Annotated in this window: 230 protein-coding genes and 1 tRNA gene (2 of these 231 only partly in view); 84 read left to right on the top strand and 147 right to left on the bottom strand. The window is 34.7% G+C overall.

Features of this window, described 5'->3' with window-relative positions:
- Positions 1 to 103, top strand: the 3' end of a protein-coding gene (gene map, locus V6624_RS16535; protein ID WP_338839389.1) for a type I methionyl aminopeptidase. The gene continues 662 nt to the left of window position 1, outside the view; 103 of the gene's 765 nt are visible here — the last part of the coding sequence; its start codon lies off the left edge, out of view; it ends in the stop codon at positions 101 to 103.
- Positions 104 to 154: 51 nt separating this feature from the next.
- On the opposite strand, the gene V6624_RS16530 is transcribed toward map, so the two are convergent.
- Both V6624_RS16530 and V6624_RS16525 read right to left on the bottom strand, forming a co-directional pair.
- Positions 155 to 574, bottom strand: a complete 420-nt coding sequence (locus tag V6624_RS16530) for a serine acetyltransferase (RefSeq protein WP_338839388.1) — start codon at positions 572 to 574, stop codon at positions 155 to 157.
- Between the two features lie 278 nt (positions 575 to 852).
- A complete protein-coding gene (locus V6624_RS16525) occupies positions 853 to 1254 on the bottom strand; it encodes a VOC family protein (protein WP_338839387.1) in 402 nt (133 codons plus the stop codon).
- Between the two features lie 132 nt (positions 1255 to 1386).
- On the opposite strand from V6624_RS16525, the gene V6624_RS16520 reads away from it, so the two are divergent.
- Positions 1387 to 1737, top strand: coding sequence for a DUF2200 domain-containing protein (locus V6624_RS16520; protein WP_338839386.1), 351 nt, complete (start codon positions 1387 to 1389; stop codon positions 1735 to 1737).
- Positions 1738 to 1773: 36 nt separating this feature from the next.
- Here the strand turns inward: V6624_RS16520 and V6624_RS16515 are convergent, their stop codons facing one another.
- The 14 genes from V6624_RS16515 to V6624_RS16450 form a co-directional block, all read right to left on the bottom strand.
- Complete coding sequence (locus V6624_RS16515; protein ID WP_338839385.1) at positions 1774 to 2331, bottom strand: DUF4256 domain-containing protein; 558 nt, start codon at positions 2329 to 2331, stop codon at positions 1774 to 1776.
- A gap of 12 nt (positions 2332 to 2343) precedes the next feature.
- Positions 2344 to 2721 (bottom strand): DoxX family protein, encoded by a 378-nt coding sequence (locus tag V6624_RS16510; RefSeq protein WP_338839384.1) that lies wholly within the window; start codon positions 2719 to 2721, stop codon positions 2344 to 2346.
- 6 nt (positions 2722 to 2727) lie between these two features.
- Entirely contained in the window at positions 2728 to 3195 is a 468-nt protein-coding gene (locus V6624_RS16505; protein ID WP_338839383.1) for an SRPBCC domain-containing protein, read from the bottom strand.
- 3 nt (positions 3196 to 3198) lie between these two features.
- A complete protein-coding gene (locus tag V6624_RS16500) occupies positions 3199 to 3516 on the bottom strand; it encodes an ArsR/SmtB family transcription factor (RefSeq protein ID WP_008464153.1) in 318 nt (105 codons plus the stop codon).
- Positions 3517 to 3643: 127 nt separating this feature from the next.
- Positions 3644 to 4696: a linear amide C-N hydrolase gene (locus tag V6624_RS16495; protein ID WP_338839382.1), complete on the bottom strand. Its 1053-nt coding sequence runs from the start codon at positions 4694 to 4696 to the stop codon at positions 3644 to 3646.
- Between the two features lie 173 nt (positions 4697 to 4869).
- Positions 4870 to 6456, bottom strand: coding sequence for a ribosomal protection-like ABC-F family protein (gene abc-f, locus V6624_RS16490; RefSeq protein WP_338839381.1), 1587 nt, complete (start codon positions 6454 to 6456; stop codon positions 4870 to 4872).
- A 208-nt stretch (positions 6457 to 6664) separates the two neighbouring features.
- Positions 6665 to 7030: a hypothetical protein gene (locus tag V6624_RS16485; protein ID WP_239455780.1), complete on the bottom strand. Its 366-nt coding sequence runs from the start codon at positions 7028 to 7030 to the stop codon at positions 6665 to 6667.
- A gap of 216 nt (positions 7031 to 7246) precedes the next feature.
- Positions 7247 to 8179: a transglutaminase gene (locus tag V6624_RS16480; RefSeq protein ID WP_338839380.1), complete on the bottom strand. Its 933-nt coding sequence runs from the start codon at positions 8177 to 8179 to the stop codon at positions 7247 to 7249.
- Between the two features lie 19 nt (positions 8180 to 8198).
- Positions 8199 to 9050, bottom strand: a complete 852-nt coding sequence (locus V6624_RS16475; RefSeq protein ID WP_111291129.1) for a substrate-binding domain-containing protein — start codon at positions 9048 to 9050, stop codon at positions 8199 to 8201.
- Positions 9051 to 9306: 256 nt separating this feature from the next.
- Positions 9307 to 9783, bottom strand: coding sequence for a DUF4265 domain-containing protein (locus tag V6624_RS16470; RefSeq protein WP_338839379.1), 477 nt, complete (start codon positions 9781 to 9783; stop codon positions 9307 to 9309).
- Positions 9783 to 10175 (bottom strand): VOC family protein, encoded by a 393-nt coding sequence (locus tag V6624_RS16465; protein WP_338839378.1) that lies wholly within the window; start codon positions 10173 to 10175, stop codon positions 9783 to 9785. The genes V6624_RS16470 and V6624_RS16465 overlap by 1 nt, the downstream gene beginning before the upstream one ends.
- 17 nt (positions 10176 to 10192) lie before the next feature.
- Positions 10193 to 11065, bottom strand: coding sequence for a nucleoside phosphorylase (locus V6624_RS16460; protein ID WP_338839377.1), 873 nt, complete (start codon positions 11063 to 11065; stop codon positions 10193 to 10195).
- 133 nt (positions 11066 to 11198) lie between these two features.
- On the bottom strand, positions 11199 to 11531 hold the full coding sequence (locus V6624_RS16455) for a translation initiation factor (RefSeq protein WP_263523113.1): 333 nt from the start codon (positions 11529 to 11531) through the stop codon (positions 11199 to 11201).
- Positions 11532 to 11638: 107 nt separating this feature from the next.
- Positions 11639 to 12589, bottom strand: a complete 951-nt coding sequence (locus V6624_RS16450) for an isopenicillin N synthase family dioxygenase (RefSeq protein ID WP_338839376.1) — start codon at positions 12587 to 12589, stop codon at positions 11639 to 11641.
- 189 nt (positions 12590 to 12778) lie between these two features.
- On the opposite strand from V6624_RS16450, the gene V6624_RS16445 reads away from it, so the two are divergent.
- Positions 12779 to 14755 (top strand): dehydrogenase E1 component subunit alpha/beta, encoded by a 1977-nt coding sequence (locus V6624_RS16445; protein WP_338839375.1) that lies wholly within the window; start codon positions 12779 to 12781, stop codon positions 14753 to 14755.
- Between the two features lie 81 nt (positions 14756 to 14836).
- Here the strand turns inward: V6624_RS16445 and V6624_RS16440 are convergent, their stop codons facing one another.
- The 4 genes from V6624_RS16440 to V6624_RS16425 form a co-directional block, all read right to left on the bottom strand.
- Positions 14837 to 15808, bottom strand: a complete 972-nt coding sequence (locus V6624_RS16440) for a zinc-binding alcohol dehydrogenase family protein (RefSeq protein ID WP_338839374.1) — start codon at positions 15806 to 15808, stop codon at positions 14837 to 14839.
- A 77-nt stretch (positions 15809 to 15885) separates the two neighbouring features.
- On the bottom strand, positions 15886 to 16461 hold the full coding sequence (locus V6624_RS16435) for a Crp/Fnr family transcriptional regulator (RefSeq protein ID WP_111291113.1): 576 nt from the start codon (positions 16459 to 16461) through the stop codon (positions 15886 to 15888).
- A gap of 9 nt (positions 16462 to 16470) precedes the next feature.
- On the bottom strand, positions 16471 to 16893 hold the full coding sequence (locus V6624_RS16430) for a hypothetical protein (RefSeq protein ID WP_338839373.1): 423 nt from the start codon (positions 16891 to 16893) through the stop codon (positions 16471 to 16473).
- 5 nt (positions 16894 to 16898) lie between these two features.
- Entirely contained in the window at positions 16899 to 17306 is a 408-nt protein-coding gene (locus tag V6624_RS16425; protein ID WP_111291109.1) for a glyoxalase, read from the bottom strand.
- A gap of 83 nt (positions 17307 to 17389) precedes the next feature.
- Here V6624_RS16425 and V6624_RS16420 point away from each other — a divergent pair, with 83 nt between their 5' ends.
- A complete protein-coding gene (locus V6624_RS16420; protein ID WP_111291107.1) occupies positions 17390 to 17809 on the top strand; it encodes a hypothetical protein in 420 nt (139 codons plus the stop codon).
- Positions 17810 to 17994: 185 nt separating this feature from the next.
- Here V6624_RS16420 and V6624_RS16415 read toward each other — a convergent pair whose 3' ends face one another.
- Together V6624_RS16415 and V6624_RS16410 are read right to left on the bottom strand one after the other, a co-directional pair.
- Positions 17995 to 19251 carry a mechanosensitive ion channel family protein gene (locus tag V6624_RS16415; protein WP_338839372.1) on the bottom strand — a complete coding sequence of 419 codons (1257 nt, stop codon included), beginning with the start codon at positions 19249 to 19251 and terminating at the stop codon, positions 17995 to 17997.
- On the bottom strand, positions 19244 to 19528 hold the full coding sequence (locus tag V6624_RS16410) for a DUF3817 domain-containing protein (RefSeq protein WP_338839371.1): 285 nt from the start codon (positions 19526 to 19528) through the stop codon (positions 19244 to 19246). Before V6624_RS16410 ends, V6624_RS16415 begins: the two co-directional genes overlap by 8 nt.
- Before the next feature lie 104 nt (positions 19529 to 19632).
- Here V6624_RS16410 and V6624_RS16405 point away from each other — a divergent pair, with 104 nt between their 5' ends.
- From V6624_RS16405 to V6624_RS16390, 4 genes are all read left to right on the top strand, one after another.
- Positions 19633 to 20166: a DUF6155 family protein gene (locus tag V6624_RS16405; protein ID WP_338839370.1), complete on the top strand. Its 534-nt coding sequence runs from the start codon at positions 19633 to 19635 to the stop codon at positions 20164 to 20166.
- Between the two features lie 109 nt (positions 20167 to 20275).
- On the top strand, positions 20276 to 21814 hold the full coding sequence (locus V6624_RS16400) for a DEAD/DEAH box helicase (RefSeq protein WP_111291099.1): 1539 nt from the start codon (positions 20276 to 20278) through the stop codon (positions 21812 to 21814).
- Positions 21815 to 21994: 180 nt separating this feature from the next.
- Positions 21995 to 23329, top strand: a complete 1335-nt coding sequence (locus tag V6624_RS16395) for a DEAD/DEAH box helicase (RefSeq protein ID WP_338839369.1) — start codon at positions 21995 to 21997, stop codon at positions 23327 to 23329.
- 80 nt (positions 23330 to 23409) lie between these two features.
- The gene (locus V6624_RS16390; protein WP_338839368.1) at positions 23410 to 24675 is read left to right on the top strand and encodes an NAD(P)/FAD-dependent oxidoreductase; all 1266 of its coding nucleotides are present in this window, start codon (positions 23410 to 23412) and stop codon (positions 24673 to 24675) included.
- A 142-nt stretch (positions 24676 to 24817) separates the two neighbouring features.
- Here the strand turns inward: V6624_RS16390 and V6624_RS16385 are convergent, their stop codons facing one another.
- Positions 24818 to 25090 (bottom strand): DUF4242 domain-containing protein, encoded by a 273-nt coding sequence (locus tag V6624_RS16385; RefSeq protein ID WP_338839367.1) that lies wholly within the window; start codon positions 25088 to 25090, stop codon positions 24818 to 24820.
- Positions 25091 to 25247: 157 nt separating this feature from the next.
- Positions 25248 to 26477, bottom strand: a complete 1230-nt coding sequence (locus tag V6624_RS16380) for a multidrug effflux MFS transporter (protein WP_338839366.1) — start codon at positions 26475 to 26477, stop codon at positions 25248 to 25250.
- Positions 26478 to 26622: 145 nt separating this feature from the next.
- Here V6624_RS16380 and V6624_RS16375 point away from each other — a divergent pair, with 145 nt between their 5' ends.
- The 5 genes from V6624_RS16375 to V6624_RS16355 all read left to right on the top strand — a co-directional run bounded on the left by V6624_RS16375 (position 26623) and on the right by V6624_RS16355 (position 31319).
- On the top strand, positions 26623 to 27039 hold the full coding sequence (locus V6624_RS16375; RefSeq protein WP_111291091.1) for a hypothetical protein: 417 nt from the start codon (positions 26623 to 26625) through the stop codon (positions 27037 to 27039).
- Positions 27040 to 27124: 85 nt separating this feature from the next.
- Positions 27125 to 27508: a hypothetical protein gene (locus tag V6624_RS16370; protein ID WP_111291089.1), complete on the top strand. Its 384-nt coding sequence runs from the start codon at positions 27125 to 27127 to the stop codon at positions 27506 to 27508.
- Positions 27509 to 28155: 647 nt separating this feature from the next.
- Positions 28156 to 30069, top strand: coding sequence for a DUF294 nucleotidyltransferase-like domain-containing protein (locus V6624_RS16365; RefSeq protein WP_111291087.1), 1914 nt, complete (start codon positions 28156 to 28158; stop codon positions 30067 to 30069).
- Between the two features lie 3 nt (positions 30070 to 30072).
- On the top strand, positions 30073 to 30669 hold the full coding sequence (locus tag V6624_RS16360; protein ID WP_111291085.1) for a 3'-5' exonuclease: 597 nt from the start codon (positions 30073 to 30075) through the stop codon (positions 30667 to 30669).
- Between the two features lie 257 nt (positions 30670 to 30926).
- Positions 30927 to 31319, top strand: a complete 393-nt coding sequence (locus tag V6624_RS16355; protein ID WP_111291083.1) for a hypothetical protein — start codon at positions 30927 to 30929, stop codon at positions 31317 to 31319.
- Between the two features lie 73 nt (positions 31320 to 31392).
- On the opposite strand, the gene acs is transcribed toward V6624_RS16355, so the two are convergent.
- From acs to V6624_RS16320, 7 genes are all read right to left on the bottom strand, one after another.
- Positions 31393 to 33303 carry an acetate--CoA ligase gene (gene acs / locus V6624_RS16350; RefSeq protein ID WP_111291081.1) on the bottom strand — a complete coding sequence of 637 codons (1911 nt, stop codon included), beginning with the start codon at positions 33301 to 33303 and terminating at the stop codon, positions 31393 to 31395.
- Between the two features lie 499 nt (positions 33304 to 33802).
- Positions 33803 to 35272 carry a ketol-acid reductoisomerase gene (gene ilvC / locus V6624_RS16345; protein WP_111291079.1) on the bottom strand — a complete coding sequence of 490 codons (1470 nt, stop codon included), beginning with the start codon at positions 35270 to 35272 and terminating at the stop codon, positions 33803 to 33805.
- A gap of 59 nt (positions 35273 to 35331) precedes the next feature.
- Complete coding sequence (ilvN, locus tag V6624_RS16340) at positions 35332 to 35853, bottom strand: acetolactate synthase small subunit (RefSeq protein ID WP_111291077.1); 522 nt, start codon at positions 35851 to 35853, stop codon at positions 35332 to 35334.
- Between the two features lie 88 nt (positions 35854 to 35941).
- A complete protein-coding gene (gene ilvB, locus V6624_RS16335; RefSeq protein ID WP_111291075.1) occupies positions 35942 to 37630 on the bottom strand; it encodes a biosynthetic-type acetolactate synthase large subunit in 1689 nt (562 codons plus the stop codon).
- A gap of 86 nt (positions 37631 to 37716) precedes the next feature.
- Positions 37717 to 39390: a dihydroxy-acid dehydratase gene (gene ilvD, locus V6624_RS16330; RefSeq protein WP_111291073.1), complete on the bottom strand. Its 1674-nt coding sequence runs from the start codon at positions 39388 to 39390 to the stop codon at positions 37717 to 37719.
- A gap of 270 nt (positions 39391 to 39660) precedes the next feature.
- Positions 39661 to 40779 carry a 3-isopropylmalate dehydrogenase gene (gene leuB, locus V6624_RS16325; RefSeq protein WP_111291071.1) on the bottom strand — a complete coding sequence of 373 codons (1119 nt, stop codon included), beginning with the start codon at positions 40777 to 40779 and terminating at the stop codon, positions 39661 to 39663.
- A gap of 57 nt (positions 40780 to 40836) precedes the next feature.
- Complete coding sequence (locus tag V6624_RS16320; RefSeq protein ID WP_095929340.1) at positions 40837 to 42012, bottom strand: 2-isopropylmalate synthase; 1176 nt, start codon at positions 42010 to 42012, stop codon at positions 40837 to 40839.
- A gap of 155 nt (positions 42013 to 42167) precedes the next feature.
- Between V6624_RS16320 and V6624_RS16315 the strand changes: the two genes are divergently transcribed.
- Positions 42168 to 43712: a hypothetical protein gene (locus V6624_RS16315; RefSeq protein ID WP_111291069.1), complete on the top strand. Its 1545-nt coding sequence runs from the start codon at positions 42168 to 42170 to the stop codon at positions 43710 to 43712.
- Between the two features lie 294 nt (positions 43713 to 44006).
- Here V6624_RS16315 and V6624_RS16310 read toward each other — a convergent pair whose 3' ends face one another.
- Entirely contained in the window at positions 44007 to 45662 is a 1656-nt protein-coding gene (locus V6624_RS16310; protein ID WP_338839365.1) for a M1 family metallopeptidase, read from the bottom strand.
- A gap of 167 nt (positions 45663 to 45829) precedes the next feature.
- Here V6624_RS16310 and V6624_RS16305 point away from each other — a divergent pair, with 167 nt between their 5' ends.
- Positions 45830 to 46528 (top strand): carbohydrate-binding family 9-like protein, encoded by a 699-nt coding sequence (locus V6624_RS16305; protein ID WP_338839364.1) that lies wholly within the window; start codon positions 45830 to 45832, stop codon positions 46526 to 46528.
- Here the strand turns inward: V6624_RS16305 and V6624_RS16300 are convergent.
- The 11 genes from V6624_RS16300 to V6624_RS16250 form a co-directional block, all read right to left on the bottom strand.
- Complete coding sequence (locus tag V6624_RS16300) at positions 46489 to 47130, bottom strand: hypothetical protein (RefSeq protein ID WP_338839363.1); 642 nt, start codon at positions 47128 to 47130, stop codon at positions 46489 to 46491. The genes V6624_RS16305 and V6624_RS16300 overlap by 40 nt on opposite strands.
- Positions 47131 to 47274: 144 nt before the next feature.
- Entirely contained in the window at positions 47275 to 47874 is a 600-nt protein-coding gene (gene hisIE / locus V6624_RS16295; protein ID WP_422389345.1) for a bifunctional phosphoribosyl-AMP cyclohydrolase/phosphoribosyl-ATP diphosphatase HisIE, read from the bottom strand.
- 89 nt (positions 47875 to 47963) lie between these two features.
- Complete coding sequence (gene hisF, locus V6624_RS16290) at positions 47964 to 48719, bottom strand: imidazole glycerol phosphate synthase subunit HisF (protein ID WP_338839361.1); 756 nt, start codon at positions 48717 to 48719, stop codon at positions 47964 to 47966.
- Positions 48720 to 48792: 73 nt separating this feature from the next.
- Positions 48793 to 49518: a 1-(5-phosphoribosyl)-5-[(5-phosphoribosylamino)methylideneamino]imidazole-4-carboxamide isomerase gene (gene hisA / locus V6624_RS16285; protein WP_338839360.1), complete on the bottom strand. Its 726-nt coding sequence runs from the start codon at positions 49516 to 49518 to the stop codon at positions 48793 to 48795.
- Positions 49519 to 49622: 104 nt separating this feature from the next.
- A complete protein-coding gene (gene hisH, locus V6624_RS16280; protein ID WP_338839359.1) occupies positions 49623 to 50204 on the bottom strand; it encodes an imidazole glycerol phosphate synthase subunit HisH in 582 nt (193 codons plus the stop codon).
- 95 nt (positions 50205 to 50299) lie between these two features.
- Positions 50300 to 51436 carry a bifunctional histidinol-phosphatase/imidazoleglycerol-phosphate dehydratase HisB gene (gene hisB, locus V6624_RS16275; RefSeq protein ID WP_338839358.1) on the bottom strand — a complete coding sequence of 379 codons (1137 nt, stop codon included), beginning with the start codon at positions 51434 to 51436 and terminating at the stop codon, positions 50300 to 50302.
- A 109-nt stretch (positions 51437 to 51545) separates the two neighbouring features.
- Entirely contained in the window at positions 51546 to 52595 is a 1050-nt protein-coding gene (hisC, locus tag V6624_RS16270) for a histidinol-phosphate transaminase (RefSeq protein WP_338839357.1), read from the bottom strand.
- A 12-nt stretch (positions 52596 to 52607) separates the two neighbouring features.
- Positions 52608 to 53891: a histidinol dehydrogenase gene (hisD, locus tag V6624_RS16265; RefSeq protein ID WP_338839356.1), complete on the bottom strand. Its 1284-nt coding sequence runs from the start codon at positions 53889 to 53891 to the stop codon at positions 52608 to 52610.
- Between the two features lie 128 nt (positions 53892 to 54019).
- A complete protein-coding gene (gene hisG / locus V6624_RS16260; protein WP_111291049.1) occupies positions 54020 to 54877 on the bottom strand; it encodes an ATP phosphoribosyltransferase in 858 nt (285 codons plus the stop codon).
- Between the two features lie 312 nt (positions 54878 to 55189).
- The gene (locus tag V6624_RS16255) at positions 55190 to 56590 is read right to left on the bottom strand and encodes a sensor histidine kinase (protein WP_111291047.1); all 1401 of its coding nucleotides are present in this window, start codon (positions 56588 to 56590) and stop codon (positions 55190 to 55192) included.
- Positions 56591 to 56593: 3 nt separating this feature from the next.
- Positions 56594 to 57256 carry a response regulator transcription factor gene (locus V6624_RS16250; RefSeq protein WP_111291045.1) on the bottom strand — a complete coding sequence of 221 codons (663 nt, stop codon included), beginning with the start codon at positions 57254 to 57256 and terminating at the stop codon, positions 56594 to 56596.
- Positions 57257 to 57455: 199 nt separating this feature from the next.
- On the opposite strand from V6624_RS16250, the gene V6624_RS16245 reads away from it, so the two are divergent.
- Positions 57456 to 59594, top strand: coding sequence for an LTA synthase family protein (locus tag V6624_RS16245; protein WP_111291043.1), 2139 nt, complete (start codon positions 57456 to 57458; stop codon positions 59592 to 59594).
- A gap of 86 nt (positions 59595 to 59680) precedes the next feature.
- On the opposite strand, the gene V6624_RS16240 is transcribed toward V6624_RS16245, so the two are convergent.
- Complete coding sequence (locus V6624_RS16240) at positions 59681 to 60679, bottom strand: zinc dependent phospholipase C family protein (protein ID WP_111291041.1); 999 nt, start codon at positions 60677 to 60679, stop codon at positions 59681 to 59683.
- 174 nt (positions 60680 to 60853) lie between these two features.
- Between V6624_RS16240 and V6624_RS16235 the strand changes: the two genes are divergently transcribed.
- Positions 60854 to 61804: a hypothetical protein gene (locus tag V6624_RS16235; RefSeq protein ID WP_111291039.1), complete on the top strand. Its 951-nt coding sequence runs from the start codon at positions 60854 to 60856 to the stop codon at positions 61802 to 61804.
- A gap of 2 nt (positions 61805 to 61806) precedes the next feature.
- Here the strand turns inward: V6624_RS16235 and V6624_RS16230 are convergent, their stop codons facing one another.
- The 13 genes from V6624_RS16230 to V6624_RS16170 form a co-directional block, all read right to left on the bottom strand.
- Positions 61807 to 62784, bottom strand: a complete 978-nt coding sequence (locus tag V6624_RS16230) for a YeiH family protein (protein WP_111291037.1) — start codon at positions 62782 to 62784, stop codon at positions 61807 to 61809.
- Between the two features lie 75 nt (positions 62785 to 62859).
- Positions 62860 to 63756 (bottom strand): LysR family transcriptional regulator, encoded by an 897-nt coding sequence (locus V6624_RS16225; protein ID WP_338839355.1) that lies wholly within the window; start codon positions 63754 to 63756, stop codon positions 62860 to 62862.
- A 74-nt stretch (positions 63757 to 63830) separates the two neighbouring features.
- On the bottom strand, positions 63831 to 65858 hold the full coding sequence (locus tag V6624_RS16220) for a hypothetical protein (RefSeq protein WP_338839354.1): 2028 nt from the start codon (positions 65856 to 65858) through the stop codon (positions 63831 to 63833).
- A gap of 82 nt (positions 65859 to 65940) precedes the next feature.
- On the bottom strand, positions 65941 to 66687 hold the full coding sequence (fabG, locus tag V6624_RS16215; RefSeq protein WP_071637930.1) for a 3-oxoacyl-[acyl-carrier-protein] reductase: 747 nt from the start codon (positions 66685 to 66687) through the stop codon (positions 65941 to 65943).
- A 219-nt stretch (positions 66688 to 66906) separates the two neighbouring features.
- Positions 66907 to 67335: a hypothetical protein gene (locus V6624_RS16210; protein WP_111291029.1), complete on the bottom strand. Its 429-nt coding sequence runs from the start codon at positions 67333 to 67335 to the stop codon at positions 66907 to 66909.
- Between the two features lie 139 nt (positions 67336 to 67474).
- Positions 67475 to 68347: a succinate--CoA ligase subunit alpha gene (sucD, locus tag V6624_RS16205; protein WP_057118027.1), complete on the bottom strand. Its 873-nt coding sequence runs from the start codon at positions 68345 to 68347 to the stop codon at positions 67475 to 67477.
- 86 nt (positions 68348 to 68433) lie between these two features.
- Complete coding sequence (locus V6624_RS16200; RefSeq protein ID WP_111291026.1) at positions 68434 to 68796, bottom strand: nuclear transport factor 2 family protein; 363 nt, start codon at positions 68794 to 68796, stop codon at positions 68434 to 68436.
- Between the two features lies 1 nt (position 68797).
- Entirely contained in the window at positions 68798 to 69727 is a 930-nt protein-coding gene (locus tag V6624_RS16195) for a UDP-3-O-(3-hydroxymyristoyl)glucosamine N-acyltransferase (protein ID WP_338839351.1), read from the bottom strand.
- Positions 69728 to 69848: 121 nt separating this feature from the next.
- Complete coding sequence (gene efp / locus V6624_RS16190) at positions 69849 to 70415, bottom strand: elongation factor P (protein ID WP_095929274.1); 567 nt, start codon at positions 70413 to 70415, stop codon at positions 69849 to 69851.
- Positions 70416 to 70555: 140 nt separating this feature from the next.
- Complete coding sequence (lpxA, locus tag V6624_RS16185; protein WP_091497682.1) at positions 70556 to 71341, bottom strand: acyl-ACP--UDP-N-acetylglucosamine O-acyltransferase; 786 nt, start codon at positions 71339 to 71341, stop codon at positions 70556 to 70558.
- A 75-nt stretch (positions 71342 to 71416) separates the two neighbouring features.
- Positions 71417 to 72805 (bottom strand): bifunctional UDP-3-O-[3-hydroxymyristoyl] N-acetylglucosamine deacetylase/3-hydroxyacyl-ACP dehydratase, encoded by a 1389-nt coding sequence (locus V6624_RS16180; RefSeq protein ID WP_111291231.1) that lies wholly within the window; start codon positions 72803 to 72805, stop codon positions 71417 to 71419.
- A 21-nt stretch (positions 72806 to 72826) separates the two neighbouring features.
- Entirely contained in the window at positions 72827 to 73843 is a 1017-nt protein-coding gene (gene lpxD, locus V6624_RS16175; RefSeq protein WP_111291022.1) for a UDP-3-O-(3-hydroxymyristoyl)glucosamine N-acyltransferase, read from the bottom strand.
- A gap of 39 nt (positions 73844 to 73882) precedes the next feature.
- Positions 73883 to 75112 carry an HD domain-containing protein gene (locus tag V6624_RS16170; protein ID WP_111291020.1) on the bottom strand — a complete coding sequence of 410 codons (1230 nt, stop codon included), beginning with the start codon at positions 75110 to 75112 and terminating at the stop codon, positions 73883 to 73885.
- 224 nt (positions 75113 to 75336) lie between these two features.
- Here V6624_RS16170 and V6624_RS16165 point away from each other — a divergent pair, with 224 nt between their 5' ends.
- The 4 genes from V6624_RS16165 (at position 75337) to V6624_RS16150 (ending at position 79294) form a co-directional block, all read left to right on the top strand.
- Positions 75337 to 76890 (top strand): bifunctional response regulator/alkaline phosphatase family protein, encoded by a 1554-nt coding sequence (locus V6624_RS16165; protein WP_338839347.1) that lies wholly within the window; start codon positions 75337 to 75339, stop codon positions 76888 to 76890.
- Between the two features lie 240 nt (positions 76891 to 77130).
- Positions 77131 to 77538, top strand: coding sequence for a tRNA (adenosine(37)-N6)-threonylcarbamoyltransferase complex ATPase subunit type 1 TsaE (tsaE, locus tag V6624_RS16160; RefSeq protein ID WP_111291016.1), 408 nt, complete (start codon positions 77131 to 77133; stop codon positions 77536 to 77538).
- Between the two features lie 145 nt (positions 77539 to 77683).
- Positions 77684 to 78883, top strand: a complete 1200-nt coding sequence (locus tag V6624_RS16155) for an alanine dehydrogenase (protein WP_111291014.1) — start codon at positions 77684 to 77686, stop codon at positions 78881 to 78883.
- A gap of 36 nt (positions 78884 to 78919) precedes the next feature.
- Positions 78920 to 79294, top strand: a complete 375-nt coding sequence (locus tag V6624_RS16150; RefSeq protein ID WP_111291012.1) for a DUF4258 domain-containing protein — start codon at positions 78920 to 78922, stop codon at positions 79292 to 79294.
- Positions 79295 to 79418: 124 nt separating this feature from the next.
- Here the strand turns inward: V6624_RS16150 and V6624_RS16145 are convergent, their stop codons facing one another.
- Positions 79419 to 80084: a uracil-DNA glycosylase gene (locus V6624_RS16145; RefSeq protein ID WP_111291011.1), complete on the bottom strand. Its 666-nt coding sequence runs from the start codon at positions 80082 to 80084 to the stop codon at positions 79419 to 79421.
- A gap of 183 nt (positions 80085 to 80267) precedes the next feature.
- On the opposite strand from V6624_RS16145, the gene V6624_RS16140 reads away from it, so the two are divergent.
- A complete protein-coding gene (locus V6624_RS16140; RefSeq protein WP_111291009.1) occupies positions 80268 to 82433 on the top strand; it encodes an endonuclease MutS2 in 2166 nt (721 codons plus the stop codon).
- Positions 82434 to 82710: 277 nt separating this feature from the next.
- Positions 82711 to 83124 (top strand): thiol-disulfide oxidoreductase DCC family protein, encoded by a 414-nt coding sequence (locus V6624_RS16135; protein ID WP_111291007.1) that lies wholly within the window; start codon positions 82711 to 82713, stop codon positions 83122 to 83124.
- 168 nt (positions 83125 to 83292) lie between these two features.
- On the opposite strand, the gene ettA is transcribed toward V6624_RS16135, so the two are convergent.
- The 3 genes from ettA to holA all read right to left on the bottom strand — a co-directional run bounded on the left by ettA (position 83293) and on the right by holA (position 86291).
- Positions 83293 to 84984, bottom strand: coding sequence for an energy-dependent translational throttle protein EttA (gene ettA, locus V6624_RS16130; protein WP_111291005.1), 1692 nt, complete (start codon positions 84982 to 84984; stop codon positions 83293 to 83295).
- A 56-nt stretch (positions 84985 to 85040) separates the two neighbouring features.
- Positions 85041 to 85223 (bottom strand): CAL67264 family membrane protein, encoded by a 183-nt coding sequence (locus tag V6624_RS16125; protein ID WP_111291003.1) that lies wholly within the window; start codon positions 85221 to 85223, stop codon positions 85041 to 85043.
- 63 nt (positions 85224 to 85286) lie between these two features.
- On the bottom strand, positions 85287 to 86291 hold the full coding sequence (holA, locus tag V6624_RS16120) for a DNA polymerase III subunit delta (RefSeq protein ID WP_338839344.1): 1005 nt from the start codon (positions 86289 to 86291) through the stop codon (positions 85287 to 85289).
- Between the two features lie 113 nt (positions 86292 to 86404).
- On the opposite strand from holA, the gene V6624_RS16115 reads away from it, so the two are divergent.
- Genes V6624_RS16115 through V6624_RS16105 form a run of 3 tightly spaced genes read left to right on the top strand, consistent with a single transcriptional unit; the run spans position 86405 to position 88764 of the window.
- Positions 86405 to 86857, top strand: a complete 453-nt coding sequence (locus V6624_RS16115) for a type I restriction enzyme HsdR N-terminal domain-containing protein (RefSeq protein WP_338839343.1) — start codon at positions 86405 to 86407, stop codon at positions 86855 to 86857.
- Between the two features lie 21 nt (positions 86858 to 86878).
- Complete coding sequence (locus V6624_RS16110) at positions 86879 to 87898, top strand: glycosyltransferase (RefSeq protein ID WP_338839342.1); 1020 nt, start codon at positions 86879 to 86881, stop codon at positions 87896 to 87898.
- Between the two features lie 32 nt (positions 87899 to 87930).
- Positions 87931 to 88764 carry an OmpA/MotB family protein gene (locus V6624_RS16105; protein WP_111290995.1) on the top strand — a complete coding sequence of 278 codons (834 nt, stop codon included), beginning with the start codon at positions 87931 to 87933 and terminating at the stop codon, positions 88762 to 88764.
- A gap of 272 nt (positions 88765 to 89036) precedes the next feature.
- On the opposite strand, the gene V6624_RS16100 is transcribed toward V6624_RS16105, so the two are convergent.
- From V6624_RS16100 to V6624_RS16085, 4 genes are all read right to left on the bottom strand, one after another.
- A complete protein-coding gene (locus tag V6624_RS16100; protein WP_338839341.1) occupies positions 89037 to 90062 on the bottom strand; it encodes a carboxypeptidase-like regulatory domain-containing protein in 1026 nt (341 codons plus the stop codon).
- A 71-nt stretch (positions 90063 to 90133) separates the two neighbouring features.
- Complete coding sequence (locus V6624_RS16095; protein ID WP_072970810.1) at positions 90134 to 90754, bottom strand: L-threonylcarbamoyladenylate synthase; 621 nt, start codon at positions 90752 to 90754, stop codon at positions 90134 to 90136.
- Between the two features lie 131 nt (positions 90755 to 90885).
- Entirely contained in the window at positions 90886 to 93222 is a 2337-nt protein-coding gene (locus V6624_RS16090) for an ATP-dependent helicase (RefSeq protein WP_338839339.1), read from the bottom strand.
- Between the two features lie 303 nt (positions 93223 to 93525).
- Positions 93526 to 94293 (bottom strand): sulfite exporter TauE/SafE family protein, encoded by a 768-nt coding sequence (locus V6624_RS16085; RefSeq protein ID WP_111290989.1) that lies wholly within the window; start codon positions 94291 to 94293, stop codon positions 93526 to 93528.
- Positions 94294 to 94417: 124 nt separating this feature from the next.
- On the opposite strand from V6624_RS16085, the gene V6624_RS16080 reads away from it, so the two are divergent.
- On the top strand, positions 94418 to 94942 hold the full coding sequence (locus tag V6624_RS16080; RefSeq protein WP_111290987.1) for a hypothetical protein: 525 nt from the start codon (positions 94418 to 94420) through the stop codon (positions 94940 to 94942).
- Positions 94943 to 94957: 15 nt separating this feature from the next.
- Here the strand turns inward: V6624_RS16080 and V6624_RS16075 are convergent, their stop codons facing one another.
- The 3 genes from V6624_RS16075 to V6624_RS16065 form a co-directional block, all read right to left on the bottom strand.
- Positions 94958 to 95392 carry a hypothetical protein gene (locus V6624_RS16075; RefSeq protein ID WP_338839337.1) on the bottom strand — a complete coding sequence of 145 codons (435 nt, stop codon included), beginning with the start codon at positions 95390 to 95392 and terminating at the stop codon, positions 94958 to 94960.
- 21 nt (positions 95393 to 95413) lie between these two features.
- Positions 95414 to 96322 (bottom strand): patatin-like phospholipase family protein, encoded by a 909-nt coding sequence (locus V6624_RS16070; RefSeq protein WP_111290983.1) that lies wholly within the window; start codon positions 96320 to 96322, stop codon positions 95414 to 95416.
- 119 nt (positions 96323 to 96441) lie between these two features.
- Positions 96442 to 98502: a M1 family metallopeptidase gene (locus V6624_RS16065; RefSeq protein ID WP_338839336.1), complete on the bottom strand. Its 2061-nt coding sequence runs from the start codon at positions 98500 to 98502 to the stop codon at positions 96442 to 96444.
- A 94-nt stretch (positions 98503 to 98596) separates the two neighbouring features.
- Here V6624_RS16065 and V6624_RS16060 point away from each other — a divergent pair, with 94 nt between their 5' ends.
- The 3 genes from V6624_RS16060 to V6624_RS16050 are packed head-to-tail and all read left to right on the top strand — an operon-like array spanning position 98597 to position 100226.
- Positions 98597 to 99340, top strand: a complete 744-nt coding sequence (locus V6624_RS16060) for a diphthine--ammonia ligase (protein ID WP_338839335.1) — start codon at positions 98597 to 98599, stop codon at positions 99338 to 99340.
- On the top strand, positions 99341 to 99721 hold the full coding sequence (locus V6624_RS16055; protein ID WP_111290975.1) for a hypothetical protein: 381 nt from the start codon (positions 99341 to 99343) through the stop codon (positions 99719 to 99721). It abuts the gene before it with no gap.
- A gap of 1 nt (position 99722) precedes the next feature.
- On the top strand, positions 99723 to 100226 hold the full coding sequence (locus V6624_RS16050) for a hypothetical protein (RefSeq protein WP_338839334.1): 504 nt from the start codon (positions 99723 to 99725) through the stop codon (positions 100224 to 100226).
- A gap of 2 nt (positions 100227 to 100228) precedes the next feature.
- Here V6624_RS16050 and V6624_RS16045 read toward each other — a convergent pair whose 3' ends face one another.
- The 5 genes from V6624_RS16045 to V6624_RS16025 form a co-directional block, all read right to left on the bottom strand.
- On the bottom strand, positions 100229 to 100624 hold the full coding sequence (locus V6624_RS16045) for a DUF4348 domain-containing protein (protein WP_338839333.1): 396 nt from the start codon (positions 100622 to 100624) through the stop codon (positions 100229 to 100231).
- Entirely contained in the window at positions 100624 to 101163 is a 540-nt protein-coding gene (locus V6624_RS16040; RefSeq protein ID WP_338839332.1) for a DUF1697 domain-containing protein, read from the bottom strand. Before V6624_RS16040 ends, V6624_RS16045 begins: the two co-directional genes overlap by 1 nt.
- 30 nt (positions 101164 to 101193) lie before the next feature.
- Entirely contained in the window at positions 101194 to 102165 is a 972-nt protein-coding gene (locus V6624_RS16035) for a hypothetical protein (protein WP_338839331.1), read from the bottom strand.
- Between the two features lie 131 nt (positions 102166 to 102296).
- A complete protein-coding gene (locus V6624_RS16030) occupies positions 102297 to 102965 on the bottom strand; it encodes a hypothetical protein (RefSeq protein WP_338839330.1) in 669 nt (222 codons plus the stop codon).
- Positions 102966 to 103105: 140 nt separating this feature from the next.
- Entirely contained in the window at positions 103106 to 103531 is a 426-nt protein-coding gene (locus V6624_RS16025) for a hypothetical protein (RefSeq protein WP_338839329.1), read from the bottom strand.
- A gap of 233 nt (positions 103532 to 103764) precedes the next feature.
- On the opposite strand from V6624_RS16025, the gene recG reads away from it, so the two are divergent.
- Positions 103765 to 105873, top strand: coding sequence for an ATP-dependent DNA helicase RecG (recG, locus tag V6624_RS16020; protein WP_338839328.1), 2109 nt, complete (start codon positions 103765 to 103767; stop codon positions 105871 to 105873).
- Between the two features lie 134 nt (positions 105874 to 106007).
- Here recG and V6624_RS16015 read toward each other — a convergent pair whose 3' ends face one another.
- The 3 genes from V6624_RS16015 to V6624_RS16005 form a co-directional block, all read right to left on the bottom strand.
- Positions 106008 to 106610, bottom strand: a complete 603-nt coding sequence (locus V6624_RS16015) for a PAS domain-containing protein (protein WP_111290963.1) — start codon at positions 106608 to 106610, stop codon at positions 106008 to 106010.
- A gap of 111 nt (positions 106611 to 106721) precedes the next feature.
- Positions 106722 to 107576 carry a hypothetical protein gene (locus V6624_RS16010; protein WP_338839327.1) on the bottom strand — a complete coding sequence of 285 codons (855 nt, stop codon included), beginning with the start codon at positions 107574 to 107576 and terminating at the stop codon, positions 106722 to 106724.
- A gap of 31 nt (positions 107577 to 107607) precedes the next feature.
- Positions 107608 to 108207: an AhpC/TSA family protein gene (locus tag V6624_RS16005; RefSeq protein ID WP_338839326.1), complete on the bottom strand. Its 600-nt coding sequence runs from the start codon at positions 108205 to 108207 to the stop codon at positions 107608 to 107610.
- Positions 108208 to 108696: 489 nt separating this feature from the next.
- Here V6624_RS16005 and V6624_RS16000 point away from each other — a divergent pair, with 489 nt between their 5' ends.
- From V6624_RS16000 to V6624_RS15980, 5 genes are all read left to right on the top strand, one after another.
- Positions 108697 to 109755: an efflux RND transporter periplasmic adaptor subunit gene (locus V6624_RS16000; RefSeq protein ID WP_338839325.1), complete on the top strand. Its 1059-nt coding sequence runs from the start codon at positions 108697 to 108699 to the stop codon at positions 109753 to 109755.
- 84 nt (positions 109756 to 109839) lie between these two features.
- On the top strand, positions 109840 to 112938 hold the full coding sequence (locus V6624_RS15995) for an efflux RND transporter permease subunit (RefSeq protein WP_111290955.1): 3099 nt from the start codon (positions 109840 to 109842) through the stop codon (positions 112936 to 112938).
- 39 nt (positions 112939 to 112977) lie between these two features.
- Entirely contained in the window at positions 112978 to 114288 is a 1311-nt protein-coding gene (locus tag V6624_RS15990) for a TolC family protein (RefSeq protein WP_111290953.1), read from the top strand.
- A 220-nt stretch (positions 114289 to 114508) separates the two neighbouring features.
- The gene (locus V6624_RS15985) at positions 114509 to 115372 is read left to right on the top strand and encodes a bestrophin family protein (protein ID WP_111290951.1); all 864 of its coding nucleotides are present in this window, start codon (positions 114509 to 114511) and stop codon (positions 115370 to 115372) included.
- A gap of 72 nt (positions 115373 to 115444) precedes the next feature.
- A complete protein-coding gene (locus tag V6624_RS15980; protein WP_111290949.1) occupies positions 115445 to 116368 on the top strand; it encodes an AraC family transcriptional regulator in 924 nt (307 codons plus the stop codon).
- Between the two features lie 112 nt (positions 116369 to 116480).
- Here V6624_RS15980 and V6624_RS15975 read toward each other — a convergent pair whose 3' ends face one another.
- Together V6624_RS15975 and V6624_RS15970 are read right to left on the bottom strand one after the other, a co-directional pair.
- Positions 116481 to 116855, bottom strand: a complete 375-nt coding sequence (locus V6624_RS15975; RefSeq protein ID WP_338839324.1) for a DUF779 domain-containing protein — start codon at positions 116853 to 116855, stop codon at positions 116481 to 116483.
- A gap of 224 nt (positions 116856 to 117079) precedes the next feature.
- The gene (locus V6624_RS15970) at positions 117080 to 118585 is read right to left on the bottom strand and encodes an aldehyde dehydrogenase family protein (RefSeq protein ID WP_338839323.1); all 1506 of its coding nucleotides are present in this window, start codon (positions 118583 to 118585) and stop codon (positions 117080 to 117082) included.
- A 272-nt stretch (positions 118586 to 118857) separates the two neighbouring features.
- Here V6624_RS15970 and pheT point away from each other — a divergent pair, with 272 nt between their 5' ends.
- On the top strand, positions 118858 to 121278 hold the full coding sequence (pheT, locus tag V6624_RS15965) for a phenylalanine--tRNA ligase subunit beta (protein WP_338839322.1): 2421 nt from the start codon (positions 118858 to 118860) through the stop codon (positions 121276 to 121278).
- Positions 121279 to 121568: 290 nt separating this feature from the next.
- On the opposite strand, the gene V6624_RS15960 is transcribed toward pheT, so the two are convergent.
- On the bottom strand, positions 121569 to 122393 hold the full coding sequence (locus V6624_RS15960; RefSeq protein WP_111290941.1) for an N-acetylmuramidase domain-containing protein: 825 nt from the start codon (positions 122391 to 122393) through the stop codon (positions 121569 to 121571).
- Between the two features lie 254 nt (positions 122394 to 122647).
- Between V6624_RS15960 and V6624_RS15955 the strand changes: the two genes are divergently transcribed.
- From V6624_RS15955 to V6624_RS15940, 4 genes are all read left to right on the top strand, one after another.
- Complete coding sequence (locus V6624_RS15955) at positions 122648 to 123079, top strand: hypothetical protein (protein WP_111290939.1); 432 nt, start codon at positions 122648 to 122650, stop codon at positions 123077 to 123079.
- Positions 123080 to 123086: 7 nt separating this feature from the next.
- Positions 123087 to 123734 carry a hypothetical protein gene (locus V6624_RS15950; RefSeq protein WP_111290937.1) on the top strand — a complete coding sequence of 216 codons (648 nt, stop codon included), beginning with the start codon at positions 123087 to 123089 and terminating at the stop codon, positions 123732 to 123734.
- A gap of 98 nt (positions 123735 to 123832) precedes the next feature.
- Positions 123833 to 124489, top strand: coding sequence for a sensor histidine kinase (locus tag V6624_RS15945; protein ID WP_239455778.1), 657 nt, complete (start codon positions 123833 to 123835; stop codon positions 124487 to 124489).
- Positions 124479 to 125129 carry a response regulator transcription factor gene (locus V6624_RS15940; protein WP_111290933.1) on the top strand — a complete coding sequence of 217 codons (651 nt, stop codon included), beginning with the start codon at positions 124479 to 124481 and terminating at the stop codon, positions 125127 to 125129. The genes V6624_RS15945 and V6624_RS15940 overlap by 11 nt, the downstream gene beginning before the upstream one ends.
- Here V6624_RS15940 and V6624_RS15935 read toward each other — a convergent pair whose 3' ends face one another.
- Positions 125130 to 125642: an adenine phosphoribosyltransferase gene (locus V6624_RS15935; RefSeq protein ID WP_111290931.1), complete on the bottom strand. Its 513-nt coding sequence runs from the start codon at positions 125640 to 125642 to the stop codon at positions 125130 to 125132. It lies immediately after the preceding gene.
- Between the two features lie 114 nt (positions 125643 to 125756).
- On the opposite strand from V6624_RS15935, the gene V6624_RS15930 reads away from it, so the two are divergent.
- The 3 genes from V6624_RS15930 (at position 125757) to V6624_RS15920 (ending at position 126230) form a co-directional block, all read left to right on the top strand.
- Positions 125757 to 125830, top strand: a tRNA-Arg gene (locus V6624_RS15930).
- Between the two features lie 85 nt (positions 125831 to 125915).
- Complete coding sequence (locus V6624_RS15925; protein WP_239455776.1) at positions 125916 to 126110, top strand: hypothetical protein; 195 nt, start codon at positions 125916 to 125918, stop codon at positions 126108 to 126110.
- A gap of 6 nt (positions 126111 to 126116) precedes the next feature.
- Positions 126117 to 126230 (top strand): PepSY-associated TM helix domain-containing protein, encoded by a 114-nt coding sequence (locus tag V6624_RS15920; protein ID WP_317048492.1) that lies wholly within the window; start codon positions 126117 to 126119, stop codon positions 126228 to 126230.
- 16 nt (positions 126231 to 126246) lie between these two features.
- Here V6624_RS15920 and V6624_RS15915 read toward each other — a convergent pair whose 3' ends face one another.
- The gene (locus V6624_RS15915) at positions 126247 to 127272 is read right to left on the bottom strand and encodes a hypothetical protein (RefSeq protein ID WP_111290858.1); all 1026 of its coding nucleotides are present in this window, start codon (positions 127270 to 127272) and stop codon (positions 126247 to 126249) included.
- 200 nt (positions 127273 to 127472) lie between these two features.
- On the opposite strand from V6624_RS15915, the gene V6624_RS15910 reads away from it, so the two are divergent.
- From V6624_RS15910 to V6624_RS15870, 9 genes are all read left to right on the top strand, one after another.
- The gene (locus tag V6624_RS15910; protein WP_109193278.1) at positions 127473 to 127988 is read left to right on the top strand and encodes an RNA polymerase sigma factor; all 516 of its coding nucleotides are present in this window, start codon (positions 127473 to 127475) and stop codon (positions 127986 to 127988) included.
- A gap of 50 nt (positions 127989 to 128038) precedes the next feature.
- Positions 128039 to 128938: a FecR family protein gene (locus tag V6624_RS15905; protein ID WP_338839321.1), complete on the top strand. Its 900-nt coding sequence runs from the start codon at positions 128039 to 128041 to the stop codon at positions 128936 to 128938.
- Positions 128939 to 128965: 27 nt separating this feature from the next.
- Complete coding sequence (locus tag V6624_RS15900) at positions 128966 to 131473, top strand: TonB-dependent receptor (RefSeq protein WP_338839320.1); 2508 nt, start codon at positions 128966 to 128968, stop codon at positions 131471 to 131473.
- 139 nt (positions 131474 to 131612) lie between these two features.
- Positions 131613 to 131768 carry a hypothetical protein gene (locus V6624_RS15895; protein ID WP_162615031.1) on the top strand — a complete coding sequence of 52 codons (156 nt, stop codon included), beginning with the start codon at positions 131613 to 131615 and terminating at the stop codon, positions 131766 to 131768.
- A 48-nt stretch (positions 131769 to 131816) separates the two neighbouring features.
- Positions 131817 to 132209: an OB-fold protein gene (locus V6624_RS15890; RefSeq protein WP_111291218.1), complete on the top strand. Its 393-nt coding sequence runs from the start codon at positions 131817 to 131819 to the stop codon at positions 132207 to 132209.
- A gap of 23 nt (positions 132210 to 132232) precedes the next feature.
- On the top strand, positions 132233 to 133075 hold the full coding sequence (locus V6624_RS15885; RefSeq protein ID WP_111290852.1) for a DUF5777 family beta-barrel protein: 843 nt from the start codon (positions 132233 to 132235) through the stop codon (positions 133073 to 133075).
- Between the two features lie 19 nt (positions 133076 to 133094).
- Positions 133095 to 133475 (top strand): cytochrome c, encoded by a 381-nt coding sequence (locus V6624_RS15880; protein ID WP_111290850.1) that lies wholly within the window; start codon positions 133095 to 133097, stop codon positions 133473 to 133475.
- A 5-nt stretch (positions 133476 to 133480) separates the two neighbouring features.
- Complete coding sequence (locus tag V6624_RS15875; RefSeq protein ID WP_239455774.1) at positions 133481 to 134035, top strand: YceI family protein; 555 nt, start codon at positions 133481 to 133483, stop codon at positions 134033 to 134035.
- A 115-nt stretch (positions 134036 to 134150) separates the two neighbouring features.
- Positions 134151 to 134546 (top strand): hypothetical protein, encoded by a 396-nt coding sequence (locus V6624_RS15870; protein ID WP_111290846.1) that lies wholly within the window; start codon positions 134151 to 134153, stop codon positions 134544 to 134546.
- Positions 134547 to 134725: 179 nt separating this feature from the next.
- Here V6624_RS15870 and V6624_RS15865 read toward each other — a convergent pair whose 3' ends face one another.
- From V6624_RS15865 to V6624_RS15830, 8 genes are all read right to left on the bottom strand, one after another.
- A complete protein-coding gene (locus tag V6624_RS15865) occupies positions 134726 to 135631 on the bottom strand; it encodes a carbohydrate kinase family protein (protein WP_111290844.1) in 906 nt (301 codons plus the stop codon).
- Between the two features lie 23 nt (positions 135632 to 135654).
- Positions 135655 to 137211 carry a glycoside hydrolase family 32 protein gene (locus V6624_RS15860; protein WP_338839319.1) on the bottom strand — a complete coding sequence of 519 codons (1557 nt, stop codon included), beginning with the start codon at positions 137209 to 137211 and terminating at the stop codon, positions 135655 to 135657.
- Positions 137212 to 137231: 20 nt separating this feature from the next.
- A complete protein-coding gene (locus V6624_RS15855) occupies positions 137232 to 138629 on the bottom strand; it encodes a DUF4960 domain-containing protein (protein ID WP_338839318.1) in 1398 nt (465 codons plus the stop codon).
- A gap of 19 nt (positions 138630 to 138648) precedes the next feature.
- Positions 138649 to 140340, bottom strand: coding sequence for a RagB/SusD family nutrient uptake outer membrane protein (locus V6624_RS15850; RefSeq protein WP_338839317.1), 1692 nt, complete (start codon positions 140338 to 140340; stop codon positions 138649 to 138651).
- A 14-nt stretch (positions 140341 to 140354) separates the two neighbouring features.
- Positions 140355 to 143456, bottom strand: coding sequence for a TonB-dependent receptor (locus tag V6624_RS15845; RefSeq protein ID WP_338839316.1), 3102 nt, complete (start codon positions 143454 to 143456; stop codon positions 140355 to 140357).
- A gap of 167 nt (positions 143457 to 143623) precedes the next feature.
- Positions 143624 to 145240, bottom strand: a complete 1617-nt coding sequence (locus V6624_RS15840) for a glycoside hydrolase family 32 protein (RefSeq protein ID WP_338839315.1) — start codon at positions 145238 to 145240, stop codon at positions 143624 to 143626.
- Positions 145203 to 146561, bottom strand: coding sequence for a sugar porter family MFS transporter (locus tag V6624_RS15835; RefSeq protein ID WP_338839314.1), 1359 nt, complete (start codon positions 146559 to 146561; stop codon positions 145203 to 145205). Before V6624_RS15835 ends, V6624_RS15840 begins: the two co-directional genes overlap by 38 nt.
- A 230-nt stretch (positions 146562 to 146791) precedes the next feature.
- Complete coding sequence (locus V6624_RS15830; RefSeq protein ID WP_111290831.1) at positions 146792 to 149530, bottom strand: substrate-binding domain-containing protein; 2739 nt, start codon at positions 149528 to 149530, stop codon at positions 146792 to 146794.
- Between the two features lie 484 nt (positions 149531 to 150014).
- Here V6624_RS15830 and V6624_RS15825 point away from each other — a divergent pair, with 484 nt between their 5' ends.
- Positions 150015 to 151625: a serine hydrolase gene (locus tag V6624_RS15825; protein ID WP_111290829.1), complete on the top strand. Its 1611-nt coding sequence runs from the start codon at positions 150015 to 150017 to the stop codon at positions 151623 to 151625.
- A gap of 160 nt (positions 151626 to 151785) precedes the next feature.
- Here V6624_RS15825 and V6624_RS15820 read toward each other — a convergent pair whose 3' ends face one another.
- On the bottom strand, positions 151786 to 152232 hold the full coding sequence (locus V6624_RS15820; RefSeq protein ID WP_204251711.1) for an SDR family oxidoreductase: 447 nt from the start codon (positions 152230 to 152232) through the stop codon (positions 151786 to 151788).
- On the opposite strand from V6624_RS15820, the gene V6624_RS15815 reads away from it, so the two are divergent.
- Positions 152207 to 153178 (top strand): cation:proton antiporter, encoded by a 972-nt coding sequence (locus V6624_RS15815; RefSeq protein ID WP_338839313.1) that lies wholly within the window; start codon positions 152207 to 152209, stop codon positions 153176 to 153178. The genes V6624_RS15820 and V6624_RS15815 overlap by 26 nt on opposite strands.
- 52 nt (positions 153179 to 153230) lie before the next feature.
- Here V6624_RS15815 and V6624_RS15810 read toward each other — a convergent pair whose 3' ends face one another.
- The 4 genes from V6624_RS15810 to V6624_RS15795 form a co-directional block, all read right to left on the bottom strand.
- Entirely contained in the window at positions 153231 to 153683 is a 453-nt protein-coding gene (locus V6624_RS15810) for an Lrp/AsnC family transcriptional regulator (RefSeq protein WP_095929232.1), read from the bottom strand.
- A 214-nt stretch (positions 153684 to 153897) separates the two neighbouring features.
- Positions 153898 to 154890 (bottom strand): bile acid:sodium symporter family protein, encoded by a 993-nt coding sequence (locus tag V6624_RS15805; protein WP_338839312.1) that lies wholly within the window; start codon positions 154888 to 154890, stop codon positions 153898 to 153900.
- Positions 154891 to 154949: 59 nt separating this feature from the next.
- Complete coding sequence (locus tag V6624_RS15800; RefSeq protein WP_338839311.1) at positions 154950 to 155981, bottom strand: methionine synthase; 1032 nt, start codon at positions 155979 to 155981, stop codon at positions 154950 to 154952.
- A 30-nt stretch (positions 155982 to 156011) separates the two neighbouring features.
- Entirely contained in the window at positions 156012 to 157064 is a 1053-nt protein-coding gene (locus V6624_RS15795) for a DUF1852 domain-containing protein (RefSeq protein ID WP_338839310.1), read from the bottom strand.
- A 268-nt stretch (positions 157065 to 157332) separates the two neighbouring features.
- On the opposite strand from V6624_RS15795, the gene V6624_RS15790 reads away from it, so the two are divergent.
- A complete protein-coding gene (locus V6624_RS15790) occupies positions 157333 to 157962 on the top strand; it encodes a nitroreductase family protein (RefSeq protein WP_111290822.1) in 630 nt (209 codons plus the stop codon).
- Positions 157963 to 158161: 199 nt separating this feature from the next.
- Here the strand turns inward: V6624_RS15790 and V6624_RS15785 are convergent, their stop codons facing one another.
- The 4 genes from V6624_RS15785 to V6624_RS15770 form a co-directional block, all read right to left on the bottom strand.
- On the bottom strand, positions 158162 to 158740 hold the full coding sequence (locus tag V6624_RS15785; RefSeq protein WP_338839309.1) for a DUF4833 domain-containing protein: 579 nt from the start codon (positions 158738 to 158740) through the stop codon (positions 158162 to 158164).
- A gap of 239 nt (positions 158741 to 158979) precedes the next feature.
- Complete coding sequence (locus V6624_RS15780; protein ID WP_111290820.1) at positions 158980 to 159411, bottom strand: GtrA family protein; 432 nt, start codon at positions 159409 to 159411, stop codon at positions 158980 to 158982.
- A gap of 1 nt (position 159412) precedes the next feature.
- Positions 159413 to 160099 (bottom strand): CDP-alcohol phosphatidyltransferase family protein, encoded by a 687-nt coding sequence (locus V6624_RS15775; protein ID WP_338839308.1) that lies wholly within the window; start codon positions 160097 to 160099, stop codon positions 159413 to 159415.
- A 151-nt stretch (positions 160100 to 160250) separates the two neighbouring features.
- The gene (locus tag V6624_RS15770) at positions 160251 to 161057 is read right to left on the bottom strand and encodes a phytanoyl-CoA dioxygenase family protein (RefSeq protein WP_111290816.1); all 807 of its coding nucleotides are present in this window, start codon (positions 161055 to 161057) and stop codon (positions 160251 to 160253) included.
- Between the two features lie 484 nt (positions 161058 to 161541).
- Between V6624_RS15770 and V6624_RS15765 the strand changes: the two genes are divergently transcribed.
- On the top strand, positions 161542 to 162792 hold the full coding sequence (locus tag V6624_RS15765; protein WP_338839307.1) for a site-specific integrase: 1251 nt from the start codon (positions 161542 to 161544) through the stop codon (positions 162790 to 162792).
- A 136-nt stretch (positions 162793 to 162928) separates the two neighbouring features.
- Here V6624_RS15765 and V6624_RS15760 read toward each other — a convergent pair whose 3' ends face one another.
- From V6624_RS15760 to V6624_RS15730, 7 genes are all read right to left on the bottom strand, one after another.
- Positions 162929 to 164134: a serine hydrolase domain-containing protein gene (locus V6624_RS15760; protein ID WP_338839306.1), complete on the bottom strand. Its 1206-nt coding sequence runs from the start codon at positions 164132 to 164134 to the stop codon at positions 162929 to 162931.
- Positions 164135 to 164164: 30 nt separating this feature from the next.
- Positions 164165 to 165166, bottom strand: a complete 1002-nt coding sequence (locus tag V6624_RS15755) for an alpha/beta hydrolase (RefSeq protein WP_338839305.1) — start codon at positions 165164 to 165166, stop codon at positions 164165 to 164167.
- A 69-nt stretch (positions 165167 to 165235) separates the two neighbouring features.
- Positions 165236 to 165799 carry a DUF6624 domain-containing protein gene (locus tag V6624_RS15750; protein ID WP_338839304.1) on the bottom strand — a complete coding sequence of 188 codons (564 nt, stop codon included), beginning with the start codon at positions 165797 to 165799 and terminating at the stop codon, positions 165236 to 165238.
- Positions 165800 to 166197: 398 nt separating this feature from the next.
- A complete protein-coding gene (locus tag V6624_RS15745; RefSeq protein ID WP_338839303.1) occupies positions 166198 to 167274 on the bottom strand; it encodes a serine hydrolase domain-containing protein in 1077 nt (358 codons plus the stop codon).
- A gap of 146 nt (positions 167275 to 167420) precedes the next feature.
- Positions 167421 to 168188: a hypothetical protein gene (locus V6624_RS15740; protein ID WP_338839301.1), complete on the bottom strand. Its 768-nt coding sequence runs from the start codon at positions 168186 to 168188 to the stop codon at positions 167421 to 167423.
- Positions 168189 to 168231: 43 nt separating this feature from the next.
- Positions 168232 to 168855 (bottom strand): hypothetical protein, encoded by a 624-nt coding sequence (locus V6624_RS15735; protein ID WP_338839300.1) that lies wholly within the window; start codon positions 168853 to 168855, stop codon positions 168232 to 168234.
- Positions 168856 to 168859: 4 nt separating this feature from the next.
- On the bottom strand, positions 168860 to 169471 hold the full coding sequence (locus V6624_RS15730) for a hypothetical protein (protein WP_338839299.1): 612 nt from the start codon (positions 169469 to 169471) through the stop codon (positions 168860 to 168862).
- A gap of 156 nt (positions 169472 to 169627) precedes the next feature.
- On the opposite strand from V6624_RS15730, the gene V6624_RS15725 reads away from it, so the two are divergent.
- The 14 genes from V6624_RS15725 (at position 169628) to V6624_RS15660 (ending at position 182087) form a co-directional block, all read left to right on the top strand.
- Positions 169628 to 171631 carry a sensor histidine kinase gene (locus V6624_RS15725; protein WP_338839298.1) on the top strand — a complete coding sequence of 668 codons (2004 nt, stop codon included), beginning with the start codon at positions 169628 to 169630 and terminating at the stop codon, positions 171629 to 171631.
- Positions 171624 to 172253: a response regulator transcription factor gene (locus V6624_RS15720; protein ID WP_338839297.1), complete on the top strand. Its 630-nt coding sequence runs from the start codon at positions 171624 to 171626 to the stop codon at positions 172251 to 172253. The genes V6624_RS15725 and V6624_RS15720 overlap by 8 nt, the downstream gene beginning before the upstream one ends.
- A gap of 1013 nt (positions 172254 to 173266) precedes the next feature.
- Positions 173267 to 173659: a single-stranded DNA-binding protein gene (locus V6624_RS15715; RefSeq protein WP_338839296.1), complete on the top strand. Its 393-nt coding sequence runs from the start codon at positions 173267 to 173269 to the stop codon at positions 173657 to 173659.
- Positions 173660 to 173702: 43 nt separating this feature from the next.
- Positions 173703 to 174776, top strand: coding sequence for a DUF932 domain-containing protein (locus V6624_RS15710; RefSeq protein WP_338839294.1), 1074 nt, complete (start codon positions 173703 to 173705; stop codon positions 174774 to 174776).
- A 58-nt stretch (positions 174777 to 174834) separates the two neighbouring features.
- On the top strand, positions 174835 to 175212 hold the full coding sequence (locus V6624_RS15705) for a hypothetical protein (protein ID WP_338839293.1): 378 nt from the start codon (positions 174835 to 174837) through the stop codon (positions 175210 to 175212).
- Between the two features lie 20 nt (positions 175213 to 175232).
- The gene (locus V6624_RS15700; protein WP_338839292.1) at positions 175233 to 175715 is read left to right on the top strand and encodes a hypothetical protein; all 483 of its coding nucleotides are present in this window, start codon (positions 175233 to 175235) and stop codon (positions 175713 to 175715) included.
- Positions 175716 to 175726: 11 nt separating this feature from the next.
- Complete coding sequence (locus tag V6624_RS15695; RefSeq protein WP_338839291.1) at positions 175727 to 176065, top strand: molybdenum ABC transporter ATP-binding protein; 339 nt, start codon at positions 175727 to 175729, stop codon at positions 176063 to 176065.
- Between the two features lie 224 nt (positions 176066 to 176289).
- The gene (locus V6624_RS15690) at positions 176290 to 176892 is read left to right on the top strand and encodes a PRTRC system protein E (RefSeq protein ID WP_338839290.1); all 603 of its coding nucleotides are present in this window, start codon (positions 176290 to 176292) and stop codon (positions 176890 to 176892) included.
- A 26-nt stretch (positions 176893 to 176918) separates the two neighbouring features.
- The gene (locus V6624_RS15685; protein ID WP_338839288.1) at positions 176919 to 177137 is read left to right on the top strand and encodes a PRTRC system protein C; all 219 of its coding nucleotides are present in this window, start codon (positions 176919 to 176921) and stop codon (positions 177135 to 177137) included.
- Between the two features lie 17 nt (positions 177138 to 177154).
- Positions 177155 to 178333 (top strand): hypothetical protein, encoded by a 1179-nt coding sequence (locus tag V6624_RS15680; RefSeq protein ID WP_338839286.1) that lies wholly within the window; start codon positions 177155 to 177157, stop codon positions 178331 to 178333.
- Positions 178330 to 179040, top strand: a complete 711-nt coding sequence (locus V6624_RS15675; RefSeq protein ID WP_338839285.1) for a PRTRC system protein B — start codon at positions 178330 to 178332, stop codon at positions 179038 to 179040. Before V6624_RS15680 ends, V6624_RS15675 begins: the two co-directional genes overlap by 4 nt.
- Positions 179040 to 179846: a PRTRC system ThiF family protein gene (locus tag V6624_RS15670; protein WP_338839284.1), complete on the top strand. Its 807-nt coding sequence runs from the start codon at positions 179040 to 179042 to the stop codon at positions 179844 to 179846. Before V6624_RS15675 ends, V6624_RS15670 begins: the two co-directional genes overlap by 1 nt.
- A gap of 356 nt (positions 179847 to 180202) precedes the next feature.
- Positions 180203 to 181066 carry a helix-turn-helix domain-containing protein gene (locus V6624_RS15665; protein WP_338839283.1) on the top strand — a complete coding sequence of 288 codons (864 nt, stop codon included), beginning with the start codon at positions 180203 to 180205 and terminating at the stop codon, positions 181064 to 181066.
- 88 nt (positions 181067 to 181154) lie between these two features.
- The gene (locus V6624_RS15660; RefSeq protein ID WP_422389316.1) at positions 181155 to 182087 is read left to right on the top strand and encodes an alpha/beta hydrolase; all 933 of its coding nucleotides are present in this window, start codon (positions 181155 to 181157) and stop codon (positions 182085 to 182087) included.
- Between the two features lie 292 nt (positions 182088 to 182379).
- On the opposite strand, the gene V6624_RS15655 is transcribed toward V6624_RS15660, so the two are convergent.
- The 6 genes from V6624_RS15655 to V6624_RS15630 form a co-directional block, all read right to left on the bottom strand.
- Positions 182380 to 183078 carry a response regulator transcription factor gene (locus tag V6624_RS15655; RefSeq protein ID WP_338839281.1) on the bottom strand — a complete coding sequence of 233 codons (699 nt, stop codon included), beginning with the start codon at positions 183076 to 183078 and terminating at the stop codon, positions 182380 to 182382.
- A complete protein-coding gene (locus V6624_RS15650) occupies positions 183075 to 183341 on the bottom strand; it encodes a hypothetical protein (protein WP_338839280.1) in 267 nt (88 codons plus the stop codon). The genes V6624_RS15655 and V6624_RS15650 overlap by 4 nt, the downstream gene beginning before the upstream one ends.
- A gap of 287 nt (positions 183342 to 183628) precedes the next feature.
- Positions 183629 to 183925 carry a helix-turn-helix domain-containing protein gene (locus tag V6624_RS15645; protein WP_338839279.1) on the bottom strand — a complete coding sequence of 99 codons (297 nt, stop codon included), beginning with the start codon at positions 183923 to 183925 and terminating at the stop codon, positions 183629 to 183631.
- On the bottom strand, positions 183906 to 184217 hold the full coding sequence (locus tag V6624_RS15640) for a helix-turn-helix domain-containing protein (RefSeq protein WP_338839278.1): 312 nt from the start codon (positions 184215 to 184217) through the stop codon (positions 183906 to 183908). Before V6624_RS15640 ends, V6624_RS15645 begins: the two co-directional genes overlap by 20 nt.
- A gap of 171 nt (positions 184218 to 184388) precedes the next feature.
- Positions 184389 to 184664 carry a molybdenum ABC transporter permease gene (locus V6624_RS15635; protein ID WP_338839277.1) on the bottom strand — a complete coding sequence of 92 codons (276 nt, stop codon included), beginning with the start codon at positions 184662 to 184664 and terminating at the stop codon, positions 184389 to 184391.
- 82 nt (positions 184665 to 184746) lie between these two features.
- The gene (locus V6624_RS15630; protein WP_338839276.1) at positions 184747 to 185109 is read right to left on the bottom strand and encodes a helix-turn-helix domain-containing protein; all 363 of its coding nucleotides are present in this window, start codon (positions 185107 to 185109) and stop codon (positions 184747 to 184749) included.
- 99 nt (positions 185110 to 185208) lie between these two features.
- Here V6624_RS15630 and V6624_RS15625 point away from each other — a divergent pair, with 99 nt between their 5' ends.
- Complete coding sequence (locus tag V6624_RS15625; RefSeq protein WP_338839275.1) at positions 185209 to 186357, top strand: MFS transporter; 1149 nt, start codon at positions 185209 to 185211, stop codon at positions 186355 to 186357.
- A gap of 17 nt (positions 186358 to 186374) precedes the next feature.
- Here the strand turns inward: V6624_RS15625 and V6624_RS15620 are convergent, their stop codons facing one another.
- The 13 genes from V6624_RS15620 to V6624_RS15560 form a co-directional block, all read right to left on the bottom strand.
- Positions 186375 to 186884 carry a nucleoside deaminase gene (locus tag V6624_RS15620; RefSeq protein ID WP_338839274.1) on the bottom strand — a complete coding sequence of 170 codons (510 nt, stop codon included), beginning with the start codon at positions 186882 to 186884 and terminating at the stop codon, positions 186375 to 186377.
- A 143-nt stretch (positions 186885 to 187027) separates the two neighbouring features.
- The gene (locus V6624_RS15615) at positions 187028 to 187477 is read right to left on the bottom strand and encodes a DUF3872 domain-containing protein (RefSeq protein WP_338839273.1); all 450 of its coding nucleotides are present in this window, start codon (positions 187475 to 187477) and stop codon (positions 187028 to 187030) included.
- A 12-nt stretch (positions 187478 to 187489) separates the two neighbouring features.
- Entirely contained in the window at positions 187490 to 188050 is a 561-nt protein-coding gene (locus tag V6624_RS15610) for a conjugal transfer protein TraO (RefSeq protein ID WP_338839271.1), read from the bottom strand.
- Between the two features lie 23 nt (positions 188051 to 188073).
- A complete protein-coding gene (traN, locus tag V6624_RS15605) occupies positions 188074 to 188967 on the bottom strand; it encodes a conjugative transposon protein TraN (protein WP_338839270.1) in 894 nt (297 codons plus the stop codon).
- A gap of 24 nt (positions 188968 to 188991) precedes the next feature.
- A complete protein-coding gene (gene traM / locus V6624_RS15600) occupies positions 188992 to 190344 on the bottom strand; it encodes a conjugative transposon protein TraM (protein ID WP_338839269.1) in 1353 nt (450 codons plus the stop codon).
- On the bottom strand, positions 190331 to 190618 hold the full coding sequence (locus V6624_RS15595) for a nitrogen regulatory IIA protein (protein ID WP_338839268.1): 288 nt from the start codon (positions 190616 to 190618) through the stop codon (positions 190331 to 190333). Before V6624_RS15595 ends, traM begins: the two co-directional genes overlap by 14 nt.
- Before the next feature lie 19 nt (positions 190619 to 190637).
- Positions 190638 to 191066: a hypothetical protein gene (locus V6624_RS15590; RefSeq protein ID WP_338839267.1), complete on the bottom strand. Its 429-nt coding sequence runs from the start codon at positions 191064 to 191066 to the stop codon at positions 190638 to 190640.
- Between the two features lie 10 nt (positions 191067 to 191076).
- The gene (gene traK, locus V6624_RS15585; protein WP_026712933.1) at positions 191077 to 191700 is read right to left on the bottom strand and encodes a conjugative transposon protein TraK; all 624 of its coding nucleotides are present in this window, start codon (positions 191698 to 191700) and stop codon (positions 191077 to 191079) included.
- A gap of 20 nt (positions 191701 to 191720) precedes the next feature.
- Complete coding sequence (traJ, locus tag V6624_RS15580) at positions 191721 to 192716, bottom strand: conjugative transposon protein TraJ (protein ID WP_338839266.1); 996 nt, start codon at positions 192714 to 192716, stop codon at positions 191721 to 191723.
- Positions 192717 to 192719: 3 nt separating this feature from the next.
- Positions 192720 to 193352, bottom strand: a complete 633-nt coding sequence (locus tag V6624_RS15575) for a DUF4141 domain-containing protein (RefSeq protein ID WP_338839264.1) — start codon at positions 193350 to 193352, stop codon at positions 192720 to 192722.
- A gap of 27 nt (positions 193353 to 193379) precedes the next feature.
- Positions 193380 to 195884, bottom strand: a complete 2505-nt coding sequence (locus V6624_RS15570) for a TraG family conjugative transposon ATPase (protein ID WP_338839262.1) — start codon at positions 195882 to 195884, stop codon at positions 193380 to 193382.
- A complete protein-coding gene (locus V6624_RS15565; RefSeq protein WP_338839261.1) occupies positions 195881 to 196210 on the bottom strand; it encodes a DUF4133 domain-containing protein in 330 nt (109 codons plus the stop codon). Before V6624_RS15565 ends, V6624_RS15570 begins: the two co-directional genes overlap by 4 nt.
- Positions 196211 to 196221: 11 nt before the next feature.
- Positions 196222 to 196527, bottom strand: coding sequence for a DUF4134 domain-containing protein (locus tag V6624_RS15560; protein ID WP_002979435.1), 306 nt, complete (start codon positions 196525 to 196527; stop codon positions 196222 to 196224).
- Between the two features lie 194 nt (positions 196528 to 196721).
- On the opposite strand from V6624_RS15560, the gene V6624_RS15555 reads away from it, so the two are divergent.
- Positions 196722 to 197288, top strand: a complete 567-nt coding sequence (locus V6624_RS15555) for a GrpB family protein (protein WP_338839254.1) — start codon at positions 196722 to 196724, stop codon at positions 197286 to 197288.
- Between the two features lie 239 nt (positions 197289 to 197527).
- Here V6624_RS15555 and V6624_RS15550 read toward each other — a convergent pair whose 3' ends face one another.
- The 10 genes from V6624_RS15550 to V6624_RS15505 all read right to left on the bottom strand — a co-directional run bounded on the left by V6624_RS15550 (position 197528) and on the right by V6624_RS15505 (position 204688).
- Positions 197528 to 197974 carry a DUF2141 domain-containing protein gene (locus V6624_RS15550; RefSeq protein ID WP_338839253.1) on the bottom strand — a complete coding sequence of 149 codons (447 nt, stop codon included), beginning with the start codon at positions 197972 to 197974 and terminating at the stop codon, positions 197528 to 197530.
- Between the two features lie 268 nt (positions 197975 to 198242).
- Complete coding sequence (locus tag V6624_RS15545; protein ID WP_338839252.1) at positions 198243 to 199127, bottom strand: hypothetical protein; 885 nt, start codon at positions 199125 to 199127, stop codon at positions 198243 to 198245.
- A 19-nt stretch (positions 199128 to 199146) separates the two neighbouring features.
- Positions 199147 to 199968 carry a hypothetical protein gene (locus tag V6624_RS15540; RefSeq protein WP_338839251.1) on the bottom strand — a complete coding sequence of 274 codons (822 nt, stop codon included), beginning with the start codon at positions 199966 to 199968 and terminating at the stop codon, positions 199147 to 199149.
- 12 nt (positions 199969 to 199980) lie between these two features.
- Positions 199981 to 201336, bottom strand: a complete 1356-nt coding sequence (locus V6624_RS15535; RefSeq protein ID WP_338839250.1) for a hypothetical protein — start codon at positions 201334 to 201336, stop codon at positions 199981 to 199983.
- 72 nt (positions 201337 to 201408) lie between these two features.
- Positions 201409 to 202233 carry a hypothetical protein gene (locus V6624_RS15530; protein WP_338839249.1) on the bottom strand — a complete coding sequence of 275 codons (825 nt, stop codon included), beginning with the start codon at positions 202231 to 202233 and terminating at the stop codon, positions 201409 to 201411.
- 47 nt (positions 202234 to 202280) lie between these two features.
- Positions 202281 to 202916: a conjugal transfer protein TraD gene (locus V6624_RS15525; RefSeq protein ID WP_338839248.1), complete on the bottom strand. Its 636-nt coding sequence runs from the start codon at positions 202914 to 202916 to the stop codon at positions 202281 to 202283.
- A 2-nt stretch (positions 202917 to 202918) separates the two neighbouring features.
- Positions 202919 to 203191: a DUF3408 domain-containing protein gene (locus V6624_RS15520; protein WP_338839247.1), complete on the bottom strand. Its 273-nt coding sequence runs from the start codon at positions 203189 to 203191 to the stop codon at positions 202919 to 202921.
- Positions 203192 to 203202: 11 nt separating this feature from the next.
- Complete coding sequence (locus V6624_RS15515) at positions 203203 to 203475, bottom strand: DUF3408 domain-containing protein (RefSeq protein WP_338839246.1); 273 nt, start codon at positions 203473 to 203475, stop codon at positions 203203 to 203205.
- An 11-nt stretch (positions 203476 to 203486) separates the two neighbouring features.
- A complete protein-coding gene (locus tag V6624_RS15510) occupies positions 203487 to 203915 on the bottom strand; it encodes a DUF3408 domain-containing protein (protein ID WP_338839245.1) in 429 nt (142 codons plus the stop codon).
- Positions 203916 to 203920: 5 nt separating this feature from the next.
- Positions 203921 to 204688, bottom strand: coding sequence for a ParA family protein (locus tag V6624_RS15505; RefSeq protein WP_338839244.1), 768 nt, complete (start codon positions 204686 to 204688; stop codon positions 203921 to 203923).
- A gap of 743 nt (positions 204689 to 205431) precedes the next feature.
- Here V6624_RS15505 and mobA point away from each other — a divergent pair.
- Positions 205432 to 205869: a conjugal transfer protein MobA gene (gene mobA, locus V6624_RS15500; RefSeq protein WP_338839243.1), complete on the top strand. Its 438-nt coding sequence runs from the start codon at positions 205432 to 205434 to the stop codon at positions 205867 to 205869.
- A 2-nt stretch (positions 205870 to 205871) separates the two neighbouring features.
- Positions 205872 to 207161, top strand: coding sequence for a conjugal transfer protein MobB (mobB, locus tag V6624_RS15495; protein WP_338839242.1), 1290 nt, complete (start codon positions 205872 to 205874; stop codon positions 207159 to 207161).
- Positions 207162 to 207209: 48 nt separating this feature from the next.
- Here mobB and V6624_RS15490 read toward each other — a convergent pair whose 3' ends face one another.
- The 3 genes from V6624_RS15490 to V6624_RS15480 form a co-directional block, all read right to left on the bottom strand.
- Positions 207210 to 207503: a hypothetical protein gene (locus V6624_RS15490; protein WP_338839241.1), complete on the bottom strand. Its 294-nt coding sequence runs from the start codon at positions 207501 to 207503 to the stop codon at positions 207210 to 207212.
- A gap of 186 nt (positions 207504 to 207689) precedes the next feature.
- Positions 207690 to 208253, bottom strand: a complete 564-nt coding sequence (locus V6624_RS15485; protein WP_338839239.1) for an AAA family ATPase — start codon at positions 208251 to 208253, stop codon at positions 207690 to 207692.
- A gap of 22 nt (positions 208254 to 208275) precedes the next feature.
- Positions 208276 to 209115 carry an AraC family transcriptional regulator gene (locus V6624_RS15480; protein ID WP_338839238.1) on the bottom strand — a complete coding sequence of 280 codons (840 nt, stop codon included), beginning with the start codon at positions 209113 to 209115 and terminating at the stop codon, positions 208276 to 208278.
- Between the two features lie 132 nt (positions 209116 to 209247).
- Between V6624_RS15480 and V6624_RS15475 the strand changes: the two genes are divergently transcribed.
- Positions 209248 to 210246, top strand: a complete 999-nt coding sequence (locus V6624_RS15475; RefSeq protein ID WP_338839237.1) for a zinc-dependent alcohol dehydrogenase family protein — start codon at positions 209248 to 209250, stop codon at positions 210244 to 210246.
- A 32-nt stretch (positions 210247 to 210278) separates the two neighbouring features.
- Entirely contained in the window at positions 210279 to 211295 is a 1017-nt protein-coding gene (locus V6624_RS15470; protein ID WP_338839236.1) for an NAD(P)-dependent alcohol dehydrogenase, read from the top strand.
- Positions 211296 to 211418: 123 nt separating this feature from the next.
- On the opposite strand, the gene V6624_RS15465 is transcribed toward V6624_RS15470, so the two are convergent.
- Together V6624_RS15465 and V6624_RS15460 are read right to left on the bottom strand one after the other, a co-directional pair.
- Positions 211419 to 212798 (bottom strand): hypothetical protein, encoded by a 1380-nt coding sequence (locus V6624_RS15465; protein ID WP_338839235.1) that lies wholly within the window; start codon positions 212796 to 212798, stop codon positions 211419 to 211421.
- Between the two features lie 266 nt (positions 212799 to 213064).
- Positions 213065 to 213706 carry a GNAT family N-acetyltransferase gene (locus tag V6624_RS15460; protein ID WP_338839234.1) on the bottom strand — a complete coding sequence of 214 codons (642 nt, stop codon included), beginning with the start codon at positions 213704 to 213706 and terminating at the stop codon, positions 213065 to 213067.
- A gap of 160 nt (positions 213707 to 213866) precedes the next feature.
- Here V6624_RS15460 and mobC point away from each other — a divergent pair, with 160 nt between their 5' ends.
- On the top strand, positions 213867 to 215867 hold the full coding sequence (gene mobC / locus V6624_RS15455) for a conjugal transfer protein MobC (protein ID WP_338839232.1): 2001 nt from the start codon (positions 213867 to 213869) through the stop codon (positions 215865 to 215867).
- A 38-nt stretch (positions 215868 to 215905) separates the two neighbouring features.
- On the opposite strand, the gene V6624_RS15450 is transcribed toward mobC, so the two are convergent.
- The 5 genes from V6624_RS15450 to V6624_RS15430 all read right to left on the bottom strand — a co-directional run bounded on the left by V6624_RS15450 (position 215906) and on the right by V6624_RS15430 (position 220110).
- Entirely contained in the window at positions 215906 to 217192 is a 1287-nt protein-coding gene (locus tag V6624_RS15450) for a type II toxin-antitoxin system HipA family toxin (RefSeq protein WP_338839231.1), read from the bottom strand.
- A complete protein-coding gene (locus V6624_RS15445) occupies positions 217186 to 217530 on the bottom strand; it encodes a helix-turn-helix transcriptional regulator (protein ID WP_338839229.1) in 345 nt (114 codons plus the stop codon). Before V6624_RS15445 ends, V6624_RS15450 begins: the two co-directional genes overlap by 7 nt.
- Positions 217531 to 217738: 208 nt before the next feature.
- Positions 217739 to 219007: a sensor histidine kinase gene (locus tag V6624_RS15440; protein WP_338839227.1), complete on the bottom strand. Its 1269-nt coding sequence runs from the start codon at positions 219005 to 219007 to the stop codon at positions 217739 to 217741.
- A gap of 262 nt (positions 219008 to 219269) precedes the next feature.
- Positions 219270 to 219686 carry a helix-turn-helix transcriptional regulator gene (locus V6624_RS15435; RefSeq protein WP_338839225.1) on the bottom strand — a complete coding sequence of 139 codons (417 nt, stop codon included), beginning with the start codon at positions 219684 to 219686 and terminating at the stop codon, positions 219270 to 219272.
- Between the two features lie 7 nt (positions 219687 to 219693).
- Positions 219694 to 220110: a helix-turn-helix transcriptional regulator gene (locus V6624_RS15430; RefSeq protein ID WP_338839224.1), complete on the bottom strand. Its 417-nt coding sequence runs from the start codon at positions 220108 to 220110 to the stop codon at positions 219694 to 219696.
- A 534-nt stretch (positions 220111 to 220644) separates the two neighbouring features.
- On the opposite strand from V6624_RS15430, the gene V6624_RS15425 reads away from it, so the two are divergent.
- The 3 genes from V6624_RS15425 to V6624_RS15415 are packed head-to-tail and all read left to right on the top strand — an operon-like array spanning position 220645 to position 226661.
- Positions 220645 to 222051, top strand: coding sequence for a TlpA disulfide reductase family protein (locus V6624_RS15425; protein ID WP_338839223.1), 1407 nt, complete (start codon positions 220645 to 220647; stop codon positions 222049 to 222051).
- 22 nt (positions 222052 to 222073) lie between these two features.
- Entirely contained in the window at positions 222074 to 225286 is a 3213-nt protein-coding gene (locus tag V6624_RS15420; protein WP_338839222.1) for a SusC/RagA family TonB-linked outer membrane protein, read from the top strand.
- Between the two features lie 19 nt (positions 225287 to 225305).
- On the top strand, positions 225306 to 226661 hold the full coding sequence (locus V6624_RS15415; RefSeq protein ID WP_338839221.1) for a RagB/SusD family nutrient uptake outer membrane protein: 1356 nt from the start codon (positions 225306 to 225308) through the stop codon (positions 226659 to 226661).
- Positions 226662 to 226716: 55 nt separating this feature from the next.
- On the opposite strand, the gene V6624_RS15410 is transcribed toward V6624_RS15415, so the two are convergent.
- From V6624_RS15410 to V6624_RS15400, 3 genes are all read right to left on the bottom strand, one after another.
- On the bottom strand, positions 226717 to 227016 hold the full coding sequence (locus V6624_RS15410) for a hypothetical protein (protein ID WP_338839219.1): 300 nt from the start codon (positions 227014 to 227016) through the stop codon (positions 226717 to 226719).
- 18 nt (positions 227017 to 227034) lie between these two features.
- Positions 227035 to 227550, bottom strand: coding sequence for a MauE/DoxX family redox-associated membrane protein (locus V6624_RS15405; protein ID WP_338839218.1), 516 nt, complete (start codon positions 227548 to 227550; stop codon positions 227035 to 227037).
- 205 nt (positions 227551 to 227755) lie between these two features.
- Complete coding sequence (locus V6624_RS15400; RefSeq protein WP_338839216.1) at positions 227756 to 228709, bottom strand: AraC family transcriptional regulator; 954 nt, start codon at positions 228707 to 228709, stop codon at positions 227756 to 227758.
- A gap of 330 nt (positions 228710 to 229039) precedes the next feature.
- Between V6624_RS15400 and V6624_RS15395 the strand changes: the two genes are divergently transcribed.
- The 3 genes from V6624_RS15395 to V6624_RS15385 form a co-directional block, all read left to right on the top strand.
- On the top strand, positions 229040 to 229225 hold the full coding sequence (locus tag V6624_RS15395; protein WP_338839215.1) for a hypothetical protein: 186 nt from the start codon (positions 229040 to 229042) through the stop codon (positions 229223 to 229225).
- A gap of 205 nt (positions 229226 to 229430) precedes the next feature.
- Positions 229431 to 230018, top strand: coding sequence for a porin family protein (locus V6624_RS15390; RefSeq protein ID WP_338839214.1), 588 nt, complete (start codon positions 229431 to 229433; stop codon positions 230016 to 230018).
- Positions 230019 to 230142: 124 nt separating this feature from the next.
- Positions 230143 to 230686: the 5' portion of a zinc-dependent alcohol dehydrogenase gene (locus V6624_RS15385; protein WP_338839213.1), read on the top strand. 470 nt of this gene lie beyond the right edge of the window; the window shows 544 of its 1014 coding nt (coding positions 1-544); its start codon is at positions 230143 to 230145; its stop codon lies off the right edge, out of view.

Here is a 230686-nt window from a genome sequence, read left to right as displayed (position 1 = left end):
GGTTGGAAATAAAGGCGGATTTATGGCGCAACACGAACATACAATTGTTGTAACTGAAGGAAAACCAATTATTCTGACCGAAATGAATGAAATTTGGAATTAAGAAAATATATAAAATAAAAGCTCCATTAGAAATATTGGAGCTTTTATGTTTTTAAACCGATTTATTTTGGTTATTAAATTCATTAACTAAATTTTTATTCGCTTCAATTATCTTACTTGGATGTATCATATTTCGATTGAATATAAAATCGTAATTCATGTCTTTTGGTTTGAATTTATTTACTCCAAAAGCGACACTATTTGGCGGAATGTCTTTCGTAATAATAGAACCTGCACCAATAACAGAATTTTCTCCAATTACTATTGGACCCAAAATTTTAGCTCCATCGGCAATTATAACATTTTTAGCAATAATAGGATTTCCAACATTTTCCCATTCATTACTAATTTTATTATACTTCAAATTAGCTCCAATTGAGACGTTTTGAAAAATTACTACATTTTCGCAGATTTTAGAAGCTACAATTGTACACCCGCGCCCGTGATGCGCAAACAAAACACTTTTGTCCATTTCAGCACAATTGATTTCGCAGCAATACAGTTTTTCTAATAAATTAGAAGCAATTTTCCGTAAAAATTTATTCCTTGAATGGCAGTTTATTTCAACCAGTTTATTAAACATATAGAGTAGAGTCTTTTTATTCTTCAATCAACTATCAACTATCAACTATCAACTATCAACAATCAACAATCAACCATTAACTATCAACCATTAACTATCAACCATTAACTATCAACCATTAACTATCAACCATTAACAATCAACCATCAACAATTAACCATTAACAATTAAGCCGGTTCCCAAAGTTCAATTTTATTGCCTTCCGTATCCATTATATGAACAAATTTACCATAATCATACGTTTCAATATCATCTAAAACAGTAACACCATTTGCTTTTAATTGCGCTACAAGTCCTTCGATATTTTGCACACGATAATTGACCATGAAATCCTTTTTAGATGGAGAAAAATATTCATCACCTTTCTTAAAAAGACACCATTGCGTTGATTCAATTTGCTCTGGATTTTCAAGATTTCGAGATTCAAAACTTGCAGAACCCCAATCGTTTATTTCTAATCCTAAATTTTTGGCATACCAATCTTTAGTTTCTTTCGGATTGTCAAGAAAAAAGAAAATCCCACCAATTCCTGTAACTTTTGGCGTAATTTCATTTGAATTATTTTCCATATAATTAGTTATTTAAGATTGTTTAAAGAATGTCATTTTTAAATCTAAGGTATTAAAATATTCATTGCATTTTCCTTTTTTCTTCTTTTGATTTATCTTTACATGAAAGCTTTTATCCTAAAACATAGCATTATGAAAACTGAAAGAATTTATAAAATACTGTTTTCTAGCGTATATCCTTTATACATTCAAAAAGTAGAAAAAAAAGGCCGCACGAAAGAAGAATTAGATATCGTAATTAAATGGTTAACAGGATATACTGACGAACAACTTAAAGATCAAATTGAAAAGAAAGTAGATTTCCAAACGTTCTTTGCAGAAGCTCCAGAACTCAATCCGAATGCTTCTAAAATTACAGGAGTAATTTGTGGTTATCGTGTAGAAGAGATTGAAGATCCATTAATTCAAAAAATGCGATATCTAGACAAATTAATTGATGAAATCGCCAAAGGCAAAAAAATGGAAAAGATTTTAAGAGAATAAAAAAGACCTTCAAAAATATTTGAAGGTCTTTAATTTTTAAACTCTTAACAAACCGCGAAAACCTCTCGCAGCGTAATAAGAATCAGCACCGTTATGATATACAAAAACGGTATTATATCTAAAATCTGAGAATATTGCTCCTCCAAGTTTTCTAATTTCTGGCGGAGTTAAAATCCAACTAGAAGTTTTTGCATCAAATTTTCCTAGCTTTTGAAGTTCTTTATATTGCTCTTCATTCAAAATTTCAATTCCCATTTCCTGAGCCATATTTATAGCGCTGTCAGCAGGTTTGTGCTCTTTTCTTTTTTCAAGCGCTTCGTGATCGTAACAAATGCTTCTGCGCCCTTTGGGACTTTCAGCAGAACAATCTACAAAAAGATATTCATCTGTTTGTTTGTCATAACCAATAACATCTGGTTCACCTTCTGTTCTTTCCATTTCGTCCAAAGACCATAATTTGGATGGATTTGCTTTTAGTTTTGCTTCAACTTTTGACCAATCCAAATTTTCATGACGATTTTTATTTTTCTCAAAACGCTTTTCAAGAATACTTAAAAGTTCCTCTTGCTCGTTTGCTGTCAGTTGTTTTTTCATGATTTTGTGTTTTTAATTAGAACTGCACTTTCTATTTTCAGGTCTGAAATACCAAGAAATTACAGTTAAAACAATTAATAAAATTGGTCCAAAAAGCGCTGAAGCTTCATCTCTTACAGCTAAATGAGAAACTACAGCTCCAGACATTGCAAAGAAAAAACCAGCATAAGCCCATTCTTTCAACAAACCAAACTTCGGAATCAAAATTGCAATTACTCCCAGAAGCTTCCAAACTCCTAAAAGAGTCAAAAAGTAAAGCGGATAGCCTAAATGTTTTATCATTTCTGCTTCTTCTTTTAATGGTATAAGCTGTACAATTCCTGTAGAAGTCATTCCTAAAGCCAGCCAAAGCGTAGCAATCCAATAGATAATTTTATTTCTTTTACTCATAATACGTTATTTTAGTTTAGTTGCAATTTCTTCCAATCTATTATGTGCCATATTTAAGCCTTGGGCAAACGGCAGTTTTAATTGTGTTGTTCTATGCTCGATTGATTTGTAAATAATTTGCATAGTTAATTTACTGGTATCATCTGTTAATTTTTCGAACTCTAAGAATTCTAACTGAGGCGCAAAATTGATGTTATCCATTTCAAAAGTTCGTACTATTTTTTGGTTTGGAACAAAATCATGAAAAACCCCATTTGCTTTAAAAACTACATTTCCATTAGGATCGCTTGTTTCAAACTCCCATCCGCCGTATTTTTTACTTTCAAGTTTTATGACTTTTGTTCCCATCCATTGTGCAACAATTTCAGATTCAGTATGAGCCTTAAATAATAATTCTACAGGCAAATCAAATTCTCTCGTAATCACAAGATCTAGCCTGTCATCTTCCGCATGAATTTTTGTTTTCTTTTCCATGGTTTATTTTTTATAGTTTTTCATAATTGATTCTAATTTATTAAAACGATCATCCCACATTTTTCTAAAAGGCTCGATGAATTTGTCAATTTCTTTCATTTTTTCTGGATTTAAATGATAATAAATTTCTCTTCCGTTTTGTGTCTGATGTAATAGTTCACATTCATTCAAAATCTGAATATGCTTTGAAATCGTCTGTCTAGACGAGTTAAAATTCTCGGCAATTGCCCCAGGAGTCATAGCCTGAATGGCAACTAAACTTAAAATAGCTCTTCGGGTCGGATCAGCTATTGCTTGAAAAACATCTCTTCTAATTTCCATTATGCAGTTATTTGACTGCAAATATAATGAAGTCATTTGACTGCGCAATATTTTTTTTAATTTATTTTTAAAATAAACCCTTCAAACATTTCTATTTGAAGGGTTTATAATTTCATTTTATTTGCTTTTAATCTAATCCAGCGAATTGAAATGGCTTAGTTTCCTTGAAATAACTTAATGAATTTCCAGAATAATTTTCGTTATTAGCCAAACTTAATTTTTTAACTTTTGCTTTTTCGCTAAAGTCAATTTTATTGAATTCCACCCAAATCACATTCGGATTTAAAACATTATCAAAATAATAAACTAGATTTTTTTGATCTGCAACTGTTCGCCAGCGGGTAGAGGAGATGTTTGGTTCGGTTTCTGAAGCAATTCCCAGCGGAACAGAGCAATTTCTAATAACACCAAAGACACTTGCCAGAGCTCGTCTCGTATCATCTGTTTTCGGAATTGCATCTATATAATAAGAAGCTCGCACAAAGCGATCTGCGGCTCTATTGGTACCAGGAAGCATAATAGTTCCGGGAATGCTTTTCCAATAGGTATTTATAGCCAACTGTTCTTCAAAAATTGGAGAATTTGTCATTGTAACATATTTTCGATTGTGATGAATTACCAGTTTGCCATTTATATATTCAAAAATAGCATTATCTCCGCTAGAATCAGAAACAGATAAATGTACCGTTGCAAAAATATTCGTTCCAGGAATATGAGATGAAGCAATAACAAAATCATTCTTTTCTAAAGCAGAAACAGTCTCCGCAACCGAAGAAAAATTGTCTAAAACATATTGAAGCCATAAAGAAACCGCCAAACCTTTTACTTTTCCGTTTTTTTCAAATGCCGGATATTGCGATTCTACAAGCCATAAAAGATTACCAACAAGTCCTTTTTCATTCATTCCGTCAGAAGAAGCTATATCCCAAGAACTTGTAATCACACTGCCATATTTCGATTTCCATTTGATAGAACTAGTTCCAACTTCGCCAGATCGTTCTATACCACGAGGAAAAATCCACAAATTAGCAGGAATTTCTCCACGCCAATCCATTGAACGAGCCGTAATGATTGTTCCATTTAAACCTTCGTAAACAACTCTCGTACAAGGCAAAACAGTTTCAGTTATTAATAAAGTAAAAGCAAGCAGGGCGGAAAAAATTCTGTTTTTTGGTCTCATAAAATTTTAGATTTTAATTAAACGTGCAATTTGAATTTATAAAAAACTTTATTTTTATAACAGATTGAATTTTATCAGTCTTTACTGCAATTTACGGAATTTTAATTTTTTGAATATCAAATTAATACTAAAAGAAAACGCCAAGATAATTCTCAGCGCTAACATTTTTTATTTTACAGCAAAATACTTTTTTCGATATTAATTTGTTCTAAAAACAATTGATCGTGCGAAATCACAAGCAAAGTTCCTTGGTATTCATTGATTGCAGCTGTCAAAATTTCGATATTTTGAATATCCAGATTATTTGTAGGTTCGTCTAAAATTATGACCTCAGGAAATTCATTGCTAATTGTTAGGCAACAGATCATTAAACGCATTCTTTCGCCTCCGCTTAAGGAATTGCAAGGCTTGTCCCAATCATTTCTAGAAAATAAAAAACGATTCAATCTCATTTTGATTTCATGTTCTTCCAAGCCACAATCATTAAAAACCTGGGCTTGTTCATAAATCTTAAGGTCTTGATTTAGCAACGAATAATCCTGATCTATATAAATTGTTTTTTTTGCTAAAGAAGTAACATTTCCTTGCTCTACAGCTAATTTGCCAAGTATAATTTTAATTAAAGTCGTTTTTCCTGATCCATTTTGTCCTTTTATAGCTATGCGATCTCCCGAAAGAATTTCAAAACTTAGATTTTCTTTCCAAAGGAAATGGTCATTGTATTTATAATTTATTTCTAAAGCTTTAAAAATGATTTTTCCTTTATGAAAAGAAGCATTATTAAATCCGAATTTCATCTGATCTATTGCAGGAAGTGAAGAACGTAATTGGCGCAAATCTTCAGAAATACCGCTGATTTTTTCCGCATGAACATCTTTTAATTTCGAACTGCTGTTTTCGGCTTTATTTCGAAGCGTATTCATCATAATTCTGGCAACACCAGATTTCTCCTGCTTCTTTTTACCTTTCGAATCTAATTTGTTTTGGCGTTCAATAGTTTCCCTTTCTTTTTCTTTGGCTTTTTTTAATGCCTTTTCTTTACTCTGAACATCTTGTTCTAAAGCATTATTTTCGATCTTTTTTTGTTCGCTATAAAAACCATAATTTCCGCCGTAGACCGAAATTCCGTTTCTGGACATTTCAAAAGTCTTTTCCAAAATATTCAGAAGTGTTCTGTCGTGACTAACAATAAGTAAAGAACTAGAAGTCGATTTAATAAAATCATAAAGCAACGTTCTTCCTGCAAAATCCAAATGATTACTTGGTTCGTCCAGTAAAACCACATCAGGTTCGTGAATCATAATTCCAGCCAAAAAGACTTTTGTTTTCTGTCCACCGCTTAAAGTTTCCATTTTCTGATTCAGATCTAAGTCGTTAAGTTGCCAGTAAGACAAAGCTTCATTACAACGTTCTTCTATTGTCCAATCGTCATTTAATAATTGCAAATTTTCTTCGGTTACAATGCCTTCAAGTATTTCTTTAAGTGAAGTTAATTTTTCCTTTATTTTTAAAGCCTCGGCAATTGTCAAATCATTAAATTGACCGAATAATTGAGGTACAAAATAAGGTTTTGAGTTTTGATTTATTTGTCCTGAAAATGGTTGTAATTCACCAGAAATGATTTTTAATAATGTAGATTTTCCCACACCATTATTTCCAATTAGTGCGGTTTTATCGTGATTATTTAAGCTAAAACTAATGTTTTGAAACAGCATGTCTTTATTCTCATGCTGATATGAGATATTTTGAAGAATAAGCATAATTCCTTTCTTTTATAGATAAATAATTAAGCAGCCACAAAACTGTGGTTACTTGCTAAATTTTCTGAAAGAAATTATTTTTCACATACCGTAATACTTATTTTAAGAGGAGCAAAGATATTTATTTTAGTTCTAAAAATCAAAAAACCATTCTTAACGATAGAAAAGAATGGTTTTTTAGCATTGAATTACGTTGTAATCCTAATATTTAAATTTTACTAAATGTCAGTTTGGCTTCTTTGGTATCTAGAATTAATTGATCGTCTGTGATAGTACTTTCACAAACATAAGGTGTACCAACTTCATCTTTTATAACGAGTTTTTTACCTTTTTGTGTTAACGCGTAAGTTCCGTCCGTGATTTCACGAAGCAAATATCCGGTAACGTGACCATCTTCAGTAAAAGTAAGCGTTCCGTTGGCTAAAATCGCGTTTTTTGTAGAATCAGAAACAGTTTCTTTGGGTTCTACTGCAGTAACTTTCCATGAATTCACAAGCTTGTCTCTTTTAAGATGGCATGAAACTATTACGACAGCAATTGCAATTACGAGGGTAAATAATTTAAAGTTTTTCATGATTTTGTGATTAAAAGTTAAACAGGAAAAAGTTACAAAAAAAAATGACATTAAAATATTCGTAATCAAATATTTATAAAGATTTTTTTTACTTCTAATTTCAAACTGCCTTTAATCTGAAAAACCTTTGTTTTCGGGAGTTAAACTGATATTCAGTAGATTACAATTATAGTTAAAAAGGTAACTGAATGAGATTTTTGAACTTTTAGAGGTATCTTAATTAAGGGTTAAAGCTCCTAAAATTTCCTCATACATAAACGGCCCTCCAGGGTAAGTTGCTGTGTAATCCAGATTCATCCAAACTTGCCCACGTTCATCTATATGGTAATGAAGTTTTTTACCATAACTCTCTTTTACGAATAATACGTTTTTAATCAGATAATTGACTTTTTCAAGATCAATCATTGAACCAATTAAAATTTCAGGATAAATATGCCCTTTAGTATGAATAAGGCGTGGAGTTCCGCCAATAGAACGAACAGCTGCAGCCATCAAAATAGAGTGATCATCGCAATCGCCTGAGAAATAATCTAAAGATTCACTGGCAGTTGCGATGTAATCACCTTCTTTTGGATCGTTTACATAATTCCATCTGCTGTTGATTTCTTTAAAAACAGCAAAACACTGAATTATAGTGCGATAATCTGAATATCCTCTAATGCCTTTAAAATGTTTCGTTGTTGCCATAATAGCAAAATTTCGCACTTTAGGGTTTTGATATTCTATCGCATTGATAATCTTTGTTTTATTAGGAAACGGAAGTAGTTTTGCTACAATTATATCTTGCGGATATGGATTGTCAGACATGGTGTAAATCATCGAATTATAATCTTCTGAGATTTCACTAAAACCATAATTTCCAATTACAGATCCGTAAAACAGGATTAACAAATAAACTGCAACGCATAAAATAATTATTGTTCTGAGATACATCAGAAGAAAAAATATTGCTGTAAAGACAAATATAAAGATGAATACACGATCTAGATTGAAAGCCCATTCTAAATCGATCAAATTTTGATGCAGTATGATGAAAATCGGAATAGTAATCAAAAGACTCAACAGCGAAATAATAATCCTGTCCCACGGTGATTTCACCTGTAGTTTAGATTTTAACTGCGGAAAGTCAATTTTAGGGAATTTCATCATACGAATCAAAAAAGCAGTATTACAGTGCTTTTACGGTTTCTACAAAAATACTTTTTTTATCAATAATTCCCAGATCAAATAATTGATTTTGAATTTTATTAAAAGACTTTTCGGTTAGGTTTTTCTGTGACCATTGTGTCAATTTCAGCCATTCTTTAATATCCTCAGCTTTTTGATTGAATAGTTTAGACAATTTCTTGTCAATCTCTGGAATTTCTTTAAAATCAACAGTTGTTTTGTTGATGATTTTAAGAATGGTTTCTACCACTTTGGCATTCTTTTTCAAGAACTCGTCGCGTCCTACAATAATAAATGAAGGCCAAGGAGTAGGGCAGTCGTCGATACGTCTAAAAATACCTTTATCTACAAGAGGTTTTGTCATAAAACGTTCCCACATAAAGTAATCGGCTTTTTTGTTTGTTAAAGCATCGACAGCACCGTCAATTGTATTTACTATTTCAAACTGAAGATCGTCCATTTCCCAGCCTTGCTCATTTGCATTCACATAAGCCATTAATTGCGATCCAGAGCCAAGTCTTGAAATAGCTGCTTTTTTGTTTTTTAGATCTTTCAAAGTTTGAAAATCAGATTTTGCGTCAACGTGAATTCCCCAAATTAAAGGAGATTGCACATAAATCTGAACAATTTTGCTCGGATTTCCAGCTGAAATATCTTTCAGAATTCCTTCGGTCAAAATAACAGCTAAATCTGTTTCTCCGTCGCGAAGCATTTGACACATTTTCCCTGTTCCTTCTGGAACATTAGTCCATTGTAAGTCGATGTTCTCTTCTTCAAATTCGCCGTTCTCAATACAGAGATGCCATGGCAAATTGAAGTGTTCCGGAACACCCGCAATTTTGACAGTTTTCATTTATTTTAAGTTTAAGTTAAGTTGCTTGCTTGGTATGCGTATGCGTAATCTTATGATTTAATATGGTTAGCTTTATTTGTTACTCAAAATTATTTAACACATAGAAACATAGCTTTTGCAAATTCTAAAAAAGGCGTTTCACTAATTTCAGTTCATCCCGAAGCTTCGGGACTATGTGTTAAAGCTTGCTTTTTCTATAATCTTTACAGATTCTATAAAAATCTATGTTTCTATGTGTTTAAATAAAATTTTAGTTTTAGTTTTTTAATAAATCTGCTCTGTGTTTTTCTGAAAGGCAAGGCTCAGCAAATTCAATGATATCTTGACTTTCATATTCGTTTAAAAGACTTCTTACTAAAGAATAATCTACATCTTTTGCTATTTCTGCAGCAAAAAAAGTTTCGTTTAAACCTTCCGACAAACAATTTATTGCCTTTAATTTTTCTCGGATAATTTCTTTATCAAAACCTTTTTCCAGAATAGCAATTTGAACAATCGAATTTCCAGAATTCTGAATCGTTTTTCTATGCATGAAACGTTCTTCTGTTTCATCATATTCTGCGTAAAAAATGTCGTCTGTTGCAATTAAAGGGCCAAAAAATGGAATATTATCCAATTTAAAAAGACCTTTTTCTAGATCAATAATTTCTGCCCACATGGTTTCAGATACTACTTCGTCTAAATAATCACTATAGTATTTAAATAATATTTTTTTATGCGTTTCTTGTTCCATTATTCAATTTCACTTATAACAGCTTTTAATGGCGATATAACAATTCTATAACCATCAGGATCCTGAATCATTTTTCCGTTTTCATTCCAAAAAGGATTCAAAGAAGGTATAATTGAAATATTCTGCTGTTTCAATTTGTTTACTAATTTATCGTAATCTGCAATAGTTTTAGGATATAAGACCATAACGTCGTCTTCATCAAAAGTATGTTTTGCCGAAACTTGAGATTGGGTAAATTCAAAATGCCAGTCTAAACCTGGTTTTCCAATAAAAACTCCATCGTAATTATTATGATGCTCGAATCCACCTAATCGTTCAAAACCTAGTATCTCAACATAAAAATTTTCGATCCTTTCTAAGTCGTTAGTATGTCGTGCAACTCGTAAAAACATATCTTTTTGTTTTAAAACTATTTGCTAAAAGCCAATTTATTTAATGTGTAAGCAATTAATTCATCTACAGCTTTATACGGATCTTCACTAAAAGTTCCACTTGCACGATTGGCAATAATAGCATTTAATGATAAAGCATTATGGCCTAAAAGAGCTGATAGTCCGTAAATCGCTGCTGTTTCCATTTCTAAATTAGTAATTTTAGTTTCATTAAAGCTAAAATTATCCATTTTATTATTCAATTCTTCATCTTGAATATTCAATCGCAAAACTCTTCCTTGTGGGCCATAGAATCCGCCAGCAGTTGCTGTGATTCCTTTGAAAATTTGATCTGATTCAATTAGTTTTTCTAATTTCTCAGAACATTGCGTTACATAAGGCTTACCCTTTTTTGAATCCCAATTGGTATGTTTTACAAACGCATCTTCAATTTCTGTGATAGAAACATCATCAATTAAATAGGAGCGAAGCATATTATCTAATCCTAAACCAAATTTTGACATTACAAAACTATCAACTGGAATATCTGCTTGTAAAGAACCCGAAGTTCCAATTCTGATAATATTCAAAGAAGTTAATTCTTCTTTTGGCTGACGCGTTTTTAAATCGATATTTACTAAAGCATCTAATTCATTAAGAACAATATCAATATTATCCGGTCCAATTCCTGTAGAAACGACAGAAATTCTTTTGCCTTTATAAATACCAGTTTGGGTTTTAAATTCTCTTTTTTGAGTTGAATATTCGATAGAATCGAAAAACTGAGTTATTTTTTCTACTCTGTTTTGGTCACCAACAAAAATAATGTCGTGTGCTATATGTTCAGGACGAAGGTTTAAGTGGTAAACACTTCCGTCTGGGTTTAGTATTAATTCTGATGATTGAATCATTTTTTTTTTTAAGTTTCTAAGGTTCTGAGATGCTAAGGTTCTAAGTTTTTTTGTTTAAAGTTTCAAGTTTCATGTTTCATGTTTCATGTTTCATGTTATTTGGAAAACTTGAAACTTTAAACGTGAAACTTTTCTAGCCTCCAACTCTTTTGGTTTTAAATCCTTTTTCTTTTAAGATTGCCATAATTTTATCTCGATAATCGCCTTGAATTATAATTGAATCATCTTTAAAAGTTCCGCCAACACTTAATTTGGTTTTGATTTCTTTGGCTAAGATTTTAAAATCTTCGTCAGAACCTTCATAACCTTCAATAATTGTGGTTGCTTTTCCTTTTCGTTTTTCAAATTTACAGATCATTGGCTCTTTCTGAACGTAAAGAACATGTTCTTGTTCTTCAACTTGTTCTGGCTCATTTGATTCAACATGCTCTGGAAATAAATTCTTTAATTGATCTTTTAAGTCCATAAAACTATTTTAAATTCTAAATATAGTGAGTTTTTAAAAATTAAATTCCAAATCCCAAAAAAATAGTTTTGGAATTTGGAATTTTAAATTATTGAAGATTGAAAAGGTTATTTTTTGATTAAACCTAACTCTACCAAACGCTCATATAAAAACTCGCCAGCAGAAATATCTTCGTATTTTTTCGGATTTTCTTCGTCAATACAATTTTCTAAACAATCCAAACGCATATCGCTTACTGGATGCATGAAAAAAGGAATTGAATAACGAGAAGTTCCCCATAATTCTCTTGGTGGATTTACCACTTGATGAATCGTAGATTTTAATTTATTGTTAGTGTGTCTAGACAACATATCACCAACATTAATTACTAATTCATCATCTTCAGCAATCGCATCAATCCAATCGCCATTATGATTCTGAACTTGCAATCCTTTACCTTGAGCTCCCATTAATAAAGTGATCAAATTGATATCACCGTGAGCTGCTGCACGAATTGCGTTTTCTGGTTCAGAAGTAATCGGAGGGTAGTGGATTGGTCTTAAAATTGAGTTTCCTTCTTTTGCATAATTGTCAAAATAAAACTCATCTAAACCTAAATGTAAAGCTAAAGCTCTTAAAACATAAACTCCAGTTTTTTCTAGTTTTTGATACGCATCTTTACCAACTGCATTAAAACGTGGTAATTCGGTAACTTCAACATTGTCTGGGTATTCTGAAGCCCATCTTGAATCTTTGTCAACGTATTGACCAAAATGCCAAAATTCTTTTAAATCTCCTTCTTTGCGTCCTTTAGCATGTTCTTTTCCAAAAGAAACATAACCTCTTTGTCCACCGATTCCAGGAATTTCATATTTATGCTTAGTTTCTATTGGCAAGGAGAAGAATTTTCTAATTTCTCCATAAAGTTCGTCTACCAATTGATCATCAAGAAAATGACCTTTTAAGGCTACGAAGCCAATGTTTTCAAATGCACTGCCGATTTCATTTACAAATTTTTGTTTACGTTTCGGGTCGTCCGAAAGGAAATCACGTAAGTCTACACTAGGAATGTTTTGCATACTTTACATTTTTTATTTAAAGAAGAAAGGTGTCATAAGCACCTTTCGCTAACAAAGGTAGATAATATTTTAGAAAATAATCTTAAGCCTAGCCCTTAAAAGCAAATTTCTGATTAAAATTTTAATTCAGAATCCAATAAAATTGCCGTAAATTGTTATATTTGAAACACCAAAAAAAGAAAAAAATACATGATTTTTTACCGACAAAACCTTACCAATACTGAATTATTAGATTTATATAAAAAAATATTAAAACCTAGATTGATCGAAGAAAAGATGCTGATCTTGATTCGACAAGGAAAAGTTTCTAAATGGTTTTCTGGAATTGGCCAAGAAGCAATCGCTGTTGGAGTTACAGCCGTTTTAGATCAATCAGAATATATACTTCCAATGCACCGAAATCTTGGTGTTTTTACGACAAGAGAAATTCCTCTTCATCGTTTATTCTCGCAATGGCAAGGAAAAGCAAATGGTTTTACAAAAGGCCGTGATAGAAGTTTTCACTTTGGAACACAAGAATACAATATTATAGGAATGATTTCGCATTTGGGTCCGCAATTAGGAATTGCTGACGGAATTGCTCTTGCGAATAAACTTCAAGACAATAAAAAAATCACAGCTGTTTTTACTGGAGAAGGCGCAACAAGTGAAGGAGATTTTCACGAAGCTTTGAATATTGCAGCGGTTTGGAAACTGCCAGTAATGTTTGTGATTGAAAATAATGGTTACGGACTTTCAACACCAACAAACGAACAATATGCTTGCGAAAACCTTGCAGATAAAGGAATTGGTTACGGAATTGAAAGTTGGATTATTGATGGAAATAACATTGTTGAAGTTTATAACAAATTATCTCAGCTAAAGAAAGAAATGCAAGAGAATCCGCGTCCTGTTTTGTTAGAGTTTAAAACTTTCAGAATGCGCGGGCACGAGGAAGCAAGTGGTACAAAATATGTTCCTCAGGATTTAATGGATCAATGGGAATTGAGAGATCCTGTTACAAATTATAGAAAATATTTGGTTGAAAACGGAATTCTAACTACTGAACAAGACGAGCAATTTCACGCTGAAATAAAAAAAGAAATTGATGAAAATTGGGCAATGGCAAATGCAGAGCCTGAAATCGAACCAACTTACAGTGGAGAATTAGATGATGTTTACAAACCATTTCAATATGAAGAATATACACATAATTCTGATACAAAAAATATTCGATTTATAGATGCCATCCGCAATGGTTTAGAGCAATCTATGTGGCGTCATAGAAATTTAGTAATTATGGGGCAAGATATCGCTGAATATGGCGGAGCCTTTAAAATTACTGATGGTTTTGTTGATGCTTTTGGAAAAGACAGAATACGAAATACGCCAATTTGTGAAAGTGCTGTTATTTCGACTGGAATGGGATTATCAATCAATGGCTATAAAGCAATTGTGGAAATGCAATTTGCTGATTTCGTTTCAACAGGTTTTAATCCAATTGTAAATTTATTGGCTAAATCTCATTACCGCTGGGGCGAAAATGCCGATGTTGTTGTTCGTATGCCTTGTGGCGGAGGAACTCAAGCTGGTCCATTTCATTCTCAGACAAATGAAGCTTGGTTTACTAAAACACCTGGTTTAAAAGTAGTTTATCCAGCATTTCCTTATGACGCAAAAGGATTATTGAATACAGCTGTAAATGATCCAAATCCGGTTTTATTTTTCGAGCATAAATTATTATACAGAAGTATTTATCAAGATGTTCCAACTGATTACTATACCATTCCGTTTGGAAAAGCGGCTTTACTAAAAGAAGGCTCTAAAGTCACAATTGTTGCTTTTGGCGCACCAGTTCACTGGGCTTTAGATACTTTAGCAAAACACCCAGAAATCGATGCTGATTTAATTGATTTAAGATCGTTGCAACCTTTAGATACTGAAACAATCTTCGCTTCAGTTAAGAAAACAGGAAAAGCTATAATCTATCAGGAAGACACAATGTTTGGTGGAATTGCAAGTGATATTTCGGCTTTAATTATGGAAAATTGTTTCGAATATCTTGACGCTCCAGTAAAACGTGTAGCAAGTCTAGATTCTCCAATTCCGTTTACAAAAGCACTTGAAGATCAGTTTTTGCCTAGAGATCGATTTGAGGAAACCTTATTAGAGTTGCTAAGATACTAAGTTTCTGAGATGCTGAGTTGCTAGGATGCTAAGAAAAAACTTAGAATCTTAGAATCTTAGCAACTTAGAACCTTAGAAGCTTTAAATAACAACCACTAATCGCTTTCCATCTGGAACTTCTGCGTTCCACATTTTTTCAATATCTGAAATTTTCACTGTTTCAATATTTATTTTTAATATATTTTTAGAAGCCAAAAGAAACATTTCAGGAAGTATTTCAGAAAATAATAATTTGACTTCATCTTTTGTCCAGCTTCCTAATCCTGAACCAGACAACTGAAGATCAACGCTTCGCAAAATCTGTGCAGATAACTGAATAGTATCTCCAGACATGGAACCGATATTTACAAAACGAGTTTTAGGAGTGAAATTTCCATTTCCTTTTAATACAGAAAGAATAAGTTCTGCAGAAGAACCCCATAAATAATCAATTACAATATCAATTGGAGTATTTTGATGACTTTCTTTTAATTGAGAAAAAATCACTTCATCACTTTGCTTTAGAGAAATAATTTCGTCAGCACCCAATTCTACAAGGTTTTCAAGAGTTTTTTCATTTCTTCCGGTAACGATTATTTTCTTAGCTCCATAATACTTAGCGATTTGAACTGCCAATTGGCCTGTAAAACCAGTTGCTCCGTTTATCAAAACCGTTTCGCCTGGTTTTATTCCAGCCCTAAAACGAAGTGCCATTACAGAGCCTGCAATTGCATTTGGCATCGCTGCGGCTGTTGCATCATCAATTCCGTCAGGCAAAACTACCATTCGGCTTTTCTCTACTAAAGCTTTATCAGCGATTGTTCCTGAGATTCCGCGGGCGTAAACTCTTGTTCCGTTTTCTAAAACGCCAATTCCGTCGCTTCCTACTACAAAACCGTTTTGATTTTCTTTTTCTGAAGAATAATGTTTTCCACTTGCAATTCCTTTATCCAAATTTGTAATAGCTACGGCTTTTACCGAAACTAAAACTCCGTTTTCATTGGATACAATTGGTTCTGGAAATTCTGTATATTTTGGCGATTCGCCTTTTTTGCAAACTACTGCTGCTTTCATAATTATTAAATTTTATGAAGCAAAATTAGAAAGCCGTTTATGGACAAACGATAACATTTGTTATCAAATGAAAAAGGCTATTTATTCTGAAGCAATTTACTTTTAATTCGACTTAAATGCACCGTACTAATACCTAAATAAGACGCAATATAATGCTGTGGAACTCTTTGAACAATTTGAGGTTTTTCTTGAATTAAACTAAGATAACGCTGAGCAGGAGAATCTTTTATGAAAGAAAAAAAGTGTTTCATATAATCAAAAGTTCTTTGAAAAAGCATATCAATCAAACGATCTCTCAACTCCGGAATTTCTTTGATTTCTTCAATTATAATATCAAGATTTTCTTTGTGAATCCACCATAAAACAGAAGGTTCAATTGTTTCAACTACAGCTGGACTTGGAAATTTCTTCATAAAACTTTCGATCGAAGCCACGCTTTGATTTTCAAAAAAGAACTGTGAAGTCAGATCTTTTCCGTTATTATTAAACCAAACTCTTATACAGCCTTTTTCAATTATAAAAAGCTTTTTTGAAATTTCACCTTCTTCTAAAAGCGTTGTTTTAGCAGGAACTTCAATTCGATTAAAATGACCGACATATTCGTTCCATTTTTCTTCTGATAAAGGAAATTTGTTTCGGAATTGCTCAAACATGTTTTCAAATTATAAGTTCCAAAAATAGGTTACAGCTTTTATCAAAATTACTATTCCAATAAAATAGTAAATCGCATAAAATCCAACATCAAGTGAGCTAAATAAAAATATAAAAGATAGATAAGGATAGCTATCAACAAGTATTTTATATATCCTATTTATTTTTAAATCTTTAAATTCATATAGGATAAATTTATTCTTAGCATTGTCAAAATATCTTAGATTTAGAATTGATACAATCATACCAAGAGCGCTAAAACTGTAAAAAGCAATATCATTAAATGACTTAAAAAATAAAGAATATAAAGTCAATATATTTATTAAAAAAAGAATAGATAAAAATCTAGCGGTTGAAGATTCTGCCGAAGTCTTATTTGTTTTCGAAATAATTTCATAAGTACGAAAGTACAGATAATGGTATGCTTTAGTCATTATTGTTATTTAGAATCAGATTCCACTTCAAAAAGTTGCACTTGACTTTTCAATCTTTCAATTAATAAATTCATCATTCGTTTATTTAAATTAGATGAATTTTGAATATAAGTATCATATTCGTCAAGCGTAAAAAGTCCCATTACGATTCCTTTTAGAGAATTTCGGAACTTAATATCTTTCTGAATTGAATTTTCAATAGTTTGTAGTTTCTTCTCAACCGAATAAGAATAAAAATCACGCTTGTTCTTATTGATGTAATTAATAAAAACTGCAACAAACAAATCGTTTTGGAGTTTAAAAATCGGCCTGATTGTTTGGTTTTGAAATAACTCATCTGGTGAAGATTGAGCACTTACAGTTCCTAAAGTTTCGCCTCTGAATTCTTTTAAAAAAGTGTCTCTATCTTCCATGGGGTTTTGTTTTTAGTTTTCTTTAAAGTTAACTAAATATTCCAACAGTAAAAACCTATTTTTGTTTTTATAAAAAATAAATTATGCGATTATTTCTGTTTCTCTGTTTATTATTCGCTTCTTGTAATTCTAAAGAAGACAAAGAAAAATATAACCGTGCTTTATATCGTGCTGTAAATAATAAAGATACAGCTGTTTTAGATATTCATATAAATAACAAACGCTTTTACGGACGCTATGAAATTTCGCATTATGGAACTGGAAAAGATTCTGGGGATGTAAGAGGAGATTTAAGAGGCGATACGCTTCGCGGAGATTATCACTATATTTCTTTTGGCGGAGCATGGAAAAGAGTCCCTTTAGCACTTTTAAAGAAAGACAATAAACTTTATTTGGGAAAAGGAGTAATTGGAACTTATTTTAATCTTCCATGTTATGTTCCCGAAGTTCCAATTGACTATAAAAATCCAGAGTTTCTTTTTGAAAGAATAGAGAAGGAGTAGTTTTGTTTCAAGTTTCAAGTTTCAAGTTGAAGTGGTTTGTGTATATTTTAAACGCAAAGCACGCAAGTTTTTTTATAAGCTGTATTTAGTATAAACGCAAAGTTCGCAAAGCTTTGTGTAAAAACTTTGCGAACTTTACGTTCCCGATAGCTATCGGGATAGCGTTCTTTGCGGTTAAAAAAACTCTATTCTAATTTGCCAATCTGAGAAGGCAATTCAAAAATTTCAAGATCAAAATATCTTACTGATGCCATCACATGATCGAAAATATCGGCCATGATATATTCGTAATTTGCCCAACGTTTATCACTCGAAAAAACATAAATTTCCAAAGGAACTCCATGTGCTGTAGATTGTAATTGTCTGCAAATGATATGCATATTCTTGTTCAATCCAGGATGATCGGTTAAATATTGAATAATGTATTTTCGAAATAAACCTAAATTGGTCATGTTTCGGCCATTTAGCGAAAGCGTTTTATCGATTCCTCTAAGATCATTGTATTTATCAATTTCCGCTTGACGGCTATCAATATAAGATGCTATAAGTTGTACTTTTTTTAATTGATGCAAATCTTCATCATTCAAAAAACGAATTGTACTGCTTTTTATTAAAATGTGTCTTTTAATGCGTCGCCCTTCCGATTTTTGCATACCGCGCCAGTTCTGAAAAGAATCTGAGCTTAAAGCGTAAGTTGGAATTGTGGTTATCGTATTGTCGAAATTTCGAACTTTTACGGTTGTCAAATTAATTTCGATTACATCTCCATCAGCACCAAATTTATCCATTGTAATCCAGTCGCCAATGCGAACCATGTCGTTTATAGCAACCTGAACACTCGAAACAAATCCAAGAATTGTATCTCTGAAAATCAAGATAATAATCGCTGAAAGTGTTCCTAAAATGGTTAATAATTCGCCTTTTTTAATTCCGAATAAAGTCGAAATAATCATAGCAACTCCGAAAATCCAAAGGACAATCATAATAACCTGAACAAAGCTATCAATTGGCTTGTCGCTGTATTCTGGTTTTTGTTTTAAATAATCGCGTAATGAATTAAAAACCGTTCTAACGATCCATAATCCAAGCAATACGATATAGATACCTACAATTTTTCCGAAGATTGATTCCCAGTATTCATATCGATCTAAAATAACGGGAACTGCTTTATAAATAAAGAAAAACGGAATTAGATAAGCTGTATATCTAGTAGTTTTATTCTGAATTAAATAATCATCAAATTTTGTTTTAGTACGTTGAGCGAAAATGGCTGTCAGAGTAACTAAAACGAATTTGGCCGCGTAATAAATGACGTAAGCCAATGCTATTAAAATAGCGATATTAAAAATTAAACTGGTATAAGACGCAACATTACGGCTCATTCCCCAATCTCTAAAAATAGGATATAAAAAATTGAATATTTTCTCCAAAAGCTTATGCATTTTCCAAATACTTTTTCTCTATGTAAAAAGTTCCAAACGGAATAAGGGAAGCAACTAAAATGATTCCGAATGTTTTTAAATCCCAATTCATGGATTTTTTCAATAAAAATGCTAAAAGAATATATCCAATAAATAAAACACCGTGTGTCATTCCTAACGGACGTAATAATGTATGATAAAGTTCAGGATTATTGTTTTTGATAATCAACATATTAGCAAATAATACTAAATAAGAGATTCCTTCTAAAATGGCTGTAACTTTGAAAATCTTGAGCATATTGGTATTTTTTAAGTTTTATGCGGGCAAAATTAAGTAATATCGTTGGTTTTTCGGATATTTATAAAGAAAGTAATTTACTTTTGTAACCTTAAGTTTTGAGAATGAGTAAAAGAGATTTAAAAAAATATTTAGGCGAATTAACCAAAGAGCAATTAGAAGAACAATTGATAGAATTGTATGAGAAATTTGCTCCCGTAAAAGTCTATTATGACTTTGTTTTTAATCCAAAAGAAGATAAATTGCTTCAGGAGGCAAAGGTCAAAATCTCACAAGAATATTTTCCGATCAAAAAACCTGGAGCAAAATGGCGTCCAAAAGCGAAAATGAGAAGGTCGGTTGCACAAAAACTTATTAAGCATTTCATGATGCTTGGAGTAGACCCTTATATAGTGGCAGATATTATGCTTTATAATATTGAGATCGCTCAAACTTATTCTTCGCAAAATTATATTAAACAGGATTTATTCTATAAAAGTATCTTTAATTCTTTTGAACAAGCTGTTAATTTTATCATCTCAAATGGCATTTTTAATGATTTTAAATTACGAATTAACTCAATTTACGAGGAAATTTTACAGCAGAAATGGAAAAATAAGTACGATTTTGAGGTGATTTTGGACAAAATTGACCACTAAAAGGCTTTCTCATAAAAAATCTTTATTTAAAAAAAACATTTATTTTAGGTTAAAATAAGATGAATAACTGTTTTTTAGATGTATTTTTGCAAAAATCCAAAAATAAACAATGTCTCAAAACACTTTAGAAATACAAAGAGAAGAGAAGAAAGAACTGTATGCATACCAAAAAGGCGATATTGACGCTATTTTTGACCGTTTAGACAACGCTCCTCCTAAACACCACTTATTGTATCAGCTTCCAACTGGAGGAGGAAAAACAGTAATATTTTCTGAAATCGTTCGCCGCTATTTATCTCATAATGATAAAAAAGTGGTTGTTTTAACGCACCGTATCGAACTTTGTAAGCAAACTTCAAAAATGTTAACTGGTTTTGGCGTTACAAACAAAATAATCAATAGTAAAGTTAAAGAATTGCCAGATCAAAATGATTTTTCATGTTTCGTGGCAATGGTTGAAACTTTAAAAAACCGTATTAATGATGAAAAACTTCATTTAGATAATATCGGTTTGGTTATTATTGACGAGGCACATTACAACTCATTTAGAAAACTATTAAACTCATTCAAAAATGCTTTTATTCTTGGAGTAACAGCAACGCCTTTGAGTTCAAATATAAAATTACCAATGCACCAAAGCTACCACGAACTTATTGTGGGAGACACTATTGGTTCATTAATCGACAAAGGATTTTTGGCTAAAGCAACAACTTATAGCTATGATGTTGGTTTGACTTCGTTAAAAGTTGGTATCAATGGTGATTATACAGTAAAATCATCAGATGATTTGTATACCAATACATTGATGCAGGAAAAGTTGCTTCACGCGTATACAGAACGTTCTTTAGGAAAGAAAACGCTAATTTTCAATAATGGTATTCATACTTCATTATATGTTTATGAAACTTTTAGAGAAGCAGGTTACGATATCAGACACTTAGACAATACAAGTAGTTCTGAAGAGCGTAAAGACATTTTACAGTGGTTTAAAAAGACTCCAGACGCAATTTTGACTTCTGTTGGGATCTTGACAACTGGTTTTGATGAGCCAACTGTTGAAACTATTATTTTGAACAGAGCAACAAAATCGTTGACTTTATATTTCCAAATGATTGGTCGTGGTTCTCGTAAATTACCTGGAAAAGACGAATTTACAGTTATCGATTTAGGAAATAATGCTGCTCGTTTTGGTTTATGGAGCGATCCTGTAAACTGGCAGCACATTTTTAAATCACCGGAGTTTTATTTAGAAAACTTACGTGATGATCACGAAATTGAGATGTTCTTTAAATACAGCATGCCACCGGAACTACGCGCGAAATTTAGCAAAACAGCTGATGTTAGTTTTGACGTTGATGAAGAACACAAATTAATCATAAAACAAAATCTTCGTTCTAAAGTAGTTTTAGACAAATCTCTTGATCAGCATGCAGGAATGTGTGTAGATAATACAGAAACGCTTCAGGAAGCAAAAATGCTGGCTAAAGAATTAGAAGATGATATCGAAGATCGTATCAAACGTTATTCTAAATGTTTGAGCCAATGCAGTAAAAACTATCGCGAATGGCTGGTTGACGATTACAAACAAAGATTAACTTTATTAATCGGTAAAAAGTATCGTGAGAAAATCATGAACGAACCGGATTGATTTTTGAGTTAAAAAAGTTTAAAGTTTCAGGTTTCATGTTTCAAGTTATTGAAATCTAAAACATTATCATAATTTATAAAAGGAGAAATAGCATTTCAAAGTAAATGTGATTTCTCCTTTCAACTTATTAAGTTTTTGGTGTAACTTGAAACCTGAAAACTTGAAACAAAATTAAAGAACATGTCTAAACCATTCTCAACATTAGGAATTTCGGCTCCAATTTTAAAAGCTTTAAGCGAATTAAACATTGTTGAACCAACAGAAATTCAGCAAAAAGCAATTCCCTTATTTTTGAGCGAAACTCACGATATTGTTGGTTTAGCCAAAACTGGAACAGGAAAAACTGCAGCATTTGGATTGCCATTATTGCAATTGGTAAATTCAGAATCGACAACAGTTCAAGCTGTAATTTTAGTTCCGACAAGAGAGTTAGGACAGCAGATTTTTAGAAACTTAGAAAGTTTTTCAAAACATATTCCAAATATTTCAATTGCGTCAATTAGTGGAGGAACTCCAATAAAACCTCAAATCGAGAGATTAAAAGAAGGCGCTCAAATTGTTGTCGCAACTCCAGGACGTTTAATTGATTTGATTCAGCGAAAAGCAATCGACATCAAAAAAGCTGAATATTTAGTTTTAGACGAAGCTGACGAAATGGTGGCGATTCTTAAAGAAAGCTTAGACGAAATTATCGCTGAATTACCTAAAAAACACCGTACTTTATTATTCTCGGCTACACTTCCTGGAACAATTAAACAATTGATTCAGAATTATTTGAATAAAAATGTAGTTCAAATAAGTGCCAGCATGGAAATTGTTGGAAACGAAGGAATTGATCACGAATATATTGTGGTAGATCCAATTGAAAAGCTTGAAGTTTTAATGCATTTCTTAAATTCAAGAGATGGCGAAAGAGGAATTATTTTCTGTAAAACCAAAGCAGCAGTTAATAAATTAGCTAAAAATCTGGCAATTAATAAATTTTCTTCGGGAGCGCTTCATGGAAGTTTGACTCAAGGAATTCGTGATCGAATTATGGAACAATTTCGTGAAGGACATATTAATATTTTGGTTGCAACCGATTTGGCTGCGAGAGGTATTGATGTAAAAGAAATCTCATATGTGATTAATTATCACTTGCCTGACACTTACGAAAACTACGTTCATAGAAGCGGAAGAACCGCAAGGGCAGGGGCAAAAGGACTTTCTTTAACTGTTTTACAACAGGAAGAAGTTTTTGAAATTGCTGATTTCAAAAGAGAACTAGGAATTAAATTTTCTGAATTCAAAAAACCATCAGCAGCAAGTCTTGAAGAAAACAATATGCTTTTATGGGCAAAACAGATCTTTAAAACAAAACCTAATCATGAACTTTCTGGGGATTTAAAAACGAGAGTAAAAACAGTTTTTCATCATTTAACCAAAGAGGAACTAATCGAGAAATTAATGGCAAGTTATGTCCTACAGAACAAAATCGATATAGTTGATAAAACAGTTAAAAAATTCAAAAAGTAAATAATATGACTTTTGTCATTGTATATTAAAGTTGTACTTTTATAAGGAAATATTCTATAATCCTATTAATTACAACATATATGAAAATAGTCATTATTGGAGGTGGATTTGCGGGAATCAATCTAGCAAAAGAGCTCGTAAATCAACCTCAAATACAAGTAACTCTTGTAGACAAAAATAATTATAACTTTTTCCCACCACTTATATATCAAGTTGCTACAGCATTTTTAGAACCTTCGAGCATTAGTTATCCTTTTAGAAAATTTTTCGCAGGCAAAAAGAATCTTAGTTTTCGTTTAGGCGAATTATTATCTGTTTCTCCTGCAGAAAAGAAAATCACTTTAAGTAACGGAGAATTAGAGTACGATTACTTAGTTTTTGCGACTGGAGCCGAAACAAGTTATTTTGGCATGGAAAACGTAATGAAAAACGCTATTCCGATGAAAACCTTAAATGATGCCATCGTAATGCGTAATACACTGCTTAAAAACCTTGAAAAAGCTGCAATCTGTAAGGATATGCGTAAAAGACGTAAATTACTTACAATTGTTGTAGCAGGAGGGGGGCCGACAGGAGTAGAGGTTTCTGGTATGTTTGCCGAAATGCGTAAAAATATACTTCTAAAAGAATATCCAGAATTAGATACATCAGCAAGCAACGTTTATTTGGTTGATGGTGGCGATGCTTTATTAGCACCAATGAGCAAAGAATCTCAAAAAGATACGTTAGAAGCTTTGACAAAATTAGGCGTTGTAGTAAAATTGAACACCAAAGTTGTTGATTATGTTGATGATACTGTGGTATTTGAAAATGGAGAAACTATAAAAACCAGAAATCTAATCTGGGCTGCGGGAGTTTCTGCTAAAATTTTTGAAGGAATTCCAAAAGAAAGTTACGGTCGAGGAAGACGTATGGCAACAGACGAATTCAATAAAGTAAACGGTGTAGACCATATTTATGCAATTGGTGATACTGCGATTACAGCCGGAGATAAAAATTTCCCAGACGGGCATCCACAGGTTGCTCAAGTTGCGATTCAGCAAGGATTAAACTTGGCTAAGAATTTTAAAGCAATGATAGCAAATAAACCGCTTAAACCTTTCGCTTATAATGACAAAGGTTCTATGGCAATTATCGGAAAAGCAAAAGCTGTTGTAGATCTGCCAAGTCCGAAATGGCATTTCAAAGGTTTCTTTGCATGGATAATCTGGCTGTTCATCCACTTGATTTCTTTGATTACGTATAGAAACAGATTAAATACATTTTGGAACTGGATGGTAGCTTATTTCGCAAAAGATCAATCACTTAGAATGATTATTAGACCAGATAAGAAAACTCAGAATTAAAAAAAAATAAAATTCCAATTTTTTGAAATTCCAAATTCCAAAACCGGAAAACATTAAATATTAAAAAAGCCAAAAACAAATTGTTTTTGGCTTTTTTTATTCTTCAACAAATTGGAATTTTAATCAATTGAAATTTAATTATTTATTCAGCAGTAGTTGGGTCGATTATTCCTGTGACTTGATTAACTGAATTAGCTGGAAAACCTCCTAATTTAGCGTGTTCATAAACCATTTCCTCATTTGGCGCTATATAAATGCAATAAAGTTTATCATTTGTAATATAGCTATTTACCCACTGAATTTGTGTTCCTAGTTGACTGAGTACGCCACAGGAAGCCTGTGAAATACTTTTTAATTGATCATGTGTAAGTTTACCAGCATTTGGGATTTCTCTTTCAATAACATATTTCGGCATAATACTTCGAAATTTATTCCTACTCATGTGGCTTTTCGGTTTCGCCCCGTTTTTAAAATGGTATCTGGATTCCATTCCATTTTATACAATATAAAATTAACGAAATAAAATTGCAAAAACAATCAGTAATATTTGAATTTCAAATACTTACAAACAATCAATGACCAGATGTAAAATTATCTTCTGCAGACAATTCTACTTTTTGTGTAATAAAACGTTTCCCAATATTTAAAACAATAAAGGCAATAATAGTAGTAACCGTCATAATGAAAACCATTGGAGCAACAGAATCTTTTACAAAAATTCCAACAGCAAAAGAAGCCAAAGATCCTAAACCTAGTTGAATAGCACCCATTAAAGCCGAAGCGCTGCCTGCATTTTTTGCAAATGGAGCCATTGTAAGTCCAGCTGTATTTGGGTTTGAAATTCCTAAACAGCCTAAAAACACAAAAAGAATTGCTATAGTTTCATACAATCCTAAAAGGTTGTTTAAAGAAAGTACAAGAAAGACAATGCTAACAATAGATTGCAAAATTAATGCTGCAAAAATCATCTGTTCACTCGAAAATCTCTTTAATAAAACCGAATTTAACTGACTCGAGCCAATAAAACTAACAGACATAAAAGCGAAAATCCAACCATACGTTTTAGCATCAACATGGTAAATATCCATAAAAATTATAGGTGAGGCCGCTACATAAGTAAACAATCCCGAAAATGCAATTGCTCCTGTGAAAGTATAAGTATAAAATTGCGGTTCTTTAAGAACTTTTAAAAAGTTAGAAATAATTGGTTTTGGTTTTAAAGAAATAGAAGTATCAGGTTTATAACTATTTGGCAAACCAATTTGAGAAGCTAATAAAACAGCAATTCCCATACACATTAAAATAAAAAATACCGTGTGCCAACCATAATCTTCTGTAACATAACCGCCAATTGTAGGTGCTAACATTGGCGAAAGTCCAAGTACAAGCATTAAAAGAGAAAATACTTTTGGAATATCTTTTACAGGAAATAAATCACGAACCATTGCTACAGAAGCAACTGTAGCAGCACAGCTTCCGATTGCCTGAATAAAACGTAGTAGTATAAAATCATCAATATCAGTCACATAAACACATCCTAAAGAAGCTAGAATATAAACGAGAAGTCCAATAAACAAAGGTTTTTTACGCCCGAAACGGTCTAATAAAGGTCCATAAAGCAATTGTCCAGCAGAAATTCCGATGAAATAACTGGATAAACTCATAGAAACTTTAGCAACAGTAGTATTTAAATCTTTTGCAATTCCAGAGAAACCAGGCAGATACATATCGATTGAAAAAGGACCGAGAGCGGTTAAAGAACCTAGAATCAGAATCAGCTGAATATATTTTTTTGTTGTCATTATATTAAAAAAGGGCTTATAATTTTTTGCAAAGGTAAAGATTTCATACCTTGTTATAGAACTTGAAGAAGTTTATAACAATAAATTAAAGTAATCGCTAAAATTATTTATCGAAACTAATCTATTAATCTTTAAATTAAGAAGTATGAAAAAGTACATTTTGTTATTAGCAGTTTTATGCACATCAATTTCATTTGCTCAAACTATTACATCAAAACAAGAAGAAGCTAGTGTTGAGCAATATGAGCTTCTAAAGAAAGTAAATCAATATTATCCAGACATTTCATTAAGCAAATCGGTTACAAATTTTTACGCTGACGGAAAAATTATCGATTCGCAACAAGATTTTGATTTAAGAGGAACAAAATTTTCAAGCTACAAATTAGGAATTGAACCAGGAAACAAAAAAGTAAAATTTGATTATACTTCTAGTGAAGCTGGCCACGTATATGGCGACGTTACAATTTTTAACGGAAATGCTCTGCGAACAACTTTTAATGAAAAAACAAATCAAATTGATGTGTCACTAAATGGAAAATCAGTTTATTTGAAAAAGCTATAATTTTTTTCAGATTAAGAAAGCATCATAGATTTATGATGCTTTTTTAATTTATATTTGGTTCAAATTTTTAATAAAACGATTCATAATGAAAAAATTTCTTTTTATAGCATTTTTGATTGCTTTAAAATCATATTCACAGCAAAATAGATTTTCTGGAACTTGGGGAAATGAAAAATGCAAAGACTGTAAAAAAGAATTTATTTTCACCATAACAATAGCGCAGTCAAATTCTAAGATTTTTGGAACTGCAGAAGTTACAAGCGACCATAAAGAACTAAATTCTGGAATTTTAGAAGTTACCGGAGATGTTTATCCACTTGGCGATAAAGCTCAAATTAAATTGAAAGATAAAGACGGAACAAAATCGAGCGCAGTTTTATTTGTAAACGATGCTGTAATCCAGTTTACAAAAAATGGCGGAGGCGATGTTGTGCCAAAAGAGATGATTTTGAAAAAATTATACGAATAACTCTCTTCTCAGAGTTATTCCATTTTGACCTATAATTTATATTATGTAAAATAGAATATTTTAAAAACTGTCCTATAAATGTGCTGTACGGATTTTTGTTTGGGAAATTTTAATTTATGGCAAATTTACCTTCTGCCTCTAAAGATCAATTTTCTGTTAGAATATTTTTTTTCTTAAAACTGAAATCCTTCATAAATACGCTGTATAATTTTTATTTTTAAAAATTCCTGAATATTCAAAATTTAGCTCGCTGGATTATGCAGTTTATTTTTGAATCAAATTATTTTCCTCAAATTCAAATCGCTTATAAATGCGCTGTATGATTTTTATTTTTAAAAAATCCCAAATATTCAAAATTCAGCTTGCTGGATTTCTATACAGTTTATTTTATAATTAAAACATTTTTCTTAAATTCAAATATTCATAAATGCGCTATATGATTTTTGAATTAAAATATTTTCAAATATCGCAGTATTATCGATCTAGTTTGCCAATCATTTTGAAAAGATTAAAACTTTTTGAAGTCTTATTACCATTATCTTTTAACATTTCTTTAAAATAATTAGTTTCTGCTAAAGATACTTTCATTGTAAGACTTTATTTTACTATTTTTACATTCGATACTTTAAAAATAAATTATCACATATATGAATACAGTCGCTGAGCATATTGCAGATTTTTTAAAAGAATACAAACCATTTGATAATTTAACTTTCCAGGAATTATCAGATATTGCCACGAATATTCGTGTAATCAATTTAGAAAAACATGCGGTATTATTTCAAAATAACGATCCGCTTCACGAAAGCTTTTATGTTGTAGCTTCTGGTGTTATCAATCTTACAACCATTGCAGACGCTGAAGAAACCATTATAAATAAATGTCATGAAGGTGATATTTTTGGCTTGCGTCCGTTTTTTGCTAAGAATAACTACATGATGACTGCTAAAGCACGTGAAGAAAGTATTATTTATGCTATTCCAATCGCTGTTTTTAGACCTTTTGTTGCCAATAATTCAGATGTTTTAAACTTTTTATTGGAAAGTTTTGCAGTGAATTCGCGCCATACAAAAGACAGTATGAATTCTAATGGGAAATTGATTTCTGATGCCGATTACCTTGATCAGCAGACAGAAATGCAATACATTCAGTCACTTAACTATAATAATTCGCCATTAACAACTCAAGCTGGTTCTATCATAAAAGATGTTGCAATTTTGATGACAGATTCTATGCTTGACAATATTATAATCTGCGAAAAAAATCATCCAATTGGTATTGTTACCAATGCAGATTTATCGTCTAAAATTGCCACTGGCCGCTATCCTATTACAGAAACAATTGACAAAATCATGTCGTCTCCAGTTGTTACTGTTCTTGAAAATGTTTCTTTAGCAGAAGCACAATTGTTAATGCTAAAACACAATGTGACACACTTATGTGTTACAAAAGATGGAACAAGCAAATCTGTTGTAAAAGGAATTATTTCTGAACACGATCTTATTGTTGCTCAAGCTAGTAACCCTGGCGTTTTAATTAAAGAGATTAAGCGTTCGCAGTTGCCTAAAGACTTAAAACAAATTCGTGATCGTTTATCTGATTTGATTCAGAATTCGATTCAAAAAAATATTCCAATTTCTCACGTTAGTAATATTGCGAGTGAAATTAACTTGGCAATTATCAAAAGGGCAGTTGAATTATCAATTTTAGATTTAGGCTCCCCTCCTGCACGTTTTGCTTGGTTAAGCATTGGAAGTCAAGGGCGTAAGGAGCAGCTCTTACTTACTGATCAAGACAGCATTTTGATTTTTGAAGATGTTACTCCTGAAAAATACAGAGAAGTAAAAGATTATTTCTTAAGATTGGCAAAAAGAACAACTTCTATTTTAGAAAAAGTTGGTTATGACTATTGTCCAAACGGACATATGGGAAGCAATATGCTTTGGTGTAAATCATTGAGTGACTGGACAAAACAATATAATAGCTGGATGAATACTCCAGGTGAAAATAGTAATGATTTGAGCAGTATCTTCTTTGATTATGAAATTGTATTTGGCGAACCAAAAATTGAAGAAGCTATAGAAAATGTAATTTTCAAGAATGCTGTCAACAATACTTTATTCTTCGACTTTTTAGGAAATGATGCTTTAAAGAAAAATTCTCCTTTAAGTTTCTTCAAGAAATTTATAACCGAAGAAGATGGTCCGCACAAAGAGAAATTTGATATTAAAACTCGTGCATTAATGCCGCTGATTGACGGCGCTCGTTTATTGATATTAAATGCAAATATTAAAGGAATTCAAAATACATACCTAAGATTCAAACAATTAGCTATAACAGATTCTAAAAATGCGGAAATTTATTTAAGCTGCGCAGAAGCTTTTTTAACGCTTTCAAAATTTAGAACTGTCGAAGGATTAAAAAATGACGACTCTGGCCAATATATTAATTTAAGAGAAATGTCAAAATCTGACAAAGAGAAATTAAAAAATGCTTTAACCCCAATGAAAGATCTGGAGGAACTGATTAAGAGTAAATTTCAATTGACACAATTCTCATAAAATATGCTAGACTGGCTAAAAAATATCAATAAAGACTATCCAGATTTCTGGAAAGACTATTTAACTAAATTCGAAACTAAACCTAATAAGTTTGTTGTTTTATCAGCAGAAACTTCTGGGCTTAATCCAGATAAGGATGTTATATTGTCTTTGGGTGCATTTTCTGTAATTGATGACAGTATTGTAATAAAGGAAAATTTTGAAACCGTTTTGCTACAATATAAATACCTTCAAGACAACGGACTTTCAAATGAATTTATCATTGAAAGTAAAATGATGAAAATGCCTGAACCTGATGCACTTGAGGCTTTTGTTAATTTTATTGGAAACTCAATTTTAGTTGGGCATCACATCAATTTTGATATTGAAATGCTAAATGCAGCTTTGGAGCGCTTAGATTGTGGCCGATTAAAAAATGAAGCTTTAGATGTTGATGTAATGTATAGAAAACTTACAGATATAAATGACAAGCAGTTTTCTCTAGATGATTTGTGCGAAATTTATAAAATTCCGAAAAGTGATCGAAACTCTTCTTCTGAAGATGCATACAAAATCGGACTTTTATTTTTAAAATTAAAATCTAGATTGGGAATCAAGTAAATTTTTAAAATTTCAAAGTTTTTAAATTCCAATCCCGTATATAGAAAAGCCTCTTAAATTTTTAAGAGGCTTTTCTATTCTTAAAAAAACAAAAATATTTACAAATTTGATTTTTTTAGAATGGTCTGTCCTATTCTATTATTATTTTGTCTTTTAGAGGCTATTATTATCTTTTTTGAGTGAATAGATTTGCTCATAATTTTACAATAAATTATATCTTTAAAATAAAAATAAATCCTTTCTAAAACTTGAATTCTATGAAAAAGCTATTATTTGTTCTGTCATTGCTATTTTTTGTTTCAGCAATTTTTGCACAAAATCAAGATCCTTCGTCTAAGCGTATTCTAGGAAACTGGTATTCTAATACAAACCGAAGTACAAAATGGGTTTTTACCCAAGACGGGAAAGTTTACAATTACAACAATAACCAAATGAAAGTAATGTATAAATATACGGTCTCACACAGCTGTCAAAATTACTCAGATGATACTGCTGAATTTGTAACTCTACGTGACAAGGACGGTAATGAGTTTTGCTTTAAGATAAATGGAATTAATGAAAACAAAAATGGAATTCTGTCGCTTATTAATTTAAGCAATATGCAGCCTCTTGTTTTTGTGAACGATGAAAAATCAAAAATTGTGCAATAATTCCAATCAGTATTATATAAAAAAAATGCCTCTTTTATTAAGAGGCGTTTTCATTTTCTATTTATGTTTAAAATTAAGCAATTCTATCTTTCATAATTTGCTCTACAACTTCTGGATTTAACAAAGTTGACGTATCTCCAAAATTAGAGAAATCTCCTTCTGCAATTTTACGTAAAATTCTACGCATAATTTTTCCTGAACGAGTTTTTGGCAAACCAGAAACGAATTGGATTTTATCTAATTTAGCGATTGGTCCAATGTGATCTGCAATATATTGATTGATCTCTTTAGTTAAGTTTTCTTTATTTCTAACTTCACCAGTTTCTTTCAGAATAACAAATCCATATAATGCATTTCCTTTAATATCATGTGGGAAACCAACAATTGCAGATTCTGCTACAGCTGGGTGCTCGTTGATAGCGTCTTCAATTGGTGCTGTTCCTAAATTATGTCCAGAAACAATTACAACATCATCAACTCTACCTGTAATTCTGTAGTATCCAACTTCGTCTCTTAAAGCTCCGTCTCCTGTAAAATATTTTCCTGGGAAAGCAGAGAAATAAGTTTCTTTATAACGATCATGATTACCCCAGATTGTTCTAGCAATTCCAGGCCATGGGAATTTAATACATAAACTTCCAACTACTTGATTACCTTCAATTTCATTACGTTTTTCATCCATTAAAACTGGCTGAATTCCCGGTAAAGGCAATGTTGCATAAGTTGGTTTTGTTGGCGTAACAAAAGCAATTGGAGAAATCATAATTCCACCAGTTTCAGTTTGCCACCAAGTATCTACAACTGGACATCTCTTATCGCCCACGTGGTCATTAAACCAGTGCCAAGCTTCTTCGTTAATTGGTTCTCCAACAGATCCAATAACTTTAAGTGATTTAAGAGGATATTTTTGAATATAATCTAAACTTTCTTTTGCCAATGAACGAATTGCAGTTGGCGCAGTATAGAATTGTGTAATTTTATGCTTTTCGATAATATCCCAAAAACGGCTAAAATCTGGATAAGAAGGAACTCCTTCAAAAATTACAGTTGTAGCTCCATTCAATAATGGTCCGTATAAAATATAAGAGTGACCTGTGATCCAACCGATATCTGCTGTACACCAGAAAATATCATTGTCTTCGTAATTGAAAACATTTTTGAAAGTATAAGCAGTATAAACCATGTAACCTGCCGTAGTGTGAACCATTCCTTTTGGTTTTCCTGTTGATCCTGAAGTGTATAAAATAAACAAAGGATCTTCGGCATCCATAATTTCAGCAACGCTATTATCTAAAGCCGCATCCAATAATGGCTGTAACCAAATATCACGGCCTTCTTTCATTTTAACATCTGTATTAGTTCTTTTTGCAACTAAAACTTTTGTTACAGAAGGGCAAGTATCTAGAGCTTCATCTACAATTCCTTTTAAATCAATAGTTTTATTTCCTCTATAACCTCCATCAGATGTAATTACCATTTTACATTCGCAATCGTTGATTCTAGCAGAAACAGCAGAAGCAGAAAATCCAGCAAAAACAACAGAGTGAATCGCTCCAATTCTAGCACAAGCTAAAACAGAAACTGCTAATTCTGGAATCATTGGTAAGTAAATACAAACTCTATCTCCTTTACGAACACCTTGCTCGCGAAGAACGTTTGCCATTTTTGAAACTCTCTCGTACAATTCATTATACGAAATATGTAAAGCTTCTTCAGAAGGATCGTTCGGTTCAAAAATAATTGCCGTTTTATCTCCTCTTTTGCTTAAATGTCTATCAATACAATTTTTGGTAATGTTAACTTTAGCGTCTGTAAACCATTTTACTTCAGCTTCAGCCATATTAAAATCAACTACTTTTTCCCATTGTTGGTACCATGTAAAATTTTCTTCAGCTATTTTTCCCCAAAATTTTCTTGGCTCTCTTATTGACTTATTATAATGTTTAAAATATTGTTCTAAATTTTCAATTTTGTAATAGCTCATCGTTTGTTGAATTTTTTTATAAATGTATTAAATCTGAACGTATTCGTGAAATAATTTAATTCATAAATTTTACCAAATAAAAACATTTATTTAATAAAATATGATAATTATTTGTGTTTGTTTTAAAAATTTAAATTTTAAAGCAATTTAGAAAGGGCAAAAAAGGCATAATAAATAGATATTATGCCTTTTTTAATTTAACAAATTTCAATAACAATTAATTTTGTCAACTGCACTGCGAGTTTTCCTCTATTTTGAAAATAGCAGCATCATTATTAATTAACATAGAAATTTCAACAAGTATATTTTTTTAAGTAAAAATATACCCCAATTTTAGGGATTAGCCTCACTTAACTTACTCTCACTGGAAGTTAAGTGAATGCAATATGCATCTATATCTATTATCTTAATAAGTGCTTACTAATTCAAAATATTACAAATCATTGATACAGTGCAAATCCCGCAAAATCGAATTCTGCGGGAATTCCCAATTTTTTAATTATCCAATTTTTTTCATTGCTGTCATAGACTCTCTCAACCAAGCTCCTACTTCTTCGATAGGGTGTTGACGAATTTCTTTGTTTACAGCTATAAGTACCGCATTATCTACTCCGTTTGAAGTTGAAAATGGTTTACCAATAATATTAGTTTCAACTTTTTTCATGAACTCAGTCAATAATGGCTTACAAGCATGGTCAAATAAGTAACATCCGTACTCTGCAGTATCAGAAATTACACGGTTCATTTCGAACAATTTCTTTCTTGCAATTGTGTTTGCAATTAATGGCAATTCGTGTAATGACTCATAGTAAGCTGATTCTTCGATGATTCCAGCTTCAGTCATTGTTTCGAAAGCTAACTCAACACCAGCTTTTACCATTGCAATCATTAATACTCCATTATCAAAATATTCTTGCTCAGAGATTGGAGCTTCTTGTGGAGCTGTTTTTTCGAAGTTAGTTTCTCCTGTTGCAGCTCTCCATTTCAATAAGTTAACATCGTCATTAGCCCAGTCAATCATCATAGTTCTAGAGAATTCTCCAGAAATGATATCGTCTTGGTGTTTTTGGAATAATGGACGCATGATATCTTTCAATTCTTCAGCCAATTCGTAAGCTTCAATTTTTGAAGGATTGTTTAAACGATCCATCATATTTGTAATACCACCGTGTTTTAAAGCTTCAGTAATAGTTTCCCATCCGTATTGGATTAATTTAGAAGCGTAAGCAGCATCGATTCCTTTTTCAACCATTTTATCAAAACATAAAATAGATCCTGTTTGAAGTAAACCACAAAGAATAGTTTGCTCACCCATTAAATCTGATTTTACTTCAGCTACGAAAGATGATCTTAAAACTCCTGCTCTGTGTCCTCCAGTTGCTACAGCGTATGCTTTTGCCTGATCTAAACCAAATCCGTTTGGATCATTTTCTGGGTGAACAGCGATAAGAGTTGGAACTCCAAATCCTCTTTTGTATTCTTCACGTACCTCAGAACCTGGACATTTAGGAGCACACATAATAACAGTGATGTCTTTACGAATCTGCATTCCTTCTTCTACGATGTTGAATCCGTGAGAATAAGACAAAGTAGAACCTTGTTTCATTAATGGCATAATAGCAGTTACCACAGCTGTATGTTGTTTGTCTGGTGTAAGGTTACAAACTAAATCTGCAGTTGGAATCAATTCTTCGTAAGTTCCTACTTTGAAACCATTTTCAGTTGCATTTTTATAAGAAGCTCTTTTTTCTGCAATTGCATCTGCACGCAATGCATAAGAAATGTCTAAACCAGAATCTCTCATGTTTAAACCTTGATTCAAACCTTGTGCTCCACAACCAACAATTACAACTTTTTTTCCAGCTAATGCTGCAATTCCGTCTGCAAATTCTGATTGCTCCATAAATTCGCAAACTCCTAATTGTTCTAATTGTAATCTAAGTGGTAATGTATTGAAATAATTTGCCATTTTTGTTTTAATATTTAATGAAATGAAATTTTAATATTGATTTTTATAACTAAGATTTATTATTTAAAGGTTTCTAATAATGCCGAAATCTCCATTTTTTGTTTAGAAACTGATATTCTTCCCGAACGTACAAACTGCATAATTCCGTATGGTTTGAACTTTTGGTACAATTCTTCAATTTCAGAACGTCTTCCTGATTTTGAAATCACGAAGAAATCACGAGAAACCGTTACAATCGTAGACTGGCTTTCTTTGATAATATTCTGAATCTGTTTCTCATCAAACAACAAACTTGAAGCGATTTTGAATAAAGCATTTTCTAAGAAAATCGTTTCTTCATCTGTATGATAAAATGCTTTTATTACTTCAATTTGTTTTTCAATCTGGCCTACAATATTCTGAACCCATTTTTCTGTCGTATTTACTACGATGATAAATCTTGAAACATTCTCTATTTCTGATTCTGAAACATTTAGACTTAATATATTAATGTGACGCTTTAAGAATATCCCTGATATTCTATTTAATAAACCCACGTTATTTTCTGAGTATACCGATATGGTAAATGTTTTATCTTCCATGTTGTTTTTTAGTTTTATTTGTTTCAAGTTTCAGGTTTCAAGTCTTGCTTAACTTGGAACATGAAACTTGAAACATGAAACTTTTTTCTTAACTTAATCTAATTTCTGATACACAAGCTCCTGTTGGAATCATTGGGAAAACGTTGTTTTCTTTTTCGACTACAACTTCTAAGAAGTATGAATCTTTTGATGCTAGCATCTCAGCGACCGCTGCATCTAAATCTTCACGTTGTGTAACTTTTTTAGATTTGATATAATATCCTTCAGCAATTGCAATGAAATTTGGATTAATCATTTTTGTTGAAGCATATCTGTTATCAAAGAATAATTCTTGCCATTGGCGAACCATTCCTAAGAATTCGTTGTTTAAAATGACAATCTTCACTGGAACCTGAGTTTGGAAAATAGTTCCAAGTTCCTGAATTGTCATTTGGAAGCCTCCATCACCAATAATCGCTACTACTTCACGCTCTGGTTTTCCCATTTTTGCTCCAATTGCAGCAGGCAATGCGAATCCCATAGTACCTAAACCTCCTGAAGTAATGTTACTTTTAGTCGAATTGAATTTAGCATAACGGCAAGCAAACATTTGGTGCTGACCCACATCTGAAACAATGATTGCATCTCCTTTTGAATGTTTGTTGATCATTTCGATAGTTTCTCCCATCGAAATTCCTTTACCGTTTGTTGGATTTAATTCTTCTTTTATTACTGAATCGTATTCAATTTTACTTAACTCTTTAAATTCATTATGCCAAGCATCATGAGATTTTGCATCTAATAATGGTAATAAAGCAGCTAAAGATTCTTTCACATCTCCTAAAACAGCAATTTCTGTTTTAACGTTTTTATCAACCTCTGCAGGATCAATTTCGAAGTGAACTACTTTTGCCTGTTTTGCATAAGTGCTTAATTTACCTGTAACACGATCGTCAAAACGCATTCCGAAAGCAATTAAAACATCGCATTCGTTTGTTAGTAAATTTGGCGCATAGTTTCCGTGCATTCCTAACATACCAACATTTAAAGGATGATCTGTTGGTAAAGCTGATAATCCTAAAATTGTCCAAGCTGCTGGAATTCCAGCTTTTTCAACCACTGCTTTAAACTCAGCTTCTGCCTGACCAAGAATAACTCCTTGTCCAAAAACAATAAAAGGTTTTTTGGCACTATTGATTAAAGCTGCAGCTTCAGCAACTTTATCTAAATTTAATTTTGGAACTGGAACATAACTTCTTATTCCTGTGCATTTTTCATAGCTAAATTCGAACTCATCAAACTGAGCGTTTTTAGTAATATCAACCAATACAGGCCCTGGACGTCCAGAACGAGCAATATAAAATGCTTTTGCAATAATTTCAGGAATTTGAGAAGCTTCAGTTACCTGAAAATTCCATTTTGTAACCGGAGTTGAAATTCCGATAATATCTGTTTCCTGAAATGCATCAGATCCTAATAAATGTCTTCCAACTTGCCCAGTAATACATACTAATGGAGTTGAGTCGATTTGAGCATCTGCAATACCAGTTACTAAATTTGTAGCTCCTGGTCCAGAAGTAGCAATTGCTACCCCTACTTTTCCTGTAGCTCTTGCATAACCTTGAGCTGCATGCGTTGCACCTTGTTCGTGACGTACTAAAACGTGGTGTAACTGATCTTGAAATTTATATAATTCGTCGTAAACTGGCATTATAGCTCCACCTGGGTAACCATAAATTAAATCTACTCCTTCTGCTAATAAACATCTTATAACGGCTTCTGCCCCTGATATTTTCATAGTATATTGTTTTTCAAAAGTCAAACTTCAATTTTAAATTTTTATTGATGTTGAAGTTTGCTTTTTGATTTTGTTATTTTTTTTAATTAATTATCGGTTACACATCCTGTTGATGCACTAGAAACCGATCTAGCGTATTTAAGTAAAACCCCTCTGTCAACTTTTAATTTCGGCTGAACCCAAGCCGCTTTTCTAGCTGCAAATTCTTCGTCAGATATCTTCAGGTCGATTGTATTTTTCACAGCGTCAATAGCGATTAAATCCCCATCTTTTACTAGCGCAATACCACCACCATCATATGCTTCTGGTGTAACGTGACCTACCACGAAACCGTGCGAACCGCCCGAGAATCTACCGTCTGTGATTAGTGCACAACTGCTTCCTAATCCAGCGCCAATAATAGCAGATGTAGGCTTCAGCATTTCAGGCATTCCCGGACCACCTTTTGGCCCACAACCCCTGATGACGACTACATTACCTGGTTTAATCTTTCCGGCTTGAAGACCTGGAATTACTTCAAATTCACCTTCAAATACAACAGCTGGTCCTTCGAAATATTCTCCTTCTTTTCCGCTGATTTTTGCCACAGCACCTTCAGAAGCAAGATTTCCGTATAATACCTGAATATTTCCTGTTGGTTTTAATGCTTTTTGAATTTCATGAATTACTTCTTGTCCGTCTTGTAAATCTGGAGTTGAAGCTAAATTTTCAGCAACTGTTTTTCCTGTTACAGTCAAACAATCTCCGTGAATAAGTCCTACTTTCAGTAAGTATTTCATAACTGCTGGAATACCTCCAACTTCGTGAATGTCTTCCATCATATACTTACCACTTGGTTTCATATCTGCCAATACTGGTGTTCTATCGTTAATCGCCTGGAAATCATCTAAAGTGATTGTAATTCCAACTGAATGCGCCATTGCAATTAAGTGCATAACCGCATTTGTAGAACCACCTAAAACCGCTACGATTGTAATAGCGTTTTCAAAAGCCTTACGAGTCATAATGTCTCTTGGCTTAATATCTTTTTCTAATAATATTTTGATTGCTTTTCCAGCTTCAAGACATTCGTCTCTTTTTTCTTGGCTTAAAGCAGGATTAGAAGAACTATAAGGCAAGCTCATTCCTAATGCTTCAATAGCAGAAGACATAGTATTTGCAGTGTACATACCACCGCAAGCACCAGCTCCCGGACAAGCATTTTGAATAACTCCTTTAAAATCTTCTGGAGTAATTTCGCCTTTTACTTTTTTTCCTAAAGCTTCAAAAGCAGAAACGATGTTTAAAGATTCACCTTTCCATTTTCCAGAGTGAATAGAACCACCGTAAATCATCATTGACGGACGGTTCAATCTTCCCATTGCGATTAATGCTCCTGGCATATTTTTATCGCAACCAGGAATTGCAATAATACTATCATACCATTGCGCTCCCGCAACAGTTTCGATAGAATCTGCAATTACGTCTCTAGAAACCAGTGAGTAACGCATACCTTCAGTTCCGTTAGAAATACCGTCACTGACACCAATGGTATTAAAAATAAGTCCGACAAGATCCGCATTCCAGACACCTTTTTTAACATCTTGTGCTAAATCATTCAGGTGCATGTTGCAAGTGTTACCATCGTAACCCATGCTCACAATACCAACTTGTGCTTTTTTTAAATCTTCCTCAGTTAAACCAATTCCGTACAACATCGCTTGCGCCGCAGGCTGTGTTTGATCTTGTGTGATGGTCTTGCTGTACTTATTTAATTCCATTATTGCTTATTTATTTTTTAATTTTTTGTTCAAAAAAAAACCTTCCAAGTATTTGGAAGGTTTGTAATATAGTCTTTCAATTATATTTATAACATTCCCGATGCAGATGTGTGAATCACATTGACAACAACGACAGAAGTAATAATAATTGAGATTTGCATCCTTTGTTTTTTAGTGTTACAAAAGTAAATAAACTTAAGCAACTAAAAAAACAAAATCTCAACATTTCAAAGACTTCTTGTTATTATCTTCACATTTTAACAAAAAAGATTAAACAATTGTCGATTGCCCAATACTTACATTGTCATTATTAAAATACAGCAAATCATCTTTACTGAAAATAAAATTAGAAACGAACTCTCCTACTTCGTTTGTTCCAAATTTTGAATCTGGTTTCAAATCAACTGTAACTACTTTGTATTCAATTGCTTTTTCTACCGCTTTATAAACTACATGAGCTTCTTTAGTCAATCCAAAATGCTCCAGCAAAAGCGCAGCCGCTAAAATCGAAGCAATCGGATTAGCAATGTTTTTTCCTTTTGCCTGTGGATATGATCCGTGAATTGGCTCAAACAAAGCATTTTTCTCTCCTAAAGACACTGATGGCAATAAACCAATAGATCCTGTAATTACACTAGCTTCATCAGATAAAATATCTCCAAATAAGTTCTCAGTCAAAATCACATCAAACTGTTTTGGATTTAAGATTAACTGCATTGCTGCATTATCCACAAATAAGAAATCTAAAGCTACATCTGAATACTCTTCGCTCACTTTCTGAACTACTTTTCTCCACAATCTAGAAGTTTCCAAAACATTTGCTTTATCAACCAATGTTAGCTTTTTGCGTCTTTTTTGTGCCGATTTAAAAGCTAAATGTGCTATTCTAGTGATTTCTTCTTCTGAATATTCACATAAATCAGAAGCATGTGTTCCTTCTTCATTTAGTGTTTTAGCTCCAAAATAAGCACCACCTGTTAATTCTCTAAAAATGGTAAAATCAGCTCCTTCAATAATTTCTCTCTTTAAAGGAGAAGCTTCAATTAAGGCTTTATAAGGTTTTATAGGACGAATATTAGCAAACAATCCTAATTCTTTTCGCAGTTTTAATAATCCTTGTTCTGGACGAACTTTGGCATTTGGATTGTTATCGTATTTAGGATCTCCAATCGCACCAAGCAAAACTGCATCTGTGTTAAGACAAAGATTCAGAGTTTGCTCCGGTAAAGGATTTCCCGTTTTATCGATAGCAACCGCTCCCATCAGCGCTTCTTCAAAAACAAATTCATGATTATACACTTCGCCAATGGCGTACAAAGCTTTCTTGGCTTGTAAAATTACCTCAGGCCCAATTCCATCTCCTGGTAAAACTGCAATTTTTAAATTCATAATCTCTCGCTCTTTATGTCTTTAAATCCTTATTGTTCCAAATTTATTTTTGAAATATTAACTTCTGATTAATTCGCCTTCTATTTTAGAAGCTTCAATAATCTGATGAATATCTGCGTCTACAACTTCTTTTTTAATGTCAGCGAATTTCAAGAATTCGATATAAACGATATCTAATTGTGTTTTTGTCAATTCGTAACCTACTTTTTTAGCACGGTAAGCCAAAGCAGCTCTTCCGCTTCTTGCTGTTAAAATGATTGAAGATTCATTCACACCCACATCAAGCGGATCCATGATCTCGTAAGTTGCTCTGTTTTTAATTACACCATCTTGGTGAATTCCAGAACTGTGTGCAAAAGCATTTGCTCCTACGATTGCCTTATTTGGCTGAACAATCATTCCCATACTTTCAGAAACTAAACGGCTCATTTCGTTTAATTCTCTTGTATTAATATTTGTATCTAAATTTAAGTAAGGGTGTTGTTTGAAAATCATTACCACTTCTTCAAGTGCAGTATTTCCAGCTCTTTCTCCAATACCATTAATAGTACATTCTATTTGTCTTGCTCCATTGATAGCTCCTGCGATTGAGTTTGCAGTTGCCATTCCTAAATCATTATGACAGTGACATGAAAGGATTACGTTTTCGATTCCTTTTACGTTTTCTTTCAAGTATTTAATTTTTGCTCCGTATTCTTCTGGAAGACAATATCCAGTAGTATCAGGAATATTCAATACAGTTGCTCCAGATTTGATAACTTCTTCGCAAACTTTTGCTAAGAATGCATTATCAGTTCTTCCTGCATCCTCTGCATAGAATTCAACATCTTCTACATACGATTTTGCATGTGCTACAGCGAATTTCGCTCTTGCAATAATATCTTCAGGCGTAGTTTGTAATTTGTGGAGTATGTGAGATTCTGAGGTTCCGATTCCAGTATGGATTCTAGGTTTCTTAGCGTGCTTTAAGGCAGCTGCCGCAACATCAATGTCATTTTTTACGGCTCTTGTTAGTCCGCAGACGGTTGCATTTTCTACAATTTTACAAATCTCAGAGACCGATAAAAAATCGCCCGGACTTGACACAGGAAACCCTGCTTCGATAATGTCAACCCCCATTTTGTCAAGTCGTTCTGCGATAACTAATTTTTGTTTAGTATCTAACTTACATCCTGGGACTTGTTCACCATCTCGCAAAGTGGTGTCAAAAATTTGAACTTTCTCTCTATTCATATTCATTAATTTAATGTAATTTCACATCTTGATAACAAATATATATTGTACTATCGCAGTACGAAATTCGTTTTCATGAAATTATACTGCTCATAAAACGTTTTATATCTTATTAACTAATTTATTATCAATAAGTTACATTATTATTTTTTACAATGGCTAACCATCAAAAAGATTTCTTATTTGTTTTAATCAAATCACTTTCGAAATCAGAAAAAAGACAGTTTAAAATTTTTGCAAGCCGATTAGAGACGAGTTCAAACACAAAATTTATCGAATTATTCAATATTCTCGATAAATCTGAAGTTTATGATGAAAAACTCATTTTAAAAAGTGGCGTCATTCAAAAAGTACAGCTATCTAACTTAAAATCATACTTATACAAGCAAATCTTGGTTAGTATAAGGTTAAATATTCCTAGCCAAAACATTCGTTATCAGCTTCGAGAGCAAATGGATTTTGCTGTTATTCTTTATAATAAAGGATTATATAAGCAGAGTTTAAAAATATTAGACAAAACAAAACAGCAAGCTCTTGAAAATGATGAAAAATATATGGCGTATGAAATTGTAGAATTCGAAAAATTAATCGAATCACAATATATTACCCGAAGTATCCAAGGCCGCGCAGACGAATTGGTTATTCAGGCAAAAGAATTAAACTACAGAAATACAATTTCAAGTAAATTATCAAATTTATCGCTTCAGTTGTATGGAATCATGCTAAAAACTGGATACGTAAAAAGCGATGCTGAATACAAGTATATTGATGATTATTTTAACAGACATATTTCAAAATTAGACGAAAGTAAATTTGGTTTTCGAGAAAAATACTGGTTTTACAATGCCAATTTATGGCGAAGCTTCTTGGTACAGGACTTTTTAGCGAGTTATAAATATGCCTATAAATGGGTTACATTATTTTATGATAATCCGAATATGATCTATCTAAATCCTGTGTTTTTCTTAAAAGGAAATCATTATTTCTTAGAATCACTTTATATGTTAAAATATACATCGAATTTCAAAAGATACCTGAATCTTCTAGAAGAGACTATTGCTGATCCAAAATTCCCTGTAAATGATAACATTGCGTCACTATCATTTCTATATGTTTACAATAACAAGTTAAATCTACATATCTTGGAAGGTACTTTCGCGGAAAGCGAATATTTAATTCCTGAGATTTTAAATAAATTGAAATTACACAGCGAACATCTGGATGAACATCACGAGATGCTGTTTTTCTATAAAATTGCTTCTATTTATTTTGGTAGCGAAAAATACAATGAATGCATTAATTACTTAGATAAAATCATCAACAATAAAAACTTGACAATGCGCGAAGATTTAATGTGCTTTGCAAGATTATTATCTTTAATTGCGCATTATGAGCTCGGAAAAGATTATTATTTAGAAAATCATTTGAAGAGCACGTATAAGTTTTTATTGAAAATGAATGACTTACACGAGGTTCAAAAGGAGATCATAAAATTCCTTAGAAACTTAAACAACTTCTACCCTGCTGATATTAAAAAGGAATTTAAAAAAATGCACACTCGTTTTGTGGAACTGGAAAAGAATACCTACGAAAAAAGAGCTTTTTTATACTTAGATATCATTTCATGGCTTGAAAGCAAAATAGAAAACAGAAAAATTGCTGATATTATTAGGGAAAAAGCGAAATTGAATAATCGATAAGTTTTTAAACTCCAATTCTCTAAATTCCAAATTCCAATAACAAAAGCACTAAAAAAGTAAGTTTTTTTTAGCGCTTTTTTTGTCATCCTGAGGAACGAAGGATCACACTCGTAAATCAACAAAGATTGGAAAATTACTATTCGATAGTTTCTAGTGTGATCCTTCGTTCCTCAGGATGACAAACTTTACACAAAAAACAAACCCGACAGGTTTTAAAGACCTGTCGGGTTTACTAAACGAAAAATCCCAAATTCCTCTTAAATTTAGAATTTTTATATTGGAATTTCTTAAACTTTATTCCACAATATTAGAAGTCGTAACATAGAAGTTTTTATCAACTTCCAGCTTTCTATCCTCACTTGTTGTTTTTATCGATTGCCATTCTGTTGTTGGTTTCAACCAAGTTTCAACTCCGTTTAATGTAACTTTTACCGGCATATCAAATTTCGAAACACAATTTGTCCAATGGTATCCTAAAGTTCCGTTTTTAAACATATATTCAAAAACAGGAATTTTAGTTGTAGTCAAATATTGCGCATAAACTCTATTGAAATTAATTCCCGATTGCTCGTTAATATAATCCTCAATTTGTTTTGAAGTCACAGTTTGATGGTAAAAAGTTTTATTTAAACCTCTTAAAATAGATTTCCATTTAGCATCATCATTAATAATCTGACGAATTGTATGCAACATATTTGCTCCTTTCGGATACATATCGCCAGACCCTTCATTGTTTACATCGTAATGACCAATAATTGGTTTATCATTTTCAATACCATTTCTGCATCCAATCACATATTCAGCCGCCGCTTCTTTACCATAATAATACTCAATAAAAAGGCTTTCAGAATAATTAGTGAAACTCTCATGAATCCACATATCAGCGATGTCTTTATATGTGATGTTATTAGCAAACCATTCGTGCCCTGATTCATGAATAATGATAAAATCAAATTTTAATCCCCATCCAGTTCCACTAAGATCTTTCCCTAAATAACCTTGCTTGTACTGATTTCCATAAGTAACAGAACTTTGATGTTCCATTCCCAAATAAGGCACTTCAACTAATTTATAGCTGTCTTCGTAAAAAGGATAAGGTCCAAACCAATTTTCAAAAGCTTTTAGCATTTTTGGAGCATCTTTAAAATGTTCTTTTGCCAAATCCAGATTATCTCTTAAAACATAATAACTGCAATCTAAGTTTCCTTTTTCTCCTTTGAAAACTTCAGTAAAGTTTACGTAATCACCAATATTAATGTTTACACCATAATTATTGATTGGATTAGAAACATACCAATTGAAGGTTTTTGTGCCGTCTTTTTCTTTTTTAACACTTTTCAATCTTCCGTTAGAAACTTCTGTCAAATCGCCAGGAACATTCACGCTGATTAACATGTTTTCAACTTCATCATACATATGATCTTTACATGGCCACCAAACACTTGCACCTAAACCCTGACAAGATGTAGCAATAAAATCTTTTCCATTTTTATCTTTTTTCCAAGAAAATCCGCCGTCCCAAGGGGCTCTAACTGCTTCTTTCGGTTTCCCTTCATATAAAATTACAATCTCTTTAGTATCTCCAACTTTTTGTTTTTCGCTTAAAGTGATAAAAAAAGCATTTCCATCTCTTTCAAACTTCAACTCTTTTCCGTTTTGAGTTACTTTAGTGATGTTCATTGGCTGCTGCAAATCAATCTGCATTCTGTTGTTTTCTGTTAAAACAGTATAACGAACTGTGTTAGTACCCGAAATAAATTTATCAGACGGCTTTACTTTCACATCCAAATGATAGTATTTTAAATCCCACCAAGCTCTTTCTTTTGTAATACTGCCTCGCAATGTATCCTGATGCGTAAAAACAGTTTCTGACTTGTTTAAAAGTCCTTGTGCATTTGCAGTGAAACCAACCAAAAAGGCGATAAAAACGCCACTAAAGTATTTTTTCATTATTTAAAAATTTGTATGAAATAAAGGAATTAAATCAGTTTATTTTTAACAAATGTAAACATTCAGATCAAGTAATTTAAAAATTTATGATTTTGATGATAAAAAAATACCGCCAGTTTTAATTAATCTTCTCTATTTTAGTGGTTTCAAAATATTAGAATTTAAATATGAGATTTGACACCATACTTTCGTCTTTGGTCGTAATAATAACAGCAGCTGTTAATTCGCAAAATATTCCCATTCCAAAAACAAAGAGCAAAATAAGCATTGATGGCGATTTATCTGATTGGAAAACTCCATTTTTAGGGCCTTTTGTAATTCATGATTCAGAAAAAAAAGCAGTACAGAATACATTTGTTTCACTTTCGTGGGATAAAAAAAATCTCTATTTAGCTTATAAATGCACAGATTCTAATATTATTGGAAAAACACAAGACAAAGATTCTCAAATTTTCTACACCGATGATTTGGTTGAAATTTTTCTAGATCCAGATGGAGACAGCCACAATTATATTGAAGTTGGAGTAAATGCATTTTCTACAAATTATGATTTGCTTTTAAAATGTATTTCGCCAGAATGCGGAGGATGGAATACAGAACTAAATTTTGATATTAAAGGAATAGAAACTGTAAGCAATATAAATTCTGATGGATATACAGCAGAAATAAAAATTCCCTTTTCTAGTCTTGAAAAAATTGAAAATGGTGGTTTTATAAAACCAAAGATTGGAACGAAATGGAAAGGAAATGCTTTTAGAATTGATTACGGTAACACAACTGAATATCTTGCTTTACACCCTTATAAGAGTTCAAAATTTGGATTTCATCAGCCTGAAGAATTTGCTGTTTTTGAGTTTGTAGAATAGTTTTTAATGAATTGAAACTGCTGAAATTCGTTCACTTTATAATATTCGGCTCCATCTACTAAATAAGCAAAAGATGAATTAGTCATTTTCATTTCATAAATTTCAAAAATAGATTTATTTCTAACAAAGTACATATTTGAATAAAACCTGTCACTTAAATTCCCATAGCATTTGTATGTTTCTAAAAACATACAAATGCCTTTTTTTAAAACAGTTGGATTTGTAAAATCTTTTGGAAGGAATATGTCTATAAAAGTGTTATTATCTACATACAATTCACCTGTACTATCATTAATTGGATAATAATTCCCATTTGTTGATTTCTCTAAAAACAAAATTAATCTCTGCCCTGCCCTTAATTGTTTAATTCTAGGATCGCAAATCCATTCTTTCCAAATAGTTACGTTAATTTTCTGACTTGATTTTCCTTTTACAAACTCATTTATCGTAAATTGATAATCATTTTTGAATACTTTAGAAATAGTTCCGTCAACTATTAAAACTGCTTTAGAAATCACGATGGAATATGGCGTGACATTTTTTTTAAAGCCATAGTTTAGAGTCGGAACCAAAAACAAAAACAAGCATACAACTAATCGCATAGGAATATTATTTAATACTAAAATAATATATTTTTTTGTCATTTCGACGAAGGAGAAATCACACTCGTAAATCGACAAAGATTGAAGATATTCTTTGCGGAATTTCTAGTGTGATTTCTCCTTCGTCGAAATGACAAGTTTGTTTTATTTCTGACGTTTCTTTAAAACTTCAATAACATCATTCAATTTAAAACCTTTTGCCTGCAATAAAATCAAATAATGAAATAATAAATCGGCGCTTTCGCTAAGGAACAAATCATCATTACTATCTTTTGCTTCAATAACAACTTCTACAGCTTCTTCGCCTACTTTTTGCGCTATTTTATTGATTCCTTTTTCAAATAAAGAAGCTACATAACTTTTCTCAGAATCAGCATTTTCTCTTCTGGTTTTGATCGTATTTTCTAACTGAGAAATAAACCCATAATTTGCATCATTTGGTTCTTGCCAGCAAGTATCTGCACCTGTGTGGCACGTTGGTCCAACAGGTTTCGCCTGAATTAAAAGCGTATCTCCGTCGCAGTCGTTTTTGATACTTACTAAGTTCAAAAAGTTACCACTTTCCTCGCCTTTTGTCCAAAGTCTTTGTTTTGAACGGCTGAAAAAAGTTACTTTTTGGGTTTCTATTGTTTTTTGAAGCGATTCTTCGTTCATATAACCCAGCATCAAAACATTTTTTGTTTCTGAATCTTGGATTATAGCCGGAATTAATCCGTGTGCGCTTTTGATATCGATGTCCATAATTATTTTAGATTTTTGATTTCAGATTTTAGATTCTCAAAGCTGAAATTGATTTTTTTATTTATTGGTTGGAATTTTAAAATTTGGATTCTTTACAACCTTACTTCAATACCATTGTTTTTTAATTCTTGTTTCAAGGTTTTGATTTCTATTTCTTTAAAGTGAAAAACGCTTGCTGCTAAAGCGGCGTCTGCTTTTCCTTCTTTGAAAGAATCTACAAAATGCTGAATGTTTCCAGCGCCTCCCGAAGCTATAATCGGAATATTTACTAGTTCTGAAAGTTTCGCCAAAGCTTCATTTGCAAAACCGTTTTTAGTTCCGTCATTATCCATCGAAGTAAATAGAATTTCTCCCGCACCACGTTCTGCAACTTCAACTGCCCAATCAAACAGATTCAGTTCTGTTGGTACTTTTCCGCCAACTAAATGTACAATCCATTGTCCTTCGATTTGTTTCGCATCGATTGCAACAACAACACATTGACTTCCAAATTTCTGTGCCAAATCGTTAATCAATTGCGGATTTTTTACTGCCGATGAATTAATAGAAACTTTATCGGCTCCGTTATTAAGCAGAATATCAACATCTTCAATAGATGAAATTCCACCGCCAACCGTAAACGGAATATTGATTTTCTCCGCTACACTTCGCACCATATTTACAAGTGTTTTACGTCTTTCTTCGGTTGCTGAAATATCCAGAAAAACCAATTCATCTGCACCTTCAGCCGAATAAATTTCAGCCAATTCTACAGGATCTCCAGCATCTCGCAAATCAACGAAATTAACACCTTTTACAGTTCTTCCGTTTTTTATATCTAAGCAAGGTATAATTCTTTTTGCTAACATTTTTAATTTGGTTGTTGGTTATTGGTTGATTGTTGTTGGTTAATACTATAAACTATCAACCGACAACTAACAACTATAAACCAATTATATAATTCTCTAACTGTTTCAATGTAATTCTTCCTTCGTAAATCGCTTTTCCAATTATGGTTCCTTCACAGCCTAATTCAGCTAATTTTGGCAATTCGTCGAAAGTTGAAATTCCGCCAGAAGCGATTAATTTTATACCTTTTGCTTCCGCTAAAATTTTACCATACAAATCAAAACTTGGACCTTGAAGCATTCCGTCTTTGGCAATATCTGTACAAATAACGTACTGAATTCCTTTGGTTTGATAATCTTGAATAAACGGAACCAAATCTTCATTTGATTCTTCTAACCAGCCAGAAACCGCAATTTTTTCATCTTTTGCATCAGCTCCTAAAATAATTTTTTCTGAACCATATTCTGAAATCCATTTTTCAAAAATCGCTCTATTTTTTACCGCAATACTTCCACCTGTGATTTGGTTTGCACCGCTTTCAAAAGCAATTTTCAAATCGTCATCCGATTTCAAACCGCCTCCAAAATCAATTTTTAAGCTTGTTTGCGTTGCGATTTGTTCCAAAATCTTATAGTTGACAATTTTGCTTGATTTTGCACCGTCAAGATCTACTAAATGCAAATATTCGATTCCGTGGGCTTCAAATGATTTCGCCACTTCAAGCGGATTTTCATTGTAAATTATTTTCGTATCATAATCACCTTTGGACAAACGAACGCATTTTCCTTCAATGATATCTATGGCTGGTATTATTCGCATTTAATTTTAGATTTTAGATTAACGATTTTAGATTTTTGATCTCCAAAACCGATTAATGTTTTTATTGAATTTTGATATTGAAATTGATTTTTGATATTGAATTTTTACATTTTTAAGAAATTACCTAGAATCTTTTCTCCAACATCTCCGCTTTTTTCTGGGTGAAATTGAGTTCCGTAAAAATTATCTTTTTGTAATGCCGATGCATATTCAACGTCGTAATTCGTTGTAGCAATAGCTTCATCGCAATTTGGCGCATAAAAACTATGAACCAAATACATGAATTCATTCTCAGAAATGCCTTTGAACAAATCGGTTTTTAAATCATAAATCTGATTCCATCCCATTTGTGGCACTTTTACGTTGTTTGAAAATTTCAAAACATCCACATCAAAAATCCCTAAACCTTCTGTATTTCCTTCTTCTGTTTTGTTGCACATCAATTGCATACCAAGACAAATCCCTAAAACAGGCTGTTTCAATTGCGGAATCAAACTTTCTAAACCACTTTCGCGAAGTTTCGTCATTGCTGAACTCGCCTCGCCCACGCCAGGAAAAATCACTTTATCAGCCGATTTAATTTCGTCCGGATTATTACTCAAAACCGCCTTAAAACCCAATCGTTCAATAGCAAACATAATGCTCTGAATATTTCCTGCTCCGTAATTTATAATTACTATTTTCATTTTGTTTTTTGTTTGTTTTGTTTCAAGTTTAAAGTTTCAGGTTTCACGTTCTGTTGAGCAACTTGAAACTTTAAACCTGAAACTTGAAACAAATTTTAAAGCATTCCCTTTGTCGAAGGCAAAATCATTTTTTCTGTATCTCTTTTTACGGCTACTTTTATTGCTTTCGCGAAAGCTTTGAAGATTGCCTCGATTTTGTGATGTTCGTTGATTCCTTCGGCTTTGATATTTAAGTTGGCTTTTGCACCGTCTGTAAATGATTTGAAGAAATGATAGAACATTTCAGTTGGCATTTTTCCAACCATTTCGCGTTTGAATTCCGTTTCCCAGATCAGCCAGTTTCTTCCTCCGAAGTCAATTGCTGCTTGCGCTAAACAATCATCCATTGGAAGGCAGAATCCATAACGCTCAATTCCTAGTTTATTTCCTAGTGCTTTCGCAAAAACTTCTCCTAAAGCAATAGCAGTATCTTCAATCGTATGGTGCTCATCTACTTCTAAATCACCTTTTACAAGGATTTCCAAGTCCATTTGACCGTGACGTGAGATTTGATCTAGCATGTGATCAAAAAACGCAATTCCTGTATCAATTTTACTTTTTCCTGTTCCATCAAGGTTTAGGTTGATATAAATATCTGTTTCGTTCGTTTTACGAGTAATAGAAGCTGAGCGTGCTTCTAATTTTAAGAACTCATAGATTTTCTTCCAATCCATTGATTGTAAAACGATTGTTTCGTTTAATTCCTCACGTTTAGATGAAATTTCATCACTTCCTGCTCCGTCAGTATTGTTCATGAAAATGGCTTTTGCTCCAAGGTTTTTAGCCAATTCAACATCTGTTAAACGATCACCCAAAACAAAAGAATTAGTCAAATCATATTCTGGATTATTCAAATATTTAGTCAGCATTCCAGTTCTTGGTTTGCGTGTTGGTGCATTTTCTTCTGGAAAAGATCTGTCTACAAAGATTTCATCAAAAACAACTCCTTCATTTTCAAATGCTTTTAGAATAAAATTCTGCGTTGGCCAAAACGTATCTTCTGGAAAACTATCTGTTCCTAAGCCGTCTTGGTTGGTTACCATTGCTAGTTCGTAATCTAATTCACTAGCAATTTTAGCCAGATACTGAAACGCTTTTGGATAAAATTCCAGTTTATCTAAGCTGTCTAATTGTAAATTTTCAGGTTCTAAAACGATCGTTCCATCGCGATCGATAAAAAGTACTTTTTTCATATTTTATTTTTTTTCCGCCACGAATTCACGAATTATATTAAATCTCGATGGCAAAATGACTTTGTGTTCTTTGCGTAATTCTTTGCGAACTTTGCGGTTAAATAAATTCCTAACTTAATCGTTTCAATTCTCTAATTACAACAGCATTTTCTTCTTTTGTTCCAATTGTAAAACGAAGACAGTTTTCGCATAAAGGTTGCGTAGTTCTGTTTCTGATAACGATTCCTTTTTCAATTAATTGATCGTACCTTTTATTAGCATCATCAACTTTCGCTAGAATAAAATTAGCTTCTGTTGGATATACTTTTTCTACAAAACTCACTTCAAGCAAAACTTTAAGTAATTCTTCTCTTTGCTCAATAATAGATGCTATTTCTTGCTTTATTTTTTCAGAATCTTTCAAACGTTCTATCGCTCGTTGTTGAGTCAATTCGTTTACGTTATAAGGTGGTTTGATTTTATTTAAAATCGAAATTACAGCATCAGAACCATAACAAATTCCTAAACGAATTCCAGCTAAACCATAAGCTTTAGAAAGTGTTTGCGTAATGACTAAATTTGGATATTCATCAATTTCTGTCAGCCAGCTTTCTTTATCTGAGAAGTCAATATAAGCTTCATCAATTACAACTAAACCGTTAAAGTTTTGAAGTAATTTCACGACACTTTCATCTGAAAATGAATTCCCTGTCGGATTATTTGGTGAACATAAAAAGATGATTTTTGTATTCTCGTCAACCGCTTCTAGAATCTTTTCAACTTGTGGCTGAAAATCTGTCGATAGGAGAATTTCTCTGTTTTCAACAGCATTAATATTCGCTAAAACGCCATACATTCCGTATGTTGGTGGCAACGAAATAATATTGTCTTTATTAGGTTCGCAGAAAGCTCTGAAAAGTAAATCTAAAACTTCATCACTTCCGTTTCCTAGCAAAATCTGATTTTGTTTTACTAAATTATTCTTAGCCAAAATAGCTTTAACCGAATTCTGTTGCGGATCTGGATAACGATTTACGCCATTTTGAAACGGATTTTCATTGGCATCCAGAAAAATCATATCAGCTGTATCAAAATCCTCAAACTCATCTCTTGCAGAAGAATACGGTTTTAAAGATTTCACGTTTTCACGTGTTATAGTATTTATATCGAAGGTACTCATTGTTTTATTTCTTTATTCTAAATCTTTTAATCGAAGTGTTACAGCGTTTTTGTGAGCTTGTAAACCTTCAGCTTCAGCCATTTTTTCAATGGCGCTTCCTATATTCAAAATTCCAGTTTTGGTAATTTTTTGAAATGTCATCGATTTCATAAAACTATCCAGATTTACACCACTATAATTTTTAGCATAACCATTTGTTGGCAATGTATGATTTGTTCCTGAAGCGTAATCTCCAGCACTTTCTGGCGTATAATTTCCGATGAAAACAGAACCAGCATTTACAATTCCGTTACAGTAGAAATCATCATATTCTGAACAGATTATAAAGTGTTCTGGCCCATATTCATTGATTAAATCCAAAGCAATCTGATCATTTTCAACATAAATCAATTTTGAATTTTCGATTGCTTTCTCTGCAATTGCTTTTCTTGGAAGCACTTCTAATTGCGACTGAACTTCTTTTTCAACTTCATCAATTAGTTTTCTTGAAGTCGAAACTAAAATCACTTGACTATCTGTTCCGTGTTCTGCTTGAGATAATAAATCTGAAGCAACAAAAGCAGGAACTGCTGTATCATCAGCTACAATTAATAATTCTGAAGGCCCTGCAGGCATATCAATTGCAACTCCAAATTGCGTTGCCAATTGTTTTGCTACTGTTACAAACTGATTTCCAGGTCCGAAAATTTTATACACTTTAGGAATTGATTGCGTTCCGAAAGTCATTCCAGCAATCGCTTGAATTCCACCAACTTTTAGAATTTTAGTTACACCGCATAAATTTGCTGCATATAAAATAGCTGGATTAATTTTTCCTTTTTTATCTGGCGGAGAACACAATACAACTTCTTTACTGCCCGCAATTTCAGCTGGAACTGCCAACATTAAAACAGTAGAAAATAAGGGAGCTGTTCCTCCTGGAATGTATAACCCAATTTTCTGAATTGGCCTTTTTTCCTGCCAGCAATTTACTCCTTCAATTGTTTCAACTTCGACTCTGTCTGTTTTTTGAGCGTTGTGGAATTTATAAATATTTTCTTTTGCTAATTCAATAGCTTCTTTTAATTCATTAGGAATCAAGCTAATCGCTTCATTAATTTCTTCTTGAGAAACTTCATAATTATCTAAAGAAATTCCGTCAAAAATCGAAGTATATTTAGCTACAGCTTCATCTCCTTTTCTTTGAACTTCCTTGAAGATTTCTTTTACCGTAACTTCGATATCGTCAACAGTTTGAGTTGGTCTTTTTAGTATTTCTGACCAGATCTCTGGTTTTGGATTGTCTATTTTATTCATTTTCTTAAGCTTTAAGCTTTAAGCTGTAGGCTTTAGGCTTTATTAACGTTGTGTTTATTTTTTTTCTTAGGGAGCAAACTTTTCTAAAGCCTAAAGCTTAAAGCCTACTGCCTAAAGCGGGCGAAGCCCTACAGAACCATTTTCTCAATTGGGCAAACCAGAATTCCCTCCGCTCCTACTTCTTTTAACTGGTCGATTACGTCCCAAAAAGTATCTTTATCGATTACAGAGTGAACACTGCTCCAACCTTCTTGCGCTAACGGAAGAACCGTTAAACTTCTCAAAACTGGAAGAATTTTTCCAACAGCATCGATTTTATCGTTTGGAACGTTCATTAGGATATATTTTGAATTTCTAGCTCTTAAAACCGCTTGAATTCTGAATTTTAACGTATCAATGTGTTTTTGGATTTCTGGAGAAACTTTTGGAGAAACTGCTAAAACTGCTTCACTTTTCAAAATAACTTCAACCTCTTTTAAGTTGTTTTTGAATAAAGTGCTTCCACTTGAAACAATATCTACAATTGCATCTGCAAGACCAATATTTGGGGCAATTTCAACAGAACCAGAAATTTGGTGAATGTCGACAGTTAGACCAAATTTACTGAAATATTCGTTAACAGTGTTTGGATATGAAGTCGCAACACGAAGATTGGCTAAATCTTGAACTGAATTGTATTCAAAAGTTTTTGGAACAGCTACAGAAACTTTGCATTTTGAGAATCCCAATTTCTGAACTACTTCAATTCCTTTTCCTTTTTCTACCAAAAGATTGTCACCAACGATTGCTAAATCTACAACTCCATCAATTAAATATTGCGGAATATCAGAATTTCTCAGGTATAAAACTTCAAGAGGAAAATTTGAAGCTTCTGCTTTTAATTGATCGATTCCGTTGTTGATTGAAATACCGCAGTCTTTTAGAATTTGGATACTGTCTTCGTTTAAACGACCAGATTTTTGAATTGCAATTTTTAAAGTACTCATTTTTTAGTTGTTTGTTTGGATTAATAGTTTGAGTACAAAGAGAGTTAGAATTAAAAAACCCGTTTGATGTACTCAAACGGGTTTTAAAATATGATGATTTACATGCATACCATTAACACATCGCTTGAGAGCAATAATGTAAATGATGATGATGTAATTGAATTGAAATCATGATTTGTTTTGTTGTTTACTTCTTTGATTCGGTTGCAAATATACTAGATAAAATAATTAAAAAGCAATTTTTATTTTAACTTAACGGTAGTTTATTGTTAAAAAACGCTTTCAACAGCATTTTGCTTAATGATTTTAGAATTACTTTAACGAATTATTATATTCTTCAAAAACTAGCAATACTCTAGTTCCTTTTCCGATTTCGCTTTCAATTTTAAATTTAATCTGAAGCAAATCTGTCATTCTTTTTACAATAAATAAACCAAGTCCAGTTCCTTTAATTTCAGAATGATTTAACGAATCTGATCTAAAAAACGGATTCAAAATAGACTCTAAATCTTTCTTCGCAATTCCGATTCCTTGATCTGAAATAATACAGTTTATTTTATGATTTTCTCTCGATAATGAAATTTTAACCTCACTGTCAGGTTTTGAGTATTTTATAGCATTTGAAATTATATTTCGAAGAATCGTTACCGCCAAATAATTATCTGAATAAATATAAAACTCCTCTGAAGCATCCAAAATCACATTAATTCTTTCTGATTTAATTTTCTCTATATTTAATTTGAGGACATCTAAAATTACTGCATTTAGATAAACATTTTCTTTAAGAATATTCTGTTTTTGATTCTCAAATCTAGCCATCATAAGCAACTGATCTACGAGAGAATTTAAGTGGTCAACCTCATTAATGCAATAATTGATTTTTTCTTCGTATTCCTTGCTATCCCTAGGTTTACGGATAAGCACTTCAAGTGTTCCTTTAATAACAGTAAGTGGCGTCCTTAACTCATGCGAAGCATCAGAAGTGAACTGTTTTTCACGCTCAATTGCATCTTCAATTCGATTCAATAAATTGTTGATTGTTTTGGAAAGTGTAAACAATTCATCCCTTGTTTTTGGCAACGGAATTCGCGCTTTAAGATTGTCTTTTGTAATAATCTTAGAGGTTTGAATAATGTTATTTATCGGTTTAATACTTCGCCCAGCATAAAATCTCGCAAGAAAAAACAAAATCAACAGAATGATTGGAAAAGTAATCAGCAAAGTATCCATCAGATTATCCAAAACCTTTGAAGAATCAGACAATGACATGGCAATAATTAAATACCCTATTTTTCTTGATTTTATATGTAGTGGAACTTGAATTTGACGAATTTTATTGTCCAATAATTTGGTATCATAAAGCTCAAAATGATCTTTATTGTCATGAAAAACGAGCTTTTCATTCTTTAAATTAGGAGACTTTTCAATGATTTTCTTGTTCAAATCTAAAAACTGAACAAAAACTGGATTTACGTCAACAGAATTGTGTTCTCTTTCCTCCCATTCTTCAGCATCCATAAAAATCACAACACCATTTTCAATTTTTAGTTCTTTTAAATGATCCTGAACTTCTATGTTTAGATTTTCATCGATATGATTGTAAACCGTCAGTTTTACAATAAAATAAATAGCCGAAAAGACTGCTAAAACCAATAGTCCAGTTCCTACAATATAATTTAATGCAATTCTATTTCTAAAGGATAATGATGTCATGTGTTAATCATTGGCAATATAACCTATGCCGCGGATGGTTTTTATGTAATCTTCTTCAATTTTCAGGTTTAGCTTTTTACGAATTGCATTCATAAAAACATCTATAACACCTGTATCATATTCAAAATTGATTTCCCAGACATCTCTCAAAATCTGATTTCTAGTACAAACTTTTCCTTTATTCTGAATCAAATACGCTAATAACTCAAACTCTCGCTGCGTTAACGAAATTTCCTCCTCACCTTTTAAAACAATGTGCTTAGACAAATCCATTGTAATGTTTCCAAGCGTCAAGCTCTCAGTTTGATTTTTATTCCTAAAATGCACCTTAACACGCTCAACCAATTCCTCAAAACTGAAAGGCTTTTTAATATAATCGTTTGCGCCCGCTTTCAATCCTTCAATTGTTTCCTGCACGGTATCTTTTGCTGTTAAAAAAATAATTGGCGTAGTTTGGTCTTTAACTCTAATGGCTTTACACAGATCAAGTCCGTTGATTTTTGGCAGCATCCAATCTAAAAGAATCAGGTCAAACTTTTGTTCTTGAACCAGTTCAAAACCTTTAGAACCGTCACTCGCAGTAGTTATTTGATAGCCTTCTTCTTGTAAACCTTGTTTTAGAAACTGGACAATTCCTAATTCGTCTTCTACTATTAAAATATGCATTTATCGTATTTAATTAAGATTCGCATTCCATTTTACAATTCAAAGATAGAGAATTTCACTCTCAGAAATAGACCTAAATATCAAGAAATAAAGATAATCAGCATCTTAAGCAAACATTAAGTTAATGTTAAGTAAGGTAAAAGTTGAACTTAATCTAGCGTTAATCATTCGAAAGTAATTTTGTAAAAAAATAAAACATATGGATTTTTATAAAAAACTTTCACCTTTTTACAATCTTACAGTATTCTATTTTATTGTGAGTTTCATACTTAGAATAGTTTTACTATTTCATCCAATTACACAAAGTTCGTTTACATTTACTGAAAGCCTGAAAATCTTTTCATTAGGTTTAGTTTCAGACTTTTTTGTTTTTATTTTAGCTTCGGGCTTCCTGTGGCTTTATCTTATTTTTATTTCAAATTCTAAATACAACAAACCTTACGGATACATTATTCTTGGAGGTTTTGTAGCGCTTTTAATTTATACGGCTTCTGGAAAAAGCATTTTTGATGAATACGGTGGCGCTTTACCAAGAATCATTTTGATTTTTGTTTCTATAAAAACACTTTTATTTTCACTTTTTCTTTTCTTGCCAAAACAAAGAGATAAAATTAGATTTTGGCTTTTTGCATTTGTGATCTTTTTATACGTTTTATTAATTCTTCAAAATGGAATAAGCGAATTTTTCTTTTGGAATGAATTTGGTGTAAAATACAATTTCATTGCTGTAAACTATCTGATTTATACTAACGAAGTAATTGGAAACATCATGCAATCTTATCCTGTAGTTCCAATTTTCTCTGCCTTGTTTATTATTACTGGAATTATTACGTTTTTCATTATAAAAAAATCAAGAAACTATATTGACGAAATTCCTAGTTTCAATGAAAAATTAAAAATTACAGCCGTTTACGCCGTTTTATTTGTTTTTTCTTTATTGGCTGTTCCGAGTTTAGCTAAAACGGAAAACTCTAAAAACGTATTTGTGAATGAATTACAATCGAATGGAATTTACAAGTTCTATTTGGCTTTTCAGAACAACAAATTGGATTATTTTAAATTCTACAAAACGATTCCAAACGAAAAAGCCTTTGCGATATTAAAACAAGAAATTCCAACTATTTCAGGAAAAAACACTTTGCGCGAAATAAAAGAAGATTCGCTCGAACAACGCAAAAATGTGGTTTTAATTACGATTGAAAGTTTAAGTGCTGATTTCATGAAAATGTACGGAAACAAACAAAATATTACTCCTTTCTTAGATAGCCTTGCTCAAAAAAGCTTACTGTTTACAAATGTATATGCCGCTGGAAACAGAACTGTACGCGGTCTAGAAGCGGTTACTTTATGCCTTCCGCCTACTGCTGGTGAAAGTGTTGTGAAAAGAGAGGATAACAAAAATAAATTTTCGACTGGATCTGTTTTTCTTCAAAAAGGTTACAATGTAAAATTCATGTACGGCGGCGATGCTTTTTTTGATAATATGCAAGATTTTTATTCTGGAAATGGATATCAAATTATTGACAAATCGAATTTTACTGAAAACGAAGTGACTTTTTCTAATGTCTGGGGAGTTTGTGACGAAGATATGTACAATAAAGCGATCAAAATCATGAATGTTGAAGCAAAGCAAAACAAGCCTTTCTTCAACCATATAATGACAGTTAGTAATCACAGACCTTTTACATATCCTAATAATAAAATTGATATTCCTGGAAACATCAAATCTCGTGACGGAGGTGTAAAATATACCGATTACGCTTTAAGCCAATTCTTTAAACAAGCTGAAAAACAGCCTTGGTTCAAGAATACCGTTTTTGTAATTATTGCAGATCATTGTGCTTCGAGCGCAGGAAAAACGGAGCTTCCTGTAGACAAATATAGAATTCCGGCTTTAATTTATATTCCAAATGCGAAGCCTGAAAAATTTAATAAATTGATGTCTCAAATTGACGTAATGCCAACATTATTTGGATTGCTTAATTTTGATTACGAAAGTAAATTCTTTGGTTGTGATGTCTTTAAATCAGATTATCAACCTAGAGCTTTTATAGCAACTTATCAGGATTTAGGTTTAATAAAAGACAACGTTTTAACGATTCTTTCTCCAAAACAGCAGATAAAACAGTTTCAGTTAAAACTTAATGAAAAATCTGGAATTTCTCCCGAATATCAAATTCATTATGATGAAATTCCACTGAAAGCTGAAAATAAAAATTTAGCTGACGAAACCATTTCATACTATCAGTCAGCTTCTTATGTATTGAAAGAAAAGGAATATCAGTTTAAAGATTTAGCAAATAAGAATAAGAAACTATATGCCAATGTTCATAATTAATTGATTACAATTTATTGAAAAAGGCCTCAAATCTTTACGATTTGAGGCCTTTTTTTAGGTTTCAAAAACTAACTTGAAACGAAAATTTAGTCGTTTTGATTCTTCATTCCGAATAAATTCCCTTTCTGATATAATTTTAAATCTTCTTGCAAGAATTGATAGTTTCTTTGAGTAACAGCTGGCGAATCTAAATCACTTAAATCTGGCTTTCCTGCGTTTACCCAAGCAGTATACCAAAAACTTGCTGTTGCAGCAATTGCTTTTTTCATTTGATTTTCAACCATACCGTTCAATTCTGCATGCAATTTTGCAGCATATTCATCAGTAAATTTAGAGGTATTGTATTTCGTTTTTGCGATTTTACCTTCTGCATCCATTTCAAAAACTTTGTTTTCTGGAGTTGCAGTTCTTAGTTTTTTATCAATATCTAATAAAGGTTGCGCTAAACTGTGAGTATCATTAATCAAGTCCCAAATTGCTTTATGAACATCTGCATAATACTGTGCCTCAGGAACGTTTAATTTGTAATTTTTAACAAATAACTCTGGTAATCTACTTTCCCAAAGTGAATGAATTCCTTTTTGATCAGTCAATTGCCCATCGTGATTTGCAGAAGTATGCAATGGCATGTGTGCATCACCAACATAATGACCTAAATCTGCAGAAAGAAATAAGATTTCAGATCTATTTTTTTCTTTAAAAGCTTTAGTCAACTTTGCCATCATTTCTTCAAGATACCAAGGCAAAATTCCATTATCGCTCAAAAATTTAGCATCGTACTTTTGTTTTGCTTCTTCTAATGTCTTTGGATAACTGTCAGCAGATCCAAAGTTTTCCATATCAAAATAATGTCTTGGACCTTCTTCTTTATAATTTAAAGCATACTTACGGATATCTGGAACCGAAGCTTCTTGAGTAATAAAATCAATGTGATTGTAAAAAAATATCTGCAATTGTTTTGGTAAAGCCATTACAGCTGCTTTGTTAATACGTTCATGGCCAACATTTCCCCATGATAGAGTAATAAAGCCAATAATTAAAACACCGAAAGCGATTAATTTTGGTCTCATTTGGATTTTTTTCATTTGTTTTTTTATTAGAGGGAGCAAATTTAGCTTTAATTAAAGAATACGCAAAAAATACTATCAATAAGATTCTACAATTTTAATTTTTTGAGATTTTAAGCTGTAAAAACAGTACAAGCGTATATTAACACTAATTTTCTTTATACATTTGCTTTACTAACAAAATTCAATTTTATGCGCCAGATTACCTTAAATTTATTTCTATTAATTTCTACTTTTTGCTTTGCACAAGAAACTGATTTACAGCTAAAAAATGTTAGCGATACCATATTAAACCCAAAAAGAATCCTTAAAGTTTCCGATCCGCTAAACGGTGAGAAAACAATGCAAAAACTGTTTCCTGGCAATTTATATCATCTTTCTGACAAAAACACTTTTATAAGCTGGAAATGCAAATCATGCCAACCTTCTCCTTTTCTTGATGTAAATGGCGTAGAAGGCGATCAAATGTTTCCTTATACAGAAGGCGTTGCCACAAGACTTATAGCTAATATCGATTATAGTGATTCAAAAGGGAATCAGTTTAAAATTTTAGCCTTTAATCATTCTGTTCATGACGAAGACGGACTCCAAACAGGACGTTTTTCTGGAGGCTTACTTGGCTTGGCAAAATTTACAAAAAATGGCAATTCTTGGGAAATGCGATCTTTTCAACCTGCAGTTGCTGCATTTGGGGCTTTTGCTCAATGTCCGACTCCTAAATTGGTTGAAATTGGAGAAGATCAATATGCTTTTACTTTGATTCATGCAAATGGTGGTGCTGGCGGCGCTTACGAAGGCTATCTTTACCTCATTGCTGGTTTTGGCGGAAAATATCAGCCCATTCTGGAAGTCAATAATTATCAGTTAACTAACTCTTCTTTTATTGCTTGGAGCGGATCTTACAAAGTAGTCAATGACAATTCTAAGAAACATTTCAGAGATATTATTATTACTACAAAAGGAACTTATAATATAAAAGCAAGAGGTGAAGATGAATTTGACGTTGAATTTCCTGAAGAAATTGCAACAATGACCAAAACCAAAAAAGCATTTGATTTTGAGATTGAAAGACGCTATTCATTCAAAGGAAAATTTTACAAAATGATTGATAAACCAATTGTGAAATTTTCAAACGTAAAATAGATTTAACTTAAATAAAGTATTGACACTAAAGCTAAAACTGCAATAAAAATCCAAAGAAAAATTCCTTGAAGCAAAGGCTTTACTCCTACTGTTTTTAAAGTCGCAAAATTTAAAGTAGCTCCAATTAAAAACAAAGTGATAGTTAAACCAATTTTTGCAATTCCAACAATGTGTGCTGTAAAAATTGCTGTTGATGAAAAATAAGTATTTACTAACATTGCCAGAATAAACAAGCCAATAAAATAAGGAATTTTAATCTTTGTCCCGACGCTTCGGGATTGTCTTTTAAAGAAAAAAGCAGTCAAGATCGAAATAGGAATAATCCATAAAGCCCTTGCTAATTTTACCGTTGTAGCAACTTGTAGCGCTTCTGCACCATATTTATTTGCAGCCCCAACAACTGAACTTGTATCGTGAATTGCAATGGCACACCAAAGACCAAAATCTTTTTGAGACAAATCTAATTGATGTCCGATAAACGGAAAAACAAACAAGGCAATTGAATTTAGTATAAAAATAACCCCTAAAGCAATTGAAGTCTGATTTTCGTTTGATTTGATAACAGGCGAAATAGCTGCAATCGCACTTCCTCCACAAATAGCTGTTCCACAAGAAATTAAATGAGACGTTTTTTTCTCTGTTTTAAGCCATTTCCCCAACAAAAATCCGAAAATTAAAGTCGTGAAGATTGAAAAAACAGTTAGCAAAAAACCTTCTTTTCCAGCTGAAACTGCGCTTGTAGCGTTCATTCCGAATCCCAAACCAACAACTGAAAACTGCAATAAAAATGTAATGGCTTTATGATTGAATTCCACAAATGGATTCCCGAAAAGGTTCACAATTAAAACTCCCAATAAAAGTGCAATTGGCGGAGAAATAATCGAAAATAAGCACAAAAGAATTACGGCAAGAAAAAGTACTTGCTGTAATGATTGATTGATTTCAAATAATTGTGCTGTTGTTTCTTGTTTTGTTTTCAAAATTATGGCAATTGATATTTACTTTGCAAAGTTCTATTGTTTCTATCTAAATCGCCAATCGTAAATTGCAATCGACTATAACTTCAAATTATAATGATTACCTAGATTTTGAATGAATAACTCGGATAAAGAGTCTGATTTTCCTTGTAAGGTTATAATGTAAAAATATCTTTCTATAGATAACTTCTCCACATCTAGAACAATCAATTCATTGTTTTTCAATTCTTTATTTACTGCATGAATAGACATAAAAGCAAAGCAATCTGAGTTCAATAAATATGATTTTATGCTTTCAGTACTTCCTAATTGCATTTCTATTTGCAAATCGTTAAATTTTAAACCCGCTTTTTTCAAAGCAAATTCTATAACTTCAAGTGTTCCAGATCCACGTTCACGCGTAATGAATTTCATTGATTTTAAATCATTTAATGAAATTTCATTTTGTTTTACGAAAGGATTTTTACTGTTGCAAACCAAAACCAATTCGTCTTTTAAAAATGGAATGTATTTTATAGATTGATTTTTAGACTGCCCTTCTACAATTCCGATTTCGATTTCTTTATTGATTAAGGCATTTTCGATTTGTTCTGTATTTCCATTCAACAAATTGACTTTTATATCTTTTTGCTTCTGATGAAAACGCGCCAAAACTGGTGAAATAACATATTGAGAAATGGTTGTACTTGCTCCTAATCGCAACAAACCTTGACGTTCTGCATTGAACGAACTCATTTCAAAATCTATTTCACGGTAGATATCAAAAATACTTTTAGTATATTTTAGAAGGATTTTTCCAGCTGGAGTTAAAGCGATTTTAGAACCGTTTCGTTCAAAAAGTTTGGTCTTATAAGATTCTTCTAACTCTTGAATGTGTTTAGAAACCGCCGGCTGAGTAATATACAATTCCGTTGCCGCTTTAGTAAAATTAAGGCGGAGCGCAACCGTGTAGAAAACTTTTAGCCTGAAGTCCATTTTTATTGTCGTTATTTTTTTGTTTCAGGTTTAAAGTTTCAAGTTTGGAAAACCTTTGAACCTTTGTACCTTAACTACAGTAATCCATTATATTTTCTAACAAACCATTCTGTCGTCAATAAGATTGCAATTAGAATTAAAAGCCAAACCCAGTCAATAATTGGAGTTTTACTAGAAATACTTTTCTCGATCGATTTGTATTCTTTGTTTTCTAAAAGAGTGCTAATCAAGTTATCAGCTTGATTTTCAAAAAAAGCTTTTCCACTAGTTTGTTGTGCTAATTGCTGTAATTTAGTAACATCTGGATTTACAAATTGCTTTTCGATATCAAAATCTAAAATTTCAAAATGGCTTGCGTATGAGGTATTTGAATTTAATTCCTTTACTGTAAAGTTATATTTTCCAGCAGGAAGTCCTTCTAAATTAGCTGAAAAAGAATTACTTCCTTTTAGTAAATCGTAATTTTTAGTTTGTTTTGTCTCTGCATTTACAACACTGATTGTAAGTCTAGCTTTTTCATCAAACTCATAATTTTTATTGAAATACTGTGCATTGATGATAATTTCTTCTCCAGAATTGTAAAAGCTTTCGTGTGTTACCACTAAAGATTTTTTTGAAGCCGATGATGCTAAATATTGAACGATTTTATCAATAAAAACATCATATTTTTCAAATGACTGATTGTCAACATGGCTTTGCAAACGCCATTTCCAACTATTTTCTCCTAAAAGAAAAGCCGTTCTTTTTCCTTGATTTTCGGCGAAAGCCAATAAAGGCGCATTCGTAGAAACGTTTCTAATTTTTGACGAAAGCAAAACAGAGACATTTCCGTTTGTACTTATATTTCCAAATGGATTTTGTAAAGGCGGGAAATTTTCAAAACCAATATCATCAATTGCAAATAGATTAAAATCGGAATGGAATTCGCTAAGGAAATCTTCTCGCTGATTGCTCATTTTAAAAATCAGATTGTTTTGCTGCTGATTTAAAAAATTGAAATCGGTGTTGTTACCAGTTATAATAAAGGTATTTGTTCCTTTTAATTTATTGTTGTCAAATATTGCTTTAAAAGCTGTTGTTGGCTGATATAAAACTAAAACAGAAATATCTTGTAAGTCATTAATTTGGTTTGGCTTAACCAATATCACTTTACGTTGTACATTAACTTCTATCGAACGTTTTAGAGCCGCAATATCTGGATGATTTATAGCCGAAACAATAGCAATTGTAGACTTTTGATCGATAATTTCTACTGCAAAATTTTTAATATTATTATAGTTATTCTTTTCTTTTGCCGAAGATTGAATACTAGCTTTGTAAATCTGCAATCCTACTTTATCTGCTGGAAGAAGCAGATTTATAGAAGCTGTTTTCTTTGATGGCGAAAACGAAAGTTTCTCTTTTGCTACAACAGTATTTCCTTGAGAAATGGTAAATTCTGCATTGGCAGTTTTATCACCAGCATATTGCAGAAAAACTTCAACAGGGAATTTGTTTTTGTGAAAAGCGTATTTATTTACATTTAACTGATTGATTTTTAAATCAAAAAAAGTAGTTGTATCTCCCACAACCAAAGGATAAACTTTATTGACAGGATCAAAACGATATACATAATCGTTTCCTGTAGTTTGATTTCCGTCGGTAATTATAACCGTCGGGAAAATCAGGTTTTTATTGATGCTTTTTAGATTTTTGGCAACTTCGTCTAAATTGGTCTGATTCCCTTTAAAATCAAATTTATCTGAAGTTTTAAAATCATTGTCAAATTGATACGATTGTATATCGAATTTTTCTTTTAAAGCAGGGTTCGAAACCAGTTTCTGATATAATTCAACCGCTTTTTGATCTGATTTTAAAGCCGTTATTGAACTTGAATTATCGACAACAATTGCCAAAGGCGTTTTGGTAATTTCCAAAGAATTTTTAGAAATTATAGGATTGATCAATAAAACCAATAATCCAAAAATGGCCAAAAAACGTAAAAAAGCCAAAAGTATAATCACATTGGATTTACTTTTGGCTTTAAAAAAATATTGAAAATACGACAACCCACCAGCAATTACTAAAGAAAGCAATAATAAAAGAATCGTGTTTGTCGTCATAATTTATTTCGTAATTGGAAGATATTAATAATTCAAAGATTTCAAAAACCTTTGAACCTTTGCAACTTAGTACCTCAGTACCTTAGGTTAGCATTCCTCCACAAACATTAAGAACTTGTCCTGTAATGTATGCACTCATGTCTGAAGCTAAGAATAAACAAGCATTTGCTACGTCTTCTGTAGTTCCTCCGCGTTTCAACGGAATACCTTCTCTCCATCCTTTTACTACGTCTTCGCTTAATTTTGCAGTCATTTCAGTTTCAATAAAACCTGGAGCGATCGCATTGCAACGAATGTTACGAGAACCTAACTCAAGAGCTACAGATTTAGTAAATCCAATTGCACCAGCTTTAGATGCAGCATAATTTGTTTGACCCGCGTTTCCAGAAACTCCAACAACAGAACTAATATTAATGATAGATCCTGCTCTTTGTTTCAAGAAAGTTTTCTGAATCGCTTTAGTCATATTAAAAACTGATTTCAAATTCACATCAATTACTTGGTCGAAATCTGCCTCAGACATACGCATTAACAAATTGTCTTTTGTAATTCCAGCGTTGTTGATCAAAATATCAACAGTTCCAAAATCAGCTAAAACAGCATCAACAAAAGTTTGAGCTTCGTTAAAATCTGCTGCGTTAGATTGGTATCCTTTAGCTTTTACTCCTAAACTATTCAATTCTGCTTCTAAAGCTTCTGCAGAAGCTGCAGATGAACTGTATGTGAAAGCAACGTTTGCTCCATGTTTAGCAAAAACTTCAGCAATTCCTTTTCCAATTCCACGGCTTGCACCAGTAATAATTGCAACTTTTCCTTCTAGTAATTTCATATTAAGGTATTCGTTTTATTTTTTGAGTTACAAATATAGAGTATTTGGGCGTTTAATAAAATTTGTAATCCAAAAAATACCTTAGAAAATTGTTTATTTTAAATATACAATGACTTAGAATTTTATAGCTCTAGACAATGTGAAATTTTCACGAAGAAAATTCAATAAAAAAAGCCTTACTATCTCTAGCAAGGCTTTCTTTTATTGACTATTCTAATTTTAGAATGCTACATTCCATCTAGGTAATTTTGCATTTTCATCTAAGAAATTTTGCAAAACTTGTCCTTCAACAGCAGTTGGAATTGCTTTTACATCTGCCGTAAAAGTTTCATACCAAACAACTTCAAGCTCAGAAATATTTTCTAATTTCATTTGTGCTGGCCAAGAATATTTTCTGCCTGTTTTTGCAAACTGATGCCCGTTTACGATTTTATCGTAAAGTCCGCCATTTTTACTTTTTAGCGTTCCATCATTTTGAACAGTTCCTGTAGAACCTACCATGATCAATTCTTTTGCGTCACCTTCAACAGCATATACAACAAAAATACCTGCACTTCCTTCTGGAGCATTGCAAACCTGTTCTAAACTATCTTCAACTTTAAAAGTAAAACTATTGCTTACTTTAAATTTTTCTAAATCTTTACTCATCTTTCTATTTTTAGCTTCTAAGATACTGAGGTTCTGAGATGCTAAGTTTTTTTCATTTATGCCTCAGCCTTTAAAATGTAAAAAAGTCTCAACTTACAATTGAGACTTTTTTGAAATTTATTATTTCGAAACTTGAAGATTATCCAAGTACTTCTTTTACTTTTTTACCAATTTCAGCTGGTGAATCAACAACGTGAATTCCGTTGTCTCTCATGATTTGTTTTTTAGCAGCAGCAGTATCATCAGAACCACCAACGATTGCACCTGCGTGCCCCATTGTTCTACCAGCAGGAGCAGTTTCTCCAGCGATAAAACCAATAACTGGTTTACGGTTACCATCAGCTTTTACCCATCTTGCAGCATCAGCTTCTAATTGACCACCGATTTCACCAATCATGATGATAGCTTCAGTTTCTGGATCATTCATTAATAATTCAACAGCTTCTTTAGTTGTAGTTCCAATGATTGGATCTCCACCAATACCAATTGCTGTAGTGATACCTAAACCTTGTTTTACAACTTGGTCAGCAGCTTCATAAGTTAAAGTTCCAGATTTAGATACGATACCAACAGTTCCTTTTTTGAAAACGAAACCTGGCATAATACCAACTTTAGCTTCACCTGGAGTGATTACACCTGGACAGTTTGGACCGATTAATCTTGAATTTCTTTCTTTAACATAATTATTTGCTTTAATCATATCTGCTACAGGAATTCCTTCTGTAATAGCAATAATTACTTTAATTCCAGCATCAGCAGCTTCCATAATTGCATCAGCAGCAAAAGCTGGCGGAACAAAAATGATAGAAGTATCAGCACCAGCTTGATCTACAGCATCTTTTACTGTATTAAAAACTGGACGATCTAAATGGCTAGTACCACCTTTTCCTGGAGTAACACCCCCAACAACATTAGTACCGTACTCAATCATTTGAGAAGCGTGGAAAGTACCTTCGCTTCCTGTAAATCCCTGAACAATTATTTTGGAATCTTTATTAACTAAAACACTCATGATATATATTTTATGTAGTTTTTAAATTTGTGTTGCAAAAATAAGGTTTTGTAATGTATTTTGCCTCTTTTATTGTCAAAAAAATATTAAGAAAATTGACTCATTTGATAACCTCTATAAAGTTTATCGTCTTTGATCTGCCAAATTGTTGCAAAATGCGCCAATAACATCTCTTCCCTCGGATTCTCTATTGTTTTTACGAAATGAGAGTAACGTACTGATACTAAATCATCTTCCGCAAGAATATGACTAATTCTCACCTTAGAACGAACGTAAGCCCGACTAAGTTCATTAGCCATTTCAACAATAGAATCATAATCCATCTGAATAAAACCTTTACTGCTGTTCCATTCAAGCGTAACATCAGGATGCAGATATGTTTTTAAAATTTCGCTATCAATTAAGGCATCTGACTTGTAAAATTTCTGAACAAATTCTTTAATAGACATATTACTTCAATTTACTTAATATTTCAGGAATCTTCTTGATATTAGCTAATTGCTTTAATTTTTCTCTTGACTCTTCGATTGGAGTACCAAAATAAGATTTTCCTCCTTCAACTGACTTGGTTACACCAGTCTGTCCCATCACAACCGCTTTTGCTCCAATCGTTATACCACTAGTTGTACCAACTTGCCCCCACAACGTTACTTCATCTTCAATAATCACACAGCCTGCAATACCAGTTTGAGAAGCAATTAAGCATTTTTTACCAATAACAGTGTCGTGTCCAACATGTACTTGGTTATCTAATTTTGTACCTGCACCAATAGTTGTATCTCCCGTAACTCCTTTGTCAATTGTACAAAGTGCACCAATACCAACATTATCTTCAATAACAACTCTTCCGCCGGAAATTAATTGATCAAAACCTTCAGGACGTTTTTTATAATAAAAAGCATCTGCTCCTAAAATGGTTCCTGCATGGATAATTACATTATCTCCAATTACAGTATGATCGTAAATTGAAACATTAGAATGGATTAAACAGTTTTTACCAATTTTAACATTGTTACCAACAAAACTATTTGGCTGAATTACTGTCCCTTCCCCTATCTCTGCAGAAGGCGCAATGGCAACATTAGCAAATTGAAAAGGTTTAAAATGTTTGGTAAGAATATTAAAATCTCTAAATGGATCATCAGAGATTAAAAGGGCTTTTCCTTCTGGACATTCTACTTCTTTGTTTATCAAAACTATCGTAGCTGCCGATTGCAAAGCTTTGTCGTAGTATTTTGGGTGGTCAACAAAAACAATATCACCAGGTTCAACGACATGTATTTCGTTCATACCTAAAACTTGAAAGTTTTTGTCTCCAATAAATTTGCAGTTAAGCAAATTTGCAATTTCTTGTAAAGAATGACTCTTTGGAAATTTCATATATTATAATTAGAAAATTTGTCAATTAGAAAATGAGTCAATTAGAATGTGAATATACAAAATTATGTCGATTCACAAATTATCTAATTGACTCATTGTCAAATTTATCTTAATTAAAAAACTACTCTTTTACACGCTCCATGTAAGAACCTGAAGCTGTATCGATTTTAATTTTATCACCTTCGTTGATGAACAACGGAACGTTAATGTTAGCACCTGTTTCTACTGTAGCATTTTTTGTTGCGTTTGTAGCAGTGTTTCCTTTAACTCCTGGCTCTGCGTAAGTAACTTCAAGAATTACAGATGCTGGCATATCTACTGATAACGGCAAATCTGTTTCTGTATTGATTTGAACCATTACGTTTGTTCCTTCTTTTAACAAATCTGGAGCATCTAAAATGTTTTTGTTCAATGAAATCTGCTCGAAAGTTTCAGCGTTCATGAAGTGAAATTCATCACCTTCAGGATATAAATATTGGAATGTATGCGTTTCAACTCTAATAACATCAATTTTATGACCTGCTGAAAAAGTATTATCTAATACTTTACCTGAAGTTAAGCTTTTTAGTTTTGTTCTTACGAAAGCTGGACCTTTTCCAGGTTTTACGTGAAGAAATTCAATAATTTTATAGATGTCGTGATTAAATTTAATACACAATCCGTTTCTAATATCTGATGTAGATGCCATTTGTTTTTTATTTTAGATTTTAGTCCCGAAGCTTCGGGATAGATTTTAGATTCCTAGATAAAGAATCAATCTTCATTTTTAATTTTATATTTTTCAATTTACAGCTTAGAAATCTAAAATCAGAAATCTAAACTCTAAAATTAATAGTTTCCTGAGTAACCTTTCATAATTCCTCGAGAAGAATTTCTAATAAAATCTAGAATTTCATCTCTTTCAGGAGTTGCTTCCATTTCGGCCTCAATAATACTTAAGGCTTGAGTTGTATTGTAATTCTTTTGATATAAAATTCGGTATATTTCCTGAATTTCTCTAATTTTTTCAGTAGTAAATCCTCTTCTTCTTAAACCAACCGAGTTAATTCCAACGTAAGACAATGGCTCTTTTGCTGCTTTCGTAAATGGAGGAACGTCTTTTCTAACCAAAGATCCACCAGAAATCATTGCATGATCGCCAATATGGATAAATTGATGAATTGCCGCTAAACCACCAATTACAGCGTGATTACCAACAACTACGTGACCTGCCAAAGCAACACCGTTTACAATAATTGCATTATTTCCAATCTCACAGTCGTGTGCAATGTGAGCATAAGCCATTACTAAGCAATTGTTACCAATTACAGTCTGACCAGAAGCAATTGTTCCTCTATTTATAGTTACACATTCTCTAATTGTACAATTATCACCGATAATAGCAAGAGAATCTTCACCTCCGAATTTTAAATCTTGTGGCACTGCAGAAATTACGGCTCCTGGAAAAATGTTGCAATTTTTACCAATTCGAGCACCTTCCATAATGGTCACGTTTGAACCAATCCAAGTACCATCACCAATAACAACATTATTGTGAATTGTTGTAAATGGCTCTATTACAACGTTTTTAGCGATTTTTGCGCCTGGATGAACATATGCTAATGGTTGATTCATCTGTATGTTTTATATTTTTAATTAAAATATTCTAAGTTTGAAGCAACAAACCTAAACAATAAATTTGAGAATTTATTATTGTTTTCTTGCTATTTGTGCCATTAATTCTGCTTCAGTAACTAATTTACCATTTGCATAAGCGTTTGCTTGCATATGGCAAATTCCTCTTCTGATAGGAGAAATTAACTCACATTTAAAGATTAAAGTGTCTCCTGGCAATACTTTATGTTTAAATTTAACATTGTCAATTTTCATAAAGTAAGTTAAATAATTCTCAGGATCCGGAACTGTACTTAAAACTAAAATACCTCCTGTTTGTGCCATTGCTTCTACAATTAATACACCTGGCATAACTGGAGCTTCTGGAAAGTGACCTACAAAGAAATTCTCATTCATAGTAACATTTTTCAATCCTACTACGTGACGATCAGACATTTCGATAATTCGGTCGATCAACAAGAATGGAGGTCTGTGAGGAAGCATTGACATGATTTTATGAATATCCATCAATGGCTCTTGATGTAAATCATAAGTTGGAACATGATTTCTCTGCTCTATTTTGATAATTTTAGCCAGTTTTTTAGCAAATTGAGTATTTACAAAGTGACCTGGTTTATTAGCAATAATTTTTCCTTGAATACGAACTCCAATAAGAGATAAATCTCCAATAACATCAAGCAATTTGTGTCTTGCAGCTTCGTTTGGATAGTGCAAAGTTAAGTTGTCTAAAACTCCGTTTGGTTTTACAGAAATTTCATCTTTACCAAACGCTTTCTTTAAATTAGCCATTGTAGATTCAGAGATTTCTTTATCTACATATACGATTGCGTTGTTTAAATCACCACCTTTAATAAGACCGTGCTCTAACAATGATTCTAATTCATGTAAGAAACTAAAAGTTCTAGAACTTGCAATTTCTTGTTTAAAATCAGATAAGCTTTTAAGCGTAGCATTTTGAGTACCTAATACTTTTGTACCAAAATCTACCATAGTTGTTACTTGATATTCATCGCTTGGCATAACAAGAATTTCGCTTCCTGTTGCTTCATCAGTAAACGAAATAACTTCTTTTACTACATAAACATTTCGGCTAGCGTCTTGCTCTTCAATACCTGCTTTCTCAATAGCTTCAACAAAATATTTTGATGAACCATCCATAATTGGAAGTTCAGAGGCATTCAATTCAATAATAATATTATCCAAATCGCAACCAACTACTGCAGCTAAAACGTGCTCTGGTGTTTGAATTTTCACACCTAGTTTCTCAAGATTTGTTCCTCTTTGAGTATTAACAACATAATTAGCATCAGCCTCAATGACTGGTTGGCCTTGCAAATCTACTCTTACAAAAGTGAAACCATTATTAACGGGAGCAGGTTTAAAAGTCATTGTAACTTCTTTTCCAGTATGTAATCCAACTCCTGTTAGTGAAATTTCATTCTTGATGGTCTTCTGTTTAACCATTATTTCCATTTTTTGGGTTTATTATTTGTGTTTCTTTAATTCATCAACTTCTGCAACAATCTTAGGCAGATTTTTGAAATGTACGTATGATTTATTGTAATCGCTGTATGCAAGCGCTGGAGAGCCTTGTAATACTTCATCATCTTTAATGTTTCTTGCAACTCCTGACTGTGCCTGAAGTCTAACATTATTCCCTATAATTAAGTGGCCAGCAATTCCAACCTGTCCTCCAATCATACAATTTTCGCCAATTTTGGTAGAACCAGCAACACCGCTTTGAGCAGCAATTACAGTGTTTTTACCAATTTCAACATTGTGCGCAATCTGAATCTGATTGTCTAGCTTAACTCCTCTTCTTATTATAGTAGAACCTAAAGTTGCTCTATCTATTGTAGTATTAGCGCCAACATCAACATTGTCTTCGATAATAACATTACCAATTTGTGGCACTTTACTATATTCTCCATCTTCATTAGGTGCAAAACCAAAACCATCAGCTCCTATAATTACACCTGAATGAATCGTACAATTATTTCCAATTACAGTTTCTGAGTAAATTTTTGCTCCCGCGAAAATAAAAACATTATCACCGATCACAACATTATCTCCAATAAAACTATTTGGGTATATTTTCACATTATTACCTAAAACTACATTTTGCCCAATATAACTAAAGCTTCCTAAATATAAATTTTCTCCATATTTAGTCCCTTCAGACATAAAAGACTGAGGTTCGATACCTGTTTTGTTTAATTTTACTTGATTATAAAAATGTAAAAGTTTAGAAAATGCTGCGTAAGCATCTTCCACTTTAATTAGTGTAGTAGTAATATCCTGTTCAGGAATAAAGCTATCATTAACAATTGTTACTGTCGCTTTAGTCGTATATATAAAGTTAATATACTTTGGATTAGCCAAAAAAGTAAGCGATCCTTCGTCTCCTTCTTCGATTTTTGAAAGTTTAGAAACTTCTGCATTGGGATTTCCAACAACTTCTCCTTCTAAAATTCCTGCTATTTGTTCTGCTGTAAATTTCATCGCGACAAAAATATAAAAAATAGGTTTTAAATGTTAATTTTAGATAAGTTGTTTTGGAAAACAGATATAATATTTTGTAACCAATTTAGATAACGATTTCAAATTCAGCTGATCAGAAGCTTCAACAACATCCTCAATTGTCCTATCTTTTTTCAAAATTCTGATAGGTTCTGCTTCTTTGCTATAAGCTTGATTTTTGATTTTTCCTCTAAAAATAAAATATCCAGCCTCTAATTGACTAATATGATGTTTGTTAGCAAATTGCTCTTTTAAAGATTGAGATTCTTCCATTGAAACCTTCTCTGCGCTCATTTTTATTTTAAGCAAATCTCTATTGATAATCATTTTACTCAAAGTGCTTAAAACAAAATCATCTTGTCTTTGCCAAGCTTTCAAAGCACTTATAATATCAAAATCGTCTAATTGCGAAAACAAATCCAATTTTTCGGCATCAAAATCTTCAAGTGTAATTTTATTATGCATAAAATACGAAAGTGGCTCACTACAAGGAAGATCAACGCCTTTCAATACTAATTCTTTTGCTCGTTTTAGAACTTTCATCAAAATTAATTCAGCTACTAAACTGGTTTTGTGAAGATAAGCCTGCCAATACATTAATCTTCGCGAAAGTAGGAATTTTTCAACAGAATAAATTCCTTTTTCTTCAATTACCAAAACATCGTCTTCGACATTCATCATCTGAATCAATCGTTCAGAATTCACATTTCCTTCTGCAACACCAGTGTAAAAACTATCTCGTTTCAAATAATCCATTCTGTCCATATCTAATTGACTTGAAATCAATTGCAACATGAATTTTCTATGATATTCTCCTTTAAAGACCTGAATTGCTAAACTTAGTCTTCCACCAAATTCTTCATTCAGCTGATTCATAAATAATAATGAAATAGCTTCATGATGCACATCTTCAACAATACTTCTTTCCATTGCATGTGAAAATGGCCCATGCCCAATATCATGAAGCAAAATCGCTATTAATAACGCATTTTCTTCTTCTTCAGAAATGACAACATCTTTAAAACGTAGCGTATCAATTGCTTTCTTCATTAAATGCATACACCCTAAAGCGTGATGAAAACGAGTATGGTTAGCTCCTGGATACACCAAATAGGACAATCCCATTTGTGATATACGACGCAGACGCTGAAAATATGGGTGCTGAATTAAGTCGTAAACCAGTTCATTTGGAATCGTAATGAAACCATAGATAGGATCGTTGAATATTTTTAATTTGTTGATCTGAGTCACTACTGAGTTATTTTTTTGGTCAACAAATATAAGTAAATAAGTATAAAGAGTCTGGTGTTTTTTATTTAAAAATCACAGTTGAAATCAACATGATAATCAATAAAATACATTAAAAAATGTTAAAATTCAAAACAAAATCTTGAAGTAACTTTGGTAAATTTATACTATTTTTAATACTTTTTAAGTTCTATAACTCTAAATTGCAGTAAAAATTAAATTGTTTTATGGATAAGATAAAAATACTTTGGGTCGATGATGAAATCGATCTTTTAAAGCCCCATATATTATTTCTAGAAAAAAAGAATTACGAAGTCACGACTTGCAATAATGGCCTTGATGCAATTGCATTATTTGAAGAAGATAACTTTGATATTGTTTTTTTGGATGAAAACATGCCTGGAATGAGCGGATTAGAGACACTTTCTGAAATGAAAGAGAAAAAATCAGCTATTCCGATGATTATGATTACCAAAAGCGAGGAAGAATATATTATGGAAGAAGCCATTGGTTCTAAAATCGCTGATTACCTTATAAAACCGGTAAATCCTAATCAGATTTTATTGAGTTTGAAGAAAAATCTGGATGATTCGAGGTTAATTACCGAAAAAACAACTTTAGACTATCAGAAAGAATTCAGAAAGATTTCGATGGAATTAGCAATGGTTAATTCTTACGAAGATTGGGTTGAATTGTACAAAAAATTGATTTTCTGGGAATTAAAACTAGAAGATATCAACGATACAGCGATGATCGAAATCTTAGAATCTCAGAAAGTTGAAGCGAACTCACAATTCGGAAAATTCATTGAAAGAAACTATGAAGATTGGTTTGCACCAAAAGCAGATAAACCTATTCAATCTAATACATTATTCAAAGAATTAGTTGTTCCAGAAATTAAAAAGAAAGACAAACCAATTCTTTTTGTTGTAATTGACAATCTACGTTATGATCAATGGAAATCTTTTGAAAGTGTAATTTCAAATTATTATAAGTTAGAAAAAGAAGTTCCGTACTACTCTATTCTTCCAACCGCTACACAATATGCCAGAAACTCTATTTTTTCAGGTTTGATGCCTGTAGAAATGGAAAAACAATTTCCTGAGTATTGGAAAAATGATGTTGAAGACGGAGGAAAAAACCTTTACGAAGCAGAATTTCTGTCGGCTCAATTAAAGCGTTTGGGGCTAAATATTAAGGAAGATTATTTCAAAATCACAAACTATTCTGGAGGTAAAAAGCTAGCAGAAAACTTTAAAGCTTTAAAAGGAAATGACTTAGTAACTGTAGTTTACAATTTCGTAGATATGCTTTCGCATGCTAAAACTGAAATGGAAGTTGTAAAAGAATTAGCTTCAGATGATAAAGCGTATCGTTCTCTAACATTAAGCTGGTTTAAAAATTCTCCTTTATTAGAAATCATTCAACAAGCCCAGCTTTTAGGTTTCAAATTGATTTTAACCACAGACCACGGTACAATTAATGTAAAAAATCCGTCGAAAGTTGTGGGAGATAAAAATACAAGTCTAAATTTGCGTTATAAAACTGGACGTAGCTTAACATACGAACAAAAAGACGTTTATGTGGTAAAAGAACCTAAAACAATTGGTTTACCTGCGATAAATATGAGTAGTTCGTTTATTTTTGCCAAAAATGATTTTTTCTTGGCTTATGTAAACAACTACAATCATTATGTGAGCTATTACAAAAACACCTACCAGCACGGAGGGATTTCATTAGAAGAAATGATTATTCCGTTCTTGGTTTTTAATCCTAAATAAAAGAGTTTTCAGTCGCAGTCTCAGTTTTCAGAGAGGACTTGAAACCAGTTTGGAAATATTCTGCCACAGATTAAGGCATTAACACGGATTAAAAAATCCTTTAATCTGTGGCAAAAAAAATAAATTTTGCTTTCGCGAAAAACATTTAAATTAAATTAAAAGTTTTTAGTTTCAATCGCAGTTTACGGCTTCTTACTGAGACTGAAAACTGAGACTGAGACTAAAATAAATAAACAACAAATGAACATCGTTTTTTCATTAGATCAAATTCAAGAAGTTGCAGAGCAGGTTATTGCTTCAAATCCTAAAAAAATCATTCTTTTTAATGGAGAAATGGGAGTTGGAAAAACAACTTTAATTAAGCAATTATGCAAAACTCTAGGAGTTGAAGACGCAACAAGCAGTCCAACTTTCTCTTTAGTAAATGAATATCAAACTTCTAATAATCAAACCGTTTATCATTTTGATTTTTATCGATTAAATAAAGAAACTGAAGCTCTTGATATGGGAGTTGATGATTATTTATATTCTGGAAATTGGTGTTTTATTGAATGGTCTGAAAAAATTGCAAGTTTAATTCCAGAAGAACATTCTACAATTAATATTGAACTGCTTTCAGACGGAAAAAGACAATTGAAATTAATATAGAAACTTTAAGATTTTAAAGTAAATCAAATAAAACCTTTATTTACAGTAAAAATATCTTAACATTCAGCTTGCAGTATTAGCAGAATTTTTGCATTAATTTTAAAACTTTTTACGTAATTTGTACTCTTAATTTTTTGCACTATCCATGTCAATCACATTAACTCCATTTACAAAACAACAATTAATACCACAGGAAGAAAAACTTGAGGTTGGTCGTTTTAAAAGAGAACTTTTTATAGGAATTCCTAAGGAAACTAGTTATCAGGAACGTCGTATCTGTCTTACGCCTGACGCTGTCAATTCCTTAACATATGAAGGCCACCGCGTTATGATCGAATCTGGGGCGGGAGAAAGTTCGAGTTATACTGATAAAGAATATGCAGATGCTGGTGCAGAAATCACAAAAGACACAAAAAGAGTTTTTGGCTGTCCGTTTCTATTAAAGGTAGAACCGCCGACTTTGTCCGAAATACAAATGATAAACCCGGAAACGGTTATTATTTCTGCTATTCAGCTTAAAACTAAAAAGAAGGAATACTTCGAAGCTTTGGCTCAGAAAAAAATCACAGCATTAGCTTTTGAATATATTAAAGATGAAGACGGATCTTATCCTGCGGTAAAATCTCTAAGTGAAATTGCAGGAACTGCTTCAATCCTTATTGCAGCAGAATTAATGATTACTGACGAATTTGGAAAAGGACTTTTGTTTGGAAACATTACAGGCGTTCCTCCTACTGAAGTTGTAATTTTAGGAGCAGGAACAGTTGGTGAATTTGCTGCAAAAACTGCCATTGGACTCGGTGCAAACGTAAAAGTTTTTGATAATTCTATTACTAAACTACGTCGTTTGCAAAACAATTTAAATCAAAGAATTTTTACTTCAACGATACAACAAAAAGGTTTATTAAAAGCCTTAAGGCGCTGTGATGTAGCAATTGGTGCGATGCGCGGAAAAGAACGCTGTCCGATTGTTGTTAATGAAACAATGGTGGAGCACATGAAAAAAGGTGCAGTAATAGTTGATGTCAGCATCGATACTGGAGGTTGCTTTGAAACTTCGGAAGTTACTACTCACGAAAAACCAACATTCATAAAAAGTAATGTTTTACACTATTGTGTACCAAACATCCCTTCACGTTATTCCAAAACTGCTTCATTATCAATTAGTAACATCTTAACTCCATATCTTCATCAGATAGCCGAAGATGGTGGTATTGAAAGTGCAATTCGATGCAACAAAGGTCTTAAAAACGGAATTTATCTTTATCACGGAATTCTAACAAATAAAGCGATTGGCGATTGGTTCGATTTACCAGACAACGATATTAATTTACTTGTATTTTAAGGGAACTTTAATGTACCTTTGCAAAAATTTTATTTCATGAAGTTCGTACACCGTTTTGCATATTATCTGATTGGTCTCGTAATGGGATGTTTTATTGTATCAGGATTTTTTATTGGAAAAGACACTCGCTGTAACTATTTCCCAAATGCAAGAGTTTTAAATAATCTTAGAACAAAACCATTTCAATATTCACCAAAAGCCATTCAGACTTTAAATGAAAAATGGGTTGACACTGCAGACGTCAAAAATACATTAACTTATGGAGATGTTGATTTTGATCAAAGCAATGTTTCGTTCAAGAAAGGAAAACTTTATATCATTGAAGGAAAAACAGTAAAAAATCAAGAGATAATTCTAAAAGTAGTCAATTACGAAAACAAAGCTGTTTTAGAAGAAATTGTAAAAAAATAAAAAGAAACCCAATAACATTAAATCACGTTATTGGGTTTTCTTTTGCAAAATATATTTGTTTTTTTAATCACAAAAACACAAAGTTTTTCCCTTTGTCACTTTGAAACTTTGCAACTAAAAAAAATCACCATTCAATTTCTTTTAATCCTTTAGATTTTAAGAAATCATTTGTTTGGCTAAAATGTTTGTTTCCAAACCAAAATCCCCTATTCGCGCTTAATGGCGAAGGATGTCCAGATTTCAAAATATGATGTTTTGAAGCATCAATTAAAGCAGCTTTCTTTTGAGCGAAACCTCCCCAAAGCAAGAAAACAACATTTTCTTTTTCAGCAGAAATCTGTTTGATAACGGCATCAGTGAATTTTTCCCAGCCTTTTCCTTGGTGGCTTCCTGCTTCAGATTGTCTAACGGTTAAAGTAGCATTTAAAAGAAAAACACCTTGATCTGCCCAACGTTCTAAATTACCCGTATTAGGCATTGGTATATTGAAATCATCTTGAATTTCTTTAAATATATTTTGAAGTGATGGCGGAAACGGAATTCCATCATTCACTGAAAAACACAAACCATTTGCCTGATTTGGACCATGATAAGGGTCTTGTCCAATTATAACCACTTTTACTTCATCAAAATGACAATGATCAAAAGCTGAAAAAATTTGACTCCCTTTTGGGTAACAAACTTTTGTTGCGTATTCTGATTTTACAAATTCAATTAAATCGTTGAAATATGGTTTTTCGAATTCTTCATTTAAAACTGGTTTCCAAGAAGAATGCATTTTTACGTCCATAATTTTTTTTATGCGAATTTCAGAAATTATTGCTTAGAATCATATTTATTAAAAGAAAAATGTTAAAAGTTAAAAGTCAAAAATTAAAACGATAGCAAAGAAAAAAATTTATAATTCATAATTCATAATTCACAATTGATGAATGTTTTCGTACTTTTGCCTTTACTTTCATAAAGAAATTAAATGATCAGTATTACAGAAAAAACGTTACAAGACTTACAATTTCCAACCGTTCTAGAAACCATTTCAGATGGATGCAACACTGATATTGGAAAAGAAAAGGCTTTACAAATAAAACCAATTAGAGACAAAGAAGAATTAATGCAATCTTTGATGCAAACATCAGAGTATGTATCTTCTTTTCAAAATAATAACGCAATTCCGAATCACGGATTTGACGCTATCACGCACGAAATTAAATTCTTAGCAATTGAAGATAGTTTTCTTGAAGTAGGAAGTTTTAGAAAAATTGCTAATCTTTCGGCAACCACAAATGTCTTATTGAATTTCTTAAAAAAATTCGACGATTATTATCCAAATCTAAATGCAAGAGCTTCAAGAGTAGAATTGACAAAAGATATCATAACTGCAATTGACGCAATCGTAGATAAATATGGAGAAATAAAGGACAACGCTTCTCCTGCTTTGGCTGGAATTCGGCAAAATATGAATTTGGTTCGCGGAAAAGTGAATCAAAGTTTTGGTGTGGCTTTAACTCAATATAACGGTTTAGGTTATCTGGACGATATTAAAGAAAGTTTTGTGCAAAATCGTAGAGTTTTAGCGGTTTTAGCCATGTATCGCCGCAAGGTTAAAGGCTCAATTTTAGGAAGTTCAAAAACTGGAAGTATCGCTTATATCGAGCCTGAAGCTACTTTAAAATATTCTAGAGAATTAGCCAATTTAGAATACGAAGAGAAAGAAGAAATCACGAGAATTTTAAAGAATTTATCCAATGTAATTCGTCCTTATCTTCCTTTATTAATTGAATATCAAGACTTTTTAAGTGATATTGATGTAGTTGCTGGAAAGGCAAAATATGCAAATCGTATTAATGGAATTTTACCAACAATTACAGAAGAAAGAAGATTGTTCTTTAGAGAAGCCTATCATCCGATTTTGTATTTAAATAATAAACAAAAGCAAGAAGTTACATATCCGCAAACTATTGAGCTACAACAAGAAAACAGAATTATTGTAATTTCTGGACCAAATGCGGGAGGAAAAACTATTTCCTTAAAAACAGTTGGATTATTGCAATTAATGCTACAATCTGGAATTTTGATTCCGGTTCACGAAAGAAGTGAAACTTTCTTATTTGATAGAATCTTAACTGATATCGGAGATAACCAATCCATTGAAAATCATTTAAGTACATATAGCTACAGATTAAAAAACATGAATTACTTTTTAAAGAAATGTAATAAGAAAACCATGTTTTTAATTGACGAATTTGGTACAGGTTCTGATCCTGAACTTGGTGGAGCTTTGGCTGAAATTTTCTTAGAAGAATTCTACCATCGTGAAGCTTTCGGAATTATTACTACGCATTATTCAAATTTAAAAATTCTTGCAAACGAATTGCCATACGCAACGAATGCGAATATGATGTTTGATGAAAAATCTCTTGAACCAATGTACAAATTGGCTTTGGGTCAGGCAGGAAGTTCGTTTACTTTTGAAGTTGCTCAAAAAAATGGAATTCCGTTTGGATTAATTAATCGAGCGAAAAAGAAAATCGAAGTTGGGAAAGTTCGTTTTGATAAAACCATCGCAACGCTTCAAAAAGAAAGATCAAAACTGGAAAAAACTTCTTTGAATTTAAAAGAGGAAGAAACCAGAGCGCGTGAAGAAAGTAAAAAGATGGAAAACATCAATACTAAAATCCAGCAAAAACTAGAAAGCTATCAAGAATTGTATGATAGTAATCAGAAGATTATATATATAGGACAAAAAATTGACGATATCGCTGAAAAATATTTCAACAACAAAAACAAAAAAGAACTTATTGGTGAATTTTTGAAAATTGTTGAGATCGAAAATTCTAAACGTAAAAAAGCAACTCCGAAAGAAGTAAAAGCAAAAGTTGAAAAACAAAAAGAAATTATTGCTGAAGTACAAGTAAAAGTTGAGGAAATTCGAAAAGAGAAAAAAGAAAAGAAACTTAAACCTGTTGTAGAAAAACCAAAACCAATTTTAAAAGTTGGTGACAGAGTAAGAATGCTCGATGGAAGATCTGTTGGAAGCATTGATTTAATCGAAAAAAATAAAGCGACGGTTAATTACGGAATTTTTACTTCGAAAGTAAGTTTGGATGAATTGGAATTGGTTGAAGCGGTAAAAAAATAAAATTTTCACTCACAGTCGCAATTTTATAGCCTTGAAATTGATTTAAAAAGACCAAAATTAAAATAAATCGATTTAAGGATTTTTTTTTGATTTTACATAAAAGAAGGTCGCTATTTTTTAAAAACTCATTTAAAACAATTTATGAAAGCCGTTTTTAATTAATAAATTTTATCAAAAAATAAAAAACAATAAATAAAACAAATACATAATAAAGAAAGCATTTTAGTAGTTTAAAGTATTATAAAATGTAAAATAAGAAACTCGAAATTAACTTTTAATGGAAAATCTTCCTAAAAATAAAAAAATAGTTCTTTTTGACGGAGTTTGTAATCTCTGCAGTTCTGCGGTTCAATACATTATCAAACACGACAGAAAAGACATTTTCAGATTTGTTGCATTGCAATCTGATTTAGGAATTTCAATTTGCAAACATTTAGGAATCAGCTTTTCTAAGATGGATAGCATTATTTTGTATGATCCAGGAACAGCTTATTTTTATAAATCTTCAGCAGTTATCGAAATAGCTAAAAATTTTGGAGGTTTTTGGAAATTAACTCCTATTTTTAGAGTTATACCAATTTTTATAAGTGACCGAATTTACAATTATGTTGCTAAAAATAGATACAATTGGTACGGCAAAAAAGAAAGCTGCATGATTCCAACTCCAGAATTGAAAGCGAAGTTTCTTTAAGAGAAATTCCAGTTTTTGAAATTCCAAATTCCAATTTTATATACTTCAAGGAGCTTCTTGTGAAGATTTCTCGTTCCTCGAAATGACAAAACTAGACGATAAAATAAAAAATCCCAAATTCACATCAATTGGAATTTGGGATTTTTTTATTGAAATTTTCAGATCTTATTATCTAATCAATTTTCTGTATTTCAAACGTTTCGGAGTTAAATCACCACCAAGGCGTTTCTTTTTGTTTTCTTCATAATCAGAGAAACTTCCTTCAAAGAAATAAACTTCAGAATCTCCTTCGAAAGCTAAAATGTGAGTACAAATTCTATCTAAGAACCATCTGTCGTGAGAAATAATTACAGCACAACCTGCAAAATTCTCTAAACCTTCTTCAAGTGCACGAAGTGTATTTACATCTAAGTCATTCGTAGGCTCATCCAGTAAAAGTACATTTCCTTCTTCTTTTAAAGTCATTGCCAAGTGTAAACGGTTACGTTCTCCACCTGAAAGCATTGAAACTTTTTTGTTTTGCTCTCCACCACCAAAGTTGAAACGTGATAAGTAAGCTCTCGAGTTAACTTGCTTTCCTCCCATCATAATCAATTCCTGACCATCTGCAAAGTTTTCCCAAATAGATTTATTCGGATCAATATTAGAGTGAGACTGATCTACATAAGCAATTTTTACAGTTTCTCCAACTGAAAATTCTCCACTGTCTGTAGCTTGTTCGCCCATAATCATTTTAAAAATAGTAGATTTACCAGCACCGTTTGGTCCAATAATTCCAACTATCCCTGCTTGTGGCAAGGTAAAATTTAAATTATCATATAATAATTTTTCACCAAAAGCTTTTGCAACATTTTTAGCTTCAATAACATTTGTTCCTAAACGTGGACCGTTCGGAATATAGATTTCCAGATTTTCATCTAGTTGTTTTTGGTCTTCATTTAATAATTTGTCGTAGTTCTGCAAACGCGCTTTTTGTTTCGTCTGACGACCTTTTGCTCCTTGACGAACCCACTCCAACTCACGCTCCAAAGTTTTTCTACGTTTAGAAGCTACTTTTTCTTCCTGAGCCATACGGTTTGATTTTTGATCTAACCAAGAAGAATAATTCCCTTTCCAAGGAATACCTTCTCCTCTATCCAACTCAAGAATCCATCCAGCAACATTATCTAAGAAATAACGGTCGTGCGTTACAGCAATAACAGTTCCTGAATATTGCGCTAAATGCTGCTCTAACCATAGAACTGACTCAGCATCAAGGTGGTTGGTTGGCTCATCCAGTAATAATACATCAGGTTGTTGCAATAACAAACGACATAAAGCAACACGACGACGCTCACCTCCTGAAAGGTTTTTGATTGGTGTATCTCCTTCTGGAGTACGCAATGCATCCATTGCGATTTCTAATTTTGTATCGATTTCCCAAGCGCCAAGAGCATCAATTTTGTCTTGTAATGCCGCCTGACGATCCATTAATTTATCCATTTTATCTGGATCCGAGTAGTTTTCTTCAAGGCCAAATAAATCATTAATTTGATTGTATTCTTCTAAAACTGCCATAGTTTCAGCAGCTCCTTCACGAACAATCTCGATAACTGTCTTAGAATCATCAAGAATTGGCTCTTGCTCTAAATATCCTACTGTATATCCAGGCTGAAAAACTACATCACCTTGGTAGTTTTTGTCAACTCCAGCAATAATTTTTAGAAGAGAAGATTTTCCAGAACCATTTAAACCTAAAATACCAATCTTAGCTCCATAAAAGAAACTTAAGTAAATATTTTTAAGTACAGGTTTGTCTGCTCCCTGATAGGTTTTACTCAATTTCTGCATTGAGAAAATTACTTTCTTATCGTCTGACATTTTTTATTTTTATTATAATTATTTATTTTTTTAATGAATTTTGAGATTAAAACTTTCTAAACTCTACCTTTTAAAGCATTGAAAACCCAAGCATTAGCTAAAAAACCAACTCCTACAGCTCCAAATCCCCATCCTGAAACATCGCTATATCTAAAGATTCCAAGACCTATAAGCAACAATCCCATAAGTACCATTATTAAAGTTGCCCATCCTAAAATGGTATTTTTATTCATTCCCATAATTGTGCAATTATTTTAAGTAGTAAAATTTTCAGAAAGGCAAATATCGTGAATTTTAATGGCTTAATTAAATATTTTATACAGCATTTCTTTCAGCAAATCTGATTGAGGTAAAGCATTGGCTCCCACACCTTTACTTTTAACATCAATATCACGTAAAGCCCCAACAATCTGACTTACTTTTCGCATTGGGTAATTTTTTACAGCCAAATCATATTCCTTCAAGAAAAACGGATTCACACCAAGTGCTGACGCTACGTTTTTAGCGCTTTTATCTTTTAATCCGTGGTATTTTAAAAGCTGAACAAAAAATCCAAAAACTAAACCTGTTGTCATAACCAAAGGATATTCCTTCGGATTATGAGCAAAATTATCTGCTATCTTATAAGCTTTCAACTGATTACGTTCACCAATTGCTTTTCGAAGCTCAAATACATTATAATCTTTACTAAAACCAATATTTTCTTCAATATGCTGTGGCGTGATCATAGTTCCTTGAGGCAATATAATTTGTAATTTTTCTAGCTCATTATTGATCTTACTTAAATCTGTACCTAAAAATTCCACCAGCATAGCATTTGCTTTTGGATCAATAGTATACTTTTTACCAGCCAAAACTCTTTTAATCCAGTCTCCTACTTGGTTTTCGTATAATTTTTTACTTTCAAAAACAACTCCTTTCTGACCTAGTGACTTGGTAACTTTTTTACGCTTATCGAGTGTTTTATATTTATAGCAAAAAACTAAAACTGTAGTTTGCATTGGATTATCAACATAAGATTCAATCTTGTCAATTGTTCGAGATAAATCTTGAGCTTCTTTCACAATAACTACTTGACGTTCAGCTATCATAGGATAGCGCTTGGCCGTTGAAATAATATCATCAACAGAAACATCTCTTCCGTACAAAACTGTCTGATTAAAACCTTTTTCTTCTTCAGCTAAAACATTCTGCTCAATATATTCTGACAATTTATCTATATAATAAGGTTCTTCCCCCATTAGAAAATAAATCGGTTTAATATCTCCGGCTTTAATATCGTTAACAATTTTTATTACTTCGTCCATTAAAATAAGTTTTCAGTATTCAGTGTCAGTTTTCAGTGTCAGTTTTCAGTTTAATTCAAAATAAATAATTAGCAAATTTTCAAATTGACTAATTTTCAAATTATATTTGCTTTATGCTTAAACTTAATTTCCCAGCTTACACTTTCCGATTCAAAAATAGCGAAAATAAAGTGTCTATTTTTGATGAAATCAGGAAAAAATTTATAATTCTTACGCCAGAAGAATGGGTTCGTCAGCACGTTGTTCATTTTTTAATGCACGAAAAAAAATACCCCAAATCACTTATTAACGTAGAGAAAGTTTTAACTGTCAATGGATTAAGAAAACGATACGATGTTGTTGTATTCAATCCTGACGGTTCTATACATATATTAGTAGAGTGTAAAGCACCCGAAGTAAAAATTTCTCAGGCAACTTTTGACCAAATTGCTCGTTATAATATGACAATGCAGGCACGGTTTTTGAATGTCACAAACGGACTAAACCATTTTTATTGTCAAATGGATTTTGAAAACGAAAAATATGAGTTTTTAAGAAACCTGCCTGATTATAAAGAAAACCATTAACAAATAAATAATTCAGTACTTTTGGATAAAATAGCTGTTGTCATTTTAAATTGGAACGGAGTAAAATTGCTTGAGCAGTTTTTACCATCTGTCATTCAGTTTTCCGAAGGCGCAACGATTTATGTTGCTGACAATGATTCTACAGATAATTCTGTTGAATTCGTTGCAAAAAATTTCCCAAACATAAAGATTGTAAAGAACTCAGGTAATCATGGTTTTGCAAAAGGCTATAATGATGCTTTACAGCATATTGATGCAGAAATCTATGCTTTAGTCAATTCAGATATTGAAGTAACTGAAAATTGGCTAAAACCAATTCTTGATACTTTTGATAAAGAAAAACAAACTGCAATTATCCAGCCTAAGATTCTTGATTTTAAGAATAAAGAATACTTTGAATATGCTGGTGCCGCAGGTGGTTTTATTGATAAATACGGATTTCCTTTCTGTAGAGGAAGAATATTTGAAACTGTCGAAAAAGACAACGGACAGTATAATGATAATATAGAATTATTCTGGGCTTCAGGCGCTTGCTTTTTTATCAGAAAGAAAGTTTTCGATGAATTAAAAGGTTTTGATGAAAGCTTCTTTGCGCATCAAGAGGAAATAGATCTATGTTGGCGTGCTGCCAATGAAGGACATATAATAAAGTATAATTCTCAATCTGTCGTGTACCACGTTGGAGGCGCAACATTACAACAAGGGAATCCTAAGAAAACCTATTTGAATTTTAGAAATTCATTATTAATGATGGTCAAAAATTTGCCAAAAAGAGGATTGTTTTTTGTGATTTTCTTCCGCATGGTTTTAGACGGAATTGCTGGTATTCGTTTTCTTACACAGGGCAAATTCGGGCATACTTTTGCCATTCTAAAGGCACATTTTTCATTTTATTGCTTATCTTTAAAATATCTAAAAAAACGTAAAGATTTTCAAATACAGCAATACTATACGGTAAAAAGCATCATTTTCCTTTATTATATAAGGAAATTGACCTTATTTAAAGAAATCTTTAACAGTATTCAAAATATTAAAAACTAAATTTGTAATCAAGTCTAATTAAAATTAAATTTATGAGAAAAATAGTTATCGCACTATCAGTATTAATGGCTCTGACTTCATGTGTTTCTAAAAAGAAATATGCTGAGTTAGAAGCTAAAAACAAAGAGACTCAAGATTTGTTAAACTCATGTACTGTAAAATTAAATACGTGCTTAGAAGAGAAAGCTGGATTAGCAGCAACAGCTGAAAGCTACAAACAACATAATCAAGATTTAATCAACAGTTCTAAAGATTTAACTATCTTAACTACTAAAGGTGCTGAAAACCTTGAAAAATCTCTTGAAAGTTTAAAAGAAAAAGATTTGAAAATCTCTAGACTTCAAGACGCTTTAACCAAAAAAGACAGTGTTACTTTAGCATTAGTTACAAGCTTGAAAGGTGCAGTTGGAATTAACGATCCAGATATCGAAGTTAATGTTGAAAAAGGAGTTGTATTTATCTCTATCGCTGATAAATTATTATTTAAAAGCGGAAGTTATGACGTAAGTGACAAAGCTAAATCTGTTTTGGCTAAAGTTGCTAAAGTTGTAAATGACAAACCAGATTTTGAATGTATGGTTGAAGGACACACAGATGACGTTCCTTACAAAAGCAACGGAATTATCTTAGACAACTGGGATTTAAGTGTTAAACGTTCTACTTCAATCGTTCGTGTATTAACAAATGATCTTGGTGTTAACCCAGCTAAATTAATTGCTGCAGGTAGAAGTTCTTATGTACCGTTAGTTGCAAACGATTCTGCTGAGAACAAAGCTCGCAACAGAAGAACTCGTATCGTAGTTATGCCAAAAATCGATCAATTCTATGATATGATTGAAAAAGAAATGAAAAAACAAGCTAAATAATCTTGTTTGACATACTATAAAAACAGAAAAAGCAGGTCAATCGACCTGCTTTTATGTATTCTTAATTTACTATTTAATAAGTAATTAAAGGAGAAATCAAGAATAACATTATCTTTATTAACTAACTAAATTTAACTATAATAAAGTTAGGCATTATTTTTATAAGTTTACACAATTAAAGTATTTATTTACAAAATCAACATTACACTATCTTCTGACGAGACATACTAGTATTTTGAAATCAAATCTGTCTGTCGATTTATAGATACTTTTCAATTTATACCATAATTTAAAGGTACCATTTCTCCTATTTTTTCTTCTGCAATTTTTCCTGTAAAAATAATATCTTCAATATTAGAATTGTTTCCATACTTATATATGTAGAAAGTTTTCACATCAAAAATAACCCTTGATTCTTCTCGATTACCAAATACAAGATCATATGAGGCAACAAATTTTTTGTCGCCGTTTTCTTTTCTTTGACTTATCACTTCAACTTTTGTAAAATTATCTTGTTTAGAAACTTTAAAACAATTCTCAGGAATAACGTCGCTGTTATTTTTAGATATAAAAAACTGATCTTGCCCCCAAGTACCATTGGCTAAATTTCTAAAAAAATTAATTTGTGAACCTTTATACGCTTCTTCTCTTCGTTTTAAAATTAAGTCTGAATTATTGATTTCTTCAAAATGACTGAAACCTGCATAATAACTTTTAATTACATCTCTGGAGTATATGCTTAAACTACCGAATGTAACTTCAAATTTTTGCAAGTCATAGCTTATTTTATAACCTAAGTAAGAATTAATAATCACTAACGGTTTATCCGAATAAGCTTGTAAAACATGGTTTAGTCTATCATATTTAAAGTGAATATCATCTTCATTTTCAATAGTAATTTTAGCACTATTTCTGGTTTCTCCAATAAAATACTCCCTAAATATTTTTAGTCTTTGCTCCCTAGTAAATATATCTTTTTTATTTCCTACAACTATTTCTTTAAGTGTATTTTTGGCAATTTCCATATATACAACAATATCTTTTTTTAGATCAAGATTTGTAATGTATTGATTCTCAAATCCCATATAACTAAACACTAAGGTATTCTTTGCATCAGGGTCGTATTCTATAACAAAATTTCCATTTTCATCGGTACTAGTAGAAATTGTTGTTCCATCTAAAAAAACATTTGCCCCGGACAACGGTACTTTATCATTACTAAATACTTTACCTGCAATCCTTTGGCTGAAACAAGATATAGAAAAAAGTAAAACAAGAAAGAAGAATAAAATTTTCATAATTATACTGTTAATATTCAATACTAATTAACAATATATTATTTAATTTACAGTAAAATCGATGTCTTTTTTTACAAAATATCAATATCGCCTTTTCCTTCTCTTACAATAACAGGTTCATGTTCAGAAAGATCGATAATTGTTGATCCAACATTATCTCCGTAGCCACCATCGATTACCATATCAACGAGATTCTGCCATTTCTCGAAAATTAATTCTGGATCTGTCGTATACTCAATTACATCATCTTCGTCACGAATAGAAGTAGAAACCACTGGATTTCCTAACTGACGAACAATTTCTAAAATTATATTATTATCGGGAACACGAATACCTACAGTTGTTTTCTTTTTAAATTCTTTCGGCAGATTGTTATTTCCTGGTAAAATAAAAGTATACGGACCAGGTAAAGCTCTCTTCAAAATTTTAAAAGTCGACGTATCAATTTGACGAACGTAGTCTGATAAATTACTCAAATCGTGACAAATGAAAGAAAAATTAGCTTTCTCTAGTTTCACTCCTTTAATTTTAGCAATTTTTTCTAAAGCTCTAGAATTGGTAATATCACAACCTAAACCATAAACAGTATCTGTTGGATAAATTACCAAACCGCCATTCTGAAGCACTTTTACCACTTTTGCAATTGCAGCTTCACTAGGTTTATCGGGATATATTTTTATAAATTCAGCCATTTTGTTTTTGTTTCAAGTTTTTTGTTTGTTTCAAATTTTTCAGGCTGAGCGAAGTCGAAGCCCTCATTTGCTAAAAAGCTCTTCGACTTCGCTCAGAGTGACAATAATTTATAGGTTTGAAACAATATTTTTTATCCTACGACATCTAATTTAGCAAATCTTAACAACAATTTCTTAATTCCTCCCACTTCAAATTTAATTTCTGCTTTTCTATCTGCTCCAACTCCTTCAAGATTAATCACTTCTCCTTTTCCAAAACGTTCGTGCATCACAATATTTCCTACCGTCAATTTACTGTCAAATAAATTCGAATTTCCACTGCTTGGAGCATTTCCAGAAACAGGTTTTAATTTTCGAATATTTAAATCTGGTTTCGGATTATTATCTGTAACATGTTTTGGCGGAGTTCCTCCTACAGGTTTTGCTAATCTCAATTTCGATTTATCAACATCTCCAAAAATATCGCCATCAATTGGTGATTTATAACGATAACTTGTTTCAGAAGGGGTTAAATATTCTAGAAACTGCCCATCAATTTCTTCAATAAAACGAGATGGTTCACTGTCTGTTAATTTCCCCCAACGGTAACGAGACTGAGCATAAGTCAAATACGCCTGATGTTCTGCACGTGTCAAAGCTACATAAAACAAACGACGTTCTTCTTCCAATTCGCTTCTAGTACTCATACTCATAGCACTCGGAAACAAATCTTCTTCCATTCCTACCACAAAAACGTGTGGAAACTCCAATCCTTTTGCTAAGTGAATCGTCATTAGCGCCACACGATCTTCGTCATTAGTATCTTTATCTAAATCAGTTGCTAAAGCTACATCTTCCATAAATTCCGAAAGTGCACCTCTTGCTCCGTCAATTTCTCTTTGTCCTTCGGTAAAATCTTTAATACCGTTTAAAAGTTCTTCGATATTCTGAATTTTAGCCATTCCTTCTGGAGTCGCATCTTTCTTTAATTCCTGAACCAAACCAGTTTTTTTAGCAACATGATCTGTTATATAAAACGCGTCTTGATTCTGATCGATAACTTGAAAACTCTGAATCATTGTCACAAAATCCTTCAATTTGTTTTTTGTTCCAGCATTCAGTTTCAAGTCGATTTTATCAATATTCACCATTACTTCCCAAATCGAGCGTTTGTAATGGTTTGCAGCAATAGTCAATTTTTCTACAGTTGTATCCCCAATTCCACGTGCTGGATAATTAATCACACGAATCAAAGCTTCTTCATCTTTCGGATTTAAAACCAAACGCAAATAGCATAAAACGTCTTTAATCTCCTTTCGTTGGTAGAAAGATAAACCTCCATAAATTCTATAGGGAATATCACGTTTTCTCAGTGCATCCTCCATCGCACGCGACTGCGCATTGGTACGATACAAAATAGCAAAAGCTCCATTATGCAACTGATTCTGCATTTTCTGCTCAAAAATCGTACTCGCTACAAAACGACCTTCTTCAGCATCAGTCAAACTTCTGTGGACTTTAATTTTTGGGCCAAATTCATTCGCCGTCCAAACTACTTTATCCAGTTTCGTTTTGTTATGCTCCATAACGGTATTTGCCGCTTCAACAATATTTCGTGTCGAGCGGTAATTCTGCTCTAAACGAAACATTACAACTCCTTCATAATCCTTCTGGAAATTCAAAATATTATTAATGTTCGCACCACGGAAAGCATAAATACTCTGTGCATCATCTCCAACCACACAAATATTCTGAAATCTATCTGATAAAGCCCTAACAATCAAATACTGAGAGTGATTTGTATCTTGGTACTCATCAACCAAAATATAACGAAAACGATCTTGATATTTAGCCAAAACTTCTGGAAAACGTGTCAGTAATTCATTGGTTTTAAGCAATAAATCGTCAAAATCCATTGCACCAGCCTTGAAACAGCGATCAACATACTGCTGATAAATTTCTCCCAATCTTGGTCTTTTTGCCATTGCATCAGCTTCGACCAATTCTGGATTATTAAAGTACGCTTTAACTGTAATCAAGCTGTTTTTATAACTAGATATACGTCCCAAAATTTGTTTTGGTTTGTAAATATCGCGATCCAGCTGCATTTCTTTAATAATAGAAGAAATTAACCTAGCCGAATCCTGAGAATCATAAATAGTAAAATTAGAAGGATAACCTAAATGATCCGATTCTGCACGAAGTATACGGGCAAAAATCGAGTGGAAAGTTCCCATCCAAAGATTTTTTGCCTCACTCGCCCCCACAATATCCGAAATCCTGTGTTTCATCTCGCGGGCTGCTTTATTGGTAAAAGTCAGTGATAAAATATTGAAAGCATCAACACCTTGAGCCATCAAATACGCAATTCTAATTGTTAAAACACGGGTTTTTCCCGAACCTGCACCAGCAATAATAATCATCGGCCCGTCTTTCTTTAAAACAGGTGCCCTCTGTGCTTCGTTGAGCTGGTCAATATATTTCTGCATGTAATTTTCTCCTTTTATGCAAAAATAAGAATTAAAAAAGAAAGTTCCTAAGATGCTACTCAAAGGTTCTGAGATACTAAGGTTCTGAGATACTAAGTTTTTTTTGAAGCCAAAGAATAGGCATTTTTTCAGACATGGGTTCCCGCTTTCGGCTTTATCTCTCCGCTCCGCTACGAGGATATCGCCTCAATCGGGGCTAGATTCAAACATTTTTTTTGAGATGCTAAGCTACTAAGATTCTAAGCTTTTTCTTTAGACAAAAGAGAGAAACTCAGAATCTTAGAACCTTAGCAACTTAGAATCTTATTTAAAAAACACATCGTAAGCAAATCGGATCAAAGTGCCGACAACTACAATCAAAAAGAAAATTCTAATAAATCCATTTCCTTTATTAATTGCCAATTTTGCACCAAGCCAACCTCCAAGACCATTGCTTATTGCCATCGGAACTGCAATTGCCCAAATGATTTTTCCTTTGATCATAAACAGGCAAATCGAACCAAAATTTGTGGCAAGATTTACCATTTTAGCATTCGCGGAAGCGTGAAGAAAATCAAAACCTAGAAGTGCAATAAAAGCCACGACAAAGAAGCTTCCTGTTCCTGGACCAATAAAACCATCATAAAACCCAACTATTACACTAATCACAACTGCATAGATAATTTGAGTTACAGCCGAATGATCTTTAGCAACATGCTGTCCGAAATTTTTCTTGGCATAAGTATAAACAAACAATAAAGACAAAACCACCAATAAAAGCGGTTTCATAAAGTCATTACTGACCATTGTCAAAATAGTTGAACCCAAAAAAGCAGAAGGAACTGCCAAACACATCATTATAATAAGCAGTTTCCATTGAATAATAACTTTTTTCAGATATTGAAAAGCAGCAAAAGCGGTTCCGCTAAAAGCTGGAATTTTCAAAGTTCCAACAACTGTCGAAACAGGAAGATTTGGCAATAAAATCAATCCCATTGGTGTTTGAATTAATCCGCCACCGCCTACAATTGCATCAATAAATCCGGCAGCAAAAGCCGCTAAACAAAGAAAAAATATTATATATGTGTCCATTGCAACTATATTTCGATCAAAGTAAAAAACAAGTTGCAAAAGTACATCTTCCTTTTTGTTTATTACCATAAATTTAAAGTGGATTTCTCATCAAAAAGTATATTTTTGCTAAAAAATTAACCCAATGGATTTTACAAGAATTATAGAATTAGCCAGTTACACTTTACCTGCAATTGTTACTGGATTTGTAGCTTACAGTTTTTTTGAACTGCACATTAAAAACAACGATAAAAAGCGTGCGTTTTTGTTAAACAAACAAGCACATAAAGAATCTCTTCCTATACGTTTACAAGCTTACGAGCGTATGACTTTGTTTTTGGAGCGTATTAATTTGACAAAACTGTTAATTAGAATTACTCCAATTTCTCAAAATAAACACGATTACGAAAACTATGTAATTGATCAAATCGAACAGGAATTTGAGCACAACTTAACACAGCAAATTTACATGTCTGAAGAATGCTGGACTATCATTACAACTGCAAAAAATGCAACAATTCAAATGATTCGTAAAGCTGCAATGAGCGATAAAGTTGAAAATGCAGATAAACTTCGTGAAGTTATCCTGAATGATTTATTAGAAAAACAATCTCCAAGTAATGCCGCATTAGGATTTATAAAATCTGAAGTTGCAGAACTTTGGTATTAAATAGTCTTATAGATTTTAGATTGATTTTAGAACTGTTTGTGTCCAATCTTTATCTGTTTCAGAAATTACAATAACCTTAAAACCATATTTATCACCTTCCATTTGAACTCCTTTTGAATCATCAACATGAAGATCTATATTAAATGAAGGTGGAAATTTTGAGCAATAAATATTTTTATTTAATAAACTTCTTTGGTGTTTCTGCTGGTTTATAATATAATCCACAGAAATACCATATGAATAAAACATCCATTTTATTTTTGAAATGCTTCTGTGAGAAGTAGTATAAATATAAATTTTGTATTTTCTCTTTTTTAATTCTTTGAATAAAATTACTGTCCCTTTTCTTAGTTTCTCAATTCTAAAAATCTTGTGAAACAAATTTCTTTTATCCAAATCAAATTTATTGTTTAATATCAAAGTGTCGTCAAGATCAAAAGAGATTATCATAAAAACTAAACTTTAAAAATCTCAAATCAATATTTTATTATCACTCATTACCTCAGACTTATTCTGAGCATATTCATACCCTTGCTCCCACCATTCTTTCATTACCTCTTTATTAAAAATCAAGGCATTATCTGTTAATTTTATTGGTGTGTAATATAAATTTAATTTTACATTCTTATTGTTTGCCATAAGTTTTCCTATAGCAATATCATGTTTTTCTACTTGGTCTAAAGCGATTCGGAACAAATCGATCATTAACGAAAAAGGATTTTTACCAATAACCATTTTAGAAGTATTAACCTCTGTTTCTAAAATAATAACATCAATTTCTGTAGCACCACGATTGATTGCTTCACGTATTGGAACCAAGCTTGAAAATCCTCCATCACCATATTCACAGTTGTTTTTTTCAACCAAACTCATAAAAGGAACATAATTACTAGATATCCAAGACCATTCGCAAAACTCTTCATAACTACAATCCTTTACCGATTTATATTCAGATTCGTTTTTAGTGAAATTAGTTACCGTAACAATAACATCTGTTTTTAGTTTTTTGAGTTTATTGAAATCTGAAAGAGAAAAATTATTCTGAATATACTTTTTTAGGCCTTTGCTTTCTCCAAAAGTACGTTTCCCCTTAAAAAACTGACGCAGTACATTAAAGTGATTAATTGTCACGATATCAACGCCATCTTTATTTTTCACCACAAACGGACAAATATTAAAAATACTCGACATGGTAACATTGGTATAAACAGAATGGATTTTTTTAATATGACCGAGAGCTAAATGCGGAATCAATAAACTTCCCGTAGAAGTTCCTATAAACAAATCGTATTCATGTTTTTTTTCTTCTATTAAATACTGGGCAACACCGCCGGCAAAAGCGCCTTTACTACCACCTCCTGAAATAACCAATGCTCTCATAAATTGTAATGTAGGTTTTGTTTTTGGATTTTAAGAGGGAAATTTTAGAGATAAAAAGCAAAATAAAAACTTCATAAACTCTTGAAATCTTTTCCCTAACTTCTTTATTTCTTGATTGATCACTCTTTCAACAAGCGATTCAATTGGAATTGCTCATCGGGTGTCAAATTAGGTAAAATTCTATTAAATGAAGCACGCATTTCGGGATTTTTTAACAGAAGCCGAATAGTATCTCGTCCGAACTTTGAAAATTGCCACATATGATGCGTTGTAGCGCCAACTAAATTACTCAAAACCTGATCGTTAATAATTTTAAAAGCAATTAGTTTTTCTAATGCATTTTGTCTTGTTGTGGCTTCATATTTTGTTGATGAAAATGCAATTAATTCATTAATCAAAGAATCTTGGTCATTGCTGTAGTTTGGTGTAGATAAAGCCAAAGAAAGCCATAGCGTTCTTAGATTATAATCGTTAAAACCAACCCAGTCTTTAGATTTATCCAAATAAACCGTTCTCTGATTCGGGAAATTTCTCCATAACAAATAAAGTGCAATTTCTTGTGTCTGATATGATTTATCCTCTAAAAGCGTTTCATAATTTGCTCTAAAATCTTCTGGAATCTTGGTTAACGATCCAGCTAAATTTTGACGAACATTTATATTATTAGTTTGCAATGCTAAAAGCAAAAGCGCTTTTTTGTCTTCGTATTTTTCATTTTCCAACTGATCAACAACAGCTTCTTTTACAGATTGGTAAACATCTGACTCTAAAGTACTTTTTAAAACATCTGCTTTTTCAGCTAAAGGCGTTTTTTTCAATTTATCGATTTCCAATCGTTTTTGGATTGCTTTGTTTTTGCTCAATAAAGCATTTGCAGTCGGCGTATCAAAAGCAGTCGATTCTAGCCAAGTTTTTTGGAATTTATCCAAATCGAAATTGGACACTTTTTTAATTTCATCGAAGAAATTCTTGGTGTTCACCGTTTGATAAGCATACTTATTCAGATAACTTTTAATCGCTTTTTTGAAAGCTTTATCTCCAATTGATTCATGCAAAACAAACAATGTCCACGCACCTTTTTCATAAAAAGTTAAAGAACTTGCTTTTCCATTCAAAACTGGAATAGTATCTGTGCGGGAAGCAAATTTTATCTGCTGTGCCGTATCGTATAACTTAGAATAGAAATAATCTTCGCCATAAATATCTTTTTCCGCAAGCAAAGCAAAATATGTCGCAAATCCTTCTTGAAGCCAGTGATGCGTACTGCTTTCAGCTGTAATCAAATCTCCAAACCAATGATGTGCCAATTCATGAGCATCTACATTAGTATAATTTCGATCACAAAAACCTGTTGAATCTACTACATATCGTGTTGCAAAAAGAGTTGAAGTCGTATTTTCCATTCCAGCATATAAAAAGTCCCTTACTGGAATCTGTCTGTTAATTTTCCAAGGATATTTTACGCCAATTTCTTTTTCAAGGAAATCAAAAATGCGCTTCGAATAACGGTAAGTTGGTTCAAAACGATCTGCATCTTTGGGTTCATAATAATATTCTAATGGAATTTTGCTTTTGGATTTAAATTCTTTTTTATCAAATTTTCCAATTGCCAGCATTAATAAATACGAACTCATTGGTTTTTCCATTTGATATTGCCAATGATTTAGATTTCCGTTTGTTGTTTTTTCTTTTAAAACTCCATTTGAAACTACCTGATAATCTTTATCATAAGAAATCTCTAAATTAAAAATCAATTTTTCATTCACATCGTCAAAACTTGGAAACCAATTGCTCGTGTATCTTCCCTGCCCTTGCGTCCAAATTTGCACTTCTTCGTTTTCCATATCAACAAAATACAGCGCTTGTTTTGGTTTTGTTGAATAATTAAAAGTTAGATGATTTTCTCCTTTTTTAAATGGAAAAACCAATTTTAACTGTTTGGTTGTATTAATGAAAATGATTTCTTTCTCGTTGATTTTCACGTTCGAGAATTCCATGTTTTTAGCGTCAAGCGAAATAGTATCACAATCCTTTAAAACCTCAAATCGAAAATCGACAGCACCTGAAACTGTTTTTTCTTTTGAATTTAAAGATAATTGTCCTGAAACAGATTTAAAATCGACGAATTGAGTTTGCTGTGCAAAAAGAAAACTGGTGAATAATAGAAAAATGTATTTCATTGAAACAAATTTGAAGGCGAAATCCCAAAGTTACAAAGGTTTCCTTTACAAATAGAATGAAATTTGTAAGTTTACAATATAAAACCGCCAAATCGTGTCTACACCTCAAAAAGCCTTATTTAACTGGAGCAGCGGAAAAGATTCTGCACTTGCCTTATACAAAACACTTCAAAATACTGATTTTCAAATAGAATATTTACTGACAAGCGTAAACCAGCAATATCAGCGCATTTCGATGCACGGAATTCGTGTTGAATTATTACATGAGCAAGCGCAAAGTATCGGAATTCCTTTAAAAATTCTAGAAGTTCCTGAAATGCCAACTATGGAAGTTTATGAAAAAGTGATGACGGAAGTTTTAACGGAATTAAAGGAAAATGGAATAACGCATTCTATTTTTGGAGATATTTTCCTAGAAGATTTGCGTCAATATCGTGAAAATCAACTAGCAAAAATTGGCTTAAAAGGCGTTTTTCCAATTTGGAAAATTCCAACTCAAGATTTAATTCAGGAGTTTATTTCATTGGGATTCAAAACAATTGTAGTTTGTGTAAATGAAAAATATTTAGACAAAAGTTTTGTTGGCAGAATTATCGATCAGGATTTTATAAATGATTTACCTGAAAACGTGGATGTTTGCGGTGAAAATGGTGAATTTCATACCTTTACTTTCGACGGCCCAATATTCTCAAAACCAATTGATTTTGAAATTGGCGAAATTGTCTATCGAAAATATGAAAAACCAGAAAAGAAAGATTCTTCAAACACAGCTTGCGATACAAATGATGAAACTGCTTTTGATTTTGGATTTTGGTATTGTGATTTAATTAAAAAATAAATGAAGTTTTTTTATAAATTTATATTTCTAATTCTTGTTTGCTTCTCTTTGCAGAGTTGTTTGGTTAATAGATGTAAAAGGCCTCAAATTACCGGTTATATTTATGATGCCGAAACGAAAAAGCCAATTGAAAACTGTAAAGTTGGTGAAACTTTAAGTCAATCTAATGGTTATTTTTCTTTAGATGAAAAACGGTATAGGCAATTTACATTTTTTGGTTTTGAAGCGCCAACTTTAGCAGTAAATGAGACTGTTAAAAAAGAAGGCTATGAATCTCAGAATATACAATATATACAACCTTTTGGAGGTGGATTGAAGAAAGGGGCTATACATAATGCAGACACTATTTACATCAAAAAAAATATTTTAAAAACTAACTAATATGGCTTTAAAAGAAAAAGATGAAGTAAAAAAAGTAGTTTTATTTTTGAAAGAAATTGGTATTGAAGTTATTGAAAAAGAGCTTGGAGAAACCTTTTTACCTGGTTTAGAATTAGGGCCTGATTGCATTTATATCGATTATAATAAATTATTATATCCTGGCGATATTTTACATGAAGCAGGGCATCTTGCTGTAACAGTTCCTGCAGAAAGAAAATTAGTTGGTACGGCAGAAATTTCTAAAGATTGGCCAACTCAAGGTGACGAAATTGCCGCAATTTTATGGTCATACGCTGCATTGCATCATTTAGAATTTCCTGCTGAGTTTGTTTTTCATCCAAATGGATACAGAGATAGTTCTGAGTGGTTTATTTCAAATTTCGAATCCGAAAATTATATGGGATTGCCTCTTCTGGAATGGATCGGATTGTGCCTTGGAAATGAAAAAGCCGAAAAAGAAAATAAATCTCCTTTTCCGGCTATGCAAAAATGGCTTCGCGATTAATCTTAAGTAGATTCGTCAACCCAAGTTTTTAGAAACCATTTATTATCTTTTAGCTCGAAAATATAATCGACATAAATTCCATTATCAAGTCCGCGCTGTTGGAGAATGGCTTTGTTTTTCTTTACAGAAATTGTTCGTTTTAAATATTTTTCATCCGCTTTATTATTCAAATTAAGGGCTTTATACTTTTCTTTTGTCATGGTATAATCCGTTAATTCAAAATCGTCATTGTTCATTTTATATTTTAAAGGAAAAACCACTCTGCTAATTTGAAATTTCTGATCAGCATTAAATTTCTTAAAAAAAGCATTAAAATCTTCAGAAGCTGATTTTGTATTTTGAGCATAAATAATAGCATTTAAGCTCATTACAAAAACTATAAAAAAGTATTTTTTCATTATTCAGAATACATTTTAAGCAAATTAGTAACGGTATTCCAGTTGCGAATCGTTGCTGTTACATTTAATTTTTTCTCAATATATTTTTGATCAAAACGGGTTTTTCCAGCGCCAACGGCATATTTTATAAAAATTCTATTTTCATCAATACTTGCTTCATCTGGTTTAAACTGACTGATTTTCAAATCGTTTATACTTTCCTTTTTTAAAGCCATTGAAACGAATGCAACATATAGTCTTTTCGTATCAATATCTTTTTCTTTTAAAAACGAATTATTGGCAAAACAAGATTCCAAGTTCTCTTTGGTAATCATAACAATAGGAACTTCGTGTCCAAAAACTTTAAAAATTTCCTGTTTGATGATAAAACCAATTTTTGAAGCTTCTTCTTCACTATCTACAAAGACATTTCCAGATTGCAAATACGTTCGAACATTTTGAAAACCAAGATTCTCCAGCATTGCTTTCAAAGCTTCCATTTTCATTAAATTATGCCCAGAAACGTTGATTCCGCGTAAAAGCGCTAAATGTGTTTTCATTTTTTCTAATTTAAATTCAAAGATAAAAAACTATTCATCATCATCTTCCTTACTGATTTCAATATCAAATTTCACTAAAAAATCATTGAACTTTTGCTTGTACTTTCTTTTTGCTTGTTCTACAATTTCATCTGCTTCTTCATTTGATTCTATAGCATTAAAACCAAATTGCGCTTTAGCCCATTCCTGAAATTCTTCTTTGTTTTCGCTTTCTTCGTAATATTCTTCATCTTTATAAAAATAAGCATAATCAAAGTCAACAGAAATTTCCGTGTCTAAAGTCAGAAGCTGAATCAGTTTACGAGTGTTTTCTGCCACAATGTGAATTCCACCTTCGTCACCAAAAACAACAATCGGGCAATTATTCAAATCTTTATCAATAAGCCAATACGCATACGAACTTCCTGAACCGTTTGCGCCTGCAAATTCGATAAAACTGTTGTAAAATTCTTCTTCTTCAGACCAAGTCTTTATTCCGGTTTTATCGTCGTTAATCGTAAGTCCAAAACATTCTGAATAGGTTTCAACACCATATTCCTGCTCGAATTCGTATAATTTTACTAAATCTTCAGGCAGTTCATAATTGCCAAATTGAGCAGCAAATTCTTCTAAAGAAAAACGACTATCATAATCTGAATATTCTGTTTCTGCATCTTCTTCCTCTTCTTCAACAACTTCAGCTGTCAACATTTCAAAAGTTGCTATTGCAGCATTTTTTACGCAGAAAAGCTCAATTCCTGGAGCATTTTCATCATTTATCCATTGGTATTTTGGATTTCCTTCTTCATCAAGATATTCCAAAATAAGCATAATTTCTTCATCTTCATGACACCATAAAGCACGCATTCTGATACTAAAACCATTCGAAATTTCTTCAGAAATCTGGCTGTATTTCTTTCCTTCATAATCAAAAGGAATAAACAAATAAGTTGTTCCAGAAATATGTCTAACGATTTTTCCGTTTTCTTTCAATTCCTGATTTTCAGACAAAACTTCAACCATATTAATAAACTGATTACGGAAATCAGCATACGAATATCTCTCTTTTTTATCGTAATCTAAAATTGAAAGTCCTTCTTTAAAAATATCTAAATAATTATTGCCTAAGATTTCATTGCCGTAACTTGAAAGTTCTAAAAAGCATCATCTACAATATCAGACAGTTTATGAGTAGAAGGCAAATAATTTTCTACAGTTATAACAGATCCGTCGGTATCTTGAACATTGCTGCAAATTAAAACATCAGGTCTGCCGGCACTTATAATTGCCTGAACATCCGTAAAACGCTCAAAATGAAACAGCATATCATCAGTATAAATCAACCAAGCTGTAAGATCTCCTTTTACAAAAAGTTCACCATGATTGTATTCTCCAGCAAGTGTATCGCATTGCAATCCTCCACCCAAATAATGAACATTTCCGAACAAATTTATATTGACTGTTGTTGTTTTTCCTAAAACAATTAAGGCAGGAGAATTATCAGTATCATAAGAACTGATAAGTTTTGCAACCGTTAGATTTCCTTTAAAAATAAATCCTAAAATGAAAATATTAGGATGTTCTTCTGTGCTGAAATCCATCTCCAATAAATCCATTTCTACATCTTCTTCTGCTAATAAAAATATTGGATTTTCTTCGTAATCAGGAAAACGCCAAGTATCTTCAAAAACATTGTAGATTTTCTGATTATTGAAATCGGTAAGGTTTCCAATAATATTGTGAGCTTCGTGTCGGTTGATTACTTTAAATGTAATGCCTGAAAACACCATTGTCTCAAAAGGAACTTTTTCTTCTTTAATCATAATTTGAGGCTTATAATTTAAATGCTAAAACAAATCTAGCAATTATCTTTTTTTATTAAAATTATACTGACGATAAAAATAAAAAACTCCGTCAAAAAACGGAGCTTTAAAAAAAATTGAATTAGTAAGCATTCAAAAAATTATTTCTTTTTCTCATACACTAGCATTGGGCCGTCGCATATACTCCACGTTCCGTACAAATTTCCAATACTATTAATGATGTATAAATTTTCTTTTATATTTGAAGTGCAAGATGCAATTATATCGCTCTCTGCAGTATAATTTAATTCAAACTGTGTTTGATCTGTCGTTTTTACTACAGAATAAGTTCCTGAAATAGTTGTAGTTTTTCCGTCTTTCTTTCTTGTTTTAGAGAATGTATTATTGGAATTAAAAGTATACGATTCCTCCCATAATAAAACATCAATCGAATTTACTGCGGGATTACCACTGCCCATTCTTGTTAACGTCCATTGTCCAACGTAACTTGCAGATGGTTTGTCGTCGTTATCAGAACAAGAAACAAGAGAAATAAACAATACAATTAAAAGTCCAATTTTTTTCATTTTTTAAGTTTAATAAGGTTATCTATTTATAAGACTTTCCTTTCTTAAAATAGTTGCGTCTGCAATTTCGATTTAACGATAAATTAATATTCAAAGACTTGAAAACTATAATTCATTTTCAAATTTCCTAATTAAAATCTATCTTCGCTTTTTGATAAAATTCCAAAATTTTAAATTTCAAATTCCAATTTTTCAAATCTAAAATCTAAAATCAGAAATCTACAATAATTTAAATGTCTAATAATCTTCTAGAAACTCCAATTGAATACTTAAAAGGTGTTGGTCCGAGCCGTGGCCAGCTTCTTCGTAAGGAATTGGGTATTCATAAATATGGAGATTTAGTTAATCTTTTTCCGAATCGATATATTGACAGAACGCGTTATTATAAGATTAACGAATTACAGAATACGGGTTCTGAAGTTCAGATTATCGGTAAAATCATCAACATCAAAACGGTTGAATTTGCTAAAAACAAAAAGCGTCTTGTGGCTAGTTTTGTTGATGATACAGGGCAAATTGATTTAAACTGGTTTCAAGGACATAAATGGATTCGTGAAAGTTTAAAACTAAATGAGCCTTTGGTAATTTTTGGAAAATGTTCTCTTTACGGAAGCCAATTTAGTATGGCGCACCCCGAAATTGAGTTGTTAAGCGAACACGAAAGAAGCTTACGTTCGGCTATGCAGCCCGTTTACCCTTCGACAGAAGCTTTGGCTAATAAAGGGATTTCAAACCGCACTATTAATAAATTAATGGAACAGCTTTTTCTGGAAACACAAGCATTGTTTACAGAAACTTTTCCTCCTTTTTTAATTGAAGAATTAAAGCTGATTCCAAAACGTGCCGCATTATTCAATATCCATTTTCCGAAAAGTGCTGAAATTTTAGCGAAAGCGCAATTCCGACTGAAATTTGAAGAATTGTTCTTTATTCAGTTGCAATTAATTACAAAAAATCTCATTCGAAAACATAAAATAAAAGGACATCCATTTGACAAAGTGGGCGAACTTTTTAATGAATTTTATAAAAATCATCTTCCTTTTGATTTAACGAATGCTCAAAAAAGAGTGATCAAAGAAATCAGAACAGATATGGGAAGCAACGCCCAAATGAATCGTTTGCTTCAAGGTGATGTGGGTTCTGGAAAAACGATTGTTGCTTTTATGAGTATGCTTTTGGCGATAGACAATGGTTTTCAGGCTTGTTTGATGGCGCCTACTGAAATCTTGGCAAATCAGCATTTTCTTGGTTTGTCTGAATTTGCTAAAACCTTAAATATCAATATCCGAATATTAACAGGTTCAACTAAAACTTCTGAAAGAAAAATTATTCACGAAGAATTAGAAAACGGAGAACTTAAAATTTTAATTGGAACTCATGCTTTATTAGAAGATAAAGTAAAATTCCAGAATTTAGGACTTTCTGTAATTGATGAACAGCATCGTTTTGGCGTGGAGCAAAGATCTAAGTTGTGGAAGAAAAATGATATTCCGCCACACGTTTTAGTAATGACCGCCACTCCTATTCCGAGAACGTTAGCAATGAGTTTGTACGGTGATCTAGATATTTCTGTTATTGACGAATTACCTCCAGGAAGAAAACCCATTCAAACTGTACATCGATATGACACTAATCGTTTGAAAGTCTGGAAGTTTCTTCGTGATGAAATCGCAAAAGGAAGACAGATTTATATTGTTTATCCGCTAATTCAGGAATCGGAAAAAATGGATTATAAGGATTTGATGGACGGTTACGAAAGTATTTCTCGTGATTTCCCTCTTCCTCAATATGCTATTTCGATTCTTCACGGAAAAATGAAACCAGCTGATAAAGATGCTGAGATGAAACGTTTCTCCGAAGGAAAAACCAATATAATGGTTGCCACAACAGTAATTGAAGTTGGTGTAAACGTGCCAAACGCCAGTGTTATGATTATAGAAAGCGCCGAAAGATTTGGGCTTTCGCAATTGCATCAGTTGCGCGGACGTGTGGGGCGTGGCGCTGAACAAAGCTATTGTATCTTAATGACAGGACATAAACTGAGTTCTGACAGTAAAACCAGAATGGAAACCATGGTTCAAACCAATGATGGTTTTGAAATTGCCGAAGTTGACCTTAAACTTCGCGGTCCCGGCGATTTAATGGGAACACAGCAAAGTGGTGTTCTAAATCTTCAAATTGCAGATATTGTAAAAGACAGAGAAATTCTTTCTTTGGCTAGAAATTATGCTATGAAAATTTTAAAAGAAGATTCTGCTCTTCAAAAGCCTGAACATGCTATATTGCGAGCGATTTTCATCGAATTGACTAAAAAGAAAAACATTTGGAATTATATTAGTTAAAGATGCTAAGGTTTCAAACTTCAAAAAAAAAACATATACTTCATTGCATTCTAATAGATTCTGGTGATTTAGATTTGTTGGGGACCAAATTTAAAGTTTGAATAATTTTATAGACACAATGAAGTATATGGAAATTATTTTTTCAGGTCTTTTTTCTTTTCAAAAAGTCCGTTGAATAAGCCTTTGCTTACCTTATTTTTATCATCCTTTCCTGTGGCAATCAGATGATCGATATATTCCATGTATGTTTTCTTTCTTTCTTCAAGAAATCCAACTAAATATTCTTCCGAAGCGTGCATTCCGCTGGTTTCTTCAATTTGTAAAAGTTTCTTATACAGAGGCTCAATAAATTTGACAATAATATCATTTGGAACAGATTTTCGCGTTCCAAAAAAGCCTACAATTTCGCCATCTGTATCTGCTACAATTTTAAAATCGGTTACAACCCAGTAATAACGGCCAGTTTTAGCCATGTTTTTTATAATCACATGAATATTTTCACTTGACTTAATACTGTCCCATAAAAATTTAAAAATAACTTTTGGCATATCTGGATGTCTCACAATGTTATGTGGCTGTCCAACAAGTTCAAATTCGTCATAACCAGAAACATCTATAAAATCTTCATTGGCATATAAAATGGTTCCTTTTTTATCAGTTTTACTAAGCAGTACTTTATTTTTATTCCAATCTACTTCTCTATCAGAAGGTGTTGGGCGGTTTAGTTTGGCATCCATAAATTTTACATTTAAATTAAACTACAGTTCAATTATGAAAAAATAAAACAGGTCTAAAATTTATCTCTTTTTTTTTGAAAACTAATCCCGATTTTCACCGGGATTTCGTTGTTAGTTTCTATTGTTTGTTGATTTAACATGAATATCATTAACCAAATCATCAATTTTCTTGGCACTTTCCCTCATCATTTCCAGATAAGTAAGCAATTTATCATTATCGGTGTGCCCTTTTGAAACATCAATAAGTTTTAAAACTGAATTTACTGGAAGTTTTAAGTCTAAAGTTGTTCTATGAATAAAGTCATTATAGTCTTTTGTGGCAGACATCGAGCTATATTTTGCCGAAGCCAATTTCATGTTTTCTAATTCATATTCATCAGAAATTTTAGAGATATGGTTTTCGCTATGCTCTTTAAAATAATAAGCCCAATAACCATTCATAAGGAATACTACGGCAGCCAAAACCGTATGTATGATTAAAGTTTCAAGATCAAAATTTACTTGAGAAAAATAAACCTGAAGTCCAGTTGCGTCATTGTAGATATAGTTTTGTAGATAAGCTAATCCTGCATGATGAAGAACTACCAATAAAGTCAGCGGAATTTGAAGCCTCCAATTTTGATAAATAATCAAGATTGTACTTGCAATGAATACTGTAAAATGCATTTCGAACATTCCATGCATTTGATAAATGTACTGCGCCATAAAAATGGCTAAAACAACCGACAAAACGTATTGGTAAAATTTAAAGTTTTTCATGAAAAATTTAGCCGAATAATAAGCTAAAAGATTCAATGTCCCAACACCTACACCAATTTCGAAAGTGTCATACTTAAAGGACAATCCAATTCCGAGAAGGAAATAAACTGCAAGAACATAATTAATAATCGTATCCGATTTTTGTGTCATTGTAGACATAAAACTGTGCAAGTAGTCTTGCTCGTTTAAACTAGCTTTTGTTTTCATGGTTTGTTAAGATTTAGGTTTTTGGAAATAGTTATTTAGTACATTTTGGTAATGAACATCCGTATGCCTTAAGGGCTAAAGCAGTAAAAGAAGGATTGTTTTTTCTGCTGAGTAAAGAATCGATAGCCATTTGAGCATAATTACTTTTTTCATCCGTGCAATATCTCGTTTTATTGTAATTGCCTCGATAATACAAATTATGCAATGGATCTAGCAAAACTGCTTGAGGCGTAGAGAAAACACCACATTTCTTAGCTATAGATTCATCAAAATAAACAGGGATTTTGGCATCGAATTTTTGCTGAATTTCATCAATAGTAAAATTCTTTTGTTTGTTTAAAACCACAATTTTAAAATTGACTCTGTCACCATATTTTTTTATCAAACCACTTACATGCGGAACATTGAATCGCGAACAGGGACAATCTGGATTAAAAAAATGTATAAAAACTGGTTTATTATCAAATGCACAGCATGGTCCTAATTCGACTTTGGAACCCATTGCGATGGCATGATAATTTTTTGGAATTGGTGTTGGAAGACTGTATTTAAACTCATTCTGCCAAAATAAATAACCAATCGCAAGAAGTAAAAATGTAAACCATAAGCTTAGAAGTAATTTTTTCTTCATAGATCATTTTTTTAATAGTTTTAAACAACAAAAAATAAACACTTGTTAATATAATTATTTCCTTATATTCTTTAAAAAACTAAAAAACTACTCCTATTCGCACATTTTAACAATAATACTTTCGAATAAAGATTGTATTATCGCATAAATCAATCATTTTGTTTAACGTATCAATGTTACAAATAAAATCGATAAACTGCAAAAAAAATCAGACAAAATGCATTAAAAATATTCAAATTAAGAACTGGTCTAACTTCAGATAATTGTAAAATATCTTCCAGCCTTTTTGTTTATTGGGTTTAAGTTTTTATTCCTCATTAAAAAAATTTAATCTTTTATTAAACCTTTTGATCTCTTTTTAGTCTAACTGCAAACCTTTGTACATACAAATGTTAAATAAAAGCTAACAGCTTCCGATTTCACAACAAAAAGTTAAATTTGTAAGGTTACTAAAAACGCAAAACTAAAATCTATATTCACCTCATTTTTATGAAAGTAAAACACCTCATTTACACTCTTTTAATTATAACAATTGGAGGTTTTATCACCTATAGAATTATATCTAATAAAGGTAAAAACGAAGACTCTAAAAAATTTAATGACAAAGATTCTCCAACAACTGTTAATGGAATTGTAATAAAAACAGCCACTTTTGACAATAATTTGTCTCTTACTGGTTCTATTGAAGCAAATGAACAAGTAGAAATACATAGTGAGGTTTCTGGAATTGTAGAGGGAATATTTTTTAATGAAGGAAGTTACGTTACAAAAGGCCAAGTGCTTTTTAAAGTTAATGATGTTGAATTAAGAGCTCAATTAAGACAAGCTGTAACTAAAGAAGGTTTAGCAGCAGAAAACGAAAGAAGAGCAAAACTATTACTTCAAAAAGAAGCTATTAGCCAAGAAGAAGCTGATGTTGCAAGAGCAGATCATGCTTCGGCTCAAGCACAAAGCCAATTAATTAGAGCACAAATTTCTAAAACATCTGTACGTGCTCCTTTTTCAGGAAAAATCGGATTGCGTTCTATTTCTCCTGGAACTTATATTACGCCAACAGTTTTAGTAGCAAAATTGGTTAATACAGGTAAATTAAAAATTACATTCTCAATTCCAGAAAAATATGCTTCTCAAGTAAAAAATGGATCTACTATAGATTTTACCGTTTCTGGTTCAGACAAAACTTATAATGCTAAGATTTATGCAATAGAGCCAGAAGTTGCTGTTGCGACTCGTACGCTTCAAATTCGTGCGATTGCTGATAACACAGACGGTAAGCTTTTCCCTGGAACTTTTGCCGACATCAAATTGCCTTTAAATATTATTAAAGATGCTATCGTTGTGCCTTCTCAGGCTATTGTTCCTGTTCAAGACGGTAAAAAAGTATTTGTTGCCGATCACGGAAAAGCAAAAGAAGTAATGGTCGATGCCACAACAAGAACTGATTCTTCAATTTTGATTTTATCAGGATTAAAAGCGGGAGACACTTTGATTACAAGCGGTGTTATGTCATTAAAGAATGAATCGCCAATTAAAGTAAAAGTAAAATAATTAAGAGTTATGAGTTTTGGGTTATGAGTTAAAAGCTAAATCTCGCTAAATCTAAAATCCGAATTCTAAAATCTAAAATCTCACATGAGTTTATCAACTACAAGTATAAAAAGGCCTGTTTTAACCATCGTACTGAATTTGTTAATTATACTTTTCGGTTTTATTGGTTATACTTTTTTGGGTGTTCGAGAGTTTCCTTCGATTGACCCTGCGCAGGTTTCCATTCGTACCAATTATACAGGTGCCAATTCTGATATTATTGAGTCACAAATTACAGAACCTCTTGAAAAAGCAGTAAACGCGATCGATGGAATTCGAAATATTACTTCTTCAAGTAACCAAGGAAGCAGTAATATCACCATCGAGTTTAATCTTGATAAAGATTTAGAAGAAGCCGCTAATGATGTTCGTGACAAAGTTTCACAAGCGATTAGAAGTTTACCACAAGATATTGATGCTCCGCCAGTTGTATCAAAAGCAGATGCCGATAGCGAAGCTATTATTTCGATGACGGTTCAAAGTGACACCAGAAGTTCCTTAGAATTAAGTGATTATGCTGAAAACGTTATTTCGCAAAGATTGGAAACAATTCCAGGAGTTAGTGCCGTTCAAATTTGGGGACAAAAACGTTACGCAATGCGTTTATGGATTGATCCTGTAAAATTAGCTGCTTACGGCTGTACCGTTGCAGAAGTTCGTACGGCATTAAATGCACAAAACGTTGAATTGCCGTCAGGAAAACTAACTGGAAACAGCACTGAATTAACAGTAAAAACAGTTGGAAACCTTTCTAAACCAGAAGAATTCAACAATATTATCATTCGTACAGATGGTGATAAAATTATTCGTTTAAGTGATATTGGAGGTGCAGAATTAGGTCCAGAAAATTTAGAAACTAAATTAAGCCAATCTGAACTTCCTTTAATTGGTTTGGCGATTGTACCAATGCCTGGAGCGAATTATTTAGATATTTCAAAAGAATTTTATAAAAAATACGAAGCTTTAAAGAAAGATCTTCCGAAAGATATTAAACTGAATATCGCGCTTGACAATACCATTTTCGTAAAGAAATCAGTACTTGAGGTTGCTGAGACTTTAGGAATTTCGATCATATTGGTAATCATTATTATTTATTTATTCTTTAGAGACTGGGCAATTGCATTTAGACCTTTAATCGATATTCCGGTTTCTTTGATTGCTACATTCTTTATTATGTGGATGTTTGGATTTTCAATTAACGTGTTAACCCTACTTGCAATTGTGTTGGCAACAGGTTTGGTTGTAGACGACGGAATTGTAGTTACCGAAAATATATTCAAAAAAGTTGAAGAAGGAATGTCGCCAATTGAGGCTGCAATTAAAGGTTCAAATGAGATTTTCTACGCTGTAATTTCAATTTCAGTTACTTTGGCAGCGGTATTTTTGCCTGTAATTTTCTTAGAAGGATTCGTTGGAAGATTATTTAGGGAATTTGGTGTCGTAATTGGTTCCGCTGTATTAATTTCTGCTTTTGTGTCTCTGACTTTAACTCCAATGTTGAATGCTTATTTGATGAAAGGTGGAGAACAGAAAAAATCTAAATTCTATATTAAAACAGAACCATTTTTCGAGAAAATGAATAGCAGTTATGCCGAAGCATTAACAAAATTTATGGGCAGAAAATGGATTAGTTTTCCAATTTTGATTGTTTGTTTCGGATTGATTTATCTGTTTTTTACAATTCTTCCAAAAGAAACAGCTCCTTATGACGATAGAAGTTCTGTAACCATGCGTATGACAACTCCTGAGGGTTCTTCGTATGAATACACAGATCGTTTTATGCAAGAAATTTCTAAACTGATTGATGACTCTATTCCAGAGAAAAAAGTAGCTTTAGTGATTACATCTCCAGGATTTAGCTCAAATTCAGTAAACAGTGGATTGGTTCGTTTGACTTTAAAAGATGTCGACGAAAGAGAGAAATCTCAAAAAGACATTGCCGACAAATTAACGAAATGGACTAAACAATATCCAAATGCAAAAACCTCAGTTACGCAACAGCCAACAATTGCTGTAAACAGACGTGGAGGTTTGCCAATTCAATACATTATTCAAGCTCCAAATTTTGATAAATTAAGAGAAAAGATTCCGTTGTTTATGGCTGAAGTTGGAAAAAGCGATGTGTTTTCTACAACAGATGTAAATTTAAAATTTAACAAGCCTGAAATTAACGTAACTATTGATCGTGCAAAAGCAGAAAGTTTAGGAATTTCTATTTTGGATATCGCACAAACTTTACAACTTTCTTTAAGTGGTCAGCGTTTTGGATATTTTATTAAAAACGGAAAACAATATCAAGTAATTGGGCAATTTGACCAAAAAGACAGATCTAAACCTTTGGATTTGACTTCAATGTTTGTAAAAAACAAAAATGGCGAACTGATTCAAATGGATAACGTGGTTAATGTATACGAACAAAGTAACCCACCGCAGTTGTATCACAATAATAGATATATGTCTGCTACAGTTGCTGCTGGTTTAGCTCCCGGAAAAAGTATGGGCGACGGTATTCAGGAAATGGACAGAATTAAAGCAAAAGTCTTAGACGAAAGTTTTACTACTGATTTAGCTGGTGAGTCTCGAGATTTCGTAGAAAGTAGCTCTAATACTTCTTTCGCTTTTGGATTAGCTTTATTGTTAATTTTCTTAATTCTTGCAGCTCAATTTGAAAGTTTTATCGACCCGTTTATTATCATCTTAACAGTTCCAATGGCGGTTGCGGGAGCTTTATTCTCGCTATGGCTATTCAATCAAACTTGGAATATCTTTAGCCAAATTGGTACTGTAATGCTGATTGGTCTGGTTACCAAAAATGGTATTTTGATTGTCGAATTTGCCAATCAATTGCGCGAACAAGGAAAACCTAAATTAGAAGCTATTTTAGAAGCTTCAGAAGCACGTTTACGTCCAATTTTAATGACGAGTTTAGCTATTGCATTAGGAGCGCTTCCAATTGCAATGTCACTTGGAGCTGCATCAACTAGTAGAATTGGTATGGGAGTTGTAATTGTGGGAGGAACTATTTTTTCATTGGCTTTGACACTTTTTGTTATTCCTGCAATTTATTTAATGTGGTCTCGAGCTAGAAAACATTATCCAGAATTTGACCACATTGACGAATACGAAAAAGAAAGCATTAAATAGAAATCAAAAAATGATGTTTTTTGGTTAAAGAAAAAAGATATGAATATCAAAAAAATATATTGTACAGTACTAATTCTGCTTTGCTGCATTTTTCAGACCAAGGCACAGGAAGTTCTTACTATTGAGCAAGCTATGACGATAGCTTTGGAGAATAATTTTGAAATTAAAATTGCAAAAAATAACTCCAAAATAAACGAAACAAACGTTACAATTGGAAATGCAGGAATGCTGCCGACAGCAACGGCAAATATTACCGACAGCAACAGCATTACAAACTCTACACAAGTTAGACAAGATGGAACATCGACTTCGTTGGATAACGCAAAAAACAACAGTTTAAACTATGGTGTTAGCTTAGGATGGACAGTATTTGACGGCATGAAAATGTTTGCTAAACTTGATCAGTTAAAAGAGCTTCAAAAACTAGGCGATGCAGAACTTAAAAGAACTATTTTGCTTAAAATAGCTCAGGTAAATTCTGCTTATTATGATTTAGTTTTACAGCAGCAACAACTTGCAGCTTTGGACACTACAATCGTAATTTCTAACCAGCGTTTAACTTTAGCTAAAAATCGATTCAGTATCGGAAAGGCTTCAAAATTAGAGGTTTTAAACGCACAGGTTGATTTAAATTCAGATCAAGTTGCTTTGTTGCGACAAAAAGAATCTTATGCTAATGGCAAAATTTTATTGAACCAATACTTAGCTCGTGACCCAAAAATTGATTTCAAGGTTACAGACGAAGTAAAAGTAGACAATAAACTGGTTTTGGCAGATTTGATGGATTTAGCGCAAAAACAAAATCCAGGTTTAGAAACGCAAATCATCAATAAACGTATAGCCGAATTACAGCTTAAACAGGTAAAAGCAGATCGATATCCTACTTTAAGATTAACTTCAGGATATAATTTTTCTGAAAGCCAGTCTAGTTTAGGTTTTACCAGTGAAACTTCTTCAAGAGGTTTGAATTATGGTTTTAATGCTTCTATGAACATATTTGATGGCTTTAATCAGCATCGCAATGAAAAAGTAGCCAAATTACAGATTGAAAATTCGCAGATTGCAATAGAACAGCAAAGCACGATTTTAAATACACAGTTAAGCACCGCTTTTCAAACGTATTTAACTAATCTTGAATTAATTGATTTAGAAGAAGATAATGAGGCTATTGCGAGACAGAACTTAGAAATCACATTAGATAAATTTAAAATTGGAACCATCACAACGCTAGATTTTAGAACTGCTCAGCTTAATTATGTGAATGCAAAAGTGCGTTACAGCAATGCACAATATGAAGCAAAATTATCTGAAATCGCCTTAAAAGAATTAGCTGGAAATATCAATTTTTAATTTACTCGCCAGTAAATAATTTCAACACATAGAGACATAGTCTTCGAGCTTTAAAAAAAAGGCGTTTCACTTACTTTAAAAAACATAGCTATATGTATTTATGTAAGTGAAACGCCTTTAAACGTTAACAGAATTATGATTCTATGTATTTAAAATATTTTTATAATTTACTTCCAACAGATTATTTTTTTAATTTAATTTTGTCTCAAAACAAACATAAATGATTTCATATAACACCAAAGATTGGTTTACTTTTATTTTTCATTTTCATAAATCTGATACAGTTCGAAAACTGATCACAATTATGATTGCTATTGGAATCTATTCTGCAATTGTATGTTATTTTGAACTTCATTATTTTAAAGTTACAAAAAACGATTATATCCATAACATTCCAATTATGCACGGAATGCTTGGTTTTGTGATCTCTCTTTTACTTGTTTTTAGAACAAATACAGCTTATGACAGATGGTGGGAAGGCCGTAAACTTTGGGGCGGACTTGTAAATAACAGCCGTAATTTAGCGATAAAACTTTCGGCAATTTTAAAAGATGAAAACGACAGAAAGTTTTTTAGAAAATATATTCCAATGTATGCAGATATACTTCATCAGCATCTTAAAGATGAAGACACGAGCAAACAGCTTTTTGAAGATGTAGATTTAGAAATTGATCACCATAAGCATAAACCTAATCAGTTAAAAAAAATTATGTATCATAAAATCAATGATTTATATGATGCTGGAAAAATATCCGGAGAGCAGTTAATTACTTTAAATGACGAATTAGTTGCTTTTACAGATATCTGTGGTGCTTGCGAACGTATCAAAAACACGCCTATTCCCTACTCTTATAGCGCTTTTATCAAGAAATTCATTTTCTTTTACACTATGACACTTCCTTTTGGATACTCTGTAAGTTTAGGGTATTTGGTTGCTCCAGTTGTTGTTTTTATATTTTATGTATTGGCAAGTTTAGAGCTTATCGCGGAAGAAATTGAAGATCCGTTTGGAAATGACGAAAATGATCTTCCGACCAAAAAAATCTCAGAAAACATCAAAAAACACGTTGAAGAATTGATATAATTAAACGTTAAATCTGCGGTTTATATTCTTATTTTCCTTAAATTTAAAGTCTTCACCAAAAATTTAGATTTAATGAATAGCCAACGATTTTTAGTCAATCCACTTCAATTATCACAAGAAAAATCATTAAAGACGCTTGTTGAAAATAGAACTATTTACAATCTTAGTCATTGTGAATTAAATCTCTTTGAAACTTACGAATCAACGCAAAAAGTTCCGTTAAAATTTAATGATTTGGTGGTGACCAGTATGCTTCGTGGCAAAAAAATCATGCATCTTTTTGATGACCCAGAATTCGTTTATCTTCCAGGTGAAACGGTAATTGTCCCTTCGAATGTTGAAATGAAAATTGATTTTCCTGAAGCTTCCAAAAATAATCCGACACAATGTTTAGCTCTAGCAATAGATCAGGCTAAAATCGCTGAGATTTTAAATTTCTTAAACGAACAATATCCGAAAGAAGGACATAATATGTACTGGCAGTTAAACTATCAGAATTATTTCTTTTACAATAATGTCGAAATGGCCGCAACGATTAATAAACTCATTAAAGAATGCATGAGCACTTCAGTTGCCAAAGATATTTTTGCCGATTTAACTTTAAAAGAATTACTGATAAGAATTATTCAGACGCAAACAGTAAAATCGATTGACGAAGGGAAATTTCTAGACGCCAATAATCCAATAAAAGAAGTTACAGAATACATCAAACAAAATTTAAAGGAAAATATGAGCTTAAAATCGCTTAGCGAAAAAGCGTGTATGAGTACAACATCTTTCTACCGCTTCTTTAAGCGCGAACTCGGAATGAGTCCAATCGAATATATTTTGAATGAAAAAATAAAATGTGCTAAAAATTTATTGAGAAATCCAACACTTCAAATCAACGAAGTTTGTTATTTATCTGGTTTTGAAGATGCAAATTATTTCATCAGATTATTTAAAAAACACGAAGGAATTACACCGAAACAATATCAGTTATTGTATGTGTCCTAAAGTTGCTATCCCGAAGCTTCGGGACTGAGACGCTAAGATACTAAGTTTTTAAAAACTGCAAATAAACTGAAAACTGCGACTGAGACTGAGACTGCGACTGAGACTAAAAAAATTACTCAATCCTAGTCACCGGCTCCAAATTCATCTCTTCTTCGGGAGTAAAAATTCGATATTCGATTTGAAATGTTTTCTTTAAAGGAGTTTCTAACGAAAAACCTCCTACTCCAAATGCATCAATTACGGTCAAAGTAAAATGCGCATGTTTCCAGTATTCAAATAAATCTTTGTCTACCCAAAACTCAACATCTTCAACGGTACCAATACAAACATCTCCAGTTCGCTGATAATAGCCTCCTTTTTCAAAACATTGTGGCTGTGTACCTTCACAGCATCCTCCTGCTTGATAAAACATCAAATCACCGTGTTTTTCTTTTAGAACTTTAATCAGTTCAACTGCTTTTTCTGTGGCATCAATTCGTTTAATCATAACTTAAAAATTAAAACTTGAAAAGCAGTAAACTCTATTACGAAATTTACTGCTTTGACTTAACCAACTATTTATACTTTACTTTCAATCAAACAATAATTTGATTGCATTGGATATTTGCAAATCAAAATTGCCTGGAGGGAGTTTGCTTAATGCCATTAAATTTTCATTTAACGCCCCATACATATCACCAAACAATACTCCAGGATTTTGATAGTTATTCTTTAGAAGAATCCCAATTTCTTTTTGTCATAAGAAATCAGCATATTTTTTGTCTGACGGTATTGGCTCAACATCATTTTGTGATTTTCACGTCCAATTCCAGATTGTTTATAACCCCCAAACGGAGCGCCAGCAGGATAAGAATGATATTGATTAATCCAAACACGACCAGACTGAATCGCTCTTGGAACTTGATAAATTTCATGTGCATCTCTCGTCCAAACTCCTGCACCTAAACCGTACATGGTATCGTTTGCGATTTCGATTGCTTCTTCTGTGGTTTTAAAAGTAGTCACCGCTAAAACAGGTCCGAAAATCTCTTCTTGAAAGATTCTCATTTTATTGTGACCTTTAAACAAAGTTGGCTTGATGTAATAACCGCCTTCTAATTCGCCTCCCAATTTATTTTCATCCCCTCCAGTTAAAACCTCTGCTCCTTCTTCTTTTCCTAATTTAATGTAAGACATGATTTTTTCCTTCTGAACAATCGAAGTCTGAGCCCCAATCATAGTCGATTTATCCAACGGATTTCCCGCTATAATCGCTTCAGTTCTTTCGATAACTTTTTTGATAAACTTGTCGTAAATATCTTCGTGAATTAATAATCTAGAAGGACAAGTACAGATTTCACCTTGATTTAAAGCGAATAAAACTGCGCCTTCAACTGCTTTATCAAAGAAATCATCGTCATGATCAGCTACAGACGGGAAGAAAATATTTGGCGATTTACCTCCTAATTCCAAAGTAACTGGAATAATATTTTCTGTTGCGTATTGCATTACCAAACGTCCTGTAGTGGTAGAACCTGTAAATGCTGCTTTTGATACTTTTTTATTAGTTACTAAAGGTCTTCCCAATTCTGCACCAAAACCGTTTACAATATTCAGAACTCCTGGAGGAAGAATATCTCCAATTAATTCCATTAAAACCATAATAGAAATTGGTGTGCTTTCTGCTGGTTTTAAAACGATTGTATTTCCTGCCGCAAGCGCTGGGGCAATTTTCCATACCGCCATTAAAATTGGGAAATTCCAAGGAATAATCTGTGCAACCACGCCCAAAGGTTCGCTTAATGCAATAGAAACGGTTTGAGAATCCAATTCCGCAATCGAACTTTCTTCGGCTCGAATTACACCTGCAAAATATCTAAAATGGTCAATTGCTAATGGAATATCAGCGGCAAGAGTTTCACGAATTGGTTTTCCGTTATCAATCGTTTCAACCGTTGCAATATATTCTAAATTGTCTTCAATTTTTTGTGCAATCTTATTTAATAAAATACTTCTTTCGGTTACAGAAGTTTTTCCCCACGTTTTAAAAGCTTCATAAGCTGTATCTACCGCCAATTCTAAATCTGCTTTTCCAGAATGTGCGGCTTTTGTAAATACTTTACCATCAATTGGAGAAACAACATCAAAGTATTCTCCTGTAATTGGGGCGGTAAATTTTCCACCAATATAATTATCATATTTTGCCTTAAATTCAGGTCTTTTTGCTGTGGTACTCATAATATTCTTTTTTGATTTACCCAAATTTAGGTTCATAAATAGAAAGAGAGTAGCACTTTTCATTCATCTTGTAGCACAAAAATTACACATTCAATTTTTTTAGCCTTTTATAATATTTATTTAATAAAATTTTAATAGATAAATTATCAAAATCTTAGCACACAGCGTTTTATCGTCAAGAAAAATCAGCAAGAAAAAACCACGTAATTTTTTCTTACTCCAAACCGCAATCCTTATATTTGTAACCTTATTCAAAGAATTAAATAACTACAATGAAAATATCTTACAACTGGTTAAAACAATTTATTAAAACAGATTGGACATCTGAGCAGACTTCTGAATTGCTAACAGATTTAGGTTTAGAAGTAGAAGTTGTCGAAAAATACGAATCAATTAAAGGAGGTTTAGCAGGCGTTGTTGTTGGACACGTCTTGACTTGCGAAAAACATCCTGATGCTGATAGATTGAAAGTTACTACAGTTGATATTGGCTCAGAAGCTCCTGTACAAATTGTATGCGGTGCTGCTAATGTTGCTGCGGGACAAAAAGTACCAGTTGCAACAATCGGAACTATTTTATACGATAAAGATGGTGCTGAGTTTACCATTAAAAAAGGAAAAATCCGTGGACAAGAAAGTCATGGAATGATCTGTGCTGAAGATGAACTAGGTTTAGGAACGAGCCACGACGGAATTATGGTTTTGGCCGAGGATTTAGTTCCTGGAACTCCAGCTTCTGAAGTTTTCCAAATTGCCAATGATGAAGTTTTCGAAATCGGATTGACACCAAACCGTGCCGATGCAATGAGCCATTATGGTACTGCTCGTGATTTAAGAGCAGGAATGTTACAACGCGGTGTAAACGTAGAATTGATCACGCCTTCTGTAAGCAATTTTAGAGTAGACATGCGTACGCTTAAAATTGACGTAAATGTTGAAGATTCTCATTTAGCACCAAGATATTGCGGTGTAACCATTTCTGGAATTTCTGTTCATGAATCTCCAAGCTGGCTACAAGACCGCTTGAAAGCTATTGGCTTAACTCCAAAAAATAATATTGTTGACGTTACAAATTATGTTTTACATGAATTAGGACAGCCTTTACACGCTTTTGATGCTGCAAAAATAAACGGAAAAGTGATTGTAAAAACAGTTGCAGAAGGAACTAAGTTTGTGACTCTTGACGACGTGGAAAGAACGCTTCACAAAGAAGATTTAATGATTTGTGATGAAAAAGGTCCACTTTGTATTGCTGGAGTTTTTGGAGGAAAAAAATCTGGAGTTACAGATGGAACAACTTCTATTTTCTTAGAAAGTGCTTATTTTGATCCAGTTAGCATTCGTAAAACTGCTAAAAGACATCAGTTAAGCACAGATGCTTCTTTTAGATTTGAAAGAGGAATTGACCCAACTATTACAGAATATGCTTTGAAACGTGCAGCGCTTTTAATTCAAGAAGTTGCAGGCGGAAAAATCACTTCTGATGTTGTAGAAGTTTATCCTAAAAAAGTTGAAGATTTCTCTGTTTTGTTGAATTTTAGCCATGTTTCTAAAATTATTGGACAGGAAATTTCAAAAGATACAATTAAAAAAATCTTGGTTTCTTTAGATATTAAAGTAAATAGCGTTTCTGATACTGGTTTAGGCTTAACTATTCCTGCATATCGCGTTGACGTTCAACGTGAAATTGACGTAATCGAAGAAATCTTGAGAGTTTACGGTTATAACAACATTAATTTCTCTAAGAAATTTAATGCTACTGTAGCAAATTCGCCAAGAACAGAAGATTATAAAGTACAAAATGTAATTGCTTCTCAGCTAAATTCTCAAGGTTTCCATGAAATGATGGCAAACTCGCTGACAACTGCAGCATACGCAAAATTATCTGCTTCATTAAAAGAAGAACATAATGTTTCGATGTTGAATCCGTTGAGCAGTGATTTAGCAACGCTACGTCAGTCTTTATTGTTTTCTGGTTTAGAAGCTGTTTCTTATAACATTAATAGAAAAAATTCTGATTTAAAATTATTTGAATTCGGAAAAACATATCATAAATATCTAAACGGATACGAAGAACACAAACATCTTTCTTTATTGATTTCTGGAAACAGAAACAAAGAAAGCTGGACAAATCCTCAAAAAACAACAGATTTCTTCTTGTTGAAAGGATATGTAAAAGCGATTTTATCTCGTTTAGGAATTGAAAAAATTGGTAACGCTCCAGTTCAATCAGATATTTATTCTGAAGGAACTGCGATTACTTACAATAATGATATTTTAGTTGAAATGGGTGTTGTTAAAAAGCCTATTTTGAAGCATTTCGGTATTAAACAAGACGTTTATTATGCAGATTTTAATTGGGATTTGGTTTTAAAAATCATTACAGGAAAAATTAAATATACTGAAATCCCTAAATATCCTGAAGTTCGTAGAGATTTAGCTTTATTAATCGACGAAAAAACAACTTACGAAAGCATTTTCAATTTAGCGAAGCAAACAGAGAAAGCGCTTTTAAAAGATGTCAATTTATTTGATGTTTACCAAGGTGACAAATTACCAGAAGGGAAAAAATCATACGCATTGAGTTTTACTATTCAAGACAATACTAAAACACTAACCGATACTCAGATCGATAAAATCATGTCTAAATTACAACAGACTTTCGAAACTGAACTTGGAGCAACTTTGAGATAGTTTATTCCTTAGTTTAAAATAAAAAACCCGACAGACATAAAAGCTCTTGTCGGGTTTTGTTTTTTTATTCTTTTTTTTGTTTCAAGCTTCAAGTTTCAAGTTGATAAACTTTGAGTATAATTTTACCGCAAAGAAAATCACGCTTTGCATAAACCTTTGTTTTTTCTTTAAGATTAGAACCTTGAAAAATAAAACTACAAACAACCAAAACCATCAACAATTAACCATTAACCATTAACAATCAACCATCAACTATCAACCATTAACAATTAACAATTAACAATTCATAATTATCTAGAATATTTCTGATACGCTCTCATCAACTTTTCATCGTATTTATTGGTTTTGTAAGCTGGTCCGTTATATTTTAAAGCAAATGAAGCCCAGTTTTTGTTTCGTAGCAGTCCAATCAAATTATTCTTTTCTAGAAACAATCCAAAAGCTTTTAGATGTTCACCTTCGCTCTGATTCATTTTTTCTACAAATTCATCAATACTTTTATAGCCAATAGAAGTTGCATTAAAGCCCATAATTTGAAAAAGTCCCCAAGAAGCCGAACTATTCGCTGCATCAATAAATCTTTTATCCTGAGCCAGATTTCTAGCCTTTTCGAGACGTGTATATTCTCCTGCTCCGCCAACATAATACTTTTTAGTATAGTTTTCAAACAAAATATCCTGCGTGTTTGAGTTCTTATATGACCTGGGATTTATTTTTCTCTTCTCTAATTCATCCCAAAAAGCATGTCCTTCAAACAAAATCTTCGGGCGACCATCTATTAAAAAGCCTTTTCCGTTGCTTTCCACTTCGTTTACTGCTTTTACAACTGCCAATTCCAAATTAAACTGTTTCGAAAAGTTGATTAAATCTTGTTCCGACAATAATTTATTATTGGAAGAAAAACCATTTTTGCTTTTTTCTAAAAGAGTTGACCACGTTTTAAGTCCCACTACTCCATCAACAACCAGATTGTTCTTCAATTGAAAATCTCGAATTGATTTATCCGTCTCAGTTCCGAAATAATCGGAAACAATTACTTTATAGTTTAATTTGGTCAAAAGCTCGTTTAAATAATAAACTTCTGGAGATTTTGCACCTGCTTTTATGGTTTTCATTATTTCTTGTTTTAGTGGTTATAGATTTCGATTACATTTTGGAATGTCTGTTTTTGCCCTAAAACTGACAACATAAAATTATAATATTATAAAATATTATATAACAGCACTTTAACCCGAAATTTTAAATAAATTTACCTAAACAAAAAAGGGGGTATTTCCCCTTGTCCGAATTTTCTGTTTCAAATAATTTTGTCTCCAACAACTCAAAAAACTCTTAACTAAATCCTTAACCAATAAATAATAATTAAATCATGAAAAATCCTCCCGCAAAACCGAGTCAATTAATCACTAAAGAATTTGCTAAACAATTAAATGTGAATTACAACAATAAAAGAGCTTCACTTACAGCAAAAAAAGCTCAAAAAGAAGATGCTAATGCTATTTGGTATTCTTTGGAAGAATTAGAAAATTATATTCATTATATTAAAACTAACGGAGCTAATGACGGTTATAATGTAGATGGAATTCGTTTTTATTTTGGAGTTTATCCGGATGATGAAAAACATGGAGAAAAAGCTGGATTGACTACTCTATTTTTAGTTCCAACGGGCAAAAAAGTAGAAAGCAATACTGAAAAAATTCAAAGTTTTGCTTTGGTTCAAGAAGCTTCTTCATCAGACATTCAAAGCTTGGAACCAATGAATTACGGAAACATCGGAAGACCGCCTAGCTTAATATACTAAAAACCTTATGTTTGAATTTTTAAGATCTTATATAGTTTATCTGGCTTTATTATCTGGAATTGTTGGTTTATTTTCGCTACCAAAACTTCCTGATAATAAAGCTAAATTTTTAGTAATTTTAATCTGGTTTTCGATCATAACCGAAATTGTAGGCTATTATTTTACCCAATGGACGGGTTTATTGAATTTTTATGTTTACAATTTCTATATGTTTGCCAGTTTCTCTGCCTATATTTTACTTTTAAGAGCCTTGCTAACCCAAAAAGACCACCGAATTTCGGCTGTTCTTTTTTTGATTTTATTTATCATTTCTTTCTTCTTGAACATTCTATATTTCAAAGAAGATATGAACCGCTCATTTACATACAGTTTTGCGATAGGCGTATTATTAGTTTTAATACTATCTTGTCTCTATCTGGTTGAGATTTTTAATTCTGAAAAAATATTAAATTTTAAAAAGTCAGTGTTTTTCTGGTACATTTTAGGAATTCTTGTTTTCCATGTTCCTTTTACGCCTTTTATGCTGGCAATCAATTGGTTCTTAATTAAACAAGACGAATCTATTTTTAGTTTGGTTTTATTTATTTTAAATTTTCTGGCACATAGCTGCTTTATAATAGGATTTATATGGAGCGAAAAGAAATACAATTATTAGTTATTTCCTTAGGCATTGTTTTCTTCACCTTACTTGTTACTTTGGTGGTCATATTCTTTTATTTTTTAAAGAAGAAAAACAAATTTGTTGTTGAAAAAATGGAATCCGATTTGTATTTCCAATCTGAATTGGTCAAAACCAGAATTGAAATAAAAGATCAGACTTTATCTGAAATTAGTAAAGAATTACACGATAACATCGGACAAATTATCTCGGTAGCAATTATGCAGCTTAATATTTCAATAAGCACTAAAAATATTCAAATTGAAGAACTTAAAGACCTGAAAGCTGTTTTAGCAAAGTCTTTGGATGAATTAAGAATTCTTTCGCGAATCATCAACAAAGATAATTTGCTCCAAGATAATTTTCTAGAAGCGATTCAGCAGGATTTGGAAAGAATTAAAAAACTTAAAAAGATAAAATACAATTTTAATCAAACAGGAACAATTCCGACAATCAATGAAGAACACGAATTAATTATTTACAGAATCTTTCAAGAAGCGCTTCATAACAGCTTAAAACACTCCAGAAGCGATTTATTTGATGTTAATATTGAAACCACCGATTCTGTTTTCAGATTGAAATTGAAAGATTTCGGAATTGGATATGATCTTACAAAATCGGGCTCGGGAATAGGGCTGAATAATATGAAACTGAGAGCCAAACTTATTGGCGCCAAATTGATCCTAAATTCTGATGAAACGGGAGCAAGTGTAACTATTGAATATCCTTTAACTCAAGGCTATGAAAACTAACTCAAAAAGCAAAATAATAATTGTTGATGACCATTTACTTTTTTCACAGTCGTTGGAACTGCTAATTAAGAGTTTTGGCGATTATGAAGTTATAGAACGTTTTGAAAACGGAAAGGTATTTATTGATTACCTGGAAGAAAATCCTTTATCAGAAATCGATCTTATTTTACTTGATGTTAATATGCCTGTTCTAGACGGATTAAGCACTATGAAATGGCTCAAGGAAAATAGACCGGATCTTAAAGTAATTGCTTTATCTGTTAATGACGACGACGAGATTATCATTAAGATGATTACCAATGGCGCAAAAGGTTATTTGCTGAAAGATACTTCTCCTGAAATTTTTAGAGAAGCTATTCACTGCGTCATCGAAAAGGGTTTTTATTTTACTGAATTAGTTTCTGGAATGCTGATCAATAAAGTCAACAGCGACAACAGAAAAATTAGTCTAAAGGAAAAAGAAATTGTTTTTATCAAACACGCCTGTACAGAAATGACCTATAAGGAAATTGCATCAGAAATGTGTTTAAGCCCTAAAACCATTGATGGTTACAGAGAATCTCTTTTTGATAAACTTGAAATAAAAACCCGAATCGGACTTGTACTTTATGCTATTAAGCATAAAATTGTATTCGTTTGACTAATAAGTCAATGCAGCAAATACTGGATATTCTTTGATTTTTTCTCTTCCGTTCAAAAAAGTCAGTTCCATTAAGAAATTACATTGAACAATTTCGCCTCCAAGTTTCTCCACCAATTCGCAAACTGCTTTTGCAGTTCCGCCAGTAGCCAAAACATCGTCGTGAATTAAAACACGATCTCCTTTTTTGATGGCATCTGTGTGCATTTCAAGACTATCAGAACCATATTCAAGTTCGTAAGAAGCTGAAATAGTATCAAAAGGAAGTTTTTTAGGTTTTCTAACAGGAACAAATCCTGCATTTAATTCCTGCGCCAATAACATTCCGAAGAAAAAACCACGTGATTCTGCACCAACAACTTTATCTATTTTTTGATTATTTAAAGACTCAACCAGAATTTTTAAGCAATTTGCTCTCGCTTCGGGGTCAATTAGTAGTGGAGTTATATCTTTAAACAAAATTCCTTCTTTTGGAAATCCTTGAATATCACGTATATAATTTTCAATCTTCATTTTTTTTTAATTTTCTGTTGTTTTTTCCTTGTTTATCTCACATTTATGTCTATCTTTGCACCCGCAATAAGCAATCAACAAAGCTACAAAAAAATAGCTAATTGATAACAAAAAGGCCTCGTGGCGCAACTGAATAGCGCATCTGATTACGGCTCAGAAGGTTACTGGTTTGAATCCAGTCGAGGTCACAAAGCCAAATGGCGCCAATTGAATTCAATTGGCGCCATTTTTTATTTGGTGAGGAGGAATCGAAAGGTATCGAAATTGATTTGAATGGAAATATCACACGATAAGGGAGATACACAGATCAGAATCCCTTCTGATACCATAAACAGCATTATGGCTATTAAATTGAATCTTGAAAAATCTATTCCAAATATTTCAAGTATGGCTTATTTTGACAAATACACGGGTAAACTTTTGAAAATAAGACGTTATGAATCCTTTAGCAATGGCGATAAAATATGACGCTTAATTTACCCAATTCACACAGGAAGTATCTATGGTTATCCAACAAAAATTTTAGCCTTTTTAGTTTGCTTATTTGCGGCAACATTACCCATTACAGGACTTCTTATTTGTTTGTGAAGAAAGAAAAAAGCCGTTAGTATTTTTTCTGAAAGTAAAGATAATTTGTCGTTGTACCTTCATCTCGCAATCTTATCTGAGAATTATTAAATTCAAAAAGCTTCCAGTCAAAATTTAATTTAGAAAGCACTCCTGTACTAAAACTTATCTTTACTTCTGTAACTCCGCTTTGGACTGAACTTTCCCACTGTCCCGTTTCCGAAACTCCATTTTTGGTGGCAACTACAGATTGATCGGTTTTAAATACAAATGTATAATCACTGTAATTTGAAGTCTTAACAGTACCATCATAAAAATAGGGAATTTCCCAAGAATCTTTTGTGATGGTTGTAGAAAAATCTAGTGTCACAAGGTTATTTTCTGGGCAATAATCTATGGCATATTTAATAGCGTTTTCGAAATCCTGATTATTTGAAATCGTTTTTATCTGATTATTGTAATCAGCAATTGTGATAGGATATTTTAAAGATATGTACTGGCTTTCATTTAAATTTTTAATGAAATTAAAAAAGGCCTGGTCACTTACTATCGATTGAGAACTGCCTGCTTGATTCGCGCTGTTGTAGATATTGATAGTGATAGGATAATTGATATTCAATCCGTTGATTTTGGATAAAAGATCTGGGTAAAGATTCCAATAATCTATTAATGCATCAAAATCTGCCTGATTTGGAATAAGTTTTTCGATGTAATTGTAGTATACCATCGTTACAGGAAAATCTATTTTTACAATATCATCATCATAATTGCTTGCGTTGATATTATCCAAAACTTTCTGATAATCGGCTGTGGTATTTACTGCAATCTGTTCATTATTTACTGTAACAGTATATGGGAGTTTTATGGTGCAGTAGCTGGATCCGTCGATCATATTATCTTGTACAGTTCTAACCATAGCAACTCTTTGCAGATAAGTAGTGAGCGGAGAAACAGTAGTAATTGTCCCCTGCGAATTATTGTTTTGTTCGTCTATTTCACTTTGACAAGAAAACAATAACAACAGGAAAACTGCAATTGATAAATATTTTTTCAAAAGGAACATATTTATGTTTTTACAAAGGTAAATAAATTTTAAAAGAAACTATTTTTTAATGAACCAACATCAAAAGGTTCATAATTTTCATCTATACTAAATTATCAAAAACCAATAGCATTTTATTACTCAATAAAACAATCATCTTTACTTTTACCCTACTTAAATTAAAAACAAATACTTTTGCGCTTTACAAACTGAAACTCTAAATGCCAGATAAAAACCAATCTAATACCTGTGATGAAATCATTTTTTCGTCTTTCTTCAAAAGTCATGTAAAAGCACTTCGGAATTTTCTTTTTTACAAATTTGGAAACGCAGAACAAGCAGAAGATGTAACTCAGGAAGCATTTGTAAAGCTTTGGCAGAATTGTGCTTCTGTACCTTTAGAAAAAGCAAAATCATACCTTTATACGATTGCAAACAACAGCAGTCTTAATCAAATTGCACACCAAAAAGTAGTTTTGAAATATGAAAAAAACTTCAGCGGTTTAGACAAAACAAACGAAAATCCAGAATATCTCTTGGAGGAAAAACAATTTCAAGCCAAACTTTTAAAAGCAATCGAAAACTTAAACGAAAAACAGCGCACCGCCTTTTTGATGCACAGAATTGACGGAAAAAAATACAGCGAAATCGCCATAGAGCTCAACATTAGCGTAAAGGCTGTGGAAAAACGCATTCATTTGGCTCTGTTAAGCTTACGTAAAGAAATTGATTTATAAAAAGTAGGGTAAATTTAGTTCTAATTGTTTTAATTAAATAATACGATAAAATGAAAAAAAATCGCTTATTAGCAAAATGGCTCAACGACGATTTGTCTCCGGATGAATTGGCTGAATTTGAGGCAAGCCCCGATTTTGAAAAATACCAAAAGATAAAAAATTATACCGCTCATCTTGAAACAGGTGATTTGGATGAAAATGCTATGCTGTCTAACATTTTAAGCCAGAAAAAAACAGCAACAAAAGTAGTTCCGCTTTACAAAAAATGGGCATTTAAAGCTGCCGCCATATTTGTGCTGGCTCTCGGAATTAGTTTTGCGATAAAAGTTTTTGTCCCTCAAACCGAAACTGCCGATTTTGGAAAAAAGACTGCTTTTTCATTACCCGATAATTCTGAAGTGGTTTTAAATTCAGGTTCTGAAATACATTATAAAAAATGGAATTGGGACAAAAACAGACATCTCGAATTAAAAGGAGAAGCTTATTTTAAAGTCGCAAAAGGCAGAAAATTTGAAGTCCAAACGAATCTTGGAAAAGTAACCGTTTTAGGAACGCAATTTAACGTTAAAGCCAGAAAAAACAGGTTCGACGTTGTGTGTTATGAAGGTCGTGTCAAAGTAAATTATAACAACATTCAAGTTTTATTAACTCACGGACAGAGTGTTCGTTTTGAAAATGGAAAACAGGTTCAAAGAACTGTAAATGCATTACAACCAGAATGGATGAATGATCAGATTTGTTTTTATAAAGAAAATATCAGAAGCCTTCTTGATGAAGTTGAAAGACAATATAATATTAAGATTGAACTAAATACAAAAGATACTATCTCCCTGTTTACAGGAAAATTACCGGCAAAAAATCTAAATACAGCTTTGCAGATTATTAGTACAACGTATCATTTGGAGGCTAAAAAAGTATCTGACAACAAAATAATTTTTGACGAAAAATAAATGTTCCGCCCCAAACAATTTCATTTTTTGTTTTTTCTCTTTTTTCTTGCCCTGAATCTTTTTGCTCAGGACAAAGGAAAAGTGATGCCCATTAAAAAAATAATAATTGATATTGAAGAACAGCATGGTGTAAGCTTTAATTACACAGAAGATAATATTGAAGGTCTCCAATTAAATCCTCCAAAAAAATCACTTTCATTAGAACAAAAACTAGAATATTTAAGAAAAAGAACTCATTTATCTTTTGAAAATATAGGAAACAAGTTCATCAATATCTATAAAAAGAACAATGAAAGTCCTATAATTTGCGGCTATGTTTTTTCCAGCATCGATAAAAAACCTATTGAGAATGCGAATGTTAGTTTAAATAATAAAACTCACATTACAACTGATTCCGAAGGTTATTTTGAATTCAGTAAAGAAGATAAAAACACTTTTATAATTAGTCATGTTGGTTTTGCCTCAAAGAGAATTACGGCAGGAAATCCAGACGCTAAAAATTGTCTTCAAATTGTATTAGAACCTGAAATCACAGAATTGCACGAAATTAAAACCAATGCCATTTTAGCTTCGGGTATTTCTAAAAATACCGATGGATCTCTTGAAATTAAGCCCAAAAAATTTGGAATTCTTCCCGGTCTTATTGAACCCGATGCGTTGCAGACTATGCAGCAGATTCCGGGCGTAAACAGTCTCGATGAAAGTGTCTCAAGTATTAATGTTCGCGGTGGTACGCACGATCAGAATTTATTTTTGTGGAATGGAATACGAATGTTTCAAACGGGACATTTTTTTGGTTTAATATCTGTTTTTAATCCAAATCTTGGGCATACCATTTCTATTTATAAAAACGGTAGTTCTGCCTTTTATGGAGAAAGTGTTTCAAGTGTAGTCGCCATTTCTTCTACTCCAGAAAAAGCAGAAAAAAATTCATTCAGCGCGGGAATCAACATGATTAATGCTGATGTTTATGGAAAGTATAATCTTTCTAAAAAAAGTTATATCGAAATTTCGGCGCGCAAATCGATTACTGATTTTGTAGAAACTCCTACTTATAAAGAATATTTCAATAAAGTATTTCAAAACACTACCATAACAGATTTTTCGCAGAACCAAAATCTTAATTATAAAAGCGATAAAAAATTTGGTTTCTATGATGCTACCATAAAATATGCTCAAAAAATAGGAATTAAAGATCAAATAGTACTGGATTTAATAACCATAAAAGACAACTTGGAAGTTACTAAAAGTGCTGTTTCATACAATATAAATAAAGCACAAAACAATATTTTACGCCAGCAGAATTATGGCGGAAATTTGTCTTGGAAAAGAAACTGGAATAGCTTCAACACCACCAAAATTAATGTTTACAATTCTTCGTATGAACTTCTAGCCGATCAGAAGTCAATTTATGAAAACCAGATTGTTATTCAAGAAAATACAGTCAATAATAATGGCGTGAATCTAGAAAACAATCATATTCTAAACTCTAAATTTAGTTTCAGCGATGGCTATCAATTTAATGAAATTGGCATTACTAATTTAGAGCAGGTAACTAATCCTGATTTTTATCGTAAAGTAAAAGACGTATTAAGAACGCACGCTTTAATTGTAGAAGGAAAATATAACGATACCATTTCACGAGTATATTTTAAGAGTGGAATGCGACTTAATTATATTGAAAAATTTAAAAAATATATTGCGGAACCAAGACTTCAATTGGGTTACGGAATAAGCAAAAGCCTTAATTTAGAATTGCTTGGCGAACTCAAAAGTCAAAACTCTCAGCAAATTATTGATTTGCAGAAAGATTATTTTGGTATTGAAAAAAGACGCTGGATTATCTCCAATAATGGCACAATTCCTATTCAAAAGAGCAGACAGTTATCCTTAAACTTGTTTTATAAAAAAAACGACTGGCTTTTGGATATTGAAAACTTTTATAAAAAAGTAACGGGAATAACTACTTCTAGTCAAGGTTTTCAGAATCAGCTGGAATTTGTTAGAACTACAGGTGGTTATGAAATCTGGGGAATAGAAATGTTGGTTCAGAAAAAAATAAATCACTTTCTTACGTGGTTGAGTTATACTTACAATGAAAACAATTATAATTTTCCGAATTATGAATACTCTCGTTTTCCAAACAACTTTGAGCTGACACACACTTTGTCGTGGGCGGCAATTTATGAGAAAAACAATTTCAAGATTGCCTTAGGAACAAAATGGACTTCTGGAAGACCAAAAACATCTCCAAATTTATCTCAAATTGATCTTTTTGATCCTGTACTGGTTTACAACAAACCAAACGACAGTAATCTGAATATGTTTTCTCAGGTTAATCTTTCGTCAACTTATAAGTGGGAAACCGCAGACGGAATTCAATACAAAATAGGAATCTCAATCCTAAATATTCTTGACAGAAGAAATGAAATCAGCGAATATTATAGAATTAATTCTTTAACCAATTCTATAGAAGAAGTCGATACTTTTTCATTGCAAAGAACTCCAAATCTGAGTTTTAGAGTTTCATTTTAATATCCATTCTACAAGAGTTTTAAAGCTCTCATTCTTCCTTTTTACTTTTTTTTCAAAAAATTACAATTCTTTGGTAGGGTAATCTACGCTAAGGCTGTTTCACTATAGAATCATCATTTGATTTGAGACAGTTTTAAGTATGAATACACAAGAAAATGCAACATCTAAAAAACGTCAGATCAGGTTTGCGTCAAAATACAAATCTGAAATAGTGCCCATTATGGATGCTCTTTACATTATAAACGGAAAATGGAGAATTCCAATAATCCTGACGTTTATGGAAAAGCTATTTTAAAAAAAGCGCTGAATGATTATCACATCAAAAAAAACTAAAAACAAAATTATGAAAAGAAAAAAAATAACAATTGTAACTGCGGTATTACTGTTAATGGTTTCTGCCGGAATCTACTTTTATTATGGAATAATATTTAAAGAAGCCCGAAATATAGCATCTGAAGCGCCAGATTTTAGCATAACGGCAAAAAAACTGCTTGAAGATTATAACGCTGATCCTAAAAAAGCAGATTCAGTATACCTCAATAAAACTATTGAAATAACGGGTAAAGTAACCAAAGAAACCAACTCTACAATTATACTTGAAAATACTGTTTTCTGTCTGTTTAAAGAAAAATTAAAAAATAAAATGATCAACAATAAAATGACGATTAAAGGCAAATGCATTGGTTATGACGAACTATTTATGGAAGTCAAAATAGACCAATGCACTGTCAAATAAACCAAACAAATAATAATTAATTTATGAAGAAAATTCTAGTTCCGTTCTGCCTGTTTTTAGTTACGCTGGCTTACTCACAGGATGATTTATTGAAGAGTCTTGATTCTACACAAACAGAAGAAAGCTATTCTACAGCTACTTTTAAAGCTTTACAGCTGGTAACCTTACAGACCACAAAAATGCCTGCTAAAAAAGAGTTTTATTTTGTGGTTTCGCATCGTTTTGGCACTGTAAAAGATGGTTTTGACAGTTTTTTTGGACTTGACAATGCAACCACAAAACTTGGGGGAATTTATGGTGTTACAGATTGGTTAGCTGTCAGCCTTTCGAGACATACTTTAAATAAAATGTATGAAACTGGATTAAAGTACAGATTAGCAAGACAAAACGATAATTTTCCGCTGGATATTGTTGGCTATAGCGTTGCGGATATCAATACTTTTTTAGAAAAAGACCAATATCCTGGTTTAGAATTTAAGCATCGCATGACGTATGTGCAGCAACTTTTAATATCTAGAAAAGTAAGTGAAAAATTCTCTATTGAATTAGTACCGTCTTTTTTACACAAAAACCTTTACAATCCTGATATTGAAAGAGATAATCAGTTTTCTTTTGGCGGTGGCGGGCGCTATAAAATCACAAAAAGATTATCTGTCAATTTAGAATACATGCACAATTTTGACAAACCTGACTTTTATAAAAATCCATTGTCTGTAGGTCTTGATGTAGAAACTGGCGGACACGTATTTCAATTAATTTTTACCAATTCACAATCTATGAGTGAGAGCGGATACCTTACTAATGCCTCTGGAGACTGGGGCAAAGGAGATTTCTTCTTTGGCTTTAACCTTTACAGAGTATTCTAACAATTAAAAACAATAAATCATGAAAAAAACAATCTTACTTACAATTTTATTGGCTGTATTTGCAAGCTGTAGTGATTCTGACACCTATGAGGATATCGAAACACCACCTACTACACCAACAAATCCAACAAATCCAACAACTGGGGTTACCTACAATAAAGATGTAAAATCTATTATTGACGCCAACTGTGTAAGCTGCCACTCAAGCGGAAGGTCTGCAGCTTTTAGACCGCTGACTACTTTTGCTCAGGTAAAAGCTGCCGTAGAAAGTGCTGGTTTATTAGGGAGAATCCAGCTTCAAAGTGGCCAGCAAGGACTTATGCCTCAAGGCGGAAGAATGGCTCAGGCTAATATTGATCTAATTGTGAAATGGAACACCGATGGTCTAAAAGAAAATTAATTATTATGAAAAAATCATTCATAAATTTCTTTGCATTATTGCTCGTTATAGTTGCAAACACTAGTGGATTTGCACAAAAACTAATTACAAAATCAGGGAATATAAAATTTCAAGCATCAATGCCTTCTTACGAAGAAGTCGCTGCAGAAAGCAAATCAGTATCAGCAGTTCTGGATCAGACAACGGGAGATTTTGCGAGTTTAGTTCTTATAAAAGGTTTTCGATTTAAAGTAGCATTAATGGAGGAGCACTTTAATGAAAATTATATGGAATCTGAAAAGTTTCCCAAAGCAACTTTCAAAGGTAAAATAGAAGATTTTGATAGTTCTAAAATTACAAATTCTCCTAAAAATTTTACACTAAAAGGAGATCTTACTATTCATGGAAAAACAAAAGCAGTCTCAGTGATTGTAAAAATTTCAAAAGCTCCAAACGGTGTCAATGCTATTGGCACGTTTGAAGCAAAACCAGAAGATTTTGATATTGAAATACCAAGTCTTGTGAGAAAGAAAATTGCTGACAAAATAAAGATTAATTACAATTTTTTATTAGCTAAATAATCCTATTTAAGTATCTGATTCATTCAGATTCAAAAGAGTTTTAAACATGACTAATGTTCTAGAGGCCGGTAAATGATTACGCCGGTCTCTTTTTTAAACCTTAAATTATATTAAAATGATCTGTAAAAATTATGTTGTTACCGGAGAAGATGTAAATGATTATATGGTTATGGAAGATACCGCATATATCTCATATACTGTCAGATTGTTATACCAATTTTTGTTTTGCAATGGTTTTTCCAAAGAAAAGCTTAATTACATGCATTTAGGTTTACAGGAAGGAAATCATGAATTAATCATCTATAAAAACCTAATGTTTACAGAACATTTTTTAGTTGAAATGAAGCATTGTTACTTAGCGGATAAAATCAATATTAAAAGCTGTTTTTTTAACTCGAAAAACGAGTGTTGTGCAGAAGTAATAAAAGAAGTAAAATGGTTTGACCCAATCAGTAAAGAAGTTGTTAAAACACCTAAACAAATTCTTAGACATTTTTATCCGAAAATATAAAATCCAACACATCTCCTACATGTATTTGCTTCCAAGTTTTATAATATTACGATAAAAGCCTAATATCTAAAAGATATCAGGCTTTACTTCAAAAAACGAATATTTAAATTGCTGTTAACAAGGCCAATTGCAAAAATTTTGTTTTAACTAACTCATATTTCATTTAAATTTCATAAAAGTTAAATTTTCATTTTTAACATCATTTTTTCAATTCTGGAAAGTGAAATTTCGGGATTCGCTCCAGGAGATTCAGCTACTAATGCACCTACTGCACAGGCAAAATCTATTGAATACTGAGGTTCTTTTCCACTTAACAATGAAGCTATCAAAGCCGCCAGAAATGAATCTCCAGCACCTACGGTGTCAGCAACTTCAACAGGATATCCCTCATTTTCATAAAGTCGGCCTTCCCACATTAGCAAGGCTCCGTGTTTGCCTCTCGTTACACACATTCCCGTTACTTTACTTCGTTCAGCTATAAAATTCATATTGTCCTCCAGACTTGTAAATGGCGAAGCCATAGCTGTAGTAATTTCTAATAATTCCTCATCATTAAACTTTATAAAATCCGCTGACTGCATTAGTCTTTCGAGCATTTCATATGAATAATGTGGTTTTCTTAAATTCACGTCAAAAACCTTATAGACTTTTTTTTGAAGCATTTCTTCAAGTGCCAGTCTTGAAACGTTATCTCGGCAAACTAAACTGCCATAAATTAAAACATCGGCATTAGCAACTGAATTCCTCGCCAAATCATTCAATTCAATTTTATCCCATGCAGACGGATAACTGATTTCATAACTTGCAGATCCCCGCTCATTTAAGGTCACATTGACCAAACCAGTTGGGAAATCTTCAGAAACTACAATTGTATCCGTTTCAAGTCCCAGTTGTTTCACTTGCTCTTTTATTGCTTTCCCGTCTTCGTCATTGCCCACACAGCTTATCATAGCTACTTCGCAACCCAGCGTTTTCATTCGCAAGGCTACATTCAATGGTGCTCCGCCAATCTTTTTTTCATTGGCAAAAACATCCCAAAGTACCTCTCCGTATGCCACCGCCTTAAGGTTTTTTCCGTTATTCATTCTAAAATATTTTATTATTGTTCTTATTCAGGCTGGGTTATCTGAAGATTTGAGATTGTGCTCGTTTGTCCTTCAGCAATTAAACCCCATTTGTTTTTGTCTCTTCCGTAAATGCGGTTGGTGAGCGCTGCTTTTCCGTTTATGTAAACTACGACAACACTTCCTTCAGCAATTATTTCAACATCATATTTTACATTCGTCTGAAATGCAAATGGCAAACGCGTTACTTCCTGTAAAGCCGAATTATAACCGCTTATTTTACTATTAGCAATATCCAAAACCACTTTATAGTAACTTCCTGTATCATTGGTATGAAAAACAAATCCTGTTGTTCCTGAAGCTTTCGCTAAAGTAATTTCTGCTTTTATTTTGACTTTTTTTCCAAAACTTTTAAAAGTAACCATTGCTTTTTCTGTTTCTCCGGATAAAGAATAGGTTCCGTTATTGGCTGTTGCGTTGGCTGAAATCGCATCTACTTCTGCAGTAGCATTCTTTTTCGAAAATAAATCCTTAACCGATTTCGGTGATTGCGTTCCTAAAGTTCCATCTGAATTCTGAGTTAATTCATGAATGACCATATTCCCCGCCCAATCTTTATTTCCTAAATCATTCTCAGGCGTTTTTCTGGCATTCCATCCAAAAACATATCTTTTATTTCCGTCAGAAGCTGTTTTTCCTGCATAAAAATATTCTCCATCAATTCGGTCATTTTCGGGTTTTGCCCACGGTCCATTTATTGATGATGAAATTCTATAATGCGTTCCTTTGTTTCCGCTCCAATTCTCAGAAAAAATTAAATACCAATTGCTTCCCATTTTGAAAATATCCGCACATTCCATCATCAGATAATTATCCTCAGGCGTTGTGGTATAAATTGGAGCTTCAACATCCCATTTTCCTGATGCAGGATCTGCGCTTGTAAAATGCAGCAAAACGGCTTTTCTTCCAGGTTCTGTTTGTGTACTTACTAACATGGAATATTTTTTCAATTCATCATTATAAAACACATGCGGATCTCTGAAATCATAATTGTAGTAGCCCGCTGGAGCCGTAATTTTAAAAGATGGAACTTTTGTCCAGTTTTTCAAATCACTGCTTGTTGCGCACAACACACTTTCTCTGGCATTCGATTGTACAAAAGCCGGAGTTTCATTGTGCCCTGTGTAATAGAAATAATAAAGATTGCCTACTTTAATAACTGATCCCGTACCAATGGCAAAATCTGGTTCTAAAGTTGTACCATACGGAATGGTTTGGCCTTCATAAGTAAAATGTGCCAAATCTGTACTTTGATATTCATGAATATCATGAAATCCTTTTCCGGCAGGTTTATTCTGCGCATCATGCAGAAAGTAAATATGGAATTTTCCGTTATCGAAAAAAGGCATAATATCTCCCGTATAACCCGCACTGTAATATGGGTCGTTTGCGCCCATCCATTGCGCGGGCGGAACAGGAAAAACACTAGTTATTTCAGAATTTCCTCCTGAAATCGAACCTCCAATATACGTTTCATCCTGACTGCATGAAGCCAGTGAAAAGAAAACGAAGGCGATTGTTATTATATTTCTATATTTCATTTTATTAAATTCAAAGTGATTTATTTTGCCGCTAAATAATTGATACTATTTTGTGTCAGCAGTTTTATGTTTGCAATAAACTCATTGGCCTGACTTGGCACACCGCTGCTATTGGTTTCATTGTACCAATCATAAGCTCCCATAGAAATAACAATTACATTTTTATTTGTACTCGTGTTCGGGAATTCTGCAATTGTTACTCTTCCGTTCAGTTCATTATCCCAGGCTTCACTTGCCAGATTGGTTCCTCCTGTCTGATTTCTCCAACCTTCCCCATTACTGTATCCACCCCATTCTGGTAAAAACCACCACGCTGTATGATTTAATCTGAAAGTTCCGCTTTGCAGTAAATTGGCTTTTCCGGATTCAAAAGTGGTTAGGCCTTGAAATATTGGGTGGCCTTCATGACCAACAAATGACATTCCCCATGAATTACCGTCTACAAATCCATTTGGAGGAAAATCACCAAAAACATTATTCGGTCCTTTTCCTGACGGAACAATTCCTAAAGCATCGACATATTGCGAAGCAAAAGAAGTCAAAAGCAAGTTTCCGCCATTTGTTCTGAAATTTTTCAAAGCATTGGTAACCGCAGGATTATAAGCCACAGAAGGTAAATTTTCAGCTGAATCAAAATGCCACCAAATCACATCAATATCACTTAAATCGGCACCGTTTTGTATACTTTCGAAAGAAATGTATTTCGTACCAGGGAAATTATCAAACAACCAGTTCGAAGCTGTAACTTCATCCATGTTTGTAATTCCTGATCTTGTAGCGGCAGTTCCTAAAAACGCCACAGTTAATCCTGTTACCGGAACTCCAACATTTGCTGTATAATTAACGCTTTTTCCGTTTGATGTTATTATAAAAGTAACTGCATTTGTAAAATCAACTGTTGCTCCTGAAGCAGGTGAAATCGTAACACCAGCAGTTGTTTCAATTACTGGTTTTAGCGCTGTCAAATCAGTATTTTCAGGAAGCGTCATATTAATGGTTTTACTAATGTCGTTTACAGTCGCCGCAACACCGTTAATCGTAAAACTCTTAATCGGACTTAAAACGGTTGTGGTTACCGTATAATCTTTATATAAATTCCCATTAACCACTCTGAATTTTACCGGATTTGTAAAATTCATAGCCGAATTTAATTCGGGATTTGATGTAGCCCCTTCTACAAAAACAACTTCCGGTTTTATAGCTGTTATGTCAGATCCGTAAGGCATTACAACAGTAATTTTTCCTGTTGTCTGATCAATGCTTCCTGAAACTCCATTCAATTTAAATGAAAGCACATCTGAAGGCGAACTCACATCGAATCCGCCCGTTTCAAAACTATTTTCGCAGGCCGTAATCATAAAAATCATTGCCAATACTATAGACACTTTGCTCCAATATTTATTTAAAGCTTTTTTCATATTGCTGATTCTTTAAAGATTAATAACCTGGATTTTGTTTGTACAATCCCTGACTGAAATTAATTTGCTTCAACGGAATTGGGCAATATTCTTCTTTGTGTGCATCAAAAAAAGCATCCTGATAATACGTACGTTTTGTTTTTTCTTTTGCGTAAAAATCATTCATCACCTGATCTGTAATTCCCCAACGGACAAGATCGAAGAATCGGCTTCCTTCCATCGCCAATTCTAAACGACGTTCCCAACGCAACGCTTTACGGGCAAAATCTTGTGTCCAGTTACAATTGCTTCCATCCACATACGTATTGATTTTGAAGTTACTCACATACGGCAGTCTTCCCGTACTTTGCGCTGCTCTTTCTCTGATTTCATTAATTAATGGTAAAGCTTCAGATTGTCTTCCTAATTCAATCAAAGCTTCTGCACGCATCAAAATCACATCAGCATAACGAATCTGAATTCTATTTTTAGAATTTCCGTAAAACGGATCAATATTTACGACACAAGTGCAATTTGGAGCAACGTTTTCTTTTAATGAAGCAAAATAACCATACGTTCCCGGAGAACGAACCCAAGCTTCAACATATAAAAATTCAGGATCATATTTATAAGGCAAACCTGGCATCGCAACGGTATGATATAATCTTGGATCAACTGTATTGGCATCAATATTTTTATAATCAAAATCTTCGTTGTTGTACGTGTCAAACTCAGGCAAACCATTTGCTCCTGTTTTAAAAGCATTCACCAAGTTTTGACTTGGTTTATGAAAATCGCAACAACCTAAACCTTGTGGCGTAGAAAGAACATCAGAAAAATTCAATCTTCCGTAAAGCGTTCCATCATTATCAGAAAACTGAATTGAGAAAATAGATTCTGCTCCGTTTTCGTAAGTTCCCGGCAGGAAGTTGTTTGCAAAATCAGGCTCCAAACTTGCTTTTCCAATTACGTTATCTGTTGCCACGATTACTTCCTGCAGATGCTGCTGGTTTATTCCTGTAACTTTGAATGTTTCATCCTGTGTGTACGCTTGGTACAATCTTGTTTTTGCCAAATAAGCATAAGCTGCTTTTTTAGTTGCACGCCCCACTTGTGGCTGTGTATCTGGCAAATTATCGGCTGCAGCCTGAAAATCTTCAGCAATTTTATTCCAAAGTTCTTCGTTTGAAAGTGCTTTGTTTGAAATCGTTTTATAATCTTCAACCGGAACATCTTCGGTAATATAAGGCACATTTCTGAACATGATTTTCAGCATAAAATAGAAATGTCCTCTTAAAAAATGCATTTCTGCCATTCTTGTTTTCTTCAATGGATAATCGGCTTCTGAGATTTGTTCCAAAGCTTTCAACGCTTTATTGGCTCTTGAAACACCCACATAACTGATGTACCAGAAACTGTCCAACTCTCCAAAATCTGGACGGATATTATTTGAAACTTCAAAAAAATGAAAATCTTGGATATCATTTGTACCGCTTCCGCCTTTATAAGCATCATCTGAACGAACATTACCAAACGGCCATAAACTGTAAGGAGAATCGTAATGATCATTGCCTAACTGTGCATAAGCCGCATTCATAAATCCTTCAACCGACTGCGGTGTTACAATATCTTCTTCAGACAACACACCACGCGGATCATTTTCTAAAAAATCGGAACAGGAAGCGAATAAACCCATCACTGCAAATCCTGCTATATATAATATTTTTTTCATTTTTAAATCTTTTATTATAAAGTAAAATTAAGACCTGCCGTAAAAGTTGTTGGCTGTGGATATCCAAAACCTGCATTTTCAGGATCAACTCCTGTGAAGCTTTTCGCATCAAAAATCAATAAATTTTGACCGCTGATATAAAACCTGAAACTTTCCATGCTTAGTTTTTTCAATAAATCTTTTGGCAGACTGTAGCCAAACTGTAAAACTCTAAGTTTAAGATAACTTCCGTTTTCTACATAATATATTGAAAATCTAGATTCCGCATTTCTGTCAACTGTTGTCAGTGCCGGAATAGTTGAATTTGGATTATCCAAAGACCAGGCATTCAGTAAACGAGTTCCTTTATTTGATCCTACGTCATCAACACTCCAAAAATCAGTCTGATATTTTGTGTTGTTAATCACATCAACGTCAGTTGCACCTTCCCAAAAAGTAGTAAAATCAAAGTTTTTATAAGACAAGTTTAAATTGATTCCGTACAACAATCCCGGATTTGGATTTCCGATCCACGTGCGGTCTTTATCTGTAATTGTTCCGTCGCCATTTAAGTCTTTGTAACGAATTCTTCCAAGGCCTTTTCCTTCCTGAATTGCAGAGTTGTCTACCTGATCCTGACTTGTAAACAATCCGTCAGTAACATAACCGTACATCGAATTAATTGGACGTCCTAAAATATTATCATCCAATCCGTCGCCTCCGTAGTTGTTTTTTACTTCATCCGGTAATTGTGTAATCTTATTTTTGTTTGCCGAAATGTTTCCGGAAATATCATATTTCAATCCAAATGAAGTTTCATCATGATAGCCTAAAGAAAACTCCCAACCTTTGTTTTCCATAGAAGCACCGTTTACCCAACGGTTTCCTCCTTCGCCAATAACTCCTAAATAAGGTGGTAATACCAAAATATCATCTGTTTTCTTGATATAATAATCTATAGAGCCGCTTAATTTTTGTTTGAATAAACCAAAGTCCAAACCAATGTTGGTCTGCGTCGTAGTTTCCCATTTCAAATCATCATTTCCGGATTGCGTTGCAATAAAACCAGAAGGAAGCAATCCGTTCCCGTTTCCTGCAATATCGTAAGCTGTTCCAAAAGACGTTGCCCAAGTTGGACTTCCGCCTGCATAACTTGCCAGATAAAGCGAATAAACAGCCGTATTACTGATTTCCTGATTTCCGGTTTGTCCCCATCCTGCCCTTAATTTCAAGTCTGAAAAAACAGGAGCATTATTTTTAATGAAATTTTCGTTGCTGATTCTCCATCCCGCTGAAACTGCCGGGAATGTTCCGAATTGATTGTTTTTTCCAAAACGAGAAGAACCATCACGACGAATTGTAGCCGAAACCAAATAGCGATTATCAAACTCGTAATCTGCTTTTCCAAAATAAGAAAGCAAAGAATATACGGTCGAAGTTCCGCTTGTAAAAGATTCTCCCGTTCCTGCATCCGGATACATATAATCTGGCGTTTCGATCAAAAAGTCATTTTTACGTAATGTATTTGTATCGTAAGTATCTTTATACATCTCCGTTCCCGCCATTAAATTCAGATTGCTTTTTCCAAAGTTTAAGCTGTAAATTGCTGTATTCGTCCAAGTCCATTTATCGCTGATCGATTGGTCGATTGTAACAGACGTTTGATCATTTTGCAGATAACCTGATTTATAGCTTCTTTGTAACGTGCGTTTTTTGTAAAAACCATAATCCATTCCGAAACTGGTTTTGATATGCAGATTTTTAATGATTTCCAAATCCGCGTAAGCGTTACCAAAAAGGCGCAAATAATCGTATTTGTTGTCTTTATTATATTCTAAAAGACGAACCGGATTTTGTCTGTCGTTCATACCTCCAACCGGTCCTCCCCAACCAATTCCGTCAACTGTGTGCACCGGAATAATTGGTAAAGCTCTAAGAGCAGGATCTAAAACGCCCGGATCTGTTACTTCGTTCGTACGGTTTAAACTGAAGTTTTCTCCGATAACTAATTTGCCATCAAAATATTTATAAGAACTGTTCATTCTCGCAGAAATTCTTTCGAAATCTGTTGTTTTTACAACACCTTCATTTCCATAATAACCCAACGAGAAAACATAATTTCCTTTATCAGAAGCATTCGATACAGACAAATCATAAGAATTGGCAACTCCAGTTTGAGAAATTGCATCGTACCAATCTGTATTTGATGCTTTTATGGTTTGTTCTGCATCTAAATATTCCGGAACTAAAACTTTATTCAATTGCGGTTTATTGTTATTAACCGACCAGTCAAACTGATAACGTAAATTATTATTATTCGGATTTAAACCATCATTAATATTTGCCTGCCAAAGGGCCTGCCCAAATTGGTTTGCATTTAGTACATCTAACTTTCTTGAATAATCAGAAAAGGAAGCATAGGTGCTGAAATTGATTCTCATTTTACCTTCTTTTCCTTTTTTGGTTGTAATGATAATGACACCGTTTGAAGCTCGGGAACCGTAAATACTTGCCGAAGAAGCATCTTTCAAAACCTGAATGGTTTCAATATCATTAGGGTTTAATTCATGCATTCCGGATTTTGTCGGCATTCCGTCAATTACATAAAGTGGATCTGTGTTGTTTAAAGTTCCAACACCACGAATCACCACTTTTGTATTTCCACCGCTTGGCGAACCATCCGACGATACTTTTACTCCGGCAATTCTTCCCTGCAAAGCTTTGATCGGGTTTGGCTCTGGCTGTTTCATGACTTCCTTCATGTTTACAACGGCAACTGCGCCTGTGATATCTGTTTTCTTTTGTTTAGAGTATCCTGTTACGACAACTTCATTTAGCTGGTTGTTATCTACTTTTAAAGTTACATTGATCATTTTTTGACCTTTAACAGGAATAGATTGTGGAGCATATCCTATAAAGGAAACTACAAGTACAGCATCTGGAGCAACATTTGGGAAGGAAAAATTCCCATCAAAATCGGTGACCGAACTGGTATTTGTTCCTGAAATAATTACTGTCGCTCCAGGAAGCGGCATTCCGTCATCAGACGAAATTACCGTTCCTTTTATTCCGTTTTCCTGTGCCATCATGAGCATTGGAAAAAAGAAAAATAGAAAATATAAAATCTTATTTCTCATAAATTTTGGTTTGATTAAGGTTATTTTAATAGTTAGTTATGTTTTACTGCCATTCCCTGGCAGTTTTTTATTTTGCAAATAGATGTAACTAGCCTGAAAGAGATTATCCTTCTTACGGTTGTACGATTTGTTTTTGGATTGAATTAGAAAAATTCTATTCGATTTTCTTATTGCTTTTTATTGATGTCCAATACTTGAATAATCCCATTTTTTATTTCTATTTTCTGCTTTGAAGAAATAGTAAGGGCTGAAAATGGTTTGTTTAGGAAAAAGATTTCCGTCATTACTTTTTCGCCATTATTGTAGAATATTTCGATTGACGTTTTATCCAGAATAATTTTAAAAGCGGCACTTTTTTGGCTTCCTTCCAAAAATGCTTTGCTTACTGGTAAAGCAAACTTATCTGAGAAATCAGTTATACCAGCTTTAGAACGATCAATAAATAAGTAATTTTCTTTATTGTTTAAACCAAAACTTAAAGATTCTCCATTTGCATTAGAAAGTGTAAAAGTGTAATCTTCCTGTTTTAAGTTTTTTAAATCTAAACTAACAACTGTCTGAGTTAAATCTACTTTTCCGCTTTCAATTAAATTTAAAGTTCCTTTTCCGGTTTTACTTTTTGTTTTAATGGTTTTAGAAACATAATTATTGATTTCTTTTACCGGCGTGCTAACCAAATTATAATGGTTTTCTTTTTTAACCAATTTCAATTCGCGCGGAATTGTGGTACTGCTTCTCCATGTCGTTGTCGGAACCTGTTGTGCATATTCCCAGTTTGACATCCATCCGATAAATAAGCGTCTTCCGTCTGAAGTTGGAACATTATTCCACGTCACTCCGGCATAATTATCTTTTCCATAATCTGCCCAGACTGCTTTTTCATTATTTACTCTTTCAGCAAAAGTAGTGTCCATTGTAAATGTTTTTCCGTCAAAATCTCCAACAAAATATTGAACTCCGGAACCTCCGTTTGGCCCGCCCGGATTAAGGTTTACAATTAAAACCCATTTTGTTTCTTTTGTTCCTTCTACTTTTATTTCGAAGAAATCAGGACATTCCCAAACACCGCCATGAGCACCAATATTTTTTCCGAATTCAGATGCAAATTCCCAGTTTTTCAAATTCGATGATTTGTAAAAATGAATTCGATCCTGCGCTGCCAAAGCCATAATCCATTGTTTGTGCGTTTCATCCCAAGATACTTTTGGATCTCTAAAATCTCTAATTCCAGGGTTTTTCACGACAGGATTTCCTTCCTCAAATTTCTGCCATGTAAAACCATTATCATTAGAAAAAGCAATATCCTGCTGTTCGACATCAATTTTGCCTGCTTTCTCCTTCGTCATGTCATGCAAAGTATAAATGGCAACAATTGGTGCGATTTTTCCAGTTCCTAAACCAGATGTATTGTGTGTGTCGACAACAGCACTTCCTGAAAAAATATATTTGTCTTTATCTGGGTAAAGCGCAATAGGCAGTTCTTCCCATTTAATTAAATCTTTAGAAATGGCATGTCCCCAATGCATTGGTCCCCATGTATTTCCATCAGGATAATGCTGGTAAAACAAATGATAATACCCATTGGCGAAGAACATTCCGTTAGGATCGTTCATCCAGCCTTTTTTTGGCGTAAAATGAAAATTTGGTCGATACATTTGTTCTTCCGCGGTGTTCGATATAGTTACGGCAGAAGTTTGCGCAGTTGCAGAAGACGGTTTTAATCCTACTATCGACAGTAAGGCAGCACTATAAAGAGCTAACGGCAGATGTTTCTTTGATTTCATTTTTGTGGTTATTTTTTTTAGTTAGTGTTTCGCTTAAAGCTTCTAAAGAGATTCCTTTTGTTTCCGGCATCAGAAAAATTACAAACAACAGTTGCAGTACCATCATCAATGTAAAAATAAGGAATACAACTTCGGGTCCGATTTCTGAAAATAACATTGGAATTAAAGACGGAATAATAGCTGCTAAAACCCAATGCACTGAACTTCCAAATGCTTGTCCAGACGCGCGAATGTGATTCGGAAAAATTTCTGAAATAAAAACCCAAATTACCGCGCCCTGACCAATTGCATGAGAAGCAATAAAAAGGAAAAGGAAAATAGGAACTGATAAGCCTCCCCAATTGTAATAGAAAGAAGCCGATACTAATCCGAGTGAAATAATATACCCAACAGAACCAATGTACATTAACAACTTTCTTCCTAATTTGTCGATTAATGCCACACCAATTAAGGTGAAAATAAGATTTGTAACTCCAATTCCGATACTGCTTAACAACGCTGTATTTTGTCCTAAGCCGGCTTCTTCAAAAATTCTTGGCGCATAATATAGAAATGCATTAATTCCTGAAAACTGATTGAAAAAGGCAATTAAGAAAGCCAGAATCAAAGGAAAGCGGTATTTCTTCATGAAAATGTTTTCGTGTTTGGTAACACCGTTTTCACGGGAATCATCTATCAAGTCTGAAATATTTGCAGATGGATCAATGGTATATAAAACTTTACGAGCTTCTTCATCACGATTTTTAGATAAAAGCCATCTTGGACTTTCTGGAATTGTCAAAATAAAAAGAATATAGACAATAGAAGGAATTGCCTGAACACCAATCATCCATCTCCAGGCATTTTCGCCAATGTCTTTTAAAAAGTAATTAGAGATAAAAGCAATTAAAATTCCTAATACAATATTGAACTGATACAAAGCTACCAATCTTCCTCTTTTGTCTGCCGGAGCAATTTCTGATACATAGGCCGGAGCAGCAATAGTAGAAGCGCCAACCCCTAAACCACCAACAAATCTGAAGGCAGCAAAAACAAACGGATCATTTGCAAAAGCGGCACCAATTGCCGAAACAAAGTATAAAATACCAATCCAGAACAACGTTTTTTTACGTCCTATTTTATTAGTTGGAATTCCTCCAAAGATTGCACCAACTACAGTTCCCCATAATGCCATTGCCATAACAACTGAACCATGAAAGGCATCTGACGAGTGCCACAGAAGCTGTAATTGTTTATCAGCTCCAGAAATAACTACGGTATCAAAACCGAAAAGAAAACCTGCCAGTGCAGCAGTAACAGACCAAATCAATATCTTATTCATTGTACATGTATTAAAAACTTGTTGCTAAGATATCTGCAAAAAAAACAACTTATTTTTAATGATGTTACAATTTATTTCTATAAATATTGACAGTTTAGCATTTTAAACTCAAAACCTTTATTTACAAGGTTTTACGCAAATTAAAAAACTTTTACGAAAACCTTGTAGTTTCGATTTTGTTACATAACCTTCAAAATTGATACTTTAAAAGAAACAATTTTAAAGACAAATTAGCTGGACGTTTTATATTCTTTAGGAGAAATTCCAAATTTATTCTTAAAAGCTGTAGAAAAATAGTTTGGAGAAGAGAAACCTAACGAGTAGGCAATTTCAGAAATATTCATTTCATTTGACTTCAAAAGCTCTGCTGCTTTCTCTAATTTGACATTATTAATATGATCGCTAATATTAATTCCGATAATTGCTTTCACTTTTCTATACAGCTGAACTCTCGAAACGCCCAATTTATCCGCCAAATCTTCAACTGAAAACTTTGGATTCTCGACATTCTTTTTAATAATATCATTCATTTTAGTAATAAAACTCTGTTCCTGATTTCCAAATTTAGATTCAGGTTCAACTCTGTAAATATTGTTGGTGTAATAATAGCGTAGTTTTTCTCTGTTGAAAAGCAAACTCGATAAAGATTGTTTTAGAATTGAAAGGCTAAAAGGTTTTGTCAAATACTGGTCTACTCCACTCTGAAGCCCTTTTAAAACAGATTCTTTATTACTTTGCGCCGTTAGAATTATAATTGGAATGTGTGAAGAACGAAGGTCTTTCTTTAGTTCTTTGCTGATTTCGTAACCATCTTTGTCTACCAAATTAATATCGCAGATAATAACATCCGGAATAATTTCCAACGCTTTTTCAATAGCATCGCTTCCGTCAGAATTATAAACTACATATTCATTAGAAAGTTTTGCTTTTAGAAAATTAACTAAATCTACATTGTCTTCTATAATTAGCAACGAATGTTTTTCAGCATCTGAAATCGTATTGGATTCTTTTAAATCGGGTTCTATGTTTAAATTATCTGTAATTAAATTCGGAATACTGGTTAGGCTTTCTACTTTCTGAATAATTTCACCAGGCTGCAAATGACTATTTCCTTTTAATAAAGTAATCACAAATTCGCTGCCTTGTTTAGATTTTAACTCGATAGTTCCCTGATGCAAAAGCACAAACTCTTTGGATAAATGCAAACCAATTCCGGAGCTGTTTTTATTATTATTTGAAGCCCTGAAAAATGGATCAAAAACATTTGAAAGCTCATCGTCAGGAATTCCTATTCCGGAATCTTTAAAATGAATCTTTACCGTATTGTCCTGATTTTCGACAATTGAAATACTAATTTTACCATTATCCGGCGTAAATTTAAAAGCATTTGATAATAGATTGAAATACACTTTGTCCATTAATCCGCGGTCAATAAACAATTCCAGATTTTTGTTTTTACAGCTTAACTGAAAATCAATATTTCTTCGAGCGGCTTCACCTTTAAAGTTTGCCATGACTTCATTTGTGAAATCGTAAATTTTTGTATTCGAAGTTCTCAGCGTAAATTTTTGCTCTTCAATTTTCCTGAAATCCAATAATTGATTGATCAAACGAAGTAATCTGTTTGAGTTTTTATGAATCAATTTTACTTCATCTATTAATGCAGTTCCTTTAATTTTATCATTTTCGATTAAAGACTCCACGTAACTCATTATTAGAGTAATAGGCGTTTTAAACTCGTGCGAAAGTCCGGTGAAGAAATTCAGTTTTGCTTCATTGCTTTTAGCTGCAATCTGAGCCATTTCCTGAATTTCATTATTCTGGTCAATTACCGTTTGATTGATTCTTTCCAGTTGTTTTTTCTTTCTTGAAATAGAAATAGTCGAATAAATACTGTAAATCGTTAAGCTCAAAATAATTACAAGAAAAAAACTAAGCAATCTTACCAAATTATTCTGCGAAGCATATTCTCTTTCCTGAACTTTAATAGCCCCTTGCTGCGACTCGATTACCAACTGCTGCTGATCGACTTTATCCATTTGGTTTTCGATAATTTCAGCATTGTTTTTATCAATAACAATCGTATTTAGGATGTTGTTTCTGGAAATCGATTCTTTGTTGTACATTTTTAATGCCAGTTTTAAAGCTTCGTTTCCTCCGGTTGGATATAAAATTGTTCCATCAAGCACACCACTTTTTACCAGCTCAATTCCCCCATTTACTGAGTTTAAAGCATCAACACCAATAAACTTTATTTTCTTTTCAAGCCCCAGGGTTTTAGCAGTTTCCCAAGCACTTAAAGCCATTCTGTCGTTATGAGCGAAAATATATTCAACATTCGGATTTTGCAGAAGAATTGCTTTCAAAGGCGCTTTAACGGATTCTTTTTCCCAGTCACCCTGAATGGTGTTGACAATCTTAAAACGCTTATTCTCGTTGATAATCTGATTGAAACCAAGTGTTCTTTCGTAAGCCGGAGATGATCCGCTGGCACCTGTAATTTCTATAACATTACCAGAACCTTTACTGTGCGAGATAATGTAACGGCCGGCGATTCGTCCAATTTCAATATTATCAGCTCCGAGATAAGCTGTGTAGCTTTCTCCTTCAATTTTTCGATCAACAACAAGAACGGGAATTCCAGCTTTAATGGATTTTTCGACAACTGCCGTTAAAGGTTTTGATTGAATTGGCGATACAATAATAACATCTACTCTATTAGAAATAAAACGCTCGATATCTTCGATTTGTTTATCGACATTATTATTGGCGTCTTTGATTGTCAAATCGACTTCAGGTCGCAAAGAAGCTTCAATTTTTATTGAACTGTTCATTTGCTTGCGCCAATCGTCGGTCGTCATCGCCTGTGAGAAACCAACTCTAATTTTGTCTCCCTGTTTTTGTTTACAGGATATTAAACTTAAAGATGCCAAAATGAGCATCAAAATATATTTTACAAATTGATACATGAAATTTTGAGTTATGTAAATAAAAAATAAGCATTTAAAATGCATTCTTTAATCGCGTTTGTCTAAATAATTAGGAAGGATTATTTTTTAAATGACAAACAGGAAAAGGTGTATAGTTTAAAAAGTAAAATTAAACTTTTATTTCACGTACACAAATGAGCAAACAATATATCTGATGCGAAATAATAAAAATACTAATATTCATTTAATCAATTTAGAAATCAAATAGATTTTCCCATGAATCCCGACGGAACATCTAAACCAAATTTACAAAGCCAATGGAAGACAGACATTACATATAGTACGCCAATTTCTTCAAATCATCCAAAAAAGATGTTGTAATTTGTTCTGTCCTTGTCACTACTAAAAAACGCTAAAACTGAAGTTTGTTAGGAATTTTTATTTGTAATCTTTTATTATACATTTACGCAACTGTCACAAAGTGCAAACCGTTAGTTAGAATCCAATAAAAAATCAAAAAAATATGAAATCCATTCAATCAATCACTTTTATTTTATTATTTATAACACAATTAGGCTTTGCACAAAGTAAGAAAGAAAAATTAGAACAACTTTTTGAATTTTACAATCAACAGAATCTATTTAACGGTTCTGTTTTTATTTCTGAAAAAGGAGAAACTTTATTAAGTAAAGGTTATGGATTATCAAATGTAGATTTAAAAAAGGAAAATAACGCTAACAGCATTTTTCAAATATATTCCATTACAAAAACTTTTACAGCAACGGTAATTTTAAAATTAGTAGAAGAAAACAAACTTTCATTACAGGATAAACTTTCAAAGTTCTATCCAGATTATCCCGATGCAAGTACTATTTCAATTGAAAGTTTATTAACCCATACCTCTGGAGTTTATGACTATACCAGAGGAAATGACATGAAAGACCAAACGGAAAAATCATTTATTGAATTTCAAAAAACAAAACCTTTGGATTTTCCAGCTGGAACTGATTGGAGTTATTCTAACTCGGGATATTATTTTCTAGGCTATGTAATTCAAAAAGTTACTGGAATAAGTTACGAAAAAGCAGTTGAAAAATACATATTTAAACCATTGAAAATGAAGCAAAGTGGTTTTGCTTTTAAAAATCTAAAAAGTGAAAATAAAACCATTGGCTATGAGATTTTTTCTGAAAAAGAACAAAAACCATCGATTGTTTATGATCCACCTATGCCTTTTGCAGCTGGTGGAATATACTCAACTGTTGAAGATTTAAACAAATATTATAATGGACTAAAAAATTACAAAATTATCTCCAAACAAAGTTTAGAAAAAGCATACACACCTTTCAAAAAAAATTATGGTTATGGTTGGATTACAATGCCAATGTTTAAAAAAATGACAGTTGGTCATAGTGGTTATGGAGCCGGTTTTTGTAGCAATTTTGTTCAAATTCCCGAAGATGATATCTGCATTATACTGCTTACAAATACAGAAAGAGGTTTAAACACTGCCACTTATGCTATTATGAAAACTTTGTATAATTTATATGATAAAGATTACAAAATTCCAGTTGTAGCCAACGTAAGCTCAGAAACTTTAAAGCAATATGTGGGAGCTTATCAAGTAGAAGACAATTTTGTAGTTTACCTTACAGTTGAAAACAATAAATTAAAATTGCAAAGTGGAAACGGGCCCACAACTATTCTATATCCTGTAAAAGAAAATTTATTTTTTGCTGAAGAATTAATGGGCGATGTAATTTTTGAAAGAAACGAGGCTTCACAAATAGAGTCATTAAGTTTTCATGCAGGAAATCAACTAAAAAAAGCAACAAAAATATTTCCTTCTTGGGGAATTGTAGGAACTGCCACAGAAAAAGGCTGGGATGGTCCTGATACAAAACTTTTTGAAACTGAAACAAAAGGAATTTGGACAATTAAAAATGTGACTTTAAAAACAGGAGAGCTTAAATTTCGTTTTAATGACGATTGGACTTTAAATTTTGGAAAAGATATGAGCGACGGAATAATGCCAAAAGGAGATAGTATGGAAATTTTAACAGGCGTTTATGATATTATTTTGGACATAACTGATTACGAAAAACCAAAATACAAAATTTTAAGGAAAAGTTAAAAAACAGCCTACAACAACTAAGAATAATTATCTTATAAATTCACTTAAAAACAAGCCAATTTCTTTAAATTTTGCATAAAATGATTTGGCTTTTGTAACGTAGACGTCACAAAATTTAAAATCCCATATCTATCGAAATGGGATTTTTTTATGTCTTTTTTTATACTATTAACGTACGTAAAGCTCCTAAAACTCCAACTTCGTCTGGTGTTCCTGCTCTTCCGACAGGTGAAATCTCCAGCATTTTGCGATAGCTTTCACCTCTTGGCCCATTTAATTCATCATTAGCAAGAGGCGTCATAATAATACCCGGACTTATAGTATTTATTCTAGCTCCTCTTTTCCCCCAGCGTACTGCCTCCGCTTTTACTCGCAGTGAATTTCCTCTTTTTGATAATTGATAAGCATACAACGAACCATCTACAGCATCGGACTGTAAAAAAGGAAGAGCTAATAATTCCTCTGTAGGCGTAATTGCCAATGCTTTATCTTGCTCGGGCGTTAAAGACGGAAGACGATGCCCAGATTGTGATGCGATTACTGGAGGCGTTGCAATTGGTCTTTTAATAGGATGGCTTTTTATGAAGGCACATAAATATTTACCCACAAATGCCAATGTTGATATTGTCTTATCGCTTCTTACGCCTTACATCATATACATTGCAGCTGAAGAAGTACATAGTTCTGGTGTTTTAGCGGTGGTAAGCGGTGGTTTGCTTTTATCCAATAACAGACATCGATTTTTGAGCAGCAGATCCCGAATTCAAGGAGTAAATGTATGGGAAAGTCTTTGCTTTATTTTAAACGGATTGGTCTTTATGCTCATTGGATTAGATTTACCTCAAATTACTTCAGGACTAGAAGGTATCAGTATCACAGCAGCAGTTGGATATGGCGTTTTAATTACTTTTGTTTTAATAATAAGCAGGTTATTATCTGCCTACGGCGCTGTCGTCGTCACATTAATTGCCCGTAATTTTATCACGGTTGCTGATACAAGAAATCCCGGATATAAAACTCCTTTTATCCTGGGATGGACTGGCATGAGAGGTGTTGTTTCTCTGGCCGCAGCTTTGTCTATTCCAGTATATTTAGACAATGGGAATGGTTTTCCGCAGCGAAATCTCATCTTGTTTATCACTTTTATAGTGGTCCTTTTGACTTTACTGATTCAAGGGTTAACTCTTCCATATTTTATAAAAAAAATAAATCTGCCTGCAATCTACGATCCCCTTTCTCGCGAAGAAGCTAGCATTATTTTGCGAAAGGATCTTTCTGAATATGCCTTGAATTATTTAAGAACCACTTATCAGGATCAGCTAGAAAGTAATATTTCATTGCAGCAGCTCATTCAAAAATGGGAACACCACAGCAAAGGAATTGATGATGAATCGATAGGAAATGAACTCAAAAGCATTTATCTTGATTTAATAAATCTGCAGAGACAATGGCTTATTGATAAAAACAAAGAAGATCAAAGTATAGATGAATCTATCATTAGAAAACAAATGTATTATTTAGATCTTGAAGAAGAAAAAGTAATTCATTTTTAAGATCATATTACACGCGAATATGATACATTAGATCAATAAGCTTTCCTTTAGCCTATCCGTAGAGATTTTTTATCTCCGACATAACAAAGGTACTTTGGGTACTCCCTATGCTTTCAACTGATCCCAATTTGTTAAACACAAAATCCTGATAATGCTTCATGTCTTTTGCAGAAACTTTCATTAAAAAATCGTAATCTCCTGAGATATTGTAACATTCCACAACTTCTTCTATTTTCATAATATCACTAACAAACTGATTCCCAATATTACGATCGTGCTGTTTAAGTTTGATATTACAGAAAACGATAAATCCCCTGTTTAATTTTTCTGCATCCAACAGGGCTATATATTTCTTAATGTAACCGCTGTTCTCTAATCTTTTAATTCGCTCAAAAACAGGTGATGCCGAAAGATTTACCATCTTTGCCAGTTCTTTCACAGTATATTTAGAATTATCGTGAAGTATATTTAGTAACTGAAGATCAATATCGTCTATTTGTTCCATAGAATATTTTGGTTTAATTTATTTCTAATACAGAATAAAATTCTTCAAATATAACCAAAAACAATACAAAAATCTTATTTTACACAAGTTAAAAACATTACATACTGCAACGTTTATCTTCACAGTTATAAAAATCTAAAAGAATTATTTTATAGCAGGGGCTTTATTTTATTGCCCTTTATCAAAATAAATAAAGGGCAAAGTCATAAAAAAATTACACTTCTTTTCGTCGAGCCATACCCTGAGCAATGATGCTGGCGGCAATCAATTGCAAGGCATGGTAAAGCATGAGCGGCAACAATACGATACCAGTGATAGTACTGTGCTGAAAAAGTACTTTTGACATTACGGTGCCGTGTACCAATGACTTTTTAGACCCGCAGAATAAGACCGTAATACGGTCTTCATCTGAAAAACCAAGCAAGCGGCTGAGTAGTCCGACACAAAAGAATACGGCAAAAAACAACGCCATCATCCCAGCAGCGAGTCCAGCAAGTTCAAGGGCGGTGAAGCCTTCAAAAAGATGTTCGGAAAATGACTTGCAAAACGACGTGTAAATAATCGTTAGAATAACTGTCTGATCGAAATATTTGAGCTGTTTCTTGTATTTTTCGGCAATGGCGCCGAAACGGGAATTGAGGCTTATGCCAATGATGACAGGCAGCAAGACTTGCAGAATCAACTTTATGACGATTTGAGTAACATCAAAATCGCCTGTTGCAGAAGCTATAAACAGCCCAACCCAGAGCGGTGTAACGACTACCCCGATCAAACTGGAAATGCTTGCATTAAAAATGGCTGCCGGAATGTTTCCCTTAGCGATGGAAACCATAACCACCGAAGAGGAAACTGTAGACGGTAATGCTGCCAGAAAAAATACACCTAGCCAAAGCAGCTCGAAGCCATTATTGACAAACAAAGGGCGAAATGCCAAAACAATGAGCGGAAAAAATAAAAAGGTTGTCAACTGGACGACAATGTGCATTTTCCAGTTGGAAAGTCCGGCTTTTAGTTTCTCAACACTCAGTCGCATGCCATAAAACAAGAAAATTAAGGAAACGCCAGCATTGGCAATCTCTTCCAGCGAAACAGGTTCTTTGATCATGCCTGGCTGTGGCAAAAAATAAGCCATCAGAATCATGGTGGCTATCATTAACAGGAAACCATCGAAACCTGCTTTTTTTAATACTTCTAATAATTTATTCAATGTGTTTTTAAATATTATTTTTCCGTGGAGACACGGACTCCATTATTAATATATTGAGACTAAATCCCAAGTTCTTTGCGTATAATTTCTGCTCCTGCGCTTAAGGCACTTAACTTGCCTCTGGCTACGTCCCGAGATAGCGGGGCCATACCGCAGTTTGTCGAAGGATAAAGATTTTCGGCATCTACAAACTCAAGAGCTTTGCGCAGGGTAGCAGCAACTTCTTCTGGTGTTTCGATAGTGTTGGTTGCCACATCAATAGCACCAACCATTACTTTTTTACCGCGAACAAGTTCCATTAAATCTAAAGGTACATTGGAGTTGTGACATTCTAAAGACACTACATCAATTTTAGATTTTTGAATTTTCGGGAAAATTTCTTCGTATTGTCGCCACTCTGAACCTAATGTCTTTTTCCAATCAGTATTTGCCTGTATTCCATAACCATAGCAAATATGAACCGCAGTTTGACAGTGTAAACCTTCAATGGCTCTTTCTAATGCTGCCATTCCCCAATCGTTTACTTCATCAAAGAACACATTAAATGCAGGTTCATCAAACTGGATAATATCTACCCCTGCGTCTTGAAGTTCTCTTGCTTCTTCATTGAGTGCTTTCGCAAATTCCCACGCCAATTTTTCACGGCTTTTATAATGGTCGTCGTACAAGGTGTCTACCATTGTCAACGGGCCTGGCAATGCCCATTTTATAGGCTTATTAGTCTGTTTACGTAAAAATTTAGCATCTTCAACAAAAACTGCTTTTTGACGTGCAACCTCACCTACCACCACTGGAACACTCGCGTCATAACGGTTACGGATTTTTACTGTTTTACGATTTTCAAAATCTACACCGCTTAAATGCTCGATAAAAGTCGTTACAAAATGCTGGCGTGTCTGCTCGCCGTCACAAATGATATCTAGATCTGCCAATTGCTGTTCCTGTAGCGAAATACGCAAAGCATCCTGTTTCCCTTCAATTAACTGATCTCCTTCTAATTTCCATGGTGACCAAAGTTTTTCGGGTGGTGCAAGCCAGGCAGGTTTGGGTAAACTTCCAACAATAGAGGTAGGTAATAATAATTTCTTCATAATAGTATAATTTTAAGGCGTTGTAATCAATTAAAGGGTAAAATTAGCAGACCATTGTTCCAAGAGACTTTTGTAAGGCTTAATGAAATGCTCTTCTGCATATTTACCCTGTTCAACAGCCAAACGGCTGCGCTCTTCGCGGTCATAATCCACGCGGGTAAGTGAATAATCTTCGTGTTTAAGACTAGGTTGATAGATTTTCCCAGCCACTGAATTTGCATTGTAAATTTCAGGGCGATAAATCTTCTGAAAAGTCTCCATCGTGCTGATTGAGCTGATTAATCCAAGATCAGTATAATCAGCAAGTAGATCTCCGGAATGATAAAAAGCCATTGGTGCCACACTGTTCTGAGGCATGAAAAAACGAACTTTTAAGCCCATTTTAGAGAAATATTCATCAGTGATAGAATACTGATCCTGCAGATACTCAAAACCCAGAACCGGATGCTGATACTCAGTGCGGGTATAAGTTTTGTTACTCGATACACTTAGACAAATGATAGGTGACATCTTAAAGTGCTCTTTATAAGTGACTGAATTCACAAAGCACTTATAAAGTTTTCCGTGCAAATCACCAAAATTTTCAGGAATAGAAAAATTAGATTTGTTTTTATTGTACTCAATCAATAAAATACTGAAATCATAATCACGAACATAAGAGGAATAATTATTCCCGGCAACTCCTTCGATTTGCTGGCCAGTCTTACGGTCAATAATATTTGTTTTTAAAACTTCAATCATCGGTAGATCGTTACTACCATTCTTATCATCAATACTCATCGTTACTGTGAGAATTTCAAGTTCCACATGGTAACGATCCCCTTTTGGATTATCCAAATGAGCCAATGCATTGAATCGATTGTTAATCATATTTAAAGCACTGCGTAAGTTTTGCTGACGATTAGCTCCTCTTGCCAAGTTAGCAAAATTGGTTGTCAAACGCGTTTTACTTGAGGGGTGATAATTTTCATCTAAACACGTGCTTTTTAGCGTGAACACAAAATCATTTTGGATTGTATTCTCGTTATTTTCAATATCCTGCTTTTCGCTTATTCTTAAATCTTCTTTTATGTTCGCTTTCATCTGATGACAAGGTTTAGTTTTTTTACCCTGCAAATTTTAAAACAAAAGATTTAATATCCTATTAAACAAAAAAATACAGTTAATTATTCTTTTTTAATACATTTTTAAAGATTATTAATCTTTTTATAAATAAAATATTGAAAGAAAACAGATAATTATTCTTTAGAGAACTAGGATATGACTGATTTGAAGTTTCCCATAGCAATTCAAGCCTCGAAAAACAAAACAAATAAATTTATATTTGCCAAAAATTAAGATAGACATAGCAATGAATTTGATAGAAAATTTAAAATGGCGCTACGCCACAAAAGCTTACAATAACATTAAAGTAACAGAAGAGAAGATCGATCAGATCTTAGAGGCTATAAATCTTTCAGCATCTTCTTGTGGTCTGCAATCTTACCGTGTTTTTGTTGTAAGCAACCCAGAAATCCAAAAAAAATTAGGTGCTGATTCGTATAATAAACAGATTAGCTCTTGCTCTCATTTGTTGGTTTTTGCTGCATTCAATGACATGACTCCGACTTACATTGACAATTACATGGAAATGACAGAAAAGCAAAGAGGTCTTGATGCTGGTGCCTTATCAGGATTTAGAAATGGATTACATTCCTATTTTAGCTCTATTAACGCAGAGCAAAAAGCACTTTGGGCGGCCAAACAGGCTTATATTGCACTAGGAACAGCACTTATTGCCGCGGCAGAATTGAAAGTGGATGCCACTCCTATCGAAGGATTTAATGCTTCTATTATCGATGAGGTTTTGGGTTTGAAAGAGAAAGGGCTACATTCCGCAGTTATCCTTGCTTTAGGATACCGTGATTCGGAAAAAGACTATATGGTAGCTACGAAAAAAGTTCGTTTGCCTATAGATGAAATGATAACGAAAGTCTATTAATATTATTTAGTTTGCTGCCCATAATTTAATTTTTCATTTCATATAATTTATAATTAAATATCTTCCAAATATCAAAAATTAAACTATCCGATTTTTAGAAGATATTTAATGATTTCTTACTGGCTCAATTGTAAAATGTTAAGCGAATGATAATTCTTAAATAAAGAAAACCACTACTAGGTCTCTACGCCAAAAAAGCTTATTTCAACAATATTCTTTCAGTAATAGCTTTATTTGATGAAGCATCAATTCCGGTAACTTCGGCATACTTTACATTTGGCAACCAAAATGAACCTCCTTCAATGCGCACAAATATTTTTTCTACCTGTATTTTTTTCTGATTTACATTTACAAAAACATGATATTTTTGATCTGAATCTATCTTTTTCAAGATTAAGGGCAATTTTTTATACGATACAAATTGAAGTTCAAACTCCTCATTATTCAGGGTTTTACTTTCTATTCCGTATGCAAATTTGCGTTGTATATAATTAAAATCTTTCTTCTCTCCTTTCTCAGCATATCGAATCCAATATGCTTTTATAGGATTGCTTTTGTCTATCCTTCCATTTTCCTGGTAGTTTATGGCATAAATAGCAGTGTTTGTATTTGGGTCTCGCTGAATGTAAAACAGCATATTATCTATGTTTTTAGGTGTTGGAAAATTTAATGGCGATGGATTTTTGGATTGTGCCGATAGATTTTCAGAAACTATATTTACTAAGATCGTTATAACGATTAGTGATTTTGTAAAATGTTTAAATGATAAGTTATTCATGACGAAATATTTATGCACCCGTTGGGTACAATTATTTTAACACACTTCGACTCCGCTCAGTGCAGGCTAGAAACATAGATTTAGAATGCTTAAAAAAGGCGTTTCACTTGTTTAAATAAACATAGCTATGTGTTAAGGAAACTAGTTTCTTTTTTATATTCTTTTTACGCAACTAAAAACTATCCCGAGGCTTCGGGACTATGTGGTAAAAAAATTATATCAACAAGTTTATTTATATTCTAATTTGATTCGATTGCTTTCTGTTCTTTCTTTATTTTAAAAACCCAATATTTTATCAATGGGTAATTAAATCCATAAGAAACAAAACTATCCGTGATTAATCTTCCGATTCTGTAATCGATTTGAAATACCTTTTGCAAAATAAGTGTACCAAATGATTTTAAGGAAATGCTTCCCAACACGACCAACGCAAATTTAAAAAGCTGACTATTGATGCGGCTGCTATATCCCGATTGATTTTTAAATACCCAAAATCTATTGATGCTAAAATTGATAATGGCGCCAATGGTTCCTGAGATGAGAATAGAGAAACTAAAATGCAGTTTAAATATTTCTGTGAATAAAATCATTAAACCATAATCGGTTAAGCCTCCTACAAATGCCGCAACTTGTGCTCTTAGAAAAGTAAAAATAGCTTTTTTCTTGAACATTTCAGCCTTGGTTTTTATCTTTTAGATCGCCCAGCTTTAAAAGTTTCAAGCTGTCTATGGTATTGATTATAAGTAACACAATCGTGATTAAGCCAGTCAAATAGGCAATTGATCCGTGAAATAAAACTTCTAGAATTAAAATTAAAGCAATAATAAATCGAAGCTCTGTTGGACCAACAAAGCCAGAATCTATACTGTATTCATTAGTGATTTTGTAGCGCAACTGACTGATAATAATAGACCAGCCATACAATGCGACAAAAGCAAAGGCTACTATTTGTGTGCCATTTTTAGCATAAATGTAGTAGCCAAAGCCTATAAGTACAATACCGATCCAATCGGCAATAATATCGAGTGCAAAACCATACCAGCGGCGCGGAATATTTCTATAATAAGCCAATCTTCCGTCTAAAGAATCACCTAACCAATTTATACCTAACCCGATAATACCCAAAAGTAAATACCAAGTTTCTACATAAGTTCCTAAAACAAAAGCTAAAAAAACGAATCCCGAACCAAGCGTGCCAATTAAAGTCAGTAAGTTTGGTGAAATGAATTTAGGCACTTTTGGAAGCAAAAATACAATCGTTAACTGTTCTGCTCTTTTTAAAATATTAGTTCGCTTACGGTCAGAAAATGTTCTTTGCGCAATTGCACTATAATCTTCGACCTGTGATTCTTTTCCCATTAGTCCAATATTTGTAAGCCTGATAGTATAGCCAATTCTAGTTTTGCGATTTTTAGTTTGATTTTTCTTTGCTTATTTTTAAAAAAATCTGTGGTACTTTTTAGCTTACCTGATCTAACCAGATAACTAAATGCAATAACAATTAGCATAATTATTTAACAATACCCGCAAAACGTTGATAGAAAACCGTTGGACTGTTTTCATTTTTAGGTGCATATTTTCCTGCTATGATTGGAATATAAATAACCCTTCTTCTGCTTTCTTCGCCACGAACAGATGATTGTGCAACTCTGTGCCACAAACGTCCATCGTGAATGGTTAAATCTCCAGCTTCTGGAATGATAGAAACTTCCTCTGGATCAGCTTGATGATCTAAAAAGTATTTTTTACGGAAAAGCATTTGATAAATACTTTGCTTGTGAGTACCTGGAATAATTTTAAGACCTCCGTTTTCTGGTTTTAAAGTACTTAAGTGAATACCAACATTTAACATTGGGTTTAATTTTCCACCATAAAAAATATCTCTCAAACCATCTGTATGCCAGCCCATTTTAGTAAACTTACTTTCTGGTCCATTGATATAATGATTGAAAACCATTCCGTCTTTTTCTTCAGTTCCTAATCTTGCGCCATCGCCTGCCAATGGCAATAAACCATTAAATCTTGGATCAAGTAAAAGTCCGCTTAAGGCTTGATGATGCTGATTGATAAAAGCAAAACGCTGTACAATAGGAGAACCATCTAAATCTTTTCCGAATTTAATAGGAACACCATTTACTTTTTGAAGATTGTTTTCAATCCAATTTTGCTCCACTTGTTTCGAGGCATCAATGATGGATGAAACTGTTTCTGGATTTATAAATTTTTTGAAATGAATGAAGCCATGTTCGTTAAAAAATGCAATTTGCTCATTAGTTAATTGCTCAGTAAGGGTAAAGGTTTTATAAGAAGATCCCATGATAATATAGATTTAATAAATGAAATAATAGTGTTCGTAATTTTATCTAAAAGACTGCAACAACAGCAACAACAATACATTAGCATGTTTTTGTGCATTCGACCTTTAGGAAAATTAAACATATTTTTTCTTTTATCTGACATACTCTATAGAATTAGTAGAATTTAATACAAACATAATATATATTTTCTCTTTTGCAAAAAATATTTTTTATTTTTTTCGAAAAAAAGATTAGATAAAAGCAAAAATAAGCAAAACGGTTAAAACCGTTACTATACAGTGGTTTATAAAACGTGAGGCAAAATTTGGAAGTGAGTGTCCGACAGGTTTTGAGCTAAAAATGACATGGTTAGGTTACTAAATCATTACTGATTACACCTAAATTGAAAATGATTTAAAAGTCTATATTTCAGTCATTTGCATCGTTTTTCATATTCCCTTGTAACTCAATGAAAGTTAATTTTAAACGTTAAACAATTGAGTTATGGAACAAGAAAAAAGATCCACGTTCAAACTGCTTTTCTACCTAAAGAAGAATGAACCTAAGAAGAACGGGAACGTCCCTATTATGGGGCGTATCACCATTGACGGAACGCCAAAATCCTTTAGTGCCAAATTAGACATCAACCCCAACAACTGGGATTTAAAGCATGGAAGAGTTCTGGGTAAAAGTGCCCAGGCGTTAAGTATCAATCTTAAGTTGGATAATATACGGGTACGTATCAATAAGATTTATGATGATATGCTCAAAGATGAAGGCTTTGCAACCGCACAAAAAGTCAAGCTGTCTTTTTTGGGGGTTGGTGTTATGGAGGATGCCATCCTCAAAGTATTCAAGGACCAAAATGAGGATTTTGAAAGAATGGTCAGTAAAGGAAAGCGTTCTCAAAATACCTACAATAAATACAAGACCGTTTTCAACCATCTATGTGAATTCATCCGTGAAAGGTATCACAGGGATGATTTGGCCTTTAGGGAACTTACCTCAGATTTTATCCGGGAGTTCGACTTCTTTTTGCGTATAGACAAGGAATGCACGCACAATACAGTTTGGGTTTATACAATGCCGGTAATTGCTCTGGCAGACCTGGCTATTAAAAAAGGGCTGATACGTCAAAATCCTTTTGAGGATTATGAAATCAGTATGCAGGAAACCGATCGCAGCTATCTTCTAAAAGAGGATGTAGAGAAGTTGATGCGTTTAAAGCCGTCGAAACCTAAATATGAAATCGTAAAAGACCTCTTCATTTTCAGTTGTTTTACTGGGCTATCCTATATAGATATCCAAAAGTTAAAATGGAGCAATATACAGTCATTCTTTGATGGTCATCAATGGATCATTAGCAGAAGAAAAAAATCGGATGTGGCTTCTAACGTCCGGTTATTGGAAATACCCAAACGTATCATTGAGAAATATAGGGGATTTACCCGTAACGATCACGTATTTCCCGTACCCTCGAACGCAACATGCAATAACCACGTAAAGAAATTAATAGAAGAAGCAGAAATTATTACCGAACAGAAGATAACCTTCCATACTGCACGTCACACATTCGCTACTATGTTTTTAACGGAGGGTGTACCACTTGAAAGTCTTAGCAAAATGATGGGGCATAAAAACATTTCCACCACACAGATTTATGCCAAGATTACCAGTCAAAAGATCAGTAAGGATATGGATATGGTGTCAGATAAATTCAAAGCAATGGAAAGCGGCTTTTTGGAAGTAATATAGATTTCACAAAAAACAAAAGCAGGTCTAGGTCTTGCTTTTGTTTTTTATTATTGTCTTTTTAAAGTCAGAGAAGCAAGTGATTTCCTTACTTTCTGATACCATTCGCATGATTTCTCCTGAAAATTTTCATATTTATTTACTTTCCAAGTAAGATAGAATCTTTATCCCACTTGATTCTCTGTCCGTATTTATAAAGTTCATTATAGATATTAAAAAACTTAGCCTCCTCTTTTTCAGTGAGGGATGTATTTGAGAACATAATTACAGCCACCTCTTTATCTAAATCCGAAAGCATAAATGTCCTAACCCCAGGATCGCTGCCATTATGTCCAATTCGTTTTCCGCCCATCTTTGTAGCCCAAAATATACCTGAATTAAGGTCTTTGGGGTCGATGTTTTCCGGCTTGTTCTTTTCATTAAATTGAAAGGCCAACATCTGCCCGACAGTTTCTTCTTTGAGAATTCTGGTATTTTTATACTTTCCATTATTCAGCAGAGCGATAAAAAACTTGGACAGATCATCTACTGAGGTGTGTACACCACCATCAGGATAGGTCGTCAATCCATATAGCTCGATGTTCTTGACACCAGCATCCTCCTTCACATACAGCTTCGCATGTTTTTTGAGGTTGATTTCTGATAAAAACCAGCCTGTATGATCCATTTTTAATGGCTTGAATATGTAACGTTTACTGTATTCGTTCAATTTCTGTCCGGTGTGCTGTTCCACAATAAAGCCAGCGAGTGCCGTACCTATATTTGAATATTCGCGGAAAGTACCCGCCTTATGATCCAGAAAATTCTCTTTTGAATAATACTTGCCTCCCGCCACGAAATAATTCCTAAGAAAATCGCCCAAAGCCTCCGGGGAGTCTTTCCCATTAATGTAAAGACTATCCGTATAAAACGGATACCTATCTGTTAAGCCCGAAGTATGGGTTGCAAGGTGCCGTAGTGTTACACGATCCTGCGGAAAATATGGATTCACGATCTTAAATGGCAGATACCTGTTGATATCTTCATCAAGTGAAACCTTGCCTTGTTCAACAGCTTTCATCAGGCAAGCCCCCGTCACTGTTTTAGTTATGGATGCAATGTTCATTATTGTAGAGGTAGTAAAAGGTTTATTGTTTTCTCTATCGGCAAAACCAAACCCTTTTTTCCAGACAACTTGCTTGTCTACAATAATTGCAGCGCTCAGGCCAACGATACCGCTCTCGGCCATCTTTTTGTGAAGGATACTATCGATCTGTAAGGAAACATTCACGCCCTTATTTTGCGCAAATAGGTTATTTGTCCAGATCAAAATACATAGAACTACTGTTACTAATTTTAATTGCATTGTCACTTACTTCTAATATTACGAATCATGTTATTTTGGATTTGATATTTTAAATACCATATCGTTGATTGCGTTTTCAATAGCTTTTGGCTGTTCCTGGTTGATATAATGACCACTGTTCGGTACTAAGATTTGTTTGCTGTCTGACGAAAGTAGTAAAAAATCTTTTTGCATTTTATTCCAGGCATTTATCATTTCCATTTTATTTTTTTTTTCTTTTATAACATTCTCATAGCGATTGTCATCTGCTGCTGTCAATATAACAAGAGGAATAGTGCCGAAAGATTTTATTTTAGATGCCTCTATTTTTATCGAGCCCATCTGATCCTGCTCCTCTAACACGGCATCGGCACTTTTGTAAAGCAGAGCGGGCATTATGGAATTTTGATATTCATATTCTTTACCGCTCGGAAACATATCTTTGAACATCAATCTGGCAAGTCCGAAAGTGTTTGCAAACTTTAGAAAACCACTTGGCAGTCCCTGATTTACCATTTTGAAAAGTTCCGGTGAAAGATATTTTTCATCATCAGGGCATTGGCTGTCCACAAATATTACACCTCCAACATCTTTAGGATATTTGTTGACGAAAAACCGGACAAGCGTTCCGCCAAATGAATGCCCAATTAGAATATAAGGTTTAGGCAATCCCGCTTTTTCCAGCAAAAGATGTAATTCTTCCGCCATTTTTACTCCCGACTTTGGATTTTTTCCTCTTTCACTCCACAAAATTCCTGCCCTGTCATAGGAAATACTCGTATAAGAAACTGGTAATTCTTTTTGGATATTGTACCACTGTAGGTGTCCTGCTGGATCAAATGCGGTTTCAAAAACAACGGTAGGTCCGCCGTTTCCTTTTTTGTAATAATGCAGGCGATGATTTTCAACTACTGCAAAGTTTCCGTCAGGATTAATCTTTTCGGCATCATGTCGGGATTTCCTTTCGAAGATAAATCCTGCAATGAGTAACAATATCACAAAGGAGATTAATGCCAAAGCTATCCGTTTTGCCCATCTGAGAATTCTTTTCATTGTTTTTTTATATTAAGACATTTTGGTTTGGATTTTTATTACATCAGTGTATTTTCCTGGGTATCTTTTTTATTTTTTCCATCCAACTTTTTTTCGCCATATAATATAATCCGCGTTTTGATTTTCAATGAATTCAATACTTTCGATGGGAAGGATACTGTCAATCTTTTCTTGCGTAAGCTCTGGCAGATGATTTTTTTTTCTTAGCCCATTGATTTCGTTTTTATTGATAACCGGATAAATTGTGCCATCTGAATTAAGCTGAGTTCCAAATTTCTGTGGCTTCCCTTGAAAAAACTGAATCCTGTCAAATAAAAATGCTAGATGCTTCAAATTAACATCCGCCGAATTTTCCAGCATTAGTTTGTAAGAACTTTTCATAAATTCGGGCTCTGCTATCGAATGTTGAACAATAAGCCAAGCAGCATCACTTGCCTTTTCCCCCACTTTTGAGATGGTTGGAAAACCAATTTCCTTGATTATTTCTTTTAGACGTTGGGCATTTTCTTTATGCAATTTTTCCATTTCAGGATGATATCCGTCAGAAAGTTTGTTTATGGCCAATAACTTTTCCCTCATCAGCAAATCTTTTTCTGCCAATTGTACCAATTCTTCAGAGAATTTATCTTTCATACTTTTAATTTTCTTACCTATTGTTTTCCTGCTTTCATAAAAAATCAGCATTCTCGTAAGAATAAATAACACTCACGATTTTCCATTTGCCTTCGGCTTTTATAAGATACCAATATTCATTTGCCTTTTTCTAGTATAGAATTGAGGAATTTTTTGTATTCACAGGATTTTTTGCCAGTCATTTTTGTTGGATCCTGTTTTTTAGAACACCAATCCATATTACGGGATTTTCATGGAACAGACTATAAAAGGTTGCTGGATCTTTTTTGATGAGACTTTCTTTAAACTGTTGAACAACTTTTCTAATTTCGGCTTTTTCGCTTACAAAATTTTGAGCCATTGTAAAATTGGACAGCAGAATAAAGATGAAAACATGAATTATTCCCATAGGCAGATATCTATTGTTTTGATTTTTTTGAGGTCAATTCGGCAATGTCCTTTACCGCTTGTGTTGGAGAATTACAGTCACAATTGCTAAAACCTACTACGTAAATATCTTCACTTGGTATGTAGACAGCCATCGTCTTAAATCCGAATATACTTCCGCCATGCTCACGCGTTGGCACTTTATCTATGTCCCTGAGATGCCATCCGTAACCGTAGGTAAAATAATCGCCGTTGTTTAGTGTATACTTGCTGAAAGCTTTTTTCGTTTCAATGCTATCAAGGAGAATATTTTGGTTCAGCGCATTTTGCCATTTAAGCATATCGGACAAAGTCGACATTAACGAGCCGGATGAAAATGGAACGCTGAAACTGATTACTGTTTTATTGACATAACCAGATTCCTTCTTATGATATCCATAAGCTCTATTCTTGATAACTTTCCGATCACTGGCATAAGAGGACTGGGACATTCCGGCTTTGTCGAAAATATGTGTACTGATATAATCTTCATATTTTTCGCCGGAAACAAGTTCAATCAAATAGCCCAGCAAAACATATCCCGAATTGTTATAATCGAACTTTTCACCAGGTGCAAAATCAACAGGTTCATTCTTAAAGAAATCAACCATCATTTTGGGAGTCATTTCTTTCTGTGCAATGTCTGATAAAGATTTCATCTTTGTAAAGTCCTTTATCCCCGAAGTGTGGGTTAACAAATGGTGTATGGTTATTTTATCTCCATTCGGGTAATCCGGAATATATTTCGAAATACGGTCTCCAACCTTGAGTTTGTCCTGCTGTTCCAACATCAATATGGCCACTGCGGTAAACTGCTTGGTCATGGAGCCGAGCTCGAATACATTATCTACCGACATATCACTACCTAGTTCCAGGTTTGCCTTTCCAAATGCCTTCTGATACACAGGTTTTCCGTGATGTGCGATCATGAATACACCACCGGGAGCATTCTTATCATTAAAATCTCTTGAGATTAAACTATCGACTGCTTTTTCAATGCTTTGAGCTTTGATGGTAAATGAGCTTAGGGCAAATATCCATAAGAGTAATGATACACTGATATTCTTCATTTTTTTACTTAGTTATTTCTTTAATTAGACGCAGTCAGAATGCGATTGGTTACAGAATATAAAGTTATCATAGTAATTTTTTACCTTTTCTGATCGCCAAATCCTCTGCGGGATATTCTTATATTACAAGCCACACCTGAAAGCAGTTATTTTCTAGATCCATAGATTTTAATATTACTGATAAGCACTTTTGCACCATTTTCATAGGTCCATGGAGCGGTAAAATAAAAGTTTTTGGCAACCGAGGGATTAAAGAAGATTCCTTCCTGTAGTTTTTGCCCGTCCAGATATACGGCCATCCGCTGTCCGTCTACAGCTAAAACTACGTGTAAAGGGCGGTTTAAATAATTAGAAAGGTCAAAAGCGGTATTGATGAATTTTTTAGGGCTGCTGTTGCCAAAATTTACCTGGTCACCATCATAATAATGGAATTCGACATAAGCGCCTGCATTGCTGGTGTATTCCCCTGCGCTGTTGTCTGTGGCAAAACCAAATGACATCGGCGAAATATCCTTTATCTTCTCACCTGTTGCCAGCACATCAAATTCTACGGTAAACTGCCTGGGGTATATTATTGCTTTAGAGAATTTATAAGTCGTTTTATCCTGTAAGGCCAGCCATTTCCCGCTATTCCCCTGTACCGTTTCCACATTAACTGTGCCTTTGAACTTGCTTTGTGCTCCGTTTTTTGTACCTGAGAAATCTTCGGAAAAGATCAGCGAATCTCCTGTTATAAAGTTTCCGGTATCTTTTGCATGATAACCTGTTTTCTTTGCACCACCTTTTTTTTCAATAATTTCCCCGCCTTTATCCTTTGCCTTTTTTAATAATCCATCGAGCTGTGCCTGGGCTTTTATGCCGGAAAATAACATTAACAATACAATCAGGCGAATTGGTGTTTGATATGTTCTCATAATATTTTCGTTTGGTAGATCATTCCCTTAATAAAAATTAAACTCAGTTGAGTTTTATCTTAACAATTTCCCCATCCTGGTTAACCTCTACAAATGCTTCGATCCTGTCCTCATAGTCAACAGAATAGCTCTTTTGCTGATAGTAGTCGGTCTGCCCGCCATAATTGTTATACCCTGATCCGGTATATTCATTATAGGTCCCATTATGCGTATAGCCCAGAAAACCTTGCAGGAAATATTTGCCCGGCTTCATATCGGGAAACGTAAATTCCCCGTCACTGTTGGTAATTGCTTCAAGCCTGTACCTGTAGGCATCTTTGGAAAGATAGACATAACGTCTTTTTCTCAGGTTTTCTTTTTCCTTTCTCAAAGCATACCACGACTCCAGATATGGTGTTACGGGGAATAAGGTAACCTTTATCTGATTGGCATATATGCGTTGCCCGACTTTGAGTCCCCATTTGCTTTTCGCTTTGGTAAAAGCTATTCCCTTGATGGTGGATGTGCCTTTGGCAAGCTTTTGTTTCGCTTGCAATGAATCAAAAGGGACCTGCGGATAAATCGCTTCAATTTTATCTTTTTTCTCCGGCTCCTTATATTGTGCCCTTGCAGGGGATACTGCGTAAAGGGTTATCAGGAACAACAGTACTGATTTGTTTAAGTGCATATAATTATGGATTTATTATGGTCTGATAAGGAAGATTGAATGAACCATCCGTAATACTGATAGCTTTACCGGCCATGTTACGTACGGTACCCGAAAATGTACCTTTAATGTCCTGCTTACCGAGTGCTTCTATCTTTAGGGTAAAAACGTCATTCGCGAAGGATGTATTGTAAAGTAACGTTCCATCGGATGTCTGTACGGCATAGCGTGCGATCATTTTTTCCTCCACCGCGGTAGAATACGTGCCTTCTGCGATATTACCTCCAAGCTTCCATATCTCGAAATCCAATGAAGGCGGAATAGGCTGGCCAGAAGCCGGATAAGAAGTTTCATAACCTCCCACTACAATATGTTCCCAACGATTGTCATTCCCACCGCCCTGAAAATTAACCGTGTGGAAATCTACCTTCCTTCCGTCAATAGCAGCCCTGAAGTAATAATCCGTAGAAACATCATTACCTCCATCTTCATCTTTAGAGCAAGCCGAAAATGCCAGCGGGATAACTACGGTAAACAAACATGCCCATAGTCTTTTGAATCTTACCATATTTTTCATCTTCATTTCTTTCATGGTTAAATGTTTTTTTAAATGGTACTTCAAAGCTAAGGCAAGCATCTGCGTTTTTAAATACCCTGTTTTGATGCTTTTTTTCTACTGGTTTTTCAGTATTTTTTTATCTGCTAAATATCATGGTATAAATCGTATTGATTTTAAGCAGATATTTACAGGGTAATTAAATCCGGTAATAAACTGGATAGTAGCATCTTTAGAATGAGAAAAATATTAGTATTTGTACTAGCTGTACTGGGATCATTTGAAATATATGCACAGCAGCAAATTCCCCTTAACGAGAAACACTATCTGGACAGTCTGCAAAGTATCCTCCGTCAAAGCAGGGCAGATAGTTCAAAGGCAGATGCCAGTTTCCTGCTTGTGGAATACTGGAAGATGAAAGATACCCTCAAAAGTAAATTCTACCTCGCCGCCGGAAAAAAATATGCCAAAAAAAATCCCTATTATACTGCCCTTGGATATTTTTACGAAGGACAGTATTATTTCAGTTGGGATCACCCGAAAGCGTCCCTTGCATTTAAGAAATCGGAAGAGGCACTTGCCCATTTTCAGACGAAGAAAGCCTATACCAAGCGAGCTGCCGCATGGTATAATTATGCGCTGATGAACATGGATGCAAAGGGATACGATTACATTACAAAAATTACGCTTGAAAAAGCAATCCCCAATGCCGAAAAAACTGGCGACCCAAAAGTAGTTGCACACTATTACACTCAGCTCTCGACCATCTTAATGAATAACTACCAGTTTTCAAAGGCAACTACATACAGCCAAAAAGCAATTACATTACTAGAGAAAGGGAACCCTGGATCGACAGAACTTTTATTTGCTTATCTCAGTGCCGTGAGCATCTTTTGTTATGACCATAAACCCGAAATGGCCAAACCTTTATTGCTAAAAGCACAGCGATTATTACAACCTTTTCCCGAATCGTTGAACAACACGTTATATTATTATAACGAGGCTCTTTTCTATACCACCACAAAGCAATATACAAAAGCGCTTGCCAGCATCAATACAGGTATCATCCTGGCTAAAAAATATAACCAGAAACAACTTTACCAGCAGTTCTTCTTTCGCAGGTATGATGTTTATTCGGAACAAAAAGATTTTGCAAAAGCCCGCTCTATTTTACTGGATATAGTTAAGGAGGGTACGCTCATATCCAATATCAATGACAGGGCTGTTATCTATTCAGAAATTGCCAAAACCAGTGAGCGGTTAAAGGACTACAAAGAGGCTTACACTTGGTTGAGCAAATACCGGGATGTGAGTGACAGTATCAATAACGACCAGACCAGGTTAAAAATCAATGAGCTGGAGACCAAATACAGGACTGCACAGAATCAGCAAAAAATCGTTTCCCTTCAGGCCCAGAATAGTCAGGCTCTTTTGAAATCTAAAAACGAACGGCTATATAACTGGTTCCTGGGACTTGGATGCCTATTTCTGCTGGGCACGCTCGCATTCGTTCTTCTTAATGCCCGCAACAGAAGAAAACTACTGGAACAGAAAGAAATAAACTATAAACAACAGCTTTTGGAACTGGAGCAAAAGCAGCAGCTTAAAGTCACTAAAGCAATGCTTGATGGTGAAGAACTGGAAAGGGAAAGGGTTGCAAGGGATCTTCATGACGGTCTTGGCGGGATGCTGGCCGGTGTGAAAATAGGGCTTTCTGGTTGGTCAAACACTAATCCGGTAGTTTCCGGCGATAAAGATCTGAGCCGTATCATAAACCAGTTGGACACCTCCGTGAATGAACTGCGCCGGATCGCAAGAAATATGGTGCCTGAGACCCTAATAAAGTTTGGACTGGAAACAGCTTTGAAAGACCTTTGTGAATTCCATATGCAGGAAAGCCTCAACATTAACTATGAAGCCTTTAATATTGAAAGGGACATTCCACTAAATGTACAGCTCAATATCTATCGCATTGTTCAGGAATTGCTTTCCAATGCCATTAAACATGCGAAGGCAAAAAATATATTAGTACAGTGCAGTCAGAATGTGGATACCATCTTTATTACTGTTGAGGATGATGGTATTGGTTTTGATCTCAATTTACTTGACCAGAATAAAGGAATGGGATTGGAGAACTTAAAAAACCGTATCGCATATTTACAGGGAAAACTTGAAATATTATCTTCTGAAAACGATGGCACGACCGTAAATATTGAACTTAACACTGCTCTGAATGGATAAATTACGTACCGTGATAGTAGACGATCATCCAATAGTGATCGCTGGCCTGAAAACATTGCTTCAGAATGAAGCCAATTTAGATATAGTAACCGAATTTTACTCCGGAAATGATCTTATTTCATACATAAAAATAAATCCCACGGATTTGATCCTTCTTGACATAACCCTGCCCGATATAAATGGAATGGATCTTTGTTTATTGATAAAAAAAATATCGGTACAGACAATCATACTCATACTGAGCAACCATACCGAAAGAAGTATAATCATGCAGACCATCCAAAACGGCGCTAGCGGCTATCTATTAAAAAACAGTTCTCTGGAAGAACTGAGGCATTGTATAGCCCAGGCAATGAAAGGAAACATCTGCTACAGCAGGGAAGTTATAGAGATCATGAGCCGGCCAACAAAAAATCAGCTAAGAACTACCCCTCAGCTGACCAAGCGCGAAAAACAGATATTGGGTCTTCTTGCCCAGGGAAAGACCAGCTTGATTATTGGAGAGGAACTCTTTCTAAGCCCGCTCACCGTCGATACGCACCGCAGGAACCTGCTCCAAAAATTCGAGGTCAAAAATGTTGCGGAACTCATTATGATAGCTACTCAACAACAGGTCTTGTAGGCCTATTTTATTTGTTGAATTAATCGTTAATCTTTATTTTATAGAAACTAATTTCTTATTAAAAAATTCCGGGGAATAGCAGAAAGAATATGTGTTTCAGATGTAGTCAATACGATTAGCATTAAGTATATAGGTGATTTGATTTAGAAAGCGTAATATCAAAATAGAATCCATCCTTTCACATGCTCCGACTATAATTATGAGGCATTAAAATAATTTTTCTGCACAGATTTCTGCCGATATCACAAGCCAAAAAATCAGTAGGGATATGGATTCGGTATCACATGCATTCGCCGGATTGGAAGCTGCATTTATTGAAATGAAAAAAGTGGTTTCGATATAACAGCATTATTATTTACAGCTTGAAGCAGGATTATGTCCTGCTTTTTTTATGCTTATACCTAATCCTTAAAGCACATTTATTTCTCCGGCATACACCCAATGCCATAAAAGAGCTTTAACAGGATGTACTGACAAACCATACAAAAAAAATCTCCCTTCTGTTCCTCAACTACATTTTTTAGTATCGTTTAAGTGGCTTATCAGGCCACCATACTTCAAAACTGTTAAGGGTCTTTAAAAAATTCTGCTTTATCTGAATGCAGATTTTGTAATCACATAGACCATTTCCCAATGCCTTTTCCATAGGCTTCCACAGTGTTTTTTATTCAAGAACCGGTATGCTGGTTTTGTCCCATTTCAAGAGCAAAGGTATGATCGTGTTCTTAACGCAACAGCAAGGTCGTGCCCTCCTGGTTTGCAAAAAAATCTCCACCCAGGGGTAGTATTTTTTTGACAAAACCTTGCTGCTGCTAAACACTAACCTTTTATGCTCGTGAAACGAAACAAAGCATACTCCGGCTCTTTAGACGAATAAAAAAAATGTCAGATATGAAAAAATATAGCATTGGAAATGGAAAAAGTGAAACGAAACTTCAGCACCTCCTCTCATTGCCGAATAAATCTAAAAAATCAAATCAGAACAAATTCAATAACGCAAAAAAGTAGAAATCATGAACATCACAGGAAGACTGACAAGAGATGCGGAAGTACGCACAACGTCACAGGAAAAACAAGTAGTAAACTTTTCAGTAGCAACAAACGACAGCTACCGTAACAGACAGGGCGAACGCATAGAGCAAACGACCTATTTCGACTGCTCATACTGGATAAGCCCCAACGTAGCCAAGATACTCACTAAGGGTACTTTGGTGGAACTCACAGGCAGGGTAAGTGCAAGGGCGTGGACAGGTAATGACGGCGAAGCACACGCAGGGTTGAATTTCCATACCTCAAACATCAAACTGCACGGAGGTGGCAAAAAATCAGAAACTGTACAGGCTACTGCACAAACAGCAAGCACTAATACAGCAGGACAAGGCACAGAGGACGACCTACCATTTTAACAACGAGTATTCAATCATTTTTTAACATCAAAATTTAAGCATCATGGCACATAATATCAATTTCAACGAGAGAACAGGACGTTATTCATTTTTTAGCGTACAACAAAAGGCATGGCACAGTTTGGGGCAAATCGTAGAGCAATACCCAACAAGCGAGGAAGCTATCAAATACGCAGGGTTAGATTACGAAGTCGTAAAATCCCCACTGTTTACCAAAGGTTCGGGCATAATCGAAACAGCTAACGGCATAGAGATAGGCAGTAGCGAATTGGAAGTACCCAACTATTTCGCCAACATCCGCACCGATAACAATGCAGTATTGGGCGTAGTGGGCAAAGATTACCATATCGTACAGAACCGTGAAGCCTTTAATTTCTTTGATGCTATTGTAGGTGGTGGCGAGGGCATTTTATATGAAACCGCAGGAGCATTGGGCAACGGAGAACGCATCTTTATTACAGCCAAACTGCCCGACTATATCCGTGTAGGCAATGGCGATGACGTGACAGAAAAATATATCTTCCTTACGACTTCGCACGATGGTAGCGGAAGTATCACAGCCGCATTTACTCCTATCAGGATTGTATGCCAAAATACGCTGAACGCTTCTTTGCGCAGTATGACCAATGTAGTCCGTATCAAACACACTTCGGGAGCAAAACAACGTATCGAGAACGCCCACAAGATTATGGGACTTGCCAACACTTTGAGCAACCAGTTAGAGGGCATTTTCAACGATTGGGCTAAAGTAAAGGTAACCGACAGCGAGGTAAGAAAGTTAATCCAATTGGCACTTTGCCCGAACAAGGAAACATTTGATTTGCTGAAAAAAGGTGCGGAGGATGAAGTTTCCACCCTGTTCAAAAACACCGTTGACGATGCTTTTACTTATGCGATGATAAGTGACACACAGCAGATGCAAACCACAAAAGGCACTTTGTTCGGAGCGTACAACGCTGTTACAGGCTACTTCCAAAATGTACGCAACTACAAAAACGATGAAGCCAAACTACAGAGCATTGTATTGGGTGGTACTGCCCAACTCAAATCACAGAAAGCATTTGAACTGTGTACCTCCTTTGCAACAGACGGTGCGGAAATCCTAAACCTTAATTAGATAACAACAGGCTACCGCCTTAATCGGTGGTAGCCTACTATAAACAACAGCTATGACAATGGAAACCTACAAAGCAACGCTGAAACACGACACAGGCAAGGTAACGCTGACGGTAGTATCACTAAGCGGAAAACAGGGAGCTGTACAGCAGATAAAAACCGCAGAGGGTTGCCCCGAATGTGCAATTGTGGATATAGTGAAGATTGCCAACACTGTAAAACAGGACGAAATGAAAGCAACAACCATAGAAGAAGCCAAAATTATGGCTAAAGACAAGAGCCTTGAAAAGCAAAACAAAGATGAAGCGATATATATCATCTATTGCAATAGAACCGAGTACTTCTATGTAGATACCAACAGCTTGATACGGCTTTGGGAAAGGCTTGTCGGCTACTATGAAAATGGTATTTACACCGCTGAAAAATCACACTTATAACCTTTAAACAAGAAAAGATTATGGCGAATTGGTGCAGTAATACGGTTGTGTTCGAGGGAGAACCCGAAGCAATCAAACAGATACAACAGCTTTTTCAGACAATGAAAACAAAGGAAGAAAAAGACGAGCAGGGACAATTGCCCGACTTTGTTCCCGACACCGATGGAGGGTATTTCTTTAACATCTATTGGAATGAGGGTGACGCGGGCATATACCAATACGAAACAAAGTGGTCACCCAATGCGGAAGTCTTGAAAAAGATAGCAGAATACTATAAGGTAGATTTTGTACAGGATTATGAGGAAATGGGAAACCTCGTATATGGCAGGACAACTTTTGCTGACAAGGTACTCACAGATATTTATTTGGACAATAAAGAATTTGAGCAATACGAGTTCGATGAAGAAACCGATAACTATCAATTTGAGGGGGAAACTTACGACAGTGATTGCGAGATATTGGAAACCCTTTTGGAACGAAAAATAACCAATCATCAACCTTAAAAGCAGATGCAATGGAAACAACAGTAATAGCCACAAAGTTTGTCCGCCACGATGTACCCGAATTGAAAACCCTGCAAAATGCAAAGGTCTATCAGTTAAGGGAGAAACTGAACAAAGGCGAAAAGATGAGCCGAGAAGAAAAAAACTGGCTTGCCGAAGCCGTAAACCGAAATGCTTTTTTCAAAGGAGCCGTTCCCCTTCGGGGTTATCGCTTCGGTTTTGAAGATGTTCTTAAAACCTATGTGGTAAAGCAGTACGGCAATTGGGCTGAATACAATGCCCCCGATAAGACAAGCCTTAGAAGCATTGTTTTTGGCAGGATTGACCAAATAGCAGAAATCAGTAAGTAACAATTAGAGAGCATACTATGAAAATAACGGATTTACACGGTTGCGAAATTGAAGTGACCGACCTAAAAGAAGCTATCAAAATCGCCAAACGGAATACAGGGTACAGCCACGAGGATAAAAGTTTTTCAGACTTCGACAAAAGGCAAAATGCCTATTGGACGGACATACACGAGAAACTGACAGCAATAAAAAAGCGAACAGATAACAATTAAAATTTAAGAACGATGAATACTAATTTTTTTAATCAGATACAGCAGTTGGACTTTACAGGAGTATTGCAACTGAACATTTCAAAAGGAATAGAAAGCAACCTAATCGTAACGGTTTTGCTGAACAACGAACAATGCGGAGATAACGCCAAAAATGGTATTCCCCCATTGACATTTAACGCCACACCCCAAGAGTTTGACGAGGGATTTTTTGAGCAGATAACTACGCCTATACAAAAGGTATCGGGCTTAATGGTGGATATGGAAAAATTCCTAAAGCAATTGGAAGAAGTCAAAAAGCAATCGGCAATCGAGAAAGAGAAAACAGAGAAAGCTAAAAAGGATAAGGAAGCCAAAGACAAGAAATTTAAAGATGCAATGGCAAAGGCTGACGAACTGGAGGCAGCCGGCAAATTCCGTGAAGCGTGGATGAAAGTTCCCGATATAACAGAGTTTCCCGAAAAAGCGGACGAGATACGCAAACGCAAAACATCATTGTCCGACAAGTTTGGAACACCGAGCCTTTTCGGTGCAATGGAAGAAGCAACACCCGAACCGCCACAAGCGGAAGAAGTTACAGTCGATTATCCTATTGATGAAACAAGCGAGGAAGAATAAACCATTAATCCAAAAATCAGAAAGTTATGTTATTAGCAACGCAATTAGAACGAGTGTTTATACTCAAAGATAAAGGACAGGACATCAGACTGACCGACCCCGAACCACGTTGGAGCGTGGAAGCCGTAATGAATTTTTATGCCAATATGTACCCGATCCTTACAACGGCAAAAGCATCTGCACCTGCTATCAAAGATGATGCAGTAGAGTACAAATTTGAGAGCGTAATGGGTACTAAAGGTTAATCCAAAAATCTAAAACAATGAGTTATGCAACGCAACATCATATCGGGAACTATCAGCACACCCGAACAGAAACGGCAACAGCAATTGCACCGACAGTTGGGCGAGTTCGCCAAGTGGCTACAAAGACCAAAGGATGCAAGCCAGGTGCAGAAAGACAGACAGAAATCCGTTCCAATAGCAATGCTACCAATGGTATTCTAAAATGTACATTTCTGCCCAAACTGAAAACGGCACAATGCGTACAGGCTTGTAAAGAAACAGCAAAAACGGAGAGGGAGTTTTACCAATCCCTTTCCACACTTGCCGAGCATTATAGCATTGAGCCGATGCAGACCAAAGATTTTGGCTTTCCCTACAATATCGCATTAGGTATGTGGGATATGGAAACCAAAGCAAAACGTACCAATGCCAATTGGGATAATTACAAATTGGTACAGGACAGTAAGAAAACCTTTTTCACAAGTGAGGAACGGTACGACACAGGTACAACCTTGTATTATATCCCCATTGTGCCACTCTTTAGAATGTTGCACAACAAAGAACGCAAGCACACTGCCCAACTGCTCGTAGCGGTATGCAGTTACCTGTACCATATTGCCGACATACCGTATTACAGGCAGGAAGACAGCTATCTGTATTGGATGTACGAAATGCACAAAGACTGGGTGGAACAGGACGAAGAAACGGACGAAACAGAAACCTATAAACGTGATTTTGTAGAAGCAGAATATGTTGGCGACAGGATAGAACAAAAGTTATTCAACCGTAATAATCTGACGTTTTTTGAACAGCGTTTGAGCTGTTTTAAAAGCCGTGATACGTTCGACAGGGAATGCCACAAGGTAGCGTGTAATGCGTTTGCCCTTTATACGGAATATCCCACAGCAAGCATTTTTAGAAACGCACCAATGTCCGAACAAGACCCTTATAACGATGATGATTACGATAATGAAACAATCGGAATGGAAAAGTACATTTCATTTATTGCCGACACCAGAGGTTGGCTGTATGAAAGCCTTTCCGACAGTATCAACAACGAGTTTAACGAATACGGAAAAATGGATGAACCGACCATTTGCAAAGCATTTGACGGCAGTAAAATAACACAGGGCAACCTTGATTTTGAAAACCGCCTGTTTGAATTGTTGGACGACCTTTCTTACTTATTGTATAATTATAAAACCACCGAAAAATGAACGATATAACCCAAAATTTCGGAACACTGTACTATCCAAAATCTGCTTTGGTTTTCTATGAAACCGCAGGAACGGAAAGCGATATGTACGTGGAGCATTTTGATATGGACAGCAACGGCAACCCAATAAATGCCCACCCATTGACCGTAAAGGAAGCTAACACATTGGCTAAATCTTTACAGACCGATGAAGAAAAGAGCAAAGCCTTTTTAAAGCCAAAGGGGGTTTTGCCTACAAACATCCTGTATATCAATCCGAGCGAAAAAGGTATGGTGCTGTGGTACACCAAGGCACAGCAAAGGAAACTTTATTTTGTGGATAGTTTGGGCATACCCAACGGAACGGCACAAGTACCGCCAATGCTTTGGCTTGCCAATAAAAACAGCCTTACCGTATTCGCCTTGGCAAATGACAGAAGACCTACAGAAAAAACATCCCTGCATTATGCACCGTTCTTCAATATCTACGAAAAGGGCAATGTATGCATGGGAACGGTAAGCATTGATATTAAAAAATCAGTTTCGGTTGAGGAATTTATACAGGCGTGGGAGCATTATTTTTTCAATTCCTATTTCAGCCATTCACTATGCGAAAACCTAACCAAAAAGAACATTGTAAACCTTTGGAAAGACCTTATCAATACAGATAAACCCTTTCCGAAGGAAGCATTGAAAAAGAATAATAAAACCCTTAAAAATCTATTGTGATGGAAACAACAAAAACAGCAGTCCATTTTACGGACAATTATCTGCTCAATCCGACAAATCCGATTTCGGTAAACCTTATCGGGGCAGGTGGCACAGGCTCAAAAGTATTGACCGCTTTAATGGAAATAAACGAGAGCTTGATTGCGTTGGGACACGCAGGGTTGCAGGTACGAGTTTGGGATGATGATATTATCACAAGTGCCAATTTGGGAAGGCAACGATTTTTTGAATGTGAAACAGGATTGTATAAGTCCGTTGCCTTGATAAATCGTGTCAACCGTTGTATCGGTACAAATTGGAAAGCGGAAACGCAAAAATTTGAAAAAGATAAGTTTGGCAGATTGCCCGAGAAAGCAAAGGCAATCATTACCATTACCTGTGTGGACAATGTACAGGCAAGGTTTGGCGTTGCGGAAATTCTCAAAGGGTTAAGCTATCGCAGAAATTATCAAGACGAACCAAAATATTGGTTGGATTTTGGCAACAGCCAAGATACAGGACAAGTGCTACTATCCACTATCGGAGAGATAAAGCAACCTAATTCAGAGAAATACCAAACGGTGGCAAGTCTGCCATTTGTTACAGAAGAATATGGAGAATTGCTGAAACAATCTGAACAAGAGGACAACACGCCAAGTTGCTCTCTTGCCGAAGCATTGGAACACCAAGATTTGTTTATCAATTCATCATTGACACAAATGGGTTGTTCCCTGTTGTGGAACTTGTTTCGCAGGGGAATGACCGAATACAAGGGATTTTTTCACAATCTGAAAGACTTCCGTACCCACCCGATAAAGGTCACCTGACCCGAAAAGTCGGGCGGCAAAAAGACACTCCCTCCCGATGGTCTGGGCAGTCTTTTTGCATCTAATCGGTACAACCCCTTTGCCGAAATATACCTACACCCACTTCCTTCTGCTATATTTCATCAAACAGGTTGAGACATTATTGCATGGGATATTCGGTATCCCTTTCTTTGTTTTCGGGAACTTCTTTTCTTTTCACACAGCGACCAAAGAAAAGAAGCAAAAGAACGCCGCTTGGTTATGTAAACAAGATTTACAGATACTAATAAACTGTAATAAATTAAATCATTTCAGTAAAAGATTAAACTATAGAACTCTACTAATTACTAAATTTGTATTTTATATATGATATAGCATTGAGAAAAAAATATAACATAAAAGAGTTCCTAGAATATACCAATATTGGCGGCTTCAAGAACAATCATATCCATTTAGTTGAATATCAGAAACAAAAGGATATGCTGAGAAAATCGCTTCCTGTTGAACTTGATTTCTATTTTTTGGCTATTAAGCTGAATTTTGATAAGGACAAGAATTTTGGTCAGACGATTTTTGACCAAGCAGATGCTTTTGTTTACCTTGATTCGCCTGGAGATATTCTTGAATGGGATTTAGATCATCAAATCTCAGGATATCATATTCTTTTAGATACTGGACTCTTTCGAAAAATTGCCAAAGAATACAGCTTTACATATTATAATAACCACGAAGCACTCTTCATAACCAAAGAAGAAGAGAAAACAATTACCGATCTCTTTCAAAAAGCATTAAAAGAATTTGAAAGTAATGATAACGTTTCAAAAGAAATTGTAGTTTCGTACGCTTCACTTATCCTTTCCTACATCCAGAAATTCTACAGTAGGCAATTTAATACAAGGCAAGAATTATATAACAGCACCGTAGCTGATTTTTACAAGAACCTTGACGCATATTTTGACAACCAAAAGAATGTCACCAAAATGCCTTCAGTTTCGCTCTTTTCAGATATGGCCAATTTGTCACCTAATTATTTTGGAGACCTCATTAAGCATTACACAAGTCGTTCGCCACAGGAGCACATCCATCAATTAATCATACAAATCGCAAAGAATAAACTTAGGACAACCTCTTTGAGTATAAGTGAAATAGCTTTCAGCTTGGGGTTTGATTATCCATCCTACTTTGCTACATTTTTCAAGAAGGAAACAGGAATATCTCCGACTGTTTTCAGAAATCAGTAAATAGTTAAAGTATTCAGGTAATTCCTTTAAGTATAAGGATTTTGGATGATATTATCTTTGTAATGTTAAAACAACTTATTAAAGATAAATGAAAATGAAATCAGTAAAATTCAAAAACAGGAATTGGGAAGTCGCAGGCGTTTTGCAGTTCCCGAAAGACTTCGATGAAACTAAAAAATATCCAGCTATTGTATGCGCCCATCCCATTAGCAGTTGCAAAGAACAAACAGCAGGAAACATTTATGGTAAGGCTCTTGCGGAAGCAGGTTTTATAACGTTGGCCTTTGATGCTTCCAATCAAGGAGAAAGCGGTGGTGAACTGAGGTTTTTAGAAGACCCGGCCACCCGGGTTGAAGATTTCCGCTGTGCAGCAGATTTCCTGACAACATTAGATTATGTGGATGAGGAAAAAATAGGCGTTCTAGGTGTTTGCGGCGGAGGCGGCTATGCGGCTAATGCAGCTATGACCGAAAGACGTTTCAAAGCAGTAGTAACAGTTGTAGGCGCAAACTACGGACGCCTTATGCGCGAGGGAGATCTTACGGTAGATTCTGCAATAAAAACTTTAGAGGGAGTTGCAAAACAACGTACAGCACAGGCAAGAGGAGCCGAAGCTGCAATTTCGGTTTACATACCTAAAACACAGGAAGACAGAATTGCTGCCGGAATTACTGATATCGATATTGTGGAAGCAATGGATTACTATTTGACACCAAGAGGACAGCATCCAAACTCACCAAATCAATTACGTGTTGACAGTCTTGATAAAGCAATGGCATTTGATGCCTTCCATTTAGCAGAAAAATTGCTTACCCAGCCTCTACACATTGTAGTTGGAGATATAGTAGGTGCATTTGGTTCCTTAAGAGATGGTTTTGAACTCTTTGATAAAGCTGCATCAAAACAAAAATCTATTCAGGTTGTAGCTGGCACAAGTCATTATGAATTATATGATCAACCAGAACCTACAGGTAAAGCATTAGAGCAAATTGTTCCGTTTTTTCAGAAACATCTTGCATAATATTTCGGAAACAATAAGAGGCAATTTATTTGCCTCTTATTTGTTAATGTATCTTTAGGTTTTATATTAAGATTTAAAAGGCGAACTAGACGACCATATACTCCGCATGCAATCAAGACCTAAAGTTTATTCTTAAGATACTTAAAATCGAATGTTCTTATTCCAGCACTTAAATTTTGTGAATACTCATTAGTGATTAGTGTTAATAAGATTTATCGGAATGTAAATTTTGACAGTATTAGAAGGTACAAGATCTTGCTATGCCAGAGTCTGGCATATGGCCATAATTGTCTTAAACGGAAGACTGCTTCCATTTATCAAAGTCATCGAAAAGTTCCTCGATTCCCTCAAATTCTATAAAGGCTACAAGTTCCATTTTGCACATTTTCTTAAAGCCCCTGAATTTTTCAAAATTCTTTAATGGTATAGCAACCATATCTTCGATGGTATGAACTTCCAATAAATCAAGCAAATTCGATAGCCTTATGCTGAAAGTGAAGGCACTGTCTACCAATTTCTTTTTCAGTATCTCAGGATTTTTTGCAGCCCCTTGCTCTTGAAAATAATCCTCTACAATTGTTAGTATCCCTGCGCTAAAATATTTACCCCCATTATAAATTATGTTTATAGCATTTTTTAGCTCATCAGGATCAGCCCCCTTCAGAATATAGCCATCTGTACCATTTTCCAACATTTTTAAGACATCTTTTCGATCATCGTTTACACTGAATGCCAATATCTTTATCCCCGGATATCTCTCACGTATGTGTCTAACCGTTTCAAATCCATCCATCACAGGCATATTTACATCAACGATACAGATTTGAGGTAAAACAGATGCTGTCTCCAGTCTTTGAAGAGCAACCTGCCCATTTTCAGCATCAAAGATTGTTTCAAAACCATAGCTTTCAAGAAATTGGCATACGCCATTCCTTAATAGGTCATGGTCATCAACCATCGCTAATCGAATTACATTTTTTTCTTCACTCATTTTATAAAGATTTTCATTATACGCTTGAAAAGTCCAACTGATGGGGTAGCAATGTTTTCTTGCCTTACTATTGCCTCATTTTGTACATCTCTCACGCTATGGTCAATTAGCCAATCATAAAATCTCTGAACGTTATCTGGAGTGAAGTGTATAATCTCGCCATTTTTAAGGGATATGATGAACATATCAATACAAACTGCAAATGCCGAAAGATCGGAAGCAGGATATTGTAAGGCTGGATAGGTATTTTTAGCAGTGCCCATATCATCAGTTTTTTAGATTGTGCGGCACTGCCAAATAAAAAGAAGGCGCGGGCCACCACACTTACCGATACTGAGGCACTGGTATACCCGACAACGAATAAGCGAGCGCCCACGCCTATGGCATGAGCGTTCTTCCTTATCGTCCCGTTGTCGTAAAAATTACCAGTTTTCAGTACCGAGACTTAAAGCAAAAACACTTTAAGATTTTTATATATGTTGGTACAAAGATACTAAAGTCAGTCTTGATAGGCAATTATTCTATCAGCTTTAGCAACGAAAAAAGATTCTCATCTTATGGTGTGATTTGACACATAATTACTCTCCAGGACATTAAGAATATCCGACTGTTTGAAAATAATCTTACCACCTATTTGGATATACGGCAATATTTTATCATCCCTGTATTGCTGTAATGTTCTTTTGCTGAGGTGTAATAGCCTGCACACATCTTCGCCCGAAAGGTAAATTTCGCCATTCATTACTGGGCGGTAGTTTTTTAATATCTCTTCCATGCGGTTTCTCAACCGTATCATCATCTCCTGATGAATAATGATTTCTTCGGTTTCATTTGTCAGTAGATGCATTGCCAATTGTATTGTACGGACGTCCGGCTCCGAGTAAAGCCTGTACATCCGATAGTTTATAATAATTCTTGCGGTTCAGTTTGGAATAAGGCAATAGTCCCTTATCTTTATATGTCTGCAAAGTTCTTTTGGTAATGTTCATCATCAGGCACACCTCCTGATTATCGAGCCATTTCTCCTCTTTGAAAATGGGCATGTATTTCCTCGTGGCATTTTCGGTCAGTTCTAAAAGTGCTTTCAGCTCGTTTTTCATTCCCTCTAGTGCAGACTTTTGTATTGCGATAACTTCCATCTTTTGCTCGTTTTTTCTGTGGATGGTCAAGTTAGAAAGGCTTTATAAGGGATTGCACAATGTTGTAGCCTTTGGCACTAAAAGGCAGTATTTGGCAGTTTACTTTTGTCGGAAACAAAAAACGGATTACCTTTTGGGTTATCCGTTTCTTTTAAGCTGTATTTTTATTGATTATCTGCGTTGAACAGGCTGTTCTGTTTTTGTCTCTTGTTTTTCATTTTTCTCATGGTAATAAGCCCAAAAGCATAACAGCCCCCAAATAATCATTGCATAAGCTATCCATTTGCCAACCTTTTCGATCAATTTGATGAAAACCGAACTTTCATAAGATGAAAACCCCTCGGCTCCCATAGGGCCACGCCTGTAAAACTTTCTACGGTTAATCCAATAACGAAGTCCTAGGCCTGCAACTAAAAATATTATCCCTATAACCAATGATGCAATCATAATAAACTACTTTATTCAACCCGTTAAATTTACAAAAAAAACCTATATGTATTTCTTATGAGAAATCAACGGGATTATGATTTTATAATTTCTCAACAAGTTTCTTATGTTTCACAGCCCAAACTTCCAATTGCCGCCACACAGGAATTAACTCTTTTGAAATGTCGGTCAGTTCATAATCAACACGTGGTGGAACTTCTGCGTAAACTGTCCGTTTTACCAAGCCGTCTTTTTCAAGCTCACGTAATTGCAGGGCAAGCATACGCTCGGTTATTTCGGGGATAAGTCTTTTTATCTCACTAAAACGTAATTTGCCGTTTTCGAGTTTGCATAAAATGAGCAATTTCCACCGCCCACCAATTTTGCATACAGCATACATCAACTCACATTCCATAATTACTTTTTCATTCAACATATTGGTTGAATTATCTTTTCTCTTTCCCATGACTTACAAATTTGTTAGTACCTCACAATTAGCCGTGTACTACACAAAAATAGTGATTGAAAACTAATTTTGAGGCTCATTTTAAACGGATTTATTACGATGAAGAAATACGCATACATAGGTTGCCTCGGATTTTTGGCGGTTATAACAACTGAATTTGGCATCATTGGCATTCTGCCACAGATAGCAGAACACTATAAGATAAGTATTGACAAAGCCGGATATCTGCTGAGTGTCTTTGCTTTAGTCATCGCCCTGACAGGTCCTTTTATGACCTTATTGGCATCGGGCTTTGACCGTAAAAAAGTGATGCTCACGGCTATCTTTATTTTTCTGATAACAGGTGTAGTATCTTCCTTTGCACCTCCTTTTTGGCTATTAATGCTGGTCAGGATATTGCCCGCCTTTCTGCAACCTGTTTATATTGCCACGGCTTTGTCGGTTGCTGTTTCTCAGGCAGATAAAAAACGTGAAAACGAATTGATGAGCATCGTATTCAGTGGTGTTGCCATTGCTATGGTTACAACTGTTCCTTTTGCCACCTGGCTGGCAAGTATATGGTCTTGGGAATACTCTTTTGTGATCCAGGCAATCGTGAGTGTTGTAGCTTTAGCTGGAATTTACTTTGTGTTGCCATCAATGCCTGTGAAGGAAAAGAAATCTTTTGGAAGCCAGCTAAAGATATTGGGTAAACCTACTTTTATCATCAGTACCTTCATGAACTTTTTTATGATTACGGCTTGGTTTTCCACCTATAGTTATTTTGCAGAGTACCTAAACAAAACAAAGGCTATGGACAGTACAATGGTCAGCTATATGCTGTTTGTTTTTGGCATTATCGGTGTGTTTTCCAATTGGGTTGCAGGGAAAATGCTGAATAAGAATATTGCTAAAACTACCGCTTTTTTCCTTTCGGGAACTATTCTGGTACCTATACTTCTTCATTTCTCAGGGGGGAATAGCATAGCGACCATTGTTGTGATTGCCATATGGGGTTTCTTGTATTCGCCCAGCTTCCTGAACGCTTCTACCTATATGATTTCATCCGCACCTGATAGTCTGGAATTTGCCAATAGCCTGGCAACTTCATTCGGTAACTTAGGCGTATCCTTAGGAACCACTATTGGAGGGTGGATCATTATTACTAAAGGTGTAGGATATAATCCGTGGATAGGCTTTTTTTTTGGTATTCTGGCTTTCCTGATGATTGGATTGAGAAGTTTTTATGAAGGAAAAACAATATTATAGCTCGTTTTTCTAGAGGATTATTTATCAGCATTCCAGGGCTGCGCTGAAGCCAATTCTTTAGATTGCCATTCCTCAAGAACATCCATCGCTTTTTTATCGGGACAATGAATAAAGTTAATTTTGCGTTCATGGGCGCACTTTCTCAATTCGTCAAATATAAATGTATCATCAAATCCGACTTTAGACGCTTCGGCATTGGTATTTGAATAAAACACTTTACTGATTTTTGCCCAATATATTGCACCTAAACACATTGGACAGGGTTCTAAAGTAGTGTACATCTGGCAGTTTGATAATTGAAGATTTTTTATGTTCGTGCATGCTCGCTCAATGGCAACCATTTCACCATGTGAGGTAGGATTAATGCGTTCAAATATTTCATTATGTCCTTCTCCAATAATTTTTCCGTTTTTAACAATCACGCACCCAATTGGAAGCCCCCTGCCACTCTGGTATGCGATTTCGGAAAGCTCAATTGCTCTCAACATAAATTTAGGATTATAGTCCTGGTCAATTGTCTTAGTCATTGTTACAGAATTTAAATTGCAAATTTATCTAACTAATCCAAATAATTGATATTATAAAGACCATTTTATATTAAAGATGAGATGTATAACCATTTTAGAACAATTAAAAAAAAACGGCCTATCATCTAAGCCGTTTTTTGTTTTTAATCACTATTATTAAACTGAAAAGTTATTTGCTTTTCATTCCCGAAGCTGTCCGAGATCCAAACATCAAAAGATTGCGATACCGCTGACGTTGAGGTGTAATACAATCTGAACTGGGTGGAAGCCAAAGGATATAAATCGTTGGGCAGATAAGACGGTTCACTGTAATACTGCAATGTTCCTGTACCATCGTATTGAAAGTATCGGAGATAATATTGCGTGTTATTATAATTCCCGGTTCGCTGTATCGTTATCCTTATTTCTACTGTCTGCCCATTGGCAACATCTTTAGGTACCGGCATCACGTTTACCTCGAAAGGGAAATTGTTCTGTATTTCGAGTTCATCTTCTTTGCTACAAGATACCAACGTAACCGAAGCTGTGAGGATTGCCAAGAGTACATATATCGGCAGTAATCCCATTCTGAATTTATTAAATATTGTTATCATTGTCTTTACGTTTTAAAAGTTAAACCTTAATCCCACGCCTGCGGACGGTCGGAATTGTTCGAGGTCTGTACCCCAAAGCACTTTTGTACGCCCTTGCAGGACTAACACAAATCGGTCGGACAGATACGTTTCAAATGTGAGTCGTCCGCCAGCTCCGTAGATAAAATTATCCTCGCTCAATATCTTCGATCCGTCATATAGCATTGCTTCACCACGGTTAATGCTCTCGTACCCGACCACACCTGTTACGGCGAAATTCAGCGTGATGTTCTTTCGGGTATCTCCCAACAGGAAGAAGCTGTAACCACCCTCTGCTGAATAGGTTTCTTGTGGTATGTGGAGGTCTTTGTAGTCGTGGTATTGATGCGTATATTCTAGCGCCCAAAGCTGGTAATTACCATTCTTACCATTTATGGTCAATGCTGCACTGATATAGTAATCATTTCCGATCTTGTCATCGGATAATATGCCTGTGCTTATTTCCAGTCCTTTCTGTTTGGGGAGCATTCGTTGTGCCTGTGCCGCTGTGATACTTATTACAACAAGCATCACGGTATAGATATACTTTTTCATTTCTATTCTCTTTTAGTTGTTATTTAAAATTTCAGGTGCATATCGCTAATCAATCGGGCTTTAATCAAATCCGAGTTTTCTACCTGAAGTGTTTGATGCCTGCCACCGTTTTTCTCAAAAATCTCGATCAGCAGTACCTTGTCATCGGCAATGGTAAACTGGTCTAACAGGAAAACATTCTGTTCGGTAGTTTGTCCCGAAATTTCCGCAAGTGGCTTATAGGTACGAAGCGGTATCATCGGGCGTTCCTGGACGACGGTACGTTTGGCCACTTTCTTATCTACTACTTTGAAGTTTACAAAATCAATCTGAAAAGGCACATTGGTACGGTTTCTCAATTCCGTATGGAAATAGTATTTGCCGTTGTGTATGTAAATGCCTTTGAGTATAAACTGTATGCCGAAACTTTTAGCTCCAATATGCTTTACAATGCGTTTGTCCTTTTTGTAAATGGTTTCTAATAGCAAACCTGCCAGTGAGGGAGAATTGTTGCCCAATTCTTCAAAAAGCACATCATTACCGTTGGTCCTGTCAACCGCTTTCTGCATTGTGAGCAGGTCGTAGCTCATTGCCTCCGGGTAAGAACTGTAATATACATTGAAACTGTAAAAACGTCCGTCATTCGTGATTACGGAAAAGTTGGTTTCCTGCTCAAAGTCCCTTACCGATGCCTTTACACGCAACACGTTTTCCGCATCTTCGGCTTTACCAGCAATTAGGTATTCGCTACCTAAGTCCACATAGCGAATGGAGGTCGGGAAAATCAGGTGCGAAGTCTTGTCATAGGTAACTTCCATGCGGTACGGTTCTATCTTGCCCAATGCAAGGGTTGTTCTGATGCTATCCTGTGCATAAGATTGTATGGCAAAGCCGAGTATCAGGGCAAGAGCCCAAAAGGTTTTCAAATGATTTTTCATTGTTTTATTTATTTGAGTTCAACATTATTTTTTAGATACCAAAAAGACCTGATGTCCTGCCTTAAGGGTGACTTTCGGTGTTCTTACCTTTTTGGCGAAGTAGCCTGAAATACCCTGTACCACGCCACGGCTAAGGTCAGCGGCAACCTGCTGTCCGGCATTCTGTGTGAGCATCACGCTTGTTCCGCCTGTCTGGCTCATATTGCCGGCCATTTCGGTAAGGGCGTTCATTTCGGGAGAATATGGAACGTACAAGCCTTGTTGTCCGTCCAGATCGTAAATGGTTATATCCACCGGAATGATGTTGCCCTCTAATTCTATGGAAGTAATTTTTAGCTGTAAACGCCCTCCTTGAAATTTGGCATTGGCAGTCACAACTGTTCCCTGCGGAATAGTGCGGCTCGGAGTTTTGGCAGACTCCAGTAATCGCAATCGTACGCCTGTTTCACCAATAACGGTCTGCGCTTCGTGAACACAGGCTTTGATACTGTTTTTAGGCTGAACCACCTGCTCCACAGAACCAGCGGTATAAAAACCCCTGTTTTTGGTTTGGCTCCAATCGGCGGCAAAGGCACTGTCTGACGGTTCACGGTACAGGGCTGAAACGGTGTTTTTCCTTGCAGGTGTAAACGCTACAAAACTTTCTTTTTGATTTGCTCCAGCACTTGCCGGAGTTGCATCATTCGGAGTTGTGCCATTAGCAGGAGCTCCATTTTCGGTATTGCTATTTTTGGGAAGATACTTTGCAGCCATTTCATAGGACTTCTCCATCAGTTTGAGTTGGTCGTCAACGGTGGCAACAGGTGGCACTTCTTTTTCGGCCAGCTTTGCTTTCATATCATCAAGTTGCTTGCGGAGTTCCATTGTTTCCGAATTGTTGTCCTGATAAAATGAACCCAATGTGTTTTGCGCATTACGGTAGCTGTTCAATGCATGATTACCGTTTCTTCCCGTGCCTCTGCCACCTCCATAACCATTGTTTTCCTCATCTTCGGGAAGCTGCTCACCGGTCGGCTCTTCCTTGGTGTCGGTATTCCAATAGTCTGATAGTGTTGTAAGGGCGTTGCGTTTTTCCTGGTCTTTGCGTTCAAGCATTTCCTGCTCGTATGCCTTACCCTTGTCGGCAGGCATTCCTGCTTCGGTAGCCTGTGGTACGGCATCATTCAGCCCGATATTCTCAACTGCTTTTTTATCTTCAGCAGGTTTAAATATGAGGTACATACAACCCACGAAGACAATTCCCATCAAGCCAAAAATGAGTGGCTTTTTGAGTTTTTCAGCTTTGTTCTGTGTACTGTCCTGCAGCACATCAGCGGTTTCTGCCGGGTTCCCCTCCGTCACCCGAACAACCGTTTTTTTGTTTTCATTTTCTTTCATAAATCTGATTTTTTAGAATTGTTGATAATGTGTCCTGCAATCTTGCAGGGCTTTCATTTTTTTTGAGGACAGGGTTTTCGATATGCTCAATGACCATATCGTTACCGGACTTTGAGGTGTCGTACATCACTTTGCCAATGACCACTACGGTAAGCAGCACATAACCTACAAAGAAGTACAGCGTATATTTGTGCTGTTTGCGCAGGGGCAACGCCCGCCAATGGTCATCCAGCTTGTCAAAGTACCTGTCCATATTTGCTCTTAATTTTTTCATAGCCTTACTGTTTGTGTTGTTATAGCTTGAAACGCTTAGGGCTTTTCTCTGGCTTTTGCTTTTGTTCTTCATTTACCATTGCAATTGCCTCCGAAGCTTTGGGTGCGGATATTACGGACAAGCCTGTCAGTTCCGATTTTTTGAGCAATTGCCCGAAACCGTCTTTTCTGGCTACCTCCATTTTGTCCAAGGAAAATTTACCGTTCAGGTATTTTACCCACATATTGCATTCAACACGTGGTTTGTCTTCTCCCGACCATTGCAGGTAGCCTGTCAGTAACAAATCTTGTTTAGGCAAACTATCTGTACCTTTTTGGCAGCTTTCGAGGTATTCCCCAATGCTTTCTTTTAACTTTCCAGCGTACGCACCCTGCGTATGGAAATAGCCATTATATCCTTTGTCGGTAAGGATTTTCGCAAACGTGTTTAAATCTGATAATGCTTCCATAAAATTGTTTTTAACGTTCGATAACTTCGATGTCCTTGTTTTCTAACACTGCGAACTTTTCGATATTAAATCCTTGCGGATTGTTGTCAGAGCGAACAGAGTTCACGAGATAGCAGGAAGTAATCAGGTTACGCCTGGTCACATTGCTCGAACGGATGATGAATTGTTTGGCATAGGTACGCACCGCGTAAGGATAGTTGTCGAAGTTGCACACTACACTGTCCACCTCTATACGTTGCTGTACGTTTCCTGAGATGATACGGCTGTAATAACCCTTTTCTGACAAGTCTTTGTAATAGTCAAAAGCACTTTTATCGGCAAGGTTGAATGCCCTGCTCATATTGCTTTCGATAGCGTTCTTGTCGGGTGCAAGCGTAAAGAACAGTTCGTGAAAACGTCTAACGTGTTCCCTCGCTTCCACGGGACGATTGATGCTCGCATCCTGCGACAAGGCAAGCATCAGAGATTTGCCATTATCCAGTACATAGATTTTTTGGCGTTGTTCTTCTGCAAAGCGGTAGGAACGCCATACGGCATATCCTACCACGCCAATGCAGAGAACCGCAAACACAATGGCATATAATCTTATCTGCCTAAAGCTGTTTTCGATATTTCTTAGCGTTTTAAATTCCATTTTTTTGAATGATTAATTGTTTATTTATTCATGAGCCTGCCACCGATGTTTCCAACTGTTGAACCAGCTCCGGCTCCTGCAATATTTCCGGTTTTCATTGCCGCTTGGTTTACATTTCGGGTGAAGTTTCCTGCGCCTCCGGCTTGGATTACCCAGCCCGTCACTGTCGGTATTGTGAAGTATCCGATAATGCCGATAATCATAAAAATGATGTACACCGTATTGCTCGTATCGGGTATATAGGTCGGATCAGCCAACATTGCAATATCCCTTTCCAATATCAGGGATTGAATCCTTGCGAGCATGGAGCTGAACAGATCCGAAACAGGAAGCCAGAGATATACACTGACATACCTGGAGAGCCATTGTGTGAGCGTAGATTGAAAGCCATCCCACACGGAGATGGCAAAAGCAATTGGACCGAGAATACTTAAAACAATAAGAAAAAACGTCCGTATGGTGTCAATGACCAATGCCGCCGCCTGAAAGAGTATTTCCAACAGATTGCGAAACCAGTCTTTTATGGCTTTTTCAACCTGATAGGCAGTCCTGTCCATATACATTCCGGCCATTGTTCCAATGTCGGAAGGCGACCAGCCCAATTCGTCCAGTTTTTTATCGAACTCTTCGTCCGATACCATGTAGGCGGTTTCCGGATTTCTGACCATTGCTTCATATTCCAACTGGTCTTTCTGCTGTTGCAGCTTATTCAGGTCAAGCACCTGGTCTTCGAGTATGGAGTGGGTTCCTGTAACTACAGGACTTAATACCGCATTGATGGTTCCCAGCACAATGGTTGGAAAGAACATAATGCAAAGTCCCAAAGCAAAGGGGCGCAAGAGCGGGAACACATCAATAGGTTCGGCACGGCTTAAAGCCTGCCAAACCTTTAATGCCACATAGAACAATGCGCCCAACCCCGCCAGACCTTTAGCCACTGCTGCCATATCACCGGCAAGCGGCATCATATCGTCGTATAGCGAACGTAAGAGTTCGTGAAGATTATCCCATTCCATAGTTTACCAGTATTTTTGGTTAGCAGTTCCATAGAGTTCAAGCACTCTCTTGGCATCATTTTTCTTTTTCGCTCTCAGGTAGCTTACAGATATGTTCTTATTGGTATAGTAGCGTACAAGGCTGTGGTAATCCTTAACCTCTTTGTATACACGATCAATAATATCCATACGTTCCTTGTCGTTCAGCGAAAGGCTTGATGACGTTATAATCTGCTTCAATTCTTTCAGCAGCTCGGTACTTTCATTAAGAAGTGCAGAATAACCATTGCCGATAGCGACCAATTCCTGAGGTGTGAAATTTGGGTCGTTCATCATCTTGCCAAAATTCTGAACGTACATTTCTGATACATCACCTACCAGCAAAACCGTTTGTTGTACTTTGCGGGCATCTTTCACCAGGTTGTTGATAGCTTTCAGCTTGTCGTAATATTCCTTGCCCTGGTCATAGACTTTCTTCACTTCGTTGAAGTTCTTTACAACATTGCTCACAGTCGAAGAAGTCTGTATGATTTCGTTCGCAGAGTTGATAATCCCTGAAGCCAGGTTTGCAGGGTCGGTTACAACCCACTGGGCTTTTGCTGACGGTGCTACGGCGAGCATTATCGCCGTACACACCAGATACAATACTTTTTTCATTGTTTCTGAATTTTAAAATGTTAATGACTATTGATTTGCTTTATCACGCCTCTGCATGGCGATATGCTTGATGGCGAGTTCGACGTTGCCGTCCAGTTCGGAAGCGAGCTGCATCACTTCCATCTTTTCGGTTTCTTCCGTGGTGTATGCGAGATACTCCTCCAAACTAACTTCGGTGGCATAGACTGCCGAGTGCGTACCACCTAAGCCGATCCAAACCTCTTTGTACAATCGGCTTGGGTCGTTATTCATATTGATGGAAAGTACCTGTCCTTTCTCTTTGTCGGTCAATCCGAGCATTGCCTGTATGTCATCGAACTTGTTCATATACTTGCGCTGGTCTAAGAGGATCTTGCAGTCGGAGTTATTGATGATACTTTCTTTCACAATGGGCGACTGGATGATGTCATCAACCTCTTGGGTTACGACTATTGCTTCTCCGAAGAATTTTCTGACAGTTTTGAACAAATATTTTATGTATTCCGCCATACCTTCTTTGGCGATCGCTTTCCAGGCTTCTTCAATTAGTATGAGCTTTCTGATACCTTTTAGCCTGCGCATCTTGTTGATAAACACCTCCATAATGATAATCGTGACTATGGGAAAAAGGATTTTATGATCCTTTATGGCATCAATTTCAAACACAATGAAGCGTTTGGAAAGCAAGTCTAACTGCTTGTTTGAGTTCAGCAGGTAATCGTATTCGCCACCTTTGTAATAGGGTTCGAGTACGTTCAAAAAATTGGCAATGTCGAAGTCTTTTTCCCTGACCTGCTTTTCCTCCAGAACCTTGCGGTAGTCGCCTTTTACATAATCATAGAAGCCATTGAATGACGGGTACACATCTTCCGTCTTGATACGTTCGATATAGCCACTTACCGCATTCGATAATGCCACTTCCTCCGAACGGGTCGGCGGTTCATCATCACGCTTCCATAGTGTGATGATCAGGGTTTTGATGCTTTCCCTTTTTTCGATATCAAATACGCCATCATCGGTATAGAAAGGGTTAAAGGCAATCGGATTGTCTTCGGTGTAGGTGAAGTAAACGCCGTCTTCGCCTTTGGTCTTTCCCTTGATGAGTTCGCATAGTCCCTGATACGAGTTACCTGTATCGACTAGCAGGACGTGTGCGCCTTGCTCATAATACTGCCTTACCATGTGATTTGTGAAGAATGATTTGCCCGAACCCGATGGACCAAGTATAAACTTGTTCCGGTTCGTGATAATCCCACGCTTCATCGGCAGATCGGAAATATCCAGATGAATTGGTTTTCCCGTAAGCCTGTCAGCCATCTTGATACCGAATGGCGAAGGCGAATTGTGGTAATTGGTTTCTTCCGTGAATAAACACAAGGCAGGTTCGATAAACGTATAGAAACTTTCTTCACTCGGAAAATCGCCTGCATTGCCAGGCATTCCTGCCCAGTACAAAGTAGCCACGTCCGTCGTGTTGTGGCGAGGCTTACACTCCATTAATGCCAAGGCACTACCGCAATCATTCTTTAACTGTTTTAGTTCTGCCGGATCTTCCGACCACGCCATGATGTTGAAGTGCGCACGGATGGAAGACAGCCCGAAGCTGTGGGCTTCGTTCAGGTACTTTTCTATCCACTCTTTGTTGATTTGGTTGGCACGGCTGTACCGAGCCAAAGAGTGCATGTTCCTTGCGGACTTCTCAAACTTCTGGAGATTGGCTTCGCTGTTATCCAAAAACAAGTATTGGTTGTAGATATGGTTACAGCTCAGCAACAATCCCACGGGTGCGGCAAATGACAGACGGCAGTCGCTGCGGTCGGTAGACAGTTTTTCAAAACGGGTGTCTGCTGATACCGATGCTGGCAGGTCATCCGTATCGGACAAGGTGTGCAGGCTCAACCTTTTGTTTCCGATACGGACTTCTTCCGCTCCGAGTGCGATATCCTGCATCGGTGTTCCTGCATCTCTCGATAGCGTAAGGTACTGTTCCAATAATCCCTGTTTTTCGTCGGTACCGATAATATCTTCCTCGGTCAAACGTCGCAGGCTTATAAAACCGCTATCGTTCACGATACGCTCAAATTGGGCCACTGCCTCCATAAAGCGGTGTATCGCTTCTTTATCCCTTATTTCTTTGGGTATAAGCGATCCTTTGCAAAGCGAACTGAAGTTGCTTTGCATGCGCATACGCTCTTTACTCGTTTTGGTCAGGAACAGGTAACAGTAGTGGTTTAAGAACGGTCGCTCGTTGAAATGGCGTTGGTAGGATTTAGCCAAAAAACTCTGGTCTTCCTTTGCCAGATCAGGTGCATAACTTTCCTTGATGTACCAGTCCTGTTTGTGGATAACCGTAAAATCGGGTAAGGTCTTGATGGCCTTGTGCCAGGCCGAATGAATGGCTTCATATTCCGCTGAGGCTACTGTGAACAGTTCCGGCAAACGTACTTCAAAACAGGCGGTAATGTCTGCATCTTTGGAAAGGATGCAGTTGTTTTCTACTGCCAGTAAAGGAAACTTGCTTTCCAACGTGGTGGTCTTTGCTACATTTCTCATACGGCATTCTGTTTAGGTGTGAATTTTAAATAGCGGTGTACGGGCTTGCGGCAGATGATATAGCGGGGATGCCTTTTATTGGCTGCTATTTTCATCAATCCGTGTTCGCCATATTTCCTGTTAAGTGAAAAGGTCTGCCACACAATCAGCGAAGCACCGCCTACTCCGAGGAAGAGGCAGATGTAAGAGTTTACACCTGCCATATACAGTATCATCACCAGGATAAGCGTACCGAGTAGTCCGCCAGCGAAGATGAACAGGTATTGTGCTTTCAACCCTTTAAATTCCACCGTTCTTCCGATGCCTTTGTTGATATTGTAATTCATAAGGCGAAAGATTAAAGGAAGAATGAACGAAGGATGGTAGCGGCAACAATCAAGAAGATACACGCACCAAACCACGAAGCCGCAGTCTTGCTTGTGTCAGGGTCGCCGGAGCTGAACTTGTTGTACACCTTAACGCCTCCGATGAGCCCAACCACCGCACCGATTGCGTAGATTAACTGGGTTGCGGGGTCGAAATAACTTGTTACCATTTGGGTAGCCTCGTTGATACCCGCAGAACCGTTTCCCTGTGCGAACGCACCAATTCCTGACAGCATTGCCACTGCTGCCAACAAAACTTTTTTTCTCTGTTTTTCCATAATTGAAACACATTAATTTGTTATTGTTCTCCCGCACCTTACGGGCTTTCGGGACAAAGGTGTTTCGGAAATCAAGGCGTTATAACAAAGTGGCAGTCAGAGGAAGTGTTTGTCTGGCGATGGCTTTTGGAGATACTTTTTTTAACTTTGCATGCAGACATAATAACCATTAGAAATAGTAAAGGATTTACAAAATGATCAGTTATATTGAACCATATGATCCAAAATGGAAAGCAGAATTTGAACAAATAAAAAAGGTCCTTGAAGATGAACTTAAAGACTTAGAAATATGCATAGAACATATTGGGAGCACAGCCGTGCCAGGATTATTTGCAAAACCAATTTTAGATATTGATATTATTATTGGCAGAGAGGGAGTACTAGGGCTGATAACAAGTAGGCTTGAAAAACTTGGCTACCAGACTAAAGGTGAACAAGGAATTGAAGGCCGGTTTGCATTTGGACAAGTTTCTGATCATGTACCTTTCACCAATCCAATACAAAAATCGGTTGCACACCATCTTTATGTTTGTTACTCAGATAGCCTGGCACTTAAAAACCATCTATTATTTAGGGATGCTTTAATTAAAGATGCAAATCTTGTTGTAGAGTATTCTGCACTTAAAAAATTACTGGTTGAGGATTTAAACATATCGAGAGAAGAATATCAAAGAAAAAAAACCGATTTTATCATTTCGGTTCTCAAAGGCGCAGGACTTATGAATACTGAACTAGATCAGATAAAAGGAGCTAATACCTAAATGACACACTTATAATTGTGTATGAATTTACGTTGATAGCCAACACGATCTACGTAAAAAGTGGTATCTAGCACAAATAGTCAGAATAGAAAAAAGGCCTTATTATTCCTATAGGAAACTTGTGAATGAGTTTTGGAATTCGATGCTTTCAGTAATTTGCGGTGCTTCGCCTTGGAGAAATGAAAAAGGCTGTCCAAACGGACAGCCTTGATCTTATTATTTTTTGCTTTAAAATTTCCCTACATGTATTTCACCTTGATATTAATATCAGATGTAGATTTAAGGTCTACCTTAAAATCATTAAAAGCTGGTTTTTTCAGTTTTTCCATATAGAAGTTGGAAAAACCGAATCCTTCTTTTGGCATGCCGATAAGGTTCTTATCAATTTTACCGTTTCCGTTCTCGTCATCTACAAGCGTGATTCCATAAGTACCCTGTGGCAGATCAACCGATATAGTAAGCTCCCCATTACTGATTGCCTTTTTATCAAAGCTGAATGTTTTGAAGGGCTTTTCATCGTTGTACTGCGCATCGTCCTTAAATACATTGAGAATGATTTTTCCCTTAGCCGATTTCATACCGGTAACCTTAACCTTTGTTTCCTGCTGGGCCATGACGCTGGAAGTACCAAGGAGAAAGAGTAGCCCAATCATTAGATTGACCCCAAATGCGATTGTCTTATTCATAAGCATAAATTTATTTTATCACATTAAAATTATGTATGATTTGAAACACTGTCACTTAAAACAAAAGGGAAGCGGACAAAATCGGCCGTGAATGGTTTTTGCACAGACCTTTATACTTGGGAGTTTGGGAAAATCCACCGTGATGCATGCCTTGCTTTTGCCGAGGGTCGGTAGTTTCAGGCAAACGTAATGATGTGAATACAATCTGAAATCCAATCCAAAGGCTATAAGTGCCGTAAGTTAAATTAACAAAGTCAACATTATCGGATTATAGTTTCGGGCCTTTTCTCCCATTATCCTTTTTTTTTGCGTATTCCTTTCCGTGTTCGATCAATAAATGTTTTGCACCAGGCGCAGCCTTTTGTTGATGCTTACCTTCTCTCTCTAAATTCTCTTTGATTTTCTGAGGAACATAGATGTCTTCCCAATCTGCTTTTTTAGCGCCAAAATTCATCTGTAAACCGGTTTCCCTTAGTCCGTCTTTAAGATCAAATCCATGTAGTCTGTTCCATCCAATCGGGTCCATTGCTAACTCGCTTGGTATTTCCACTACTACAAGGTCTTTTGGAATTTTGGTAATGGTTTCATAGTCTATCTCACCTAATTCCTTTTTTTGAGGATTATAGGGAATAATATATTTTTCAGTAGTATCGTTGAAGTAATCTTCAATTTGGGAGAATACAATTCCATTGGATAGAAAATCATCTTTGGGTCTAAGTTTATCCATTCGCAGATCCACATAGAATGTGTGCCCCTCTATTTCAATCGTTGGCAACATTCCCTTATTCACTCTTTTGTCATAAGCCTCCTTTATCATTATATCCAAATCACTATTCTGACGGACTTCTTCAAGAGAACAATTATATTTTCTACTCATACCTTCGGGGTCTATCTCACCCATTCGTGGTACTGTAATAACAGCGAAGCTATGCTTTCCGGTAATGTATGCATCTATACCATACTCTGTTCTATATTGATCCAGACGTTTAGAGTTTCTGTTTAACACAAATTCATAATGTGTACCATAATCTTTCATCTCGTCAAAAAACAGTTTCCTTTCTTCAGGCCTGTCTTTTTCAACTAATGCAAGTTGGTTGATATCGAACACGTATTTCGTTCCATCGATTTCAATTTCAGGTAATTCCTTTTCCATCGTTCAAAAAAATTAAGATTTACATTTTCCGACCTTTCGGTTTATTTTTCTTCGGTGGGCTTTGTTGTTGTTTTTCGGCATCCTTTTGTTGGCTCTTTTCGGTTTTTAGATTACTTTTAATCAAATCAACAAGAAAGGTTTTTTCCCAGGGGATTTGCTTCGCAGCAAACTGTAATTCTAAGCCCTGCTTTACCAGCCCGTGTGTTAATTCAAATCCGTACTGCCTGTTCCATCCAATTCTGTCAAGCAATCTTTCAGAGGGAAACTCAACAGCGATTAAATTTTTGGGAAGCTCTTTAATATTCCGATAATCAGGCTCCTGAAATTCGTGTGTCTTTGGGTTGTAGGGAATGGTATAGGTTCTTTTGTCTTCATCGTAATAGTTCTCGATATCGGAGAGTACAATACCTTTAGAAAGGAAATCATCTTTAGGTCGAAGCATGTCCATTCGGATGTCAACGTAAAAAGTATGACCGGCAATATCTACCGTTGGCAATATACCTTTGTTTACACGCATATCGTACGCTTGCTGATTGACCATCAGCTCAAAATCTGACTTGTCTTTTATCCCGTCTACAGGATGGTTGTATTTATTGGCCATTCCTATCGGATCAAGTATTACAAATTCAGGAATCTTGACCGTTCTACTTTCACGATCAAACAAATCGGGAAGATTTTTATTCTTCAGGCTATACTCAAAAGCATAGCCATCACCAACATTACGCATATCCTCAAATGGAATGGTATTCTTCTGGTCAGATTTTTCCCTAAGTTCCAGCTTGGTTACATCGACTATAAAGTCGGTGCCTTCAATATTAATAGTTGGCAGTTCTCTCTCCATTGTTCATTTTTTTTACATTCTTCGGCCTTTTCTTTTGCTGACTGTACTTTCCTCTAGCTTTGGACTAATGGATGGTTTTTGCTCTGCCTTTACTTCTTGTCCGTTGTTACGCTTTACAGTTTCCGCAAAACGGGTCTGATGCCAGGGAATTGTTTTGGCTTCAAAATGCAGATGTACTCCCATTTTTTTTAGATAGTCCGAAGTATTCAGGTCATTTGTCTTATTCTGCCCAATTGGGTCAAGAATACGTTTGCCGGGAATTTGTACAACAATAAGGTCTTGGGGTATTTCCTTGACATTGAGGCTCACTTCCTGAAAGGTGTGCGTCCTTTGGTTGTAGGGAATGGTAAAGGTGTTGTCTTTGTGCGAATAATAATATTTCAGTTCGGAAAAGATAATGCCACGTGACCAAATATCATCTTTAGGATGTAGTTTGTCATTAAACAAGTCAACATAAAACGTGTGTCCTGCAATATCTATCGTTGGGATAATCCCTTTGTAAGCAATCTTATCAAAGGCATCCTGATTAACCATTAGCTTGAAATCGTCCATTCCCGCCATTCTATCTTCTGCAATGTTATGTTTCTTTGCCATTCCTATTGGGTCAAGTTTTACGAAGTCGGGTATCTCTGCCAATTTTGCTCCCTGCTCAGCATATGTCGTCAAGCCCTTACTGTTTGGGCTGTACCAAAAACTGTAGCCCTGTATTGCTTTCTCATCCATATCGGATATAGAAATCACATTTTTCGGATTGGCTTTTTCACGAAGTTCCAGTTGATTGACGTCAACGATAAATTCTGTTCCGTATATTTTATATGTTGGAAGTAACCTCTCTGTATCGCTGGGTATCCTGTACAGGTTATCCTTTCGCTCATTCACTACATATTCTTCTTTTGGTTGTAGCTGTTCTGCTACGTTAAGTTTTATATGTTCTATCAAATTGGTATCAACCCACGGCAGGGTACGGGCTTCAAAGTGCATTTGCTTCAGATCCTGACCTTTAAGGCTATTGCCATATTTTTTATTCCATCCTACTATATCCAATTCATACTGGCTTGGAAACTGTACTATGATAATATCTGTAGGAAGTTCGGTTATTTTGGAAACATCGTCCTGTTGAAATTCGCGTGTCGTTGGGTTATAGGGAATGACATAAGCCCGTCTATCACGGTCATAGTACTCTTTTATTTCCGTAAAATTTATTCCCTTGGATTTAAAGTCGTCCTTTGGTCTCAGCTTGCCCATTTGTAAATCAACATAAAATGTATGGCCTGCAATATCAAGAGTAGGCAGTATGCCTTTATTCAAACGCAGGTCAAGCAAGCTGCCTGGTTCTATATTAGTGGTAGGTGATAATTCATTTTCCATATTTATTATTTTAAAAGACAATCCTGATCAGGTTTTAATCATAATCGTTGCACTCTTAAATGGAGTAAACATTTATAATCTGCGTCCACGTTTTTGTTTATTGATGACAGGCTTCGTTGATGACTGTTTCATCCGTTCAGTTTCTTTTCGCTTTAGTTGTTCTATATTTTCCTTAATAATTTCCGGTAAATCGGTTTTCTCCCAGGGTATTTGCGGTGCGTTGAACTGCATTTTAAGGTTACTTGTTTTCAATCCGAACTTTACATCCCTGTTGAATATCAGGTTCCAACCAACAGGATCCAGCGTAAAGCTGAATGGTAATCTGATCGCTATAAGGTTTTTGGGAACTTCTGTTATCTTCAAATAATCAAGGTCTGTTATGTCACGTTTTTTAGGATCGTACGCAAATACATTTTCTCCGAGTACTTGATCGTACTGTGCAAAAGAAGGTAATGGTATTCCTTCAGACGCAGGATTATCTTTGGGGATAAGCCTTTCTTTGTCAAGAACCACATAAAATATATCGCCCGCAATATCAATGGTTGGTAACACACCTTTATTCACCCGAAGATCAAATGCCTGTTGGTCTACCATGATCTCAAAATCTGTTTTTCCTTTTAGTTGATCCATCGGTACATTGTACTTTTGGGACATACGAATGGGATCAAGTTCCACCAATGGAGGTATTGTTACCCTTACACTTTCTTCGTCTGTCCAGATATTGCGAATGTTCCTGCTGTCCAGCCCATATTCAAATTCATATCCATCTGAGACATCAGCCATATAGCCAAAAGGGATAAAGTTGTTTTCGTTAGCTTTTTCTTTTAGGATCAGATTTTCTACATCAACAACAAAGGCAGTACCCTGAATATTGATGAGTGGGAGTTCTCTTTCCATAATAGTATGATGTTATTTGTTCGTAAATAAAAAAGGGGAATTGCCTTTCAGACAAACTCCCCAATGTCAAAATCACTCAAATCATTTTTCCGCAAAGTGGAAGAACCGGCTTCCGTTTCAGATGGGAGCGTGCTGTCCAAAAGCTCGGCAATTTTTCGGGAAGCACCCTCTATGGAATTTTCCAGCAGGCTGAATAATTCAGTTCCCTGTAATCTTTGAACTATAGCTATCGCTGTTTCCTTTTGGGATTGTTCCAAATTTTCTTTTTGGAGCAATGCCCCTACGGAGCTTAGTTCGTCAAAGGTAACCCCTTGGGCAAGACTGTCATCGCCACCAGATATTCCGTACCTGTTCCATTCTTCTTCCTCTTCCTCAAAATCAGGCATATTACTGAAAACTTCGTCCAGCTCTTCCTGCGGAATTTGAATGCCAACGTTTTCGTTTTCGTCGTATTCGATGTCTAAATTATCAGGGTTTATCTCTACTTCATCAATTTGGCGTTCATTGGCAGTGTTTGGCACCAAAAGGCTTCTTGCTGGCTTAGGCTGCCCCATAATATCGGGCAAATTCGGATTGACTTTTTCCTGTGTCGGCTTTTGCTCCGACTTTTTTTTAATGACAATCTTGTCCTGTAAAAGCAGGGCAATGACTATCAGCAGGCATATCACAATTACTGTTTCCATAACTATAAAATGGGTTTAAAATGTTCGCTGAAATAATCTTTAATATCGTCCCCGAACTCACTAAAGTGGTGTTCAAGGATATTGTCGATGTATGAGTAGAGCGTTGTTTTTTCTCCCCTGGTTAATTGCACTATTCGGAGTAATCTTTCGTGGTATTCGGGACGTATGTAAACGACCTTGCCGTTACGGCCCGACGGAAACCGATTGGCTAAAAAACGGGCACTATATTGTGCTGTTTTTTTAGATGGTGTCCTTTTCTTAAATAAGTTTTTCATGATCAGATACGTTATAGAATGGGTTTATTATTCTTGTTATACTCTTCGAGAATTTCTTGGGAATGCAACTCAAAATGATGCTTTAAGATATTATCCAGATAGGCATACAATGGAATTTCTCCAGCACCGATAATTTTCACTATCCGGGTAAGCTTTTCGTGGTATTCAGGACGTACATAAATAGATTTATCGCCCCTGCCTTTCAATGTGTTCCTTTTAAGGAATTTAGAAGAATACGTTCTGTTTGTATTCTTCGCCCTGGTTATTTTATGGTTCTTTTCCATATCCCTAATTATTAAATGGGTTTATACTTATCGTTATAGCTCTTGGTAATCTGTTCGCCAAATTCCTGAAAATGGTAATCCAGCAAGTTGTCCAGATAAGCGTAAATAGTAATCTTGTCTCCACCAATGACCTGAATAATACGTGTGAGCTTTTCGTGAAATTCCGGTCGGACGTAGACCGTTTTTCCGTCACGGGCATTAGTATCCGATTTTTTGAAAAAGATATTTTCGTAATCTGCTTCAGCAGTACGCTTTGTCCGGTTCTTATCCCTAACCGCTGGCTTCTCAGGTGGCGGTTCTTTAGGTTTATCTTCTTCCTTTTCAGGACTTGGTTCCGGGGGAAGCCGCAAACCTTCTTTTTTTACGCCATCCACCATAAGGCTCATCATCAGTTCCTCGTTGATATCGGGAGTAATTTTTTTCTTATTTTCTTTTTCCATAATGCTTACAATTGAATGATGTTTAGAAATTCGTTAATAAACAGGTCCAATTGACAGGTTTTCATCAGCCGTTCATCAGGTGGCATCAGCGTTGAACGGAAAACGACTTTACTGTTGGCTTCGCTTTCTTTACGAAAGCGGGTGCTGTTCTTGACCTGGTTCTGCATCAGGCTTATTCCCAATTGATGGATAAGAGTGTTATATACATCATATAATGGCGTACTCTCCCTGCCATCCACCTGGTTCCAGAAGAGGTTAATGGTTTTTATAGAAGTTTTACCTTCTTTCATAATGATATCTTTCATAAGCTGTGTGAAAACGAGCGTACTTTCCATTACTACACGGTCTGCCGTGATCGGAGTAAAAATGTGGTGCATGCCTGCCAGTGCTTTCAAAATGCCCGGCGTATTTACAGTTCCTGGCAGGTCAAAGAATACAGCATCAATTGGAACAGGAGATGCATTTACATATTCCTGAGCTGCTTCCAATACGCTATCTGCCCTGTGCTGAATAATTTCATATGCTTTTTTATTGATGGTCATAAATTGGTTATACGCCTGTTTTTTCAATGCTTCGTTTTCCATTACCATTTTTAAATCGCGATCTTTCATTTTCAACAGGCTGTGCTGCGGGAAATCCGCATCAAATACCGCTACGTTGTAGCCCAACCGGTAGTGCATCGTACTCGCTGCAAGCGTTGTAAACGTGCTTTTGCCAACTCCGCCTTTTTGAGAAGAAAAGGCGATAAATACTGTTTTGTGTTTTACGTTCATCTTTTAATTATTTAATTGTTATATACTCAATCACCTATGTATGTAAGTGCTTATTTCAGTAGCCAGATACTTATGTGCTACAGTAAATAGGTGTGCTGCTCTGTACCCATATACTTCGGCAGATAATTATGCACCTCTATACCAGATTGCTTAAGCACTCATCTGTACACCTATATCGGTATGTAGCTAAGCAGATTTGTACAACCAGGCCTATTTAATTACGTATCTGCATTGGTGTGTACAGAACTACCTTTTCAGGTATCTGAATAGGTAGTTGTTCATGTACCTGTTTCCTTATTTACCTACCTCGATAGTTCTGTACTTAGGTTGTTACCTGAATAACTATCTACGCACTTATATCCTTCTGTTGGTACAAATAAAAAGAGATTGACAAGCGGTTCTATCAAGGTGGCAGTATTTGGCACTCAAAGGCAGTGTTTGTCCGGGTATTGCATTGCAATGCTCTCAAAAGCAGGGCTTTACTTTGTGTAATGAATTTTATTAACGGATTTATGCAAAAGTCTTTTGGCAAAATGGAGGGTAACAGCAACGGCATCGAGCCGTTTTTCCCTGTTGCATTCAATCCGTCCCGCAGGGCGGATTTTTGTGTTCACCGGAACACGGCAAGTTGTGTTTTGAGGCACTCGAAACCGAGTTCGTGCCTCAAAACAACTTGCCCTTTGCAGGGGGCAGAAAACACTCTCCGAAGTCGAGGTTTTGTGTAGATTAAAAATGGATTTGTGATGAACGAGAATAATAACAATAAACAGAACAAGGGCGGACGGACACCTAAAAGTGATCCAAGCATCCACCGCCATGTTTTCCGTCTGACGGACGAAGAAAATGCTAAACTATTATCACTTTTTGAAGCATCGGGAAAGCCCAACAAAGCAAAGTTTATCATTTCCCTGCTGTTCAGCAAGGAAATGAAATCCGTTAAGATTGACAAAGGAACGGTGGATTTTTATATGCGGCTGACATCATTTCATAGCCAGTTTCGTTCCGTTGGTGTGAATTATAACCAGATTGTAAAGCTGTTGTACAAGAATTTTTCCGAGAAAAAGGCGGCAGCATTTCTATACAAATTGGAAAAACAGACAGCTGAAATGGCGATGCTTTGCCAAAAAATCATTCAGCTAACCGAAGAATTTGAAGCAAAATACCTGAAAAAACAGCCTTAGAAATGATAGCGAAAATTGGCAGGAGCGGGAATTTATATGGCGCGTTGGCGTACAATCAGCTTAAAGTGGAACATGAAAACGGAAAGATTTTATTTGCCAATAAGATGATCGAAACAGCAAACGGACATTATTCCGTTGCACAACTGGCACAATCTTTTGCGCCATATCTCATCGCCAACCGCAATACCGAGAAACATACATTGCATATTTCACTCAATCCCGACCCGAATGATAAGGTAAGCGATGATAAGTTCAGGGAAATGGCGGAGCAGTATATGCGTGAAATGGGCTACGGCGATCAGCCTTTTGTGGTGTTCAAACATACAGATATTGACCGCAGTCATATCCATATTGTATCGGTCTGTGTGAATGAACAGGGTAAAAAGATTTCGGACAAATTCGAGAAAATGCAGTCTATGAATGTATGCCGTGAGCTCGAAAAGCAACACGGATTAATACCTGCAACGGATAAGGAGCGCAACCAGAACGACAAGATCTTCCGTCCAGTAGATTACAAAGCTGGAGATGTAAAAAGCCAAATCGCTTCGGTAGTCCGACACTTGCCGAACTACTACAAATACCAAACACTGGGAGAATACAATGCCTTACTTTCCTTATTTAATATCACTGCCGAGAAAGTGGAAGGCGAATTGCACGGAAAGATGAAGCAGGGACTATTGTATATCCCCTTAAATGAAAAGGGCGAAAGAGCCGGACATCCTTTCAAGGCTTCGCTTTTCGGAAAGAATGCTGGGCTTCCGGCTTTGGAACTGCATTTTGCGAAATGCAAAACGGATTTGAAAGACCACCCAACCCAAAAAACTTTACAATCTGCCGTTACCATTGCCCTGCAAACTACAAGTGATGAATTGAACTTTAAAAAGCAGTTAGCCGTACAGGGAATTAATGTAGTGGTAAGGAGGAATGATACAGGTCGTATTTACGGAATGACGTTCATTGACCACAATTCAAAAGCGGTTTGGAACGGCTCACGTTTGGCAAAGGAACTTTCCGCCAGCATCTTTAATGATTATTGGAACAACAATATCAAACCAGAGATTAAAGAGCCTGCCCAATCCCAACCAAAAATATCACGGTCGAATGATACGGAAGATTTGCCCGATGAAAAACCTCATCAGTTATTCGACTTCTTAAATACTGAAAAACACGAAGATGGTTTGATTGAAGCATTGGGCGGTTTGCTTCCAGAAGCACAGGGCGAAGATTACGAAGAACTGGATTTTGCTAACAAAATGAGGAGGAGACGTAAACGTCAGAATAGGTCAAAATAAAGGAACTATCCAAAAAAATAGGGATAGCCCTTTAATTTTTGCAAGTGCTTATACCAAGCCCTTATTCCAATTTTGAGCGACAAATTTATTTAGCTCATCCCTCATGACAATACCACTTGCTTGAGGAAGCCGAATTAACTTCTCAACGTTCTGAAAACTTGCTTTTGTTTTCGGGACCTCGTAGCCGTTTACAAAAGCATTGCAAAAATAAATAACTTCGTAACGTTCTTTTTTATTTACACGTATTCTATCGCGAATAGCTGTATAATTTGGGTTGTCGCCGTCCGTTGTTGTGTTCTCATAATCTCCATTGATAAGATCATTTTCGTCAAATTCTGCCATAAGTTTAGGTTTTAATTTTGAACAAAAATAAATAATTTAGAAAGGCGGGGGATACGGGTTTCCGTAAAAAGATATCTTTTACTGAACATAATAATCCACTGTCGTGCTACCTATAATATTGCAGGGCTAGTCTAATACATAGCATAGGATCGTAAGTAACAAAATCTGCCAATAAAAAGAGAGTGTTTATTGGATTTGGCTTAGGATAAACTGGCATCGATCTTTAATACTGTTTTTTGGAACTTCAATAACTTCATAGCCATAGTGCAAATAAGTTTGTTTCATCATATCGAAGGTATGAATAGCTTCATCCCAGCTCTGCTTTCTTTCATTATCTGTTTTGTATATTTCTTCCCAGGGCGGAAGTATAAATACTCTTCGGTTGTATGGATAATCTGAAATCAACTTGTCTACTTCCGACGGAATAGGAATTTGTTCCATATTCATATAACATAAGGTATCCAATATGCCTCTATCGAAAAATACTTTTTCCGATTGTAGATCTGCGTTTATCCTTTGATATGTTTCAATGGAAGCTTCAAGCATCAATTGTGCATAGAGCGATTTGTTTCGCCATGGCAGACCATCACCTTGAATTACTATCTGTTCCCTAATAATTCTTCTGGCATCTTCTATAGCAATCGAATAACCACACTGAGATAATTCATCTATTACACTTGTTTTACCAACTCCTGGGCCGCCGGTGATTACATAGAAGTTTTGATATTGATTTTTTTTCTGGTACTTCATAGGTGTTGTATTTTATTTCAAATTACTTCTGCATTTCTTTTCTTATTTCACGCATACCTTTCCCAAACCGGCTTTTCATCATTCTGTTAAGATGGCTACTGTCTGTAAATCCTAATTCCAGTGCAATTTCCTGTATAGGACTATCCGTAAATTTTGCCCTTGATTGGGCAATACGTAATTTGGATTTTAATACGTAATCCTGAAATCGTTCCGAGGCGTTCCGCCTAAAATATTCACTAAAGTAAGTTTCAGAAAGATGGAATTTGTTGGCCAAAAATTTGACGGACAACTTTTCGGGAGCAAGAATATTGAAGCTGATGAAGTTGAGTAAATCTACAAACTTTTCGTCATTGAAAGTCCGTTCATTCCATTCCCTTTGCTGAATGTTTCGACAAATGACTGCCAATACAGAAACTAACGTATTTTGAATAATAAATGAAGAGCAGATGTCTTTTCTATTATATTCATACAGTATTATATCTAAAAGCCTTTTAAGCTGTTTTCTATCGTCGGGATCTCCAATCAACTCACCTGACAGGTGGTTATGGTTGCCCATGATGAAGTTCAGCCTGCTGAACCAGCAACTATAATCAACGTGATTTGTACTGGAAACAAAATAACTTCCAGTGAAACGGACAAACAGGAATTTTGTCGGTTTTTTGATAATATATTGATGACATTTCGCTGTTGGTAAGAGAAAAATACCGTTTTCCTCATATGGATAATCTACATAGTTGACACTATGAAAGCCATTACCGTCCAAAATGTAAACCAATTCAAAGAAATTGTTTTTACGGCTTCTATGCTGCCATTCCTCATACTCAGCAATTTCAATTGCAAAAGTGTCATGTAACTGCTCCATAATGCTAAGGTAAAAAAAAATATTACCATTATAGACCTATCCAATCACGATACCGTTTTATCCTGTTTGCTTACGGCGATACCAAAAACAACCAAGCTACCTTTGTGATCATAGTTCTGTATAAATAAAAAGATGAAAGCAGTAGTAATTAAGTGTTTTGGTAAGCCGGAAGACACATTCCAGACAATTGAGCTTCCTATCCCATCGCTAAACGATAATGAGGTGTTGATAAAAGTAAAGGCAACATCCATTAATCCCATTGACTACAAAATAAGAGGCGGGCATTTACCGCATCTTGTTCCTTCGTTTCCTGCAATCCTGCATGGAGATGTTTCGGGTATAGTAGAAAAAACAGGAGCCAATGTCAGGGAGTTTCAAGCTGGGGATCCTGTTTATGGTTGCATAGGAGGTGTAATCGGAATTGACGGTGCTTTGGCTGAATATACAAAAGCCGATTACAGATTATTATCTAAAATGCCGAACGGCATCGACTTTACCGAAGCAGCGGCTATTCCCTTGGTAGGTATCACAGCCTACGAAGCCATTTTTCAGAGAGCCAACATACAGTCCGGTCAAAAAGTACTGATTTACGGAGGTGTTGGAGGTGTTGGACATCTGGGAATTCAATTTGCCAAAGTGTTGGAAGCGGAAGTTTATGCTACTGTTTCCAGCGAACAGCAAGCTGCAATTGTTAAGGAATTAGGAGCTGACTACACGATTGATTATAAAAAAGAAACAGTGCAGGAGTTTGTAAAAAAATACACTGACGGTAAAGGGTTTGATGTTGTTTTTGATACCATAGGAAATCAGCATTTAACAAACAGTTTTGAAGCTGTCAAAAGAAAAGGAACAGTAGTGACAACCGTGTCATTGGACAAGATTGATATATCGCCTATTCACGAAAAAGCACTGACGTTTCATACCGTATATATGATTATTCCTATCCTTTACAATGACGAAGCAGGGAAAAGGGAACACGGCGAGATTTTAAGACACATTACAGAACTGGTGGAGCAGGGAAAAGTAAAGCCACTGATTGACCCCAATGGCTTTAATATAAAACAAATTGCCCAGGCACATTCGTATGCCGAAATCGGGAAAAATATAGGCAAAGTGGTCATTAGCCTATAAACTACATCAATAGATGACAAATAAAAAAAAATATGAAAGCAGTACAATTAGACCAGTTCGGCATTGACCATTTACAAGTAAAGAAAATCCCAAGACCAACTCCCAAACGTGGGCAAGTACTGGTAAGGATAAAAGCCGTATCGTTAAATTATCTGGATGCGCTGCTGGCAGCTGGTAATTTCTACAAAGACCTGCCCGATCTTCCTTATACACCTGTATCAGACGGCGCAGGAATTGTCGAGGCATTGGGAGAAGATGTAAGCGGATGGAAAGTTGGCGATCGTGTTGCGATCCAATATGTGCAGGACTGGATAAAGGGTGATTTTCAAAAAGAATATAACACAAGGGTTGCTTGGCAAACGCAGGGCGTTCTGGCAGAATACGTGTGCCTACCTGAATACGGGATCGTAAAGGCGCCTCGCAATTTAAGCTTTGAGGAAGCTTGTACCTTACCTATTGCAGCCGTAACGGCATGGCATGCTTTGATCAATCAAGCTAACTTGCAATTAGGTCAAAGTGTTCTAACACAAGGCACAGGTGGGGTTTCCATTTTCGCATTGCAATTGGCAAAGGCTGCCGGAGCCAAAGTGATAGCAACTACCAGCACGGAAGCGAAAGCGCAAAAATTGCTGGAGCTTGGAGCGGATGCTGTCATCAATTATACAGCATATCCTGATTGGCATAAAGAAGTAATACGGCTCAATGGCGGACATGGTGTGGATATTACCTTGGATATAGCAGGTACGAAGACGGTAGAGCAATCTTTGCTCTCTCTCAAAGAAAATGGCTTTTTGGCGACTGCCGGATTTATATCAGGGTCGGCATTGCCTATTGACATCCATAAACATGCTATCAATATGTCTTTTATACGCATCCAGGGTTTGGCTACCGGCAGTGCAGAAAGTTTTTTAAAAATGAACCGTGCCATTGAGATAAATAATATTCATCCCGTTATTGATACAGTCTACAAAATTGACCAAGTCAAAGAAGCTTTCAAAAGGTTAGAACAGGGGAACATGGTTGGCAAAATAGTGATTAGTATTGACTAGATTTAAGGATATTTCCATAGGCTACTATAGTTTAGTCCTTAAATTCAAGGTATGCTTTGTAGCATGGAAACCGATAAGGATGTAAAATAACAATATAGTGCTCTTCACCATTGTACAAGAGAATTATGGTAATTCTTTATTCCAGTGAGAGGCATTTTCAATCAAGACTTCATCTTCGGGAATAATCAAAAATGTTTTTTTAATCGGAAGAACCGGGTTAATAAATGACGTAGCGGTACTTACAGTTTCGTCAAAGTACCAATCCATATAAGATCTTGTATAGGATTGAAAATAATGATAAAAAATCCAACATAGTTTATTGCTTTCAGGATTTATTTTTGACATGGTATTTACGATCTTTTCAGTTCTCGCCATTTCAACCTCGGGACCATCAAAAGTTTCCATCCCTATATGAATAATAGAATTGGCATTGGGATTAAATTGCGATATAGCACTGTTTATTTGGCTTCTAACATCACGAGCTTTTGCATTTAGTGCATTTTCGCAATCACAATAACAATGTACACCATATGCTTTTGCAATTTCATTGATATAAAGGTTGTTCGCTTCGCCGTCACCAACATAATAGAAATTACCTAAAAAGCCAGATGTGAACGCAGCATGATCTACTTCTTTTTGAGCTATTAACTCCAAAAATTGTGGCGAGTTGTTTTTTACTAAATACTGTTTTAAGTGGTTTTGAACAAGGTCGATATCCACAAATGAAATTTCGATATCGACAGATCCGTTTGATATGATTTTACCGGGAGTTTTTGTAGTAGGTATAATTTCCTTTAACAAATCAAATAAATAGCTGTCTGGAAGCGAAACCAACTCTACGTGAAATTTTATGTCGAGAAGTATATTATATTGTAGTAGTAGCTTGCTGATTTGTGATATCATTATTTGACGTTTCTTTGTTTCCCTATACGTATAATCAGCGGTTTTCATTTGACGTTTACATTCGACTTGCCACTTTTCTGAACCTTTGACTACTTCAAAATCAGGAGTTTTTACTCCTTTTCCTTCCTCAATTGTCTTCACGTTCCAGCCATTTCTAACCCATAAAAGTGCTGTAAGAACCTCGAAGAGTATCGCATCTGCTTCGGAAGTTCTTTTCTTAAACATATCCCGCATCTTTTTATTTATTCCCTCAATTTTTACAACGAGGCCTATATCCATACCAATCCTTTTAAATATCGGAACTACTCTTGCTCCCTGATGATATTCATATTTATGGGGCTCAAACAAATAAGTATGCACTAGATATAAGTACCACCCAATCTGATCCTTTTGAATTACGAGAAGAGTTCCCTCGCTAATAGGTTCAGAAAATGGAGTACTGGATCTCACAACCGTACTCAAATATTTCTCTATTTCGTTTTTCCTATTTAACCAATCTTTTTCTGAGATAAAAGATCTAAACCAGTTGTATGCATTTTCTATATCGGTATCCTTTACTGGATTTATTGGGAACTGCGAGAGCGGAATTCTTGGGATCATACTGTTTTCTTTTTGAACTTCAATTAGGCATACAAATTACTGTTTATTGTAATTATGGGCAAACGGTATGATTATTTTATACATCTCGCAAAACACTGCCATTAACCGCCACATTCTTACAGCTGCTATTTAGAGCCTTTAAATTCACGCCCGAACATTAAAAATCAAAATAATGTGGGGCGAAAATTACCAAAAACAGGACTTTGCCAATAAGATGAAGAGGAAATGCAAACGCCAAAGAAGTCAGAAAATAACATTTATGTTTACTAAGATGGAATGACAACCGATGTATAAAGACTACAAACTTGCCATCCTAACGATTGATACAGTATTTTGCCTTGTTCTGTTGCTACTAGGAAATTTTTATAAACGTTTTTTGATATTGCAATTTGTTCAAGCTCTGTCATCAAATAAGTTGCCAGACCTTTTCGCTTATGATTTTCCTCCGTTGAAATCCTATCATACACAGCTACATCATCTACAATAATAACACGACCTATTGAAGCCAGTTCCCTGTCTTTAGTCATAATTTTAATCAGGGTTGTTGAATTATAATTTTCAAACTCTACTATGTAGTCATCAGGCAGGCTGATTTGTGGAATACTCATTGGCGAAGCGCAAGACATCAAGTAGCCTTGTGGTTGGATGACCCATTTGCCAGAAATTTTATTTATAACATCTTCAGGAGAAGCGCAGACTTTCAGGAATACCCAAGTTTCGTTAATGGTTTTTGTAAGTTGAATAAAATCGTCATTTAGCTCCGCAAATACATAACGAGCCTTTTGTTTCTCATAACCAACATCAACTTTATAACCTGATTTAAATTTTATTGGTAATGGTAGTTCTCGTGATAATGCCCAAGCACTAAGCCACTTTTCTATAACATCAGATGAAACTCTATTTCCCATTATCTGGATATTTATTAGCAATGTATAAAGATAGAAAATTGTATCATCGCTACCTATTATTCAAAGCCAAACACTGCCACGCAACGCCATTGACTGCCACATTCTTATAGCCATTATTAAGAGCCTTTAAATTCACGCCCGAACATTAAAAATCAAAATAATGCAGGGAGAAGACGATTTAAGAGGGCTGGCCAAGATCATGGCATTTATGAGAGCCGTAAGTATCTTAATAGTGCTGATGCACCTTTACTGGTACTGTTACGGCTTTTTTCTTGAAATAGGATGGACACTGGAAGTCATCAATAAGATATTAGGCAATTTCCAGCGTACGGCGGGTTTGTTTTCGCACACACTTTACACCAAGGTATTTGCTTTGGTATTGCTGGCATTAAGTTGTCTTGGTACAAAAGGGGTTAAAAATGAAAAGATCACCTGGCCCAAGATCTACACCGCTTTGGGCATTGGCTTTGTTCTCTTTTTTCTTAACACAGCTTTGTTGAAGCTGCCTTTGGCCACCGCTACTTTCTTTTATATCCTTACCATTGCCCTGGGTTACATAGCGCTGATGATGGCCGGTGTATGGATCAGTCGTTTGCTGCGCACCAACCTGATGGACGACGTTTTCAATAATGAGAACGAAAGTTTCCAGCAGGAAACCAAATTGATGGAAAACGAATACTCTGTCAATCTGCCCACTAAGTTTTACTACAAAGGAAAATGGAACAACGGCTGGATTAACATTGTCAATCCTTTTCGAGCCTCAATTGTGTTGGGTACTCCGGGTTCAGGAAAATCATATGCCATCGTAAATAATTACATCAAACAGCAGATTGAAAAAGGCTTTAGTATGTACATATATGATTTCAAGTTTGACGACCTTTCTACAATCGCATACAACCACTTATTAAAGCATAGGGATAAGTATAAGGTACAGCCTAAATTCTATGTTATCAATTTTGACGACCCTCGCAAGAGCCACCGCTGCAATCCGTTGAACCCCGATTTTATGACAGATATATCGGATGCCTACGAAGCCGCCTATACCATCATGCTGAACCTCAACCGTAGCTGGATCCAGAAGCAGGGGGATTTCTTCGTAGAGAGCCCGATTATCCTATTGGCAGCAATTATCTGGTATCTTAAAATCTATGAGAACGGTAAGTATTGCACGTTCCCACACGCTATAGAATTGCTGAACAAAAAGTATTCAGACGTGTTCACTATTTTAACTTCATACCCCGATCTGGAAAACTATCTGTCACCGTTCATGGATGCATGGCAAGGCGGAGCACAAGACCAATTACAGGGACAGATTGCATCGGCAAAAATTCCTTTATCAAGAATGATCTCGCCACAGCTTTATTGGGTAATGACAGGCGATGATTTTACGCTCGACATCAACAATCCAAAAGAGCCTAAAATTTTATGTGTCGGCAACAACCCGGATAGGCAAAACATTTATTCCGCTGCATTGGGCTTGTATAATTCGCGTATTGTAAAGCTCATCAACAAAAAAGGCCAACTAAAAAGTTCGGTTATCATAGATGAGCTGCCAACTATTTACTTCAGGGGACTGGATAACCTTATCGCAACTGCGAGAAGTAATAAAGTGGCTGTTTGCCTTGGCTTCCAGGACTACTCGCAATTGATTAGGGATTATGGGGATAAAGAAGCAAAGGTTATCCAGAACACCGTTGGCAATATCTTTTCTGGACAGGTTGTTGGCGAAACAGCAAAAAACCTTTCGGAACGTTTTGGTAAGGTGTTGCAAAAACGCCAGAGCATGACCATCAATCGTAACGATAAATCAACGTCTATCTCCACACAATTGGATAGCCTTATACCAGCATCAAAAATCTCAACCCTAACACAGGGTATGTTTGTAGGTGCTGTTTCAGATAATTTTGATGAACGTATCGAGCAAAAGATATTTCATGCCGAGATTGTAGTGGATAATGAATTGGTCGCCACAGAAACTAAAGCCTACCACAAAATTCCGGATATATTATCCTTTACCGACGAAAACGGAGCAGATAAAATGAAACTGGAAATAGAAGCCAACTATAAGAAGATTAAGCAAGATATTGTGGTGGTAATTGAAAGCGAGCTGGACCGTATTAAGAATGATCCGAATTTGCAGCATCTTGTACAGCAGGGATAAAATAAGAAAGGACTATCCAATTACTGATAGTCCTTTTTTTAAATGGTTCTTATCAGCGTACTATCAATGGCTTTTGCCAATTTTGTATCAACGCTGTATTTCTTGGCATATTCAGTCCATTTATTTACAATATCCAATACCTCTGCAATGATACCTTCCGGATTACGGATAGAATTCTGTTTGGCAATGACCAGCAGATCATCTTTTACAAAATCTTTCCGTTTACCGTTTATCCCCAGATTGTGCTGGCTCACCCAATCACTGTCCGGTCGGTAGGCATGGCATACATCATAAGCGGGAGCCAATTTCCATTTACCGTCCGGTTCCATCAAAAAGGCAAAGTTCTTGGTATGGTCATCGCAGTTTCGGGCAAACACGTTAAATACCATACGGCGGTACATCTGTTCCGCTTCGGCATAGGAGAGTTTCAATAGTCGCATGGTCTGGAACAGTTGTTCATAGCTGTAACTGCTGATCTGGTTAAAATCGTAATGCTGTATGGCACAAAACGTCTGTACATGCAATTTTTGGTTGCCGTTCTTCCTGTCAAAGCGCTTGGTCATAAAATGAGCCCGTCCTTCTTCTTCAATCAATCGACTCTCCATCATATCAATACCTGCATCGGTAGCCATTTTATAGTAGGCCATTTCCACCCGCCCGTAGCCATAGGTTATCCCGAACTGGGTATCTTGGACGCCATCAAATTTGATCAGCCAATGTTCAAAGCCTTTTTCCTGTAAGGTCTGTCCCGAACGGATCATGCCGGTAGCTTCGTTGTAGGCAATAATTGCTTTGGGGCGGGCACCACCTGCGGAGGTTCCCATTTTAAGCACATCGAGCAAAACATCCTGCATGTCATGGTCGGTATGGGCTTCAAAATTTTCCCTGTTCTCCAGTAATTTCATGGTTGTATCTATCAGGCTGGAAAGCTCAATAGAACGTGAACTCCCCGTAGCAGATAAGGTGGTAGGTTCAAACTCCAGTGCACCCATGCCTCTGCTGCCGATAAAGCACAACAGTTCTACAGGATTGAGCGAATTTTCGGGACGCCCGTTTCTGGCCAGCCAGATATTGATCAGCTCGTTACCGTATTTGTCCGGCAGGCTATCTGCCAAAAGCCCCGGAAGACCTTTAAAGGTTGCCGTACTGCGCAGTTCCGGAAAAGAATAGACCCGTGGCGATAACGGCATCTTGACCGGTGCAACTTCCAGCTTACCGGAAACGAACTTTTTGTCATACTCGAAAAATCCAAGTTCCTGTTTCTCGTCCCAGGCTACGGCACCAATTCTTTTGCCCCACAGTTTTACAAAGGCTGTCTTTACCATCCCGTATCATCATTATTTGGTTGAGAATTATTTTTTGATGCCCTTTTACGTTTCTTTTCGTCTTCTTTTGCCAGTTGCAATGGGCTTATCTGCGGTGCTGTCCTGAACTGCTCAAACACGTATAGGGCATCAAGTACACGCAGTATCTTAAGCAGGTTGGCAAGTGCTATATTCTCGCCACGTTCTGCAAGACTAAGGGTTGATCGGCTTATTGCTGCCCGCTCTGCAACCTCATCCTGTGTAAGGTTTTGGTCTATCCGCTTGGATTTGAGGAACTCGCCAATATCACCCAGAATAGCGCTATCGCTATGTGCGGAATTGTATGATATATCATTCATAAATAACAGTATTTATTGTTAATGCGTAAAATATCATTCAAATATACAAATTTTGAAACACTAAACAAATGTAGTGTAAATGTATGATAAATCATTCATTGTTGTTGATTTTTCACCATAATGCATCAGATTTCATTCAAAACTATTGTTGGCGAAATATAAGCTGGGAATTCCTAAACAGTATCATAGATAAAATAAGGGAAATGGATTACGAAAGGGGCAAAAAAATGGTAAAAGTAGTTCCTTGATTTTCTACACTGTGCATTGCTATTTTTCCGTTTAGTTTTTCCAGCGAGTTCTTCAGCGTGTAAAGCCCAAGGCCATTTCCCGGAAGATTTTCGTTGGCCCTAAAGAAAATATTGAAGATCTTATGTTGTTTCTTTTCATTAATGCCTAATCCATTGTCCGCAATTGTTATTACTATTCCGTCAGAAATGCGTTTTACTTCTATTTTTACATACGGTGCTTCACTACCGTTCCGTTTTCTATATTTAATAGCGTTGTCAATTAAATTCTGGAACAGAAAAATCAATACTGTTTTATCAAAGCAATACCCATCAATGTCGGCTATTGCCTTATGAAAATCAACCTCGCCGTAACCATCAATATAAGAAAGCATTTCCTGTACATCGGATACGATTTTATGAAAATCGATCTCTTCAAATGGACGAACGTGCTTTTCCAATTTTACAGACTGTAGCAACATGTTTGTCAGCTCGTCCAATCGCCCAATTTGCCCATGTATAATGCTGAGGTATTCACGAAGTTTGTCAGGATCCTTTTCATTATCTGCCTCAATTATTTCCAACAGACCCAATACGCCTGAAATAGGGCTTCTGATATCATGTGATGATTTATAAACATAGTTTTCCAGCACATTGATCATATTTATCAGGTTGTTAATATTAGAAGCTGAGATACCTACGCCATTACCCACCTTAAAAGCTTTTACCTTAAAGTAGTCTTCGCCGTACCTGCTATCGCCCTTAACGTCATCCAATATGATCGACTTTCCAGTACGTATCACCTCACGAAAGGCCTTGTCCAAACCTCTTTCGGCAGTACTGGAGGATATTTCAGATAAATTTTTACCAATGAACTGAGACCTTTTCATCTGGGGGCTTCTCAGCATTGCCTCATTTACATCAATTATATTCAGATCTTTGTCAACAAGAACGTAAATGGTTTCAGAATTATCAAAATAACTTGCCCTCAGGTACAGTTCTCCAATACTAGAGAGGTACATTTCGGCAAAGTTACTGTTGTCTAGCAGTTGCCTGGATTGATCACTAATTTCAAGTACTTCGGGATGGTACTCCATACATTCTTCTGCAAAATTCTCTGCCAGATGTCTATCCTTAAAAGGATATAAATATGCAATCACCATTCCTACTTTGTCATAGTGTGTGATACAAACAACAAATTGATAACCCTCTGTTGTTAACTGTAATAGATTGTCTATTTTAAAATATTTCATCCCGGCGAATTTTTAATTGTTAGCGTGTTAATTTCAAAGAAGAATATTTGTAAAGATAGTTTCCTGATTATTTTTACAAAACCCAATGATTTAGGAAGCCGAAAACCAGCCAGTACGTGAAGAAAGTAGGGCAAAGAAACTGCCCGCAAAAAGAAGCAGACAGGTTGCCCTCTTTCACTAATCGGCATAAAAAAAGGACGACCCATACCAGGTAATCCTTTTTAACTTGTTACATAAGAACACGAAATTCCTGTATCGTTAATTATTCCTGGCCTTTGGCTTGCTGGAATTTTTCACGTTCCATTCTTAGCAATTCTTCGAACAGCTTGCTAGCCTGTTCAACTGAAAATTGGTGATTGTTTTCAATTCTTACTGAACCAGCTATACCTCCATGCGTTGCTTCAACTTTCTCATAGAAATTGTTGGTATGGTAGAGGACCTGCCCAATATCAAATTTCTTCAAACCCTCTATGCTTACACCAAGCGCAATGGCGACTTTTCCCAAACGTTCATCGTCCACATTTTCGGTTTGTTCCAATTTAGACACCGCCTGTTTGGTCACGCCCATACGGTCTGCCAAATCTTTTTGCGTAATACCTACTAATCTCCTGGCACTACCTATTTTTATACCCATGTGGTTTTTGCCCTCGGAATAGATGATATCTTTTTCTCTTTCCATGATAAATTTAGTTTATGACTGATTTTTTTTGGTTGATGAACAACTCTAGTTTCTCCCTTTCGCTTTGCAACAGGCGTTCATATAATTCTACCACCTTATCCAACGGATGAATATTTTGTGTACTGTTGTCACCATGTTGGATGGTGCTATCTTTATAGCTATTGATATTATAAATTGCCCGTTCAACATCAAATTTCTTTATCAAATCTGGTGTAACACCCAAAACTGTAGCTATTTTTTCCAATAAGGATACTTCGATAACACCTTGCTGCTCTATAATAGAAACCTGGGGTTGAGAAATTCCAAGATCACTTGCCAATACTTCTTGCTTTATTCCAAGATAAATTCGTATACGTTGAAGGTTTCTTCCCTGATGATTTTCCTCAATAGTTTCTGTGCTGCGTGTGTAATCTTTATCGTTCATCTTTTCTTTTACAAATTTTTATGCAGTAAAGATAATAAAAGACAACCAAAAACCAATGAAAGACAACCAGAAATAATTCTTTCAACAAAGGTGCTTTCCGATATTGCATATAATGAATGTGGCAGAAATATACGATAACAGATTTTGCATATTAAGCGAGATAGCTATTTTATCATCCATTTGTCTCACGTGTAAAACCGCTTCCAAAAATAAAGTCTACAATACCACATTTGTTTTTCATATTGAGGCACTGGTGAATTGGAAAGGCCAAAAAGTTCGGTTTCACAAAAACCGGACTTTCCCTTTCCTTGAATTATCCCCTCCCTTTACTGCTGGTGGCCGAAGCCAATTATTATACCAACTGTCTCATAAGTTAACTAACGTTTATATTTCCATAAACCGGGAAGACAAGCCCGTAGTGTTATTCTTCTCTAAAATATTCTTTTTACGTGTTCTCATAAAAGCACCTGTATAGTAAGGTCCGTTGTGCAACGGAGATAAATTTATTTATAAAACCTTTTTTACAGATTAATTATGAGCGTTTCATTACGTAAAGGGATATCTATTCCAAAAACTTGCCACAGTTCAGCACTGGGAACGTGGGGTAAGAACATGGGTATAACCGCAAAGCATATGTTGCTAATGGTTTTTCTCATGTATGCAACCTTATTTCAGCAGAGCCACGCACAAGTGACTTCTGCTAAGGTTGCTAACAGTGTTAAACCTACACCTCTTTCTATTGGCGATAAAATACCCGATGAACTTTGGAACTTGCCTTTGCAGGTAGTAAACCATCCCCAGGGCAAACAGATCATTACACTTGCCGATTACAAAGACAAACTGATTATACTGGATTTTTGGGCTACTTGGTGCCCACCTTGTATTAGTTCCTTATATAAACTGGACACAATTCAAAAGGATTTTAAAGACGATTTCATTGTCATTCCTATCACCAACGAAAATTCGGTGAAAGCGGAAAAATATTTTAAGTCTCGACAATGGAGCTTACCGACAGTTGTAAATGACAAAAATTTGCAGGAGTATTTTCCACATAAATATATCCCTCACTATATCTGGATAAATAAAATAGGAAAAATATCAGCTATTACAGGGTGCGAACCTGTAAATAGAAAAAATATTCAGGTAAAGATTACGGGGAATGAGGTTAAGATGCCCTATAAAAACGACTTAATGACATTCGATCCCCAAAAACCACTCTTCATGGATGGTAATGGAGGTGATGGGAGTTCAATAAAGTACCGCTCACTGTTTTCTGATCCGATTTCTGGGCTTGGGCAAATTACCTCATCAGTTATAGCGGATAAGGAAAAGGAAACATCTCGTATCTACTGTGTCAATTGTCAACTATTAATGTTATATACTCTCGCATTTAGTAAGATTGAAACATTCCCCCAAAATCGTATCGTATTGGACGTTAAAGACCCCTCTAAATTACAGACTTTGGGGAATGAAAATAGCCAAGAAGATTGGCTAAAAAACAATACTTACTGTTATGAGCTTATAACCCCTTTAAGTTCACAAAACAAAGTACGTGAACAGATGGCAGAAGATCTTAACCGCTTCTTCGGTCTAAATGCCCGTTTTGAAAAGCGCATAACAGAATGTTATGTATTAACAGCTCTACCTAGCATTGAAAAATCCTACTCGAAAGGTGGTAAGAGAGAGGATAATTTGTTCGATAAGGATAGTACTCAAAAATATATCAAAAGCAATACTATGGATGCATTATATGGATATCTAAATGAGGTATTGCCCTTAAACGTTGTTGACGAGACAAATTGTTTAAATACTCTTGATTTACAATTCTCTGAGCCAGAGAAAGAAAATATAAAGCCCTTTCAAGATGCACTTCGCAAGCAAGGTATTTCCCTTGAAAAAAGCAGACGAGAGGTTGAGTTTTTCATAATCAGTGATAATTAAGCTATTTAATAAAAAGGTCTTCATGAAACATATAATATTTACAATTTATTTCTTTTATATAACACTTTTCTGTGTTGCACAAAACAATCAGTACAGTCCAATTTCTGTAAAAATTGTCGATGAAACTAATAATCCACTAACCAATAGTAGTGTTAGACTTATTAATGCAAAAGGCAACATTATTTCCAATGGTAACGGCATATTTACAATTTTTCTTACATCTAATTCTGATACACTATGGGTTAGCTATATAGGTTATCGAGATGAAAAAGTGTATATAACACGTGCTGACACTTCTCCTATTGTAATAACACTTAAAACAGCAGAAGCAACACAGCTTCAAGAAGTAGTAGTTAATACTGGATACCAGAGCCTGTCTAAAGAAAGGGCAACGGGTTCTTTTGAAAAAATAGGTGAAGCATTGATTAAACGAAGCGTTAGTACAGATATTCTTAGTCGTTTAGAAGGAGTAAGTAGTTTGAATTTCAACAATAGAGCAAGCGGAAAAAGCTTGTCAATCAGGGGAAGCAGTACAATTATGGGAAATGCAGCCCCATTGATCGTGTTGGATAATTTTCCTTACGATGGAGACATCAACAATATTAATCCGAACGATATTGAAAATATCACTTTTCTTAAAGATGCGGCGGCGGCATCCATTTGGGGAGTTAGGGCAGCTAATGGGGTTATTGTAATTACCTCAAAAAAAGGAAAATATAACAGACCAGCAACTTTAGACTTTTCGGCTAACCTAACCTATGGGAGCAGACCCGACCTTTATTATGCTCCGATTTTAGGTTCGTCAGATTTTATTGAATTGGAACAATTTCTATTTGACAAGGGATACTATAACGCAACATTGAACAATGCCCGAAGACCTGTAGTTTCTCCCGTTATTGAACTTTTAGCTCAACAAAGAAATGGAACTTTATCTTACCAAGTAGTAAATGAGCAAACAGAAAATCTTAAGAAAAATGATGTTCGTAGAGATTTAGATAAGTACTTTTACCAGCCAAGTTTTAATCAGCAATATGCACTAAGTTATAGTGGTGGCTCTAGCAAATACAACTACATTCTATCTGCCGGATGGGATAAAAATAATGAAAACTTAAAGCGTAACGGATTAGAAAGATTAACTCTTCGGTCTGAAAATAACCTTAATCCCTTTAAAGGATTATATCTGCAAGCAGGTATTATTTTTACGCAGATAAACAGGCAGAATAATAATTCAGGTATTCAAACTGTTAGTTCCTCTCCAAAAGGTTTTTATCCTTATGCTTCGTTAACAGATGAAAATGGGAATTCTTTGGCAATCCCATATGAATACCGTTTAGCATATATTGATACTGTAGGTTCAGGGAAGCTTTTGGACTGGAAATATCGACCATTAGATGAACTGAATATGGCAAATAATACTTCCAAACAAACCGACATCCGTTTAAATACAGGAATGCAATATAAACTGGATAATGGATTAGGCGTAGAGATCAGATATCAATATGAACAGCAATCTGGCAACTCTCGAAACGTTTACGATCCAAATAGTTTCACAGCACGGAATTGGGTCAATCTGTTCAGTTATCGAAATGGTTCAACAATGGGGTACCGCGTTCCGATAGGTGGTATTCTAGACCTTGCTAATTCAAGTATGCAATCTCATGTTGGAAGAGGTCAAATAAATTATGATAAATCATGGAAGTCTATACATCGAATATCTGCAATTGCAGGTATGGAGGTAAGAGAAACACATACGACATCCAATAGAAACCGTACTTACGGATATAATGATGACATACTTACTTTCGGAGGTATAAACTATACAGATTTACTTCCCACTTATAACAATCTTAGAGGAACGTTACGCATACCAAATCCCACAGATTTCGGAGATAACCTATTACGCTTTACGTCGTATTATGGAAATGCTGGCTATACCCTGATGGATAGATATACTTTATCAGCAAGTCTAAGGAAAGATGCCTCCAATTTATTTGGTGTATCTGCAAATCAAAAAGGTGTTCCTCTTTGGTCTTCAGGGGTCAGCTGGCAGATAAATAAAGAACCCTTCTATAAACTGGACATATTACCTCTATTAAAACTCCGAATGACCTATGGTTATAATGGAAATGTTGATAATACACTTTCTGCACTAACCACAATACGATATGGAACTAATGCTTACCTTACTGGGCTTGACTATGCTTATGTATTTAGTCCTGGTAATCCTGAATTACGTTGGGAAAAATCAGCTATGTTAAACATAGGACTTGATTTCGGTTTCACAAACAATAGGTTATCGGGAAGTATAGATTACTATTCACGAAGAGGGACAGATTTAATTGGGCAAGCCCCAATAGATCCGACTACAGGTGTTCTATCTCCGGCCAGCGAATTTCTATATAAAGGTAATGTTGCCAATATGAAGGGCAACGGTTTAGATATAATTTTGCATGGAAATATAATACAAGGAAAGTTTAACTGGCAATCAGATGCCATTTTAAATTACACTAAAAATAAGGTAACTAACTATCAGATATCATCATCAGCCACCGCAGCTAATTATGTTGGATATGGACTGCTTGTTTCACCATTTGTAGGCAATCCTGTTTACGGTATTTATAGTTACGATTGGGCTGGTCTTGACCCTGAAAATGGAGATCCACAAGGTTATCTAAATGGCGAAATAAGTAAGGATTACTATTCGATAATTTCAAGCGCTCCTTCAACTTTAGTCTATCATGGATCAGCCGTACCAACCGTATTTGGCTCGATACGTAATACTCTATCCTACTGGAATTTCTCTCTTTCATTTAATTTTATGTATAAAGGAGGATATTACTTCCGTAGGAGTAGTATTGATTATCTGGCGCTTTATGCAAATTGGAGAGGGGGACACGCCGATTACTTACAGCGCTGGCAAAAACCGGGAGATGAACAACGTACAAATGTTCCATCAATGCCTTATCCTGCAAATTCGGGGAGAGACGCCTTTTATAATAATTCAACTGTATTGGTGGGAAAAGGGGACCATATACGATTGCAGGATATTAACTTGTGTTATACATTAAGCAGAAATAAAAAGGGTAAACACATAAAGCAGTTACAAATCTATTCATACATGAACAACCTTGGCATCCTTTGGAGAGCAAACAAAGTTGGACTTGACCCTGACTATTATGCAGGAGGTTTTCCGCTTCCGTTAACTGTTTCTTTAGGCTGTAAGGCTTCATTTTAATTTAGAATAACTAAGAGATATGAAAAGAAAAACATTATCCATATTGTCATTTATTGTCCTATTGATATTAATGGGATGCAAAAAATTCTTAGAAGAAAAACCTGATAAAAAATTAGTCGTACCTTCAACCGTACAGGATGCCCAAGCTTTAATGAATAAAACAGATGTTTTTACAACAATATATCCAGCATCGGGGGAATTTGCCGCGGGGGATTTTTATCTGCTTTCCGAAGATTGGCAGTCTCTTACGGAGCAGTCCCAGCAACAAAGCTATATTTGGGGGGATAATGTATTTAATGAGTATGAACGAAACGATTGGTCGTTACCTTATGTTACGGTTTACAATTCAAATGTAGTTCTCGATGCGATAGCAAAAGGAGATATAAACGGTACGCAAAATCAGATAGATGATATTCGAGGCCAAGCTTTATTCTATCGGTCTTATGCTTTTTATAGTTTATTACAGATTTTTTCAAAAGCATGGGACAGTGCAACCTCAAATACGGACCCCGGAATTCCGCTAAGGCTATCATCCGACTTTAATATACCAACAACGAGATCATCGGTAGCGATATGCTATCAACAGATTATAAATGATGTTAAAGAAGCTGTTGGATTGTTGAATGAAAGCACCACATTGAAGACGAGACCCTCAAAAGCCGCTGCCCATGCTTTTTTATCTAGAGTATTTTTAAATATTGGTCAACACGAACAGGCACTTGCCTCTGCTAACAATGCCCTTTCCTTTAACGACAACCTTATTGACTATAATAGCTTAAATACAACAACAGATTTTCCATTTCAATTATTTAATAATGAAGTTATCTTTCACACACGGCTATGGAACTACCTGCCATACGCCCCTGCACCCAAAGTCGAACCTGATTTATACTCATCATACAATACTTATGATTTAAGGACAATTCTGTTTTTTGTAAGCAATAATGACGGTTCATATAGCTATAAGTCAGGATATAATGGCGATGACGGATTATTTAATGGTTTGGCAACAGATGAATTATATTTAATTCGGGCAGAATGTTATGCACGACTAGGGAATACGTCCCACGCAATGGAAAACCTGAATACATTAATGGAAAAGAGATGGCTGATGGGATATTTTACTCCACTATCTGCAAGCACAGCTGATGAAGCATTGAAAATAATACTGCAAGAAAGAAGAAAGGAATTAGTTTTTAGAGGATTAAGGTGGTCTGACTTAAAAAGGTTAAATAAAGACCCAAGATTTGCTGTAACTTTAAGGAGAACGGTCGAGGGTAATGAATTTGTATTACCCCCCAACGATAATAGATATTCATTTCCAATTCCTTCCGCAGTTATAGAAATGACAGGAATAAGTCAAAACTTACGGTAGAATAAAACAAGGACGGACCGTTATTAATACAATCCGTCTTTGTTTTTACTGCTACTTATCTTGCTTTAAAAGTAATGTTAGTAGCTTGTGAAAGATCAGGTTGTCCACTTCCATTATCGGGAGCTTTAAGAGTGCAACGAACAGTTGAAGTGTTAGGGCAGCTTTCACTACCAGTCGCAGGGATATAGTTTGCTGGATTGCTGTGTCCTGCTGTGGTTGATTGGGTATATTGCCATACCTCCACATCGTCTATTGACGAATTACCGGCACTTTTTTCTGCCATTTTAAACGACATGGTTACCGCTGCAATTGCCACAGCCGCTACCATAAACAGATTTAATTTTAATTTTTTCATTGCTTTAAAATTTTGATGTTAAAGAATACTTTTATTATATAGTCTTTTGGCCGACCCGCCCTCGGCAGTTTCGCTTCCCGCGTTGCTGCCTCGCAATTTGTACCATAAATAAAGTCCTGCTCCGCTGATGAGCAGAAAAAACATGTTGAAAAAGAAATGCTGTAGCCAGGTCATGCCACTGATCACCGAACCACATCCGCAGGGCAATTTTTCCCATGCGCCTAATAATGCGATCCCTACATATCCCGTAAAAGCAACCATCAATAAAGTAGAAAGGACCAATCCGATACCCCTTAATTTTTCAGAAATAAGACAGATTACCGTAGTGCATTCCAAAACGGGCAATGCGTAAATCAGAACATATCCAAAACCGTTGGAAAACGGTTGGTTAAGAATTCCCGTTTTAAATGCAGTAAAGTCGGTCAGCTTATCAATGGTTACAGGTATCCATAATGCCAGTAAAGACAGAATGATCAGTAAAAGTGCGATGCCTTTTTTACCGCTAAAACCCTGATGTGTAAACTTCCATACCATAATTAATTTCTTAATAGCCAAAATGGTAGTAAGTGGCAGTGTTTGGCCGCCATTTGCTTCCTAATACAAAGTTGGGTAGTACTTTTGGATGGCGAAACAGAAAAACGGTAAAAATGATAAGGAAATTCACAGGGAAATCTTACCGGATTTTCCTGTAAGTAGCTGAGAACATAACTACAGCAAGCTGTAGCGAGCTGACAGATGTTTATTTACCGAGTTTTCGAGTGTATTTATTGTAGGCATATCGGAATGAACTTTCATCCGTATATCCAACATCGAAATAAACATCTCTAACAGGTTTGTTCAGTGTATCTATCAAATACCTTGCTTTCTCCATACGAAGCTTGGTATAGTAATCGTGTATTGTGGTATTGAACTCTGTTTTAAACTGGTTTCTCAAAGTGCGTTCGGTAGAATGAAATATATCTGTGAGTTTGGCGGCATTAAGGTCATGCTCGCAGAAATGGTTGTCAATATAATGCTTTACCCTATATATGAGCATTCCTTCCCGTTCATTAACCAACTTGTGGTAATGTTCCAGAGCCAGTGATATATATAGTCTCAACAGCCCATCCAACGCACCCTTGTTCTTTTTATCGAACGAATAAATTTCCTTCAGCCAGCAGTGTATCTTCTTATCCATCCGGCAATGTGGCATAATCTCATATTTCCTTGATAGGTTTTGAAAGTCTTCCACAAATTTCTTCAGGGTATCGAACTCATTTGCCACATTTTTTATCCAATCCGTATCAATGGAAACAAGCAGCCCTATATGCTCTCCCTTGTCGCCACTAACGGTAAGCAAGCCGGGCCTAGTCTGTGATACATAAAAACGGTTTGCCCTCGATGTTGTGACAACAGTTTCTGTTTTATATAGACGCACAGATATGCTTCCATGTAGCATAAAATAAAAGAAAATCTGATCTCCCGTAATTTTCAGGTCAATATTAAAGGGCTCTTCGGCTTTATGCTCAATCAGATCAATGAGGAACGGCTTTAGATTAAGTCGCTGTAGTAATATATTCCCTTTTTTCAATTGATGAAGAACTGCTTCTGTACCTATAGACAATGGGTATCTGCTCCAATAAGGCAAATCATTAAAAACTTTTTGGGTAGATATGGCCTGTTTGCCGAACATAAATATATATGGGTTTTTCATGAGCGTAGGTATAAATTTTAAATGTCATATTATGGTTTAAAATCTATTCACAATAGATTTTAAGATGCAAAGTTTTTAAATTAAAACGAATTTTACGCCCAACTTGGGTACATATTGGGAGGGTTCGCTATAAACCAATACCACTTTTAAGGTTGTCATAGCGGTCGGAACTCACATTATAATTGGGCATCATGCTTACCTTACCCTGTTCATCCTTTTTTTTGTCCGCTTCAGCTTTTTATAACTGTTATAGGTAAGAGTAAAAATTTATTTTTACCAACTATTTAAGTTGATTTGATCATGGGTATAGTAAATATTTTTAGAACGGATGTGGAAACCAAGCGAGAAGCTGAACTAATATTATATATCGTATCAAAAGAGGTTTCTAACTGTAAAGTGAATTTTGATTTGGAGGACTGCGATAATATCTTAAGAGTAGAAAGCGAAAAATGCCTAGATAAAGACATTACAGATTGTATGGTAAAGCTGGGCTATATCTGCGAAAAGCTGGACTAGCCCATACTTAAAAAGTAAATGGATAACTTTTGGATTTCATAACTATATTAATTCATAATATTTCTATACCTGTAATCTAATTTACACTACGGGCAAATAAACAGAGCTTTGTCCTGTTCACCTTCATTTTTGTCCTGCTAGGTTTTTTTAAATTCTCTCCCTTCTTACAAGCTGATACATTTGCTTCAAACTAAAACTTTAAACAATGAAAAAAATACTTTTGATCGGATTTTTATTAATTACGGCACAGACAACATTCGCCCAGGGATTGTTCAAGCGTTTAAGCTTTGGATTAAAAGCTGGAGGAAACTACAGTAATTTTACCGATGCCGGGTTTGATACCGAAGGTCTTGCGGGTTTCCACGGAGGAGCAATTATCAACTTCAGGCTTACCAATAAATGGTCCATCCAAGAAGAGTTTTTATACTCTACCCAAGGAGCAAAAATAAAGGATAAACTATTTGGGGAAACCGACCTGAAACTCTCTTATATGTCCGTTCCAATTCTGTTAAAATATCATTCCAATATCGGGCTATATGCTGAAATTGGCGCTCAGGCCAATATGTTGATTGAAGATGCTAAAAACACCGCATTCGAAGACTTTGCTGATAAAGTTGATGCTGGTGCAGTGGCTGGACTTGGATATCAGTTCAGGGCAGGTCCTGTAAAAGGCCTTGGCGTTGGCGCACGATATTACCACGGATTTATGGAAGTGGGCAAGTTCAAATCTTCCAGTATTAAAGGAGATTTTAAGAATAGTGTGGCCCAGCTTAGTGTGTTCTACATTTTTTAAATCACCTTGGGTATAACCGAACAGCATAGATAGGGTAAGCTAGTTCAAGCAAACCATTTACAACCCTTTCTATTTTTTTTGAAATTGGTTTTTTAATGATATATAACTAAATTATTTTACAAGCATGAAAGTAGCAATTTACAATGGACAAGGGGGAATATCGATAGAGGAAAAAAACATTCCTGAGATTGGGGAAGCCGATGTTCTGGTACGCAATCTGCGTGCGGGTATTTGTGGAACAGATATTAATATCGTAAAGGTAGGTTCGGAAATGGGTATCAGATATGGCTCTGAATTTGGACACGAAATGGTGAGCGAGGTGGTACAGGTTGGTAAAATGGTATCCCCAGATATCAAAGTTGGAATGATAGTAGGCGTTAACCCCATTACCGCCAAAAGGGCTGGCAGATCTTATTCTCTGGAATGTGGTGGTTTTTCACAATATATAGTAATTGAAGATGCCAAACTCGATTACAACCTTTACGAAATGAACCCGGATGTCCCCTTGGAAACAATGGCTTTGATGGAACCAATGAGTGTAGGAAGACATGGGGCTTTCCGTACAAACCCCAAGCCAACGGATAAAATTGTAGTACTGGGTGCTGGTCCAATTGGATTATCGGCTGCCGCCAGTCTAATTGCTGAGGGAATGACAAACGTATGTGTAG

Origin of the sequence: Flavobacterium ginsenosidimutans (genome assembly GCF_037478105.1) — a bacterium.
Classification (GTDB): Bacteria; Bacteroidota; Bacteroidia; order Flavobacteriales; family Flavobacteriaceae; genus Flavobacterium; species Flavobacterium ginsenosidimutans.
This window is presented reverse-complemented; position numbering and strand designations above follow the sequence as displayed.

Bases quoted from the DNA above. Each gene is read 5' to 3' on its own strand.
- V6624_RS16355 (WP_111291083.1), top strand. From the start codon at position 30,927: ATGAAAAAGCTATTATTTGTTCTGTCATTGCTATTTTTTGTTTCAGCA.
- V6624_RS16455 (WP_263523113.1), bottom strand. From the start codon at position 11,531: ATGGACTTAAAAGATCAATTAAAGAATTTATTTCCAGAGCATGTTGAA.
- V6624_RS16300 (WP_338839363.1), bottom strand. From the start codon at position 47,130: ATGCGATTAGTTGTATGCTTGTTTTTGTTTTTGGTTCCGACTCTAAAC.
- V6624_RS15540 (WP_338839251.1), bottom strand. From the start codon at position 199,968: ATGGAGAGAGAACTGCCAACTATTAATATTGAAGGCACCGACTTTATA.
- V6624_RS15620 (WP_338839274.1), bottom strand. From the start codon at position 186,884: ATGACTAAGACAATTGACCAGGACTATAATCCTAAATTTATGTTGAGA.
- V6624_RS15710 (WP_338839294.1), top strand. From the start codon at position 173,703: ATGGCACATAATATCAATTTCAACGAGAGAACAGGACGTTATTCATTT.
- V6624_RS15950 (WP_111290937.1), top strand. From the start codon at position 123,087: ATGTTTGAATTTTTAAGATCTTATATAGTTTATCTGGCTTTATTATCT.
- V6624_RS15440 (WP_338839227.1), bottom strand. From the start codon at position 219,007: ATGAAATATTTTAAAATAGACAATCTATTACAGTTAACAACAGAGGGT.
- V6624_RS16500 (WP_008464153.1), bottom strand. From the start codon at position 3,516: ATGGAAATTAGAAGAGATGTTTTTCAAGCAATAGCTGATCCGACCCGA.
- V6624_RS15420 (WP_338839222.1), top strand. From the start codon at position 222,074: ATGAAACATATAATATTTACAATTTATTTCTTTTATATAACACTTTTC.
- V6624_RS16315 (WP_111291069.1), top strand. From the start codon at position 42,168: ATGGCTAACCATCAAAAAGATTTCTTATTTGTTTTAATCAAATCACTT.
- V6624_RS15905 (WP_338839321.1), top strand. From the start codon at position 128,039: ATGAAAAAAAATCGCTTATTAGCAAAATGGCTCAACGACGATTTGTCT.
- V6624_RS16440 (WP_338839374.1), bottom strand. From the start codon at position 15,808: ATGAAAGCAGCAGTAGTTTGCAAAAAAGGCGAATCGCCAAAATATACA.
- V6624_RS15660 (WP_422389316.1), top strand. From the start codon at position 181,155: ATGAAAATGAAATCAGTAAAATTCAAAAACAGGAATTGGGAAGTCGCA.
- V6624_RS16105 (WP_111290995.1), top strand. From the start codon at position 87,931: ATGAGAAAAATAGTTATCGCACTATCAGTATTAATGGCTCTGACTTCA.
- V6624_RS15510 (WP_338839245.1), bottom strand. From the start codon at position 203,915: ATGGAAAAAGAAAATAAGAAAAAAATTACTCCCGATATCAACGAGGAA.
- V6624_RS15760 (WP_338839306.1), bottom strand. From the start codon at position 164,134: ATGCAATTAAAATTAGTAACAGTAGTTCTATGTATTTTGATCTGGACA.
- V6624_RS16245 (WP_111291043.1), top strand. From the start codon at position 57,456: ATGGATTTTTATAAAAAACTTTCACCTTTTTACAATCTTACAGTATTC.
- V6624_RS16240 (WP_111291041.1), bottom strand. From the start codon at position 60,679: ATGAAAAAAATCCAAATGAGACCAAAATTAATCGCTTTCGGTGTTTTA.
- V6624_RS15885 (WP_111290852.1), top strand. From the start codon at position 132,233: ATGAAGAAAATTCTAGTTCCGTTCTGCCTGTTTTTAGTTACGCTGGCT.
- V6624_RS15635 (WP_338839277.1), bottom strand. From the start codon at position 184,664: ATGATTGCATCATTGGTTATAGGGATAATATTTTTAGTTGCAGGCCTA.
- V6624_RS16000 (WP_338839325.1), top strand. From the start codon at position 108,697: ATGAAAGTAAAACACCTCATTTACACTCTTTTAATTATAACAATTGGA.
- V6624_RS15860 (WP_338839319.1), bottom strand. From the start codon at position 137,211: ATGAAATATAGAAATATAATAACAATCGCCTTCGTTTTCTTTTCACTG.
- V6624_RS16445 (WP_338839375.1), top strand. From the start codon at position 12,779: ATGATTTTTTACCGACAAAACCTTACCAATACTGAATTATTAGATTTA.
- recG (WP_338839328.1), top strand. From the start codon at position 103,765: ATGTCTAATAATCTTCTAGAAACTCCAATTGAATACTTAAAAGGTGTT.
- V6624_RS15835 (WP_338839314.1), bottom strand. From the start codon at position 146,561: ATGAATAAGATATTGATTTGGTCTGTTACTGCTGCACTGGCAGGTTTT.
- V6624_RS15740 (WP_338839301.1), bottom strand. From the start codon at position 168,188: ATGAGAACATATCAAACACCAATTCGCCTGATTGTATTGTTAATGTTA.
- V6624_RS15480 (WP_338839238.1), bottom strand. From the start codon at position 209,115: ATGGAGCAGTTACATGACACTTTTGCAATTGAAATTGCTGAGTATGAG.
- mobC (WP_338839232.1), top strand. From the start codon at position 213,867: ATGCAGGGAGAAGACGATTTAAGAGGGCTGGCCAAGATCATGGCATTT.
- V6624_RS15990 (WP_111290953.1), top strand. From the start codon at position 112,978: ATGAATATCAAAAAAATATATTGTACAGTACTAATTCTGCTTTGCTGC.
- V6624_RS15730 (WP_338839299.1), bottom strand. From the start codon at position 169,471: ATGCTTGCCTTAGCTTTGAAGTACCATTTAAAAAAACATTTAACCATG.
- V6624_RS16380 (WP_338839366.1), bottom strand. From the start codon at position 26,477: ATGACAACAAAAAAATATATTCAGCTGATTCTGATTCTAGGTTCTTTA.
- V6624_RS16485 (WP_239455780.1), bottom strand. From the start codon at position 7,030: ATGAAAAACTTTAAATTATTTACCCTCGTAATTGCAATTGCTGTCGTA.
- V6624_RS15520 (WP_338839247.1), bottom strand. From the start codon at position 203,191: ATGAAAAACTTATTTAAGAAAAGGACACCATCTAAAAAAACAGCACAA.
- V6624_RS15530 (WP_338839249.1), bottom strand. From the start codon at position 202,233: ATGGAAAGAGAACTCCCACTCATCAATATTCAGGGTACTGCCTTTGTT.
- V6624_RS15830 (WP_111290831.1), bottom strand. From the start codon at position 149,530: ATGTATCAATTTGTAAAATATATTTTGATGCTCATTTTGGCATCTTTA.
- V6624_RS16420 (WP_111291107.1), top strand. From the start codon at position 17,390: ATGCGATTATTTCTGTTTCTCTGTTTATTATTCGCTTCTTGTAATTCT.
- V6624_RS15985 (WP_111290951.1), top strand. From the start codon at position 114,509: ATGATTTCATATAACACCAAAGATTGGTTTACTTTTATTTTTCATTTT.
- traN (WP_338839270.1), bottom strand. From the start codon at position 188,967: ATGAAAAATCATTTGAAAACCTTTTGGGCTCTTGCCCTGATACTCGGC.
- V6624_RS16115 (WP_338839343.1), top strand. From the start codon at position 86,405: ATGCTTAAACTTAATTTCCCAGCTTACACTTTCCGATTCAAAAATAGC.
- V6624_RS15865 (WP_111290844.1), bottom strand. From the start codon at position 135,631: ATGAATAACGGAAAAAACCTTAAGGCGGTGGCATACGGAGAGGTACTT.
- V6624_RS16410 (WP_338839371.1), bottom strand. From the start codon at position 19,528: ATGCTCAAGATTTTCAAAGTTACAGCCATTTTAGAAGGAATCTCTTAT.
- V6624_RS15715 (WP_338839296.1), top strand. From the start codon at position 173,267: ATGAACATCACAGGAAGACTGACAAGAGATGCGGAAGTACGCACAACG.
- V6624_RS16470 (WP_338839379.1), bottom strand. From the start codon at position 9,783: ATGGAACAAGAAACGCATAAAAAAATATTATTTAAATACTATAGTGAT.
- V6624_RS16035 (WP_338839331.1), bottom strand. From the start codon at position 102,165: ATGGTTGAAGTTTTGTCTGAAAATCAGGAATTGAAAGAAAACGGAAAA.
- hisH (WP_338839359.1), bottom strand. From the start codon at position 50,204: ATGAAAATAGTAATTATAAATTACGGAGCAGGAAATATTCAGAGCATT.
- V6624_RS16510 (WP_338839384.1), bottom strand. From the start codon at position 2,721: ATGAGTAAAAGAAATAAAATTATCTATTGGATTGCTACGCTTTGGCTG.
- V6624_RS16520 (WP_338839386.1), top strand. From the start codon at position 1,387: ATGAAAACTGAAAGAATTTATAAAATACTGTTTTCTAGCGTATATCCT.
- V6624_RS16045 (WP_338839333.1), bottom strand. From the start codon at position 100,624: ATGAAAAAATACTTTTTTATAGTTTTTGTAATGAGCTTAAATGCTATT.
- ettA (WP_111291005.1), bottom strand. From the start codon at position 84,984: ATGTCAGACGATAAGAAAGTAATTTTCTCAATGCAGAAATTGAGTAAA.
- V6624_RS16155 (WP_111291014.1), top strand. From the start codon at position 77,684: ATGTCAATCACATTAACTCCATTTACAAAACAACAATTAATACCACAG.
- V6624_RS15955 (WP_111290939.1), top strand. From the start codon at position 122,648: ATGAAAAATCCTCCCGCAAAACCGAGTCAATTAATCACTAAAGAATTT.
- V6624_RS16195 (WP_338839351.1), bottom strand. From the start codon at position 69,727: ATGAAATTTCCAAAGAGTCATTCTTTACAAGAAATTGCAAATTTGCTT.
- V6624_RS16065 (WP_338839336.1), bottom strand. From the start codon at position 98,502: ATGAAATACATTTTTCTATTATTCACCAGTTTTCTTTTTGCACAGCAA.
- V6624_RS16495 (WP_338839382.1), bottom strand. From the start codon at position 4,696: ATGAGACCAAAAAACAGAATTTTTTCCGCCCTGCTTGCTTTTACTTTA.
- V6624_RS15515 (WP_338839246.1), bottom strand. From the start codon at position 203,475: ATGGAAAAGAACCATAAAATAACCAGGGCGAAGAATACAAACAGAACG.
- V6624_RS15940 (WP_111290933.1), top strand. From the start codon at position 124,479: ATGAAAACTAACTCAAAAAGCAAAATAATAATTGTTGATGACCATTTA.
- V6624_RS15790 (WP_111290822.1), top strand. From the start codon at position 157,333: ATGAATTTGATAGAAAATTTAAAATGGCGCTACGCCACAAAAGCTTAC.
- V6624_RS16465 (WP_338839378.1), bottom strand. From the start codon at position 10,175: ATGTTTTTACGAGTTGCACGACATACTAACGACTTAGAAAGGATCGAA.
- ilvB (WP_111291075.1), bottom strand. From the start codon at position 37,630: ATGAAAATATCAGGGGCAGAAGCCGTTATAAGATGTTTATTAGCAGAA.
- V6624_RS15800 (WP_338839311.1), bottom strand. From the start codon at position 155,981: ATGAAGAAATTATTATTACCTACCTCTATTGTTGGAAGTTTACCCAAA.
- V6624_RS16165 (WP_338839347.1), top strand. From the start codon at position 75,337: ATGGATAAGATAAAAATACTTTGGGTCGATGATGAAATCGATCTTTTA.
- V6624_RS15405 (WP_338839218.1), bottom strand. From the start codon at position 227,550: ATGGTATGGAAGTTTACACATCAGGGTTTTAGCGGTAAAAAAGGCATC.
- V6624_RS16015 (WP_111290963.1), bottom strand. From the start codon at position 106,610: ATGGATGCCAAACTAAACCGCCCAACACCTTCTGATAGAGAAGTAGAT.
- V6624_RS15745 (WP_338839303.1), bottom strand. From the start codon at position 167,274: ATGAAGAATATCAGTGTATCATTACTCTTATGGATATTTGCCCTAAGC.
- hisD (WP_338839356.1), bottom strand. From the start codon at position 53,891: ATGAATAAAATAGACAATCCAAAACCAGAGATCTGGTCAGAAATACTA.
- V6624_RS16210 (WP_111291029.1), bottom strand. From the start codon at position 67,335: ATGAGTAAAGATTTAGAAAAATTTAAAGTAAGCAATAGTTTTACTTTT.
- V6624_RS15775 (WP_338839308.1), bottom strand. From the start codon at position 160,099: ATGGGAAAAGAATCACAGGTCGAAGATTATAGTGCAATTGCGCAAAGA.
- V6624_RS15975 (WP_338839324.1), bottom strand. From the start codon at position 116,855: ATGATTAAACGAATTGATGCCACAGAAAAAGCAGTTGAACTGATTAAA.
- V6624_RS16450 (WP_338839376.1), bottom strand. From the start codon at position 12,589: ATGCAAAACATTCCTAGTGTAGACTTACGTGATTTCCTTTCGGACGAC.
- V6624_RS15625 (WP_338839275.1), top strand. From the start codon at position 185,209: ATGAAGAAATACGCATACATAGGTTGCCTCGGATTTTTGGCGGTTATA.
- V6624_RS16460 (WP_338839377.1), bottom strand. From the start codon at position 11,065: ATGATTCAATCATCAGAATTAATACTAAACCCAGACGGAAGTGTTTAC.
- V6624_RS16225 (WP_338839355.1), bottom strand. From the start codon at position 63,756: ATGGACTTCAGGCTAAAAGTTTTCTACACGGTTGCGCTCCGCCTTAAT.
- V6624_RS16030 (WP_338839330.1), bottom strand. From the start codon at position 102,965: ATGATTAAAGAAGAAAAAGTTCCTTTTGAGACAATGGTGTTTTCAGGC.
- V6624_RS15670 (WP_338839284.1), top strand. From the start codon at position 179,040: ATGGAAACAACAAAAACAGCAGTCCATTTTACGGACAATTATCTGCTC.
- V6624_RS15770 (WP_111290816.1), bottom strand. From the start codon at position 161,057: ATGGGATCTTCTTATAAAACCTTTACCCTTACTGAGCAATTAACTAAT.
- V6624_RS16125 (WP_111291003.1), bottom strand. From the start codon at position 85,223: ATGGGAATGAATAAAAATACCATTTTAGGATGGGCAACTTTAATAATG.
- V6624_RS16255 (WP_111291047.1), bottom strand. From the start codon at position 56,590: ATGACATCATTATCCTTTAGAAATAGAATTGCATTAAATTATATTGTA.
- V6624_RS15565 (WP_338839261.1), bottom strand. From the start codon at position 196,210: ATGAATTACAATATCAACAAAGGCATCGGAAGAACGGTGGAATTTAAA.
- V6624_RS15675 (WP_338839285.1), top strand. From the start codon at position 178,330: ATGAACGATATAACCCAAAATTTCGGAACACTGTACTATCCAAAATCT.
- V6624_RS16390 (WP_338839368.1), top strand. From the start codon at position 23,410: ATGAAAATAGTCATTATTGGAGGTGGATTTGCGGGAATCAATCTAGCA.
- lpxA (WP_091497682.1), bottom strand. From the start codon at position 71,341: ATGAATCAACCATTAGCATATGTTCATCCAGGCGCAAAAATCGCTAAA.
- V6624_RS15425 (WP_338839223.1), top strand. From the start codon at position 220,645: ATGAGCGTTTCATTACGTAAAGGGATATCTATTCCAAAAACTTGCCAC.
- V6624_RS15840 (WP_338839315.1), bottom strand. From the start codon at position 145,240: ATGAAATCAAAGAAACATCTGCCGTTAGCTCTTTATAGTGCTGCCTTA.
- V6624_RS15980 (WP_111290949.1), top strand. From the start codon at position 115,445: ATGAATAGCCAACGATTTTTAGTCAATCCACTTCAATTATCACAAGAA.
- V6624_RS15765 (WP_338839307.1), top strand. From the start codon at position 161,542: ATGGAACAAGAAAAAAGATCCACGTTCAAACTGCTTTTCTACCTAAAG.
- V6624_RS15750 (WP_338839304.1), bottom strand. From the start codon at position 165,799: ATGAAAGATAAATTCTCTGAAGAATTGGTACAATTGGCAGAAAAAGAT.
- pheT (WP_338839322.1), top strand. From the start codon at position 118,858: ATGAAAATATCTTACAACTGGTTAAAACAATTTATTAAAACAGATTGG.
- V6624_RS16095 (WP_072970810.1), bottom strand. From the start codon at position 90,754: ATGGCTGAATTTATAAAAATATATCCCGATAAACCTAGTGAAGCTGCA.
- V6624_RS16525 (WP_338839387.1), bottom strand. From the start codon at position 1,254: ATGGAAAATAATTCAAATGAAATTACGCCAAAAGTTACAGGAATTGGT.
- V6624_RS16140 (WP_111291009.1), top strand. From the start codon at position 80,268: ATGATCAGTATTACAGAAAAAACGTTACAAGACTTACAATTTCCAACC.
- V6624_RS15690 (WP_338839290.1), top strand. From the start codon at position 176,290: ATGAATACTAATTTTTTTAATCAGATACAGCAGTTGGACTTTACAGGA.
- V6624_RS16150 (WP_111291012.1), top strand. From the start codon at position 78,920: ATGAAGTTCGTACACCGTTTTGCATATTATCTGATTGGTCTCGTAATG.
- V6624_RS15785 (WP_338839309.1), bottom strand. From the start codon at position 158,740: ATGAATAACTTATCATTTAAACATTTTACAAAATCACTAATCGTTATA.
- V6624_RS15590 (WP_338839267.1), bottom strand. From the start codon at position 191,066: ATGGAAGCATTATCAGATTTAAACACGTTTGCGAAAATCCTTACCGAC.
- V6624_RS15655 (WP_338839281.1), bottom strand. From the start codon at position 183,078: ATGAGTGAAGAAAAAAATGTAATTCGATTAGCGATGGTTGATGACCAT.
- V6624_RS15475 (WP_338839237.1), top strand. From the start codon at position 209,248: ATGAAAGCAGTAGTAATTAAGTGTTTTGGTAAGCCGGAAGACACATTC.
- V6624_RS15470 (WP_338839236.1), top strand. From the start codon at position 210,279: ATGAAAGCAGTACAATTAGACCAGTTCGGCATTGACCATTTACAAGTA.
- V6624_RS15460 (WP_338839234.1), bottom strand. From the start codon at position 213,706: ATGGGAAATAGAGTTTCATCTGATGTTATAGAAAAGTGGCTTAGTGCT.
- V6624_RS16435 (WP_111291113.1), bottom strand. From the start codon at position 16,461: ATGTTTGAGCAATTCCGAAACAAATTTCCTTTATCAGAAGAAAAATGG.
- V6624_RS15685 (WP_338839288.1), top strand. From the start codon at position 176,919: ATGTTATTAGCAACGCAATTAGAACGAGTGTTTATACTCAAAGATAAA.
- V6624_RS15845 (WP_338839316.1), bottom strand. From the start codon at position 143,456: ATGAGAAATAAGATTTTATATTTTCTATTTTTCTTTTTTCCAATGCTC.
- V6624_RS15525 (WP_338839248.1), bottom strand. From the start codon at position 202,916: ATGGAAACAGTAATTGTGATATGCCTGCTGATAGTCATTGCCCTGCTT.
- V6624_RS16360 (WP_111291085.1), top strand. From the start codon at position 30,073: ATGCTAGACTGGCTAAAAAATATCAATAAAGACTATCCAGATTTCTGG.
- V6624_RS16100 (WP_338839341.1), bottom strand. From the start codon at position 90,062: ATGAAAATTTTATTCTTCTTTCTTGTTTTACTTTTTTCTATATCTTGT.
- V6624_RS15450 (WP_338839231.1), bottom strand. From the start codon at position 217,192: ATGGTAAAGACAGCCTTTGTAAAACTGTGGGGCAAAAGAATTGGTGCC.
- V6624_RS15640 (WP_338839278.1), bottom strand. From the start codon at position 184,217: ATGGAAGTTATCGCAATACAAAAGTCTGCACTAGAGGGAATGAAAAAC.
- V6624_RS15815 (WP_338839313.1), top strand. From the start codon at position 152,207: ATGAAGGCACATAAATATTTACCCACAAATGCCAATGTTGATATTGTC.
- hisB (WP_338839358.1), bottom strand. From the start codon at position 51,436: ATGAAAAAAGTACTTTTTATCGATCGCGATGGAACGATCGTTTTAGAA.
- V6624_RS16200 (WP_111291026.1), bottom strand. From the start codon at position 68,796: ATGTCTATTAAAGAATTTGTTCAGAAATTTTACAAGTCAGATGCCTTA.
- V6624_RS16425 (WP_111291109.1), bottom strand. From the start codon at position 17,306: ATGGAAGATAGAGACACTTTTTTAAAAGAATTCAGAGGCGAAACTTTA.
- V6624_RS15735 (WP_338839300.1), bottom strand. From the start codon at position 168,855: ATGCACTTAAACAAATCAGTACTGTTGTTCCTGATAACCCTTTACGCA.
- ilvD (WP_111291073.1), bottom strand. From the start codon at position 39,390: ATGGAATTAAATAAGTACAGCAAGACCATCACACAAGATCAAACACAG.
- hisG (WP_111291049.1), bottom strand. From the start codon at position 54,877: ATGAGTACTTTAAAAATTGCAATTCAAAAATCTGGTCGTTTAAACGAA.
- V6624_RS16480 (WP_338839380.1), bottom strand. From the start codon at position 8,179: ATGATGAAATTCCCTAAAATTGACTTTCCGCAGTTAAAATCTAAACTA.
- V6624_RS15755 (WP_338839305.1), bottom strand. From the start codon at position 165,166: ATGAAAAGAATTCTCAGATGGGCAAAACGGATAGCTTTGGCATTAATC.
- V6624_RS15705 (WP_338839293.1), top strand. From the start codon at position 174,835: ATGGAAACCTACAAAGCAACGCTGAAACACGACACAGGCAAGGTAACG.
- efp (WP_095929274.1), bottom strand. From the start codon at position 70,415: ATGGCATCTACATCAGATATTAGAAACGGATTGTGTATTAAATTTAAT.
- V6624_RS15925 (WP_239455776.1), top strand. From the start codon at position 125,916: ATGGAAATATCACACGATAAGGGAGATACACAGATCAGAATCCCTTCT.
- V6624_RS15850 (WP_338839317.1), bottom strand. From the start codon at position 140,340: ATGAAAAAAATATTATATATAGCAGGATTTGCAGTGATGGGTTTATTC.
- V6624_RS15430 (WP_338839224.1), bottom strand. From the start codon at position 220,110: ATGAACGATAAAGATTACACACGCAGCACAGAAACTATTGAGGAAAAT.
- V6624_RS15970 (WP_338839323.1), bottom strand. From the start codon at position 118,585: ATGAGTACCACAGCAAAAAGACCTGAATTTAAGGCAAAATATGATAAT.
- V6624_RS16395 (WP_338839369.1), top strand. From the start codon at position 21,995: ATGTCTAAACCATTCTCAACATTAGGAATTTCGGCTCCAATTTTAAAA.
- V6624_RS16040 (WP_338839332.1), bottom strand. From the start codon at position 101,163: ATGAAAACACATTTAGCGCTTTTACGCGGAATCAACGTTTCTGGGCAT.
- V6624_RS15680 (WP_338839286.1), top strand. From the start codon at position 177,155: ATGAGTTATGCAACGCAACATCATATCGGGAACTATCAGCACACCCGA.
- V6624_RS15870 (WP_111290846.1), top strand. From the start codon at position 134,151: ATGATCTGTAAAAATTATGTTGTTACCGGAGAAGATGTAAATGATTAT.
- V6624_RS15505 (WP_338839244.1), bottom strand. From the start codon at position 204,688: ATGAACGTAAAACACAAAACAGTATTTATCGCCTTTTCTTCTCAAAAA.
- V6624_RS16415 (WP_338839372.1), bottom strand. From the start codon at position 19,251: ATGCATAAGCTTTTGGAGAAAATATTCAATTTTTTATATCCTATTTTT.
- V6624_RS16515 (WP_338839385.1), bottom strand. From the start codon at position 2,331: ATGAAAAAACAACTGACAGCAAACGAGCAAGAGGAACTTTTAAGTATT.
- V6624_RS16070 (WP_111290983.1), bottom strand. From the start codon at position 96,322: ATGAGAGCATTGGTTATTTCAGGAGGTGGTAGTAAAGGCGCTTTTGCC.
- V6624_RS15795 (WP_338839310.1), bottom strand. From the start codon at position 157,064: ATGAAAGCGAACATAAAAGAAGATTTAAGAATAAGCGAAAAGCAGGAT.
- V6624_RS15615 (WP_338839273.1), bottom strand. From the start codon at position 187,477: ATGATAACAATATTTAATAAATTCAGAATGGGATTACTGCCGATATAT.
- V6624_RS15390 (WP_338839214.1), top strand. From the start codon at position 229,431: ATGAAAAAAATACTTTTGATCGGATTTTTATTAATTACGGCACAGACA.
- V6624_RS15465 (WP_338839235.1), bottom strand. From the start codon at position 212,798: ATGATCCCAAGAATTCCGCTCTCGCAGTTCCCAATAAATCCAGTAAAG.
- V6624_RS15945 (WP_239455778.1), top strand. From the start codon at position 123,833: ATGGAATCCGATTTGTATTTCCAATCTGAATTGGTCAAAACCAGAATT.
- V6624_RS15485 (WP_338839239.1), bottom strand. From the start codon at position 208,253: ATGAAGTACCAGAAAAAAAATCAATATCAAAACTTCTATGTAATCACC.
- V6624_RS16075 (WP_338839337.1), bottom strand. From the start codon at position 95,392: ATGATAATCTCTTTTGATCTTGACGACACTTTGATATTAAACAATAAA.
- V6624_RS16505 (WP_338839383.1), bottom strand. From the start codon at position 3,195: ATGGAAAAGAAAACAAAAATTCATGCGGAAGATGACAGGCTAGATCTT.
- V6624_RS16365 (WP_111291087.1), top strand. From the start codon at position 28,156: ATGAATACAGTCGCTGAGCATATTGCAGATTTTTTAAAAGAATACAAA.
- fabG (WP_071637930.1), bottom strand. From the start codon at position 66,687: ATGAAATTACTAGAAGGAAAAGTTGCAATTATTACTGGTGCAAGCCGT.
- V6624_RS15910 (WP_109193278.1), top strand. From the start codon at position 127,473: ATGCCAGATAAAAACCAATCTAATACCTGTGATGAAATCATTTTTTCG.
- lpxD (WP_111291022.1), bottom strand. From the start codon at position 73,843: ATGAAATTTACAGCAGAACAAATAGCAGGAATTTTAGAAGGAGAAGTT.
- V6624_RS15960 (WP_111290941.1), bottom strand. From the start codon at position 122,393: ATGAAAACCATAAAAGCAGGTGCAAAATCTCCAGAAGTTTATTATTTA.
- leuB (WP_111291071.1), bottom strand. From the start codon at position 40,779: ATGAATTTAAAAATTGCAGTTTTACCAGGAGATGGAATTGGGCCTGAG.
- V6624_RS16530 (WP_338839388.1), bottom strand. From the start codon at position 574: ATGGACAAAAGTGTTTTGTTTGCGCATCACGGGCGCGGGTGTACAATT.
- V6624_RS15720 (WP_338839297.1), top strand. From the start codon at position 171,624: ATGGATAAATTACGTACCGTGATAGTAGACGATCATCCAATAGTGATC.
- V6624_RS15575 (WP_338839264.1), bottom strand. From the start codon at position 193,352: ATGAAAAAAGTATTGTATCTGGTGTGTACGGCGATAATGCTCGCCGTA.
- V6624_RS16430 (WP_338839373.1), bottom strand. From the start codon at position 16,893: ATGACTAAAGCATACCATTATCTGTACTTTCGTACTTATGAAATTATT.
- V6624_RS15725 (WP_338839298.1), top strand. From the start codon at position 169,628: ATGAGAAAAATATTAGTATTTGTACTAGCTGTACTGGGATCATTTGAA.
- tsaE (WP_111291016.1), top strand. From the start codon at position 77,131: ATGAACATCGTTTTTTCATTAGATCAAATTCAAGAAGTTGCAGAGCAG.
- V6624_RS16400 (WP_111291099.1), top strand. From the start codon at position 20,276: ATGTCTCAAAACACTTTAGAAATACAAAGAGAAGAGAAGAAAGAACTG.
- V6624_RS16025 (WP_338839329.1), bottom strand. From the start codon at position 103,531: ATGAAAAAAATTGGACTTTTAATTGTATTGTTTATTTCTCTTGTTTCT.
- V6624_RS15555 (WP_338839254.1), top strand. From the start codon at position 196,722: ATGATCAGTTATATTGAACCATATGATCCAAAATGGAAAGCAGAATTT.
- V6624_RS15880 (WP_111290850.1), top strand. From the start codon at position 133,095: ATGAAAAAAACAATCTTACTTACAATTTTATTGGCTGTATTTGCAAGC.
- V6624_RS16375 (WP_111291091.1), top strand. From the start codon at position 26,623: ATGAAAAAGTACATTTTGTTATTAGCAGTTTTATGCACATCAATTTCA.
- V6624_RS16005 (WP_338839326.1), bottom strand. From the start codon at position 108,207: ATGAAGAAAAAATTACTTCTAAGCTTATGGTTTACATTTTTACTTCTT.
- abc-f (WP_338839381.1), bottom strand. From the start codon at position 6,456: ATGCTTATTCTTCAAAATATCTCATATCAGCATGAGAATAAAGACATG.
- V6624_RS15550 (WP_338839253.1), bottom strand. From the start codon at position 197,974: ATGAATAAGACAATCGCATTTGGGGTCAATCTAATGATTGGGCTACTC.
- ilvC (WP_111291079.1), bottom strand. From the start codon at position 35,272: ATGGCAAATTATTTCAATACATTACCACTTAGATTACAATTAGAACAA.
- V6624_RS16305 (WP_338839364.1), top strand. From the start codon at position 45,830: ATGAGATTTGACACCATACTTTCGTCTTTGGTCGTAATAATAACAGCA.
- hisF (WP_338839361.1), bottom strand. From the start codon at position 48,719: ATGTTAGCAAAAAGAATTATACCTTGCTTAGATATAAAAAACGGAAGA.
- V6624_RS15695 (WP_338839291.1), top strand. From the start codon at position 175,727: ATGGAAACAACAGTAATAGCCACAAAGTTTGTCCGCCACGATGTACCC.
- V6624_RS15595 (WP_338839268.1), bottom strand. From the start codon at position 190,618: ATGAAAAAATTAAGAGCAAATATGGACAGGTACTTTGACAAGCTGGAT.
- V6624_RS15890 (WP_111291218.1), top strand. From the start codon at position 131,817: ATGAAAAGAAAAAAAATAACAATTGTAACTGCGGTATTACTGTTAATG.
- traJ (WP_338839266.1), bottom strand. From the start codon at position 192,716: ATGGAATGGGATAATCTTCACGAACTCTTACGTTCGCTATACGACGAT.
- V6624_RS15560 (WP_002979435.1), bottom strand. From the start codon at position 196,527: ATGGAAAAACAGAGAAAAAAAGTTTTGTTGGCAGCAGTGGCAATGCTG.
- V6624_RS15700 (WP_338839292.1), top strand. From the start codon at position 175,233: ATGGCGAATTGGTGCAGTAATACGGTTGTGTTCGAGGGAGAACCCGAA.
- V6624_RS16475 (WP_111291129.1), bottom strand. From the start codon at position 9,050: ATGAAAACTGTCAAAATTGCGGGTGTTCCGGAACACTTCAATTTGCCA.
- V6624_RS16145 (WP_111291011.1), bottom strand. From the start codon at position 80,084: ATGGACGTAAAAATGCATTCTTCTTGGAAACCAGTTTTAAATGAAGAA.
- V6624_RS15810 (WP_095929232.1), bottom strand. From the start codon at position 153,683: ATGGAACAAATAGACGATATTGATCTTCAGTTACTAAATATACTTCAC.
- traK (WP_026712933.1), bottom strand. From the start codon at position 191,700: ATGGAATTTAAAACGCTAAGAAATATCGAAAACAGCTTTAGGCAGATA.
- V6624_RS16085 (WP_111290989.1), bottom strand. From the start codon at position 94,293: ATGGACACATATATAATATTTTTTCTTTGTTTAGCGGCTTTTGCTGCC.
- V6624_RS15435 (WP_338839225.1), bottom strand. From the start codon at position 219,686: ATGGAAAGAGAAAAAGATATCATCTATTCCGAGGGCAAAAACCACATG.
- V6624_RS15780 (WP_111290820.1), bottom strand. From the start codon at position 159,411: ATGTTCAAGAAAAAAGCTATTTTTACTTTTCTAAGAGCACAAGTTGCG.
- traM (WP_338839269.1), bottom strand. From the start codon at position 190,344: ATGAAAGAAAATGAAAACAAAAAAACGGTTGTTCGGGTGACGGAGGGG.
- V6624_RS15995 (WP_111290955.1), top strand. From the start codon at position 109,840: ATGAGTTTATCAACTACAAGTATAAAAAGGCCTGTTTTAACCATCGTA.
- V6624_RS15415 (WP_338839221.1), top strand. From the start codon at position 225,306: ATGAAAAGAAAAACATTATCCATATTGTCATTTATTGTCCTATTGATA.
- mobA (WP_338839243.1), top strand. From the start codon at position 205,432: ATGAACGAGAATAATAACAATAAACAGAACAAGGGCGGACGGACACCT.
- V6624_RS15825 (WP_111290829.1), top strand. From the start codon at position 150,015: ATGAAATCCATTCAATCAATCACTTTTATTTTATTATTTATAACACAA.
- V6624_RS15610 (WP_338839271.1), bottom strand. From the start codon at position 188,050: ATGAAAAAGTATATCTATACCGTGATGCTTGTTGTAATAAGTATCACA.
- V6624_RS15630 (WP_338839276.1), bottom strand. From the start codon at position 185,109: ATGGGAAAGAGAAAAGATAATTCAACCAATATGTTGAATGAAAAAGTA.
- V6624_RS16250 (WP_111291045.1), bottom strand. From the start codon at position 57,256: ATGCATATTTTAATAGTAGAAGACGAATTAGGAATTGTCCAGTTTCTA.
- hisA (WP_338839360.1), bottom strand. From the start codon at position 49,518: ATGCGAATAATACCAGCCATAGATATCATTGAAGGAAAATGCGTTCGT.
- V6624_RS15915 (WP_111290858.1), bottom strand. From the start codon at position 127,272: ATGTTCCTTTTGAAAAAATATTTATCAATTGCAGTTTTCCTGTTGTTA.
- V6624_RS15490 (WP_338839241.1), bottom strand. From the start codon at position 207,503: ATGGCAGAATTTGACGAAAATGATCTTATCAATGGAGATTATGAGAAC.
- V6624_RS15410 (WP_338839219.1), bottom strand. From the start codon at position 227,016: ATGAAAAAATTAAAATTAAATCTGTTTATGGTAGCGGCTGTGGCAATT.
- mobB (WP_338839242.1), top strand. From the start codon at position 205,872: ATGATAGCGAAAATTGGCAGGAGCGGGAATTTATATGGCGCGTTGGCG.
- V6624_RS16310 (WP_338839365.1), bottom strand. From the start codon at position 45,662: ATGAAAAAATACTTTAGTGGCGTTTTTATCGCCTTTTTGGTTGGTTTC.
- acs (WP_111291081.1), bottom strand. From the start codon at position 33,303: ATGAGCTATTACAAAATTGAAAATTTAGAACAATATTTTAAACATTAT.
- sucD (WP_057118027.1), bottom strand. From the start codon at position 68,347: ATGAGTGTTTTAGTTAATAAAGATTCCAAAATAATTGTTCAGGGATTT.
- holA (WP_338839344.1), bottom strand. From the start codon at position 86,291: ATGGACGAAGTAATAAAAATTGTTAACGATATTAAAGCCGGAGATATT.
- V6624_RS15855 (WP_338839318.1), bottom strand. From the start codon at position 138,629: ATGAAAAAAGCTTTAAATAAATATTGGAGCAAAGTGTCTATAGTATTG.
- V6624_RS15645 (WP_338839279.1), bottom strand. From the start codon at position 183,925: ATGCATCTACTGACAAATGAAACCGAAGAAATCATTATTCATCAGGAG.
- V6624_RS16370 (WP_111291089.1), top strand. From the start codon at position 27,125: ATGAAAAAATTTCTTTTTATAGCATTTTTGATTGCTTTAAAATCATAT.
- V6624_RS16235 (WP_111291039.1), top strand. From the start codon at position 60,854: ATGCGCCAGATTACCTTAAATTTATTTCTATTAATTTCTACTTTTTGC.
- V6624_RS16180 (WP_111291231.1), bottom strand. From the start codon at position 72,805: ATGGTTAAACAGAAGACCATCAAGAATGAAATTTCACTAACAGGAGTT.
- ilvN (WP_111291077.1), bottom strand. From the start codon at position 35,853: ATGGAAGATAAAACATTTACCATATCGGTATACTCAGAAAATAACGTG.
- V6624_RS15875 (WP_239455774.1), top strand. From the start codon at position 133,481: ATGAAAAAATCATTCATAAATTTCTTTGCATTATTGCTCGTTATAGTT.
- V6624_RS16405 (WP_338839370.1), top strand. From the start codon at position 19,633: ATGAGTAAAAGAGATTTAAAAAAATATTTAGGCGAATTAACCAAAGAG.
- V6624_RS15650 (WP_338839280.1), bottom strand. From the start codon at position 183,341: ATGGGCACTGCTAAAAATACCTATCCAGCCTTACAATATCCTGCTTCC.
- V6624_RS15400 (WP_338839216.1), bottom strand. From the start codon at position 228,709: ATGAAAAACCCATATATATTTATGTTCGGCAAACAGGCCATATCTACC.
- V6624_RS16220 (WP_338839354.1), bottom strand. From the start codon at position 65,858: ATGACGACAAACACGATTCTTTTATTATTGCTTTCTTTAGTAATTGCT.
- V6624_RS16055 (WP_111290975.1), top strand. From the start codon at position 99,341: ATGAAGTTTTTTTATAAATTTATATTTCTAATTCTTGTTTGCTTCTCT.
- V6624_RS15935 (WP_111290931.1), bottom strand. From the start codon at position 125,642: ATGAAGATTGAAAATTATATACGTGATATTCAAGGATTTCCAAAAGAA.
- V6624_RS15535 (WP_338839250.1), bottom strand. From the start codon at position 201,336: ATGGAAAATGAATTATCACCTACCACTAATATAGAACCAGGCAGCTTG.
- V6624_RS16135 (WP_111291007.1), top strand. From the start codon at position 82,711: ATGGAAAATCTTCCTAAAAATAAAAAAATAGTTCTTTTTGACGGAGTT.
- hisC (WP_338839357.1), bottom strand. From the start codon at position 52,595: ATGAGTACCTTCGATATAAATACTATAACACGTGAAAACGTGAAATCT.
- V6624_RS15545 (WP_338839252.1), bottom strand. From the start codon at position 199,127: ATGGAAAAGGAATTACCTGAAATTGAAATCGATGGAACGAAATACGTG.
- V6624_RS15895 (WP_162615031.1), top strand. From the start codon at position 131,613: ATGAATACACAAGAAAATGCAACATCTAAAAAACGTCAGATCAGGTTT.
- V6624_RS16385 (WP_338839367.1), bottom strand. From the start codon at position 25,090: ATGCCGAAATATGTTATTGAAAGAGAAATCCCAAATGCTGGTAAACTT.
- V6624_RS16090 (WP_338839339.1), bottom strand. From the start codon at position 93,222: ATGCAGAAATATATTGACCAGCTCAACGAAGCACAGAGGGCACCTGTT.
- V6624_RS15570 (WP_338839262.1), bottom strand. From the start codon at position 195,884: ATGAGAAATGTAGCAAAGACCACCACGTTGGAAAGCAAGTTTCCTTTA.
- V6624_RS16010 (WP_338839327.1), bottom strand. From the start codon at position 107,576: ATGAAAACAAAAGCTAGTTTAAACGAGCAAGACTACTTGCACAGTTTT.
- V6624_RS16050 (WP_338839334.1), top strand. From the start codon at position 99,723: ATGGCTTTAAAAGAAAAAGATGAAGTAAAAAAAGTAGTTTTATTTTTG.
- V6624_RS16320 (WP_095929340.1), bottom strand. From the start codon at position 42,012: ATGAATAGAGAGAAAGTTCAAATTTTTGACACCACTTTGCGAGATGGT.
- V6624_RS15445 (WP_338839229.1), bottom strand. From the start codon at position 217,530: ATGAATGATATATCATACAATTCCGCACATAGCGATAGCGCTATTCTG.
- V6624_RS16080 (WP_111290987.1), top strand. From the start codon at position 94,418: ATGGATTTTACAAGAATTATAGAATTAGCCAGTTACACTTTACCTGCA.